213 protein-coding genes and 1 tRNA gene (2 of these 214 cut by a window edge) are annotated in these 224,041 nt (G+C 71.0%); 128 read left to right on the top strand and 86 right to left on the bottom strand.

Annotation, left to right across the window (positions count from 1 at the left end):
- The 4 genes in view from pnuC to ACIBQX_RS05610 are tightly spaced (at most 19 nt apart) and all read left to right on the top strand, a layout consistent with a single transcriptional unit that may run on beyond the window.
- Positions 1-574, top strand: partial view of a nicotinamide riboside transporter PnuC gene (gene pnuC, locus ACIBQX_RS05625; RefSeq protein ID WP_397000939.1) — the 3' portion only. The gene continues 92 nt to the left of window position 1, outside the view; the window shows 574 of its 666 coding nt (coding positions 93-666); its start codon lies beyond the left edge, outside the window; its stop codon occupies positions 572-574.
- Entirely contained in the window at positions 571-1,788 is a 1,218-nt protein-coding gene (locus ACIBQX_RS05620) for a bifunctional 3,4-dihydroxy-2-butanone-4-phosphate synthase/GTP cyclohydrolase II (protein ID WP_397000937.1), read from the top strand. The genes pnuC and ACIBQX_RS05620 overlap by 4 nt, the downstream gene beginning before the upstream one ends.
- A complete protein-coding gene (gene ribH / locus ACIBQX_RS05615) occupies positions 1,785-2,255 on the top strand; it encodes a 6,7-dimethyl-8-ribityllumazine synthase (RefSeq protein WP_397000935.1) in 471 nt (156 codons plus the stop codon). The genes ACIBQX_RS05620 and ribH overlap by 4 nt, the downstream gene beginning before the upstream one ends.
- A gap of 19 nt (positions 2,256-2,274) precedes the next feature.
- Entirely contained in the window at positions 2,275-2,727 is a 453-nt protein-coding gene (locus tag ACIBQX_RS05610; protein WP_397000933.1) for a PH domain-containing protein, read from the top strand.
- A gap of 7 nt (positions 2,728-2,734) precedes the next feature.
- On the opposite strand, the gene ACIBQX_RS05605 is transcribed toward ACIBQX_RS05610, so the two are convergent.
- On the bottom strand, positions 2,735-3,613 hold the full coding sequence (locus ACIBQX_RS05605; RefSeq protein WP_397000931.1) for a hypothetical protein: 879 nt from the start codon (positions 3,611-3,613) through the stop codon (positions 2,735-2,737).
- 106 nt (positions 3,614-3,719) lie between these two features.
- On the opposite strand from ACIBQX_RS05605, the gene ACIBQX_RS05600 reads away from it, so the two are divergent.
- The 4 genes from ACIBQX_RS05600 to ACIBQX_RS05585 are packed head-to-tail and all read left to right on the top strand — an operon-like array spanning position 3,720 to position 7,290.
- Positions 3,720-4,586 (top strand): AAA family ATPase, encoded by an 867-nt coding sequence (locus tag ACIBQX_RS05600; protein ID WP_397000929.1) that lies wholly within the window; start codon positions 3,720-3,722, stop codon positions 4,584-4,586.
- Positions 4,579-5,649 (top strand): VWA domain-containing protein, encoded by a 1,071-nt coding sequence (locus ACIBQX_RS05595; protein ID WP_397000927.1) that lies wholly within the window; start codon positions 4,579-4,581, stop codon positions 5,647-5,649. The genes ACIBQX_RS05600 and ACIBQX_RS05595 overlap by 8 nt, the downstream gene beginning before the upstream one ends.
- Complete coding sequence (locus ACIBQX_RS05590) at positions 5,642-6,733, top strand: XdhC family protein (RefSeq protein ID WP_397000925.1); 1,092 nt, start codon at positions 5,642-5,644, stop codon at positions 6,731-6,733. Before ACIBQX_RS05595 ends, ACIBQX_RS05590 begins: the two co-directional genes overlap by 8 nt.
- Positions 6,730-7,290, top strand: a complete 561-nt coding sequence (locus ACIBQX_RS05585; protein WP_397000923.1) for an NTP transferase domain-containing protein — start codon at positions 6,730-6,732, stop codon at positions 7,288-7,290. Before ACIBQX_RS05590 ends, ACIBQX_RS05585 begins: the two co-directional genes overlap by 4 nt.
- Here ACIBQX_RS05585 and ACIBQX_RS05580 read toward each other — a convergent pair.
- Positions 7,276-8,163, bottom strand: a complete 888-nt coding sequence (locus ACIBQX_RS05580; RefSeq protein WP_397000921.1) for an endonuclease/exonuclease/phosphatase family protein — start codon at positions 8,161-8,163, stop codon at positions 7,276-7,278. The genes ACIBQX_RS05585 and ACIBQX_RS05580 overlap by 15 nt on opposite strands.
- A 90-nt stretch (positions 8,164-8,253) precedes the next feature.
- Here ACIBQX_RS05580 and ACIBQX_RS05575 point away from each other — a divergent pair, with 90 nt between their 5' ends.
- From ACIBQX_RS05575 to nusB, 5 genes are all read left to right on the top strand, one after another.
- Complete coding sequence (locus ACIBQX_RS05575; protein WP_397000919.1) at positions 8,254-9,294, top strand: LLM class F420-dependent oxidoreductase; 1,041 nt, start codon at positions 8,254-8,256, stop codon at positions 9,292-9,294.
- A 300-nt stretch (positions 9,295-9,594) separates the two neighbouring features.
- Positions 9,595-11,001, top strand: coding sequence for a serine/threonine-protein kinase (locus ACIBQX_RS05570; protein WP_397000917.1), 1,407 nt, complete (start codon positions 9,595-9,597; stop codon positions 10,999-11,001).
- Between the two features lie 52 nt (positions 11,002-11,053).
- Entirely contained in the window at positions 11,054-12,091 is a 1,038-nt protein-coding gene (locus ACIBQX_RS05565) for a M24 family metallopeptidase (RefSeq protein WP_397000915.1), read from the top strand.
- Positions 12,092-12,115: 24 nt separating this feature from the next.
- Positions 12,116-12,676: an elongation factor P gene (efp, locus tag ACIBQX_RS05560; RefSeq protein WP_397000913.1), complete on the top strand. Its 561-nt coding sequence runs from the start codon at positions 12,116-12,118 to the stop codon at positions 12,674-12,676.
- 1 nt (position 12,677) lies between these two features.
- Positions 12,678-13,088, top strand: coding sequence for a transcription antitermination factor NusB (gene nusB / locus ACIBQX_RS05555; protein WP_397000911.1), 411 nt, complete (start codon positions 12,678-12,680; stop codon positions 13,086-13,088).
- Positions 13,089-13,109: 21 nt separating this feature from the next.
- On the opposite strand, the gene ACIBQX_RS05550 is transcribed toward nusB, so the two are convergent.
- Positions 13,110-13,493 carry a MerR family transcriptional regulator gene (locus tag ACIBQX_RS05550; protein WP_397000909.1) on the bottom strand — a complete coding sequence of 128 codons (384 nt, stop codon included), beginning with the start codon at positions 13,491-13,493 and terminating at the stop codon, positions 13,110-13,112.
- An 80-nt stretch (positions 13,494-13,573) separates the two neighbouring features.
- Here ACIBQX_RS05550 and ACIBQX_RS05545 point away from each other — a divergent pair, with 80 nt between their 5' ends.
- The 4 genes from ACIBQX_RS05545 to ACIBQX_RS05530 all read left to right on the top strand — a co-directional run bounded on the left by ACIBQX_RS05545 (position 13,574) and on the right by ACIBQX_RS05530 (position 17,205).
- Entirely contained in the window at positions 13,574-14,332 is a 759-nt protein-coding gene (locus ACIBQX_RS05545) for an MBL fold metallo-hydrolase (protein ID WP_397000907.1), read from the top strand.
- A 259-nt stretch (positions 14,333-14,591) separates the two neighbouring features.
- Positions 14,592-15,311, top strand: coding sequence for a methyltransferase domain-containing protein (locus tag ACIBQX_RS05540; protein ID WP_397000905.1), 720 nt, complete (start codon positions 14,592-14,594; stop codon positions 15,309-15,311).
- Between the two features lie 51 nt (positions 15,312-15,362).
- A complete protein-coding gene (gene dinB / locus ACIBQX_RS05535; protein WP_397000903.1) occupies positions 15,363-16,604 on the top strand; it encodes a DNA polymerase IV in 1,242 nt (413 codons plus the stop codon).
- Positions 16,605-16,806: 202 nt separating this feature from the next.
- Complete coding sequence (locus tag ACIBQX_RS05530; RefSeq protein ID WP_397000901.1) at positions 16,807-17,205, top strand: DUF3040 domain-containing protein; 399 nt, start codon at positions 16,807-16,809, stop codon at positions 17,203-17,205.
- Positions 17,206-17,280: 75 nt separating this feature from the next.
- On the opposite strand, the gene ACIBQX_RS05525 is transcribed toward ACIBQX_RS05530, so the two are convergent.
- The 3 genes from ACIBQX_RS05525 to ACIBQX_RS05515 are packed head-to-tail and all read right to left on the bottom strand — an operon-like array spanning position 17,281 to position 21,931.
- Positions 17,281-19,704, bottom strand: a complete 2,424-nt coding sequence (locus ACIBQX_RS05525) for a DUF3488 and DUF4129 domain-containing transglutaminase family protein (protein ID WP_397000899.1) — start codon at positions 19,702-19,704, stop codon at positions 17,281-17,283.
- Positions 19,701-20,945, bottom strand: a complete 1,245-nt coding sequence (locus ACIBQX_RS05520) for a DUF58 domain-containing protein (protein ID WP_397000897.1) — start codon at positions 20,943-20,945, stop codon at positions 19,701-19,703. The genes ACIBQX_RS05525 and ACIBQX_RS05520 overlap by 4 nt, the downstream gene beginning before the upstream one ends.
- Before the next feature lie 8 nt (positions 20,946-20,953).
- Positions 20,954-21,931 carry an AAA family ATPase gene (locus tag ACIBQX_RS05515; RefSeq protein WP_397000895.1) on the bottom strand — a complete coding sequence of 326 codons (978 nt, stop codon included), beginning with the start codon at positions 21,929-21,931 and terminating at the stop codon, positions 20,954-20,956.
- A 472-nt stretch (positions 21,932-22,403) separates the two neighbouring features.
- On the opposite strand from ACIBQX_RS05515, the gene mraZ reads away from it, so the two are divergent.
- The 17 genes from mraZ (at position 22,404) to ACIBQX_RS05430 (ending at position 42,335) form a co-directional block, all read left to right on the top strand.
- Positions 22,404-22,835 (top strand): division/cell wall cluster transcriptional repressor MraZ, encoded by a 432-nt coding sequence (gene mraZ / locus ACIBQX_RS05510; protein WP_397000893.1) that lies wholly within the window; start codon positions 22,404-22,406, stop codon positions 22,833-22,835.
- Positions 22,836-23,053: 218 nt separating this feature from the next.
- Positions 23,054-24,025, top strand: a complete 972-nt coding sequence (gene rsmH / locus ACIBQX_RS05505) for a 16S rRNA (cytosine(1402)-N(4))-methyltransferase RsmH (RefSeq protein WP_397000891.1) — start codon at positions 23,054-23,056, stop codon at positions 24,023-24,025.
- Positions 24,009-24,551, top strand: coding sequence for a hypothetical protein (locus ACIBQX_RS05500; protein WP_397000889.1), 543 nt, complete (start codon positions 24,009-24,011; stop codon positions 24,549-24,551). The genes rsmH and ACIBQX_RS05500 overlap by 17 nt, the downstream gene beginning before the upstream one ends.
- Positions 24,548-27,499, top strand: coding sequence for a penicillin-binding transpeptidase domain-containing protein (locus ACIBQX_RS05495; RefSeq protein ID WP_397000887.1), 2,952 nt, complete (start codon positions 24,548-24,550; stop codon positions 27,497-27,499). The genes ACIBQX_RS05500 and ACIBQX_RS05495 overlap by 4 nt, the downstream gene beginning before the upstream one ends.
- A gap of 40 nt (positions 27,500-27,539) precedes the next feature.
- Positions 27,540-29,072 carry a UDP-N-acetylmuramoyl-L-alanyl-D-glutamate--2,6-diaminopimelate ligase gene (locus ACIBQX_RS05490; RefSeq protein WP_397000885.1) on the top strand — a complete coding sequence of 511 codons (1,533 nt, stop codon included), beginning with the start codon at positions 27,540-27,542 and terminating at the stop codon, positions 29,070-29,072.
- A complete protein-coding gene (murF, locus tag ACIBQX_RS05485; RefSeq protein ID WP_397000883.1) occupies positions 29,069-30,496 on the top strand; it encodes a UDP-N-acetylmuramoyl-tripeptide--D-alanyl-D-alanine ligase in 1,428 nt (475 codons plus the stop codon). Before ACIBQX_RS05490 ends, murF begins: the two co-directional genes overlap by 4 nt.
- Positions 30,493-31,551, top strand: coding sequence for a phospho-N-acetylmuramoyl-pentapeptide-transferase (gene mraY, locus ACIBQX_RS05480; RefSeq protein ID WP_397000881.1), 1,059 nt, complete (start codon positions 30,493-30,495; stop codon positions 31,549-31,551). Before murF ends, mraY begins: the two co-directional genes overlap by 4 nt.
- Positions 31,548-32,912: a UDP-N-acetylmuramoyl-L-alanine--D-glutamate ligase gene (gene murD / locus ACIBQX_RS05475; RefSeq protein WP_397000879.1), complete on the top strand. Its 1,365-nt coding sequence runs from the start codon at positions 31,548-31,550 to the stop codon at positions 32,910-32,912. The genes mraY and murD overlap by 4 nt, the downstream gene beginning before the upstream one ends.
- A complete protein-coding gene (gene ftsW / locus ACIBQX_RS05470; protein WP_397000877.1) occupies positions 32,909-34,195 on the top strand; it encodes a putative lipid II flippase FtsW in 1,287 nt (428 codons plus the stop codon). Before murD ends, ftsW begins: the two co-directional genes overlap by 4 nt.
- A gap of 12 nt (positions 34,196-34,207) precedes the next feature.
- On the top strand, positions 34,208-35,281 hold the full coding sequence (gene murG / locus ACIBQX_RS05465) for an undecaprenyldiphospho-muramoylpentapeptide beta-N-acetylglucosaminyltransferase (protein ID WP_397000875.1): 1,074 nt from the start codon (positions 34,208-34,210) through the stop codon (positions 35,279-35,281).
- Positions 35,278-36,687, top strand: coding sequence for a UDP-N-acetylmuramate--L-alanine ligase (gene murC / locus ACIBQX_RS05460; protein WP_397000873.1), 1,410 nt, complete (start codon positions 35,278-35,280; stop codon positions 36,685-36,687). The genes murG and murC overlap by 4 nt, the downstream gene beginning before the upstream one ends.
- Positions 36,688-36,809: 122 nt before the next feature.
- Positions 36,810-37,475, top strand: a complete 666-nt coding sequence (locus ACIBQX_RS05455; RefSeq protein WP_397000871.1) for a cell division protein FtsQ/DivIB — start codon at positions 36,810-36,812, stop codon at positions 37,473-37,475.
- 441 nt (positions 37,476-37,916) lie between these two features.
- Entirely contained in the window at positions 37,917-39,410 is a 1,494-nt protein-coding gene (gene ftsZ, locus ACIBQX_RS05450; RefSeq protein ID WP_397000869.1) for a cell division protein FtsZ, read from the top strand.
- Positions 39,411-39,599: 189 nt separating this feature from the next.
- Positions 39,600-40,316: a YggS family pyridoxal phosphate-dependent enzyme gene (locus tag ACIBQX_RS05445; protein ID WP_397000867.1), complete on the top strand. Its 717-nt coding sequence runs from the start codon at positions 39,600-39,602 to the stop codon at positions 40,314-40,316.
- 139 nt (positions 40,317-40,455) lie between these two features.
- Positions 40,456-40,956: a cell division protein SepF gene (locus ACIBQX_RS05440; RefSeq protein ID WP_397000865.1), complete on the top strand. Its 501-nt coding sequence runs from the start codon at positions 40,456-40,458 to the stop codon at positions 40,954-40,956.
- 80 nt (positions 40,957-41,036) lie between these two features.
- Positions 41,037-41,330 (top strand): YggT family protein, encoded by a 294-nt coding sequence (locus tag ACIBQX_RS05435; protein WP_397000863.1) that lies wholly within the window; start codon positions 41,037-41,039, stop codon positions 41,328-41,330.
- Between the two features lie 105 nt (positions 41,331-41,435).
- A complete protein-coding gene (locus ACIBQX_RS05430; protein WP_397000861.1) occupies positions 41,436-42,335 on the top strand; it encodes a DivIVA domain-containing protein in 900 nt (299 codons plus the stop codon).
- A 499-nt stretch (positions 42,336-42,834) separates the two neighbouring features.
- Here ACIBQX_RS05430 and ACIBQX_RS05425 read toward each other — a convergent pair whose 3' ends face one another.
- Complete coding sequence (locus tag ACIBQX_RS05425) at positions 42,835-43,191, bottom strand: hypothetical protein (RefSeq protein WP_397000859.1); 357 nt, start codon at positions 43,189-43,191, stop codon at positions 42,835-42,837.
- A 1,327-nt stretch (positions 43,192-44,518) separates the two neighbouring features.
- Here ACIBQX_RS05425 and ACIBQX_RS05420 point away from each other — a divergent pair.
- Positions 44,519-44,968 (top strand): hypothetical protein, encoded by a 450-nt coding sequence (locus ACIBQX_RS05420; protein ID WP_397000857.1) that lies wholly within the window; start codon positions 44,519-44,521, stop codon positions 44,966-44,968.
- A 143-nt stretch (positions 44,969-45,111) separates the two neighbouring features.
- Positions 45,112-45,747, top strand: coding sequence for an MBL fold metallo-hydrolase (locus ACIBQX_RS05415; RefSeq protein ID WP_397000855.1), 636 nt, complete (start codon positions 45,112-45,114; stop codon positions 45,745-45,747).
- A gap of 118 nt (positions 45,748-45,865) precedes the next feature.
- Here the strand turns inward: ACIBQX_RS05415 and ileS are convergent, their stop codons facing one another.
- Positions 45,866-49,012 carry an isoleucine--tRNA ligase gene (gene ileS / locus ACIBQX_RS05410; RefSeq protein WP_397000853.1) on the bottom strand — a complete coding sequence of 1,049 codons (3,147 nt, stop codon included), beginning with the start codon at positions 49,010-49,012 and terminating at the stop codon, positions 45,866-45,868.
- A 429-nt stretch (positions 49,013-49,441) separates the two neighbouring features.
- Between ileS and ACIBQX_RS05405 the strand changes: the two genes are divergently transcribed.
- From ACIBQX_RS05405 to ACIBQX_RS05395, 3 genes are read left to right on the top strand one after another with little or no spacing between them, the layout of a single operon-like run.
- On the top strand, positions 49,442-49,831 hold the full coding sequence (locus ACIBQX_RS05405) for a TraR/DksA family transcriptional regulator (RefSeq protein WP_397000851.1): 390 nt from the start codon (positions 49,442-49,444) through the stop codon (positions 49,829-49,831).
- Positions 49,795-50,382: a signal peptidase II gene (locus tag ACIBQX_RS05400; RefSeq protein ID WP_397000849.1), complete on the top strand. Its 588-nt coding sequence runs from the start codon at positions 49,795-49,797 to the stop codon at positions 50,380-50,382. Before ACIBQX_RS05405 ends, ACIBQX_RS05400 begins: the two co-directional genes overlap by 37 nt.
- Positions 50,366-51,295 carry an RluA family pseudouridine synthase gene (locus ACIBQX_RS05395; protein WP_397000847.1) on the top strand — a complete coding sequence of 310 codons (930 nt, stop codon included), beginning with the start codon at positions 50,366-50,368 and terminating at the stop codon, positions 51,293-51,295. The genes ACIBQX_RS05400 and ACIBQX_RS05395 overlap by 17 nt, the downstream gene beginning before the upstream one ends.
- Before the next feature lie 4 nt (positions 51,296-51,299).
- Here ACIBQX_RS05395 and ACIBQX_RS05390 read toward each other — a convergent pair whose 3' ends face one another.
- The 7 genes from ACIBQX_RS05390 to ACIBQX_RS05360 form a co-directional block, all read right to left on the bottom strand.
- Positions 51,300-52,676 (bottom strand): protein kinase, encoded by a 1,377-nt coding sequence (locus tag ACIBQX_RS05390; RefSeq protein WP_397000845.1) that lies wholly within the window; start codon positions 52,674-52,676, stop codon positions 51,300-51,302.
- Positions 52,677-52,727: 51 nt separating this feature from the next.
- Positions 52,728-53,039 carry an AzlD domain-containing protein gene (locus ACIBQX_RS05385; protein ID WP_397000843.1) on the bottom strand — a complete coding sequence of 104 codons (312 nt, stop codon included), beginning with the start codon at positions 53,037-53,039 and terminating at the stop codon, positions 52,728-52,730.
- Complete coding sequence (locus tag ACIBQX_RS05380; RefSeq protein WP_397000841.1) at positions 53,036-53,698, bottom strand: AzlC family ABC transporter permease; 663 nt, start codon at positions 53,696-53,698, stop codon at positions 53,036-53,038. The genes ACIBQX_RS05385 and ACIBQX_RS05380 overlap by 4 nt, the downstream gene beginning before the upstream one ends.
- A gap of 28 nt (positions 53,699-53,726) precedes the next feature.
- A complete protein-coding gene (locus tag ACIBQX_RS05375) occupies positions 53,727-54,557 on the bottom strand; it encodes an AraC family ligand binding domain-containing protein (RefSeq protein ID WP_397000839.1) in 831 nt (276 codons plus the stop codon).
- Positions 54,554-56,083 carry a serine/threonine-protein kinase gene (locus ACIBQX_RS05370; RefSeq protein ID WP_397000837.1) on the bottom strand — a complete coding sequence of 510 codons (1,530 nt, stop codon included), beginning with the start codon at positions 56,081-56,083 and terminating at the stop codon, positions 54,554-54,556. Before ACIBQX_RS05370 ends, ACIBQX_RS05375 begins: the two co-directional genes overlap by 4 nt.
- An 8-nt stretch (positions 56,084-56,091) precedes the next feature.
- Positions 56,092-57,855 (bottom strand): serine/threonine-protein kinase, encoded by a 1,764-nt coding sequence (locus tag ACIBQX_RS05365; protein ID WP_397000835.1) that lies wholly within the window; start codon positions 57,853-57,855, stop codon positions 56,092-56,094.
- 185 nt (positions 57,856-58,040) lie between these two features.
- Positions 58,041-59,318, bottom strand: coding sequence for an RNA-guided endonuclease InsQ/TnpB family protein (locus tag ACIBQX_RS05360; RefSeq protein ID WP_397000833.1), 1,278 nt, complete (start codon positions 59,316-59,318; stop codon positions 58,041-58,043).
- A 435-nt stretch (positions 59,319-59,753) separates the two neighbouring features.
- Between ACIBQX_RS05360 and ACIBQX_RS05355 the strand changes: the two genes are divergently transcribed.
- Positions 59,754-60,590, top strand: a complete 837-nt coding sequence (locus ACIBQX_RS05355) for a chorismate mutase (protein ID WP_397000831.1) — start codon at positions 59,754-59,756, stop codon at positions 60,588-60,590.
- Here ACIBQX_RS05355 and ACIBQX_RS05350 read toward each other — a convergent pair.
- Both ACIBQX_RS05350 and ACIBQX_RS05345 read right to left on the bottom strand, forming a co-directional pair.
- The gene (locus ACIBQX_RS05350; RefSeq protein WP_397000829.1) at positions 60,544-61,728 is read right to left on the bottom strand and encodes an SGNH/GDSL hydrolase family protein; all 1,185 of its coding nucleotides are present in this window, start codon (positions 61,726-61,728) and stop codon (positions 60,544-60,546) included. The two genes, ACIBQX_RS05355 and ACIBQX_RS05350, sit on opposite strands and share 47 nt — an antisense overlap.
- Positions 61,729-61,782: 54 nt before the next feature.
- Positions 61,783-63,171 (bottom strand): amino acid permease, encoded by a 1,389-nt coding sequence (locus ACIBQX_RS05345; protein WP_397000827.1) that lies wholly within the window; start codon positions 63,169-63,171, stop codon positions 61,783-61,785.
- Between the two features lie 211 nt (positions 63,172-63,382).
- Here ACIBQX_RS05345 and ACIBQX_RS05340 point away from each other — a divergent pair, with 211 nt between their 5' ends.
- Positions 63,383-64,753 carry an amidase gene (locus ACIBQX_RS05340; RefSeq protein WP_397000825.1) on the top strand — a complete coding sequence of 457 codons (1,371 nt, stop codon included), beginning with the start codon at positions 63,383-63,385 and terminating at the stop codon, positions 64,751-64,753.
- Here ACIBQX_RS05340 and ACIBQX_RS05335 read toward each other — a convergent pair.
- On the bottom strand, positions 64,750-65,316 hold the full coding sequence (locus ACIBQX_RS05335) for a hypothetical protein (protein WP_397000823.1): 567 nt from the start codon (positions 65,314-65,316) through the stop codon (positions 64,750-64,752). The genes ACIBQX_RS05340 and ACIBQX_RS05335 overlap by 4 nt on opposite strands.
- Before the next feature lie 63 nt (positions 65,317-65,379).
- Between ACIBQX_RS05335 and murA the strand changes: the two genes are divergently transcribed.
- Positions 65,380-66,690, top strand: coding sequence for a UDP-N-acetylglucosamine 1-carboxyvinyltransferase (murA, locus tag ACIBQX_RS05330; protein ID WP_397000821.1), 1,311 nt, complete (start codon positions 65,380-65,382; stop codon positions 66,688-66,690).
- A gap of 52 nt (positions 66,691-66,742) precedes the next feature.
- A complete protein-coding gene (locus tag ACIBQX_RS05325; protein ID WP_397000819.1) occupies positions 66,743-69,169 on the top strand; it encodes a transglycosylase domain-containing protein in 2,427 nt (808 codons plus the stop codon).
- 76 nt (positions 69,170-69,245) lie between these two features.
- On the opposite strand, the gene ybaK is transcribed toward ACIBQX_RS05325, so the two are convergent.
- The gene (gene ybaK, locus ACIBQX_RS05320) at positions 69,246-69,740 is read right to left on the bottom strand and encodes a Cys-tRNA(Pro) deacylase (protein ID WP_397000817.1); all 495 of its coding nucleotides are present in this window, start codon (positions 69,738-69,740) and stop codon (positions 69,246-69,248) included.
- 20 nt (positions 69,741-69,760) lie between these two features.
- Positions 69,761-70,495 (bottom strand): AraC family transcriptional regulator, encoded by a 735-nt coding sequence (locus ACIBQX_RS05315; RefSeq protein ID WP_397000815.1) that lies wholly within the window; start codon positions 70,493-70,495, stop codon positions 69,761-69,763.
- A 53-nt stretch (positions 70,496-70,548) separates the two neighbouring features.
- On the opposite strand from ACIBQX_RS05315, the gene ACIBQX_RS05310 reads away from it, so the two are divergent.
- Entirely contained in the window at positions 70,549-71,709 is a 1,161-nt protein-coding gene (locus tag ACIBQX_RS05310) for an MFS transporter (protein WP_397000813.1), read from the top strand.
- Positions 71,710-71,746: 37 nt separating this feature from the next.
- Here the strand turns inward: ACIBQX_RS05310 and ligD are convergent, their stop codons facing one another.
- Positions 71,747-72,775 (bottom strand): non-homologous end-joining DNA ligase, encoded by a 1,029-nt coding sequence (gene ligD, locus ACIBQX_RS05305; protein ID WP_397000812.1) that lies wholly within the window; start codon positions 72,773-72,775, stop codon positions 71,747-71,749.
- Positions 72,776-72,806: 31 nt separating this feature from the next.
- Entirely contained in the window at positions 72,807-73,007 is a 201-nt protein-coding gene (locus ACIBQX_RS05300; RefSeq protein WP_397000810.1) for a hypothetical protein, read from the bottom strand.
- A 159-nt stretch (positions 73,008-73,166) separates the two neighbouring features.
- Between ACIBQX_RS05300 and hisD the strand changes: the two genes are divergently transcribed.
- Genes hisD through hisF form a run of 9 tightly spaced genes read left to right on the top strand, consistent with a single transcriptional unit; the run spans position 73,167 to position 79,137 of the window.
- Positions 73,167-74,474 (top strand): histidinol dehydrogenase, encoded by a 1,308-nt coding sequence (hisD, locus tag ACIBQX_RS05295; protein WP_397000808.1) that lies wholly within the window; start codon positions 73,167-73,169, stop codon positions 74,472-74,474.
- Entirely contained in the window at positions 74,471-75,541 is a 1,071-nt protein-coding gene (locus ACIBQX_RS05290) for a histidinol-phosphate transaminase (protein WP_397000806.1), read from the top strand. Before hisD ends, ACIBQX_RS05290 begins: the two co-directional genes overlap by 4 nt.
- Positions 75,538-76,131: an imidazoleglycerol-phosphate dehydratase HisB gene (gene hisB, locus ACIBQX_RS05285; RefSeq protein WP_397000804.1), complete on the top strand. Its 594-nt coding sequence runs from the start codon at positions 75,538-75,540 to the stop codon at positions 76,129-76,131. Before ACIBQX_RS05290 ends, hisB begins: the two co-directional genes overlap by 4 nt.
- The gene (locus ACIBQX_RS05280) at positions 76,128-76,283 is read left to right on the top strand and encodes a hypothetical protein (protein ID WP_397000802.1); all 156 of its coding nucleotides are present in this window, start codon (positions 76,128-76,130) and stop codon (positions 76,281-76,283) included. The genes hisB and ACIBQX_RS05280 overlap by 4 nt, the downstream gene beginning before the upstream one ends.
- Positions 76,277-76,912, top strand: a complete 636-nt coding sequence (hisH, locus tag ACIBQX_RS05275) for an imidazole glycerol phosphate synthase subunit HisH (protein WP_397000800.1) — start codon at positions 76,277-76,279, stop codon at positions 76,910-76,912. The genes ACIBQX_RS05280 and hisH overlap by 7 nt, the downstream gene beginning before the upstream one ends.
- Positions 76,913-76,934: 22 nt before the next feature.
- The gene (locus ACIBQX_RS05270) at positions 76,935-77,234 is read left to right on the top strand and encodes a hypothetical protein (protein ID WP_397000798.1); all 300 of its coding nucleotides are present in this window, start codon (positions 76,935-76,937) and stop codon (positions 77,232-77,234) included.
- A complete protein-coding gene (gene priA, locus ACIBQX_RS05265) occupies positions 77,234-77,956 on the top strand; it encodes a bifunctional 1-(5-phosphoribosyl)-5-((5-phosphoribosylamino)methylideneamino)imidazole-4-carboxamide isomerase/phosphoribosylanthranilate isomerase PriA (protein WP_397000796.1) in 723 nt (240 codons plus the stop codon). Before ACIBQX_RS05270 ends, priA begins: the two co-directional genes overlap by 1 nt.
- Positions 77,957-78,004: 48 nt before the next feature.
- A complete protein-coding gene (locus tag ACIBQX_RS05260) occupies positions 78,005-78,379 on the top strand; it encodes a RidA family protein (protein ID WP_397000794.1) in 375 nt (124 codons plus the stop codon).
- Positions 78,376-79,137, top strand: a complete 762-nt coding sequence (gene hisF, locus ACIBQX_RS05255; protein ID WP_397000792.1) for an imidazole glycerol phosphate synthase subunit HisF — start codon at positions 78,376-78,378, stop codon at positions 79,135-79,137. The genes ACIBQX_RS05260 and hisF overlap by 4 nt, the downstream gene beginning before the upstream one ends.
- Before the next feature lie 6 nt (positions 79,138-79,143).
- Here hisF and ACIBQX_RS05250 read toward each other — a convergent pair whose 3' ends face one another.
- Both ACIBQX_RS05250 and ACIBQX_RS05245 read right to left on the bottom strand, forming a co-directional pair.
- Positions 79,144-80,505, bottom strand: coding sequence for a glutamine synthetase family protein (locus ACIBQX_RS05250; protein ID WP_397000790.1), 1,362 nt, complete (start codon positions 80,503-80,505; stop codon positions 79,144-79,146).
- A 39-nt stretch (positions 80,506-80,544) separates the two neighbouring features.
- Positions 80,545-80,706 carry a hypothetical protein gene (locus ACIBQX_RS05245; protein WP_397000788.1) on the bottom strand — a complete coding sequence of 54 codons (162 nt, stop codon included), beginning with the start codon at positions 80,704-80,706 and terminating at the stop codon, positions 80,545-80,547.
- Positions 80,707-80,964: 258 nt separating this feature from the next.
- On the opposite strand from ACIBQX_RS05245, the gene ACIBQX_RS05240 reads away from it, so the two are divergent.
- Positions 80,965-81,591 (top strand): MerR family transcriptional regulator, encoded by a 627-nt coding sequence (locus ACIBQX_RS05240; protein ID WP_397000786.1) that lies wholly within the window; start codon positions 80,965-80,967, stop codon positions 81,589-81,591.
- Here the strand turns inward: ACIBQX_RS05240 and ACIBQX_RS05235 are convergent.
- Positions 81,588-82,229, bottom strand: a complete 642-nt coding sequence (locus ACIBQX_RS05235; protein ID WP_397000784.1) for a TIGR03085 family metal-binding protein — start codon at positions 82,227-82,229, stop codon at positions 81,588-81,590. The genes ACIBQX_RS05240 and ACIBQX_RS05235 overlap by 4 nt on opposite strands.
- Positions 82,230-82,281: 52 nt before the next feature.
- Between ACIBQX_RS05235 and ACIBQX_RS05230 the strand changes: the two genes are divergently transcribed.
- Together ACIBQX_RS05230 and ACIBQX_RS05225 are read left to right on the top strand one after the other, a co-directional pair.
- Positions 82,282-84,141 (top strand): ABC transporter ATP-binding protein, encoded by a 1,860-nt coding sequence (locus ACIBQX_RS05230; RefSeq protein ID WP_397000782.1) that lies wholly within the window; start codon positions 82,282-82,284, stop codon positions 84,139-84,141.
- Positions 84,138-85,937, top strand: a complete 1,800-nt coding sequence (locus ACIBQX_RS05225; RefSeq protein WP_397000780.1) for an ABC transporter ATP-binding protein — start codon at positions 84,138-84,140, stop codon at positions 85,935-85,937. The genes ACIBQX_RS05230 and ACIBQX_RS05225 overlap by 4 nt, the downstream gene beginning before the upstream one ends.
- A gap of 18 nt (positions 85,938-85,955) precedes the next feature.
- Here the strand turns inward: ACIBQX_RS05225 and ACIBQX_RS05220 are convergent, their stop codons facing one another.
- Together ACIBQX_RS05220 and ACIBQX_RS05215 are read right to left on the bottom strand one after the other, a co-directional pair.
- Positions 85,956-86,342, bottom strand: coding sequence for an ATP-binding protein (locus tag ACIBQX_RS05220; RefSeq protein ID WP_397000778.1), 387 nt, complete (start codon positions 86,340-86,342; stop codon positions 85,956-85,958).
- On the bottom strand, positions 86,335-87,201 hold the full coding sequence (locus ACIBQX_RS05215) for an MEDS domain-containing protein (RefSeq protein ID WP_397000777.1): 867 nt from the start codon (positions 87,199-87,201) through the stop codon (positions 86,335-86,337). The genes ACIBQX_RS05220 and ACIBQX_RS05215 overlap by 8 nt, the downstream gene beginning before the upstream one ends.
- A 119-nt stretch (positions 87,202-87,320) precedes the next feature.
- Here ACIBQX_RS05215 and ACIBQX_RS05210 point away from each other — a divergent pair, with 119 nt between their 5' ends.
- The 14 genes from ACIBQX_RS05210 (at position 87,321) to ACIBQX_RS05145 (ending at position 98,100) form a co-directional block, all read left to right on the top strand.
- On the top strand, positions 87,321-87,656 hold the full coding sequence (locus ACIBQX_RS05210) for an STAS domain-containing protein (protein WP_397000776.1): 336 nt from the start codon (positions 87,321-87,323) through the stop codon (positions 87,654-87,656).
- Positions 87,657-87,704: 48 nt separating this feature from the next.
- Positions 87,705-88,079 (top strand): phosphoribosyl-AMP cyclohydrolase, encoded by a 375-nt coding sequence (gene hisI, locus ACIBQX_RS05205; protein WP_397000775.1) that lies wholly within the window; start codon positions 87,705-87,707, stop codon positions 88,077-88,079.
- Positions 88,080-88,682, top strand: a complete 603-nt coding sequence (locus ACIBQX_RS05200) for a Trp biosynthesis-associated membrane protein (RefSeq protein WP_397000774.1) — start codon at positions 88,080-88,082, stop codon at positions 88,680-88,682.
- A 190-nt stretch (positions 88,683-88,872) separates the two neighbouring features.
- Positions 88,873-89,487, top strand: coding sequence for a CD225/dispanin family protein (locus ACIBQX_RS05195; RefSeq protein ID WP_397000773.1), 615 nt, complete (start codon positions 88,873-88,875; stop codon positions 89,485-89,487).
- A gap of 5 nt (positions 89,488-89,492) precedes the next feature.
- The gene (locus ACIBQX_RS05190) at positions 89,493-89,924 is read left to right on the top strand and encodes a DUF2752 domain-containing protein (RefSeq protein WP_397000772.1); all 432 of its coding nucleotides are present in this window, start codon (positions 89,493-89,495) and stop codon (positions 89,922-89,924) included.
- 120 nt (positions 89,925-90,044) lie between these two features.
- Positions 90,045-90,884 (top strand): indole-3-glycerol phosphate synthase TrpC, encoded by an 840-nt coding sequence (gene trpC / locus ACIBQX_RS05185; protein ID WP_397000771.1) that lies wholly within the window; start codon positions 90,045-90,047, stop codon positions 90,882-90,884.
- Between the two features lie 20 nt (positions 90,885-90,904).
- Positions 90,905-92,128, top strand: a complete 1,224-nt coding sequence (gene trpB, locus ACIBQX_RS05180) for a tryptophan synthase subunit beta (protein ID WP_397001548.1) — start codon at positions 90,905-90,907, stop codon at positions 92,126-92,128.
- A gap of 122 nt (positions 92,129-92,250) precedes the next feature.
- A complete protein-coding gene (trpA, locus tag ACIBQX_RS05175; RefSeq protein WP_397000770.1) occupies positions 92,251-93,051 on the top strand; it encodes a tryptophan synthase subunit alpha in 801 nt (266 codons plus the stop codon).
- 453 nt (positions 93,052-93,504) lie between these two features.
- The gene (locus tag ACIBQX_RS05170) at positions 93,505-94,065 is read left to right on the top strand and encodes a MauE/DoxX family redox-associated membrane protein (RefSeq protein WP_397000769.1); all 561 of its coding nucleotides are present in this window, start codon (positions 93,505-93,507) and stop codon (positions 94,063-94,065) included.
- Positions 94,031-94,783, top strand: coding sequence for a DsbA family protein (locus tag ACIBQX_RS05165; RefSeq protein WP_397000768.1), 753 nt, complete (start codon positions 94,031-94,033; stop codon positions 94,781-94,783). The genes ACIBQX_RS05170 and ACIBQX_RS05165 overlap by 35 nt, the downstream gene beginning before the upstream one ends.
- A 26-nt stretch (positions 94,784-94,809) precedes the next feature.
- A complete protein-coding gene (lgt, locus tag ACIBQX_RS05160; protein ID WP_397000766.1) occupies positions 94,810-95,994 on the top strand; it encodes a prolipoprotein diacylglyceryl transferase in 1,185 nt (394 codons plus the stop codon).
- Positions 95,991-96,695 (top strand): VIT1/CCC1 transporter family protein, encoded by a 705-nt coding sequence (locus ACIBQX_RS05155; RefSeq protein WP_397000764.1) that lies wholly within the window; start codon positions 95,991-95,993, stop codon positions 96,693-96,695. The genes lgt and ACIBQX_RS05155 overlap by 4 nt, the downstream gene beginning before the upstream one ends.
- Positions 96,692-97,507 carry a hypothetical protein gene (locus tag ACIBQX_RS05150; RefSeq protein ID WP_397000762.1) on the top strand — a complete coding sequence of 272 codons (816 nt, stop codon included), beginning with the start codon at positions 96,692-96,694 and terminating at the stop codon, positions 97,505-97,507. The genes ACIBQX_RS05155 and ACIBQX_RS05150 overlap by 4 nt, the downstream gene beginning before the upstream one ends.
- Complete coding sequence (locus tag ACIBQX_RS05145) at positions 97,507-98,100, top strand: hypothetical protein (RefSeq protein ID WP_397000760.1); 594 nt, start codon at positions 97,507-97,509, stop codon at positions 98,098-98,100. The genes ACIBQX_RS05150 and ACIBQX_RS05145 overlap by 1 nt, the downstream gene beginning before the upstream one ends.
- A gap of 458 nt (positions 98,101-98,558) precedes the next feature.
- On the opposite strand, the gene ACIBQX_RS05140 is transcribed toward ACIBQX_RS05145, so the two are convergent.
- The gene (locus ACIBQX_RS05140; RefSeq protein WP_397000758.1) at positions 98,559-100,091 is read right to left on the bottom strand and encodes a bis-aminopropyl spermidine synthase family protein; all 1,533 of its coding nucleotides are present in this window, start codon (positions 100,089-100,091) and stop codon (positions 98,559-98,561) included.
- Between the two features lie 207 nt (positions 100,092-100,298).
- On the opposite strand from ACIBQX_RS05140, the gene gltB reads away from it, so the two are divergent.
- The 4 genes from gltB (at position 100,299) to pyk (ending at position 109,693) form a co-directional block, all read left to right on the top strand.
- Positions 100,299-104,804 (top strand): glutamate synthase large subunit, encoded by a 4,506-nt coding sequence (gltB, locus tag ACIBQX_RS05135; protein ID WP_397000756.1) that lies wholly within the window; start codon positions 100,299-100,301, stop codon positions 104,802-104,804.
- Between the two features lie 12 nt (positions 104,805-104,816).
- Positions 104,817-106,295 (top strand): glutamate synthase subunit beta, encoded by a 1,479-nt coding sequence (locus ACIBQX_RS05130; RefSeq protein WP_397000754.1) that lies wholly within the window; start codon positions 104,817-104,819, stop codon positions 106,293-106,295.
- A gap of 164 nt (positions 106,296-106,459) precedes the next feature.
- Entirely contained in the window at positions 106,460-108,112 is a 1,653-nt protein-coding gene (locus tag ACIBQX_RS05125) for a S8 family peptidase (protein WP_397000752.1), read from the top strand.
- Positions 108,113-108,262: 150 nt separating this feature from the next.
- Entirely contained in the window at positions 108,263-109,693 is a 1,431-nt protein-coding gene (gene pyk / locus ACIBQX_RS05120) for a pyruvate kinase (protein WP_397000750.1), read from the top strand.
- Positions 109,694-109,789: 96 nt separating this feature from the next.
- Here the strand turns inward: pyk and dapD are convergent, their stop codons facing one another.
- The 3 genes from dapD to ACIBQX_RS05105 all read right to left on the bottom strand — a co-directional run bounded on the left by dapD (position 109,790) and on the right by ACIBQX_RS05105 (position 111,581).
- A complete protein-coding gene (gene dapD, locus ACIBQX_RS05115) occupies positions 109,790-110,758 on the bottom strand; it encodes a 2,3,4,5-tetrahydropyridine-2,6-dicarboxylate N-succinyltransferase (RefSeq protein WP_397000748.1) in 969 nt (322 codons plus the stop codon).
- Between the two features lie 29 nt (positions 110,759-110,787).
- A complete protein-coding gene (locus ACIBQX_RS05110) occupies positions 110,788-111,207 on the bottom strand; it encodes a pyridoxamine 5'-phosphate oxidase family protein (RefSeq protein ID WP_397000746.1) in 420 nt (139 codons plus the stop codon).
- Between the two features lie 290 nt (positions 111,208-111,497).
- Positions 111,498-111,581: transfer RNA gene (locus ACIBQX_RS05105), tRNA-Leu, on the bottom strand.
- A 105-nt stretch (positions 111,582-111,686) separates the two neighbouring features.
- Between ACIBQX_RS05105 and ACIBQX_RS05100 the strand changes: the two genes are divergently transcribed.
- Entirely contained in the window at positions 111,687-112,271 is a 585-nt protein-coding gene (locus ACIBQX_RS05100) for an ANTAR domain-containing response regulator (protein ID WP_397000744.1), read from the top strand.
- On the opposite strand, the gene ACIBQX_RS05095 is transcribed toward ACIBQX_RS05100, so the two are convergent.
- Positions 112,268-113,110 (bottom strand): hypothetical protein, encoded by an 843-nt coding sequence (locus tag ACIBQX_RS05095; protein WP_397000742.1) that lies wholly within the window; start codon positions 113,108-113,110, stop codon positions 112,268-112,270. The genes ACIBQX_RS05100 and ACIBQX_RS05095 overlap by 4 nt on opposite strands.
- Before the next feature lie 203 nt (positions 113,111-113,313).
- On the opposite strand from ACIBQX_RS05095, the gene ACIBQX_RS05090 reads away from it, so the two are divergent.
- Complete coding sequence (locus tag ACIBQX_RS05090; RefSeq protein ID WP_397000740.1) at positions 113,314-114,609, top strand: ABC transporter substrate-binding protein; 1,296 nt, start codon at positions 113,314-113,316, stop codon at positions 114,607-114,609.
- Positions 114,610-114,682: 73 nt separating this feature from the next.
- Here ACIBQX_RS05090 and ACIBQX_RS05085 read toward each other — a convergent pair whose 3' ends face one another.
- The 6 genes from ACIBQX_RS05085 to ACIBQX_RS05060 all read right to left on the bottom strand — a co-directional run bounded on the left by ACIBQX_RS05085 (position 114,683) and on the right by ACIBQX_RS05060 (position 119,970).
- Entirely contained in the window at positions 114,683-115,084 is a 402-nt protein-coding gene (locus ACIBQX_RS05085) for a hypothetical protein (protein ID WP_397000738.1), read from the bottom strand.
- 119 nt (positions 115,085-115,203) lie between these two features.
- Entirely contained in the window at positions 115,204-116,001 is a 798-nt protein-coding gene (locus ACIBQX_RS05080) for an ABC transporter ATP-binding protein (RefSeq protein ID WP_397000736.1), read from the bottom strand.
- Positions 115,998-116,933, bottom strand: a complete 936-nt coding sequence (locus ACIBQX_RS05075; RefSeq protein WP_397000734.1) for an ABC transporter ATP-binding protein — start codon at positions 116,931-116,933, stop codon at positions 115,998-116,000. The genes ACIBQX_RS05080 and ACIBQX_RS05075 overlap by 4 nt, the downstream gene beginning before the upstream one ends.
- Positions 116,923-117,909 (bottom strand): branched-chain amino acid ABC transporter permease, encoded by a 987-nt coding sequence (locus tag ACIBQX_RS05070; RefSeq protein ID WP_397000732.1) that lies wholly within the window; start codon positions 117,907-117,909, stop codon positions 116,923-116,925. The genes ACIBQX_RS05075 and ACIBQX_RS05070 overlap by 11 nt, the downstream gene beginning before the upstream one ends.
- An 11-nt stretch (positions 117,910-117,920) precedes the next feature.
- A complete protein-coding gene (locus ACIBQX_RS05065; RefSeq protein WP_397000730.1) occupies positions 117,921-119,072 on the bottom strand; it encodes a branched-chain amino acid ABC transporter permease in 1,152 nt (383 codons plus the stop codon).
- A 526-nt stretch (positions 119,073-119,598) separates the two neighbouring features.
- The gene (locus ACIBQX_RS05060; RefSeq protein WP_397001546.1) at positions 119,599-119,970 is read right to left on the bottom strand and encodes a PaaI family thioesterase; all 372 of its coding nucleotides are present in this window, start codon (positions 119,968-119,970) and stop codon (positions 119,599-119,601) included.
- Between the two features lie 104 nt (positions 119,971-120,074).
- Between ACIBQX_RS05060 and polA the strand changes: the two genes are divergently transcribed.
- From polA to rpsA, 3 genes are all read left to right on the top strand, one after another.
- The gene (gene polA, locus ACIBQX_RS05055) at positions 120,075-122,765 is read left to right on the top strand and encodes a DNA polymerase I (protein WP_397000728.1); all 2,691 of its coding nucleotides are present in this window, start codon (positions 120,075-120,077) and stop codon (positions 122,763-122,765) included.
- A gap of 109 nt (positions 122,766-122,874) precedes the next feature.
- Positions 122,875-123,966: a polysaccharide deacetylase family protein gene (locus ACIBQX_RS05050; RefSeq protein ID WP_397000726.1), complete on the top strand. Its 1,092-nt coding sequence runs from the start codon at positions 122,875-122,877 to the stop codon at positions 123,964-123,966.
- Between the two features lie 203 nt (positions 123,967-124,169).
- The gene (rpsA, locus tag ACIBQX_RS05045) at positions 124,170-125,651 is read left to right on the top strand and encodes a 30S ribosomal protein S1 (protein WP_397000724.1); all 1,482 of its coding nucleotides are present in this window, start codon (positions 124,170-124,172) and stop codon (positions 125,649-125,651) included.
- 78 nt (positions 125,652-125,729) lie between these two features.
- Here the strand turns inward: rpsA and ACIBQX_RS05040 are convergent, their stop codons facing one another.
- Positions 125,730-126,905: an ABC transporter substrate-binding protein gene (locus ACIBQX_RS05040; protein ID WP_397000722.1), complete on the bottom strand. Its 1,176-nt coding sequence runs from the start codon at positions 126,903-126,905 to the stop codon at positions 125,730-125,732.
- Between the two features lie 163 nt (positions 126,906-127,068).
- On the opposite strand from ACIBQX_RS05040, the gene ACIBQX_RS05035 reads away from it, so the two are divergent.
- Genes ACIBQX_RS05035 through coaE form a run of 3 tightly spaced genes read left to right on the top strand, consistent with a single transcriptional unit; the run spans position 127,069 to position 129,336 of the window.
- A complete protein-coding gene (locus tag ACIBQX_RS05035) occupies positions 127,069-128,232 on the top strand; it encodes an epoxide hydrolase family protein (RefSeq protein WP_397000720.1) in 1,164 nt (387 codons plus the stop codon).
- 34 nt (positions 128,233-128,266) lie between these two features.
- On the top strand, positions 128,267-128,713 hold the full coding sequence (locus ACIBQX_RS05030) for a GNAT family N-acetyltransferase (RefSeq protein ID WP_397000718.1): 447 nt from the start codon (positions 128,267-128,269) through the stop codon (positions 128,711-128,713).
- 20 nt (positions 128,714-128,733) lie between these two features.
- Positions 128,734-129,336: a dephospho-CoA kinase gene (gene coaE, locus ACIBQX_RS05025; RefSeq protein WP_397000716.1), complete on the top strand. Its 603-nt coding sequence runs from the start codon at positions 128,734-128,736 to the stop codon at positions 129,334-129,336.
- On the opposite strand, the gene ACIBQX_RS05020 is transcribed toward coaE, so the two are convergent.
- Entirely contained in the window at positions 129,333-130,151 is an 819-nt protein-coding gene (locus ACIBQX_RS05020) for an SDR family NAD(P)-dependent oxidoreductase (protein WP_397000714.1), read from the bottom strand. The two genes, coaE and ACIBQX_RS05020, sit on opposite strands and share 4 nt — an antisense overlap.
- Before the next feature lie 94 nt (positions 130,152-130,245).
- On the opposite strand from ACIBQX_RS05020, the gene ACIBQX_RS05015 reads away from it, so the two are divergent.
- Entirely contained in the window at positions 130,246-130,827 is a 582-nt protein-coding gene (locus tag ACIBQX_RS05015) for a TetR/AcrR family transcriptional regulator (protein ID WP_397000712.1), read from the top strand.
- On the opposite strand, the gene ACIBQX_RS05010 is transcribed toward ACIBQX_RS05015, so the two are convergent.
- Positions 130,824-136,418 carry a TIR domain-containing protein gene (locus tag ACIBQX_RS05010; RefSeq protein WP_397000710.1) on the bottom strand — a complete coding sequence of 1,865 codons (5,595 nt, stop codon included), beginning with the start codon at positions 136,416-136,418 and terminating at the stop codon, positions 130,824-130,826. The genes ACIBQX_RS05015 and ACIBQX_RS05010 overlap by 4 nt on opposite strands.
- A 57-nt stretch (positions 136,419-136,475) precedes the next feature.
- On the opposite strand from ACIBQX_RS05010, the gene ACIBQX_RS05005 reads away from it, so the two are divergent.
- The gene (locus ACIBQX_RS05005) at positions 136,476-137,648 is read left to right on the top strand and encodes an SLC13 family permease (protein WP_397000708.1); all 1,173 of its coding nucleotides are present in this window, start codon (positions 136,476-136,478) and stop codon (positions 137,646-137,648) included.
- A gap of 38 nt (positions 137,649-137,686) precedes the next feature.
- Positions 137,687-138,148 carry a hypothetical protein gene (locus ACIBQX_RS05000; protein WP_397000706.1) on the top strand — a complete coding sequence of 154 codons (462 nt, stop codon included), beginning with the start codon at positions 137,687-137,689 and terminating at the stop codon, positions 138,146-138,148.
- Positions 138,149-138,155: 7 nt separating this feature from the next.
- On the opposite strand, the gene ACIBQX_RS04995 is transcribed toward ACIBQX_RS05000, so the two are convergent.
- From ACIBQX_RS04995 to ACIBQX_RS04965, 7 genes are all read right to left on the bottom strand, one after another.
- Complete coding sequence (locus ACIBQX_RS04995; protein WP_397000704.1) at positions 138,156-138,308, bottom strand: hypothetical protein; 153 nt, start codon at positions 138,306-138,308, stop codon at positions 138,156-138,158.
- A 180-nt stretch (positions 138,309-138,488) separates the two neighbouring features.
- Entirely contained in the window at positions 138,489-139,292 is an 804-nt protein-coding gene (locus tag ACIBQX_RS04990; RefSeq protein WP_397000702.1) for an inositol monophosphatase family protein, read from the bottom strand.
- Between the two features lie 10 nt (positions 139,293-139,302).
- On the bottom strand, positions 139,303-139,920 hold the full coding sequence (locus tag ACIBQX_RS04985; protein ID WP_397000700.1) for a hypothetical protein: 618 nt from the start codon (positions 139,918-139,920) through the stop codon (positions 139,303-139,305).
- 5 nt (positions 139,921-139,925) lie between these two features.
- Positions 139,926-141,002 (bottom strand): hypothetical protein, encoded by a 1,077-nt coding sequence (locus ACIBQX_RS04980; RefSeq protein ID WP_397000699.1) that lies wholly within the window; start codon positions 141,000-141,002, stop codon positions 139,926-139,928.
- 180 nt (positions 141,003-141,182) lie between these two features.
- Positions 141,183-141,956, bottom strand: a complete 774-nt coding sequence (locus tag ACIBQX_RS04975; RefSeq protein ID WP_397000697.1) for a sporulation protein — start codon at positions 141,954-141,956, stop codon at positions 141,183-141,185.
- Between the two features lie 8 nt (positions 141,957-141,964).
- Entirely contained in the window at positions 141,965-143,194 is a 1,230-nt protein-coding gene (locus ACIBQX_RS04970; protein WP_397000695.1) for an SPFH domain-containing protein, read from the bottom strand.
- Complete coding sequence (locus ACIBQX_RS04965; protein ID WP_397000693.1) at positions 143,191-144,798, bottom strand: SPFH domain-containing protein; 1,608 nt, start codon at positions 144,796-144,798, stop codon at positions 143,191-143,193. The genes ACIBQX_RS04970 and ACIBQX_RS04965 overlap by 4 nt, the downstream gene beginning before the upstream one ends.
- Before the next feature lie 141 nt (positions 144,799-144,939).
- Here ACIBQX_RS04965 and ACIBQX_RS04960 point away from each other — a divergent pair, with 141 nt between their 5' ends.
- From ACIBQX_RS04960 to uvrB, 4 genes are read left to right on the top strand one after another with little or no spacing between them, the layout of a single operon-like run.
- Entirely contained in the window at positions 144,940-145,857 is a 918-nt protein-coding gene (locus ACIBQX_RS04960; RefSeq protein WP_397000691.1) for an ABC transporter ATP-binding protein, read from the top strand.
- Positions 145,854-146,708 carry an ABC transporter permease gene (locus tag ACIBQX_RS04955; RefSeq protein WP_397000689.1) on the top strand — a complete coding sequence of 285 codons (855 nt, stop codon included), beginning with the start codon at positions 145,854-145,856 and terminating at the stop codon, positions 146,706-146,708. The genes ACIBQX_RS04960 and ACIBQX_RS04955 overlap by 4 nt, the downstream gene beginning before the upstream one ends.
- Before the next feature lie 14 nt (positions 146,709-146,722).
- Positions 146,723-146,956, top strand: coding sequence for a helix-turn-helix transcriptional regulator (locus ACIBQX_RS04950; protein WP_397000687.1), 234 nt, complete (start codon positions 146,723-146,725; stop codon positions 146,954-146,956).
- A 34-nt stretch (positions 146,957-146,990) separates the two neighbouring features.
- Positions 146,991-149,096 carry an excinuclease ABC subunit UvrB gene (gene uvrB / locus ACIBQX_RS04945; protein ID WP_397000685.1) on the top strand — a complete coding sequence of 702 codons (2,106 nt, stop codon included), beginning with the start codon at positions 146,991-146,993 and terminating at the stop codon, positions 149,094-149,096.
- Positions 149,097-149,215: 119 nt separating this feature from the next.
- Here the strand turns inward: uvrB and ACIBQX_RS04940 are convergent, their stop codons facing one another.
- Positions 149,216-149,590 carry a hypothetical protein gene (locus tag ACIBQX_RS04940; RefSeq protein ID WP_397000683.1) on the bottom strand — a complete coding sequence of 125 codons (375 nt, stop codon included), beginning with the start codon at positions 149,588-149,590 and terminating at the stop codon, positions 149,216-149,218.
- Positions 149,591-149,908: 318 nt separating this feature from the next.
- Between ACIBQX_RS04940 and ACIBQX_RS04935 the strand changes: the two genes are divergently transcribed.
- Positions 149,909-150,544 (top strand): winged helix-turn-helix transcriptional regulator, encoded by a 636-nt coding sequence (locus ACIBQX_RS04935; protein ID WP_397000681.1) that lies wholly within the window; start codon positions 149,909-149,911, stop codon positions 150,542-150,544.
- Positions 150,545-150,703: 159 nt separating this feature from the next.
- Here ACIBQX_RS04935 and ACIBQX_RS04930 read toward each other — a convergent pair whose 3' ends face one another.
- Positions 150,704-151,438, bottom strand: coding sequence for an SDR family oxidoreductase (locus tag ACIBQX_RS04930; RefSeq protein WP_397000679.1), 735 nt, complete (start codon positions 151,436-151,438; stop codon positions 150,704-150,706).
- 93 nt (positions 151,439-151,531) lie between these two features.
- Here ACIBQX_RS04930 and ACIBQX_RS04925 point away from each other — a divergent pair, with 93 nt between their 5' ends.
- Both ACIBQX_RS04925 and ACIBQX_RS04920 read left to right on the top strand, forming a co-directional pair.
- The gene (locus ACIBQX_RS04925; RefSeq protein ID WP_397000677.1) at positions 151,532-152,395 is read left to right on the top strand and encodes a LysR family transcriptional regulator; all 864 of its coding nucleotides are present in this window, start codon (positions 151,532-151,534) and stop codon (positions 152,393-152,395) included.
- Between the two features lie 308 nt (positions 152,396-152,703).
- On the top strand, positions 152,704-153,087 hold the full coding sequence (locus tag ACIBQX_RS04920) for a hypothetical protein (protein ID WP_397000675.1): 384 nt from the start codon (positions 152,704-152,706) through the stop codon (positions 153,085-153,087).
- Between the two features lie 77 nt (positions 153,088-153,164).
- Here ACIBQX_RS04920 and ACIBQX_RS04915 read toward each other — a convergent pair whose 3' ends face one another.
- Positions 153,165-153,533 (bottom strand): nuclear transport factor 2 family protein, encoded by a 369-nt coding sequence (locus tag ACIBQX_RS04915; RefSeq protein ID WP_397000674.1) that lies wholly within the window; start codon positions 153,531-153,533, stop codon positions 153,165-153,167.
- Between the two features lie 163 nt (positions 153,534-153,696).
- On the opposite strand from ACIBQX_RS04915, the gene ACIBQX_RS04910 reads away from it, so the two are divergent.
- Positions 153,697-154,236, top strand: coding sequence for an HAD domain-containing protein (locus tag ACIBQX_RS04910; RefSeq protein ID WP_397000672.1), 540 nt, complete (start codon positions 153,697-153,699; stop codon positions 154,234-154,236).
- Positions 154,237-154,250: 14 nt separating this feature from the next.
- Here the strand turns inward: ACIBQX_RS04910 and ACIBQX_RS04905 are convergent, their stop codons facing one another.
- Together ACIBQX_RS04905 and ACIBQX_RS04900 are read right to left on the bottom strand one after the other, a co-directional pair.
- Positions 154,251-154,625, bottom strand: a complete 375-nt coding sequence (locus ACIBQX_RS04905; protein ID WP_397000670.1) for a hypothetical protein — start codon at positions 154,623-154,625, stop codon at positions 154,251-154,253.
- Between the two features lie 451 nt (positions 154,626-155,076).
- Positions 155,077-155,937 (bottom strand): SDR family oxidoreductase, encoded by an 861-nt coding sequence (locus ACIBQX_RS04900; RefSeq protein WP_397000668.1) that lies wholly within the window; start codon positions 155,935-155,937, stop codon positions 155,077-155,079.
- Positions 155,938-156,067: 130 nt separating this feature from the next.
- On the opposite strand from ACIBQX_RS04900, the gene ACIBQX_RS04895 reads away from it, so the two are divergent.
- Complete coding sequence (locus ACIBQX_RS04895; RefSeq protein ID WP_397000666.1) at positions 156,068-156,637, top strand: hypothetical protein; 570 nt, start codon at positions 156,068-156,070, stop codon at positions 156,635-156,637.
- On the opposite strand, the gene ACIBQX_RS04890 is transcribed toward ACIBQX_RS04895, so the two are convergent.
- The 4 genes from ACIBQX_RS04890 to ACIBQX_RS04875 all read right to left on the bottom strand — a co-directional run bounded on the left by ACIBQX_RS04890 (position 156,627) and on the right by ACIBQX_RS04875 (position 159,602).
- Positions 156,627-157,055: a Uma2 family endonuclease gene (locus ACIBQX_RS04890; protein WP_397000664.1), complete on the bottom strand. Its 429-nt coding sequence runs from the start codon at positions 157,053-157,055 to the stop codon at positions 156,627-156,629. The genes ACIBQX_RS04895 and ACIBQX_RS04890 overlap by 11 nt on opposite strands.
- Positions 157,056-157,247: 192 nt before the next feature.
- Complete coding sequence (locus tag ACIBQX_RS04885) at positions 157,248-157,853, bottom strand: hypothetical protein (protein ID WP_397000662.1); 606 nt, start codon at positions 157,851-157,853, stop codon at positions 157,248-157,250.
- Positions 157,854-158,086: 233 nt separating this feature from the next.
- A complete protein-coding gene (locus ACIBQX_RS04880; protein ID WP_397000660.1) occupies positions 158,087-158,692 on the bottom strand; it encodes a DUF4126 domain-containing protein in 606 nt (201 codons plus the stop codon).
- Between the two features lie 4 nt (positions 158,693-158,696).
- A complete protein-coding gene (locus tag ACIBQX_RS04875) occupies positions 158,697-159,602 on the bottom strand; it encodes a phosphotransferase (RefSeq protein WP_397000658.1) in 906 nt (301 codons plus the stop codon).
- 69 nt (positions 159,603-159,671) lie between these two features.
- Here ACIBQX_RS04875 and ACIBQX_RS04870 point away from each other — a divergent pair, with 69 nt between their 5' ends.
- Entirely contained in the window at positions 159,672-162,068 is a 2,397-nt protein-coding gene (locus tag ACIBQX_RS04870; protein ID WP_397000656.1) for an FAD-dependent oxidoreductase, read from the top strand.
- Here the strand turns inward: ACIBQX_RS04870 and ACIBQX_RS04865 are convergent.
- Genes ACIBQX_RS04865 through ACIBQX_RS04855 form a run of 3 tightly spaced genes read right to left on the bottom strand, consistent with a single transcriptional unit; the run spans position 162,025 to position 164,648 of the window.
- Complete coding sequence (locus ACIBQX_RS04865; protein ID WP_397000654.1) at positions 162,025-162,813, bottom strand: GntR family transcriptional regulator; 789 nt, start codon at positions 162,811-162,813, stop codon at positions 162,025-162,027. The genes ACIBQX_RS04870 and ACIBQX_RS04865 overlap by 44 nt on opposite strands.
- Positions 162,810-163,934, bottom strand: coding sequence for an NAD(P)H-dependent flavin oxidoreductase (locus tag ACIBQX_RS04860; protein ID WP_397000652.1), 1,125 nt, complete (start codon positions 163,932-163,934; stop codon positions 162,810-162,812). The genes ACIBQX_RS04865 and ACIBQX_RS04860 overlap by 4 nt, the downstream gene beginning before the upstream one ends.
- 9 nt (positions 163,935-163,943) lie before the next feature.
- Positions 163,944-164,648: an acyltransferase gene (locus tag ACIBQX_RS04855; protein WP_397000650.1), complete on the bottom strand. Its 705-nt coding sequence runs from the start codon at positions 164,646-164,648 to the stop codon at positions 163,944-163,946.
- Between the two features lie 70 nt (positions 164,649-164,718).
- Between ACIBQX_RS04855 and ACIBQX_RS04850 the strand changes: the two genes are divergently transcribed.
- The 9 genes from ACIBQX_RS04850 (at position 164,719) to ACIBQX_RS04810 (ending at position 174,653) form a co-directional block, all read left to right on the top strand.
- Complete coding sequence (locus ACIBQX_RS04850) at positions 164,719-166,383, top strand: CTP synthase (protein WP_397000648.1); 1,665 nt, start codon at positions 164,719-164,721, stop codon at positions 166,381-166,383.
- A complete protein-coding gene (locus ACIBQX_RS04845; RefSeq protein ID WP_397000646.1) occupies positions 166,380-166,991 on the top strand; it encodes an NUDIX domain-containing protein in 612 nt (203 codons plus the stop codon). The genes ACIBQX_RS04850 and ACIBQX_RS04845 overlap by 4 nt, the downstream gene beginning before the upstream one ends.
- Positions 166,992-167,007: 16 nt before the next feature.
- Positions 167,008-167,913, top strand: coding sequence for a site-specific tyrosine recombinase XerD (locus tag ACIBQX_RS04840; protein WP_397000644.1), 906 nt, complete (start codon positions 167,008-167,010; stop codon positions 167,911-167,913).
- Positions 167,914-168,056: 143 nt separating this feature from the next.
- A complete protein-coding gene (locus ACIBQX_RS04835) occupies positions 168,057-168,998 on the top strand; it encodes a ParA family protein (RefSeq protein WP_397000642.1) in 942 nt (313 codons plus the stop codon).
- Positions 168,995-169,813 carry a segregation and condensation protein A gene (locus tag ACIBQX_RS04830; RefSeq protein WP_397000640.1) on the top strand — a complete coding sequence of 273 codons (819 nt, stop codon included), beginning with the start codon at positions 168,995-168,997 and terminating at the stop codon, positions 169,811-169,813. The genes ACIBQX_RS04835 and ACIBQX_RS04830 overlap by 4 nt, the downstream gene beginning before the upstream one ends.
- A 334-nt stretch (positions 169,814-170,147) precedes the next feature.
- The gene (gene scpB, locus ACIBQX_RS04825; RefSeq protein WP_397001544.1) at positions 170,148-170,765 is read left to right on the top strand and encodes an SMC-Scp complex subunit ScpB; all 618 of its coding nucleotides are present in this window, start codon (positions 170,148-170,150) and stop codon (positions 170,763-170,765) included.
- A gap of 689 nt (positions 170,766-171,454) precedes the next feature.
- The gene (locus ACIBQX_RS04820; RefSeq protein ID WP_397000638.1) at positions 171,455-173,107 is read left to right on the top strand and encodes a pseudouridine synthase; all 1,653 of its coding nucleotides are present in this window, start codon (positions 171,455-171,457) and stop codon (positions 173,105-173,107) included.
- Positions 173,108-173,177: 70 nt separating this feature from the next.
- Complete coding sequence (gene aroH, locus ACIBQX_RS04815) at positions 173,178-173,537, top strand: chorismate mutase (protein WP_189140065.1); 360 nt, start codon at positions 173,178-173,180, stop codon at positions 173,535-173,537.
- Positions 173,538-173,558: 21 nt separating this feature from the next.
- On the top strand, positions 173,559-174,653 hold the full coding sequence (locus ACIBQX_RS04810) for a prephenate dehydrogenase (protein WP_397000636.1): 1,095 nt from the start codon (positions 173,559-173,561) through the stop codon (positions 174,651-174,653).
- Positions 174,654-174,754: 101 nt separating this feature from the next.
- Here ACIBQX_RS04810 and ACIBQX_RS04805 read toward each other — a convergent pair whose 3' ends face one another.
- Together ACIBQX_RS04805 and ACIBQX_RS04800 are read right to left on the bottom strand one after the other, a co-directional pair.
- Positions 174,755-174,949, bottom strand: coding sequence for a DUF2795 domain-containing protein (locus ACIBQX_RS04805; RefSeq protein WP_397000634.1), 195 nt, complete (start codon positions 174,947-174,949; stop codon positions 174,755-174,757).
- A gap of 21 nt (positions 174,950-174,970) precedes the next feature.
- Positions 174,971-175,825, bottom strand: coding sequence for a glycosyltransferase family 2 protein (locus ACIBQX_RS04800; RefSeq protein WP_397001542.1), 855 nt, complete (start codon positions 175,823-175,825; stop codon positions 174,971-174,973).
- Between the two features lie 133 nt (positions 175,826-175,958).
- Between ACIBQX_RS04800 and ACIBQX_RS04795 the strand changes: the two genes are divergently transcribed.
- The 5 genes from ACIBQX_RS04795 (at position 175,959) to aspS (ending at position 181,643) form a co-directional block, all read left to right on the top strand.
- Entirely contained in the window at positions 175,959-176,588 is a 630-nt protein-coding gene (locus ACIBQX_RS04795) for a TetR/AcrR family transcriptional regulator (RefSeq protein ID WP_397000632.1), read from the top strand.
- Positions 176,588-177,946 (top strand): carotenoid oxygenase family protein, encoded by a 1,359-nt coding sequence (locus ACIBQX_RS04790; RefSeq protein ID WP_397000630.1) that lies wholly within the window; start codon positions 176,588-176,590, stop codon positions 177,944-177,946. Before ACIBQX_RS04795 ends, ACIBQX_RS04790 begins: the two co-directional genes overlap by 1 nt.
- A 53-nt stretch (positions 177,947-177,999) precedes the next feature.
- Positions 178,000-178,656, top strand: a complete 657-nt coding sequence (gene cmk, locus ACIBQX_RS04785; protein WP_397000628.1) for a (d)CMP kinase — start codon at positions 178,000-178,002, stop codon at positions 178,654-178,656.
- A 29-nt stretch (positions 178,657-178,685) separates the two neighbouring features.
- Positions 178,686-180,080, top strand: a complete 1,395-nt coding sequence (der, locus tag ACIBQX_RS04780) for a ribosome biogenesis GTPase Der (RefSeq protein ID WP_397000626.1) — start codon at positions 178,686-178,688, stop codon at positions 180,078-180,080.
- A gap of 297 nt (positions 180,081-180,377) precedes the next feature.
- Positions 180,378-181,643: an aspartate--tRNA(Asn) ligase gene (gene aspS, locus ACIBQX_RS04775; RefSeq protein ID WP_397000624.1), complete on the top strand. Its 1,266-nt coding sequence runs from the start codon at positions 180,378-180,380 to the stop codon at positions 181,641-181,643.
- A 50-nt stretch (positions 181,644-181,693) separates the two neighbouring features.
- Here aspS and ACIBQX_RS04770 read toward each other — a convergent pair whose 3' ends face one another.
- The 10 genes from ACIBQX_RS04770 to ACIBQX_RS04725 form a co-directional block, all read right to left on the bottom strand.
- Positions 181,694-183,058: a lipopolysaccharide biosynthesis protein gene (locus ACIBQX_RS04770; RefSeq protein WP_397000622.1), complete on the bottom strand. Its 1,365-nt coding sequence runs from the start codon at positions 183,056-183,058 to the stop codon at positions 181,694-181,696.
- Entirely contained in the window at positions 183,048-184,214 is a 1,167-nt protein-coding gene (locus tag ACIBQX_RS04765; protein ID WP_397000620.1) for a DegT/DnrJ/EryC1/StrS family aminotransferase, read from the bottom strand. Before ACIBQX_RS04765 ends, ACIBQX_RS04770 begins: the two co-directional genes overlap by 11 nt.
- Entirely contained in the window at positions 184,211-185,305 is a 1,095-nt protein-coding gene (locus ACIBQX_RS04760) for a GNAT family N-acetyltransferase (protein ID WP_397000618.1), read from the bottom strand. Before ACIBQX_RS04760 ends, ACIBQX_RS04765 begins: the two co-directional genes overlap by 4 nt.
- Positions 185,306-185,347: 42 nt before the next feature.
- Complete coding sequence (locus ACIBQX_RS04755; protein ID WP_397000616.1) at positions 185,348-186,877, bottom strand: MFS transporter; 1,530 nt, start codon at positions 186,875-186,877, stop codon at positions 185,348-185,350.
- Positions 186,874-187,527 (bottom strand): LppX_LprAFG lipoprotein, encoded by a 654-nt coding sequence (locus ACIBQX_RS04750; RefSeq protein WP_397000614.1) that lies wholly within the window; start codon positions 187,525-187,527, stop codon positions 186,874-186,876. The genes ACIBQX_RS04755 and ACIBQX_RS04750 overlap by 4 nt, the downstream gene beginning before the upstream one ends.
- Positions 187,528-187,586: 59 nt before the next feature.
- The gene (locus tag ACIBQX_RS04745; RefSeq protein ID WP_397000612.1) at positions 187,587-188,045 is read right to left on the bottom strand and encodes a MarR family winged helix-turn-helix transcriptional regulator; all 459 of its coding nucleotides are present in this window, start codon (positions 188,043-188,045) and stop codon (positions 187,587-187,589) included.
- Between the two features lie 40 nt (positions 188,046-188,085).
- Positions 188,086-188,262, bottom strand: a complete 177-nt coding sequence (locus ACIBQX_RS04740) for a hypothetical protein (protein ID WP_397000610.1) — start codon at positions 188,260-188,262, stop codon at positions 188,086-188,088.
- 9 nt (positions 188,263-188,271) lie between these two features.
- Positions 188,272-188,904: a 4'-phosphopantetheinyl transferase family protein gene (locus tag ACIBQX_RS04735; protein WP_397000608.1), complete on the bottom strand. Its 633-nt coding sequence runs from the start codon at positions 188,902-188,904 to the stop codon at positions 188,272-188,274.
- A gap of 120 nt (positions 188,905-189,024) precedes the next feature.
- Positions 189,025-190,563, bottom strand: a complete 1,539-nt coding sequence (locus ACIBQX_RS04730) for an alpha/beta hydrolase (protein WP_397000606.1) — start codon at positions 190,561-190,563, stop codon at positions 189,025-189,027.
- 104 nt (positions 190,564-190,667) lie between these two features.
- Positions 190,668-192,074, bottom strand: a complete 1,407-nt coding sequence (locus ACIBQX_RS04725; RefSeq protein WP_397000604.1) for an aminopeptidase P family protein — start codon at positions 192,072-192,074, stop codon at positions 190,668-190,670.
- A 157-nt stretch (positions 192,075-192,231) separates the two neighbouring features.
- On the opposite strand from ACIBQX_RS04725, the gene ACIBQX_RS04720 reads away from it, so the two are divergent.
- Both ACIBQX_RS04720 and ACIBQX_RS04715 read left to right on the top strand, forming a co-directional pair.
- Positions 192,232-192,660: a CBS domain-containing protein gene (locus ACIBQX_RS04720; protein ID WP_397000602.1), complete on the top strand. Its 429-nt coding sequence runs from the start codon at positions 192,232-192,234 to the stop codon at positions 192,658-192,660.
- 24 nt (positions 192,661-192,684) lie between these two features.
- Complete coding sequence (locus ACIBQX_RS04715) at positions 192,685-193,287, top strand: PT domain-containing protein (RefSeq protein ID WP_397001540.1); 603 nt, start codon at positions 192,685-192,687, stop codon at positions 193,285-193,287.
- A 94-nt stretch (positions 193,288-193,381) separates the two neighbouring features.
- Here ACIBQX_RS04715 and ACIBQX_RS04710 read toward each other — a convergent pair whose 3' ends face one another.
- Both ACIBQX_RS04710 and ACIBQX_RS04705 read right to left on the bottom strand, forming a co-directional pair.
- Positions 193,382-194,245 carry an RNA-guided endonuclease InsQ/TnpB family protein gene (locus ACIBQX_RS04710; RefSeq protein ID WP_397000600.1) on the bottom strand — a complete coding sequence of 288 codons (864 nt, stop codon included), beginning with the start codon at positions 194,243-194,245 and terminating at the stop codon, positions 193,382-193,384.
- Complete coding sequence (locus tag ACIBQX_RS04705; protein WP_397000598.1) at positions 194,203-194,601, bottom strand: hypothetical protein; 399 nt, start codon at positions 194,599-194,601, stop codon at positions 194,203-194,205. The genes ACIBQX_RS04710 and ACIBQX_RS04705 overlap by 43 nt, the downstream gene beginning before the upstream one ends.
- Positions 194,602-194,856: 255 nt before the next feature.
- On the opposite strand from ACIBQX_RS04705, the gene ACIBQX_RS04700 reads away from it, so the two are divergent.
- Positions 194,857-195,618, top strand: a complete 762-nt coding sequence (locus ACIBQX_RS04700) for a cyclase family protein (protein WP_397000596.1) — start codon at positions 194,857-194,859, stop codon at positions 195,616-195,618.
- Positions 195,615-197,342 carry a thiamine pyrophosphate-binding protein gene (locus tag ACIBQX_RS04695; protein ID WP_397000594.1) on the top strand — a complete coding sequence of 576 codons (1,728 nt, stop codon included), beginning with the start codon at positions 195,615-195,617 and terminating at the stop codon, positions 197,340-197,342. Before ACIBQX_RS04700 ends, ACIBQX_RS04695 begins: the two co-directional genes overlap by 4 nt.
- 39 nt (positions 197,343-197,381) lie before the next feature.
- Here ACIBQX_RS04695 and ACIBQX_RS04690 read toward each other — a convergent pair whose 3' ends face one another.
- The 3 genes from ACIBQX_RS04690 to dhaK form a co-directional block, all read right to left on the bottom strand.
- Positions 197,382-197,756 carry a PTS-dependent dihydroxyacetone kinase phosphotransferase subunit DhaM gene (locus ACIBQX_RS04690; protein WP_397000592.1) on the bottom strand — a complete coding sequence of 125 codons (375 nt, stop codon included), beginning with the start codon at positions 197,754-197,756 and terminating at the stop codon, positions 197,382-197,384.
- A gap of 99 nt (positions 197,757-197,855) precedes the next feature.
- The gene (dhaL, locus tag ACIBQX_RS04685; protein WP_397000590.1) at positions 197,856-198,518 is read right to left on the bottom strand and encodes a dihydroxyacetone kinase subunit DhaL; all 663 of its coding nucleotides are present in this window, start codon (positions 198,516-198,518) and stop codon (positions 197,856-197,858) included.
- Positions 198,519-198,532: 14 nt separating this feature from the next.
- Complete coding sequence (gene dhaK, locus ACIBQX_RS04680; protein ID WP_397000588.1) at positions 198,533-199,513, bottom strand: dihydroxyacetone kinase subunit DhaK; 981 nt, start codon at positions 199,511-199,513, stop codon at positions 198,533-198,535.
- A 106-nt stretch (positions 199,514-199,619) separates the two neighbouring features.
- On the opposite strand from dhaK, the gene ACIBQX_RS04675 reads away from it, so the two are divergent.
- Positions 199,620-200,372 (top strand): lysophospholipid acyltransferase family protein, encoded by a 753-nt coding sequence (locus ACIBQX_RS04675; RefSeq protein ID WP_397000586.1) that lies wholly within the window; start codon positions 199,620-199,622, stop codon positions 200,370-200,372.
- 7 nt (positions 200,373-200,379) lie between these two features.
- Here the strand turns inward: ACIBQX_RS04675 and ACIBQX_RS04670 are convergent, their stop codons facing one another.
- Both ACIBQX_RS04670 and ACIBQX_RS04665 read right to left on the bottom strand, forming a co-directional pair.
- Positions 200,380-201,186 (bottom strand): serine/threonine-protein kinase, encoded by an 807-nt coding sequence (locus ACIBQX_RS04670; protein WP_397000584.1) that lies wholly within the window; start codon positions 201,184-201,186, stop codon positions 200,380-200,382.
- Positions 201,187-201,221: 35 nt separating this feature from the next.
- Complete coding sequence (locus ACIBQX_RS04665) at positions 201,222-202,505, bottom strand: MFS transporter (RefSeq protein WP_397000582.1); 1,284 nt, start codon at positions 202,503-202,505, stop codon at positions 201,222-201,224.
- Between the two features lie 68 nt (positions 202,506-202,573).
- On the opposite strand from ACIBQX_RS04665, the gene ACIBQX_RS04660 reads away from it, so the two are divergent.
- The 3 genes from ACIBQX_RS04660 (at position 202,574) to ACIBQX_RS04650 (ending at position 204,642) form a co-directional block, all read left to right on the top strand.
- Positions 202,574-203,182: a helix-turn-helix domain-containing protein gene (locus ACIBQX_RS04660; RefSeq protein WP_397000580.1), complete on the top strand. Its 609-nt coding sequence runs from the start codon at positions 202,574-202,576 to the stop codon at positions 203,180-203,182.
- Between the two features lie 112 nt (positions 203,183-203,294).
- Positions 203,295-204,035, top strand: coding sequence for a DUF4142 domain-containing protein (locus tag ACIBQX_RS04655; protein ID WP_397000578.1), 741 nt, complete (start codon positions 203,295-203,297; stop codon positions 204,033-204,035).
- Positions 204,036-204,144: 109 nt separating this feature from the next.
- Complete coding sequence (locus ACIBQX_RS04650) at positions 204,145-204,642, top strand: hypothetical protein (RefSeq protein WP_397000576.1); 498 nt, start codon at positions 204,145-204,147, stop codon at positions 204,640-204,642.
- Here ACIBQX_RS04650 and ACIBQX_RS04645 read toward each other — a convergent pair.
- Positions 204,607-205,266 (bottom strand): TetR/AcrR family transcriptional regulator, encoded by a 660-nt coding sequence (locus ACIBQX_RS04645; protein ID WP_397000574.1) that lies wholly within the window; start codon positions 205,264-205,266, stop codon positions 204,607-204,609. The genes ACIBQX_RS04650 and ACIBQX_RS04645 overlap by 36 nt on opposite strands.
- 61 nt (positions 205,267-205,327) lie before the next feature.
- Between ACIBQX_RS04645 and ACIBQX_RS04640 the strand changes: the two genes are divergently transcribed.
- On the top strand, positions 205,328-205,735 hold the full coding sequence (locus ACIBQX_RS04640) for a RidA family protein (protein WP_397000572.1): 408 nt from the start codon (positions 205,328-205,330) through the stop codon (positions 205,733-205,735).
- A 20-nt stretch (positions 205,736-205,755) separates the two neighbouring features.
- Here the strand turns inward: ACIBQX_RS04640 and ACIBQX_RS04635 are convergent, their stop codons facing one another.
- Positions 205,756-207,294, bottom strand: coding sequence for a hypothetical protein (locus ACIBQX_RS04635; RefSeq protein WP_397000570.1), 1,539 nt, complete (start codon positions 207,292-207,294; stop codon positions 205,756-205,758).
- Between the two features lie 148 nt (positions 207,295-207,442).
- Between ACIBQX_RS04635 and ACIBQX_RS04630 the strand changes: the two genes are divergently transcribed.
- Positions 207,443-208,105, top strand: a complete 663-nt coding sequence (locus tag ACIBQX_RS04630; protein ID WP_397000568.1) for a response regulator transcription factor — start codon at positions 207,443-207,445, stop codon at positions 208,103-208,105.
- Positions 208,102-209,217, top strand: coding sequence for a sensor histidine kinase (locus tag ACIBQX_RS04625; protein ID WP_397000566.1), 1,116 nt, complete (start codon positions 208,102-208,104; stop codon positions 209,215-209,217). Before ACIBQX_RS04630 ends, ACIBQX_RS04625 begins: the two co-directional genes overlap by 4 nt.
- Positions 209,218-209,303: 86 nt before the next feature.
- Here ACIBQX_RS04625 and ACIBQX_RS04620 read toward each other — a convergent pair whose 3' ends face one another.
- Together ACIBQX_RS04620 and ACIBQX_RS04615 are read right to left on the bottom strand one after the other, a co-directional pair.
- The gene (locus ACIBQX_RS04620) at positions 209,304-209,450 is read right to left on the bottom strand and encodes a hypothetical protein (RefSeq protein ID WP_397000564.1); all 147 of its coding nucleotides are present in this window, start codon (positions 209,448-209,450) and stop codon (positions 209,304-209,306) included.
- 396 nt (positions 209,451-209,846) lie between these two features.
- Positions 209,847-211,103: a serine hydrolase domain-containing protein gene (locus ACIBQX_RS04615; RefSeq protein WP_397001538.1), complete on the bottom strand. Its 1,257-nt coding sequence runs from the start codon at positions 211,101-211,103 to the stop codon at positions 209,847-209,849.
- Positions 211,104-211,296: 193 nt separating this feature from the next.
- On the opposite strand from ACIBQX_RS04615, the gene ACIBQX_RS04610 reads away from it, so the two are divergent.
- On the top strand, positions 211,297-212,709 hold the full coding sequence (locus ACIBQX_RS04610) for a WGR domain-containing protein (RefSeq protein WP_397000562.1): 1,413 nt from the start codon (positions 211,297-211,299) through the stop codon (positions 212,707-212,709).
- Between the two features lie 45 nt (positions 212,710-212,754).
- On the opposite strand, the gene ACIBQX_RS04605 is transcribed toward ACIBQX_RS04610, so the two are convergent.
- Positions 212,755-213,735, bottom strand: a complete 981-nt coding sequence (locus tag ACIBQX_RS04605) for a TIGR01777 family oxidoreductase (RefSeq protein WP_397000560.1) — start codon at positions 213,733-213,735, stop codon at positions 212,755-212,757.
- Between the two features lie 339 nt (positions 213,736-214,074).
- Between ACIBQX_RS04605 and ACIBQX_RS04600 the strand changes: the two genes are divergently transcribed.
- Positions 214,075-214,860: a VOC family protein gene (locus tag ACIBQX_RS04600; RefSeq protein WP_397001536.1), complete on the top strand. Its 786-nt coding sequence runs from the start codon at positions 214,075-214,077 to the stop codon at positions 214,858-214,860.
- 18 nt (positions 214,861-214,878) lie between these two features.
- Here ACIBQX_RS04600 and ACIBQX_RS04595 read toward each other — a convergent pair whose 3' ends face one another.
- The gene (locus ACIBQX_RS04595; RefSeq protein WP_397000558.1) at positions 214,879-215,670 is read right to left on the bottom strand and encodes a phytanoyl-CoA dioxygenase family protein; all 792 of its coding nucleotides are present in this window, start codon (positions 215,668-215,670) and stop codon (positions 214,879-214,881) included.
- A gap of 101 nt (positions 215,671-215,771) precedes the next feature.
- Between ACIBQX_RS04595 and ACIBQX_RS04590 the strand changes: the two genes are divergently transcribed.
- Complete coding sequence (locus ACIBQX_RS04590) at positions 215,772-216,758, top strand: AraC family transcriptional regulator (protein ID WP_397000556.1); 987 nt, start codon at positions 215,772-215,774, stop codon at positions 216,756-216,758.
- Here ACIBQX_RS04590 and ACIBQX_RS04585 read toward each other — a convergent pair.
- The gene (locus tag ACIBQX_RS04585; protein ID WP_397000554.1) at positions 216,673-217,458 is read right to left on the bottom strand and encodes a DeoR/GlpR family DNA-binding transcription regulator; all 786 of its coding nucleotides are present in this window, start codon (positions 217,456-217,458) and stop codon (positions 216,673-216,675) included. The genes ACIBQX_RS04590 and ACIBQX_RS04585 overlap by 86 nt on opposite strands.
- A gap of 125 nt (positions 217,459-217,583) precedes the next feature.
- Between ACIBQX_RS04585 and ACIBQX_RS04580 the strand changes: the two genes are divergently transcribed.
- The 5 genes in view from ACIBQX_RS04580 to ACIBQX_RS04560 are tightly spaced (each overlapping or abutting the next) and all read left to right on the top strand, a layout consistent with a single transcriptional unit that may run on beyond the window.
- Entirely contained in the window at positions 217,584-220,199 is a 2,616-nt protein-coding gene (locus tag ACIBQX_RS04580) for a family 78 glycoside hydrolase catalytic domain (RefSeq protein WP_397000552.1), read from the top strand.
- A complete protein-coding gene (locus ACIBQX_RS04575) occupies positions 220,196-221,497 on the top strand; it encodes an extracellular solute-binding protein (RefSeq protein WP_397000550.1) in 1,302 nt (433 codons plus the stop codon). The genes ACIBQX_RS04580 and ACIBQX_RS04575 overlap by 4 nt, the downstream gene beginning before the upstream one ends.
- Positions 221,494-222,426 carry a carbohydrate ABC transporter permease gene (locus ACIBQX_RS04570; RefSeq protein WP_397000548.1) on the top strand — a complete coding sequence of 311 codons (933 nt, stop codon included), beginning with the start codon at positions 221,494-221,496 and terminating at the stop codon, positions 222,424-222,426. Before ACIBQX_RS04575 ends, ACIBQX_RS04570 begins: the two co-directional genes overlap by 4 nt.
- A complete protein-coding gene (locus ACIBQX_RS04565; RefSeq protein ID WP_397000546.1) occupies positions 222,423-223,235 on the top strand; it encodes a carbohydrate ABC transporter permease in 813 nt (270 codons plus the stop codon). The genes ACIBQX_RS04570 and ACIBQX_RS04565 overlap by 4 nt, the downstream gene beginning before the upstream one ends.
- Positions 223,232-224,041, top strand: partial view of a hypothetical protein gene (locus tag ACIBQX_RS04560; protein WP_397000544.1) — the 5' end (the start) only. The gene runs 2,625 nt beyond the window's last position; only the first 810 of its 3,435 coding nucleotides appear in the window; its start codon is at positions 223,232-223,234; its stop codon lies off the right edge, out of view. The genes ACIBQX_RS04565 and ACIBQX_RS04560 overlap by 4 nt, the downstream gene beginning before the upstream one ends.

Below are 224,041 nucleotides of genomic sequence, written 5' to 3'. Positions count from 1 at the left end.
GTTCGCCATGCGCAAGTCGATGTGGACCTGGCCGGTGCAGTTCCTGGCCTCGGTGCTGCTGTTCGTCGCCTCGGTCAACGCCGCCATCACCGGCAACGCGCTCAAGCAGGCGCTGTTCGCGGGCCTGGCCATCTACGGCTTCTGGGCCTGGCGCCGCGGCACCCAGGGCGGCAGGGAGCTCTCCGTCAGGCCCGCCACCGGGCGGGAGCGGCTGCTGCTCGTCTCGGTGATGCTCGTCGGAACGGTCCTGGTCGGGCTGTTCTTCTACGCCACCGGCCTGTCCTGGGGGGCGCACGAGCCGCTGCCCAAGGGCGCGTTCCTGGTGGCCGCCGACGCCTACATCTTCGTCGGCAGTGCCGTCGCCACCTGGGCGCAGGGCAGGGCGCTGGTCGACTTCTGGATCGTCTGGGTGGCCGTCGACCTCGTCGGGGTGCCGCTCGCGTTCAGCTCCGGGCTGGTCGTCTCCGGCGCCGTCTACGGGTTGTTCTTCGTGCTCGTCCTGGTCGGGTTCGTCAAATGGCTGCGCGAGTACCAGGGTGCCGCCGGTCACGGGCAAGTGGCGGTGGCTTCATGAACGACATCATCTTCGACCCGGTCGAGCGGGCCATCGACGACATCCGCGCGGGCAAGGCGGTCGTGGTCGTCGACGACGAGAACCGGGAGAACGAGGGCGACATCATCTTCGCCGCCTCCAAGGCCACCCCCGAGCTGCTGGCGTTCACGATCAGGCACACCAGCGGCGTGATCTGCGTGCCCATGGAGGGCCCGGAGCTGGACCGGCTCGGCCTGCCCCTGATGGTCTTCCACAACAGGGAGCGGCTGCGGACCGCGTACACGATCAGTGTGGACGCCCGCGACGGCGTCACCACCGGCATCTCCGCCGCCGACCGCGCGCGGACCATCCGCGCCCTCACCGACTCCGCCACCGAGCCGAACGAGCTCGTCCGCCCCGGTCACATCTTCCCGCTGCGCTACCACGACGGCGGCGTCCTGGCCCGGCGCGGCCACACCGAGGCGGCGGTGGACCTGGCCAGGCTCGCCGGCCTGACCCCCGCGGGCGTGCTCGCCGAGGTCGTCAACGACGACGGCACCATGGCCAGGCTCCCGCGGCTGCGGGCCTTCGCCGACGAGCACGATCTGGCGCTCGTCTCCATCGAGCAGCTCGTCGACCACCGGCGCCGGACCGAGAGCATGGTCACCAGGGTCGCCGAGACGATGGTGCCCAACGCCTACGGCGTGTGGCGGGCGTACGGCTACGCCAGCGCGCTCGACGGCGGCGAGCACCTCGCGCTCGTCTACGGCGACCTCGACGACGGCGAGAACGTGCTGGTCCGCGCCCACTCCGAGTGCCTGACCGGCGACGTGTTCGGCTCGCTGCGCTGCGACTGCGGCGTGCAGCTCGACCACGCCATGTCCGTCATCGCCGAGGAGGGCCGCGGCGTGATCGTCTATCTGCGCGGGCACGAGGGCCGTGGCATCGGCCTGCTCGCCAAGCTCCGGGCCTACGGCCTGCAGGACGGCGGCATCGACACCGTCGACGCCAACGTCGAGCTGGGGCTGCCGATCGACGCCCGGGAGTTCTCCAACGCCGGGCAGATCCTCGCCGACCTCGGCGTCAAGTCGGTGCGGCTGCTCACCAACAACCCGGCCAAGCTCAAGGGCATGGACGGCTACGGCATCAAGGTCCTCGGCCGCGAGCCCATGCCGGTCGCCATGAACCCCTACAACGAGCGCTATCTCAAGGCCAAGCGCGACCGTCTCGGCCACGACATCTCGGAGGCATCATGAGCGGCGACGGACGACCGGACGTGACGGCCGTGCCGGACGCGAAAGGGCTGACGGTCGGGGTGGTGGCGGCCAGCTGGCACGCCGACATCACCGACCGGCTGGTGGAACGGGCCGTCCAGGCGTGCGACGACGCGGGCGCCACCACCACCGTCGTCCGGGTGCCCGGCTCACTGGAGATCCCCGTGGTCGCGCAGGCGCTGGCCCGCCGCTGCGACGCGGTGGTGGCGCTCGGCGCGGTCATCCGCGGCGACACGGCCCACTTCGACTACGTCTGCGACTCGGTCACGGCCGGGCTGACCCGGATCTCCCTCGACGAGCGGACCCCCGTCGGCAACGGCGTGCTCACCTGCGAGACGCTCGACCAGGCGATCGAGCGCTCCGGGGTGCCGGGAAGCAAGGAGGACAAGGGGTACGAGTCGGCGATCGCCGCGCTGGAGACCGCCATCCTCCTGCGGACCCTCCACTGACCTGCGGTAAATTTCGTCCGTGCCTGAGCCCGTCCAGCCTCCGCCCCTGCCCGTCGTCTGGCGTCCCCGCCGGGGGCGGATCGTCGCCTACGGATTCGCCGTGCTGATCGTGCTCGGGGCGGTGGTGATGGCCGTCCTCATCGCCTCCACCTTCCAGCTCCCCGACCGGCTGGCGATCGTGGCCTTCGGCTGCGCGGTGGCGTACGTGCTCCATCTGCTCGGCCGGGTCCGGGTGGAGGCCGACGAGGAGGGCATCACGCTCGTCAACGCCGTGCGCACCTACCGCTACACCTGGCCAGAGGTGCTCGACGTGACCCTCCTCGTCGGAGACCCGTGGCCCAAGATCGACTTTTCCGACGGGCGCACGATCGGCGCCATGGGCATCCAGGGATCGGAGAAGGCCCTGGCCGGCCGCGCCACGGCCGAGCTGTCGGCACTGATCCGCGAGCGCGGCGAGGCCCGCGAGCAGTGACCGCCGGCTAGTCGGCGAAGATCTCGTCGACGCTGGAGGCGGTGGCGGCCTTTCTCGTCCAGCTCAGCAGCCTGTCGGTGTCGACGCAGGACTCGATGATCTCGCGCTGGTCCGCGGGCAGGGGCAGCCGGCGCGCTTCAATCACCGTGAGGAGACCCTTGACCTCTCCGCGGGCCTCGCCTCGTGCCTCGCCCCGTGCCTCGGCCGCGCGCTCGATGGGCTCGGTGAAGCGGTCGGGGAGGCGTGGGGCAGTGTCGATCATGAATTCCTCCAGTCGTTTGCGGACCGCCTCAGGAAGCTGTCCTCGCAGGTAATCGTAGTAAATGAGGCCCCGCTCGTCCTCGAAAGTGGCCAGCGTCGTGGCCACCGCGACGACCGTTTCGACGTCGTCGGGACGGGTGATCGCGCTGAGGGTGGCGATCTCTGGAGAGGCCAGGACATCCGCCGCTTTCCTCAGGACGGGAAGCTCGTCGGGGCCGACGACCACGGGGCAGATGATCAGCGAGCTTTCCTCTGGCGTGATCGGCTTGCGGTATCGGGCGGCGGTCTTCCGGTCGAGGCAGACCACGACCAGCATGACGCCGCACTTGTGCCGGCCCATCAGGGCGCCGACGTACGCCGCCCAGGCCCAGACCTTCTCCTCCTTGTAGGTGCGCTGCACCTCGACGATCACGAAGCGCTTGCGGCCGTCGGGGCCCTTTACCGAAATGACCGAGTCGGCCCGGTATTCGGTGGGAATGCGTTCGTTCAGGTCGACCGATTCCAGACAGGCGTCGTGGTAATCGTCGGCGTGCCCGCGCAAACCCCAGGCGAGCAACTCCAGCGCGAAGCCGGGGCGACGGGAGATCATCTCGAGGGGCATCTCGTGTAGCAGGCTCGGGGCCATGGCCCCTCCCTTCCTTTTCTGTGACTGAGACATTACTATGGGTGATGGACTCGTCGGGCCCGGTGGTGCGTTGCTTGAGAGCGCGTGGCGGCGGACAATCAGGGCAATGGACATCGAGTCGCCGACCAAGCTCATCGAGTTGCTCGACCGGCATGCCTATCTGGCCGACGAAGGGCTCGCCACCGCCGCGTTCCTGGCGTTGCGGATGCGGCGGCCGTTGTTCCTCGAAGGGGAGGCGGGGGTCGGCAAGACCGAGCTGGCCAAGACGCTGGCCGCGCTGCTCGGGGCGCCGCTGATCCGGTTGCAGTGTTATGAGGGGCTCGACGCCGCCCAGGCGCTCTACGACTGGGACTTCGCCCGGCAGTTGCTGCATCTGAAGGCGGCCGAGGCGGCGGGGGTCGCCGACCTGGGCCGGCTCGAAGGAGAGATCTACGGGCGCAGGTTCCTGATCGCGCGGCCGCTGCTGAAGGCCCTGGAGACGCAGCCGAGCGTGCTGCTGGTGGACGAGATCGACCGGGCCGACGACGAGTTCGAGGCGTTCCTGCTGGAGGTGCTGTCCGACTTCAGCATCTCCATCCCCGAGCTGGGGACGATCAGGGCTGCCACACCGCCGGTGGTCGTGGTGACGTCCAACCGGACGCGGGAGGTGCACGACGCGCTCAAGCGGCGCTGCCTCTACCACTGGCTGGAGCATCCGGGCTTCGACCGCGAGGTGGCGATCCTGCTGCGCCGCCTGCCCGAGTGCACCGAGACGCTGGCGGCTCAGGTGGCCCGGGCGGCCGAGCGGCTGCGCCGGGCCGAGCTGGTGAAGCCGCCCGGCGTGGCCGAGACGCTCGACTGGACCGAGGCGCTGCTCACGCTCGGCGCGAAGGAGCTGGACCCGGACCTGGCGGCGGCCTCACTGGGCGCCGCGCTGAAGTACCGCGAGGACGTCGAGCGCGTCCTGGCCGGTGGGCTGCTGCACCATGCGTGAGCTGGCCGCGACCGTCACCGGGTTCGTCAGGACGCTGCGGGCCGCCGGGGTGGCGGCCGACCACGCCAGGGCCCGGAACCTGCTGCTGGCGCTCGACCATCTCGACGTGACCGTGCCGGACGAGGTGTACTGGGCCGGCAGGCTGACCCTCTGCTCGGGCCCCGATGACCTGCCCCGCTACGACCGGTGCTTCGCCGCGTACTTCGGCGGCGCCAAGGCGGCCCTGAGCCGTACCGCGACGACGACCGTGACCCGGCACACCGCCGCGGCGGCGGACGGCGAGCGGCGCGAGGAGGGCGAGGCGGCGCCCGCGACCGCCAGCCGGGCCGAGGTCCTGCGGCACCGGGACGTGGCCAGGCTGACCGAGGCCGAGCGGGCCGAGGTGCACCGGATGCTGTCGATGCTCAGCCGCGGACGCGCCACCAGGCGGTCGCGACGCCACCGGAGCGCGCACCGGGGGGCGCTGGACCCGCGGCGCACCATCCGCGAGACGCTCAGGAAGGGCGAGGTGGCCAGGCTGCTGCACCGGCGGCACACCACCAGGCCGCGCCGGGTGGTGTTGTTCGTGGATGTCAGCGGCTCGATGTCGGCGTACGCGGAGACGCTGCTGCGCTTCGCGCACGCCCTGGTCAGGAGCGAGCCGCGGGCCACCGAGGTGTTCTCGGTCGGCACCCGGCTCACCTCGATCACCGGCGAGCTGCGCCACCGCGACCCCGGCACCGCGCTCGACGAGGCGTCGCGGGCGATCCCGGACTGGAGCGGCGGCACCCGACTGGGGGAGGAGCTCAGGGAGTTCCTCGTCCGGCACAGCGCGCGAGGCGCGATCGTGGTGATCGCCTCCGACGGCTGGGAGCGAGGGGATCCGGCGCTGCTCGGCGCGCAGCTGGCCAGGCTGGCCAGGCAGGCGCACCGGATGATCTGGGCCAACCCGCACAAGGGGTACGAGGACTACCAGCCGCTCACGGGGGGCATGCGCGCCGCCCTGCCGTATCTTGACGATCTGGTGGCCGGGCACAGCCTGGCCGCCTACGAGGAACTCAGCGAAAGGCTCGCCCATGCGTGACGTACTGCCAGAGATCATGCGCTGGTGGAGGTCGGGGGTCCCGTTCGGGCTCGCCACGGTGGTGAGCACGTTCAGCAGCGCGCCCCGGCAGCCGGGCGCGGCCATGGCGGTGCACGGCGACGAGGTCGTCGGCAGTGTGTCCGGCGGGTGCGTGGAGGGCGCGGTGTTCGAGCTCGCCACCGGCATCGACACGCCCGTCCTGCAGAGGTACGGCGTCAGCGACGACGACGCCTTCGCCGTCGGGCTCACCTGCGGCGGCATCATCGACATCTTCGTGGAGCGGATCTCCCAGGAGACCTTCCCGGAGCTGGCGGAGATCGCGGCCTCGATCGACGCGCGCGAGCCGGTCGCCGTCGCCACCGTGCTGTCCGGGCCCGGTCGGGTGGGCGCCCGCCGTGTCATCTGGCCCGGCCGCGCCTCCGGCGCGCTCGGCCCGCGGCGGCTGGACGACGCCGTGGACGATGATGTGCGCGGCATGCTGGCCCAGGGCTTGACCGGCATCCGGCGTTACGGCGCGGAGGGCGAGCGGCGGCTGGACGACCTGGCGGTGTTCGTGCAGTCCTTCGCGCCGACGCCCCGGATGCTGGTGTTCGGCGCGATCGACTTCGCGGCGGCGGTGGCGAGGGTGGGCAAGTTCCTCGGCTACCACGTCACCGTCTGTGACGCCCGGCCCGTCTTCGCCACCGCCAAGCGCTTCCCCGAGGCCGACGAGGTGGTGGTGAAGTGGCCGCACGACTATCTGGCCACGGTGCCGGTGGACGAGCGTACGGTGATCTGCGTGCTGACCCATGATCCGAAGTTCGACGTGCCGCTGCTGGAGGTGGCGCTGCGCACCGACGCGGGCTACGTGGGCGCGATGGGCTCGCGCCGCACCCACGACGAGCGGCTGGCCCGGCTGCGTGAGGCGGGGCTGACGGAGGAGGAGCTGGCGCGGCTGCGCTCGCCCATCGGCCTCGACCTCGGAGCCCGCACCCCGGAGGAGACCGCCGTGGCGATCGCAGCCGAGCTCATCCAGCTCCGCTGGGGCGGCTCGGGGCGGCCGCTGACCGACACCGAGGGCCGCATCCACCACGAGGGACCATGAGACGGTCACGGGTCGCCGGGTTGCTGCTCGCGGCCGGGCAGGGCGCCCGGCTGGGCAGGCCCAAGGCGCTGCTGGAGCATCAGGGTGAGCGGCTGGTCGATCGTGGCGTGCGGCTGCTGGAGGAGGGCGGGTGCCATCCGGTGGTGGTCGTGCTGGGTGCCGCCACGCCCCAGGTGCGCCGCGCGGTGACCGTACAGAATCCTGACTGGGCGTCCGGTATGGGCTCGTCCCTGCGGGTCGGCCTGGCCGCGGTGCCCGCTGAGGCGGAGGCGGTGGTGATCGCGCTGGTGGACCAGCCGTTCGTGCGGCCGGAGGCGGTGCGCGCGCTGATCGACTCCGGCGCCGGGGTGGCGGTGGCGACCTACGGCGGCCGGCGCAGGAACCCGGTGCTGATCGAGCGCGGGCACTTCGCCGAGGTGACGGCGCTGGCCCGCGGCGACGTGGGGGCGCGGCCGTTCCTCGCCGCCCATCCCGAGCTGGTCACCGAGGTGGCGTGCCCCGGCGACCCGGCCGACATCGACACGCCGGAGGACCTGCGCCTGCTACAGGCGGAGTGAGGCGATGGCGGCCCGGTGGTCGCTGCCCGTGGCCGGGGCCACCCCCGCCTCGGTCGCCGTCATCCCGCGGAACAGGATGTGGTCGGGCCTGGTGATGGGGAACTCCGCCGGCCAGGTGAAGCCGAACCCGTCGCCGGCCGCCTCCTGCGCGTCGGTCAGCGGCGGCGTCAGCCCGCGCATCCCGCGGTCGGTGGTGGCGGTGTTGAGGTCGCCCAGCAGGAGGACGCGCTCGCTGGTGTCGGCGTCGATGAGCTTGCGCGCCTGGGCAAGCGAGGTGTCGCGGGAGGCGGTGTGCCCGGGGCGCGCCGAGGCCAGGTGCATCACGTAGACGGTCACCTTGCCCTTCGGCGTGGAGACCACCGCGCGCAGCGCCCGCACCCAGCCCATGCCGACGTCCAGCGGCTTGCGCGCGGAGATGGGGTAGCGGCTCCACAGCCCGACCGTGCTGACGGCGTAGCGGTGCTTGAAGGTCCTGTTCAGCTGCTTGGCCGCCGGGCCGCCGGGGGTGAGCTCCTGGGCGGCCAGCAGGTCCAGGTCGTCGGCGATGGCGCGCACCGCCTCGCCGGAGGCGTTGTTGCGCACGCCCACGTTCACGGTGCCGACCGCCAGGTCGCTGGATCCGCCCGGCGGCGAGCGCAGCAGCGTGGAGCCGAACATCGCCGCCCACACCACCCCGGGCACCAGCGCGGCGGCGGTGGCCGCCGCGGAGCGGGCCAGGACGGCGGCGACCAGCAGGGGCGGAACGATCCAACCGAGCCACGGCAGCACGCTCTCCACGATCGTCGTGAAGCCGCCCAGGACGGGAATGAGCCGGTGCCCCGCCAGCGCCACGGCCACCACGGCGGACACCACGACGACGATCCCTCTCAGCACCTGACCAAGCTAGTGGCTCGCTGGCCGACTTGCGGACACGCTAACCTCTCTGCATTGCAACGGAACAACATTCGGTCAGGGGAGTCCGGTATGCGCATCGGGATGGCACTCAACTACGCGGGCGGCTTCAAGGAGACGGTCGCCGAACTGGCCGACTACGAGAAGGCCGGGCTCGACATCGTCTTCGTGGCCGAGGCGTACAGCTTCGACGCCGTCAGCCAGATGGGCTACATCGCGGCCAGGACCGAGCGGCTGCAGATCGCCTCCGGCATCCTGCCGATCTACTCGCGCACGCCGACCTTGCTCGCGATGACCGCCGCCGGCCTGGACTACGTCTCCGACGGCCGCTTCACGCTGGGACTCGGCGCATCGGGCCCGCAGGTGATCGAGGGCTTCCACGGCGTCCCCTACACCGCGCCGCTGGGCCGTACCAGAGAGGTCATCGAGATCTGCCGCCAGGTGTGGCGGCGCGAGCGTCTGCGCTACGACGGCAAGCACTACACCCTGCCGCTGCCCGAAGGGCAGGGCACCGGCCTCGGCAAGCCGCTCAAGCTCATCAACCACCCGGTACGGTCCCGCATCCCGATCGTGGTCGCGGCCATCGGCCCGAAGAACGTCGAGCTGACCGCGGAGCTGGCCGAAGGCTGGGAGCCGATCTTCTACATGCCGGAGAAGGCCGCCGACGTGTGGGGGGCGTCGCTGGCCGCGGGCAAGGCCAAGCGGGATCCGGAGCTGGGCGAGCTCGACGTGATCGCGCAGGCCGCCCTGGCGATCGGCGACGACGTGAGCGAGCTGCTGGAGTTCGGCCGGCCGATGGCGGCGCTCTACATCGGCGGCATGGGCGCCAAGGGCAAGAACTTCTACAACGACCTGGCCAGGCGCTACGGCTACGAGAAGGAGGCCGAGCGGATCCAGGAGCTCTACCTCGACGGCAAGAAGGACGAGGCGGCGGCGCTGGTGCCGGCCGAGCTGCTGGAGAGGATGTCGCTGATCGGCAGCGAGGGGTTCGTCCGCGACCGCGTCGCGGCGATGAAGGAGTCGGGCGTCACCACGCTCAACGTCAGCCCGTTCGGCAAGACGCACGAGGAGCGGGTCCGGCTGATCGAGACCATCAAGGAGATCGCGGCCTGAAAACCGGGCCCGGCTCGCGGGAATGTTCGGCGGCGTGCCTTGGTTACATCTCCCGTGACCGGTGTGACCAGTGTCCCAGGGCCTCACCTATCGCCTTCGCGGAATACCGTTCGGCTGGAGCCGCGTTGTGCCTTTCGCCGTTAGGCGACCTGCACACCGGTACGCACACGTCTGAGCGCCCGTTCTCCTCAGGGAGGGCGGGCGTTCGGCGTGTCCGGTGTCCCCGTCCCGGGGCGGTGGGAGGGCTGGTGCCTCTATGGTGGGTCGAAAACTGATGATTGTTTGAGTATTGGCGGAGATATGTCCGACGAGACCCCGTCACTGGTGGCCGGCCGGTATCGGCTCGATGAGCTCATCGGCAGCTCGCCGATGGGAGAGGTGTGGCGCGGTTACGACACCCGCGCCGACTGGACCGTGGCCGTGCGAATGCTGGGCGCCAAGGCGGTGGGCGCGGGCACCCGGCAGGTCCTGCGCCAGCACGCCCAGGCCATCGCCCGGGTGATCCATCCGAACGTGGCCATGGTGCTCGACGTCGGTGACAACGACGGCGCCCCGTTCCTGGTGATGGAGTTCCTCACCGGGCCCAGCCTGGCCGAGGAGCTGGCCGGGCGCGGGCCGATGAAGATCGTCGAGGTGTGCGACCTGGTCGGGCAGGCCGCGGCGGGACTGGACGCGGCCCACCGGGCGGGAGTGGTGCACGGGCAGCTGAAGCCCGGCAGCCTCCGGCTGGCCGGCAGCGGAGTGCTGAAGGTCGTCGGATTCGGGCTGGCCGAGCAGGAGACCGCGCCCGAGGACCGCCGCTACCGGGCCCCCGAGCAGCTCGACGGGCGTGGCGGTGAGGCGCAGGCCGATCTCTACGCGCTCGGCGTGATCATGTACGAGTTGCTCGCCGGGCAGCCGCCCGCCGGGCAGGGGCCGCGCTCGCTGCGCCCCGATGTGCCGGAGGAGCTGGACCGCCTGGTCGTCGCCCTGCTGGCCGAGGACCCCGCTCAGCGGCCCGGCAGCGGGGAGTCGCTGCGGCGGACGCTGGCCGGCATCGCCAGGCCGCGGGCCAAGGTGGTGGCGAGCCCCGCCCCCGAGTTCCAGGCGCCCGCGCCGCGCGCCGGGGACACCGCGATCTTCGACGCGGCCGAGCTCGCGCCGCCGCCGCCCGCACCGGACGCCGCCAACAGGCGGCTGTTCATCCAGTTCGGGGCGGCGCTGGCGGCGATCGTGGCCGTCACCGTCGCGATGGTGGTGTGGGGCGGAATGGGGCAGGGGACGCCCGTCGCCGGCACCACCCCGAGCGCGACGCCCTCGACCAGCGCCCCGGCCCCCACGCCGACGCCGACCCCCACCCCGACCCAGGAGCCGTCCTTCTCGCCCCTGCCCACCAGCGAGCCCACCAGCCTCCAGGAGACGGGCGCGGCGGATCCCAAAGGCATCGTCGGCGTCGGCCAGCCGCCCGGCGGGTGGAACGGTTACATGCGGAACCTCAATGAGACCATCAGGCACCAGGTGACCCTGAACGGGATCGATCCCCGCGTGGCGGGCAAGGCCCAGGAGAAGATCAGGAAGGCCGGGGAGAAGTTCGCCGAGGGCAAGCAGGAGGAGGGACGCGACCAGCTCAGGGGCATCACGCGTGACCTCATCAGAGCGCAGGACAGGGGACAGGTGGCACAGGAAGGCCCGCTGGCCGAGTGGCTGCGCGAGTGGCCGCTGGATTAGTGGCGTCAGTCGCCCATAGTGGCAGGCTGGGCGATGCACGTACATTGGCGAAATGACGGTCAATTACCAGGAACGGCGGGCGCGCCTCGCGGCCATGCTGCCCACGTACGAGGTCGACGCGATGCTGGTCACCTCGGGCGTCAACGTGCGCTATCTCACCGGGCTGGCCAGCTCCAACGCCGCCGTCCTGGTCGGTGCCGACGGGTCGGCGCTGCTGGTGACCGACAACCGTTACATCGACAAGACGCGCGGCCTGGACGTCGAGGCGGTGGAGGCGTCCGACGTGGCCCGCAGACTGGCCGTGCCCGGCGTCGGCATCGAGGCGGCGAGCATGAGCGTGGCCACCTTCAACCGGCTGGGCGGCGGACTGGTGCCGCTGGAGCCCCTGGTCGAGCGGCTCAGGATGGTCAAGGACGACGACGAGCTGGAGCTGGTCCGCACCGCCTGCGCGATCACCGACCAGGCGTTCGCCGACATCTCGCGGAACATCCGGCCGGGCGTCACGGAACGGGACCTCGCCCGCCTGCTCGACGCCCGCATGATCGAGCTCGGCGCCGACAAGCCCGGCTTCGAGACCATCGTCGCCGCCGGGGAGAACGGCGCCATCCCGCACCACGCCCCCACTGACAGGGAACTGCGCTCCGGCGACCTGGTCACCATGGACTTCGGCGCCCTCTACCAGGGCTACCACGCCGACATGACGCGCACCGTCTGCCTGGGCCGGCCCGCGGACTGGCAGCGGGAGATCTACGATCTGGTCGCCGAGGCCCAGCGGGCGGGCTCCCAGGCCGTCCTGCCCGGCGCGCAGGCCCAGGAGGTGGATCTCGCCTCCCGCTCCATCATCACGGCCGCGGGCCACGGCGACCGTTTCCGGCACGGCCTCGGCCACGGAGTGGGCCTGGAGATCCACGAGGACCCGTTCCTGGGCCCGTCACGTACCGGTAGACTTGAGGATCGAGTTCCGATCACCGTCGAGCCGGGGGTCTATCTTCCGGGCCGGGGCGGCGTTCGCATCGAGGACACTCTCGTGACACGTGGGAGCGGGGCGGAACTTTTCACCAAGACGACCAAGGAGCTGCTCGTCCTTTGAGCGGCCACACGCGGGAGAGAACGAGTGGCGACGACCAACGACCTCAAGAACGGCATGGTGCTGAAGCTCGACGGTGGTGAGCTCTGGGCCGTTGTGGAGTTCCAGCACGTCAAGCCGGGCAAGGGTGGCGCGTTCGTGCGCACCAAGCTCAAGAACGTGCTCTCCGGCAAGGTCGTCGACAAGACCTTCAACGCCGGAGTGAAAGTCGACGTGGCCAACGTCGACAAGCGCGAGATGCAGTACTCCTACAAGGACGGCGACGACTTCGTGTTCATGGACACCGAGACCTACGACATGGTCAACGTGCCCGCCCTCACGGTCGGCGACGCCGCCAACTACATGCTCGAGAACACCCTCGCCACCGTGGCGTTCAACGAGGGCTCCGCGCTGTACGTGGACCTGCCCGCCGCGGTCGAGCTGACCATCGAGAACACCGAGCCGGGCCTGCAGGGCGACCGCTCCACCGGCGGCACCAAGCCCGCCACCCTGGAGACCGGCGCCGAGATCAAGGTGCCGCTCTTCATCACCCCGGGCGAGCGGGTCAAGGTCGACACCCGCAGCGGCGAATACCTCGGCCGGGCCTGAGGTGTCGGCACGCGGCAAAGCACGCAGGCGAGCACTTGACATCCTCTTCGAGGCCGAGGCGCGCACCGAGGACCCGCTCAAGATCCTCGGTGAGCGGGTGGAGCGCAAGGATCCCCCGGTGAACGAGTACACCTCGGCCATCGTCGAGGGCGTCGCCAGGCACCACGTCCGCATCGACGAGCTGATCACCACCTACTCCGAGGGGTGGACTCTCGACCGCATGCCCGCCGTCGACCGCAACCTGCTGCGTGGCGGCACGTACGAGCTGCTGTGGATGCCCGACGTGCCCGAGGGCGTCGTCATCAGCGAGTGGGTGCACCTGGCGGCGGAGCTGTCGACGGACGAGTCGCCGCAGTTCGTCAACGGACTGCTGGCCCGTTTCAAACAGCTCAAGCCCAGTCTGACCCTTTGACGGCGGCGGGCGCGCGGCCACTCACCGCGCGCGCCGTATCGCCTGCTTGAACTCCGGGCACTCCACCAGCGGGTCGTGCGCGCAGACGGCGGCGTGGCGCAGGCTGTCACGCAGCCGGGTGAGCTGGTCGACACGCTCGCTGACCTCGCGCTCCTTGGCCGCCATCCGCTCGCGCAGCACCGTGTCCGACGGGCCCGCGTGCAGGAAGGCGGCGATCTCCGCCAGGGTGAACCCGGCGTCGCGGGCGCAGGCGATCAGGGCGAGCCGGCTCAGCGTCTCCGGATGGTAGGCGCGGCGCAGGCCGTTGCGGCCGTCGGCGGTGATGAGGCCCTTGCGTTCGTAGAAGCGCAGGGCCGAGGGGGCCAGGCCGGCCCGCTGGGACACCTCCGCGATGTCGAGCAGCATGCGCCCATCTCCTTGACTTGAACCGCGCTTCAAGTCGCAGTCTAGTGCCCATGCGAATCCATCACCTGAATCTCGGTTCGATGCGCGAGCTCGAATCGACCCACGGGCTCGCCCCCGCCCCCGCCGTCTGCCACGCCCTGCTCATCGAGACCCCCGGCTCCGGGCTGGTGCTCGTGGAGAGCGGGCTCGGCACGGACGACGTGGCGCGGCCCGGCGAGCTGCTCGACCCGGAGTGGGCGGCGCTGGTCGAGCCGGCGCTCGTGCCCGCCGAGACCGCCGTCGAGCAGGTCGCCGCGCTCGGCCACGACCCCGCTGACGTACGGCACATCGTGCTCACCCACCTGGACGTCGACCACAGCGGCGGGCTGCCCGACTTCCCGCACGCCAGTGTGCACGTCATGGAGGCCGAGCTGAAGGCCGCCCTGGACGAGGGCCCGAGCCGCCGTTACCGGCCCGGGCACTGGGCGCACGGGCCCTCCTGGGTCACCTATCCGGCCGCGGCCGGGAGCGAGTGGTACGGGTTCGAGGGGGCGCTCCAGCTGGACGGGGTGCGGGCGGAGATTCTGCTGCTCCCGCTGGGCGGGCACACCAGAGGGCACGCCGGGGTGGCCGTCAAGCGGGGCGACGGGTGGCTGCTGCACGCGGGCGACGCGTACTTCTACCACCGGGAGCTCTCCCGCACCGACCCGCGGCCGCATCCGCTGCTCGACGTCGTGCAGCTCGACTCCCAGGTGGACGCCGAGCTCCGGATCGCCAACCAGGCACGGCTCCGTGAGCTCCCGGAGGACGTGACGGTGATCTCCGCCCACGACCCCTGGGAGCTGGCCCGCCACCTGTAACGGCCCGTCACCTTCACCTCTGGTCCCTCACCCGCCACCTCTGACCGCCCGTCACCTTTACCTGTGGGACCACCCACCATCCCTGGGGGTTCTTGGCCCGTCCCCGCGTCTTCATCTCTCCCTGGTTTTCCGGGTGGGGGATTTTGCCCCCGATGTGGGGGAGCGGACGATCGCGTGCACGGCGTAGGCTGGGCGCGTCCATGAAGGAGAGGGAGGCGAGCCGACGTTGCGAGCTGAAGGCGCCACGAGGACCCCGGCGGTGCGCACCGCCGTCGTCTGGGACGCGCTGCGGGGGGTGCTGGCCGAGCTGGCCGCCGCCACCGGGCGGGACGCGCTCGACATCGTCGACGCCGGCGGCGGCACCGGTGGGTTCGCCGTGCCGCTGGCCGTGCTGGGTCACTCGGTGACCGTGGTCGACCCCAGCCCCGACTCGCTGGCCGCGCTGGAGCGCCGGGCCAAGGAGAAGGGCGTGGAGGTGCGCGGGCTCCAGGGCGACGCCGCCGACCTGGGAGACCTGCTCAGCCGCGACAGCGCCGACCTGGTCCTGTGTCACAGCGTGCTGGAGTACGTCGAGGATCCGATCGGCGCGCTGACCGCCATGGCCCAGCTCGTCCGCGCGGGCGGTGCGGTGAGCGTGCTGGCGGCCAACCCGGTGGCCAGCGCCATCCACCGCGCGCTGGCGGGGCAGTTCGACGAGGCCAGGTCCGTGCTGACGGACCCGGCGGGGAGCTGGGGCGACCGCGACCCCACGCCGCGGCGCTTCACCGCCGACGCCCTCACCGGGCTGCTGAGCACGGCGGGGTTCGTGCCGGGCGCGGTGCACGGCGTGCGGGTCTTCGCCGACCTGGTGCCGAGCCGCCTGCTCGACGGCGAGCCGGGCGCCGCCGAGGCGCTGGTGGCGCTGGAGCAGGCCGCCTCGGCTCATCCGGTGCTGCGGGACATCGCGACCCAGCTCCACCTGCTGGGCCATCTGCAGTGACCATGACCAGGGCCATCGGCGTAGAACACTTGTTCGGATAGAATAGGCGGCGTGTCTCGTAAGCAGATCACAGGCATGGGCCCCGCTCCGCGGACCGGGGTCGATGACAGCGGCTGTCCGATCCTGCATGTCGACATGGACGCGTTCTTCGCCAGCGTCGAGCTGCTGGAGCGCCCGGAGCTCCGGGGGCGTCCGGTGATCGTGGGCTCGCCCGCCGGGCGGGGGGTGGTGCTCAGCGCCACCTACGAGGCCAGGGCCCGGGGCGTGCACTCGGCGATGCCCATGAGCAGGGCGCGCAGGCTGTGCCCGCAGGCGACGATCATCCCGCCCAGCCACGGCAAGTACACCGAGGTCTCCCGGGGCGTCATGGAGATTTTCCACTCGGTCACCCCGTTGGTCGAGCCCGTCGCCTCCGACGAGGCGTTCCTCGACGTGGCCGGCGCCGGGCGCAGGCTGGGCCCGCCGGCCGTGATCGCCGCGATGATCAGGGCCGAGGTGCTGGAGCGCTTCGGCATCACCTGCTCGGTGGGCATCGCGAGCAGTAAATTCATCGCCAAGCTCGCCTCGAAACAGTGCAAGCCCGACGGCATGCTGGTGGTGCCCGCCGACGAGGTCGTGGCCTTCCTGCATCCGCTGCCCGTGTCGGCGCTGTGGGGCGTCGGCGAGCGCACCGAGCAGTCTCTGGTACGCCTGGGCATCCGCACCGTCGGAGACCTGGCCAGGGTGCCTCCTGGCACGCTCCAGCGCGAGCTGGGGCAGGCGGTGGGCGGTCACCTTGCGGCGCTGGCCTGGGGGCGGGACGAGCGGCCGGTGACCGCGCACGTCCCCGACAAGAGCATCGGCAACGAGGAGACCTTCGCCGCCGACGTCGACGATCCCGAGGTGATCAGGCGTGAGCTGCTGCGCCTGTCCGAACGAGTGGCCGCTCGGATGCGTAAGGCCGGACACGTGGGCAGGACTGTAAGCGTGAAGCTGCGCCGCGCCGACTTCTCCACGATCAGTCGGTCCAGGACTCTCAAGGAGCCCACCGACGTCGCTCAGGAGATTTACGCCACAGCCTGCGAGCTCTTCCAGGCGGCGGATCTCGATCGTGTGCGGCTGCGCCTCGTGGGGGTCCGGATGGAGGGCCTGCGCCCTGCCGAATCGGCGTCACGCCAGCTCAGCCTGGGTGCGCGGGAGACCGGCTGGCGCGAGGCCGAACAGGCCATGGACCAGGCCGTGCGCAGATTCGGTCCCGATGCGGTGCTCCCGGCTTCGCTAGTTCGGGGCAGACTTGATGAAATGGAGGCGTGAGGCGATGTCACGACTTCGGGGGAGGGGAGAATTATGGCCCAGAATGAAGCCATGACGTCACCTCCGGTTTGGTCTGCGTTGGACGTTTGCTTTCGCCTACGTCTACAGCCTCGTATTCTGGGGATAACCGACCGCGAGGTTCGGACACCCCGTGTCGTCCGTTGCCGTATTCCCCGTCCTGGGGCCGTCCTTGGGAGGCGCCGTGCCGCTCTCTGAGCACGAGCAGCGCTTGCTCGACCAGATCGAGCAGGCCCTCTACGCCGAGGACCCGAAGTGGGCCAACACCGTAAGGATCAGTGACCCGCGCAGCCATTACAAGCGTCGCCTGGTCAAAGCCTCCATAGGCTTTGTCCTCGGTGTCGTCCTGCTGATGGTCGGCGTAGTGATCAACTTGATCCCGCTCGGCGTCGGCGGTTTCGTGGTCATGCTCGCCGCGTGTCTGTGGGGTCTGTCCAGCTGGAAACGAATGAATGGGTTCGGTGACTCCGCTTCGGCATCAGGAGCCGGCGACCCAGGCAAGCAGGTCCGCCGGGGAGGAAACCGGGGGAGTTTCATGGAGCGTATGGAAGAGCGCTGGCGCCGTCGTCACGACGAGCACTGAGCGCCGGCACCCATAAGACGAACGTGCGGCCGTTCCCCTCCGGGGGAGCGACCGCACGCACGTTCGGTCAGATCGTCATGCGCCCTTCTGCGCTGCCGTCCGCCGCCATCTGATGTACTCCAGCCGGTCGAAGCCGTCCAGCAGACCCTCGCCCATGCCGCGCAGCCGCCGCATCGTCGATGGCGGCAGCAGCACCGCCCGCACCCGCCTCGCGCGCGACACCGTCGCCGCCAGCGCCTGCCGCACCTTGCGCAGGTCCTTGCTCATCGGGCCGATCTCGCCGGGATCCCGGGCGAACAGCACCCGCTCCACCGTCGTCGCGATCGACATGACCGCCGCCGCCGAACCGGCGTCGAACTCGTACTGCTCGGTCAGCCGCCGCGCCAGCGCGCGCGGCGTCTCGCTCGGCTGACGGGTCAGCCCGTAGTCGCACAGGGCGTCGTCCAGCTCCGCCCAGGCCGCCGCGACCGACGGATAGTTCACCGACGCGATCCTGGCCGTCATCTCGTCCGCCGGCCGCGACACCTTCCAGCCGAGCCTGCGGACCCGCCTGTTCCTCGTCACCACCCTGATCAAGGCCGGGATGAGCAGGATCAGCAGGAGGACGCCCGCGCCGATGCCGATCTGGGCGATCAGCGGCATCGAGTCGTCCGGCGGCAGCCCGCCGGAGGCGATGAGCGCTTCACGGTCGAGCTCACGCGGGTTCTGCCGGGTGCCCGGGTCCTGCGGCTCGTCCGCGGAGGAGCTGGTGGATCCGGGGGTCGGGGCCGCGCTGGAGGTCGTGGCGCGCGGCTGCGGCTGGGTGTAGCCCGGCACCCGGGCGCTGCCCTGGCCCAGCGAGCCCGCGGGGGTCGGCTCGAAGGGCAGCCAGCCCACGCCCTCGAAGTACAGCTCGGGCCAGGAGTGGGAGTCGTTGGTGCCGACCGTCCACTGGCCGCCGATCTGGGTGCCGCCCGTGTAGCCGATCGCCACCCGCGAGGGGATGCCGGCGATCCTGGCCAGCAGCGCCATCGACGCGGCGAACTGCTCGCAGTAGCCCGCCCGGCTGCGCAGCAGGAAGTCCTGCAGCGCGGAGTTGCTGTGCCCCTGCGTCTCCAGGCTGTAGACGAAGCCGCCGGTCTTGGTGAAGAACTCCTGTAGCTGTACCGCGGCCTGATAGGGGGTCTCCGCGCCCTGGGTCTCCTGCAACGCCAGGTCCCTGACCCCCGGCGGCAGGTCGTCGGGCACCTCCAGATAGCGAGGGTCGGCATCCGGCGTGCCCGGTGGGAGCGAGTCCAGCAGGTCGGCCGTCGGCGCAGGCTCGCTCGTGGCGACCTCGTACTCCAGCCCTGCCGCCTCGTCGCGGGTGGAGAAGACCATCAGCGTGCTGACGTCGGCGCGCCAGTCACCGTCGACCCGGATCTCCGTGGCCGGATACGGCAGCGGCAGGAACGACAGCTTGGCGATCTCGTCGCTGATGGTGATGGTGGAGCGGATGTTGTTGACCTTGACTCTCTGCCCCAGGCCCGGTGGCGGAGGCAGCGGTCCGTTGTCCGTCCGGTTCTCCGGCGCGCCCTCCGGCTGCGTCATCCCGAACTGGTCGCCGTCGAAGGTGTCGAGCGCGTAGATCCTCAGGTAGCGGGGCTGGTTGTCGCTGCTGACATAGGTGAGGACGGTGCGCTTCTCGGGCAGCTCCAGTTGCCCCTTCAGGTTGGCGATCGGGTTCGGGATGCTGATCGAGTTGCCCCGGCCGGAGCCGTTGCCGCCCACGCCGAAGCTGAAGAACGAGACCGGCTCCATCGCCGGCAGCGCCGCGGGCACCACCACGGCCAGCGCGATGGCGGCGAAGCCGATCCGCTTGCCCGACAGCCGCAGCCCGCGCGTGTCGGCCACGCCGGCCGCCGCGGGCGCTTCCGCCCGGGCCGAACGGGTGCGGCGCACCAGCACCGCCCGGCCCCAGTGCCCCACCCGCTCACGCCCGTCGGCCGCCAGCATGCTGGTGAACCCGAGCGCCGCGACGATGAACGCGGGCCAGCTGATCGGATCGATCAGGATCGTGGCCGGCACCGTGGCCAGCGCGAGCAGCGGCAGCCCGGCCAGCGCCGCCCGCCGCACCCGCGCCGCGAACAGGTCGACGACGATCGCGATCAGGCCGACGCCGCCGGCGGTCAGCAGGGAGATGCCCTCGTTGGCCGGCACCGGCGCGGCGAACCGCTGGATGTCGGTCCAGCCGGTGCCCAGCAGGCCGGCCAGCTCCAGCACCGACGCCTTGGTCGGCACCACCCACGCCCAGGCCTCCTCGGCGGCGAAGGACACCGTCAGGAAGATCCACAACGCCGCCACGCTGACCAGGGGCGCGGCCCAGGCGGGCAGCGACAGCCGGGTGCTCAGCACGCTGGCGGCCAGCACGGCCAGCACCACGCCGAGCGAGCTCCAGAACCACTGCCCGCCCTCGAAGAGCGGATGGAGCAGGATGGCCGAGGTGAACGTCGCCACCGCGGCCGCTATCGAAAGCCTCATGCCGAACCTCCGGTGAGGGAGTACCTGCCACGGCTGGCGGCATCCGGCCAGACCGAGGCGATCGAGACGCCGGCGGACAGGCGGACGATCCGCCATCCGTAGCCGGCCAGCACGGTCTCCACGGCCTGGAGGTTCTCCGCCGAGCCCGGGGCGCCGCCGTCCCACGTGTCCACGTCGAGCAGCACCGCCACACCGGTGATGCCGCTGTGCCTGAGCCGGGCCAGCTCCCGCGCCTCCTCCGGGTCGAGCGCGCCGACCACGGCCACGATCAGGCCGTCACCGCCGCCCTGCCGAAGCGCGGAAACGCCCATCTCCAGCGAGCGGGCCGAACTGCTGCGCACCATGGAGAGCGTGTCGAGCAGCGACCAGCTCAGCCCGGTGTCCGTCAGGTGCTCGGCGCCCTGGTCCGTCACCAGACGCAGGCCGAGGCCCTCATGCGCGAGGTGCACGCCGATCGAGGCCGCGGCCGAGACCGCCACCTCGAAGGAGGAGCGCGGGCCGTCGCCGCGGTGGGCGTACCTGCGGGTGTCGAGCAGGAGCGCGCCGCGGCTCTGCCACTGCTGCTCCTCGCGCCGTACCATCAGCTCGCCGTGGCGCGCGGTGGAGCGCCAGTGCACCCGGCGCAGGTCGTCGCCCTGCCGGTACTCGCGCGGCGCCACGTCGTCGTCGCCCGCGGCCGCCACGCTCCTGGTGCGGCTGTCGCCGCCGCCGGTCCACTCGCCGGACAGCCGTACGTGCGGCAGCGCCACCACCTGCGGGGTCACCACGAGCGTGTCGCTGATCGTGAACGCGCGGGTCAGCTCCACCAGGCCGAACGGGTCGGCGATGCGCACCGACAGCGGGCCGATCGTGTAGCGCCCGCGCAGGTCGGAGCGCACCCGGTAGTCGATCTCCCGGACGCCGCGCGCCTCCACCCTGTCCAGCACGAACCTGGGCCGCACGCCGAGCGCGTACGGGACCGTGTCCTCGATCAGCAGCAGCCCGGTCGGCAGCCTGGTCACGTTCTCCAGACGCAGCGTCACGGTCGCCTCGCCGCCCACCTCGGCCCTGGCCGGGTCCAGGCGCCGGGCACAGCTCAGCCGGTAGCGGGTGCGTGCCACCACCATCGCGGCCAGCAACGGCAGCGCCGTCACCAGCACCCCGATCCTGAACAAATCGTTCTCGCCCAGCAGGACCGCCATCAGCAGCGCGGCCATCCCGGAGGCGAGGAACGAGCGCCCCCGGGAGGTGAGCGCTCGCATTCCGGCTCTCACGACGACCGGGTCTCCGGCACCGGTACGCGCCTGACCAGCTCTGTCACCACCTGCTCGGGCAGGCGTCGCTGCCCCTGGGCCTCGATGCTCGGCAGCAGCCGGTGCGCGAGCACGGGGATCGCCAGCTCCTGCAGGTCGTCGGGGATGACGTAGTCCCGGCCCGCCAGCGCCGCGTGCGCCCTGGCCGCCCGGACGAGCTGCAACGTCGAGCGGGGGGAGGCGCCCAGGCGAAGGTCGGGGGAGTGGCGGGTGGCCACCGCCAGGTCGATGGCGTACTTCTTGACCGGCTGTGAGACGTACACGCCGCGCACGGCGTCGATCAGCGCGCGCACCTCCGCCGTGGTCGCCACCGGCTCCAGCTTGTCCAGCGGCGAGGTGCCGCCGTGCACGTCGAGCATCTCCAGCTCGGCGGTCGGCTCGGGGTAGCCCATCGCGATCCTGGCGGTGAACCGGTCCCGCTGCGCCTCCGGCAGGGGATAGGTGCCCTCCATCTCGATCGGGTTCTGCGTCGCGATCACCATGAACGGCGAGTCCAGCTGGTACGTCATGCCGTCGACGGTGACCTGACGCTCCTCCATGCACTCCAGCAACGCCGACTGGGTCTTGGGGGAGGCACGGTTGATCTCGTCGCCCACCACGATGTTGGCGAACACCGGTCCCGCTTTGAACTCGAACTCGCGGGTCTGCTGGTTGTAGGCGCTCACCCCGGTGATGTCACTGGGCAACAGGTCGGGGGTGAACTGCACACGGCGCACGGGACAGTCGATGGACCGCGCCAGCGCCTTGGCCAGCATGGTCTTGCCAACCCCGGGGACGTCCTCGATCAGCAGGTGACCCTCGGCGAGCAGGACGGTGACCGTGAGGCGGACGGCGTCGCTCTTGCCCTCGATCACCGACTCGATGGCCTGCTGGATCCGGTGGGCGGTGGAGACCAGCTCGCCGAGCTGGGGAGGGACGTCATGGGTTACTGCCACCAGGCCTCCATGAGAAGTGCTTCGGGCGACCCGCGACGCAAGGGTGCCTTTGCGGGTGCCAAGCCATTGTTTTCCATTATCTGCATGACCCTACGACTCTGGGCGTTCTAGAGCGACTTTTGCGGATAATCCACAGAAGCCCGGTGCTGTTCACGTTCTTGTCGCATACGGGTACGAATCCCGTGACACTCCGCCCCCTCAGCCGCCCCACTTTCCTCCACCGAGGTCCTGTGCGGCACTGCCGCTCCCTTAATAGGGGAGTTCTCCGCCTTCGACACGCCCGCGAGCGGGTGTGCGCCCCCACCGCGCCCCCACCGAGGTCAGGGCTCTGACCTGCGACAACGCGCGCCGAAATGGCGATCAAGAAGGTGTGAATCAGTTGACGGTGGGGAGAAGTGGAGTATGGTGGTGCGCAGTGGAGGGCCCGGTGCGCCAGCGCTGAGCGCTTCACGAGGCACGGGAGGTGGGGCCGATGTTCCTCGGCACCCATCAACCGCGTCTGGACGACAAGGGACGGCTGTTCCTGCCGGCTAAGTACCGTGAGGAGCTGGCGGAGGGTCTTGTGATCACCAAAGGCCAGGAGCGATGCCTCTACGTCTTTCCAGTGGAGGAGTTCCAGCGCATTACCGAGGCTCTCAGCACCGCCCCGGTCACCGCCAAGGCGGTGCGCGACTACAGCCGTGTCTTCTTCGCCAGCGCATCCGACGAAAAACCGGACAAGCAAGGGCGCATCACGATCCCGCAGGGCCTGCGGCAATATGCGGGACTGCAGCGTGACTGCGCCGTCATAGGGGCCAACACCCGGCTGGAGATCTGGGACGCGCAAGCCTGGGACACCTACCTCAACGCACAGGAGCAGGCTTTCGCCGATCTGTCGGAGGAGGTGCTGCCAGGGATTCTGTGAAGTTCACGGTCGAGCCGTCGGAGTCGTCGTTCGGCGAGGTCTCCACCCGCAACCACTGCCGGTCAACTGATGCACCTTCCCCGGTGTCAGATGACGGGCATCCACGAAGAGGGTGCGGATGGGGACCTGGCCGGACGGCACCGGGTGGGGACCCAGCAGGACCGACGGTCGACCGGCCGCGTCAACCGCGAGCCAGGGCGCGAGAGGGGGGTTTGGAGATGCACGACGACATCGGTATGAGCGGTCACGTTCCGGTCATGCTCGAGCGCGTTCTGGAGCTGCTGGCACCGGCGCTGACCGGGGACGCCCCCGTCGTCGTCGACGCCAACCTCGGCCTCGGCGGTCACTCGGAGGCCCTGCTCGCCGCGCATCCGGCGCTGCACCTGATCGGCATCGACCGCGACCCTTTCGCGATCGAGTTCTCCACGCGCAGGCTCGCGCCCTACGCCGAGCGGACCACGCTGGTCCACGCCTCCTCCGACGAGCTGGACGACGTGCTCGCCCGCGCGGGCCGCGAGACGATCGACGGGGTGCTGTTCGACCTCGGGGTCTCCTCGCCCCAGCTCGACGAGGGTGAGCGAGGATTCGCCTACTCCTACGACGCCCCGCTCGACATGCGGATGGACACCGACCAGGAGCTCACCGCCGAGGTGGTGGTCAACACCTACTCCGCCGCCCGGCTGGTGCGCATCCTGCGCGACTACGGCGAGGAGCGCTTCGCCCCGCGTGTCGCGAGCCTGATCATCAAGGAACGGGCGAAGGACCCCATAACGTCGACGAAGCGGCTCGCTGACATCGTCAGGCAAGCGATTCCTGCCGCGACCCGGCGCACCGGGGGAAACCCCGCCAAACGAACGTTTCAGGCGCTGCGCATCGAAGTGAACGCCGAGCTGTCCGCCCTGGAGGCGGCACTGCCCGCGGCACTCGACGCACTGGCGCTCGGTGGGCGAGTCGTCGTGCTCTCCTACCACTCCCTGGAGGATCGGCTGAGCAAGCAGATCCTCACGGCGCGAACCAAGGACAGCAGCCCGCCCGGGCTGCCCGTCCCACTGCCGGCTCACCAGCCGCGGTTCCGCCTCCTGACGAGGGGAGCGGAGCTCCCGAGTGAAGAAGAGCTGGCCCGCAACCCGCGGGCGGCTTCGGCCCGGCTCAGGGCCGCAGAGAGGATCCGTGTTGACGACCAGGACTGAGCAGGAGAGCGGGCAGGCGCCGAAGACGCCCACCCGTGGCGCCGTGCCCAAGACCGGCCAGCGCAGGCCCGAAGCCCCGCACCCGGCCAAACCCGTGCCCCAGCCCCGCCCCGAGACCGACAGGCGGCGCCCGCGGCCCGAGTCCGGCCCGTCGCGCGGCAGGCCGCCGGCCGGCGGGCGGGCGGCGGCCGAGCGTCCGCGCCCCGCCGCCATGCGGCGCCCGGCGCGGCGGCAGCGTGCCCCGTTCGTGCTGCTGGTCGTGGGGCTGCTGTGCGGTGGCCTGGTGAGCCTGCTGCTGCTCAACACCGTGCTGGCCCGCGACTCCATCGCCGCCTCCAAGCTGGTGGACGAGATCTCCGCCGCGCGCCTGCAGAACGAGCAGCTCAAGCGTGAGATCGAGGAGCGCAAGCTGCCCGAGGTGATCGCCAAGCAGGCCGAGGACCTCGGCATGAAGCAGTCCCTGGACAAGGTCAACCCCTACACCTCCGGTTCCACCGAGACCGGCCAGGCGGTCCAGGGGCAGTGAGCAACTCGAGCGGCAGGGGTCAAGGTCCCGGTCGTGGCGGCGCCGGCTCTCAGGGAGGGCCTGGCGCCGCTCGTCGTACGCCGGGCGGCCCGGGACGGGCGGGGCGCCAAGGCGGCTCCGCCCGTTCGGAGGGGGCGGGCCGCCCGGCGGCGGACGGCCCGGCGGACGAGCCGCGCAAGCAGCCGGACCCGTTCGACCTGCCCTTCGGACGAGACGACAGCCCTCGCAACCGTCCCCCGCAGGACCCCGCCGACGGCTCTCGCGGCCGCTCCCGCCGGGACCGCGCCGAGGACGACGCCGACCCCACGCGCGGCCGCCCCGGCAAGGGCGGCGAGCCCTCCCGCGCCCGAGCCCGCCGCGACGACGAGCCTCCGCCCGGCCGGGGTCGCCGGGACGACGAGGCTTCGCCTGGTCGGGGCCGCCGGGACGGCGAGCCCTCGCGGGGCAGGTCGGGACCGGACGAGGGCGATGCGCCGCGCAAGGGCGGTAAGACGCCGCGCGGCGGCGTCGGCCCCGACGCGGACGACACCCCGCGTGCCCGATCCGGCCGTGGCCGCGAGGCCGCGCCGGGACGGCCCGGCCGCGACGACCACGACCCCGCACGCGGACGAACGGGCCGCGACGACCACGACGCGTCGCGCGGCCGGGTACGGCACGACGACGACCGCCTGCGTGGCCGGGCCGCGGGCAGGGATGAGGACCGTTCCCGTGGGCGGTTTCGGCAGGATGGCGGGGACGTTCCGCGTGGCCGTGCCGGCGGAGACGCGCCGCGGGCCCGTGGCAGGGGACCGCAGGACGATGAGCGGCCGGGCGTGCGGGGCGGCGGGCAGGACGGCGCCCCCCGTCGGACGGCCGCCGGCGGCGGGCGCGCCGCCACCGACCCCACCGACGCCACCCGTGGCCGAGGCTCCGGCGGCACCCGCCCGGACGGTCCGGCGAGCGCCCGCCCCGGGTCCCGCGCGGGGACAAGCGGGGCCGCCGGGGCAGGCGGCGGCGCCAGGGCGAGCGGTGGTGCCGGGACAGGTGCTCGCGCGGGTGCCGGCGCAGGCGCGCGCGACAGGGCCGAGGGCCGCGGCCGTGGGCGTGACGACGACGGGCCGCTTCCCCGTACCCCTTCGGCGCGCCAGGACGGGGGACGGGCGCGTCCACCGGGCGGCGGCGACGGGCCGCCGCCGAGAAGGCCCCGCAGGCCGCCGGCACCGCCGAGGCCGCCGCTCATCCTGCGGCTGGGCAACCCGCGCAGGCGGATCAACCTCGGCCTGATCGGCATGACCTTCATCCTGTCGATCTTCGCCGGCAGGCTGATCCAGATGCAGGGCCTGGACTCCAAGGTCTACGAGGCCGCGGCCGTCGGCCAGCGTCAGCACACGGAGAAGGTGCCGGCCAAGCGCGGCGCGATCACCGACGTCAACGGCCACGCCCTGGCCGTCACCGTGGAGGCGCGCGACATCGCCATCGACCCGACGAAGGTCCCGGCGGCCGCGCGGGGCAAGGTGGCCGCGCTGCTGGCCCGCCATCTGGGCAGGACCGAGCAGGAGATGGTGGCCAAGCTGGCCCGCGTCGACACCCGCTACCAGCTCCTGGCCAGGGGCGTGGTGCCGACCGTGGCGGACGCCCTGCTCAAGGAGCCCATCCCCTCGCTCACCGAGACCAGGACCTACCGCCGCGCCTATCCGGCGGGAGACCTGGCGGGCAGCCTGATCGGGTTCGTCGGCGACGAGAAGGACGGCCTGGTCGGCATGGAGCTGGTGCGTAACTCGGTGCTGGCCGGCCAGGACGGCGAGTTGCGCATGGAGACGGGCCGTGACGGGCAGCGGATCCCGATGACCGCCACCCAGCGCACCCCGCCGGTCGACGGCCGCGACGTGCGGCTGACGATCGACCGCGACATCCAGTGGGCCGCCCAGCGGGTGATCGCCGAGCAGACGCGCGAGTCGGGCGCGAGCAGCGGCACCGTCATCGTCATGGACGTGCGCACGGCGCAGGTCCTCGCGATGGCCAACGCTCCCGAGCTCGACCTGAACAACTGGCGCAAGGCCCCCGAGTCCCACTACGTCAACCGGGCGGCCGCCGAGGTCTTCGAGCCCGGCAGCACCAACAAGGTGATCACCGCCGCCGCCGCGCTGGAGGCCGGGGTGGTCGAGTCGGACTCGGTGTTCCACGTGAAGGACCACATCCAGTGCGCCGACCGGGTGCTGCGTGACGCCCACCCGCACCCGCCGGAGGACATGACCTTCCGCCAGGCGGTGGCCCAGTCCAGCAACGTCGCCACCGTCATGGCCGCGCGCAAGGTCGGCAGCCAGGGCCTGTACGAGATGCTCAAGGACTTCGGCTTCGGCGCCAGGCCCGGAGGCGGCGTGCCGGGCGCCGAGGCCGGCCTGCTGCCCGACTACAAGAAGTGGTCGGGCAGCCAGAGCTGCACGATCGCCTACGGGCAGGGCGTGTCGGTGACCGCGCTGCAGATGGCCAGCGTCTACCAGACCATCGCCAACGGCGGCGTGAAGATCGAGCCGCAGATCGTGGCGGGCAGCACCGACGGCTCCGGCCGGTTCGTCCCCGCCAAGCCCGGCGCGCAGACCCGGGTGATCAGCGACAAGACGGCCAAGGAGATCACCGCGATGCTGGAGGAGGCGGTCGGCGCGGAGGGCACCGGCGAGCTGGCGGCCATCCCCGGCTACCGCGTGGCCGGCAAGACCGGCACCGCGAACCGCTACGATGCCGAACTCGGCCGCTACGACGGCTACACCGCCTCGTTCGTGGGCTTCACGCCCGCCGACGCGCCCGCGCTGGTCGTGCTGTCGGTGCTGCAGAATCCCAAGAACGGCCACTTCGGGGGGCAGCTCGCCGCCCCGGTGTTCAAGGATGTGATGACGTTCGCCATCAAGAGCAGGAAGATTCCTCCCACAGGCTCGCCCGAGTCCGCGGTGCGGACGCGCGCGGGACAGTGACCAGGGAGGGTACGCTGCCGCCGTGCGTCCCCCGTCGTCTATGCGTCCAACGACCAATCCGCCCCGCCCGCTGACCGGGCTGGCGAGCATGCTCGATGCCGATTCCGGCACCGAGCGCTCGCCTCATGCCGCGCTGACCGGGGTCGCCATCGACTCCCGCCAGGTGCGGCGCGGAGACCTCTACGTCGCCGTGCGCGGCGCCAGCGCCCACGGCGCGGACTTCTCGGCCGAGGCCATGGCGGGCGGTGCCGTGGCGGTGCTGACCGACCCGGCGGGCCGGGAGGGGGCCGCCGCCACCGGGCTGCCGGTGCTCATCGTGCCCGATCCGCGCGCCGTGCTCGGCCAGATCGCCTCCTGGGTGTACGGCCGGCCGACCGCCGACATCATGATCGCCGGTGTCACGGGCACCAGCGGCAAGTCCACCACGACGTTCCTGCTGGAGGCCGGGCTGCGGGCGGGCGGTCACACGACCGGGCTGGTCGGCGGCGTCGAGATCCACGCCGCCGAGCTGTGCTTCGAGCCCCGGCTCACCACGCCCGAGGCTCCGGAGCTGCACGGCCTGTTCGCCCTCATGCGCGAGCGGGGCGTCACCGCGGCCGCCATGGAGGTCTCCAGCCACGCGCTCGCGCAGGGCCGGGTGGACGGCGTCTTCTACGACGTGGCGCTGTTCACCAACCTGTCGCAGGACCATCTCGACTTCCACCGCGACCTCGACGACTACTTCACGACGAAGGCGCGGTTGTTCCAGCCCGAGTTGAGCCGGGTGGGCGTGACCAACCTCGACGACCCGTACGGCCGGGAGCTGCTGCGCCTGGCCAAGGTGCCGATGACCACCTTCTCCGCGCTCGGCTCGCCGGAGGCGGAGTGGCGCGCGCTGGACGTGCGGCTGGGCGCCGACGGCAGCGCCTTCAGGGTGGTCGGGCCCGGCGGGGTGGAGGCGGACGCGCAGATCTCGCTGCCCGGCCCGTTCAACGTCGCCAACGCGCTCGGTGCGATCGTCACGCTGGTCGAGGCCGGCGTGCCGCTGCAGAGCGCCGTGCACGGCGTCGGCACCCTCACCGGGGTGCCGGGCCGCATGGAGCGGGTGACCGGCGCCGGCGACGACTTCCAGGCCGTCGTCGACTACTCCCACAAACCCGCCGCCGTCGAGTCGGTGCTGCGCTCGCTGCGCCAGGTCACCGCGGGCACGCTCACCGTCGTGCTGGGCTGCGGCGGCGACCGCGACCGGGGCAAGCGCCCGCTCATGGGCGAGGCCGCGGCCCGGCTGGCGGACGTCGCGGTCTTCACGAGTGACAATCCTCGCTCCGAGGATCCGCTGGACATCCTGGCCGCCATGATGGAGGGGGCGCTCCGCGTTCCCCGGCATGCCCGCGCTCATGTGATCATTGAGCCCGACCGCGCCGCGGCCATCGACCTGGCGGTCGGCCGGGCCGGACGCGGTGACGTGATAGTCGTGGCAGGCAAGGGCCACGAGCAGGGCCAGTACGTTTCAGGCGAGGTGATCCCCTTCGACGACAGGGAGGTGGTCGCCGCCGCGATCGACGCACGCAAGGAAAGCAGGAAGCACGAATGATCCCGTTGCCTCTGGCCAGGATCGCCGAGATAACCTCGGGCGCCCTGTCGGGCATGGCAGACCCCCGCGCGGTGGTGCGGGGTCCCGTCGTGATCGACTCACGGGACGCCGAACCGGGATCCCTGTTCGTCGCCTTCAAAGGCGCGCGGTCCGACGGGCACGACTTCGCGGCGCAGGCCGTTCGCGCGGGCGCCGTCGCGGTGCTGGCCAGCAGGCCGGTCGAGGCGCCCACGATCATCGTGCCCGACACCGCGGCCGCGCTGGCCGAGCTGGCGACCTCGCAGGCCGCCGCGCTGCCGAGGGCGACCGTGATCGGCGTGACGGGCTCGGCGGGCAAGACGACCACCAAGGACCTCCTGGCGCGGCTGACCGCCCGGATCGGGCCGACCATCGCCCCCGCCGGCAACTACAACAACGAGATCGGCCACCCGCTCACGGTGCTCAGGGCCGACGCCGACACCCGCTACCTGGTGCTGGAGCTGAGCGCCCGCACCATCGGCAACATCGCCGACCTGGCCCGCATCGCGCCGCCCGAGATCGGCGTGGTGCTCAACGTCGGCACCGCGCACATCGGCGTGTTCGGCGGCAAGGAGGCCATCGCCAAGGCCAAGGGCGAGCTCGTCGAGGCGCTGCCGCGCACCGGCGTCGCCGTACTCAACTATGACGACCCGCAGGTGCGCGCGATGGCCTCGCGCACCGACGCCCGCGTCACCTACTTCGGCCGCGCCGAGGAGGCCGTCATCCGCGCCGAGGAACTCGTCATGGACGAGCGCGGGCGCGCCTCGTTCACGCTGCGCACCCCCTCGGGCGCCGCGCCCGTGCGGCTCAAGCTGTACGGCGCGCACGCGGTGGACAACGCGCTGGCCGCGGCCGCCGCGGGCTACGAACTCGGCCTGCCGGTCGCCACCATCGCCGCGGAGCTGTCGCAGGCCGAGCCGCGCAGCCGGTGGCGGATGGAGGTCACCGACCGGCCCGACGGCGTCACGATCGTCAACGACGCCTACAACGCCAACCCCGACTCGATGCGGGCCGCGTTCGAGGCGCTGGGCATGCTCGGCCGGGGCCGCCGCCGTTTCGCGGTCATCGCGGCGCTGCGCGAGCTCGGCGAGGACAGCCCCGCGCTCAACGCGGAGGTCGGCCGCCTGGCCGGCGGCAGCGGCCTGGCGGGCCTCATCGTCGCCGGCCCCGACGCCGGCCCGATGCTCGAAGGCGCCCACGCGGCGGCCCAGCAGGCCGCGCAGCGGGCCGCCCAGCCCGGCCATCCCCCGCCTTCCACGCACATCGTGCACGTGCCCGACGCCCAGGCGGCGGCCGCCGAGATGGGCCCGTGGCTCCGGCCCGGCGACGTCGTGCTGATCAAGGGACCGCGGGCCATGGGCCTGGAGCGGACGGCCGAGCTGCTGCTCGGGGGGGCCGCGCAGTGACCAACATCATCATCGCCGGCGCGGTGGGGTTGATCCTGTCGATGCTGGGGACCCCGCTGGCCATCCGGCTGTTCTCCAGACGCGGCTACGGCCAGGAGATCCGGGAGGAGGGCCCGTCGGGCCACCACGGCAAGCGGGGCACGCCCACCATGGGCGGCACCGTGATCGTGCTGGCCTCCCTGCTGGCCTACGGCGCCTCCCACCTGATCCTGCTCGACGCGCCGACCGTCTCCGGGCTGCTGGTGCTGTTCCTGATGACCGGCCTCGGCGCGGTCGGCTTCCTCGACGACTTCATCAAGATCTACAAGCAGCGCAGCCTCGGCCTGCGCAGCGGTGCCAAGGCGCTCGGCCAGCTCATCGTGGGCGCGATCTTCGCGGTGCTGGTCACCCAGCAGCCGAACATCTACGACATCACGCCCGCCGAGCCCCGGCTGTCCTTCCTGCGCGACTTCGGGCCGTCGATCGGCATCGTGGGGTTCACCATCTGGGTGCTCATCATGATCGTCGGTTTCTCCAACGCGGTGAACCTCACCGACGGCCTCGACGGCCTGGCCAGCGGCGCCACCGGCGTGGTGCTCGGCGCCTACGTGCTGATCGGCAACTGGCAGCTGCGCAACAACTGCATCGACCAGCTCGGCCCCAACTGCTACTGGGTACGCGACCCGCTCGACCTGGCCGTGGTGGCCGCCGCTGTCCTCGGCGCGCTGATCGGCTTCCTGTGGTGGAACGCGCCTCCGGCCAAGATCTTCATGGGCGACACCGGGTCGCTCGCCCTCGGCGGCGTGCTGGCCGGCCTGGCCATCGCCACCCGCACCCAGTTGCTGCTCATCCTCCTCGCCGGCCTGTGCGTGATCATCACGCTCTCGGTGATCATCCAGGTCGGGTTCTTCAAGATGACCGGCAAACGGGTGTTCAGGATGGCGCCGCTGCAGCACCACTTCGAGCTCAAGGGCTGGGCGGAGACCACGATCGTGGTCCGCTTCTGGCTCGTCGCCATGCTCTGCGCGGCCCTCGGGCTCGGCCTGTTCTACGTCGAATGGATGCCCAGGCCATGACCCTCACCTGCGTCGCCGGGCTCGGCGTCTCCGGCAGGGCGGTGGCCAGGGTGCTGGCCGAGCGGGGCGAGCGGGTCGTGGTCGTGGAGTCCACGCCGGGCGAGCGGCAGCTCGCCGCGGCCGCCGACCTGTCCGGGCGTGGCGTCGAGGTCCGCTTCGGCCCGCTGGAGCTGCCCGACGGCGCCACCCGGCTGGTCAGCACCGGCTGGGCCCCGCACCACCCGCTGATCGCCGCCGCCGGCGCGGCGGGCGTGGAGGTGATGGGCGAGGTGGAGCTGGCCTGGCGGCTGCGGCCCGCCCAGGCGGCCCCCTGGCTCGCCCTGACCGGCACCAACGGCAAGACGACCGTGGTACGCATGCTCACCGCCATCCTGCTGGCCGCCGGGCGCAAGGCGCTGGCCGTCGGCAACGTGGGCGTGCCGGTCATCGAGGCCGTGCGCGAGCCGTACGACGTGCTCGCCGTCGAGCTGTCGAGTTTCCAGCTCCACTGGTCCAGCACGCTCGCCCCGCACGCCGCGGCCGTCCTGAACGTGGCGCCGGACCATCTCGACTGGCACGGGTCGATGGAGGAGTACGCCGCGGCCAAGGGCCGCATCTTCGAGCGCGCCGGGACCGTCATCCACAACGCCGACGACCCCGAGGCCGTCCGCCTGGCGGCGCCGTACCCGCACGCGGTCGGCTTCACGCTGGCCACGCCCAGGGCGGGTCAGGTGGGCGTGGTGGAGGACCTGCTCGTCGACCGGGCTTTCGTGGCCGATCCCGCCGAGGCGGCCGAGGAGCTCGCCACGCTGGCCGACGTGCGCCCGCTCGCGCCGCACAACGTCGCCAACGCGCTCGCCGCCGCCGCGCTGGCCCGCTCGCTCGACGTCCCGGCCGAGGCCGTACGACAGGGTCTGCGGGACTTCGTGCCGGACCCGCACCGGATGGCGCACGTGGACCGGGTGGGGGAGGTCGACTACGTCGACGACTCCAAGGCCACCAACCCGCACGCCGCCGCGGCGGCTCTGTCGTCCTACCCGTCGATCGTGTGGGTGGCCGGCGGGCAGCTCAAGGGCGCGGACGTGGACGAGGTCGTCAAGGCGACGGCCGGCCGGCTGCGCGGGGCGGTGCTGCTCGGCGTGGACCGCGGCCGGATCGCCGAAGCTTTGGCGCGACACGCGCCGAATGTCCCCGTGGTGGACATCAGTGGGCAAGACACTGGGGTGATGGACCGTGTCGTCACCGAAGCCTCCCGGCTCGCCTCCCCCGGAGACACCGTGCTGCTCTCTCCGGCCGGCGCGTCGCTGGACATGTTCGCCAACTACCCCGCGCGAGGGGAGGCCTTCGCGCGTGCCGTCCACGCCCTAAAGGCGGCGACGTGAGCGCGACGACCGAGGAGCCGCGCGCCCGGCCCACCGCGTCCGAAGCGCCGTCGAGCTGGGCCCGGGAGCGGCTCGCCGCGCTGAAGGAGCTGCTCGACAAGCCGCTGACCACCTACTACCTGATCCTCGGGTGCAGCGCGCTGCTGCTGGCGCTCGGGCTGATGATGGTGCTGTCGGCCTCCAGCATCGAGGCGATGCAGGAGACCGGCAACCCGTTCTACTGGTTCATCAAGCAGTCGCTGTCGGCGGCGGTCAGCCTGCCGATCATGTGGGCGTGCACGCGGCTGCCGTACAAGTTCTTCCGCTGGGCCGGCTACCCGCTCATGGCGTTGTCGATCATCGCCCTGGTCCTGGTGCTGTTCGTCGGCTCGTCGGAGCTGGGCGCGCAGCGGTGGATCTACGTGGGGCCGTTCACCTTCCAGCCGTCGGAGCCGGCCAAGCTGGGGCTGGCCCTGTGGGGGGCCGACCTGCTGGCCCGCCGGGCCCGCGCCGGGCGGATCGAGTGGCGGCACATGCTCATCCCGCTGATGCCCGGCACCGTGATCCTGGCCGTCCTGGTCATGCTCGGCCGCGACCTGGGCACCACGCTGGTGCTGCTCATGATCTTCCTGTCGCTGCTGTGGGTGGTGGGGGCGCCGGTGAAGCTGTTCGGCGGCATCCTGTCGCTGGCCGTGCTCGCCGCGATCATCATGATCCGGGTCGAGCCGTACCGGATGGCCCGCGTCAGCGTCTTCCTCGACCCGTGGGCCGACGCGCAGGGCGCCGGCTACCAGGCGGTGCAGGGGCAGATCGCGATGGGCTCCGGCGGCTGGTTCGGGCTCGGCCTCGGCAGCAGCAGGCAGAAATGGGACTGGCTGCCGCACGGGGAGAGCGACTTCATCTTCGCCATCCTCGGCGAGGAGCTGGGACTGATGGGCACGCTGATGGTGGTGGCGCTGTTCGGCCTGCTCGGGTACGCCGGGCTCCGGGTCGCCTCCCGGGTCAACGACGCGTTCATCCGGCTGGTGGCGACCGCGACCGTGGCCTGGATCGCCGGTCAGGGCATCGTCAACATGGGCGCGGTGCTCAGCATTCTGCCGATCACCGGGATCCCGCTGCCGCTGGTCTCCTACGGCGGCTCGGCGCTGCTGCCGACGCTGGCCGCGCTGGGCATGCTCCTGTCGTTCGCCAAGCGCGAGCCAGGCGCGCGCGAGGCTCTGGCCGCGCGTGGCCCCGGACCCGCCGTCCGGGCTCTAAGCTGGCTTGGCCTGGGGGGCATGACCAGAGGCCGAGACAGACGTTAGGGAGTGACCGACATGAGGGTGGTCCTCGCTGGTGGCGGGACGGCCGGGCATATCGAGCCCGCCCTCGCCCTGGCCGACGCGCTGCGCCGCCTCGACCCACGCATCGGCATCACCTGCGTGGGCACCGAGCGCGGCCTGGAGACGCGGCTCGTCCCCGCCAGGGGTTACGAGCTGGAGCTGGTCCCCGCCGTGCCGCTGCCCAGGGCGATCACCCCGCAGCTGCTGACCGTGCCCGGCCGGCTGGCCGGGGCGGTCAACGCCATGGCGGCGATCTTCGACCGGGTGCGGGCCGACGTCCTCGTCGGTTTCGGCGGCTACGTCGCCACGCCCGCCTACCTCGCTGCCAAGCGGCGCGGCCTGCCGATCGTGGTGCACGAGGCCAACCCGCGCCCCGGCCTGGCCAACCGGCTGGGCTCCAGGCTCACCGAGCACGTCTTCACCGGCTTCCCCGACGCCGCGGGCCGGGCCGAGTACATCGGCACCCCGCTGCGCCGCGAGATCGTCGAGCTCGACCGGCTGTCCATGGGCGACAAGGCCCGCTCCTGGTTCGGGCTGCAGACCGACAGGCCCACGCTGCTGGTGTTCGGCGGCTCCCAGGGGGCCAGGTCGATCAACGAGGCGGCCCTCGCCGCCGCCCACGCGCTGCGCTCCGCCGGCGTCCAGGTGCTGCACGTGATCGGCCCCAAGAACACCGTCGAGCGCGAGCCGCCGCCCGGCGACCCGCAGTACGTCCTGCTGCCGTACGTGGACCGGATGGATCTCGCCTACGCCGCCGCCGACCTCGCGCTGTGCCGCAGCGGCGCGCTCACCTGCGCCGAGCTCACCGCCGTCGGCCTGCCCGCCGCGTACGTGCCGCTCCCGCACGGCAACGGCGAGCAGCGCGTCAACGCCGAGCGGGTGGCCGCGGGCCACGGCGGCCTCCTGGTGGACGACGCGCACCTGTCATCTGATTGGATCATCCACAACGTGCTGCCCATCCTCCATGACCCGGAAAGAGTCGCCGCGATGTCGGAGGCCGCCTCCAGACTGGGGAGGAAGGACGCCGACCTCATACTCGCCAGGAAAGTGTTGGAGATAGCCCGATGAGCCTCGTCAAGCTGGTCGATCCCGTCGCCGCCGAAGACCTGGGGCGGGTGCACTTCATCGGCATCGGGGGCGCGGGGATGTCGGGCATCGCGCGCATCCTGCTCAAGCGCGGCGTGCGCGTGTCCGGCAGTGACGCCCGCAGCAGTGACCTCGTCGGGGAGCTGCGCGAGCTGGGCGCCACCGTGCACATCGGCCACGCCGCCTCCCACATCCGCGACGTCGACACCGTGGTGGTCTCCACCGCCATCCGCGACTCCAACCCCGAGCTGGGCGAGGCGCTCAAGCAGCGGCTGCGGGTCATCCCGAGGGCCGCCGCGCTCGCCTCCGTCATGGCCGGGCGCACCGCGGTCGCCATCGCCGGCACCCACGGCAAGACCACCGTCACCTCGATGCTGACCGTCGCCCTGCAGAAGTGCGGGTCCGACCCCTCCTACTGCGTGGGCGGCCAGCTCGTCACCACCGGGCTCGGCGCCGACGAGGGCTCCGGCCGGGTGTTCGTCGCCGAGGCCGACGAGAGCGACGGCTCGTTCCTGATGCTGGCGCCCGACATCGCCGTGGTGACCAACGTCGAGGCCGACCACCTGGACAACTACGGCGACCCGCGAGCCGTGCACGACAGCTTCGCCCGCTTCGCCGAGCGGGTCGGCTCGCTGCTCATCGCCTGCTCCGACGACCCGGGCTCGGCCGAGCTGGCCGCCGTCGCGCGCGAGCGCGGGCTGCGCGTCCTGACGTACGGCGCCGAAGGCGACTACCGGATCAGCGGCGTACGGCCCGACGGGTTCGGCACCGTCTTCACCGTCGAGGGCCCCGGCGCCTGCGCGGGGGAGGTGCGGCTGTCGGTTCCCGGGGCGCACAACGCGCTCAACGCCACCTCGGTCATCGCCGTGGCCGACGAGCTGGGGCTGCCGTTCGAGGAGATCAGGGACGGGCTGTCGGCCTTCACCGGGGCCAAGCGGCGCTTCGAGGCCAAGGGCGAGGCGGGCGGCGTGGCGGTGTTCGACAGCTACGCCCACCACCCGACCGAGCTGGCGGCCGACCTCAGGGCCGCGCGTGACGTGGTCGCCTCCTACTCCGGCCACGGGCGGGTCGTCGCGGTCTTCCAGCCGCACCTCTACTCGCGCACCCGGTTCTTCGCCGAGGAGTTCGGCGCCGCGCTGGGGCTGGCGGACGAGGCGATCGTGCTGGACGTCTACGGCGCGCGCGAGGACCCGGAGCCGGGCGTCTCGGGCGCGCTGGTGGCGGGCCGGGTGCCGCTGCCCGCCGGGCAGGTGGCCTACGCGCCGGACCGGGCCGCGGTGCCGGAGCTGGTGGCCTCCCGGGTCCGCGCGGGCGACATCGTGCTCACCATGGGCGCGGGCGACGTGACCGAGCTGGGCCCGCAGATCGTGGCCCGGCTGTCCCACTGACCGGCCCCGGTCCCTGCGGCGTCCGGGTGGTTCTCCGGTCGTCCGGGAAGGGCTGTCTGGCGTGGCGTGCGGTCTTCGTGCGGGCGGCGGCGTAGGTTCTGTGGGCACGGCGATGCTGGAGGATGATGAAGGCTCGGACGGTTTTCCTGGTGCTGCTGACCGCGGGCGTGGTGGGGACGGCGGCCTGGCTGGTGTTCTTCTCGCCGGTGCTGGGCGTACGATCTGTGGAGATCGTGGGAAATGTCACATTGCCCGCTGAGAAGATCAGAGAGACCGCCGGGGTCGCGGAGCTGCATCCGCTGGCGACCGTCAACCTGACCGACGTGCAGGCCAGGGTCCAGTCCATCCGGCAGGTGGCCAGCGTGAAGGTCGACCGGGTGTGGCCGGGGACGTTGAAGATCGAGATCGTCGAGCGTGAGCCCGTCGCGCAGGTGGCCGCGGGCGGCAAGGCGGCGCTGCTGGACAAGCTCGGGGTCGTGATCGAGGTGGTGGACGTGGTGCCGCCTCTGGTGCCGGTGCTCAAGGTGGCCCGGCCCGGGGCGGGAGACCCGGCGACGATGGCGGCGCTGCGGGTGATCGGCTCGCTGCCCGGCGAGATCGGCGGGCGGGTGCGGCAGGTGAGCGCCACGACGGCCGAGGACGTGACGCTGACGCTGTCCGACGGCCGGACGATCATCTGGGGCGGCGTGGACAGGCCCGAGGACAAGGCACGCATCCTGACGAGCATGCTGCGGCGCAAGGCGGAGGTCTACGACGTGAGCTCGCCGGACGTGATCACGCTCAAGTGATCGATTTTACTTACCGAGTCATGATCGCCATTCCTGCCGCCTCAGTCAGGCGCTCGTCGGCGGGAAGTGCCGTGGCGACGGGGATATGGGGGCCGCGAAAGATCGATCTTTGGCCTCCGGCGCGGCAACTCCAGACCGGGAACAGGCTCGCGCCTGTCGAAGGCGCGCGTCCCGGCGTGAGAACCTGTAGATCGGGCTTGCGGCACAGGAGTGCCCCGACCAGGCGTGACGACGGAGCGAATCGGACAGCCCGCGACACGCCGGACGTGCTTGCGGCGCGGTTAGTTGACCCGCGCGGAGCGTAACTCCTACTGTCCGTATCAATCCTCAGGTTGACATAAATCTAAATCTCAACTTGAGGTTGAGAGTTACCCGAACTGAAAAGACGCGGAGACGATCCGCACCGAAATGGCAAGTCAACGAGCGGAAAGGCCCCTCGTCGTGGCAGCACCGCAGAACTACCTCGCGGTCATCAAGGTCGTCGGCATCGGCGGCGGCGGAGTGAACGCCGTCAACCGGATGATCGAGGAGGGACTCAAGGGCGTCGAGTTCATCGCGATAAACACCGACGCCCAGGCGCTGCTGATGAGTGACGCCGACGTCAAACTGGACGTGGGCCGCGAGCTCACGCGCGGACTCGGAGCGGGCGCCAACCCCGATGTGGGGCGCAAGGCGGCCGAGGACCATCGTGAGGAGATCGAGGAGGTCCTCAAGGGGGCCGACATGGTCTTCGTCACGGCGGGCGAGGGTGGCGGCACCGGAACGGGCGGCGCGCCCGTGGTGGCCAACATCGCTCGCTCGCTGGGGGCGCTCACGATAGGAGTCGTCACCCGGCCGTTCAGCTTCGAGGGCCGCCGCAGGGCCTCGCAGGCCGAAGCCGGCATCGAGACACTGCGCGACGAGGTCGACACCCTCATCGTGATCCCCAACGACCGGCTGCTGTCGATCTCCGACCGGCAGGTGAGCGTGCTCGACGCGTTCAAGGCCGCCGACCAGGTGCTGCTCTCCGGTGTGCAGGGCATCACCGATCTGATCACCACGCCGGGTCTGATCAACCTGGACTTCGCCGACGTCAAGTCGGTCATGTCCGGCGCCGGTTCGGCGCTGATGGGCATCGGCCACGCGCGCGGCGACGACCGTTCGGTGGCCGCGGCGGAGATGGCGGTCTCCAGCCCGCTGCTGGAGGCCAGCATCGACGGCGCGCACGGCGTGCTGCTGTCGATCGCCGGCGGCTCCGACCTCGGCCTGTTCGAGATCAACGAGGCCGCCCAGCTCGTGTCGATGGCGGCGGCGCCCGACGCCAACATCATCTTCGGCACGGTCATCGACGACGCGCTCGGCGACGAGGTGCGGGTCACCGTGATCGCCGCCGGCTTCGACGACATCGCGCCCGCCGACAAGCAGCTGCCCCGCCCGCAGAGCCGTCCCACCGCGGCCCAGGCGCCGCCGCTGGCGGCCCCGCCCCGGTCCAGCCCGCCCTCGGCGGGCGTCCGGTCCGAGCCCGCCTCGCGTCCGGAGCCGCGTCCCGATCCCCGTCCTGAACCTCGCGTCGAGTTCAGGCCCGAGCCGCGCCCAGAGCCCCGTACGGAGCCGCGTACGGACTTCAGGCCCGAGCCGCGTACGGAGTTCAGGCCGGAGCCACGCACCGAGTTCAGGCCCGAGCCGCGCCCCGAGGCCAGGCTTGAGGCCCGGCCGGAGCCGCGTCCCGAGCCACGTCCGGAGCCGGTGCGCCAGCCGGACAGGGCGGAGCGCGAGCAGGCGGCCGAGGACGAGCACGACGAGCCCTCGGCTCCCGTCTCGATCCCCCGGCCCACGCCCGAGCCCACCAATCCGCCCACGCCCATCACCTCCCGCATGTCGGAGCCCGCCAAACGTCGCCCGGTGGTCTTCGAGGAGCAGGAGGAGGAATTGGACGTCCCCGACTTCCTCAAGTAGCCCGACCGGCCCCCGCCGCTCCTTCCAACAGAAATGGGGAGCGGCGCCGCTGTGTCACCGGGCCGACGCGGTGCGCGTACGGCGTCGCGAGGGTCCTCGGGCCGGCTCGCCCGCCGCGTCCCGGCCGGGAGCGTTCCACGTACGCCGGGTCCGCGGGGCGGTGGCTCGTGGCGGCGGGCGTACAGGACAATGGTGTGCACAGGAGGGACAGGCGTGCGAACGGATGAGATCGCCTCCGGCCTGGCCGGGGTCGAGGAGCGGATCGGCGAGGCGTGCCTGGCGGCGGGCCGCGACCGGGGCGAGGTGACGCTGATCGCCGTGACCAAGACCTACCCGGCCTCCGACGTCCGGCTGCTGGCCGGGCTCGGGGTGCGTGACGTGGGCGAGAACCGCGACCAGGAGGCCGCCCAGAAGGCGGCCGAATGCGCTGACCTGCCGCTGACCTGGCACTTCGTCGGTCAGCTGCAGACCAACAAGGTGCGCTCCGTGGTCGGCTACGCGGATCTGATCCACTCCGTCGACCGCGGCAGGCTGGTGGAGGTGATCAGCCGGGAGGCGGTCAGGCAGGGCAGGGAGATCGGCTGCCTGGTGCAGGTGGCGCTGGACGACGATCCCGGCAGGGGCGGCGTCGGAACGGCGGACGTGCCGGCGCTGGCCGCCGCCATCGACGCCGCCCCCGGACTGTGGCTGGGCGGGGTCATGGCGGTGGCGCCGCTGGGGGAGGACCCGGCCAAGGCGTTCGCGAGGCTGCGTGATGTGGCGCTGGGCGTACAGGAGCGCCATCCACGTGCCACGATGATTTCCGCCGGGATGAGCGAGGATCTGGCCGAAGCCGTCGCGCACGGTGCCACACATGTGCGCGTCGGTACGGCGTTGCTCGGCCGTCGAAAGCTCTTCGTCAGGTAATGTCCCCTCAAGTGGGTCTTCAGGTCCACGGTCTGGTAGAGGTCGATCAGCGGTGAGCTCCAAGGGGGTACGGCTACCGCCTCGGACCCGGCTGACGAGTCCGAGCGAGTGCGACCATGAGCAGGAGGACGACGTAGCGATGGCCGGCGCGATGCGCAAGATGGCGGTCTACCTCGGTCTCGTGGAGGACGACCGCTACGAGAGGTACGAGACCTACACGGATGAGTACGCCTACGACGACGACGTCCAGCGCACCGGCGAGGAACGGTCTGTAGCGGTCCAGGACCGCGAGGAAGAGACCGATGCGGGAGTGCCCGCGCCCCGGCCCGCCACGACCGTCCTGGAGCGCCGGACGACCGATCTGGCGCGCATCACCACCCTGCACCCGCGGACCTACAACGAGGCCCGGACCATCGGCGAGCACTTCCGCGACGGCACCCCCGTGATCATGAATCTCACCGAGATGGTCGACAGCGACGCCAAGCGGCTGGTGGATTTCGCAGCAGGTCTGGTCTTCGGCCTACATGGCAGCATTGAACGTGTTACGAACAAGGTGTTCCTGTTGTCCCCCGCCAATGTCGAGGTGACCGCCGAAGACAAGGCACGAATCGCGGAACGCGGGTTCTTCAACCAGAGTTAGAGTCTCTGTATGTCTACCGGACCCAACCAGGTCTCGCCGAGACCGGACGGGCACATCAGAAGTGGAGGCGCGGCCAGACCGTGGGGATCGTAAGCCAGATCTTGGTCGTTGTCCTGTCCCTCTACCTGGTGTTGCTCATCGGCAGGATGATCTTCGAGACCGTCCAGGCGTTCGCACGACAGTGGCGACCCTCCGGGGTCGTGCTGGTGATCGCCGAAGCCACATACACCGCAACCGACCCTCCCCTCAAATTCCTCCGCCGTTTCATTCCCCCGCTCCGGTTGGGTACGGTGGCCTTTGACCTAAGCTTCACAGTCCTCTTCATCATCGTTCTGCTCTTGATCAACATCGCAGGATCGCTCGGCGGTAGGTGATGGGGGCCGCAGAGCACCGGTCATGATCCAACTCGTGTCCGCGCTGAAGTGATCGGGTTGACCGTCCCTCCGGACAGACTCCAAAGCGCGCCAAGGAGACCAAAGATGCCGCTGACGCCCGCTGATGTGCGGAACAAGCAGTTCAGTACGACCCGGCTGAGGCCGGGCTACGACGAGGAAGAGGTCGATGCCTTCCTCGACGAAGTCGAGGCTGAGCTTGACCGCCTGATCCAAGAGAACGAAGAGCTCCGCGCGAAGCTGGCCGAGTGCCTGCGCGGCAAGGTGCCCGGTGGCATGAACATGCCCATGGCGTCCGCGCCCGTCCAGGAGCAGCCCAAGCCTGAGATGATGGGCCCGCCGCCCCAGCAGCAGCACCAGCAGCAGCAGCCGGAGCCCATGCGGGCGCCCGAGCCGCAGCAGCAGCCGCAGCCGGTGCCCATGGCGATGAACATGCCTCCCGCCGAGGACAACATGGACACCGCCGCTCGCGTGCTCGCGCTCGCGCAGCAGACCGCCGACCAGGCGATCTCCGACGCCCGCCGGGAGGCGGACGAGACGGTGACCCGCGCCCGCCGCGAGGCCGACGAGATCCTGACCAAGGCTCGCCGTCAGGCCGAGCAGGTCATCGGCGACGCCCGCGCCCGCGCGGAGACGCTCGAGCGCGACGCGCAGGAGCGTCACCGTCAGGCCATGGGCTCCCTCGTCCAGACCCGTGACGAGCTCGAGCGCAAGGTCGAGGAGCTGCGCAGCTTCGAGCGCGAATACCGCAGCCGCCTCAAGCTCTACCTGGAGAACCAGCTCGCCGAGCTGAACGTCTCCGCCGAGGGCAGCGGCGGGTTCCCCGTCATGTCGTCGGGTGCGCCCAGCGCCGCAGGCCCCGGCATGCAGCACGCCGTCCCCCAGGGTGGCCAGCAGCCTCTGCCCAGTGGTCCCAACCCGTTCGGCGGCGAGGCTCCGCAGGGCGCTTTCCCCGGCAGTGACGGTCCCCACAACGACCGCCGGTAAGGTAGCGGGTCAGATAGACCCGTCACTCGAAAGAGCCCCTAGTGATCCTTATCAGTGCTGGTTTGGTGCTCGCGGCGGTCATTCTGCTGATCGCGGGCTTCGTACTGGCCAAGCCGTTCCTGATCATGTGGTCCATCGTGGTCAGTGTGCTGTCCGCGCTTTTCCTGGTGATCGGGGCGCTGCTGCGGCGTCACGAGTTGTTTCCCGGTGGTGGGCAGGCCGCTGTGCCGGCCACCCCTCCTCCAGCGGGGCTCGTGCCCCCTGGCGTGCCACACAACCGGACCGGCCCGATGGGGGCGCAAGCGCCGCCGCAACCGTTCCAGCGGACGGCGGCGACCCTGCACTCACCCGGGCCCGCGCGGAGCCCCTCTCCCGCACCGGCGTCGGGCCCGCACCGCCCGGTGACGGCGAAGGGGATCTCCCCGGACGCGATCGTGCTGGTGATCCCAGGACGCAAGCGTTACCACGTCCAGGGCTGCCGCCAGCTGATCGGGCGGGATCACGAAGAGCTCACGTACGAAGAGGCGCGCGAGGAGGGCTTCACGCCCTGCACCGCGTGCCTGCCTGACGCCGCGCTCGGCGGCCGGCAGTTGCCACCTGCCCCGGACCCCGAGCCAGCCGTCGCCACCGCGCACCGGGCCGAGCCGACGCGGGACCCGCAGTCGCCGGCCGTGGCGCCGAAGCCCGAACCCAAGGCTTCCACCCCCACCTCGTCCTCCCCGGCCGCCGCCACCACTCCGGCCGCCTCCGCCACCACCACTCCGGCCTCGTCCGCCGCTCCCACCTCGGGCTCCGCCGCCGCTCCCGCTTCAGGCTCGTCCGCGGCTGCGACCTCAGGCTCCTCTGCCGCTCCCACTTCGGGCTCCTCCGCTGCCGTGACCCCGGGTTCCTCCGCGGCTGCCACCCCCACCCAGGCAACCTCCGCGACCGGCGGACGCTCCTCTTCCTCCGCGTCAGCCGAAGGCCCGACCGGGTGGTTCGGCCGACCGGCCGCTTCCTCGGCTTCCGCGCCCACCCGCCCGGGAGGCGGCCCGCCGTCCGCGGGCGGCGGCACGCGGCCTTCCGCGGCATCCGGCGAGAGCGAAGACTCTGAGGCGGAGACCAAGATCTCCCTCCCCCTCCCCGATGCCGACCGCAGCCCCAAGCCGGATCGGCCCAAGCAGCCGACCGCCGGGTCGGAGCGCCCGGGTGGCAGCGCTGAGCGCGATGCCCCGGATACCGGCAGAGGCGCGCAGGGCAGGCGACCGGTCGGCAGAGCCGAGCATGGCGAGTCTGCGGCTGACAGCGGTGCCCAGGGCAAGCGTCCTGGCAGCGGTACAGGCTCGACCCCCGGCGGCACGCAGGGCGGGCGGCCCCCCGGCAGAAACGAGCGCGCTGAGTCCTCTGGCCGCGGTGAGCCCGGCGAGCGGACTGCCGGCAAGCCTGAGGCGGCCGGCAGTGGTGCGCAGGGTAAGCGGCCGGGTGGCAGTGCTGGGTCCGATGAGCCGGATGCCGGTAGCGGTACGCCGCCCGTGCGGAAGGCGGCGGGCGGCGGTGCGCGTGATGAGCGGCCGGGGCGACGAGACAGTGAGCGCCGTGAGCCGGATGCCGGTAAGGCAGGGCAGCGGTCCTCACAGGCGGTGACCGGCGAGCCTGACAACGACTCCTCGGGTCCCGACACGCGCCCCCAGCCTCGCGTCACCGCTTCCGGAGCACCGGTGCCACAGGGCTCCGATCCGTCGGCGGAGCCACGCCGCCCGGCACAAGGCAGCCCCGCTGCTGCACGGACACGGCCCGGATCGGGTGACGCCACCTCGTCGCTGCGATCGGAGAGCTCGGACAGGCGACCTGAGCGGGGCACCGGAGCCGGGTCCCCGGGCAGCGACGCTCGCCCCTCGGGCAGCGGTGCCCGGGACTCTGGTGGCAGTGCTTCCTCGGGGAGCGGCGCCTCGTCCAGCGGTCCTTCGCGTCCAGGTGGTGGCAAGCCTCAGGGAGGCTTCGCCGCGTTCGGTGACGCCGAGGGGAAGTCGTCGCAGGGCGGCACCGATCGGGGCACGGCTTCGAGTGGTGCCGTGACGCCGGAGCGGCCGGCGTCGTCGGCCGAGTCCGCCAAGTCCCGGGCCTTGCCGACTCCCACCGGAGCGCCTGACAGGGCGACAGGGGAGAGGCCCGCTAGCAGTAGTTCGAGGGGGCAGTCGCAGTCCTTGGGCAGCGAGCGGCCCACCGGCCCCAAGCAGGGCAGCGAGCGGTCCCAACCCGGCAGGCCGGGTGGCGAGCAGTCCGCCGGCCCCCGGCCGGGCGGCGAGCAGGCCGGCTCCAAACAGGGCGGCGAGCAGGCTGCCGGCGCGAAGCCGGGAGGTGGGGCTTCGGCCGACGCCGCCGCTCAGGGGCGGCCCGCCTCCTCCACCGCCAAGGAGGTGGCCTCCAAGGACAGTGAGCCCGGTTCTGCCAAGGGCAAGAACGGCGACGGGAAGAAGGCCGGTGCCACCATGGTGAAGGTCATCATCGGCACCCGCCGGTACCACGGCACCGCTTGCCCGTTGATCGAGGGTGCTGGAGAGTCCGGGGTGGAGAGCATGACGCTGGCCCGGGCTGAGGCAGCGGGTATGACGAGTTGTTCTGTTTGTCAGAATGACCGTGAAGCTGTGAGTTGATTCGCGGTGACGACTGTCGGCTGATGGCGTGTCCTGAACGCTTGGGTTTCGGGTGTTGAGGCACACTCTTGGTCTGTTCGGGGTGGTGTTCGCTGTCGGAGATCTCCTGTAGGCGGGGGTGACCGGCGGGACAGGATGGGGCCGTGAGACTGACCAAGTACGGGCATGCGTGCGTGCGGGTGGAGAAGGACTCCAGGGCCATCGTCATCGATCCCGGGGCGATGACGCCGGAGCCCGAGGCGCTGGCCGGTGCCGAGGCGGTGCTGATCACCCATGAGCATTTCGACCACTTCGAGGCCGAGCGTCTGTACGCGGCCGCGGCGGCTGATTCCGAGTTCGCCGTCTATACCTGTCCCGGGGTGGCTCGGCGGCTGGCGAGAATGCGGGATCAGGTGCGGGTGGTGGGCGACGGGGACGTGCTGACGGTCGCCGGGTTCGAGGTCGTGGCCGTCGGGGAGAAGCATCACTTCAGCCACCCCGACGCCGAGCCCGTGGACAACGTCGGGTTCCTTCTCGACGGTGAGGTGTTTCATCCTGGCGACGCGCTGCCGCTGGTCGACGTGCCGACGCTGCTGGTGCCGGGGCAGGCTCCGTGGATGACGGTGCCCGATCTGGTCGGCTACCTGCGGGAGATGGGGCCGCGCCGGGCGTACGCGATCCATGACGGGCTGCTCAACGAGTGGGGGTTGAAGGTGCTCGACAGCGTGCTGGAGCGCGAGGCCGGGGCGCTCGACGCCGATGTCCGGCGGCTGCTGCCGGGCGAGAGCGTCGAGCTCTGATACCGACGTTGAGCGGGGTCAGCGGAAGGGGATGAGCGGGGGCGGGGGTGACTCCCACGGCCGGCTGCGGGGGGCGACTCCCCGGCCGGCCACCGTGACGGTGGCCGGCCGGGGGAGGTCAGGCGCGGCGGAGTTGGAAGGTGAGGCCCAGGTCGGTGTCCGTGTGGGACGGGAGGCCGGGCTGCTCACCCTCCGCCAGGGACGACGCCAGGACCTCGTCCGCGACCAGCCCGCCGCCGGAGCGCAGGGCCTGCGCCAGGTCGGGGCCGGCGGCGGTCCACCACAGGTCGATGCGGTCGGTGATGGCCAGGCCGGTCGACTTGCGGGCGTCCTGCACCAGGCGGATGACCTCGCGCAGCAGGCCCGCCTGACGCAGCTCGTCGGTGAGCTCCAGGTCGAGCGCCACCGTCTCGCCGGTGCCCGTGTCGATCGCGCCGGTCTCCACCGCCCAGCCGGAGCGTGGCTGCTCGGTGACGATCACGTCGTCGGAGCCGAGCGTGACGGGGCCGAGCTCGGCCGCCTCCACTGTGACCGTCTCGCCGGAGCGCAGGGCGCGGGCCAGGGTGGTGGCGTCGGCGGCGCCGACGGCGGCGGCCACCAGCTTGGTCTGGGAGCCGAACCGCTTGCCGAGCGCCCGGAAGTTGGGCTTGACGGTATAGGAGACCAGGTCGGCGCTGAAGCCCGACATGTCCTCCAACGCCAGGACGTTCAGCTCGTCGGCGATGAGATCACGCAGTTCGCCGGGCAGCGACGGCCAGTCGTGCGCGCCTACCAGGGCGCGGCCGAGCGGCTGCCGGGTCTTCACGCCGGAGGAGGCGCGAGCCGAGCGGCCCAGCTCCACCAGCCGCCGCACCAGGGCCATCTGCTGCGACAGCGCCGGGTCGAGCAGGTCGTCGCGTACGGCGGGCCAGGTGGTCAGGTGCACCGAGGTGGGGGCGTCGGAGCCGCGCAGCACGTCCCACAGGTAGTCGGTGACGAACGGCGTGAAGGGCGCCATCAGCCGCGTCACCGTCTCCAGGCACTCGTACAGGGTGGCGAACGCCTCCGGCGACCCCTGCCAGAACCTGCGGCGCGAGCGGCGCACGTACCAGTTGGACAGGTCGTCGAGGAACTCGGCCAGCCTGCGTCCGGCCCGCTGGGTGTCGTACTCGTCCAGCGACGCGGTGACGTCGGCCACCGTGCGGTGCAGCTCGGCCAGCGCCCAGCGGTCGAGCAGCGGGCGCTGCGCGGCCGGGGGCGCTTCGGCCAGCCGGGCGGGCGACCACGACTCGGCGTTGGCGTAGAGGGTGAAGAAGGAGGCGGTGTTCCAGTAGGTCAGCAGGACCTTGCGGACGATCTCTTCCAGCGCGTTGTGGCCGACCCGGCGGGCCGACCACGGCGAGCCGCCGCAGGCCATGAACCAGCGCAGCGCGTCGGCGCCGTGCTCGTCCATCAGCGGCAGCGGCTCCAGGATGTTGCCCAGGTGCTTGCTCATCTTGCGGCCGTCCTCGGCCAGGATGAGCCCGAGGCAGAGCACGTTCTCGTACGAGGACTGGCCGAACACCAGCGTGCCCACGGCCATCAGCGAGTAGAACCAGCCGCGGGTCTGGTCGGTCGCCTCGCAGATGAACTGCGCCGGGTAGAGGCCCTCGGGCTTGCCCGCCTGCCCCCACTGGGCGAACGGCATGGAACCGGAGTCGTACCAGGCGTCGATGACGTCGGGCACCCGGCGGGCCTCGGCCGAGCAGGTCGGGCAGGGGAAGGCCACGTCGTCCACGAACGGGCGGTGCGGGTCGAGCGCCGACAGGTCCTCGCCGGCCAGGGCGCCCAGCTCCGCCAGGGAGCCCACGCAGGTCACGTGGGACTCGTCGGCCGTGCACACCCACAGCGGCAGCGGCGTGCCCCAGTAGCGTGAGCGTGACAGCGACCAGTCGACGTTGTTGCGCAGCCACTCGCCGAAGCGGCCCCACTTGATCGTGTCGGGGTACCAGTTGGTCTTGGCGTTCTCCGCCAGCATCTGGTCCTTGACCTCGGTGGTCCTGATGTACCAGGACGGGAGCGCGTAGTAGAGCAGCGGCGTGTGGCAGCGCCAGCAGTGCGGATAGCTGTGGTCGAAGTGGCCGCCGCGGAACAGCAGGCCACGGCCGCGCAGGTCCTCGGTGAGCGCCTCGTCGGCGTCCTTGAAGAACTGCCCGCCCACCATGGGCACGTCGTCGAGGAAACGCCCGTCGGGGCCGATCGGGTTGATCACCGGCATGTCGTAACGCCTGATGACGGCCAGGTCGTCGGCGCCGAACGCGGGCGCCTGGTGGACCAGGCCGGTGCCGTCCTCGACGGTGACGTACTCGCCGAGCACCACGTAGTGGGCGTCGGGGACGTCGACCAGGTCGAAGGGCCGCTGGTAGGTGGTGCGCTCCAGCTCACGGCCGGTGAGGCGGGCCACCTCGGTGACGTCCTCGCCGAGCACCGACAGCAGCGGCTCGGCCACCACCAGCACCTCGCCGTCCGCGGTGCGCGCGGCGACGTAGGTGACGTCGGGGTGTACGGCGACGGCGGTGTTGGAGACCAGCGTCCAGGGGGTGGTCGTCCAGATCAGCAGGGAGGCGCCCAGCTCGGCCAGCGGCCCGGAGGTCACCGGCATGCGGACGTAGACCGACGGGCTGGACACGGTCTCGTAGCCGCCGGGCTGACCCAGCTCGTGGTCCGACAGGCCGGTGCCGCAGCGCGGGCAGTAGGGCGTGATGCGGAAGTCGCGGAACAGCAGGCCCTTGTCGAAGACGACCTTGAGCGACCACCAGACGGCCTCGATGTAGGCGGGGTCCATGGTCCGGTACGCCGTCGACAGGTCGATCCAGTAGCCCATCCGCTCGGTGAGCTGCTCGAAGGCGTCGACGTGCCGCAGCACCGACGAGCGGCACTTGGCGTTGAACTCGGCGATGCCGTAGTCCTCGATGTCGCGCTTGCCGGTGAGGCCCAGCTCCTTCTCGACGCCGACCTCGACGGGCAGGCCGTGGCAGTCCCAGCCGGCCTTGCGGGGCACGCTGAAGCCGCGCATCGACTTGTAGCGCGGGAACAGGTCCTTGAAGACGCGCGCCTCGACGTGGTGGACGCCGGGCAGGCCGTTGGCGGTGGGCGGGCCCTCGTAGAAGACCCAGGACGGGTTGCCCTCGTTCTGCTCGATGGAGCGTTCGAAGATCTTCCCGTCCCGCCAGCGGTCCAGGACCTCGCGCTCGAGCGCGGGCAGGTCGACCTGCGCGGGAAGAGAGCGGAAAGATGGCGAAGACATGTCGGGCGGGACCTCCACGCGTCACAGGCCGGTAGACGGGCTTTGCGTGAAGGGACGAAGCCGGTGGGGCTCCGCGGTACCACCCTTCTTGGCCTCGGGTGAGGCCCTCTCCATTCGGGGTGCGGCCGGGTCTAGTGAGCTCGATGCGAGCCGTTCTTCCGGCGGCTCCGGGGTGATATCCCTCACAGGAGGGCCCCATCAACGCCTTGCAGCTTCACACCATAACGCAGAGTGGCCCCGAAGGCTTCCACGTCTCCCGCCCCCAGAGGCGACAAAGTTGTGGGAATGGAGTCGGCTGAGGGGGAGTTAGCAGGGCGAGGCGGGATAGTACAGGAGAGGTAAACCGTCCGGCGGGTCGTTTGCCGTTCCGTTATCGGAGACCTAAGCTGCCCGCACGATTCAAGGGCCTTGATCAGCATGGAGGCAGCCATGGTGGCAGTCACGCAGACCGCTACACCGTCGATGTGGTCGAAGCAGGAGCTGGCCGAGGTACGCGGCACGCTGCAGAGCGAGATCGAGGAGCTCAACGCGGACATTCTCCGCCATGAGTCCGAAATCGCATCGGGAGACGTTACTCAAGGGGCCGGCGACGACCAGGCGGACGCCGGCGCCAAGACCTATGAGCGCGAACGCGAGATCGCCCTTACCCTGAATGCACGCGACCTGGTCGCGCAGAACGAACGTGCGATCGCCAGGATCGACGCAGGGACTTATGGAGTGTGCGAATCGTGCCACAAGCCGATCGGCAAGGAGCGCCTTCAGGCGTTCCCGAGGGCGACGCTGTGCGTGGCCTGCAAGCAGAAGGAGGAGCGCCGGTAGGCAGGCGGCGAGGCCGGCTGCTGGCCGCACTCACCGCGCTGGCGGCCGTCCTCTACGCGTCCGACGTGATCACCAAGACGGTGGCGCTGAAGACGCTGGAGGGTGAGCCGCCGTTGGTGGTGATCCCCGGTGTGCTGCAGTTCAGGCTGATCTTCAATTCGGGCGCCGCGTTCAGCATCGGCACCGGGATGACCTTCATCCTCACCCTCATCGCCGCCGGTGTGGTGGTCGCCATCATCCGGGCGGCGCGTAAGCTGGGGAGCCTGCCGTGGGCGATCACGCTGGGCATGCTGCTGGGCGGCGCGCTCGGCAACCTCACCGACAGGCTGCTGCGCTACCCGTCGGGCTTCGGCAGGTCCACGCAGCTCCAGGGGCACGTGGTCGACTTCGTCGAGGTGCTACCGGGCAACTTCCCGGTGATCGACTACTTCCCGATCTTCAACGTCGCCGACTCGGCGATCGTGTGCGGCGGCATCCTCGCGGTCATCCTGGCCTGGCGCGGTTATCAGCTTGACGGGACGAGGGAGGGCAAGAGTGGCCGAGCAGCGTAGTCTCCCCGTCCCCGACGGGCTGGAAGGCGAGCGGGTCGACGCGGCGCTGTCCAGGCTGTTCGGGTTCTCGCGCACCCGCGCGGCCGAGCTGATCGGCGCCGGCGAGGTGCTGGTCGACGGCAGGCAGCCGGCGAAGTCCGACCGGGTGCACGCGGGCGCCTGGCTCGATGTGACGCTCCCGCCGCCGGTGAGCACCCCCATGCCGGTGGCCGAGCCGGTGCCGGGCATGCGCATCGTCTACGAGGACGACGACATCGTGGTGGTCAACAAGCCGATCGGCGTGGCCGCCCATCCGACCGTCGGCTGGACCGGCCCGACCGTCCTGGGCGGCCTGCTCGGCGCCGGGCACACGATCGCGACCAGCGGCGCGGCCGAGCGCCAGGGCATCGTGCACCGGCTCGACGCCAACACCACCGGCGCGATGGCGGTGGCCAAGAGCGAGCACGCCTACTCCCACCTCAAGCGCGCCTTCAAGGAGCGTACGGTCGACAAGCGCTATCACGCGCTGGTCCAGGGGCATCCCGACCCGTTCAGGGGCACTGTGGACGCGCCGATCGACCGCCACCCGGCGGGCGACGGCAGGTGGGCGGTGGTCGCGGGCGGCAAGGCGTCGATCACCCACTACGACACGATCGAGGCGTTCCGGGCGGCCTCGCTGCTCGACATCAAGCTGGAGACCGGCCGCACCCACCAGATCCGGGTGCACATGTCCGCGCTGCGCCACCCGTGCGTGGGCGACATGATGTACGGCGCGGACCCGACGATCGCCGCCCGGCTGGGCGTCAGCAGGCAGTGGCTGCACGCGGTCTCGCTCGGGTTCGAGCATCCCTCCACCGGCGAGTGGATGTCGTTCAGCACCGACTACCCCGACGACCTGCAGAAGGCGCTGGACGCCGTGCGCGCGGAGTCCTGACGCCTCAGGCCCGGTCCCGCTTGTCCTTCTTCGGCTTCTTGCCGGGGTTCTCGCGGGCTTCCTGGCCCTGCCCGTTCCCGTCGTCCGGGTCCACCTGGCCGGGGGTCTTCGAACGATCGTCGCCCTCGTTCTCCGGGGTGTCCTCCTGCGCGTCGTCCGGTGTGGTCCGTTCGGGCTCCTCGCGTTGCGTGCGGGTGGACCTGGTGGGCTCGGGCCGGGCCTGCTTCTTGGACGGCTTGGCGGTGGGCCCCGATTCGTCGCGGCGGGGTGAGTCGTACATCGTGCGGGGTGAGTCGTACACGGTGGGGGATGGGTCGGCGCGCCGGGTGGCGGTGCTGGACGGTGGCGGGTGGGTCGTCTCGGTGGAGGTGCTGGGAGCCGGGCTCCGGGGGGAGCCGGGTGATGACTGCACCACCGCCGGGCCGGGCGGCGGGGCGCTCGTCTCCGCGGGCCGGTGCGACCACCAGGCCGCGCCCCCGGTCACCAGTGCCACCATGACCGTGCCCACGCCCAGCGCGAGCAGCGGCGGCTTGCGCTTGCCCGGCAGCGTGGCCCGGCCCTGGGCCGTGATCGGCATCGGCACCGGGCCGGTCGCCTCGGGCGCGTTGCCCGCGATGATCGCGGACAGCCGCCGCTCCGCCTCGTCCAGCGACATCCGTTCGGCGGGGTCCTTGCGCAGCAGGCCGAGCAGGACGGGACCGAGCACGCCCGCGCGGGCCAGCGGGGCCGGCTCGGCGTGCATGACCGCCCCCAGCGTGGCCAGCGCGTTCTCGCGGTGGAAGGGGGAGTGGCCCTCGACGGCGACGTAGAGTGTGACGCCCAGCGCCCACAGGTCGGAGGCCGGCTGCGCCTGGCCGCCCGCCGCCCGCTCCGGCGCCATGTAGGCAGGCGTGCCGACGAGCACCCCCGTCCTGGTCACGGGGGCCTCGTCCTCGGTGGTGGCGATGCCGAAGTCGGTGAGCACCGCCCGGCCGTCCTCGCTCAGCAACACGTTGTCGGGCTTGACGTCCCGGTGCAGGACCCCTGCCGCGTGGGCCGCGCGCAGCGCCTCCAGCATCTGCAGCCCGATGCGCGCGACCTCCACGGGGAACATCGGCCCGTCGTCGCGCACCAGCTCGCCGAGGGTGCGGGAGCGGACGAGCTGCATGACGATCCACGGGTGGCCGTGCTCCTCCAGCACGTCGTACACCGCGGCGACGCAGGGATGGGCGACCCGGCCGGCCGCCCTGGCCTCACGGAAGGTCCGTACGGTGAAGAGGTCGCGTTCGGGTCCGGTCAGATCGGGGGGAGGGAGGACCTCCTTGAGCGCCACGTCGCGGCCGAGCACCTGATCATAGGCCTGCCAGACGGTGCCCATGCCGCCCCGGCCGATCGTCCTCACCAAACGGTAGCGGCCTCCAACAATCCCCACAGAATCGGACATGCGGGGCGACTACCCCAAAAGAACTCGGACAAGCGCGGTCGTGGCAGCCGCCGCCGCCAGGACGACCAGGAACGGGGCACGCAGCAGCAACGCGATCACCGCGGCCGCCAGACCGCTGGTCCGGGCCGGGTCGAAGGCGAGTGCGCCCTGCTGGGTGAACATCTGGACGGCGATGAGCGCCGCCAGCAGCGTCACCGGCACCAGTTCCGCGAAGCGGCGCACCACGGGATGGTCGAGCACCTGGCGAGGGGCCGCGAGCCCGGCCAGTTTGAGCGCGTAACAGCCCGCGCAGACGGCCGCGATGGCCCACCAGAGCGTCATCGCGCCAGCACCACCAGCACGGCCAGGGCCGACAGCAGGACCGGCACCCCCGGCGGGAAGAAGGGCGTGGCCAGCAGAGCGATGGCCACGCCGCCCACGGCCAGCCAGCGCAGCTCGGCGCTGCCCGCCAGCCGCGGCCACAGGATGGCCAGGAACGTCGCGGGCCCCACCACGTCGAGCCCCAGCATGCCGGGGTCGCCGAGCGCGGAGGTGCCGAGCGCGCCGGCGAGCGTGGTGAGGTTCCAGGTCACGTAGAGGGTGCCGAACGTGGTCGCGAACCCGGCCCGGGCCGCCTCCGGGGTGGGCTGGGCGAGCGCCACGGCGGTGGTCTCGTCGATCACGCCGTGCGCGGCCACCAGCCTGCGCGGCCCGCTCACCTTCAGCACATCCGCCATCCGCAGGCCGTACAGCGTGTTGCGGCCACCGAGCAGCAGCGCGCCCGAGGTGGCGGAGAGCAGGTCGCCGCCCGCGCCGACCGCGCCGGTGAGCGCGAACTGGGAGGCGCCGGTGAAGGCCAGCAGGCTCAGCACGCACGCCTGCGGCACGCTCAGCCCCGCGGTGATGGCCGCGGCGCCGAAGGCGACCCCGGACAACCCCACCGCCAGGCCCACCCCCAGGCCGTCCCGGATGGCCGCGGAGCGAGATGTCGTCTGTTCCATGTCACCCGAGGGTATGTCCAGGTCAGGACTATTTCTTGTACGTTCCTGCGGCTCGTTGGTAGGCGGCCGGAGGGACGCCGACGACACGTTTGAAGTGGCGGCTCAGGTGCGCCTGATCGGTGAAACCGACCTCGGCGGCCACCCGCGCGGGCCGTACCCCTGACCGCAGGAGGCTGCGGGCCCGCCGCACCCGCAGCGAGTTGAGGTAGGCGTGCGGCGGCAGGCCGGTCGCCTCCTTGAACGCGCGCAGCAGCGGGAACGGCCTGGCCCCGACCACCCGCGCCAGATCCTCCAGCGTCGGCGGGTCCACCAGGCGCTCGTGCAGCACGTCCAGCGCCGCGCGCACCGCCCGCGCCCCCTCGGGGGCGAGCGCCACGGCGGGGCGCGGCGTGGCGTAGCGGGTCAGCAGCCGCGCGAACAGCGTCCGCGTCATCGTGGAGGCGGCCAGGTCGTCGCCGCGCTCGGTCGCCCGGTGCGCGCTGTCCATCAGCGCCGCCACCGCCGGATCGCGCACGACCTGCTCGGGGAAGTTGGGGGTGCCGTAGGTCAGGCCGAGCTCGGTCGCGATCTCACCGATCGCCTCCACCGACGGATAGAGCATGCGGTACGCCCAGCCGCCCGCGGTGCCGGCCTGGCCCGTGTGCGCCGAGTCGGGGTTGACCAGCACCAGCTCGCCCGCGCCCGCCCGGTGCGTGGTGCCGCGATACTCGAACTCCTCCACCCCGGCGATGATGACGCCGATGGCGTAGCCGTCGTGCACGTGCCGGGAGAAGCGGTGGGTGACGTAGCGGGCCTTGAGCAGGTCGACCTCCGGCACCGCCGGGTGCCGCCAGAAGCGTGCCCGCTCCCCGTCGCTCACGGTGTCCCGGCCTCCGCGCGGAAGCTGCCGACGAAGGCGTCGACGTAGTGCCGGTCCTTCGACCAGCGGGAGTGCGGCGTCTCCCAGTAGAGGGCGAAGTAGCGGCCGTCCGCGGTGCGGAAGCCACGGTTGATCACGTGAATGCGCTCACCTTCGCGCACCCGGGTGAACTCCCAGTCGGCCGCCTTCCGGCCGAGATAATCGACCGGGCGGATGCCGATCCGCTGGTAATCCTTGAATTCGCCCAAGCCGATGAGCTCCCGCTCCAGGGCCACCCAGTGCCGCACGGCGCTGGTCCACGGCTGGTCCGGGACGGTCCACTCGACGATCATCGAGCCGGTGGTGCCGGGGCCCGACAGGGTGACGCTGTCCCTGGTGGAGTGCTTGGCGGCGCGCCAGCCGCGTGGCATGGCGATCGTGAAGTCCCCGGCGGCGTTCCGGTAGGAGCGCCAGCCGTCGGGCAACCGGGGGGACGGCGCGGGAGTGGTGCCCTTGGTGGCCGTCTTGGTCTGGGTCTTGGTCGGAATCTTGGTCGGAATCTTGGTCGGGGTGTGGGACGGGGTGGACGGGCCCGCGACCCCCGTCCCGGGCGTGAAGGTCGCCCAGGTGGCCAACAGCGCGCCGCCCGCGCCCAGCACGACCACGGCCACGGCGGCCGCGACCACCATGACCCCCCGGCGCCGGCCGGGCGGGCGCGGCCGGGTGACGGGAACCGTGCTGTCCGGCGCGGCGGCCCCGGCCAGCAGTTCGGCCGCCTCCGCGGCGGACATCCGGGCGGCCGGGTCGCGCCGCAGCAGCCCGACGATTACCGGCGTGAGACTCCCGGCCCGGCGCGGCGGCTCCAGGGGGTCGCGCAGCACCGCCGCCACCGTGGCCGCCCACGACTCCCGCCGGAACGGCGGGGCGCCCTCCGTCGCCGCGTAGAGCGTCGTGCCCAGCGACCACAGGTCCGCCTCGGGCCGGGCCGGCTCGCCGTTGAGCCGCTCGGGCGGCATGTAGGCGGGCGTGCCCACCAGGCCCCCGGTAGCCGTCAGGCCGGCCTCGGTCTCCAGGGTGGCGATGCCGAAGTCGGTCAGCACCACCCGGCCGTCGTCGGCGAGCAGCACGTTCTCGGGTTTGACGTCGCGGTGCAGCACCCCGGTGGCGTGCGCGGCCCGCAGCGCGTCGAGCACCCGCGCGCCGATCGTCGCCACCTGCGGCACCGGCAGCGGCCCGCTCTCGCGGATCACCTCGGCCAGCGACCGGGAGCGGACGAGCTGCATGACGATCCACGGGCGACCGTCCTCCTCGACGACGTCGTGGATGACGATCACCGAGGGATGGTCGAGTCGGCCCGCCGCCCGCGCCTCCCTGATGGTCCTGCTGTTGAGCTCGGCCCGCCGCTTGTCGCCCACCCCGGTGTAGCGGACCTCCTTGACCGCCACCAGACGGTCGAGCAGCTCGTCGTGGGCGCGCCAGACCACGCCCATACCGCCTTCACCGAGAGGCTCGATGAGGCGGTACCGGCCCGCGACCTGCCTGTCCACGCACGCACCTACCGGTCGGGTTTGAAGGTCGCGCAGAAGGTCTCGAAGAAGTGGTAGTCCTTCTTCCATCTGCTGTTGAGGTTGTGCCAGTAGATGGAGTAGCCGCGGCCGTTGTCCGTGATGAACCCCCGGTTGCGCACCCTGGTCGGGCCCGTGTTGGTGTTCCAGGTGAAGTCCCAGTCGGCGGCGGCCTTCTGGAAGTCGACCTTCTTGATGCCGATCAACTGGTAGCCGCCGAAGTTGTGCTTGGCGGACTTCTCCTGCTTCTTCCAGTCCGCCAGCGGGTCGGAGCCGGGGTTCGACGCTCTGTCGACCGCCATGAACGCGTTGGAGCCCGCGCCGGGCCCGCGGAAGAAGACCTGGCTGCCCTCGCGTTTGTACTCGTCCCAGCCCTTCGGCAGCGCGATGGTGAAGTCGAGCTTCTTGTCCTTGTAGAGCTTCCAGCCGGCCGGCAGGGCGGCCTCCGTCGCCTTCGGCTCCGTGGGAGTCAGGGTGTCGGTGGGCGTCGCGGTCGGTGACGGGGTGGGCTCGGCGCTGGGCTTCGTCGACGGCGCCGACGCCGGCGCCGAGGCGCCGGACGAGGGCTGCGACGTGCCCGTGCTGACCGCCAGCGAGTGCGGGTCGGCGGCGGGACCGTCGTCCGGGGCCGCGCGCAGCCCGAGATAGCCGCCCACGGCCGCGACCAGCACCACCGCCGCGACCGCGGCGATGACGGGCACCGCCTGCCGGCGTTCGGAGCCGCTCGGCTCGGTCTCCAGGTGGTGGTCCCCCGGAGGCGGCGGCTCCTGGGTGGCGGGCTGGAGCCGGGCCCCCGTCTCCGGTAGTACGGCGACGGGCGGGGCGCTCCTGACCGGTGCCAGGTCGGGGTCCGTCGGCATGTCGTCCTCGACCGCCGGCTGCACCATGGTCGCCGGGGCCCGGGACTCCTGCGGAAGCGGTGCCGGGTCGCCGGAGTAGGAGATGACCCGGCGCAGCGACTGCGCCGCCTCGTCGTACGACAGGCGCTGGACCGGCTCCTTGGCCAGCAGCCCGGCGATCACCGAGGCCAGCGGTCCCGCGTGGGTGGCGGGATCCGGCTCGTCCGTCAGCACGGCGTGCATGGTCGCCAGGGCCATCCCGCGCTCGTGCGGGGAGCGGCCCTCGACGGCGGTGTAGAGCGTGGCGCCCAGTGACCACAGGTCCGATTCGCGGCGCGCGGGCAGCCCCTTGAGCCGCTCCGGCGCGATGAACGCCGGAGTGCCCGCCAGGCCCGTCACCGTCAGCTGCGTCTCGGTCTCCAGCGTGGCGATGCCGAAGTCGGTCAGCACCACCCGGCCGTCGTCGGCGAGCAGCACGTTCTCGGGTTTGACGTCGCGGTGCAGCACACCCGACTCGTGCGCGCGCTGCAAGGCGTCGAGCACGGCCAGGCCGATCTTGGCCACCTTTCGTGGCGGTAGTGGCCCATCCTGCTTGATCACCGTTCCCAGGGAACGTGACTCCACGAGCTGCATGACGATCCAGGGACGGTCGTCCTCTTCGATCACGTCGTGAACGACGATCACGTTGGGGTGCTCGAACCTGGCCGCCGCCCTCGCCTCACGCATCGTACGCCGGTTCAGCAGCTGCACTTCGTCACCCAGAGCGGCGGCATAGCGGACCTCCTTGACCGCGACAGTGCGATCAAGGAGCTCGTCATGGGCTCGCCAGACGATGCCCATGCCACCCTTGCCAATGGGTTCCTGCAGCTGGTAACGACCGGCGATGCGGCGTCCGTCCGGCTTGCGATCCGACATCAACGGCCTCAAACCCTCCCTCTAGGCCAAGAAATACTCCCATAGCGAGGGATCAACGGCGACTCGCCGCAAGGACAGTCCATCATTCGGGAAGCATGTCCAGCAGGTGGAGCCCAGGTTTGACTTCTCCCCGTCATGAATGATCGGGTTTCTCCCGCCTCGCGGCGGGGTGTTTACTGCTGCTTCTACGCCGCTTGCGCGGTGGAGGTTTCGGGCGGGGCCAGGTTCGGGATCGCCTTGCCTGGTCTTACCTGCCCTTCACAGTCGTTTCGGGTGTCCGCCAGCCCGGCGGCCACGTCGTGCACCGACCTCACGTCGTTCAGGTCGTTCTGGGTCTTCAGGCGGATGCCCTCGGCCAGGATGTTGAGTGCTGCGGCGATGTCCCGGTCATGGTGCTCGCCGCAGGAGGGGCAGTCCCAGGTGCGGACGTCCAGGGCGAGTTTCCCGATCTTGTGGCCGCAGCAGGGGCACAGTTGGGAGGAGGGGTACCAGCGGTCGATGGTGATGAACTCGCGGCCGTAGCGGGCGGCCTTGCCTTCCAGCAGGCGCAGGAAGGCGCCCCAGGAGGCGTCGTTGACGCTCTTGGCCAGCCGGCCCCGCGCCAGCCCCCGCACGACCAGACCCTCGACCGCCACCGCTTGGTTCTCGCGGACGATCGTGGTGCTGGTCTGGTGCAGGAAGTCCCGGCGGGCGTCGCCGACCTTCGCATGCTGACGGGCGAGCCTGATACGGGCCTTGGTGCGGTTGGCGCTGCCCTTCCGCTTACGTGACAGGGCACGCTGGAGTTTCTTCAGTTTGCGCTCTCGGCGGCGCAGCCACTTGGGGTTGGCGATCTTCTCGCCGTCGGAGGTGACCGCGTAGTGGGTCAGCCCGAGATCGATCCCCGTCTCCGCATCACAGCGGGGGAGCGTCTGGCCGTCGTCGGGCACCTCAACGACGAAGGAGGCGAAGTAGCGGCCCGCCGCGTCTTTGACGACCGTCACGCTGGACGGCGCTGCGGGGAGTTCGCGCGACCACCGCACCTCGATCTCACCGATCTTCGCCAGATACAACGCATCCCCGGCACCGCCGGGGCGGAGCCTGAACGCGGTGGTGGTGAACCGGGCCGACTGGCGGTGATCACGTCGCGACTTGAACACCGGCAGGCCCATCTTCGGGCCTTTGCGCTTGCCCGACACCGAGTCGAAGAAGTTCTTGTACGCCACGTCCAGGTCCCGCAACGACTGCTGCAACGGCACCGGGGAGACCTGTGCGAGCCACTCCCGCTCAGGAGTCCGCTTGGCGGCAGTGATGCACATCTTCTGCAACTCCGGGCCGCTGATCCGCGCTCGATCGTTCTTCCACGCGGCCTTGCGCCGGGCCAGCGCGTCGTTCCACACCGCCCGGACACACCCGAACAACCGAGCCAGAGACGCCTGCTGGGGCGCGTCCGGATCCAACCGATAGTTGTAGCGCAGCTTCACCGAACACCACCCCTCTTCATGACTACGCAACGCAATAACTAACAGTGTGCAATGGTTCGCATACATTCTGCGAACTCGAACATATTAACGGCTGCTCCATGGGCACGCCAGACGAATGCCGACGCGGCATACATCGACCGACAACGCCGACCAACGTGACCGTCCGTGGTTCGCGCCACGCGCTCCTGGCTGCCCCGACTACCGGCGGGAAGGCCCTGCCAGGGACCGCACATCCATCCCTCGAAGGCCGGGACTTTCTGCGGACCTTTGGTAAAGTGCAGACATGACTTGTCGCTACGTGTTTACCGAGCCGGCTCCGGGAGGGCCGGTCGTCAGCTAGCGACCACCTGGAGTCGGCAAAGGCAGAGACGCCGCGTCTCTGCCTTTTTGGTTTTTCCGCCGGCTCAAGGGGAGCCGGCCGAGTGGGGAGCCGAGATGTCATCGACCTTGGAACGGCATGTGGTCGCGCTGGGCGCGCAGCGCGTGGGCGGCGGGCCCGCCGTGGTGATCGGCGATCGGGTGAGCCTGCGCGAGCAGCGCGGCGACGCCCGCGAGCTGTTGCCCGAGGGGGTCGCGCTGGCCGAGCCGGCCGGCGTGGACGACCTGCCCGTGATCGCGGCGCGGGCGCGTGGCGTGGTGATCGGGGCGGCGTGGACGCGGGACATCCCGCTGGTGCGCGCGGTGGCCGCGCTGGGGCTGCCGGTGGTGGTGGAGCGCCGCCACGGCGCGGCGCTGGCGGAGTGGCTCGGCGTGGTGGACTACTGCGTCGCGGAGGGCAACGATCAGGTGATCCTCTGCGAGCGTTCGGATCTGGGCCTGCTGCGGGCCGCGCGGGCCGCGTCCGGCCGCCCCGCCCTCGCCGACGTGTCCGGAAATATCGGTCTTTGTACGGCTGCGGTGGCGGCTGGGGCGGACGGGCTCATCGTGGACGGCACCCCGGCGGGCCGTCAGGAGGCGGAGGAGGCCGTGACCCTCGTCGGCGCCCTGCTCCGCCCCGAGGCCCCGGCCACGCTGCCCGAGTGCAGGCAGGCCATCGACCGCGTCGACGCCGCCCTGGCGACCCTGCTGGAGCGCAGGGCCGAGCTGGCCGGCATCGTGCAGCGGCTCAAGCCCGTCGGCGGCTTCGCGGGCCGCGACCACGCCCGCGAGCGCGATCTGGTGGCCCGGATGGCCCAGCGCGCCCCCGGACTGGGCCAGGAGCGCCTGGCGCCGATCATGAACGCGGTCATCGAAGCGGGCCTGCACCTGGCAGAGGAGCGCGCGACTGGCTGACGACGGCCGTCGTGAGCCGGAAGTCGTTCATGGGGCGGCCCGGTCCGGCGGCGATCTGCCGGTTGACGAGCTCGGCGAAGCGGCGGTAGCCGTCGGCCGTCGGGTGGAAGCTGCGCGGCTCGACGGTGAACTCGCCGAGGTTCACCATCAGCCCGTTCACGTACGGCCGCGGGCTGCCCACCTCGTGGCCGTCGAACGCCTCGTGGGCGTCCACGTACTCCACACTGCCCGGAGCGCCGAAGGCGACGATCTGTCTTTCGAACTCGCCCGCCACCGTGGCCACCACGTCGTTGAGCCGCCGGGTCATGGCGTTGATCCAGCGCTGGTCGGCGGCGCTGAGGTTGCTGACGGAGCCGGACGGGCCGGCGGGGAACGGCCGGGGGTAGCCGAGCACGATGACGCGCGCCCGCGGCGCCCGGCTCCTGATCTCCCGCAGCACCTCGCGCAGGCTGGGACGCAACCGCTCCAGGCGGCGCGTCACCTCGGCCTCCTGGTCCACGCAGGCCGAGGACCAGGGCAGCTTGGCGATGCAGGCGGTCAGCACCGGGACGAACCCGGCGTCGTTGCCGCCGATGCTCACCGTCACCAGGCTCGTCGTCGCGTCCACCCGGCTGATCTGGGGGCGCTGGCCGTACTGACCGCGCAGGATCTGGCGGGTGGTGGCGCCGCTGCAGGCCCAGAAGCCGGTGCCGCCGCCGAAGCGGTGCGCGCCCGCGACCAGCGGGACGTAGGAGCCCTCGGCGCGGTGGCAGCGGTCGGCGCCGCCGTTCAGCGGCGCGCCGCCGGCGACGTAGACGCCCTCGCCCGAGGAGTAGGAGTCGCCGAGCGCCACGTAGCCGCCTGAGAGCGCGACCTGCGCCGGCGTCAGGCGGGTCAGCCGGGGGAGCGCGGGCGGCTCCTCGCCGCCCTCACAGACCTCGCCGAGCACGGCGCAGCCCAGCCAGGCCGGGAGCCCGAGCGGTAACGCCGCCAGGGCCAGCGTCACGCCGAGCCCCGCCGCGACGACCATCCCGGCCACCCCGGTCATCCTGGTCGCCGCGGCCCTTCTGATCACTCCGGCCAGGTCGGCGATTCCGGCGATCCCGCGCGCCGCTCGCGTCTTCTCGTCCAGCGCGATCTCCCCCGGGTCGTCGGCCATCGCCTTCGAGAGTAGATCCGCGCGGCCCGGGACGCCGCGCGACCGGCGCGTCGTTCACTCGGCGGGATTGACCGCCGGGCTCGCCGTCGCCGCGGCGGCCGCCGCGGCCGCGCGCCTGCGGCTGAGCACCAGCCAGCCGAGCGCGATCGCCCCGATCAGGACGGGGACGAGGAAGAAGGCGACCCGCTGGTCGGCGTCGGCGAACGGCATCAGCAGCACCACCAGCGCCAGGAAGGCCAGCGTCAGCCAGTTCGTGTACGGCGTGCCCGGCATCGGGAACGACGAGCGGTGCCCCGACTTCCGCAGCCGCAGCTGGCAGTAGACCAGCGTCCCCCAGGTGGTGACCACGCCGAGCGAGGCGACGGCGGTGGCGATGTTGAAGGCCCGCTCGGGCAGGAAGTAGAACAGCGCCACACCGCCGAGGAACATGGCGGCGGTGAACACGATCCCGCCGATCGGCACGTGCCGGGCGCTGAGCGTCCCGGTGAAGCGCGGCGCCTCCCGGTTGCGGGCCATCGACCGCAGGATGCGCCCGGTGGCGTACAGGCCCGAGTTGCACGACGACAGCGCGGCGGTGATCACCACGAGGTTCATCGCGTCGGCCGCCCACGGCACGCCCAGGCCGGCGAAGACCGTGACGAACGGCGAGGTGCCGGCCTCGTACGCGGTCCACGGCAGCACCATCGCCAGCAGCACCACCGAGCCCACGTAGAAGATCGCGATGCGCCACACCACGCCGTTGATCGCCTTCGGCATGATCTCGTGCGGCCGGGCGGTCTCGCCCGCGGTGATCCCGACGAGCTCGATGGAGGCGTAGGCGAACACCACCGACTGCAGGCTCATCAGCACCAGCGGGAACCCGGTGGGGAAGAACCCGCCGTGGGAGACGAGGTTGTGCGGCCCGGCCTGGCCCACCGACGCGACCACCAGGACCAGCCCGACCACCAGGAACGTGACGATGGCCAGCACCTTGAGCATCGCGAACCAGAACTCCAGCTCGCCGAAGAGCTTCACCGACAGCAGGTTCACCACCAGCACGAAGCCCAGCGCGATCAGCGCCGTCACCCACTGGGGGAAGGCGGGCGCCCAATAATGGACGTACAGGGCGATCGCGGTCAGCTCGGCGATGCCGGTGAAGGCCCAGTTGATCCAGTACATCCAGCCGCTGGCGAAGGCCGCCCACGGCCCGACGAACTCGCCCGCGTACTCGACGAAGGAGCCCGAGGCGGGGCGGTAGAGGACCAGCTCGCCGAGGGCCCGCATGACGAAGAACGCGGCGATCCCGGCGGCGGCGTACGACAGCACGAGCGCCGGGCCCGTGGCGGCGAGCCGGCCGCCGGCGCCGAGGAACAGGCCCACCCCGATCGCCCCGCCGATGGCGATCATCTGGACCTGCCGGTTGCCCAGAGCCTTGCTGTAGCCCTCGTCCGTCTCCGCGCGCACGCAGTGTCTCCTTCGTCACAGTGGGTGACGTCGACGATATCGGGGGGAGCGGCGCGGGCAGCTCCGGCACGCCGTCGCATCCGGCGCCCGAAGTGTCGGCCGGGACCACTAGAGTCGAAGCGCACACCGGATCGGATCGGAGGCGCCGCTCCATGTCGTCCAGCGACTCCTCGCCGTCGTGGCGGGGGAGCGAGTGGGGCGGGGTCGCGGCATGACCGAGCTGCACTACCTCACCGCCTCCGAGCTGGCGCGCCTGATCAGGGCACGGCAGGTCAGCGCCGTGGAGGTGCTCCAGGCCCACCTCGACCGGGTCGAGCGGGTCAACCCCCGGGTCAACGCGATCGTGACGCTGGCGGCCGAGCGGGCGATGGCCGCGGCCGTGGCCGCCGACGCGCGGGAGCCGGTGGGGCCGCTGCACGGGGTGCCGGTGGCGCACAAGGACCTGGTGGACACGGCCGGGATCCGCACCACGTACGGCTCGCCGCTCTTCTCCGGAAACATCCCGGACAAGGATGACGTGATCGTGCGGCGGCTGCGGCAGGCCGGGGCGATCAGCGTGGGCAAGACCAACACGCCCGAGTTCGGCACCGGGTCGCACACGGTCAACGAGGTGTTCGGGGTGACCCGCAACCCGTACGACCTGTCGAAGTCCGCCGGGGGGAGCAGCGGCGGCGCGGCGGCGGCGCTGGCCTGCGGGATGGTGCCGCTGGCCGACGGCTCCGACATGGGCGGCTCGCTGCGCAACCCGGCCTCGTTCTGCAATGTGGTGGGGTTGCGGCCGACGCCGGGGCGGGTGCCGAGCCCGTCGGAGACCGCCGCCTGGTACACCTTGTCGGTGCAGGGGCCGATGGCCAGGACGGTCGAGGATCTGACGCTGATGATGTCGGTGATCTCCGGATTCGACCCGCGCTCCCCGTACTCCATCATGGAGAGGTTCGCCGCCGAGCCCGAGGAGGGCGTGGCGGGGCTGCGCGTCGCGTGGAGTCCCGACCTGGGCGGGCTGCCGGTGGACGCCGCGACCGCGGCGGTCACCGCGACCGCGCCGGGCGTTTTCGAGCGGCTCGGCGCGCACGTCGAGCAGGTCGAGCTCGACCTGTCGGACGCCGAGGACGCCTTCCGCACCTACCGCGCCTGGTTCTACGCGCTGTCCTACGGCGAGCTGGAGGGGCTGGGCGCCAACACCGCCTGGAACGTCGAGCGGGGCCGCCAGGTCACCGGCGCCGACCTGGCCCGCGCCGAGCGCGCGCGCAGCGGCCTCTACCAGCGGATGGCCGCCTTCTTCGACCGCTACGACGTGCTCATCGCGCCGGTCAGCCAGGTGCCGCCGTTCCCCGTCGAGGACCCGTACGTCCGCGAGATCAACGGCGTCCCGCTCCCTGACTACCTGACGTGGATGCGCTCGGCCTACTGGATCAGCGTCCTGCACGCGCCGGCGGCGTCGGTCCCGGCCGGGTTCACGCCGTCGGGGCTGCCGGTCGGGGTGCAGATCGTCGGACGTCCCTTCGCCGACGCCCGCGTGCTGCGCGTGGCGCGCGCGTTCGAGCGCGCCACGGGGTTCGGCGAGCGCCGCCCGCCGCTCTAGTCGCCGCGCGGCGGTGGCTCACCGATCCGGTACGGGTCCGCCGCGGGCGTTCGCGGGCCGATCCCGTACGGAGTGCGCAGCGGCGACTCACGATAGCCGTGCATGCCTTCGAGCAGCCCGAACAGGCCGACGGCGAGCAGCGGCCAGGACACCAGGACACCGTCGGCCGTCAGCGCGAGCGGCCCGGCGACGAGTGTGACGCCGGGCGCGGCCGACGCCTCCACCGCGACCACGCCGAGGGTGAACGTGGTGCCCGTCCAGAGCGTGACGAACGAGGCGAGCACGCCGCCGCCGCACAGGCCGAGCAGCACGGCGAGCTGCCGACGGCGGCTCAGGAACCAGCCCAGCGCGCCGCAGGCCAGGCCGAGCCCGCCGGTGATGGTGGCGAACCAGCCGTCGGCGGCGATGAGCGTCTGCGTCGCGGGATCGGCGAGCACCGAGGCCTGGTCGGTGATCCGGTAGGGCGGCCGGGGAGACAGGGCGGACCAGACCAGCCCGGCGGGGACTCCCAGGGCGGCGAGTGTGAGGACGGTGACCGCGAAAGCGCGAATTTGCCTCGCCACGCCACTCCCCTTCACATCGGCGTCCGAACCAGATCGATGGTATCTCCCGGTTAGGCTCACTTCGTGATTGAAGAGAAGCTCTGGCACATCGAACCCTCTGGCCCGCTGCGAGGCGACGTCGTCGTGCGCGGCTCCAAGAACGGCGTGTCCAAGCACATGGTGGCCGCCATGCTGGGCAGCGGCGAGAGCACTATCCATAACGCCCCCGAGGTGGGCGAGGTGGGCATCACCGCGGACATGCTCACCGCCCTGGGCATCAACGTGGAGATCGGCCGTACGGAGATCCGCATCGAGCCGGGCCCCGAGATCAGGCCGCGCGTGCCCGACGCGTTCACCGGGCTCAACCGCATCCCGATCCTCATGCTGGGCCCCCTGCTGCACCTGGCGGGGGAGGCGTTCGTGCCGCTGGTGGGCGGCGACCCGATCGGGCGGCGGCCGGTCAACTTCCACGTCGAGGCGCTGCGGGCGATGGGCGCCGAGGTGGAGGTGGGCGACACCGGCATCTTCGCCAAGGCCAAGCGGCTCAACGGCACCCGGCTGGAGTTGCCGTACCCGAGCGTGGGCGCGACCGAGACGATCCTGATGTCGGCCGTGCTGGCCGAGGGCAAGACCGTGGTGAAGAACGCCGCGATGGAGCCCGAGGTGGTGGAGCTCGCGCTGTTCCTGCAGCGGATGGGCGCCAGGATCGAGCTGTCGCCCGACCGCAGGATCGTGATCGAGGGCGTCGAGCGCTTGCGCGGCGCCTCCACCTGGCTGGCCGGCGACCGCATCGAGGCGTTCTCCTACCTGGTCGCGGGCCTGATCACCGGCGGCGAGGTGCGGGTGCACGGGTGCCCGCAGGACCGCCTGGTGACCGCGATCACCACGCTGGCCAGGATGGGCGCCCAGTTCGCCATCAACGACGAGTACCTGTGCGCCACCGCCCCGCCCGAGGGGCTGCGCGCCGCGGCCGTGCAGACCGACACCCACCCCGGGTTCATGACCGACTGGCAGACGCCGCTCATGGTGCTGTTCACGCAGAGCCAGGGCATGTCGGTGCTGCACGAGACCGTCTTCGAGAACCGCCTGGTGTACGTGCCCGCGCTGAAGAGCATGGGCTGCGAGATCGAGGTCTTCGACCAGTGCCTCGGCGGCCCGGCCTGCCGCTACCACGACACCAACGCCAGGCATTCGGCGGTGGTGCGGGGCGTCTCCCAGCTCAGGGGCGCCGACGTGACGCTGCCCGACATCAGGGCCGGCTTCTCCGCCGTGCTGGCCGCCGCGGTGGCCGACGGGCCGTCCACGCTGCGCGGGGTGCACCACATCGAACGCGGCTACCACCAGCCGTTCGAGCAGTTCGAGTCCCTTGGTCTGAACATCCGCCGAGGACGGTAAAGAATCAACAGCCGGGCGTTTCCCGCTGATCTTCTGGAAGCAGATCATCTGCGTGACTGTGCTCAAATCCATCACCCGGCTCGGGGTGGCGGGGGCGCTCAGCGGGGTGCTGGTGGCGGCGATGGCCGCCCCCGTGGTCAGCGGGGCCGGACTCGCCACGAAGAATGTCGCGACCACCTTCCTCGACCTGCCGCCGGCGCCCCGCGAGGAACCTCTTGCGCAGGTCACCCGGCTGGTGGACATCCACGGCCGGACCTTCGCCCAGTTCTACGAGGCGAACCGGACGGCGGTGCCGCTGGCCAAGGTCGCGCCGGTGATGCGCAAAGCGATCGTGGCCATCGAGGACGCCCGCTTCTACGAGCACGGCGGGCTCGACGTGATCGGCACGCTCCGGGCACTGCTCACCAACACCCAGGCGGGCGGCATCAGGCAGGGCGGCTCCTCGCTCACCCAGCAGTTGGTGAAGAACATCCTGGTGGAGAGCTCACGCACCGACGCCGAGCGGGACCGGGCCCGCGCGCCCAACCTCGCCCGCAAGATCAGCGAACTGCGGCTCGCGCTGGCGCTGGAGAAGAAGTACCGCAAGGACGAGATCCTGGAGAAATATCTGAACATCGCCTACTTCGGCGCCGGGGCGCACGGCATCGAGGCGGCGGCCAGGCGCTTCTTCTCCACCACGGCCGCCGACCTGACTTTGACCCAGGCGGCCACGCTCGCGGGCGCCGTACGGACTCCGTACTCGACCGACCCCTCGCTCGGCGACGCCCACCGGGCGAAGCTGAAGACGCGGCGCGACCTCGTGCTCGACCGGATGGCCGGGCTGAACCTGATCACCCAGCGGGAGGCCGCGGACGCCAAGCGGAGCAAGCTCGCCATCAGGCTGCGCCCCGAGCCCGGCGGCTGCGCGCAGAGCGACCATCCGTACTTCTGCCTGTACGTGCACCGCGAGCTGATGACGAACGAGGCGTTCGGCAGCACGGCGACGGCGCGGCGGTCGCGGATGGCCAGCGGCGGGCTGGTGATCAGGACCAGCCTGGACCCGGTGGCGCAGCGGGCGGCGGAGCGGGCGATCCGGCAGCGGGTCGCGCCCGCGGACACCGAGGTGGCCGCCGAGGCCATGGTGGAGCCGGGCACGGGCTGGGTCAGGGCGATGGCGGCGAGCAAGAGGTTCGGCCGCAACCCGGGCGACCACAAGAACGGCCCCAGGACCACCTTCAACCTCGTCGCCGACGTACGGCACGGCGGCGGCCAGGGACTCCAGGCCGGGTCCACGTTCAAGGTGTTCACCCTGGCCACGGCGCTGAAGCAGGGCTGGAAGTTCGGCGACGGCTTCGACACGCCGGGGGTGCTGGAGCCTTCGGAGGGCTACCGCGACTGTGCGGGCCGGCCCGTCAACGCGCCGGGGACGAGCATCCACAACGCCAGCGGCGAGGGCAAGGGCGGGCCGTACAGCATCGAGACCGGCACCTGGCAGTCGGTCAACATCTTCTACATGATGCTGGAGCGCAAGGTCGGCCTGTGCAACGTGGTCAGGACGGCCCGGCAGCTCGGCGTCAGGAGGGCCGACGGCACGCCGCTGCGCGAGGTGCCCACGTTCACGCTGGGCGTGAACGAGATGGACCCGCTGACGGTGGCGGCGTCCTTCGCGACGTTCCCGGCCCGGGGCAGGTACTGCCGGCCGCTCGCGATCGTGGAGATCGTCGGCAGGGACGGCGGGCGCACCCCCGTGTCACCCGCCTGCGACCAGGTCATCGACCGGCAGGTCGCCGACGCGGTCAACCACGTCCTGAAGGGCGTCTTCGACAAGGGCACCATGCGGGGGCAGGGGCTCGGTCGGCCGGCGGCGGGCAAGACGGGCACCAACAACGGCTACACCTCGGCCTGGTTCGCCGGTTACACGCCGCACCTGGCCGCGGCGGTCAGCGTCGGCGACATCCGCGGCTCCTACAAGCATCCGCTGACGGGGGTGCAGATCGGCGACCAGTACTACGGCTCCGTGCAGGGGGCGTCGCTGCCGGGGCCGATCTGGGTGGACTCGATGAGCGACGCGCTGCGCGACACGGAACCGAAGGGTTTCCCCGGGCCGGACATGTCACGCTTCGGCGGCGGGCACACGCCGGGGCTGGAGGAGGCCGAGGAGCGCGAGGCACGCGAGGACCGGGGCCGCCGCCGCGGGGGGCACAGGGCGCACTCCAGGCGGCACGGCGGGCTGTTCGAGTGGCTGCTGGGACGTCCGGACCGCGGTCGTGGCGAGCCGCGCGCCCGCCGGGCACGGCCGGACGCCGATCATCCGCGAGGCGAGCACCCACGACGCCCGCGTCACGACCGCCCACGGGCCTCCCGTGAGCATCCGAGGACGGCCCGGGAGCATCCACAGGCGCGACGTGAGCGGCCACAGGCCAGGCAGCGGCTTCCGCGCGTGCGACGCGACCACGGACGCGAACCCGCGCACGGCAGGCGCGACCGCCACCACAGGTGAGCCCGCCCGAAGCGGGCCGTCGAGCCCACGCCGGCCAGGCCGGGCGGTCGAGCACGGTCTCCGTGAGTCCGGCCGGTCAGGCGGGTTTGCCGATGGGGGCGGTCACGGCTTCGGTGAGGCGGATGAGGTCGGCGGGGGCGGTCTCGATCTGCAGGCCCCGCTTGCCCGCCGAGAAGAAGATCGTGCCGAACTCCAGCGCCGACGCGTCCACCACGGTCGGCAGCCGCTTGCGCTGCCCGAGCGGGCTGATCCCGCCCACGACGTAGCCGGTGACCCGCTCGACCTTGGCGGCGTCCGCCATGGCGGCCCGCTTGCCGCCGAGCGCCGCCGCGAGCGCCTTGAGGTCGAGCTTGCCCGACACCGGCACGACGGCCACCGCGAGCCCGCTCTCCAGCTCCGCCACCAGGGTCTTGAAGATCCGCTCGTACGGCAGGCCGAGCGCGTCGGCGGCCTCCTCGCCGTAGGCCTGCGCGGCGGGGTCGTGCTCGTAGGGGTGCAGCGTGAACTCCGCCCCGGCCTGGGTCAGCGCCGCGGTCGCGGGGGTGCCGCCGCCCTTGGTCTTCTTGCTCACAGCACTCCAGTGTAGCGAATCTACAATGTAAAGGCGCGGCCTGGGGTGTACCCGAGCGCCCGCCGGAACACGTCGATGAAGGCGCTGGCGGAGGCCCAGCCACAGCGGTGCGCGACGGCCGTCACGCTCATCCCGTCGGCCAGGAGCAGCAGCGCGCGCTGGAGCCGGAGCTGCGTGCGCCACTGCGGGAACGTCATCCCGAGCTCGGCACGGCAGAGCCGGGCGAGCGTGCGGCCGCTGGTGCCGGCCTGGGCGGCGAGCTGGGCCAGGGTGCGGCCGTCGGCCGGATCGTCGCCCAGCATCGCGCAGACGGCCGCCAGCCGTGGATCCCGGGCGGTCGGCAGGTGGAACGGCCGCTCGGGGGAGCGGCGCAGCCGGTCGAGCAGGACGGCGAGCAGCCGGTCCCGCTCCGCGCCGTCGCCCGGGTCCGCCGTGTAGGCGATGATCAGCTCGCGCAGCAGCGGCTCGACCGCGAGCACGGCGGGCCTGGCCAGCCCGAGCGGGTCGCCGGTCAGGCCCACCAGGCGCAGGTCGGTGCTGCCGTGGGCGCGGTGCTCGTGCACGGTGCCGGCCGGTATCCAGATGGCCCGGTTCGCCGGGGCCACCCACGTCCCGGCGTCGGTGGTGACCGACAGCACGCCGCGGCAGGCGTACACGATCTGGTGGGTGTCGTGCCGGTGGGCGCCGATGCCGCCGCCGGGCGCCAGCGGGCGCCTGCCGGTGGGCGCCTGCGACAGATGGCGAATTTCCAGCATGGATTGGCATTTTATCGGAAGCATGCCAGGGCGCCGCGGGCCACCATCGGAACGTGAAGTCGAACAGGATCACGCTTCTCGCGGCCGGGCACGCCTGCGTCGACGTCTACCAGGGGGCGGTGCCGGCGCTGGTGCCGTTCCTCGTGGCCGGGCGCGGCTACGGGTACGTGGCCGCCTCGGGCGTCGTGCTGGCCGCCACGCTGCTGTCGTCGGTCGTCCAGCCCGTCTTCGGCGCGCTGACCGACCGGTGGCGGATGCCCTGGCTCATCCCGGTCAGCATGACCACGGCGGGGCTCGGGGTGGCGCTCAGCGGCGTGGCGGGCTCGTACGCGCTGACCTGGCTGGCCGTGGCGCTGTCCGGGCTCGGCGTGGCCGCCTATCATCCGGAGGCGGCTCGCCTGGCCAGGATCGCCAGCCAGGGCAGTCACGTGCGGATGAGCTGGTTCTCGCTCGGCGGGACGCTGGGGTTCGCCTCCGCGCCGATCGTCGTCACGCCGCTGCTGTCGGCCGGCGGGCTGGGCGCGTCCCCGTACCTGGTGATCCCCGCCGTGGCGGGCGCGCTGCTGACGCTCACCGTCCTCCGCTCCGTGACCGGGCCGGCGCGGGCGGGCCGCGCGGCGCCGCCCGCCGGCCGTGACGACTGGCCGTCGTTCGTCCGCCTGTCGCTGGTGATCGTCTTCCGGTCGGTGGTGTACGTCGGGCTCAGCACGTTCGTGGCCCTCTACCTCGGGGGCGGGGCGGCGGGGGCGGTGGCGCTGTTCGTGCTGTTCGCCGGGGGCGCCGTGGGCACGGTGCTGGGCGGCAGGCTCGCCGCCCGCTGGGGCCGGGTGCGCACGATGCGGCTGGCGTACGCGGCCGCCGTGCCGGCCGTGGCGGGGGTGGTGCCGGCGCCGGGAATCGGGGCGTACGTCTTCATCGCGGCGGCGTCGATCACGCTCTACGCGCCGTTCTCGCTGCATGTGACGCTGGGGCAGGACTTCCTGCCGCGCCGGGTGGGCACGGCGGGCGGCGTCACGCTGGGGCTGGCGGTGAGCGTGGGCGGGCTGGCCAGCCCGCTGGTGGGGATGGTGGCCGAGGCGGTGTCGCTGCGGGTGGCGCTGGCGTGCCTGGTGCCGTTCCCGGTGCTGGCCTGGCTGCTCGCCCGCACCCTGACCGAGCCGTCCCAGACGGACGCCACCGGGCCGGTCGCCCCACCGGCGGGCCGGAAGGGGTGACGCCCGGCCCCCGTGCCCGGCCCGGCCGTTCGGTCGTTCAGCCGACGGCGGATGCGTCGCCGGGCCCCTCGCCGCCGGTCGCGCGCACCTCGCGGGGGTCGCGGTCGGGGCGGAGTCCGCGCCAGGAGGGGTGGCGCAACCTGTTGTCCCCGGTCACCTCGGCGAACTGCACCTCGCCCACCATCACCGGCTCCACCCACTGCGCGTCGCGGGCGAACTCGCGCGGCACCGGCTCGTCGAAGGGCGGGTCGGGCCGTCGCAGTGGGGCCAGCCGCTGGTGCAGGTCACGGAGCATCGCCTGGGTGAACCCGGTGCCCACATGCCCCACGTAGAGCAGCCGTCCGCCGTCGTCGTACGAGCCGAGCAGCAGGGAGCCGATCGTCCCGGAGCGCCGCCCGCCCCCGGGCTTCCAGCCCCCGATGACCACCTCGACGGCCCTGACGTTCTTCACCTTGGTCCACTCGGAGGTGCGCTTGCCCGGCCTGTAGGGGGAGGTCAGCCGCTTGCACACGACCCCCTCCAGCCCGAGCCGCCGGGAGAAGCCGAAGGCGTCCTCGGCGTGGTCGCGGAACCACACGGGCACCTGCCACCGGAATCCGGGCACGAAGGTGGCCTCCAGCAGCTCACGCCGCTCGGTGTAGGGCAGCGCGATCGTGCTCCCGCCGGCCCCGCCGTCTTCCAGGTGCAGGATGTCGAAGGCCATGAAGGTCACCGGCACGGTCTTGGCCAGCTCGGCGACGCTGAGCGGGTTGCGCTGGTGCATGCGCGGCTGGAGGGCGCCGAAGCTGGGGCGCCCGGCCTCGTCGAAGGCCACGATCTCCCCGTCGACGACGGCCGGGCGGCGGCCGGTGGCCCCCGCCATGAGCTGCAGCTCGGGGTAGCCGGCGGTGATGTCCTTGCCGTTGCGTGACATGAGGCGTACGGCGCCGTCGGAGAGGTAGGCGAGGGCGCGGACGCCGTCCCACTTCATCTCGACGGCCCACTCGTCCTCGTCCGTGGACGGCAGGGAGCCGAGCTGGGCCAGCATCGGCGCGTAGGTCGGCAGCGACGCCATGCACGCTGCCATACCCCTCCTCGCGCGGTCGCAGTGCGGCTGGTCACGTCAAATGTTCGGCGTCCCGGGGCTGTTCCACGAGTTGCGCGAGGTCGACGCCGTGCCGGCCGAGCTCGGCGACCGAGGCGCAGTAGCCCTGCAGGTAGACGTGCCCGTTGACCAGGTGCGAGACGCGCAGCGTCGGCCGGTCGTCAAGCATGATCGCTTCCACCAGGATGCCGTTCGGGCCGCGCCAGACTCCCATGTGCAAAGAGTACGGGAACGGACATAAAAGACAAGAGCCTACAAAGCTCCCGTCAAAAATCTGGCGCGGGACACGCCCGAAGCCGGGACGATACGCCACGCCGTTGTCCGGATGGTGGACGGAACGGGATTCACGGGTTGGACTCCGTAAACTATGAGGGTGATTTCCCGTATCGACATGCGAGGTTCCCTCCCTGCGGACCTGCGCGACGTGCTGCCCCGCGCCGAGCTCGACGTAGAGGCCGCCCTGGAGAAGGTGCGGCCCATCTGCGAGGCCGTGCGCCATCGCGGGGCGGCAGCCGTACGGGAGCTGACCGCCGAGCTGGACGGCGTCGAGATCGAGAGCGCCCGGGTGCCGCGTGCGGCGATCGCCAGGGCGCTGGCGGAGCTGCGGCCCGAGGTGCGGGCGGCGCTCGAGGAGTCGATCAGGCGGGCCAGGCTGGTCCACCGCGACCAGCGGCGTGCCGACGTCACCACGCAGGTGGTGCCCGGCGGCACCGTGACCGAGCGGTGGGTGCCGGTCGACCGGGTGGGGCTCTACGTCCCCGGCGGCCGCGCCGTCTACCCCTCCAGCGTGGTGATGAACGTGGTGCCCGCCCAGGAGGCCGGGGTGCCCTCGCTGGCCGTTAGCAGTCCGGCCCAGAAGGATCACGGCGGGCTGCCGCACCCGGCGATCCTCGCCGCGTGCGCGCTGCTGGGCGTCGACGAGGTCTACTCCGTCGGCGGCGCCCAGGCCGTGGCCATGTTCGCCTACGGCACCGAGGAGTGCGAGCCCGTGACCATGGTCACCGGGCCCGGCAACATCTATGTGGCGGCGGCCAAGCGGCTGCTCAAGGGCCGCATCGGCATCGACAGCGAGGCCGGCCCGACGGAGATCGCCATCCTCGCCGACCACACCGCCGACCCGGTCCACGTGGCCGCCGACCTGATCAGCCAGGCCGAGCACGACGTGATCGCGGCGGCCGTGCTCGTCACCGACAGCGTCGAGCTGGCCGAGGCCGTCGAGAAGGAGCTGCCCGGCCAGGTGTCGGCGACCCGGCACTCCGAGCGGATCGCCGAGGCTCTCGGCGGACGGCAGTCGGCCGTCGTCCTCGTCGACGGCGTCGAGGAGGGCATCCAGGTGGTCGACGCCTACGCCGCCGAGCACCTGGAGATCCACACCGAGGACGCCGCCGCGGTGGCGGCCCGGATCCGCAACGCCGGCGCGATCTTCGTCGGCCCCTACGCGCCCGTCTCGCTCGGCGACTATCTCGCCGGGTCCAACCACGTGCTGCCCACCGGCGGCTGCGCCTGCCACTCCAGCGGCCTGTCGGTGCAGTCGTTCCTGCGCGGCATCCACGTCGTCGACTACACCCGCGAGGCCCTGGCCGGGGCCGCGGCGCACGTGTCCGTCCTGGCCGACGCCGAAGACCTTCCCGCTCACGGTGCGGCCGTCCGCGCCCGCTTCGACTGGCAGGTGCCCTCGTGAACCTCGACGACCTGCCCATCCGCGACGACCTGCGGGGCAAGAGGCCGTACGGCGCGCCGCAGATCGACGTCCCGGTCCGGCTCAACACCAACGAGAACCCCTACCCGCCCTCCCCGGAGCTGGTCGGCGACCTGGCCGAGGAGATCCGGCGCACCGCGGGCGACCTCAACCGCTACCCCGACATGGACGCCGGCGCGCTGCGCGCCGACCTGGCCTCCTACCTGGGGCACGGCCTGGTCGCCGAGCAGGTGTGGGCCGCCAACGGCTCCAACGAGGTCCTCCAGCAGATCCTCCAGGCCTTCGGCGGCCACGGCCGCACGGCGCTGGGGTTCGAGCCTTCCTACTCGATGCACCCGATCATCACCACCGGCACCAACACCGAGTGGATCCAGGCGGTCCGGGAGGAGGACTTCTCGCTCGACCCCGGCAAGGCCGTCGCGGCGATCGGGGAGCACCGTCCCGACATCGTCTTCCTGGCCTCGCCCAACAACCCGACCGGCACCGCGCAGCCGCTGTCGACGATCGAGGCCGTCCTCGACGTCGCCCCAGGGATGGTCGTGGTGGACGAGGCCTACGCCGAGTTCGCCCGGCAGGGCACGCCGTCGGCGCTCACCCTGCTGCCGCGCCACCCGCGCCTGATCGTCACGCGGACGATGTCCAAGGCGTTCGCCATGGCCGGCACCAGGCTGGGCTATCTGGCCGCGCACCCGGCCGTGGTGCAGGCGCTGTTGCTGGTGCGCCTGCCGTACCATCTGTCGACGCTCACCCAGACGGCGGCGCGCGTGGCGCTGCGGCACCGCGCGGAGCTGCTCGGCACGGTCGACGCGCTGCGCCGGGAGCGCGACGACACGGTCCGGTGGCTGCGCGACAAGGGGTTGACGGTCGCCGACTCCGACGCGAACTTCGTACTGTTCGGGCGGTTTCCCGACCGGCGCGCGGTGTGGGAGGGGCTGCTGGCGAGGGGCGTGCTCATCCGCGAGGTCGGGCCGCCACAATGGCTTCGGGTGTCGATCGGCACCGGCGAGGAGATGGCGGCCTTCCGTGCCGCCCTGGAGGGGATTCTGTGAGTCGCGTAGGTCGCGTCGAGCGTACGACGAAGGAGACGTCCGTCCTGGTCGAGGTGAACCTCGACGGCACCGGGCTGGTGGAGGTGTCCACCGGGGTGGGCTTCTTCGATCACATGCTGGCGCAGCTCGGCAAGCACGGGTTGTTCGACCTGACGGTCAAGACCGAGGGCGACCTGCACATCGACTCTCACCACACGATCGAGGACACCGCGCTGGCGCTGGGTGCGGCGTTCCGTGAGGCGCTGGGCGACAAGTCGGGCATCAGGCGGTTCGGTAACGCGTCCTGCCCGCTGGACGAGTCGCTCGCCGAGGTGACCGTCGACCTGTCGGGCCGCCCCTACCTCGTGCACACCGAGCCCGAGGGTATGGCGCCGATGATCGGCCCCGACTACGACACGACGATGACCCGGCACGTCCTGGAGTCGATCGTCGCCCAGGCGGCGATCTGCCTGCACGTGCGGGTGCCCTACGGCCGTAATGCCCACCACATCGTGGAGGCCCAGTTCAAGGCGCTGGCCAGGGCGCTGCGGGCGGCCTCCGAGCTCGACCCGCGGGCGACGGGAGTGCCGAGCACCAAGGGAGTCCTATGACCGAGAACGTGATCGCGATCGCGCTGCTCTTCGTCGGGCTGTTCCTCATCGGCGGCGTGATCTCGCTGGCCAAGCAAGGGCTCAAGATCGGCGCGGCGCTCTGTGGCGTCGGCGCGGTGATGGCGGTAACGGCGGGGGTGCTGTGGTGGTGAAGAACATCGTGGTGCTGGACTACGGCTCCGGCAACCTGCGCTCGGCCGAGCGCGCCCTGGCCAGGGCAGGCGCCGAGGTGACCGTCACGGCCGACTTCGACGCGGCCCTCGACTGCGACGGGCTGGTCGTGCCCGGCGTCGGCGCGTTCGCGGCGTGCATGGCCGGCCTCAAGGGCGTCCGCGGCGACCAGATCATCGGCCGCCGGCTGGCCGGTGGCCGGCCGGTGCTGGGCATCTGCGTCGGCATGCAGATCTTGTTCGCCCGAGGCGTCGAGCACGGTGTGGAGACCGAGGGCTGCGGCGAATGGCCCGGCACGGTCGAGCGGCTCGAGGCGCCGGTGCTGCCGCACATGGGCTGGAACACCGTCAAGGCGCCGGAGGGCAGCGTGCTGTTCGCCGGGATGGACCCCGCCACCCGCTTCTACTTCGTGCACTCCTACGGCGTGCGCGAGTGGGAGCTGCGGCCCGGCGACGGTTTCGCCGAGCCGGTGGTGACCTGGGCCGAGCACGGCGTGCCGTTCGTGGCCGCCGCCGAGAACGGCCCGCTCATGGCGACCCAGTTCCACCCGGAGAAGTCCGGTGACGCCGGGGCCGCGCTGCTGGAAAACTGGCTCGGCACCGTTGAGTAAGGAGCGGGCGCACCGTCGCGCCGTGCGCGAGGCGGAGCGCGCGCTGGCCATCCGGCGCAACGCGGAGCGTCAGGCGCGCAGGGCACGCCGCCGTGCGGTGATCCTGCGCCTGACCCCGCGCCCGGTGCGCCTGGCCCGGCAGGGCGGGCTGATCGCCCGCCGTCAGCGTGCCCAGAACGCGGTCGTCGCGCTGGCCTTCGTGATCGTCCAGGTGCTCGCCTGGTTCATCTGGGGGTCGGCGCTGCTGAGCTTCGGCGTGCTGATCTTCTCCCTGCTGCTGGTTCCTGTTCTCGTGACTCTCGCTTTCGACCGGAGGACCTGATGTCGCTCGTATTGCTCCCCGCCGTGGACGTGGCGGACGGCCAGGCCGTGCGCCTGGTGCAGGGTGAGGCCGGGACCGAGACCGGCTTCGGTGAGCCGCTCGCCGCCGCGCTGGCCTGGCAGGAGGCCGGAGCGGAGTGGATCCACCTGGTCGACCTGGACGCCGCCTTCGGCCGTGGCTCCAACCGCGAGCTGATCACCGAGATGATCGGCAAACTGGACGTGAACGTCGAGCTGTCGGGCGGCATCCGCGACGACGCCTCCCTGGCCGCCGCGCTGGCCACCGGCTGCCGCCGGGTCAACATCGGCACGGCCGCGCTGGAGAACCCCGCCTGGTGCCGCGAGATCATCGCCGAGCACGGTGACCGGATCGCGGTCGGCCTGGACGTGCGCGGCACGACGCTGGCGGCGCGCGGCTGGACCGAGGAGGGCGGCGACCTGTGGGAGGTGCTGGACCGGCTGGAGGCGGACGGCTGCCCCCGCTACGTCGTCACCGACGTCACCAAGGACGGCACCCTGCGCGGCCCCAACCTGGACCTCCTGCGGCAGGTGTGCGCCCGCACCGACAAGCCCGTCGTGGCCAGTGGCGGAGTCTCCTCCCTCGATGACTTGATCGCACTGTCTTGTCTCGTTCCAGACGGCGTGGAAGGCGCCATCGTGGGCAAAGCCCTGTACGCCCGGAATTTCACGCTGGAGAGCGCGCTGGCCACAGTGAGCGCTTAAGAGTCGGGAGGGGGCGTGATGGGCAGTACAAGCATGGAAAGCACCGGAATGAGGGTGTTTTCGGGCGGAATCTGGGAGGAAAAGTACGGATACTCCCGTGCGGTGGTCGTGGGCGAGCGGGTCATCGTGTCCGGTTGCACGGCGACCGTCGACGGTGAGGTCCGCCACCCGGAGGACGCCTACCGGCAGAGCCTGACGGCCATCGAGATCGCCCTGGAGGCCGTCGCCAAGGGCGGCCTGACCCGGGACGACGTGGTCATGGTCCGCTACTACGTCGTCGAGCAACGGCACTTCGACCTGGTCGGCCGGGCCATCGCCGAGGTGTTCGGCGAGGTGCGGCCCGCCTGCACCGGAGTGCGGGTGGCCGGGCTGGTTGACCCGAAGATGCTGGTCGAGATCGAGATCGAGGCGATGCGCGCATGACCGTGGCCGTCAGGGTGATCCCCTGCCTGGACGTCGACGCCGGACGCGTCGTCAAAGGGGTCAACTTCGCGAACCTGCGTGACGCGGGCGACCCGGTCGAGCTGGCCAGGCGCTATGACGAGGAGGGGGCCGACGAGCTCACCTTCCTCGACATCACCGCGTCGTCGGGCGAGCGCGAGACCATGCTCGACGTGGTGCGCCGGACGGCGGAGCAGGTCTTCATCCCGCTCACCGTGGGCGGCGGCGTCCGCTCGGTGGACGACGTGAACCGGCTGCTGCGCGCCGGCGCCGACAAGGTGTCGTTCAACACGGCGGCCATCGCCAGGCCCGAGCTGCTCACCGAGGCGTCGCGGCGCTTCGGGGCCCAGTGCGTGGTGCTGTCGGTGGACGCGCGCAGGGCGCCGGGCACGCCGAGCGGGTTCGAGGTGACCACACACGGCGGTCGCCGCGGCACCGGCATCGACGCCGTAATGTGGGCCGCCCGTGGCGAGGAGCTGGGGGTGGGCGAGATCCTGCTCAACTCCATGGACGGTGACGGCACGCTCAACGGCTACGACCTGGAGATGCTGCGCGCGGTCAGGGCGGCCGTACGCGTGCCGGTGATCGCGAGCGGCGGGGCGGGCCGCCTGGAGGACTTCGCGCCCGCCGTGGCGGCAGGCGCCGACGCCGTGCTGGCGGCGAGCGTCTTCCACTTCGGGACGTTGAAGATCCCGGAGGTGAAGCGGACCCTGGCGCTGGCGGGCCACCCGGTCCGCTAGCGGCCGCTAGAAGACACGCAGGTGGTGGAAGAGCTCGTAGGAGGCGTCCTCGGCGCCGAACGCGGTCGCCTCCGAGCGCTTCACCGCCAGATAGGCACGGCGGCGCAGCGGCCCCAGTGCCTCCATGAGCACCTCGTCGGCCTCCAGCGCGTCGAGTGCCTCGCCGAGCGATGACGGCAGGCGCTGATAGTGACCCGGGCGCGTGTCCGGGTCGACGTCCACCGGCTCGCCGGGGTCGAGCTTGCGGCGGACGCCGTCGAGGCCGGCGTGGATGACCGCGCCCAGCGACAGGTAGGGGTTGGCCGAGGAGTCCGACGGCTTCAGTTCCAGGTTGGGCTCACCGCTCGCACCCAGCGGCGAGCAGACGCGTACGGCCGCCTCCCGGTTGTCGGGCCCGTGGACGGCGTAGGCGCCCGCCCAGGACCGGGGCGCCAGCCGGCGGAAGCTGTTGACGCTGCCACAGGTGAGCGCGGTCAGCGCGGGCAGGTGGGCGAGCAGGCCGCCGACGAACCACTCCCGCACGTCGCTGTCGCCGCCGAAAAGGTTATGGGATTCGCTCCACAGGGATAGGTGCAGATGGGCCCCGTTGCCCGCCTGATCGGCCAGCGGTTTGGGGGCCAGCGAGGCCCACAGGCCCATCCGCATGGCCACGCCGCGCACGGTCTCCCGGTAGAGGACGTGGTTGTCGGCGGCACGCAGCGCGGGCGCGTGGCGTACGGACATCTCCTGCTGGCCGGGCCCCAGCTCCGGGTGACAGTGCTCGACCTGCATCCCCTGGCTCTGCAGGGCGCGCATGAGCGCGATCGTGTAGTCGTGGGCGGCGTCGAACCCGGTGCCGGCGTAACAGAGTGAGTCGTCGATCGGCGCCAGCCGGTCGAGGCCGCCGCCGGGGTCGGGCACCCGCCGCCCGAGCGTGAACTCCGGCTCGAACGCGGCCACCAGCGTGTAGCCCTCGGCCTCCAGCGTGCCGATCGCGTCCTTGAGGAAGGTACGCGGGCAGGCGGACCAGGGAGAGCCGTCGGGCAGCCGCAGGTCCGACAGCATCGCCGCCGCTCCCGGTGCGTACGGCAGCGGAACATAGGTGGACGGGTCGGGAACGATGCGCACCTCGCCCACCGGACCCATGTCCTCGACCTCCTGGAGCTGGTCGAGCATGTTCATCGCCATCATGGCCACCGTGTGCCCGATGCCGGTGTCCAGCCGATCCGCGAGCCGTGCCCGGGACGCCGCCTTGCCACGGATGACACCACCGTGGTCGGCATACAGGAATCGGATCAGCTCGACCTCTTCGACCTCGGCTCGCTCGCGGATGCGGGTGAGGCCGGGATCGGACGGGCCGGGCTTGGCGGTGCCTGTACGATCTCTCATCCTGCCTGCGTAACACGACCGGGCAGGCAGGACCAAGGATCAGGTCAGAACATTGGTGAAGAAGACAGCCAGCTGATTGGCTCCATTGACGATCCCGTCGAACACACCGTTGACCGCGGCGGCCGCGTCGGCCGGCCGGGTGAACAGGTAGAAGACCACGAACGCGACAGCCACGTACGTGATCACCTTCTTGACCTGCATGGGGGGCCTCCTGCAGTCCATTCCCAGCCGTATATACCCGGATCTGGGCGATCACTGGCATCTTCTGTGAAGATGTTTTTGATCATAACCGGGGGGCGTGTTTCCTCAGCCATCGTACGGCCTGAGAACGGGACGGGAGCGCCTTCTCCGCCGAAGGTTCGGTGATCTGTCCGCCGCGACGGGCAGGAGTTGGATAGCTCCACTATCGATAGCTACACTCTCCAGTCACTACTTTCATGGGGGGTCTCGGTCGTGCGCATGGCGGACCTGAGTGCGGCCACAGGGGTTCCGGTCCCGACGATCAAGTACTACCTCCGGGAGGGCCTGCTGCCTCCTGGCCGGCCGCTGGGCCGCAACCAGGCCGAGTACGGCCCGGCACACGTCAAGAGGCTGCGGCTGGTGCGAGCCCTCGCCGACCACGCGGGCCTCAGCATCTCCGCCATCCGCGACCTGGTCGGCCACCTGGACGATCCCGGCGTCGCCCGGACCGAGCTGCTCGGCGTGGCCCAGGGGACCGTCACGGCGCGCGACGACGCGCGCGACGGCGAGCACGTCCGGCAGGCCGAGCGCCTCGTGGCGGACCTGCTGGCCCGCCGGGGATGGGCCGGCACCGCCGGCCACCAGGCCGCCCGGACCCTGGCCGGCGTGTTCGCGAGCCTCCTGGAGCTGGGTCTGGACGACATCCTGGGCGCGCTGGACGACTACGCCGACGCCGCCGAGACGGCCGCCGGAGTGGACCTGCGGGTGCTGGGCGACGTGACCGACCGGGAGCGGGCCGTGGAGGTCGTGGTGATCGGCACGCTGCTCGGTGACACGCTGCTGGCGGCGATGCGCCGGCTGGCGCAGGCCCACCTGTCGGTGGAGACCTACCGGGCGACCGGCTAGACCCCGAAGCCGGTGGTCTTCAGCCGGGCGATCGCGTCCGGGTCGCCGGCGTACTCCACCCGGGCGTGCGCCTGGCGGCCGAAGCAGAACAGCAGCAACTCGCCCGCCCCGCCGATCACCTCGACCTTGGGGCCCTCCTGCGCGCCGCCGAGCACCACGGCCCGCGCGCCGCCCGCGCCGGGGTGGTGCAGCACCACGCCGACGGGGGAGCGGCGCAGCATCATCTTGGCCCCGGCGGACACCCGCTTCCAGATCAGCCGCTCGAAGTCGGCCGGCAGCTCGCGGGGCTCCCAGGAGGGCTGGGCGCGCCGTACGTCCTCGTGGTGGACGAAGAACTCCAGGGTGTTGACCGCCGTGTCGAGGAACGGCAGCACGCCGTAGACTCCGCCGGGCTTGCGAACCAGGGAGACCAGCTCGGGGAAGGCGTGCCTGGCCTTCAGGCGCCGCTGCACCGAGGCGGTGTGACCGGCCAGCGCCCGCACCGCGATGCCGGGCATGGCGTCCGGCCTGCGCTCGCGCAGCACCAGATGCGCGGCGAGGTCGGCGGTGTCCCAGCCCTCGCACAAGGTCGGGGCGTCCGGGCCCAGCCGGTCGAACAGGTCGCACAGTGCGGCGCGTTCGCCACGAGCGTGAGTCACATCGCAACCCTACCCGTGGGGAATAAGTCATTGATCAGACGTGATTGTCAGTATGTGGAAAATTCGGCTCTGGAAGGAAACACACCGAGTGACGAATAAGGTCACCTCGGCCGTCATGCGTCAGGGACTCCGCGTCCTTGGGGTGGCCATCCGCACCGAGAAGGCGGTGTTCGCGTCGGCCGTCGTGGCCAGCGCGCTCTACGGTGGCATGACCGTGGCCTCCGCATGGGCGCTCGGCTGGGCAACGCAGAACGTCATCATCCCCACCTTCGGCAAGGGCGAGATCGCCGCGGCCGCGCTCTGGACCGGCGTGTTCCTGATCATCGGCACGGCGCTGCTCAAGTCGATCGGCATCGCCGGCCGGCGCATCTTCGCCGGTGTCATGCAGTACCGCATGCAGGCCCGCTCCCGGCGCGACGTCACCAAGCAGTACCTGCGGCTGCCGCTGGCCTGGCACCAGCGGCACCCGACCGGGCAACTGCTGTCCAACGCCAGCTCCGACGCCGAGGCGGCGTGGGCCCCGCTGGCGCCGCTGCCGATGGCCGTCGGCGTGGTCGTCATGCTCGTCACCGCGGCGGTCGGCATGCTGATCACCGACCCCGTGCTCGCCCTGGTGGGCTTCCTCGTCTTCCCGGCGATCGCCGTGCTCAACCTCGTCTACCAGCGCAAGCTCAGCCCGCTGGTCACCCGGGCGCAGCAGCTGCGCGCGGAGGTCAGTGAGATCGCGCACGAGAGCTTCGACGGCGCGCTCGTGGTCAAGACGCTCGGCCGCGAGGACCTGGAGACCGAGCGCTTCCGGCGGCGCGCGCACGAGCTGCGCGACGCCAACGTCGCCGTCGGCCGGGTGCGCGGCATGTTCGACCCGATGCTGGAGGCCCTGCCCACGCTGGGCGTGCTCGCCGTCCTGGGCGTCGGGGCGATGCGCCTGTCCACCGGCGACATCGTCTCCGGCCAGCTCGTGCAGATCGCCTACCTGTTCACGCTGCTGTCCTTCCCGATCCGCGCGCTCGGCTGGGTGCTGGCCGAGCTGCCGCGCAGCGTCGTCGGCTGGACCCGGGTGCAGGCCGTGCTGGAGGCCGAGGGCTCGATGGCCTACGGCGAGGCGGCCCCGGACCGCGACGAGCCCGCCACCCTGGCGGTCTCGGACGTGTCCTACTCCTACGGCGAGACCGAGGTGCTGCACGACGTCACCTTCGACCTGCCGCCCGGCCGCACCGTCGCCCTCGTCGGGCCCACCGGCTCCGGCAAGTCCACCCTGGTCCAGCTTCTCGTCCGGCTGGTCGACCCCGACACCGGCCGGGTGCTGCTCGACGGCACGGACCTGCGCGAGCTCGCCTACGGCAAACTCGCCGAGTCGGTGGCCCTGGTGCCGCAGCAGACGTTCCTGTTCGACGACACCGTGCGCGGCAACGTCGCGCTCGATCTGAGCATGCCGGACGAGCAGGTCTGGGCGGCGCTGCGCGTGGCCCAGGCCGACGGCTTCGTGAGCGGCCTCGGCTCCGGGCTCGACACCCGCGTGGGGGAGCGCGGCACGTCCCTGTCGGGCGGCCAGCGCCAGCGCCTCGCGCTGGCCCGCGCGATCGCCCGCCGCCCTCGCCTGCTGATCCTCGACGACGCCACCTCCAGCGTGGACCCCCAGGTGGAGGCCAGGATCCTGTACGGCCTGCGGGACCGGGCCGAGGCGTCCACCGTCGTGGTCGTCGCCTACCGGCTGGCCACGATCGCGCTCGCCGACGAGGTCGTCTACCTCGACCGGGGGCGGGTGGCCGACCGCGGCACGCACCAGGAGCTGCTGGAGCGCTGCCCCGGCTACCGCAACCTGGTGACCGCCTACGAGCGCGAGGAGGCCGTGCGCGCCGCGCTCGACGCCGACGCCGCGCTCGGACTCGAAGAGACAGAGGTCAGCGCATGACCGTGGAGATCGCGCCGGAGCAGGAGCGCATCGGCGCCGGGGCCGGCGGCTCGGCCTGGGCCACCATCCGCCGGGGACTGGCGTTGACGCCCGAGTTCCGCAAGGGACTGGTGGGCACGCTCGCCCTGGCCGTCATCGCCACCCTCGGCAAGATCATCGTACCGATCGCGGTGCAGCAGACGATCGACACCGGGATCGGCGACGGCGCCCCCGACATGCCGTACATCACCCGCGCGGTCGTGCTCTGCGCGGCCGCCGTGATCCTGACCGCCCTGGCCGCCTATCTGATGAACGTGCGCCTGTACAAGGCGACGGAGGCCTCGCTGGCCACGCTGCGGGTGCGCGGCTTCCGCCACGTGCACGACCTGTCGGTGCTCACCCAGAACACCGAGCGCCGCGGCGCCCTCGTCTCCCGGGTCACCAACGACATCGACCAGATCAGCACCTTCATGCAGTGGGGCGGGCTGATGATCATCGTGGCGTTCGGCCAGCTCTTCGTGGCCAGCGTGCTGATGATCATCTACTCCTGGCAGCTCACACTGCTCGTCTGGATCTGCTTCATCCCGCTGATGATCGCCCTGCCGCGCTTCCAGCGCTGGCTGTCGCGGGCCTACACCGTGGTCCGCGAGCGCACCGGCGACATGCTCGCCGCCGTCAGCGAGTCGGTCGTCGGCGCCGCCGTCATCAGGGCGTACGCCACCGAGCGGCGCACCGCCGAACGCATCGACAAGTCCGTGGACGCCAACAAGGCCGCCCAGGTCAGGGCGCAGACCATCGTCGGATTCGTCTTCCCGCTGACCGAGATCGTGGCCGCCGTCGCCATCGCCGGGATCGTCGTGCTCGGCGTCCGGCTCGGCGTGTCCGGCGACATCTCGGCCGGGCAGCTGATCGCCTTCCTGTTCCTCATCACGCTGTTCGTCTCCCCGCTGCAGACCGCCACCGAGGTGCTGAACGAGGCCCAGAACGCGGTCGCCGGCTGGCGGCGCATCCTCGGCGTGATCGACACCCCGGCGGACGTGGCCGACCCCGGCGACGACGGCGTCGAGCTGCCGCGCGGCCCCATCTCGGTGGCCTTCGAACAGGTGCACTTCTCCTACCCCGGCGGCCCGCCCGTGCTGCGGGAGCTGTCGGTGCGGATCCAGCCGCGCTCGCGCGTCGCGGTCGTGGGCGAGACCGGCTCGGGCAAGACCACCTTCGCCAAGCTCCTCACCCGGCTCATGGACCCCGTCGGCGGCCGGGTCACGGTCGACGGCCACGACCTGCGCGACGTCCGCTTCTCCTCGTTGCGGGCGCGCATCGTGATGGTCCCGCAGGACGGCTTCCTGTTCGACGGGACGCTGGAGGAGAACGTCAGGTACGGCAAGCCGGCGGCCACGCGCGAGGAGATCGGGCTCGCGCTCACCGAGCTGGGCCTGGCCGACTGGCTCGACGGCCTGCCGGCGGGCCTGGACACGCCGGTCGGCCAGCGCGGCGAGTCACTGTCGGCCGGTGAGCGTCAGCTCGTCGCGCTGGCCCGCGCCTACCTGGCGGACCCCGACCTGCTGCTGCTCGACGAGGCCACCTCGGCGGTCGACCCGGCCACGGAGGTGCGCTTGGCCCGCGCGCTCGAAGGGGTCACCCGCGGCCGCACCGCCGTCTCGATCGCCCACCGGCTGTCCACCGCGGAGAACGCCGACGAGGTGCTGGTGTTCGACGGCGGCCGCCTGGTCCAGCGGGGGCCGCACGCGGAGCTGGTCGACGAGCCGGGGGTGTACGCCGACATGCACGCCTCCTGGGTGTCGGCGGCCCACTCCTGACCGCGCGCCTGCCGGCGTTCAGGTCGCCGCCGCGAAGGTCACCCTCGTGCCGCCGGGACCCGACACGATCGTGACCTGGTCGCACAGCAGACGGGTCAGCCACAGCCCCCTGCCGCCGCCCTCGAACCCGGACGGCGGCGGGGTGGTGCTGCTCCAGCCGAGCGGCAGGCCGGGGCCGTCGTCGGTGACCTCGCACCACAGCCGGTCGTGCTGCCACCACAGGCGCAGCCGCCCGCCGCCCCCGCCGTGCAGCACGGCGTTGGTGGTGATCTCGTTGACCGCCACCACGAAGTCCTCCAGGCCCCTGCCGGTCAGACCCTCCCTGGCCGCCCGCTCGCTGACGGTCCTGCGGAGCAGGGTGATGTGCCCCCGCGAGAAGCTCGCGCAGAGCACCTGCCTACGCATCGTCCACCGGGCGGATGTCGATGACGCCGTCCGCTCCGATCCGGTGCAGCAGCCTGGCCATCGGCTCGCCGCACCGCAGCACCGTCCGCCCGTGCGGCCTGGCCGTGGCCGTGGCGACCAGGAGCTGGGCCGAGCCCGCGTCGATGAAGTGGAGCCCGGCCGCGTCGATCACCACCTCGCCCGCCTCCTGGCGGAGCGGCATCAGGATGGTGGAGAACGCGTGCCGGTTCGTCAGGTCGACCTCGCCCCACAGCCGCAGGCCGGCGGGGTGGTGGCGGCGCTCGTAGCGGAGCGCCGCCTGGTCGGGCGAGATGGGATGCACGCAGCCCACCCGGTCGATGGCCTCGCGCGCGAACAGCGCCCGGTCGTACTGGCAGACCGCGGCCAGCCACCGCCGGCCGAACAGCTCGTTGGTGGCCGCCTCGAAGGCGATCTGCCCCGGCGGGTCGTGCGCCCCCCACGAGGCGTCGATCAGCGTGTAGACGCCGTGGCGGCCCTGCCGGCGCGCCTGCTCGCCGGCCTCGGTCAGGCAGGTCAGGGCCCGGCCGGAATCCAGGCGGCCGCCGGTGAAGTGCGTCGCCGTGCTCGCGCGGATCTCGATCTCGCCCGCGGACTCGGCGGCGGCGAACCCCGGCACCAGCGGCGCCAGCCACGCACGGGTCCGGCCGGGGGAGTCGGCGTGCGTGATGATCAGCACATTCGCCCGCCTGCGCAGGCCGTTCAGGGTGAACGACCCGGTCGCCGCCCGGCGCTCCTGTTCGCCGCGGAACGGCAGGCAGACGTGGTCCCCGAAGTCCGGATCGAGGACGGCGTCGGCGGCGGGTAGCACGATGGCGTCCTCCTTACCAGACGTTTCCATGCGTTTGCCATCCGGAGGATTATCACGTTCCGCGTTCTCTGTAAAACGCAGTGTGATAGACCCTGGAAGGTGTAGCTTCATCTGGAGCCGCCTTGTGGCAGGGGCGTGAGGAGCATGACGTGGACGAGCTGCAGATGACGCGTCGACGCTACGGGGAGCTGGTGGTGGTCAGCCTCGCGGGCGAAGTCGACGCGGACAATGTCTCCAAGGTTCGCAAATGCCTCGAAGAGGCGGTGGAGACGCACGGACCACGTCTCGTCGTCGACATGAGCAGCCTCACCTTCATTGACACGACAGGGCTGGGCATGCTGGTGCGCCAGCTCGCCACCCTGCAGGACCGCGACGGCACCATGGCGCTCGTCGCCCCCGACGGCCAGGTGCTGCGCCGGCTGCGCAGGACCAACCTCGCGCCGCTGTTCCCCATCTACGACACCCTGTCCCAGGCGCTCGACTAACGGCACCGCCGCCGCCGGACCACTCCTGCCGCCTGGTTGAATGACGACATGTCCCTTGACGCCAGGATCGCCGCGCGGCTCAAGCGCGACGGCAACGGGCTGGTGCCCGCGATCGTTCAGCAGCACGACACCGGCGAGGTGCTCATGCTCGCCTGGATGGACGACGAGGCGCTGCATCGCACCCTCACCACCGGCAGAGCCACCTACTGGTCGCGCAGCCGCGGCGAATACTGGGTGAAAGGCGATACCTCGGGGCACGTGCAGCACGTCAAGGCCGTCTCGCTGGACTGCGACGGCGACACCGTGCTGCTCAAGGTGGACCAGGTGGGCGCCGCCTGCCACACGGGCGACCGCACCTGCTTCGACGCCGACCCGCTGACGCCGGTCCAGGGCGGCGTCACGGCCGCGCGCGCGGAGCGCTAGATGGCCACGCGAATGGCCCCACAGCGCGACTCCGGGCGGGGGCGCGGGCGGTGGACCTGGCCGGCCGTCACGGCGGCCGGCTGCCTGCTCGTGCTGCTCGCCGCGGGCCGTGCCTGGGTGACGAACGCGCGCGATCCCGGCGGCCTGGCCGAGATGGCGGCGCCGACGGGCGGCGACCTCAGCCCCGTGCTGACACCGCTCGCGCTGGCGGGCCTGGCAGGCGTGGTGGCCGTGCTGGCGGCCAAGGGCCTCGGCCGCCGCCTCATCGGCGCGCTGCTGGCCCTGTGCGGGCTGGCCGCCGCCCTCGGCACCTGGACGGCCACCGACGACGCCGGCGTGCGGACCTGGCTGCGCGAGCACCATGTGCTCGCCGGCACCGCCTCGGCCACCTGGGACACCGTCGCGCTCTGGCCCGTCCTGGCCGGTCTGGGGGCGGCGCTGATGCTCGCGGGCGGCGTCGCCGCCGTCGCGTGGGGCGGCAGGTGGGCGGGCATGTCGGACCGGTACGAGCGGACCTCCGCCCCGGCGGCGCCGCGCCCGGCCGACGACCGCGCCCTGTGGGACGCGCTCGACCGGGGGGACGACCCCACCGCGTCGCGCTAGCTTCCCTCGACGCGTACTCGTCAGGCATCGAGCAGGTTCCGGCTTCACCTGGGACAACGTGCGGTCACGCAGACGTGCAGGCAGGTTACAAGTTGTTCGCAAGGCGAACGTTGTTGCATGTCGTCCAAGGTTTGTCGCTAGGCTGCCGCGCGCAAGTCAGCGCAAACATGACGACATAGGAGTCTTACGGATGAGTTACGGAAATCAGGGCGACGGCGGCTACGGGTCGCAGCCTCCCGGTGGCGGTTACGGTCAGCAGCCCCCGAGTGGCGGCGGCTATGGGCAGCAGCCCCCGAGCGGTGGCGGTTACGGCCAGCAGCCGCCCAGCGGTGGCGGTTACGGCCAGCAGCCCCCGAGCGGTGGCGGCTATGGCCAGCAGCCGCCCAGCGGCGGTGGCTATGGCCAGCAGCCCCCGAGTGGCGGCGGTTACGGTCAGCAGCCCCCGAGCGGCGGTGGCTACGGCCAGCAGCCGCCGAGCGGCGGCGGCTACCCGCCCCCCGGCTACGGAGCCCAGCCTCCCGGTGGCGCGCCCCCGGACAACCACCTGGTCGCGGCCATCCTCACGACCTTGTTCTGCTGTCTGCCGCTCGGTATCGTGTCGATTGTCAAGTCGTCGCAGGTCAACCAGAAGTGGCAGTCCGGCGACTACCAGGGCGCCATGGAGGCCTCCGAGGAGGCCAAGACCTGGTGGAAGCGGTCGCTGATCTTCGGCGCCATCGCCTGGGTGCTCATCGTCGTGGCCTACGTCCTGTTCTTCGTCATCATCGCGGCGAGCGTCTCGACCATTCCGACCACCACGTACTGACCACCATGACGAACGCGAACCTCGAACGGCGCGGCACCGACCGCCTCAGGTCGGTGCTCGCGCCGCTCGGCGTCGCCGCGGCCACGGGAGCGGTCTTCGCGGTCGTCGGCGTGATCGACCCCAACGAGCCGGGCCACTACCCCACCTGTCCCTTCCTGTGGGCGACCGGTCTGTACTGCCCGGGCTGCGGGACGATGCGCACCATCCACGCCCTCGCCCACCTGGACCCGGTGACGGCGATCGGCCTGAACCCGCTCGCCCTGGCCATGGTGCCCTTCCTGCTGTTCTGGTGGGGGCGCTGGCTGGTCAACGCCTGGCGGGGCAGGCCCCGGCGCACGACACTGGCGCATCCCGCCTACCTGTGGGCGTTCCTCGCGCTGGTCCTCGTGTACTGGGTGGTGCGCAACCTTCCCTTCGGGGCGTTCCTGGCGCCGTAGCCGCGCCCCTGTGACCCGAAGCCCTCCCCGGGCCGATACCATCGCAAGACAAGGCCAGGAGCGGACGCGACGCGAACTCCTGGTCTCCACCCCCACTGTCGACCGGAGGGACCCCAAGCGGTGAGTGAGCGGACCGAAGGACCGAGTGTCCTCGACGACATCCTCGACGGGGTGCGCGCCGACCTCGCCACACGGCAGCAGACCGTGTCGCTTGACGACCTCAAGCAGCGGGCCGACCGGGCTCCCGCGCCCCGAGACGCGCTCGCCGCCGTCGGCGGTGACCGGGTTTCGGTGATCGCCGAAGTGAAGCGTTCGAGCCCGTCCAAGGGCGCGCTCGCCGCCATCGCCGACCCGGCGGCGCTCGCCGCCGACTACGAGGCGGGTGGCGCGCACGTCATCAGCGTGCTCACCGAGCGGCGCAAGTTCGGCGGCAGCCTGGACGACCTGGCCGCCGTCCGCGCCCGGGTGGACATCCCGATCCTGCGCAAGGACTTCATCCTCACCTCCTACCAGCTCTGGGAGGCCAGGGCCCACGGCGCCGACCTGGCGCTGCTGATGGTCGTCTGCCTGGAGCAGGAGGCGCTGGTGTCACTGATCGAGCGGGCCGAGTCCATCGGGCTCACCCCGCTCGTCGAGGTGCACACCGAGGAGGAGCTCGACCGGGCGGTCACCGCCGGCGCCCGCGTCATCGGGATCAACGCCCGCAATCTGAAGACACTCCAGGTCGATCGGGATGTCTTCGCCAAGCTGGCGCCCAAGGTCCCGGATAATGTCATCAAGATCGCCGAATCAGGCGTGCGCGGGCCGCACGACCTGCTCGCCTACGCCAGGGCAGGCGCCGACGCCGTCCTGGTGGGGGAGAGCCTGGTCACCGGCAAGGACCCGCGCAAGGCCGTGGAGGCGCTGGTGACCGCCGGCGCCCACCCGGCGACCCGCCCCGACCACGGAGCAGAGGGATAGCAGTGGCACACGAAGGCTCCATCTTGACGGCCGCCGACCTGGCGGGCAACGGCGTTCACGGCGACGACCCCGACGTGCGTGGCAAGTTCGGCATCTTCGGGGGCCGTTACGTGCCCGAGGCGCTCATCCCGGCGCTCGACGAGGTCGCCGCGGTCTACGCCACGGCCAAGAACGACGTTCAGTTCCTGCGCGAGTTCGACCACCTGCTGCGCACGTACGCCGGCAGGCCGACCACGCTGACCGAGGTGCCGCGCTTCGCCGAGCAGGCGGGCGGCGCGCGGATCGTGCTCAAGCGCGAGGACCTCACGCACACCGGCGCGCACAAGATCAACAACGTGCTGGGCCAGGCGCTGCTGACCAAGCGGCTAGGCAAGAAGCGCGTGATCGCCGAGACCGGCGCGGGCCAGCACGGCGTGGCCACCGCCACCGCGGCGGCCCTGCTCGGCCTGGAGTGCGTCATCTACATGGGCGCCGTCGACTGCGAGCGCCAGGCGCTCAACGTGGCCAGGATGAAGCTGCTCGGCGCCAAGGTCGTGCCCGTGACCAACGGCTCGCAGACGCTCAAGGACGCCATCAACGAGGCGTTCCGCGACTGGGTGACCAACGTCGACACCACCCACTACCTGTTCGGCACCGTCGCCGGGCCGCACCCGTTCCCGGAGATCGTCCGCGACTTCGCCCGCATCATCGGCGTCGAGGCCCGCCGCCAGATGCTGGAGCTGACCGGCGCCCTGCCCACCGCGATCTGCGCGGCGGTCGGCGGCGGCAGCAACGCCATCGGCATCTTCCACGCCTTCATCGGCGACGAGGCCGTCCAGCTCCACGGCTACGAGGCGGCCGGACACGGGCTCGACAGCGGCGAGCACGCGCTCACGCTCACCGCGGGCTCGGTCGGCGTGCTGCACGGCTCGCGCACCTACGTGCTGCAGGACGACGAGGGCCAGACGATCGAGTCCCACTCGATCTCGGCCGGGCTCGACTATCCCGGCGTCGGCCCCGAGCACGCCTGGCTCAAGGACAGCGGCCGCGCCACCTACCACGGCGTCACCGACGACCAGGCCATGTCCGCCTTCTCGCTGCTGGCCAGGACCGAGGGCATCATCCCGGCCATCGAGTCCTCCCACGCCCTCGCGGGCGCGCTGGAGCTCGGCCGGGAGCTGGGCCCCGAGGCGACCATCCTGGTCAACCTCTCCGGGCGTGGCGACAAGGACATGGGCACGGCCATGAAGTACTTCAATCTCTGACGACCCTGACCGGGTCGGCCGCCCCGCGAGCACGCCGGGCGTCCCCCACCGCCGTCGCGGTGGGGGACGCGGCGATCGGAGCCCGGGGAGGCGGGGCTCGACGATGTGAGAACGGACGACCAATGACGACTCTTCAGACGGTGTTCGCCAAGGCGAAGGCGGACAACCGGGCCGCGCTCGTCGGCTACCTCCCGGCGGGCTTCCCGTCCAAGGACGGCGCCATCGCCGCGGCGACGGCCCTGGTCGAGGCCGGGTGCGACGTCATCGAGATCGGCCTGCCCTACTCCGATCCGCTCATGGACGGGCCGACCATCCAGGACGCGGTGCACCGCTCGCTGCTCAACGGCACCCGCATCGCCGACGTCATGCGCACCGTCGAAGGGGTCGCCGCCACCGGCGCGGCCACGCTCGTCATGACCTACTGGAACCCGATCGACCGCTACGGCGCCGAGCGGTTCGCCCGCGACCTGGCGAGCGCGGGCGGCGTCGGCACGATCACGCCGGACCTCACGCCGGAGGAGTCCGAGCCGTGGCGCACCGCGTCGGCGGCGGCGGGCATCGACACCGTCTTCCTGGTGGCGCCCAGCTCCACCGAGGAGCGCATCAAGGCCGTCGTCGACTGCTGCACCGGCTTCGTCTACGCCGCCTCGCTGATGGGCGTCACGGGCGCGCGCGAGACCGTCAACGTCGCGGCCGAGGACCTGGTCAAGCGCACCCGCGCGCACACCGACCTGCCGGTCTGCGTCGGCCTGGGCGTCGGCACGGGCGCGCAGGCGTCCCACGTCGCGGCCTACGCCGACGGCGTCATCGTGGGCTCGGCGTTCATCCGCCGCATCCTGGACGCTCCCGACGAGGCCGCGGGCTACGCCTCGATCGCCGAACTGGCCCGCGACATGTCCCAGGGCGTCCGCTCCCGCGCCTGACTTTGTTCAGGGGTTCGTTGCGGTTTCCGGGGTTAAGTACGGTTTCGGGCTTCGGTACGGTTTCGGGCTTCGGCAGGCCACCTGTGGGGCTCCGGGCGCGACTTGCGGGTTCGGTGACCTTTCCGCGGGTTCGGATGCGGCTCCCGGGGTTCGGTGGGCTTCCTGATTTCGGGTACAACGTCGGGATGCCCTGCGTGGGCCACCTCGACGTGCTCCGCCGCGTTCGCCGGTGACTCGTACGGGCTTTCGGGACTTTCTGGGTGTGGTCATGGGCGCTCCAGCCGGTGCCGCCGGCTGGACGCCGGGTTTCCGCGTCCAGCGGAATGCTGACCTTACGCAGTTCGGAGGCAGGCCCGGCCGGGAAACGCTCCTTAACCGACTCTTATCTCAAGCGTGATCGGATAGGACCCGGATACTGTGCGGCTACCGGCACAGAGGAAGAGGAGATGCCCCGTGAACGCGTCAGTGGCGTCACAGAGCGCGAGATCAGCGATACCCTGGGTCACGACCGTTGCCAGGTTGGTCCTGGGCGGGGTGCTGATAGCGGCCGGAGGCCTCAAAATCGGCAACCCGGCCGACTCCGTGGTGGCGGTCAGAGCGTACGAACTGCTGCCCGAGCAGGTGGCCACGGCCGCTGGTTACGGCCTGCCTATTGTGGAGGTAGTGGTCGGGGTGCTGCTGATCGTGGGCCTCATGACCAGGGTGGCTGCCGTCATCGCCGCGCTGCTCATGTTCGCCTTCGTGTTCGGCATCGCCTGGGCGTGGGCTCACGGGCTGCGCATCGACTGCGGCTGCTTCGGCGGCGGTGGTCAGCTCGGTGCCGGGCAGGAGCCGACCTACCTGCTCGACATCGTGCGCGACTTCGGCCTCGTGCTGCTGGGCGCCTGGATCGTGCGTTTCCCGCCGGGACGCTTCGCGTTGGACCGGCCACTGGGCTTGGCGGGTGCGGAGCACCTGCTCGACGAAGAGGAGAACGGTGATGAGCAAGGGCGGCCGGGCGAAGTCGGCGCGTGACAAGATCAGGGAGCAGCAGGCCGCCGACCGTGCGCGGGAGCAGCGTAAGCGTGTGGTCACCTACATAACGGCGGGCGCGGTGGCGCTGGCCGCCGTGGGCGCGGGCTGGTGGTACACCGCGAGCAGGTCACAGTCGGAGGTGGCGGGAGAGTCGCTGGCGCCCACGACGGTGCAGGCCGACGGGACGGTGGTGATGGCCAACCCCGGCGTCAACGCGCCGGTGCTCGACATCTACGAGGACTACCAGTGCCCCGCCTGCAAGGAGCTGGAGCGGGTCAGCGGCCCGACCTTCAAGAACCTCGCTGCCGAGGGCCTGGCGAAGGTGGTCTACCACCCGATCACGATCTTCTCCCAGGAGCCCACCAAGTCCAACTCGGTGCGGGCCGGAGCCGCCGCCCGCTGCGTGGCCGACGGCAAGCAGTGGGTGGCCTTCCACGACATTCTTTACCGAAACCAGCCCAGCGAGACCGTCGAGGGCTTCACCACCGACCAGCTCCTGGCCTGGGGCAAGGAGGCCGGCGTCACCACGCCCGGCTTCGAGGCCTGCGTCACCTCGCAGAAGCACGCGCAGGCCCAGCTCGACCACAGCAAGCGAGTCATGGCCGATCAGCAGCTGCAGGGCACGCCGACCATCAAGCTCAACGGCGAGCCCATCGACAACGGTGTCGCCGCCGCGCCTCAGGAGCTTCGCGATACGGTCACCGAGGCCGCCAAGTAGCTCAGCGTCCGCTACTCTCACCTGACATGCCCCTAGCCTCGATTCCCAGCCCTTCCCAGGGGGTCTGGTATCTCGGATTCGTGCCGATCCGGGCTTATGCCCTGTGCATCGTGCTCGGTGTCGTCCTCGCCGTCTGGCTGAGCGAGCGCCGCTGGCGTGCCCGCGGCGGCCAGCCGGGGACGATGATCGACATCGCCGTGCCCGCGGTGATCTTCGGTCTGATCGGTGGACGTCTCTATCACGTCATCACCGACTGGCAGACCTACTTCGGCGCCCGCGCGATCAAGGAGCCTTACCAGGCCCTGTTCATCTGGGAGGGCGGGCTCGGCATCTGGGGCGCGGTCGCGCTCGGCGGCGTCGGCGTCTGGCTGGCCTGCCGCCGGCGCGGCCTGTCGCTGAGCGCGGTCGCCGACACGGTCGCGCCGGGCATCGCCTTCGCGCAGGCCATCGGCCGCTGGGGCAACTGGTTCAACCAGGAGCTGTACGGCGCGCCCACCACCCTGCCGTGGGGCCTGGAGATCGACGTGCAGCACGGCGGGGAGCCCGGGGTGCTCTATCACCCGACCTTCCTGTACGAGTCGCTGTGGAACCTGGCGCTCGGCATCGCGCTGATCATCATCGGCAAGCGGCTCGGGCTGCGGCACGGCCGGCTGTTCGCCCTCTACGTCGCCGGCTACACCCTGGGCCGCTTCTGGATCGAGGGGCTGCGCATCGACCCGGTCGGCGGGGTCGACCACGCGGTCGAGTTCTTCGGGCTGCGCATCAACCAGTACACCGCGATCGTGCTCTTCGTCGGTGCGCTGATCTACTTCTGGGTCACCAGGAACAAGACGGGCGAAGAGTCCGTCATCGTCGACGGGGACGCCGATCCCGCCCATCCGTCGAGCCTCGCGGACTCCGAGCACGAGGTCGCGACCTCGACGGCCACCGCGGCGGACTCCTCCGAGAAGGAGGACAAGCCGGAGAAACCCGCGGGCGAGAAAGAGGCCGAGACCGAGGCGCCCGTGGCCGGGTCGGTTTCCGAGCCCGAGCCTAAGGCCGAGTCGGTTTCCGAGCCTGAGCCTAAGGCCGAGGCCGAGTCGGTTTCCGGGTCCGGGTCCGGGTCCGGGGTCGAGTCAGAGTCCGGGGCCGAGTCCGGGGTCACCTCCGAGTCCGGGTCCGAGCACGAGGTCAAGGCTTCAGGCGTGCCGGAGGAGAAGAACTCGCGATGAACGGCCGCGCGGAGAGCCACCACCAGCATCGCGACGTCACCGGTGGCTGGCTCAGGCCGTCGGTGTTCGGCGCGATGGACGGCCTGGTGTCGAACTTCGCGCTCATCGCCGGTGTCGCCGGCGGCACCTCCGACACCAAGGTCATCTCGCTCGCGGGCGTCGCCGGGCTCGCGGCGGGCGCGTTCTCCATGGCCGGCGGCGAGTACGTCTCCGTCGCCAGCCAGCGGGAGCTCGCCCAGGCCGAGATCGCCGTCGAGGCCGGCGAGCTCGACCGTCACCCCGAGGCCGAGCTGGAGGAGCTGGCCCAGGTCTTCATCGGCAGGGGCGTCGAGCCCGCGCTGGCGATCGAGGTGGCCAGGCAGATCTCCCGCGACCCCGAGCAGGCCCTGGAGGTTCACGCCCAGAACGAGCTCGGCGTCGAGCCGGGTGACCTGCCCTCGCCCAAGCTGGCGGCCATGTCGTCGTTCCTGGCGTTCAGCGTGGGAGCCGCGCTGCCGCTGCTGCCGTACCTGTTCGGCGTCGTCAGCCTCTGGGTCTCGGCCGTGCTCTCGTGCGCGGCGCTGTTCATCGCCGGGGTCATCGTCTCCACCGTGACCGCGCGAAGCTGGTGGTACTCAGGGCTCCGGCAGCTCGTGGTGGGCTCGGTGGCGGCCGCGCTCACGTTCGCGCTCGGCAACGCGATCGGGGCGTCCGGACTGTGAGCGGCAGCAGGCCCCGCAAGCGGCGTCGTCCGCCCCGCTCCGACTGGGAGCTGCCGCTCCTGACGCACTGGGGCTTCCGGCCGAAGCAGCAGCGGCTCCTCGTCATCATCGCCACCGCCGCGAGCGTCCTCGTGGGCGCCGTCGGGCTGGTCGCCGTCATCGGCTCGCTCGGCAGCTACACCCCCGAGCGTCAGGCCAGCGCCGCCGCCGTCGTCCGCTCCGGCGCGGCGCTGCCGCGCGACTTCCAGGGGTGGACCTCGCCCAAGCTGTTCGCGCCGATCTCGGACCGCGCCAAGGACACCGCGCCGCTCACCGCCAAGGAGGTCTTCGGCCAGAAGACCCTCACCGGCGAGAAGAAACTCTCGCTGCGGCTCGTCAGCCGGAAGCTCGACGCCGACTGCTCCGCCGCGCTGTGGGGCGAGGACCTGATCGAGCAAGTGACGAACGCGGAGTGCACACAGGCCGTCCGCGGCCTCTACCTCAGCTCCGACCGCCGCTATGTCGGCCAGTACACCCTGCTGAACCTCCGTGACGGCGAAGCCGCCGCCGAGCTCGTCGAATCGCTCGAAACCCTGCACCGGGGCGGCTGGACCCTGCCGCTGGAGAGCACCAAGGCGGCCTATCCCGCGGGCGGCTACACCGAGGCGGGCGCCTACGCCCTCGGTCACTATGTCGGCCTCGTCTGGATCGGCAGGGCCGACGGCGCGGAGCCCACCGCCAGGGACGACTACGTCTCCCTCGCCCTCACCCTCAGGGGCGCCGAGAAGGCCGTCTACCGGCGGGTCGTCGCGATCACGGGACCGGCCTCCTGATGGCGCGCCGTCTCACCGTCTCCCTGGTGGCCGCCGCGCTCGCCGTGGCGGTCGGCGGCGCCTGGTTGTGGTTCGGCCGCGACCTGCCCCGCCCCGCCGCCCTCCGCGCCGAGCCCACCTCCGCCCTGTACGCCCTGGTCGACTCCCGCCAGGCCGACGCCGCCCCCGTGACCGTGGCCGAGATCTTCACCCCGGGCACGCAGACCCTCGGCGACCTGACCAGGGAGGCCGTGGAGGAGCTCGCCGACTGCGACGACGCCCTCTGGGGCGCCTCCGCGCCCGGCTGCACCCAGGCCCTGCGAGCCACCTACAGGGGCTCGTCCGTCGCCGGCCAGTTCGTCATCTTCAACCTCCCGGACGGCCGCACCGCCGACGCCCTGGTGGCCGCCCTGCGCGCGGACGGTTTCGTACGGCAGGCGACGCCGTTCGACCCGGCCCGGAGTCGCGCCGAAGTCCGCGCCCTGGGCCACTACGTCACGGTGAGCTGGCTGGGCGCCACCACCGCAGCGCGAGGCACCGACCTGGTCCGTCCCCTCATCGCCCTCGACGCCCTCGGCAACGCGATCCAGGCCCGCGTCCTGGCCGCCACCTGAGCCGACCCGCTGACCGCGTGTCCTGCGTGTCGTGGGGGCCGCATGGCCGGGTATTCGCCCCTTGGACGGTGAAGCAAGCGCCGTGACGGCGAGAGATCATCCCACCCTCGGGACACGCCGTCAGCGCGCCCGATGGTGGGCCGGAGGCCGGTGTTCCCTGGGCCGCGCCGTACACAATGTCGCCCTCAGCCAACAGCGCGTCGCGCGCTGGGACGGCGGCACGCCGAGCTGAGGCCGGCGGGACGGGGGCGGATGGCTACCAGGCACGGCGCGGCTCTTTGTGCCGTCAGGAGGTGAGGGGAGACATCCATCCGGGCTTGGGGAGGGCGGGATTCGGTGGTGCGGTGCGGCGTGGATCTCAGGTCAGGGGATGGCGGGTCAGCGGGTTAGACGGATCAGCGGGTTGGGCGGTGCGGTGGGACGCCGACCTCCGCTGGGGATGGTGGGTTGCTGGTGAATCAGGTGGTGGTGGTGAGGGCGTGGATGGTGGTGGTGACCTGGGCGGGGAGGGAGGCCAGGTGGTGGAGGGGGGTTTCCAGGGGGGTGAGGTCTTCGGCCCAGGGAGCGGCCTGGCGGATGAGGGTGCGGGCCTCGTTCTTGGTGAGGGTGGAGCCCTGGGCGCGGGCCAGGGAGATGAGGGCCTCGCGCCAGGTGTTGGCGAGTTTGGCGTGGCCGTGGTCGAGGATGCGGCGCAGCACCTGGTCCTCGGGGTCCGCCGGCTGGGGGCGGCGGGTGGCGTGCAGGACGGTGCCGTCGGTGGTGCAGTCGTAGACGGTGGTCAGGACGGCGGGGAGGCGGGCCGGGGGCTCGGTCAGGTGGAGGTCGACGTGGGTGGCGCGGGTGGCGAGCAGGAGACGGGGGATGGCGCTCTCCAGGCCGGCGGGCACGGCGACGGCCACGCTGTCGAGGGTGGCCGCGTAGGGCTTGGTCAGCCAGGTGGTGAGCTTGGCCCTGGGCTGGGGGAAGGACTTGGGCCAGTCGCCGACGAGGAGGTCGGCCGTGGAGGTGGCGGGCTCGGCGCCGGTCCGGGTGGACTCGATCGACTGGGGGCCCTGGGTGTAGATGGCGGTGACGGCACGGTCGAGGCGGGCGGCCGCGGCGGGGCGGGTCTTGGTGGTGGGGCGGAGGATGTAGAGGTCGGCGGCGGACCCGATGGCTTCCGCACCGAAATATCGGTTGAAATCCGGGTATATGGCGTCGAAAGTTAGGTTCAACGCCGAGAGCGAATTTTGCACTTTGAGGGCCAAGGCCGGGGTGCGCTCGCTCGCGCCGTAGGCGAGCAGGATCCGGCCGTCGTCCTTCAGGCCCTCGATCGCGCGGGCGGTGAACAGGCTGATGCCCTCAGGGGTGTACGGCGGATCGGTGATGGCCAGGTCGTGGTCACGGGCCGACGGGGGCAGGGTGAGGCGCAGGTCCGCCCAGCGGGTGCGGACGCCCAGGTCCTGCTCGTCGATGTAGGCGAGGATGCGCTCGTCGACGTCGACCACCGTGACGTCCGTCTCCGGGTGGACGAGCTTGACCGCGAGCGAGGTGAGGTCGTGGTCGCCCACGCAGAGCAGCCGGGCGCCCGGCAGCCAGAACCGGGCGCCGAGCAGCAGGGCCCTGCGCAGGACGGTGTCGGGGGTGGCCGCCACGTGGTCGAGCGTGTGCCGGGCGCGCGGCGCCTTGGCGATGAGCTCGCCCAGGCGCTCCAGCACCGGCCCGTAGTGGGACAGGAGGTGGGCGACGGGGTCCTCGGGCGGCGGGGCGACGGCCAGCAGGTCCTGGTAGTCGGGGGAGTGCGTCGGCGGCACCCGGAACCGGTCGCCGGAGCGCTCCAGGCGCAGCTCCCGCAGCAGCTCCTCGATCGTGCGCCTGGACGTGGCGCTCTGCCTGACCAGGTCGGCCAGGGTCCACCACTGGCCGTCGCAGAGGAGGGTCAGGGCGTGCCTGAGCCTCCTGCTGTCCGCCCCGGCCGCATCCAGCAGGCGCTCCACCCCGTCACGCTCCATGGGGCAACCCTATCGAGCGGCTCCACGTCCGGAAGCAGCCCAGAAGCCGACCAGAATGTGCGGAAATGTGGTGAATGTTCGCTGGGTGGACGTGGCGGGCACCATTCTGGCAGCGTGCGGTAACCTCTATCCACGATACGCAGCAGGGCCAACGTCGTCCCCGCCTGTAAAGCAGTTCAGACAGACGAAGACGACGGGAGGGATTCAATGCCTGCTGCCCACCTCGGGTTCCCCGAGCCCCAGGGCCTCTACGACCCCGCCAACGAGCATGACGCCTGCGGTGTCGCGATGGTCGCCGACGTCGCCGGTCGCCGGGGGCACGACATCGTGGTCAAGGCGCTGACGGCACTGTGCAATCTCGATCACCGGGGGGCCAAGGGTAGCGAGCCGGACACCGGCGACGGAGCCGGGATCCTGACGCAGATCCCTGATGGGTTCTACCGGGCGAACGTGCCGTTCACCCTGCCCGAGAGCGGCCGGTACGCCACCGGTATCGCCTTCCTGCCGATCGACGACGAGGCTCGCGCGATCGGTGTCGGCATGATCGAGGAGATCGCCGCCGAAGAGGGCCTCACCGTGCTCGGCTGGCGGGACGTGCCGGTCGACCGCGCCCTGCCGGGGCCGAGCGCCCGCGCCGTGATGCCGTTCTTCAAGCAGATCTTCGTGTCCGCCCCCGGCGGCGAGTCCGGGCTGGAGCTCGACCGGCTCGCCTTCTGCCTGCGCAAGCGGGCCGAGCACGAGGTGGACGTGTACTTCACGTCCCTGTCGGCGCGGACGATCGTCTACAAGGGCATGCTCACCCCCGACCAGGTCGAGCCGTTCTTCCCCGACCTGTCCGACGAGCGCTACCACAGCGCGATCGCGCTGGTGCACTCGCGCTTCTCGACCAACACCTTCCCGAGCTGGCCGCTGGCTCACCCCTACCGTTACGTCGCGCACAACGGCGAGATCAACACGGTCAAGGGCAACCGCAACTGGATGCGGGCCCGCGAGGCCATGCTGGAGTCGTCCGTCATCCCGGGCGACCTGTCGCGGCTCTTCCCGATCTGCGACCCGGACGCCAGCGACACCGCCTCCTTCGACGAGGTGCTGGAGCTGCTCCACCTGGGCGGGCGCAGCCTGCCGCACGCCGTGCTGATGATGATCCCGGAGGCGTGGGAGAACCACACCGAGATGGATGCCGCGCGGCGCGCCTTCTACGAGTTCCACTCCTCGCTGATGGAGGCCTGGGACGGCCCGGCGTCGATCACGTTCACCGACGGCACGCTGGCCGGCGCCGTGCTCGACCGCAACGGCCTGCGCCCCGGCCGGTTCTGGGTGACCGCCGACGGGCTCGTCGTGCTGGCCTCCGAGGCCGGCGTGCTCGACTTCGCGCCGGAGGACGTGGTCCGCAAGGGGCGCCTGCAGCCCGGCAGGATGTTCCTCATCGACACCGCCCGCGGCAAGATCATCGAGGACGACGAGATCAAGGCCGAGCTCGCCGCCGCGTTGCCGTACGAAGACTGGCTGCACGCCGGTCTGGTGCGCTTCGAGGAGCTGCCCGAGCGCCAGCGGGAGATCCCCACGCACGAGGCGCTCGTGAAGCGGCAGCAGACCTTCGGCTACACCGAGGAGGAGTTGCGGATCATCCTCGCGCCGATGGCCAGGTCCGGCATCGAGCCGATCGGCTCGATGGGGACCGACACGCCGGTCGCGGTGCTGAGCGAGAAGCCCAGGCTGCTGTTCGACTACTTCACGCAGCTGTTCGCGCAGGTCACCAACCCGCCGCTGGACGCCATCCGGGAGGAGCTGGTCACCTCCCTGGCCAGTGTGATCGGCCCCGAGGGCAACCTGCTCGACCCGGGCCCGACGTCCTGCCGGCAGCTGGTGCTGCCGTACCCGGTGATCGACAACGACGAGCTCGCCAAGATCATCCACATCAACGACGAGCATGACCTGCCCGGCTTCCACCCGCATGTGATCTCCGGCCTCTACCCGGTGGCGGGCGGCGGCCAGGCGTTGCTGACCCGCCTGCAGGAGATCAGGGCCGAGGCGTCGCGGGCGATCGCCGACGGCGCCCGGATCATCGTGCTGTCCGACCGCGGCTCCTCCGAGACGCTCGCGCCGATCCCGGCGCTGCTGCTCACCGGCGCCGTGCACCACCACCTGATCCAGGAGCGGACCCGTACGAAGATCGGCCTGGTCATCGAGACCGGCGAGGCCCGCGAGTGCCACCACATGGCGCTGCTGATCGGCTACGGCGCCGGCGCGGTGAACCCGTACCTCGCCATCGAGACCGTCGAGGACCTCGTCGACTCCGGCGTGCTGGCGATCGACAAGCGCAAGGCCGTGCGCAACCTCATCAAGGCCTACGGCAAGGGCGTCATCAAGGTGATGTCCAAGATGGGCGTGTCCACGGTCGCCTCCTACACCGGCGCGCAGATCTTCGAGGCGCTCGGCCTCAGCCAGGAGGTCATCGACTCCTGCTTCACCGGCACCACCTCCCGGCTCGGCGGCGTCGGCTTCGACGTGCTGGCCGGTGAGACGGCCGGGCGGCACCGGCACGCCTACCCGCGCGCGGAGAACCCGCACCGGCGGCTGCAGGTCGGCGGCGAGTACCAATGGCGCCGCGAGGGCGAGCCGCACCTGTTCAACCCGGAGACGGTCTTCAAGCTGCAGCACGCCACCAGGAGCCGCCGCTACGAGATCTTCAAGGAGTACACCGGCATGGTGGACTCCCAGGCCGAGCGGCTGATGACACTGCGCGGCCTGTTCAAGCTGCGCAAGGGCGCCTCGATCCCGATCGAGGAGGTCGAGCCCGTCTCGGAGATCGTCAAGCGGTTCTCCACGGGCGCGATGTCGTACGGCTCGATCTCGATGGAGGCGCACGAGACGCTCGCCATCGCGATGAACCGCCTCGGCGGCAAGTCCAACACCGGCGAGGGCGGCGAGGACCCCGAGCGCCTGTACGACGACGCGCGCCGCAGCGCGATCAAGCAGGTGGCCTCCGGCCGGTTCGGGGTGACCTCCGAATACCTGGTGAACGCCTCGGACCTGCAGATCAAGATGGCCCAGGGCGCCAAGCCAGGCGAGGGCGGCCAGCTGCCGGGTCACAAGGTCTACCCGTGGATCGCCAAGACCAGGCACTCCACGCCGGGCGTCGGCCTCATCTCGCCGCCGCCGCATCACGACATCTACTCGATCGAGGACCTGGCCCAGCTCATCCACGACCTGAAGAACTCCAACCCGGAGTCGCGGGTGCACGTGAAGCTGGTCGCCGAGGTCGGGGTCGGCACGGTCGCGGCGGGCGTGTCCAAGGCGCACGCCGACGTGGTGCTGATCTCCGGCCACGACGGCGGCACCGGGGCGTCCCCGCTGACGAGCCTCAAGCACGCGGGCGCGCCGTGGGAGCTCGGCCTGGCCGAGACGCAGCAGACGCTGCTGCTCAACAACCTGCGCGACCGGATCGTGGTGCAGGTCGACGGCCAGCTCAAGACCGGCCGGGACGTGGTCATCGCCGCGCTCCTCGGCGCCGAGGAGTACGGCTTCGCCACCGCGCCGCTGGTCGTGTCCGGCTGCGTGATGATGCGGGTGTGCCACCTCGACACCTGCCCGGTGGGCGTCGCCACCCAGAACCCGGAGCTGCGCAAGCGCTTCACCGGCAAGCCCGAGTTCGTGGTCAACTTCTTCGAGTTCATCGCCGAGGAGATCCGCGAGTACCTCGCCGAGCTGGGCTTCCGCACGCTCGACGAGGCGATCGGGCACGTGGAGATGCTCGACATGGCGGCGGCCGAGGACCACTGGAAGGCCAGCGGGCTCGACCTGTCGCCGATCCTGCACCTGCCGGAGCTCCCCAGCGGCACCCCGCTGCGGCGCACCGTCGCGCAGGACCACGGCCTGCGGCACGCGCTGGACAACACGCTGATCCAGCTGGCCGAGGGCGCGCTTCGCGACGGCACCCCGGTGACGCTGGAGCTGCCCATCCGCAACGTGAACCGGACCGTCGGCACCATGCTCGGCTACCAGGTCACCAAGCGGTACGGCGGCGCGGGCCTGCCGGACAACACCATCGACATCTCCTTCACCGGCTCGGCCGGCAACTCCTTCGGCGCGTTCGTGCCCCGCGGCATCACGCTGCGGCTCACCGGCGACGCCAACGACTACCTCGGCAAGGGGCTGTCGGGCGGTCGGCTCACGCTGCGCCCGCACGAGGTGGCTCCGCTGGACGGGCACATCATCGCCGGCAACGTCGCGCTGTACGGCGCCACGTCCGGAGAGGTGTTCATCCGGGGAGTGGTGGGGGAGCGGTTCTGCGTCCGCAACTCCGGCGCCACCGCCGTCGTCGAGGGCGTCGGCGACCACGGCTGCGAGTACATGACCGGCGGCACCACGGTGGTGCTCGGCCCGACCGGGCGCAACTTCGCGGCCGGCATGTCCGGCGGCGTCGCCTACCTGCTCGACCTCAAGGCCGAGCGGGTCAACCGGGAGATGGTCGCCCTGGAGGCGCTCACCGAGCAGGACGCGGAGTTCCTCAAGGAGACCGTGGAGAAGCACTTCGCCGAGACCGGCTCGCCGGTGGCCAAGCAGTTGCTGGCCGACTGGGACGACGCGCTCGCCCGGTTCGGCAAGATCATGCCGACCGATTACAAGCGGGTCATGGAGGCCGCCGAGGCCGCCCGGATCGAAGGCAGGGACATCGACGAGGCCGTCATGGCGGCTGCGGTTCAGGGATAGGGAGGCGTACCGATGGCTGACCCCAAGGGTTTTCTCACGCACGAACGGGAACTGCCGGCGCGCCGTCCCGTGGACGTCCGCATCAGCGACTGGCAGGAGGTCTACCAGGACTTCCCGAAGGAGAAGCTGACCAAGCAGGCGGCCCGCTGCATGGACTGCGGCATCCCGTTCTGCCACAACGGCTGCCCGCTGGGCAACCTCATCCCCGAGTGGAACGACCTGGTCTACCGGACCGACTGGCGGGAGGCGATCGAGCGGCTGCACGCCACGAACAACTTCCCGGAGTTCACCGGCAGGCTCTGCCCGGCTCCGTGCGAGGCGGCGTGCGTGCTCGGCATCAACTCCGACCCGGTGGCGATCAAGCGGGTCGAGGTCGAGATCATCGACCGCGCGTTCGCCGAGGGCTGGGTGACGCCGCAGCCCGCGGTCCGCAGGACGGGCAAGCGGGTCGCGGTGGTTGGCTCCGGCCCCGCCGGGCTGGCCGCCGCCCAGCAGCTCACCCGGGCGGGCCACGACGTGGTGGTGTTCGAACGGGCCGACCGTGTCGGCGGGCTGCTCAGGTACGGCATCCCCGAGTTCAAGATGGAGAAGCGGCACATCGAGCGCCGCCTGGAGCAGATGCGGGCGGAGGGCACCGAGTTCCGCACCGGCGTGAACGTCGGCGTCGACGTCACGGCCGCCGAGCTGCGCGCGGAGTTCGACGCCGTGGTGCTGTCGGGCGGCGCCACCGCCTGGCGTGACCTGCCGGTGCCGGGCCGCGACCTCAAGGGCGTCTACCAGGCGATGGAGTATCTCCCCCTGTCCAACAAGGTGCAGGAGGGCGACTACGCCACCCCGCCGGTGTCCGCCGAGGGCAAGCACGTCGTGGTGATCGGCGGCGGCGACACCGGTGCCGACTGCATCGGCACCGCGATCAGGCAGGGCGCGGCCTCCGTCACCCAGCTGGAGATCATGCCGCAGCCGCCCGCCACCAGGGCGGCGAACCAGCCGTGGCCCACCTTCCCCATCCTGTTCAAGATGGAGAGCGCGCACGAGGAGCTCGCCGAGGGCCAGGGAGAGCGCGTCTACGCGGTCTCCACCACCGAGTTCGCCGGCGACGCCGACGGCAACGTCCGGGCGCTGCGCCTGGTCGAGGTCGAGGGCCCGCAGAACGGATTCAAGCCGGTCCCCGGCAGCGAGCGGGAGATCCCCGCCGAGCTGGTCACCCTGGCGATGGGCTTCCTCGGCCCGGAGAAGGGCGCGCTGCTGCAGGACCTCGCGGTGCTGGCGGGCGACGGGTTCTACGACGCACGGGGCAACGTCTCGCGGGACAAGACGTACATGTCCAAGGTCGACGGCGTGTTCGTGGCCGGCGACATGGGACGCGGGCAGTCGCTGATCGTGTGGGCCATCGCCGAGGGCCGCGCCGCCGCCAGCGGCGTCGACCGGTTCCTCACCGGCGAGACGGCCCTGCCGTACCCGATCCTGCCGACGGCGCGTCCGCTGGTGTAGCGCGACGTGGGGGAGCGCCCGCCCCTCCGGGGGCGGGCGTTTTCATGCTTGTTGTACGGTTTGCGCGCGGGGCGAGACATGCCAAAGCGTGTGCACAGAGTTGCATCACCTGATGACTGACCGGGAAGATGCCCTTTCAGGGGATTGCGGAGGATGGGGGAAGAATGCGGAGATTTGTCTCCTGCCTCGCGGCCACGGTCCTCGCGGCCTCGCTCACCGCCTGCGCGTCCGTCACCGCCCATCAGGCCGGCGTCCAGACCGTACGGGGAGCCCAGGCGGAGTATCTGGTCTTCTACGCCGACGGCCGGCAGGCCGACGCGCTCGACCTCATCAAGCGCGCGGGCGGCACCGCCCTGCACACCTCCGCCGAGCTCGGGTACGTACTCGCCCGAGCCGGAGCCACGTTCGCCGAGGTCGTCGGCTCGGACCCGGCGATCGTCGGCGTCTCCACCGACCGCCGGATCGGTTACGCCTCCGCCGCCGGCTCCGCGCGCGCCTTCCCCGACGCCGGCTCCTTCACTAGGAGCAGCCGGAGCGACCCGCTCTCCGGCCGCCAGTGGGACATGAAGATGATCGGCGCCGACCGCGCGCACGCCAAGGCGCCGGGCAGCCACAAGGTGCTCGTCGGCGTCATCGACACCGGCATCGACGGCAAGCACCCCGACATCGCCCCGAACTTCAACCGCGAGCTCAGCCGCAACTTCGTCACCGACAAGCCCAAGGACGAAAAGGGCGAGACCCTCGACGGGCCCTGTGAGACCAGCGACTGCAAGGACGCGGTCGACCAGGACGACGACGGCCACGGCACGCACGTCGCCAGCACCATCGCCTCTCCGATCAACGGCATCGGGATCGCCGGCGTGGCGCCGGGCGTGCAGCTCGTCAACATCAGGGCCGGTCAGGACTCCGGCTTCTTCTTCCTCAAGGCCAGCCTCGACGCCCTCACCTATGCCGCCGACATCGGCGTCGACGTGGTCAACATGAGTTACTACGTCGACCCCTGGCTGTTCAACTGCCGGAACAACCCCTCCGACAGCGCCAAGGAGCGGCTGGAGCAGCGTGCCATCATCACCGGCATGCAGCGAGCCCTCGACTACGCCCGCCAGAAGGGCGTCACCCTCGTCTCCGCCCTCGGCAACGGCGCCACCGACCTCGGCAAGCCCAAGCTGGACGAGGCCAGCCCCGGTTACCCGCGCGGCGGGGAGCGGGTCCGCAAGGTCGACAACTCCTGCCTCAACGTGCCCGCCGAGTCCGCCGGCGTCATCTCGATCTCCTCCGTCGGCCCCTCCGGCCGCAAGGCCGTCTACAGCGACTACGGCCTCGAACAGACCGACCTGGCGGCGCCGGGCGGCGACGCCCTGGACGGCAAGGCCGCCTCACCCGCCCGCTCGATCCTGGCGGCGGCCCCCGAGGCCGTGCTGCGCGCCAAGGGCAGGATCGACAAGTCCGGCAAGCCCAGGACCGCCGACGTCCTGCGCGACTGCACCCGCGGGCCCTGCTCCTACTACCAGTATCTCGACGGCACCTCCATGGCGGCACCGCACGCCACCGGCGTCGCCGCCATCCTGATCAGCCGCTTCGGCAAGCCCGGCAAGGCCGGCGGATCCGGCAAGGAAGGCGTCACCCTCGCGCCGGCCAAGGTCGAGGACTACCTCTACCGGACCGCCACGGCCAAACCCTGCCCATCGCCGCGCGCGTACGAATACGATCTCCTCGGCGACAAGGAGACCCACCTCTGCGAAGGCGACGCGAAGAAGAACGGCTTCTTCGGCCGGGGCATCGTCGACGCCTACAAGGCGGCCACCTTCGAGCCGTGAACGTACGGCCACGATGGGCGTCCGCTTCCCGGAGCAATACCCGAACTTGACCCGCCCGGCAGCCGCCGTTGCCGTGCTGTTGTCCTATCTCGGGTACGTTCTGCGTCGTCAATGACTGCCAAGTGGTCTGTACCAATTAAGGTAGGACTCGTGACTCGTCGCGCGAAAATCGTCTGCACTCTAGGTCCAGCCACGTCCTCTCCTGAACGCCTGCGCGAGCTCATCGCAGCGGGCATGGACGTCGCACGGTTCAACCTCAGCCATGGTGATCATGATTTGCACCGTGAGGTCTACGACCGGGTCAGGGAGGTGGCGGCCGACCTGGGCCGCGGCGTAGGCGTGCTGGCCGACCTGCAGGGTCCCAAGATCCGTGTCGGCAGGTTCGAGGAGGGCCCGGTCCGGCTCGGTTTCGGTGACGTCTTCACCATCACCGCCGAAGACGTCCCCGGTGACCGCGAGCAGGTCTCCACCACCTACAAGGGACTGCCGGGCGACGTGCGCCCCGGCGACACCATCCTGGTCGACGACGGACGCCTCGTCCTGGAGGCCACCCGGATCGACGGCGACCGGGTCGTCACCCGCGTCGTCATCGGCGGCATGATCTCCGACAACAAGGGCCTCAACCTGCCCGGCATCAACGTCAGCGCGCCCGCCCTCACCGACAAGGACGAGGCCGACCTGCGCTGGGCGCTGCGCACCGGCTGCGACATGATCGCCCTGTCGTTCGTCCGCCGCCCCTCCGACGCCGACGTGGTGCGCAACATCATGGAGCAGGAGGCCGTACGCCTGCCGCTGCTCGCCAAGATCGAGAAGCCGCAGGCCGTGGAGCGCCTGCCGGAGATCATCGAGGCCTTCGACGGCATCATGGTCGCCCGCGGCGACCTCGGCGTCGAGCTGCCCCTGGAGCAGGTCCCGATCGTCCAGCGGCGCATCATCGAGCTGTGCCGGGAGAAGGCCCGCCCGGTCATCGTCGCCACCCAGATGCTCGACTCGATGATGAGCGCCCCCCGGCCCACCCGCGCCGAGGCCTCCGACGTCGCCTACGCCGTGATGGACGGCGCCGACGCCGTCATGCTGTCGGGCGAGACCTCGGTCGGCAACTATCCGATCGAGGCGGTCTCCACCATGGACCGCATCTCCTGCGCCGCCGAGAAGGCCTACCTGCAGGCCACCCACACCCTGGAGCGCATGCCGGAGACCACCGGCGGCGCCATCGCCCGCGCGGCCGCCGAGGTCGGCGCCATCGTCGGCGCCAAGGCGCTGGTGGCCTTCACCATGTCCGGCGAGACCGCCCGCCGCCTGGCCCGCTACCGCTCCCCGATCCCGCTGCTGGCCTTCACGTCCTCCCCGCACGTGCGCGGCCAGCTGTCGCTGACCTGGGGGGTGGAGACGTTCCAGGTGCCGTTCGTGCACCACACCGACGACATGGTCCGGCAGGTGGAGGCGTCCCTGCTGTCGCTGGGCCGGCTGGAGAAGGGCGACAAGGTGGTCATCGTGGCCGGCTCGCCTCCCGGGACCCACGGCTCCACCAACGCGCTGCGCGTGCACACCATCGGCTCCGCGGTGTCCCACGCGAACTGACCCTAGAGGGTCGAAAGGGCCGCACTGTCCGTGCGGCCCTTCGCGTTCAGCCGACCGGCTGCCCTGCGTGTACGAGCGCGGCGGCCCGCGCCGGCGTCAGTTGGCGTGCAACGCGGCGTTGAGCTTGACGCCGCCGCTGGTGCGGGGGACGGCCTCCACCGCGCCGGACTGGGAGTTGCGGCGCAGCAGGATCCCGCTGGTGCCCGACAGCCGCTCGGCCTTGACGACGTCGCCGTCGGGCAGGGCCACCTTGGTGCCGGCCGTGACGTACAGCCCGGCCTCCACCACGCAGTCGTCGCCCAGGCTGATGCCGATGCCGGCGTTCGCGCCCAGCAGGCAGCGCTCGCCGATGGAGATGACCTGCGTGCCGCCGCCCGACAGGGTGCCCATGATGGAGGCGCCGCCGCCCACGTCGGAACCCTCGCCGACGACCACGCCGGCCGAGATCCTGCCCTCCACCATGGACGCGCCGAGCGTGCCGGCGTTGTAGTTGACGAAGCCCTCGTGCATGACCGTGGTGCCGGCGGCCAGGTGGGCGCCCAGGCGCACCCGGTCGGCGTCGGCGATCCGCACGCCCGTGGGCATCACGTAGTCGACCATCCGCGGGAACTTGTCCACGCCGTAGACCGCGACCGAGCCCTTGGCGCTCAGCCGCAGCCGCAGTCGCGTCTGCTCGAAGTCCTCGACGGGACACGGCCCGTGGCTGGTCCACACGACGTTGGCGAGCTTGCCGAAGACGCCGTCCAGGTTCAGCCCGTGCGGGCGCACCAGGCGGCTGGACAGCAGGTGCAGCCGCAGGTAGACGTCGTGCGCGTCGAGCGGCGCCTCGGAGAGCTTGGCGATGCCGGTGCGGACCGCCACCACCTCGACGCCCCTGGCCGGGTCGGGGCCGATCAGGGAGGCCAGCTCCCCGGCCTCCTCGGCGGCGAGCCGCTCGGTGCCGGTCATGGGCGGGTCGCCCAGCTCCGGCGCGGGGAACCAGGTGTCGAGTACGGTGCCGTCGGCGGCTATGGTGGCGAGCCCGACGCCGTAGGCGCCGGTCACGGTGGGATCGATAGCAGTCACGTACCTCAAAATACCGTGATCCGGCCCTGTCACAGCGCTCCGAGGTCGGCCGACAGCCACCGTTGCGGCGCCATCCTGAACGTCACCAGAGCGTGCGGGTCGGACCCCTCCACGTATCCCGGCAGGGCTTCGGGCGACAGGTAGCGCGCGGCGATCCGGGTGAGCTGCTCCAGCGTGGTGGGACCGGAGCCCACCACCGGCCCTTCGACCGACACGTAGCGGTAGGTCGGGCTGGCCCGCTGGACCAGCATGGTCAGCCGGCCCGCCTTGGCGATGAGGGCGGCCTTACGGGATTCCGCGCCCGTCAGGAACAGCAGGTCGCCACCCGGTACGTAGTCGTACCAGACGGGCACGCTCAGCGGCCCCCGCTCGGGCCCCGCGTCCACGGCCAGCCCGGCGATGTGCGGCTCGGCCAGGAACTCCACCCGCTCCCGCTCGCTCAACCCCATCACGCCCACCTCCGATGATCGCAACCTCACCGTGTACATCACCAGAGATCGACCGGCTACTCCACCTCGGCGCCGTGCGGAGCACGGCTTACCCGTTCTTCGCCTCCTCATGACGCGACGCGTACCGAGCCGCCTCCGGCGTTTCGGCCCCGGCACAGATGTCGAGCCGCTCGTGGACTCGTTCACGACGAGGTGACGGGGGTGGCGTAGCAACGGGTGGCCTGGTAGACGGTCTCACGAGGATGCATGCGAAGGGCATACGGATCGTCACTGAAGGTCTCGACGGTGTGTGCCGGAAGCGGGACTCGAACCCGCACGCCCTTTCGAGCAGACGCTTTTGAGGCGTCAGTGTCTGCCTATTCCACCATTCCGGCTGATTTCCGGAATTGTCCGGAAAGTGCCGTACCTCGCCCCTGGCGTGGACCAGCGGAGGGCACCGGCGTGGATCTAATCTACCGGACATCGGTACTCTTGCGCTCGTGAGTACGCAGCGGCGAGTGGTGATCGCGGAAGACGAGGCACTGATCCGCCTCGATCTCAAGGAGATGCTTCAGGAAGACGGCTACGTCGTCGTGGGGGAGGCCGGTGATGGCGAGACAGCGATCCGGCTCGCCATGGAGGAGCGGCCCGATCTGGTCATCCTGGACGTCAAGATGCCGATTCTCGACGGCATCTCCGCCGCCGAGCGGATCGTGGCCGAGCGGGTCGCGCCGTGCCTGATCCTCACCGCGTTCTCCCAGCGTGACCTGGTCGAACGGGCCAGAGACGCGGGCGCGATGGCCTACCTCGTCAAGCCGTTCACCAAGGCCGACCTGGTGCCCGCGATCGAGATGGCGGTGAGCAGGCACGAGGAGATGGTGGCGCTGGCCGCCGAGGTGTCGAGCCTGTCGGAGCGGCTGGAGACCCGCAAGCTGGTCGAGCGGGCCAAGGGTCAGCTCATGGCCAAGCACGGGTGGAGCGAGCCGCAGGCCTTCCGGTGGATCCAGAAGGCGTCGATGGACCGCAGGCTGAGCATGCGCGAGGTTGCCCAGATCGTTATGGACGACGCGGCGGAGCGCGGCTAGGCGGGCTTCAGGCCGCAGACCTGCAGGGCGTAGTCGATGAGCCGCTCCTGCTCAGGCCGGGCCGGGGCGACGATGACCACGCGCTGCTCGCCTCCGTCGACGCTGGCCCGTACCGGGAACTGGAAGGCCTTCTTGGCCTCGGCGAAGGCGTGCGGGTCGCAGCGGCCGGGGGTGAGCTCGATCGGCGCCCGCGCCTCCCGCTCCCGCGCGCCCAGCTCCAGCAGCGGGCTGCCGTCGCCGACCGGGGTGGCGATGTAGTGGGTGGTGCCGCCGACGGAGTGCACGGCCACCGCGCCGGTGCCGCGGCGGGTCAGGATGAGGGTGCCGCGCATGGCCTCGCCCTCGCGCCGCCACTCGGGGTCGAAGGAGATCTCGGCAGCCTGCTTGATCAGGTGCTCGGCGCACTCGTCACGCACCAGCCTGGTCAGCAGCGGGTCGGGGTGCGGCACCTTGAACACCACCCGGCGCAGCTTCTGCTCGGACCCGGCGCGCAGGTGGGCCACCACGGTCGCGGGCCGCACCTCGGGCAGGCCCTCCGACGGGCAGACGGCCTTGCCGTAGGGGGTGGGGATGTCCATCCTGTCCGTCCGCGGGATGGTGATGCCGGCCTTCTGCGGGGCGAGCGTGGCGAACGACGGGGTGACGACCTGCACGTCGGCGAAGTACACCGGCGTCGCGCTCGTGTTGCGGACGGCGACCTGCAGCACGTGCGCGGGCTCGTCGGAGCGCCATTGGCCGAAGGAGACCGACAGGCCGGCCGGTGGGGCGTCCGTAGGAGGGGGTGCGAGGGCCGATCCGCCGCACCCGGACACGAGCCCCGCGAGAACGAGCAAGACCATCCACTGCTTCACCTGACGAACCTTAGGCATGCCCTGGTTGCGGCCGTAAGTTGAGGACTGGTTACGACTCCGCATCCAAGTGCCGACAGTTCATCCGTATGACTGGCATGTACGTGCAGGCATTTTGTACGTTTCCGTCATTCGATCGGGTGTGCTCGGCGGTGCTGAGAGATCCCGGACCGTAAATGAAGGAGACAAACTTCATGATCCGCATTGCTCCCATGGGGCGGGCGCTAGCTGTCGTGGCTGCCACCGGCCTCGCCCTGACAGCTTGCGGTGGTGGCAGCGACACCGCCGCACCTTCCTCGCCCACGGCCGCCTCATCCTCCGCCGCGGCTCCCGTGGCGCAGGGTGACGGCAAGCTCACCCTCGGCACCCTCCTGCCGCAGACCGGATCGCTGGCGTTCCTCGGCCCGCCCGAGTTCGCAGGGGTGGACCTGGCCATCAAGGAGATCAACGAGGCCGGTGGGGTGCTCGGCAAGGACGTGGAGAAGATTCACACGGACTCCGGCGACACCACCACGAACATCGCTTCGCAGTCCGTGGACAAGATGCTGGCGCAGAAGGCCGACGCCATCATCGGCGCGGCGTCCTCGTCGGTGTCGGAGTCGGTGATCGACAAGATCACGGGCGCCGGCGTGGTGCACTTCTCGCCCGCCAACACCTCCGACAAGTTCACCACCATCGCGGACAAGGGCCTGTACTTCCGCACCTCGCCGCCCGACAAGCTGCAGGGCCGGGTGCTCGGTGACCTGGTCGTGGCCGACGGCAACGACACGGTCGGCATCATGGCGATGCAGGACTCCTACGGCACCGGCCTGGCCGACCAGGTCGCCAAGACCGTCCAGGACAGTGGCGCCGAAGTGGTCGAGCGGGTCGACTACGACCCGAAGGCGGCGGACTTCGCCGCCGACATCGCCAAGATCAAGGCCAAGAACCCCAAGGGCATCGTGCTCATCGGCTTCGAGGAGACCGCCAAGGTCATCAACGAGCTGATCAAGCAGGGTCTGCCGGCCGACAAGCACAAGTGGTACATGGTCGACGGCAACACCTCGAACACGAACTACATCAAGATGCCCAAGGGCACCCTGACGGGCGTCAAGGGCACCATCCCCGGCGCCGCGGCTCCGGACGAGTTCCAGAAGAAGCTGCTGGCGGTCGACCCCGACCTTGAGGACTTCAGCTACGCGCCCGAGTCCTACGACGCCGCCAACCTGCTCGCGCTGGCCGCCGAGGCCGCCAAGAGCGACGTCGGCACCGACGTGGCGGCCAAGCTGATCGAGGTCAGCAAGGGCGGCGAGAAGTGCACGGACTTCAAGACCTGCAGCGAGCTGCTCAAGGCCGGCAAGGACATCGACTACGACGGCGTGAGCGGTCCGGTCGAGTTCAACGAGGCCGGTGACCCGGCCGTCGCGACCATCGGCATCTACCAGTACGGCGAGGACAACAAGTACGCCACCAAGGCCCTCGAGTACCGCACCGGCAACATCGCCGGCTAGTCGCTCGTGAGCTGAGACAACCCGCGAAGGGCCCGATCCTCCCCCCTGGGACCGGGCCCTTCTGCATGTCCGGCTACGTACAGCCTGTCGTGATTTGCCCCGCCGCGGCCCTGTAGCGCTTGAGGAGGGCCACCTGGCGCCGCCTGGGCACATCGGCCCGTGCCAGTCCCTCGGTCGCTGTCTGGACCGTACGGACGGCCGGGGAGAGGGAGGCCGGCAGGCGGGAACCGTACTGGAGCGTGATCCCGCGCACCTCGGAGAGCCGGCCGAGCAGGGCGTCCTCGAAGTCCTGCTCCTGCTCGCTGCCCTCGGGGCCGAGCAGGAGGCCCGCGTAGCCGATGGCCGACACGACGCGCGCGCACGGGTCGTCGGCGGTGTCGCCGCCGGTGCTGTACGTGCCGCCGGAGGCGGGGGTCTGCTGGCAGGCGGCGAGGGCGGGCAGGATGAGCACGATCGCCGCGAATCGTCGTAGCACATCACCCAGTAAAAACTGAGAAAGGTCTGTGGGGCGGTAAGAACCGGAGAAAGGGCTGTGGGGCGATAAAAAACGGAGAAGGGGCTCGCGGGGAGCCCCTTCTCCGTTGCTTCTGGCGGTCAGGCCTTGGCGAGGGTGCCGAGGTAGAGCTGGATGACCTTGGGGTCCTGGGCGAGCTCGCGCCCGGTGCCGGTGTAGGCGTTGCGGCCCTGGTCCAGCACGTAGCCGCGGTGGCAGATCTGCAGGCAGCGCCTGGCGTTCTGCTCCACCATGATCACGGTCACGCCCGCCTTGTTGATCTGCTGGGCCTGGATGAACACCAGGTCCTGCAGCTTGGGCGACAGGCCCGCCGACGGCTCGTCCAGCAGCAGCACCGACGGCTCGGTCATGAGCGCCCTGGCCATCGCGACCATCTGCCGCTCGCCGCCCGACAGGGAGCCGGCGCGCTGCTTGCGCCGCTCCTTGAGCGCGGGGAACAGCTCGGCGACGAACTCGAAGCGCTCCTTGAACTTGCCGGGCACCTGGAAGGCGCCCATCTCGAGGTTCTCCTCGATGGTGAGGCTGGGGAAGACGTTGTTGGTCTGCGGGACGTAGCCGACCCCGCGTGAGACCAGCGAGTGCGCCTTCATGTTCGTGATGTCCTCACCCTTGAGCAGCACCGTGCCGCTGCGGATGTTGACCAGCCCGAACATGGCCTTGAGCAGGGTCGACTTACCGGCGCCGTTGGGACCGATGATGCCGATCAGCTCGCCGTCGCCCACGTACAGGTCGGAGCCGTTGAGGATGTTGACGCCCGGCAGGTAGCCGGCGATCAGCTCGTCGCACCGCAGGACGGCGTTCTCCGCGCCGGCCAGGTGTGCGCTGCGGTCGGTGACCGCGGCCTGCGACTCGGGAGTGGATTCGGGGACGGCGTTCACTTCTTCGTCTCCTCCTCGGTCTCGGTGACGAGCTCCTTCTCGGCCTCGTGGAGCTGCTGTTCGAGCTCGTCCTCCGAGAGAGGGGCGTCGTGGTGGGCGCCCAGGTAGGCGTCGATGACCCGGTTGTCGGACATGATCGTGTCGGGTGGCCCCTCGGCGATGACGTTGCCCTGGGCCATGACGATCACCCAGTCGCTGATGTCGCGCACCATGTCCATGTCGTGCTCGACGAACAGCACGGTCATGCCCTGCTCGCGCAGGTCCTTGACGTGGCCGAGCAGTGACTGGGTGAGGGCCGGGTTGACGCCGGCCATGGGCTCGTCGAGCATGACCAGCTCGGGGCGGACCATGAGCGCGCGGGCCATCTCCAGCAGCTTGCGCTGGCCGCCGGAGAGCGACCCGGCGAAGTCCTCGCGCTTGGCGTCGAGCTTGAACCGGGCGAGCAGTTCCTCGGCCCGCTCGGTGATCTCGTCCTCCTGGCCGCGCCACAGGCTCGGCACCAGGGCCCGCCAGAAGGTCTCACCCTTCTGCGACTGGGCGCCGAGCCGCATGTTCTCCAGCACCGTGAGCTTGGACAGCGCCTTGGTGAGCTGGAAGGTGCGGACCATGCCGGCGCGGGCCACCTTGTGCGCCGGCACGCCGTTCATGTTGCGGCCGTTGAACGTCCACTGGCCGGAGTCGGCGGTGTCGAAGCCGGTCAGCTGGTTGAAGAAGGTGGTCTTGCCGGCGCCGTTCGGACCGATCAGCGCGGTGATGGAGCCGCGCTGGATCTCGACGTGCTGCACCTCGACCGCGGTGAGGCCGCCGAAGCGGCGCACCACGTTGTCGACCACCAGGATCGGGTCGGGCTTGGGCACGCCGGGTTCGCGGGCGAGATCTGCGAAGGCGGCCAGCGCCGCCGCCTTCTGATCTTTGGTGGTTTCAGCGTGCATCGATTGCTATCTCCCTCTTGTCCCCGAAGATGCCTTGTGGTCGGTAGACGAGCAAGAGGATCAGTCCAAGTCCGACCAGCAGGAAGCGGAACGGGCCCACCTGGGTGATGTCCATGAACGGGATGAACCCGGACTCGACAGCCCCGCTGAGCACGCCGTTGACCAGCACCAGCAGCACCCAGAAGATCATCGAACCGGCGACGGGGCCGAACACGCGGGCGGCGCCGCCGAGGATCACGATGGTGTAGGCGAAGAAGGTGGTCTCGGTGCCGAAGATGTCAGGCTGCACCGAGGCGTAGGCCAGGCCGTAGATGAAACCGCCGAGAGATCCGATGACGCCGCCGAGGATCAGCGACTGCATCTTGTAGGAGAAGACGTTCTTGCCGAGGCTGCGCACGGCGTCCTCGTCCTCACGGATCGCCTTGAGCACGCGGCCCCACGGGCTCTTCATGAGCAGATAGACGACGAGGCACGACAGGCCGACGAGGATCCAGCCGACGGTCAGCACCCAGAGCACCCGCTCGTTGAAGGTGAACCAGCCGAAGCCGTACGTCCCGTCAGGATAGGGGTTGAGTTCGTAGAAGCCGTTGGAGAAGCCGCGCCGGCCGTCGGAGCCGCCGAAGACGTCCTTGAACGCCACCGAGCGGAAGATGAGCCTGACGATCTCGGCCGCCGCGATGGTGACGATGGCCAGATAGTCGGCCCTCAGTCGCAGCGTGGGGATGCCGAGCAGGAGGGCCAGCAGCACCGCGGCGGTCAGGCCGACCAGGATGCCGATCCAGAACGGCAGCCCGATCACCGTGACGGTGACCGCCAGGCCGTACCCGGCGACGGCCAGGAACGCCGACTGCCCGAAGTTGAGCAGGCCGGTGTAGCCGAAGTGGATGTTGATGCCGATCGCGGCGAGCGCGTACCAGACCGTCTCGACGCCGATGGCGGCCTTGACGGTGGTGGAGATGATCGTGGTCCAGTCCATGGTTCCCCCCGTCAGCCGATTCGCTCGCGGCGGCCGAGGATGCCCTGCGGCCGGAAGAGGAGCACGATGATGAGCACGGCCAGCGCCCCGACGTTCTTGAGCTCCGGCGGTATCCACAGGGTGGACACCTGGACGAACAGGCCGACGATGATCGAGCCGACGAGCGCGCCGAAGGCGGTGCCCAGCCCGCCGAGCGTGACGCCGGCGAAGATGAGCAGCAGCAGGTCCTGGCCCATGGTGAACTTCAGGTTCTGCGACAGGCCGAGCATGATGCCGGCCAGGCCGGCGATGGCGCCGCCCATGGTCCAGATGATGCGGATGACCCGGTCGACGTTGATGCCGGAGGAGGCCGCGAGCGCCGGGTTGTCGGCCACGGCGCGGGCCGCCTTGCCGGTACGGGTGCGCAGCAGCGCGATGCCGACCACGACGAGGACGATCAGCTCGATGGCCATGGCGACGAGGTTCTTCGGCGAGGCGGAGATGGGGCCGAGCTCCATGCCGGGCTGGGCGTTGTACTGCACGAAGGAGTCGCTCTCACCGCCGAACACGATGAGGAACAGGTACCTCAGGAACAGCGCCACGCCGATCGAGATGATCATCGTGGCGATGATGCCGGTGCCCCGCCTGCGGAGTTGCCCCCAGAAGAACCTGTCCTGGGAGTAGCCGAGCCCGCCCGCCACGATGACGGCCAGGATGGCCGCCGGGATGAGATGCAGGCCGACGCCGCTGTTGAAGCCGTAGGCGAGCAACGCGCCGAGCGTGACGAGCTCGCCGTGGGCGAAGTTGGTCAGGCCCGTGGTGCCGTAGATGAGGGAGAGGCCGAGCGCGGCGAGCGCGATGATCAACCCCAGGTTGAACCCCTCGAAGGTCAGCTGGGCCGCTCTCTGCCAGAAGGCGCTCGACGAGCCGCCGTCACCCGGCGGCGCGCCGTCGGCGCTCTTGGCCTGCAGGGCGTACAGCACGGAGGCCGGGTTTCCCTCGTACACGGTGGGCGTCCGCACGTTGTTGCCGCCGCGGATCTCCATGTTCTGCGGGAGGGTGCTGACATCAAGTGTGACCTTGTACGGTCCCGGTTCGGGGACCGGTACCTCCCATGCGCCCTGGGCGTTGCTGGTGACCTCCTGGACGGGTTGTCCGCTCTCGGTGGTCACGACGATTTTCACGCCGTTCACTGGCTGGCCTTGGAATTTGAGTGTTCCCCTCAGGCTCTGTTCCGGATCGGCCGCGTAGGCCGGAGCGGCGAGCACGAGTATGAGTCCACCCAGGAAGGCCGTGAACGCGATCACGGCTCTGCGCAATGGTGCTCCCTCAGATAGGTCAAGGCGGGGTTGTGCCCCTCCATCTCGACACGCGAGCATCGCAGGCACAAACTGGGATGCTGTGGCGGGAGCTTATTGCGGGTACGCCCGGTTCAGTATCGTTCGTCACCAATTAGTGACATGTGTGTGTCACTGATGTGAGCAAACAACGCGCCAGGTCAGGGGCTAAATGGGGGGTGACGCCTGGCGTGCTTACGGCCGGGTTTACGGGGTCCCCGCCTCGCTGGTAACGAGCCCGGGGGAGGCCTTTGGGGCCATATGAGGCAAATGCGACCTCACTGTTATCTACTCGGTCTCCCCGCGGGCTCTGCTGCCCATAACCGTAGCGAGAGAGGGTACTCTGCGCAAAGGGCACATTGGGGCAAAAGGTTCAGCGGTCGCGCAACATGCAGGTGAGGCGTGAGGTGCAGACCCGACGGCCCTGCTCGTCGGTGATCTCGATGTCGTACGTCGCCAGGGTGCGGCCGCCGTGCAACCGGGTGGCGACGCCCGTGACGTGCCCCGACGTCGCCGACCGGTGATGGGTGGCGTTGATCTCGATGCCGACGGCGATCCGCTCGGGACCGGCGTGGATCGCGGCGGCGGTCGACCCCAGCGTCTCGGCGAGCACCACCGAGGCTCCGCCGTGCAGCAGCCCGTAGGGCTGGGTGTTGCCCGCCACCGGCATCCGGCCGGCCACGCGTTCGGCGCCGACCTCGGTGAACTCGATGCCCATCCGCTCGGCCACGGTGCCTTCGTGCATGGCCCTGATGTCGGCGAGTACCAGGGGATCCGTCTGCGTCAAAGGGACGCCTCCTATCGTTCGAGCTCGGGTTTTCTGTCGTGGGTGGAGACTAGGCTGCCTGTGTGCCGAAGAGTGAAGTGACCCCCAGCCGCCCGTGCCTGCTGCTGCTAGACGGGCATTCCCTGGCTTATCGCGCCTTCTACGCGCTCAAGGATGCCAACCTCATGACCACCGACGGTCAGCACACCGAGGCGGTCTACGGGTTCACCTCGATGCTGACCAACATTCTGCGCGACGAGAAGCCGACTCACGTCGCGGTGGCCTTCGACCGCTCGGAGCCGACGTTCCGGCATGAGCAATACTCCGACTACAAGGCCAACAGGAGCGAGACCCCGGAGGACTTCCGCGGTCAGATGCAGCTCATCTTCGAGCTGCTCGACACGCTGCGCGTCCCGCGCCTGTCCAAGGCCGGCTTCGAGGCCGACGACCTGATCGCCACCCTGGCCACCCGCGCCGACGCCGAGGGCATGAGCGTGCTCATCGTGACCGGCGACCGTGACGCGCTGCAGCTCGTCAACGACAACGTCACGGTCCTCATGACCCGGCGCGGCATCAGCGACATGACCAGGTTCACCCCGGAGGCGGTCCAGGAGAAGTACGGCCTGACCCCCACCCAGTATCCCGACTTCGCGGCGCTGCGCGGCGACCCGAGCGACAACCTGCTCAGCATCCCCAGCGTGGGCGAGAAGACCGCCGCCAAGTGGGTGCGCGAGTTCGGCTCGCTGACCGCCCTCGTCGACCGGGTCGACGAGGTCAAGGGCAAGGTGGGCGACAAGCTGCGCGAGCACGTCGCCCAGGTTCTGATGAACCGGCGCCTCACCGAGCTGCTGCGCGACGTGCCACTGGAGGCCGACCTGGCCGAGCTCAAGCAGGGCGCCTGGGAGCGCGAGGAGGTCAACAAGCTGTTCGACACCCTCCAGATCCGCGGCGAGCTGCGCGAGCGCGCCTTCAAGACCCTCGGCACCGGCGAGCAGGAGCCCGAGCAGGGCTTCGAGGTCGAGACCGTCATCCTCGGCCCCGACCGGGTCGCCGGCTGGCTGTCCGCGCTGCCCGCCGGCCGGGCCGGACTGGCCTTCAAGGGCGTCTACGGCAGCGGCACCGGCCGCATCGACGCCATCGCCATCGCCTCGCCCGACGGCACCGCCGCGCACATCGACCCGGCCAAGCTGACCGAGGCCGACGAGATGGCGCTGCGCGACTGGCTGGGCGACGAGTCCCGGCCCAAGGCCGTGCACGACGCCAAGGGCCCGATCCTGGCGTTGTGGGCGCAGGGCATGGAGCTGCGCGGGCTGACCAGCGACACCGCCCTGGCCGCCTATCTGGCGATGCCGGGCCAGCGCACCTTCACGCTGGAGGACCTCGCCAGGCGCTACCTCAACCGCGATCTGCGGGCCGAGGCCGAGCCCGGCGGGCAGGCGGCGCTGTTCGGCGACGACGAGGACGCCCCGGCGAAGGACCTGGCGCTGCGCGCCCACGCCGTCCGCGAGCTGGCCGAGGCGCTCGAAACCTTCCTGGCCGGGCGTGGCGGCACCCAGCTCGTCGACGACCTGGAGCTGCCGCTCATCACGGCCCTGGCCGAGATGGAGCGGGCGGGCATCGCCGTCGACAGCGAATACTTCACCGGCCTGGAGGCCGAGTTCGGCGCCGCCGTCAAGCACGCCGTCGAGGAGGCCCACCGGGCGGTCGGCGAGCAGTTCAACCTCGGCTCGCCCAAGCAGCTGCAGGAGATCCTGTTCGTCAAGCTCGGCCTGCCCAAGACGAAGAAGATCAAGACCGGCTACAGCACCGACGCCGACCAGCTCGCCTGGCTCGCCACCCAGACCGACCACGAGCTGCCGACGATCATGCTCAGGCACCGTGACCAGACCAAGCTGCGCACCACGGTCGAGGGCCTGATCAAGGAGATCGCCGACGACGGCCGCATCCACACCACCTTCAACCAGATCATCGCCGCGACGGGCCGCCTGTCGTCGGAGAAGCCCAACCTGCAGAACATCCCGATCCGCACCACCGAGGGCCGCCGCATCCGGCAGGGCTTCGTCGTCGGCGAGGGCTACGAGACGCTGCTGACGGCCGACTACAGCCAGATCGAGCTGCGCATCATGGCCCACCTGTCCGGTGACGAGTCGCTGATCGAGGCCTTCGAGTCCGGCCACGACTTCCACCAGGCGACCGCTGCCCGGGTGTTCGACCTGCCGCCGGAGCAGATCGACGGCGAGCTGCGCGCCCGCATCAAGGCGATGAACTACGGCCTGGCCTACGGCCTGTCCGACTTCGGGCTGTCCAACCAGCTCAACATCCCGGTGGCCGAGGCGCGGGCGCTCAAGGAGGAATACTTCACCGAGTTCGGCGGCGTCCGCGACTTCCTGCAGGACATCGTCCGGCAGGCGCGCACCAACGGCTACACCGAGACCATGATGGGCCGCCGCCGCTACCTTCCCGACCTGACCAGCGACAACCGCCAGCGGCGCGAGATGGCCGAGCGGATGGCGCTCAACGCCCCCATCCAGGGCTCGGCCGCCGACATCATCAAGGTCGCGATGCTCCACGTGCGGCAGGCGCTGCGCGAGGAGGGGCTGGCCTCGCGGATGCTGCTGCAGGTCCACGACGAGCTGGTCTTCGAGGTGGCGCCCGGCGAGCTGGAGCCGCTCAGGCGGCTCGTCACCGGGCAGATGAACGCCGCCTACCACCTGCGGGTCCCGCTGGAGGTCTCCGTGGGCGTGGGCCGCACCTGGGAGGACGCCGGCCACTGACCTCCCGGAGCCCCTTCGTGGTCGGTGCGCCCAGCGCTGGGCGCACCGATCAACGGGTGGTTCTGCACTACTCTGTGGTGGAATTTTCCCCGAGTGGCACGGGAGTTCTGTGCGGTCCTCAGCGTCCCTCACGCGGCTCATCGGCATCGCCAACGTCGTGGTGGTGGTCGTGGCGGTCATCGGGCTGGTGTTGCTGCCGTCGTCCGCTCCCGCGCCGCAGGTCCCCGCCGCCCAGCGCGTCACGCCCCGGCCGACCGGCGAGCCGCCGGCCCAGGTGGGGCAGCCGCCGGGAGTGGTCGCCACCCCCGAGTTCGCCAGGCAGGTCAAGGCCAACGAGCTCGGCCTGGTCCCCGTGCTGATGTACCACCGCATCGTCACGAAGCGGCGCGCCTCCATCGACCGCACCCCGGCGCAGTTCAGGCGGGAGCTGGAGAAGCTCGCCGAGGAGGGGTACGTGCCGATCAGCGCCAAGGAGTTCGCCGCGGGCGACATCCGGGTGCCGGCGGGCAAGTCTCCCGTCGTGCTGACCTTCGACGACGGGCACCCCAGCCACTTCGGCCTCGACGCCGCCGGCAACCCCCGCCCCGGCACGGCCGTGGCCATCATCCTCCAGGTCGCCGCGAAGTATCCGGGCTTCCGGCCCGTCGCCACCTTCTGGATCAATCACACCCCCTTCGGGTTACCGACCGAGCCGGAACAGGCCGCCGCCGTGGGATGGCTGGTCGGCAACGGCTTCGAGGTGGCCAACCACACCTGGTCGCATCCCAATCTCAGGACGTTGCCCAAGAAGAAGGTGCGCCGGCAGATCGCCAAGGCCGAACGGCTGCTGCGCAAGCTGGGCGCCGGCCCGGCGAAGACCATGGCCCTGCCGTACGGGTCGATGCCGCGCTCGAAGAAGACGGCGCGCAGCGGCGCCTGGGAGGGCACGGCCTACGACTTCACCGGCGTGTTCCTGGCCGGAGCCGAGCCGTCGCGTTCGCCGTACGCGAAAGACTTCGATCGCGGAGCGATCCAGCGGATCCAGAGCAACGGCAACAAGGGCGAATGCCGCAAGTGGTGCTCGCAGTACTGGCTGGAGTGGCTCCGTAAGCACCCCCGTGAGCGGTACGTCTCCGACGGGGACCCGGACCGGATCTCCATACCGGGCAGGCTCCGGGGTAAAATAACGGCCAAGCGCAGACCGCTGGTCAACGCCTATTAGGCGTGGCGGATATGTCGGCTGGATTGACCCCAGGCCGATGGTCTCATATGCTGATCGCTGCGCTGTGGGCTCGCGCGCGCCTCAGACGGAGCGGGCTCGCGCTCGGTCACGTCGACGTCGTCATTCATCGGCTTGATGCGGAAGAGGGCCTGCCGCGCATCCGCCACATCGACATCCTGTCCGCGTTCGGAGCAATTCCACACATGACGTCCAGCACCGAGGCCACCTCGAGCACCCCGCAGGTAGCGGTCAACGACATCGGGTCCGAGGAAGCCTTCCTCGCAGCGATCGACGAGACCATCAAGTACTTCAACGACGGCGACATCGTCGAGGGCACCGTCGTCAAGGTCGATCGAGACGAGGTCCTTCTCGATATCGGCTACAAGACCGAGGGAGTCATTCCCTCGCGTGAGCTTTCGATCAAGCACGATGTCGACCCCGCGGACGTCGTGGAAGTCGGCGAGCATGTCGAAGCCCTGGTTCTCCAGAAGGAGGACAAGGAAGGGCGTCTGATCCTGTCCAAGAAGCGTGCTCAGTACGAGCGCGCCTGGGGCACGATCGAGAAGATCAAGGACGAGGACGGCATCGTCACCGGCACCGTCATCGAGGTCGTCAAGGGTGGACTCATCCTGGACATCGGCCTCCGTGGCTTCCTGCCGGCGTCCCTGGTCGAGATGCGCCGGGTCCGCGATCTGCAGCCGTACGTCGGCCGCGAGCTCGAAGCCAAGATCATCGAGCTCGACAAGAACCGCAACAACGTGGTTCTGTCGCGCCGTGCCTGGCTTGAGCAGACGCAGTCCGAGGTTCGCCAGACGTTCCTCAACACCCTGCAGAAGGGTCAGGTCCGCAAGGGCGTTGTCTCTTCGATCGTCAACTTCGGCGCCTTCGTGGATCTCGGCGGCGTCGACGGCCTGGTCCACGTGTCCGAGCTGTCCTGGAAGCACATCGATCACCCCTCCGAGGTCGTGGAAGTCGGCCAGGAGGTCACGGTCGAGGTCCTCGACGTCGACATGGAGCGCGAGCGCGTCTCCCTGTCGCTCAAGGCCACCCAGGAAGACCCGTGGCAGCAGTTCGCCCGCACTCACCAGATCGGCCAGGTCGTTCCCGGCCGGGTCACCAAGCTGGTGCCGTTCGGTGCGTTCGTCCGGGTCGAGGAGGGCATCGAGGGTCTGGTCCACATCTCCGAGCTGGCCGAGCGCCACGTGGAGATTCCGGAGCAGGTCGTGCAGGTCGGCGACGAGATCTTCGTGAAGATCATCGACATCGACCTCGACCGCCGCCGCATCAGCCTCTCGCTGAAGCAGGCCAACGAGGGTGTCGGCACCGAGGTCGAGTTCGACCCGACCCTCTACGGCATGGCCGCGACCTACGACGACCAGGGCAACTACATCTACCCCGAGGGCTTCGACCCCGAGACGGGTGAGTGGCTCGAGGGCTTCGACAAGCAGCGCGAGGAGTGGGAGCGGCAGTACGCCGAGGCTCAGACCCGCTTCGAGGCTCACCGTAAGCAGATCGAGGAGGCGCGCAAGGCCGAGGCCGAGGCGGGCGAGGCTGCTCCTTCGACCTACACCGGTGAGACGCAGGCTCCGGCGGGCGGCTCCTCGTCGGCTCCGGCCGCGGGTGCTCTCGCCTCCGACGAGGCTCTCGCCGCTCTGCGCGAGAAGCTCGCGGGCGGCCAGAGCTGACGCTCTGACGGCAGGTTGCAGAAAGGCCCCGCACGGGTTCGTGCGGGGTCTTTCGCATGCGCCGGGGGCACCGTCTGCTCACGCGGTGGGCGCGTGCTCCGTGCTTTCTCCGGCGACGCTCCCTCCGCCGACGCTCTCTCCGGCGGCGTGGAGGATGCGGAAGCGATCGGGGTTCGCCGGATCCCGATCAACGACTTGGACCGGCGGCCACGCCCACTGCCAGACGCTGATGCCTGGGGTGCGGGAGAACCGGATCAGCCCGCGGGTGCCCTCGACCGCGACGCGCGGCCAGGATTCGGCGATGCGCGCCCGATCCGCGCCGTGCGAACGCAGCACCTCGGCGAGGACGGTGATCGTGTCATAGCCCTCGAAAGCGACGAAAGACGGTGCCTCGCCCAGCCGCTCGCGAAGGGCCGTCCCGACCCGTGCACCCCGTGGGCTGAGACGCTCGGGCAGATAGCGCAGGAACGGGATCGCGGCGCTGTCGTCGCCCAGCGACGTCGCCCATGCGGCGAACTCCGGTTGCCCCGCCGGAGCACCGATCATGATCTCGGTGAGCCGCTGGTCGCGGCGGACGGACCTGACGATCGACACCGCCGGCTCCGGGTGGCCGGCCAGAAGGAGGAGGGCCGTCGCGCGATCACCGGCGAGTGCGTCGCACACGTCCGTGGGGGAGAGCGTGCCCATGTCGAGGTCGATGACGGTGCCGCCGCGTGGAGCGAGGTGGTCTCGCAGGATGCGGGCCCCGGATGCCCAGTAGACGCTCGGCTCGGCTGCCACGGCGATCCGGCTGTGGCCCGCGCCGAGGAGGAAGTCCGCGTAGATCCGCCAGCCGTGGGACTGGGCCGGGGCGAGGCGCGCGACCCATTCCGTCGGCTGGTCGGTGAGCGCGTCGAGAACCGCTGACGAGCAGAGGAACGGCAGGCCGAGGGCGTCGGCCCTGGCGGCGGCGGCGCGGGCGACGACGCTGTGATACTCCCCCGCCAGGGCGGCCACGCCCAGGTGGGCCAGTTCGTCCACGGCCGCCGCGGCCTTCCGCGGGTCGGCCGCGGTGTCTCGGACCACCAGTTCGAGCGGTCTTCCGGCGATCCCGCCGGCGTCGTTGACCTCGCGAACGGCCAGTTCGAGCCCGGCGAGCACGTGTCGGCCCGCCTCGACCCAGCCAGGCCGGGTGAGCGGAACGAGAGCGCCGATCCGGACGACTGACCCTTCGGTACGCTCCGCTCCGGGTGGCGGCGATGGTGGCGTGTTCATACGTTGGCGTCTCCCCGTGTGGCGATTCGGTGGCAGTTTGCCCGGATCGCAGAGTATTGCCACCGGTAGCGACGGCTCCAGCCGCTCCCACCCCACCGGCCTGTACGTCTTGATGCGTTAATGCGGAACGAATCCTTCCGCATCGGCCGACATCGTGGTCCGCATGAAGCCCTTCCATGTCAATGTGCCCCAGGCCGACCTCGACGACCTCCGCGACCGCCTCCACCGCACCCGGTGGGCGCGGCGACTGCCCGGCGCCGGGTGGCAGCGTGGGGTGCCGGTGGAGTATCTGCGCGAGCTGGCCGCATACTGGGCCGACGAGTTCAGCTGGCGCGAGCAGGAGGCGAGGCTGAACGTCTTCCCGCAGTTCACCACCGAGATCGACGGCCAGCCGATCCACTTCGTGCACGCCAGGTCGCCGGAGCCGCACGCCCTGCCGCTCATCATGACGCACAGCTGGCCGAACTCCGTCGCCGAGTTCCTCGACGTCATCGGACCGCTCACCGACCCGAGGGCGCACGGCCTCGACCCCGCCATCGCCTTTCATGTGGTCGCCCCCTCCCTGCCGGGGTTCGGCTTCTCGCCCTTCCCGGAGCCAGCCGACGGGCCGGCAGACGGGCCGGTCGAGGGGCGGCCGTGGAGCGTCGCCCGTGTGGCCCGGACGTGGGCGGAGCTGATGAGCAGGCTCGGGTACACCAGGTACGGCGCGCACGGCAACGACGCGGGCGCCCTGGTCACGCCGCAACTGGCCGCGCTCGACAGCGACCATGTGATCGGCTCCCACATCACCGCCGGCCTCGGCATCCCGACCGGCGACCCCGCCGAGCTCGACGGGGCCACCGATGAGGAGCTGGCCGAGCTGCGGGAGGCGACTGGGTGGATGGAAGGCGGCAGCGGCTACGGCCCCTACCTGGCCGCCCGCCCGCAGACACTCGGCCACGGCTGGACCGACTCGCCCGTCGCCCAGCTCGCCTACCTGGTCGAACGGTTCAAGGAGTTCGACGGCTGGCCAGGTGAGAAGCCCGACGCGGCCGAGCCCGTCTCCCGCGACCTGCTGCTCACCAACGCCTCCGTCTACTGGCTGACCGCCACGGGCGCCTCCTCGTCCTGGCCTTACTACGAGGGGGCCGCGGGCCTGCCCATCGACCAGGACGTCGTGCCCACCGGGGTGTCGCACGGCGGGCCGCGGGTCTTCCGCCGGATCGCCGAGCGCCGCAACCGCGTCGTCCACTGGGGCGGTCACTCCAGCCCCAGTCACATGGTGGCGATGGCCGCCCCGGACAGCCTGGTCACCGGGGTGCGCGACTTCTTCGCCCTCGTCCGCTGATCGCCGTACCCCCGCTCTGAAGTAGGGTGCACGGGTGGAGATCCAGCGGGCGGTGGCCGCGGACGCGGGCGAGATCCTGACCCTGCAGCGGGCGGCTTACGTGAGCGAGGCGCAGCTTTACGGCGACCCGTACATCCCGCCGCTGGTGGAGTCCCTCGATCAGGTCCGCAAGGCGATCGAGACCGGTGTCGTGCTCAAGGCCGTCGAGGCGGACCGCATCATCGGCGCGGTGCGCGGCACGTCGGCCGGGAGCACCTGCCTGGTGGGGCGGCTGGCCGTGGCGCCCGACCGCCAGGGCCAGGGGCTGGGCACGGCCCTGCTGACCGCGCTGCACGAGCAGGTGCCGGAGGCGGAGGTGTTCGACCTGTTCACCGGCCACCTGTCGGAGCCGAATCTGCGCCTCTACCGGCGCCTGGGCTATCGCGAGACGCACCGGGAGCGGATGAGCGACCATGTGACACTGGTTCACCTGCGGCGCTGACGGGCGGATAGGCTGCCGCTGTGCTGAAGATTGGGCTCACCGGCGGCATCGGATCCGGCAAGAGCGAGGTGGCCAGGCGGCTGGCGGCCAGGGGAGCGGTCGTCATCGACGCCGACAGGATCGCCCGTGAGGTGGTCGAGCCGGGCACTCCGGGCCTGGCGAAGGTGGTGGCCACGTTCGGCGAGGCGGTGCTGCACGCGGACGGCTCACTCAACCGGGAGAGGCTCGGCGCCATCGTCTTCGCCGACTCCGAGAAGCTGGCCTCGCTCAACGCGATCGTGCACCCGCTGGTGGGGGAGCGGGTGGCACGGTCGCAGAGCGAGGCGGCCGCCGACGCGATCGTGGTCTACGACGTGCCTCTGCTGGCGGAGAACAAGCTGGCGCCGATGTACGACGTGGTGATCGTCGTGGACGCCCCCGACGAGGTCCGCATCGCGCGCCTGGCCGAGCACCGGGGGATGCCGGAGCAGGACGCCAGGGCGCGCATCGCCGCCCAGGCGAGCCGGGAGGACCGGCTCGCGGTCGCGGACATCGTCATCCCGAACGACGGCCCGCTCGACGAGCTCGAAGCGCGGGTCGCCGAGGTGTGGCAGGAATTGCTGCTGCGCGCGAGCCGCGGCTAGAGCAGGTGGCCGGTGAGGTCGTACAGGCGGCGTGCGTCGCCCGGGTCGAGGGTGGGCAGTGACAGGCCGACGGGCTCGCGACGGTCGTAGGCGAGCAGGACGCCCTCCGGCGGGTCGTCCATCAGCTCGATGATCGGCTCGATGCTCCTGGCGACCGGCTGGGCGAAGAGCTTGGCGAGCACCTTGACGATGGACCTGGCGGGCTGGGTGAGGCCGCCGGTCCCGCTGTCGGTGAACCCCGGGTGGTGCAGCAGAAACCGGACCGGGCCGTCCGCGTGGCGGGCGGCGTAGGCGACGCCGAGCAGGTCGGTGGCGCGGCCGCCCTGGAGGGTGGCCTTGATGCCGCCGTAGCCCCGCTTGAGCCCGAGGTCGTCCCAGTGGATGCGGCCCTTGGTCATGCCGACGCCGCAGATGCTCACGATGATGGGTCTGTCCGTCTTCGCCAGCAGGCCGGTCAGGCCGTGGCTGAGCACGAAGCGGCTGACGTAGTAGAGGGCGAAGGTCGCCTCGAAGCCGTCCGGGGTTTCGACGCGTGCGGGGAAGTGCCTCATCGCGGTGAGGACGAGCCCGTCCAGCGTGTCGTGCCGTGCCCGCACCTCCTCGATGACGCGCCGATTCTCGGCGACGGAGGTCAGGTCGGCCTGGATGAACGCGGCCCGCTTCCCGGCGCCCAGCCGCTCGGCGTCCTCGATGAACCGGCGACCCTTCGCCGGATCGCTGCCCACGACGGTCACCTGGTCGCCCTGCCGCAGATAGTGCAGAGCGAGCCCCCGCCCCATGCCGGTCGTGCCGCCTGACACGACATAAGTACGCATATTTCAGCTCCTCATCAAGTCATCGAACGCTGACTTGGGTGACCGTAACACGAGCACCGCCTACAATGTCAACGGTCGATGACTAGGAGGCGGTGTGACGGCGAAGAGGAAGCGGGACCGGGAGGCCACCCGGGAGAGACTGCTGGAGGTCGCCAGGCTGCGGTTCGCCCGCGACGGCTACGACGCCACCAGCGTGCGCGACATCGCCGGTGACGCGGACGTCGACGCCACCCTGATCTTCCGCTACTTCGGCTCCAAGAAGCGGCTCTTCGACGAGGCCACCGCCACCGGCGAGGCGCCCGCGGGCCTGCTCGACGGGCCGCCGGAAGAGCTGGTGGCCCGGATGATGCGCGAGGTCGTCTTCCACGACTGGTCGTCCTACGGCGGGGAGCACCCACTGCTCGCCATGCTGAAGTCCGCCGGTCACGAGGACACCCGGCAGCGCATCCGTCAGGAGGTGTGCGACACCTACGTCGCGGCACTGGAGGAGCTGGCCGAGGGTCCGGACGCCCAGCTGCGTGCCGAGCTGCTCAGCGCCTGGCTGGTCGGGGTCGGCGTCCTGCGCTCCGTCGTCGGCACCCCGGCCCTCACCGCAGCCGCCGCCCCCGATCTGGCCCCCCACGTGGCGGCGGTGGCGACGGGTCTCCTGGGCCGCCCGATGTCCGGAAACGCCTAGAAGGGGGAGTCGAGGGGCACTTGGCGAACCCCGGGCAAGTGCGCGTCCAGCTCGCCCAGCTCGAACCGTGACATGCCGATGACATGCCAGAACTGCCCCGCCGTCTCCCCCTGGACCTTGTAACGGCCGTCCGGCGCCAGCGCCGCCCAGCCCTCCGGCAGCCCGAGCAGGGTCATCCGCCGCTCCGGCCCGTCCCAGACGATCACCACGCCGTCGTCGCCCGCGCTGGCCAGCACGTCCGAGGCGGGACTGAAGGCGACCGACCAGACGCGCCGCGAATGGCCGGTGAGCGCGTGCAGCAGCCGGCCCGAGCCGGTGTCCCACACCCGCACCACGGCGTCGTCGCCGCCGACGGCGACGCGGTCGCCCGCGGCGTTGAAGTCGACGCTCCACAGCCGCCCCGCGCCACCGTCGAAGGTGTGCCGCAGGAGGGGCTGCCACGGCTGGCCCGGCCGCAGCTCCCACACCCTGGCCTGGCCGTCGTTGCCGGCGCTCGCCAGCAGGTCGCCCGACGGCGAGAACACCACCGAGTAGACCCGGTCGGAGTGCCCCTCCAGGGTCGCCACCCGGCCGCCGGAGTCCACGTGCCAGATCCGTACCAGCCGGTCGTCGCAGCCGGTGGCGACGTAGCGGCCGTCGGGGCTGAAGGCGATCGAGCGGACCCGGCCGCGGTGGTCGGTGAGGCCGGCGACCAGCCGCCCCGTCGCCCGCCACCAGATCCGCACACTGTCGTCGTCGTTGGCCGTGGCCAGCATGGTGCCGTCGGGGCTGAACGCCTCCGCCCACACGTGGTCGGTCTCGGCGTTCAGCTCGCGCTCGTAGTCGCCGGTGGTGGCGTTCCAGAAGTGCACGCCGCCGTCGTTGCTGGAGGTGGCCAGCACCGGCCCGGCGGGGGAGAACAGCGCGGAGATCAGCCGGTCGGCGTGGCCGGTGAACTCACGCAGCCGCCGCCCGGTGCGAGCCTCCCACACGCGTACGACGCCGTCGTTGCCGCTGGTCGCCAGCATCGAGCCGTTGGCGCTGAACCGGACCGAGGAGATGCGCCTGCCGTGCCCGCGCAGCACCCGCTGGCACTGGCCCGACTTCGGATCCCACAGCCGGACCGTGCCGTCGTTGCTGCTGGTGGCGAGCTGCTCGCTGTCGGGCCGCCACGCGAACGGCCACACCGAGCTGCGGTGACCGGTCAGCTCGATCCGCTGCGGCGTGCCGACCGCCTGAAGCCGCACCACGCCGCCGGAGTCACCGGTGGCCAGCGTGCGGCCGTCAGGGGAGAAGGCCACCTGGTAGACGGCGGCGGCATGGGTGGTGTGCAGGCCGCGGAACTCACCCGACGCATCCCACAGCCGCACGTCGCCGGAGGTGTCGCCGGTGGCCAGCAGCGAGCCGTCGGGCGAGAACGTCACGCAGTAGATGCTGCCCCGCAGCCCGGTCAGCGCGTGCCGCCGCGCCCAGGTGGAGGTGTCCCACAGGCGCAGCGTGCCCGCGCCGTCGCCGGTGGCCAGCATGGAGCCGTCCGGGCTGTGCACGGCGCGGTAGACGGCGCCACGGTGGCCTTCCAGAGCCCTGGCCGGGCCGCCGGTGGACAGGTCCCAGACCCGCAGCATGCCCGCCGCGTCGCCGGTCACCAGCACGTTGCCGCCGAAAGAGGCGGTGTACACCGGCGCCTGATGCCCGGCCAGCTCGTGCAGCAGGTCACCGGTGGCGGTGTTCCACACCCGGACCACGCCGTCGCCGCCGCCCGCCGCGAGCAGCTCTCCCGACGGGCTGAGCCGTACCGGCCAGACGCCGTCGCGGTGGCCGCTCAGCGTGCGCAGCCGCTCGCCGGTGAGGGAGTCCCACAGCAGTACGGTGCCGTCGCTCGCGCCGGTCGCCAGCAGGTCACCGACGAACGAGATCGAGTAGACGCGGCCGGTGTGCCCCTGCAGGGTGCGTACGGGCAGCCCGCCGGTGCACAGCAGCACGCCGCCGTCCTCGTTGCCGATCGCGATGGTCGAGCCGTCCGAGCTGTAGGCGATCGGCTCGGGCAGGCGGCTGGTCTGGAAGTGATATCCGTACGGGACGCCGATCGCCGCGGGCGCGAGCTGCGTCTCGACCGGCCGGCCCGGCACCACGGCGGCGCCCGGCAGGTGCGGCGGCGTGCCGGTCGTGTTGATCAGGGTGGCGCGGTGCCACCGGGCGCCCTCGGCCGACACGTCGCTCAGGTCCGTCCGTGCCAGCCGCGCCCCGGACAGGTCGGCGCCGGACAGGTCGGCGCCGGTCAGCACGGCGCCGTCGAGCCGCGCCCCGACCAGCTTGGCGTCACGCAGGACCGCCCTGGACAGGTTGGTGCCCGCGAGGGTCGCGTCGGTCAGGTCGGCGCCGGTCAGGTCCACCTCCTGCAGGTCCCTGGCCGACAGGTCCTCGCCCTTGAGGTTCGCGCCGCGCAGGTCGGCCCGCGCGGGGGTGCGCAGCCGGGCCGCGATCTTGACGGCGTTCGCGCGGGACACGTCGTCGGCGGGCGGATCGGCCACCCACGCCCGCAGCGCGCGCACGTCGGCCAGGTCGCACAGGAACTCGACGGTCAGCGCCGTCAGCGGCCGGCGCGACAGGGCCACCGGCGCGTCGATCGTCGCGGCCACGTGCCTGGCGATCAGCCACTCCATCACCGAGGCGTGGATGAACCCGAACATCCCCTCCTCGGTCCGCACCAGCAGGCTGCCCGACCCCATCGCATAGGCGGTGTGCGCGGCCGAGAGCTGGCCGCTGGCCAGATCGGCCAGGGTCTCGGCGATCTCGGTCAGCTCGTCCACGCCGAGCAGCGACTCGCCGGAGTCCCACAGCCGCAACGCCAGCGCCGTCACCGCCTGCCACAGCTCCGCGGTGGACAGCGTGGCGGCCGACCCCGGCACCTTGACCCGCCGCTCCTCGAAGGCCAGCCACGACTGCAGGATCTCCTCGTACAGCAGCGCGGGGCTGATCGTGTGCCGCGCCTGGGCCACCGTGCGCAGCCGGTCGGCGTCGAGGTCGGCGATGAAGCTCAGCATCCGCGGATTCTGCGCCAGGGCCAGCAGGTCCCGGATGCCCTCCATCAGCGACATCCGGGCGGCCGCCTCGTCGCCGTCGTCGAACCGGTTGGCGAGGTAGGAGCGGATCTGGTCGTGGGTGAAGTCCTCCAGGCCCAGCACCCGGCGCTGCGGCAGCACGCCCACCATCTCGCCGAGCGACGTCAGCACCTGACTGTGCGACTTGAAGTGCTGGGTACGGCTGGCGACCACGATCTTCGCCTTGTCCTCCGCCGCGGCCAGTAACGTCGCCAGGTGGTCGGCCGCCCGGTCGTAGGTGAGCCGGGTGACGAGCTCGTCGAAACCATCGAACAGCAGGACGATCCGGCCCTGTCTGAGCAGGTAGCGGAAGGCCTTGAGGTCGATGAGCTCCTCGCCGTGGTTGGCCAGGTGCGCGGCCACGAGCCCGTCCACCGAGTGCGCCTTGTCCAGGGCGCGCAGCTCGATGAGGATGGGCGTCAGGTGCGGCAGCTCGGCCGGGATGCGCCTGGCCAGCTCGCGCAGCGCGAAGGTCTTGCCGTGCCCGAAGTCGCCGAGCAGCAGCAGGAACCTGCCGTGGTCGGTGGCCAGCAGCCGCATCAGCTCGTCGGTGAGCCCTTCCCTGACGTGGTGGCCGGGCCGGTCGAGCTCGCGGTAGCGCTGCGGGACGTACAGCTCGGGCGGGTAGCGGCGGTCGGTGGTGAGCCGGGCCGTCTGCTCGGCGGCGTAGCCGGACAGGTCGAGCAGGCCCTGGAACTCGGTGAAACTGCGCAGCCGCACCCCTCTGCGCATGAGGTCGTCGCGCAGCGTGCGTGACGGCGGCGGCCCCTGGTAGACCAGTTCGGCCGCCAGCTCGCTCGCGTGCGCCTGCCGGACGAACTCGGCGGCGTCCTCGGCGGTGAGCTCGCCGACGTGCGCGCCGATCATCAGCTGGCGGACGAACCCGTCGTCGGGGTGGGTGACCACCAGGTGGCCGGGCATCCGGCGGATCCTGGCCCGCTCGTGCCTGGCCTCGCAGACCTCGGTGATCCGGTCGAGCAGCAGCTCGACGGGCGTGGGCTGGCGCCTGTCCTGCCCCGAGCCCGGGGCGCCGGTCGGCGGCGGGCCGGAGGGCGTCTCGCCGGTGAAGGTGGCGCGGGCGGCCCGCCAGACGTGCGGGACCCGCTCGGGCTCGCCGCCGTCGGGCAGCCAGGTGCGGACGCCCTCGGGGGTGATCTGGACCACCTGGTGGCGGCGGGGCGCGGCGACGGCGCCCTCGGCGGGGCCGCCGGACCCCTGGAAGAGCAGGTTGAGACGGTGGGCCAGGAGCCGTTCGTACGCCGGCGCGTCGTGCAGCGCGGCGGGCGGGTGCCCGATCGCGCCCAGGCGCAGCCAGCCCTGCTCCTCGTACGGCCGCAGCCGCTCGGCGAACCAGGCGGCCTGTCCCTCGCCGAGCATGGCGTAGGCGTCGCGCTCCAGGTGGCTCATCGCGATCGTCGAGTTGAGCCCGGCCACGACCAGCTTCAGGTCGGGCACCTCGAACAGGGTCCACGGCTGCCCGCCGTCGAACACCCGGTCGTCGAGCCCCTGGTAGACCTCGCCGAACAGGCCGGCGAAGTGACGCCACTTGGGCCAGTAGGGCGGCTGCGGGCTGACGTCGTCGGCCTCGCAGGTCAGGAAGTAGGCGCTGGCCGCCGCCTTGGTGACGTCGCGCGGGCCCGGCACGATCACCAGCCGGTGCGGCTCCAGCCCGATCAGCAGCCGTAAGTCGGTGACGAACCGGGTGGCCTGCCCGAACTGCCGGAGGCTGCCGGACTCGGTCAGGTCGCCGCTGACCAGGATGAGGTCGGGCCGGGGCGCGCCTCTGTCGTACATGGCGGTGAGGTCGGCCCAGATCCGGGCCTGGATGTCCTCGGGCGTGAACGGCTCGCCCGGGTCCGGCAGCGCCCGCCCGAACCGGGGGCCGGCCAGGTGCAGCACGCTGAGGGACGCACGCTGGGCGTGCGGGCCGGCGGCGGGCGGGAACTTGGGCGCGCTCACCGGCGTGCGGCGGGTGCGTGCACCCCTGCCGGAGCGATCGCCGGAGTCGCTGCCGGGAGGCAGCGTCGGCAGCGGGGCCGGCAGGTCGGAGCCGGTCGGGAACAAGGGCGCCGCCTCGGGCTTGGCCCGCCCGTTGAGCGCCTCCCTGACCCGGCCGAGCAGCAGCGCCCTGGCGTGCCCCGGATCGGTCACGCCCAGCAGGTCCACCCAGGTGATCGTGGACAGCAGCCCTTCGAGCCGGACGTCCTCCAGCCTGATGGTGACCAGTTTGTTGGACGGGGCGTCCGGGTCGGCGCGCATCGCCGCCTGCCACTCCATCCGCCCGTAGCGGGAGCTCAGGTAGTTGCGCGAGAGCACCGCCACGACGAGCTGCGCCTCGCTGACCCCGCGGTCCATGAAGTCGATGAAGTTGGTGCCGGGCACGAAGTCCCACGCCTGGATCATCGTGCGGTAGCCGGCCGCCTCCAGTTCCCAGGCGATCCACGTCGCCCAGGCCGTGTCGGCGGGGGAGTAGCTGACGAAGATCTGGGTCGGTCTTCCGTCGCGTGCCATTCCTTCAGTATCGCCCGCGGGATCGGCGTTTCGCAGGTGGTGTGCGATCATCATCGGGTGTTGCGGCGTCTTGGCGTGCTCGACTGGATCAGGGTCGGGCTGCTCGCGCTCGGTCTGGTCTTCGTGGCCACCGGGCTGCTCCCGCTGCCGGTCGCGCGGGAGAGCATGGGCGAGATCGGGCCGTTGCTGGTGTTCCTGGTGGGGATCATCGTGCTGGCGGAGCTCACCAAGGAAGCTCAGGTCTTCGACGTGATCGCGGCCAGGATGGCGGTCCTCGGCCGTGGCAACTACTTCGCCCTCTTTCTTCTTTGTACGGCTTTTGCGTCATTTATTACGATTTTTCTGAACTTGGACACGACGGCGGTGCTGCTCACGCCCGTCATGCTGGCCCTGGCCCCCAAGGCCCGCATCGCCGCCCTGCCGCTGGCCATGACCACCATCTGGTTCGCCAACACCGCGAGCCTGCTGCTGCCGGTGTCCAACCTGACGAACCTGCTGGCCATGGACGCGATCGACCTGTCGCCACTGCAGTTCGCGGCCCGGATGTGGGCGCCGCAGGCCGTCGCGATCATCGTCACCATGGCGTTCCTGTGGGCCTTCTTCTGGCGCAGAGGCGAGCGGCGCGAGCAGCGCTACACGCCCCCGGTGCTGGAGCCGGTCGCCGACCGGGTGCTGTTCGGCACCGCCTCGGTCGCCTGCCTGCTGTTCATCGGCGCGCTGCTGGCGGGGGTGGAGGTGTGGACGGCCGCGTCGGTGGCGGCGCTCATCGTGGTGGTCGCCTTCGCGGTGCGCGACCGCGCGCGGCTGGCCTGGAGGCTGGTGCCGTGGCAGCTGCTCATCTTCGTGACGGGCCTGTTCCTGGTGGTGCCCACACTCAGCCGGTACGGCCTGGCTGACCTGATGGGCTGGCTGCTGGGTGACGAGCGGGACCCGTACCGCACGGCCGCCGTCGGTGCCGGGCTGTCCAATCTGATCAACAACCTCCCCGCTTTCAAGGCCGTCGAGGAGGTCATCGCCGCCCACGACCGCGGCCAGCTCCTGGCCCTGCTCGTCGGCGCCAACGTGGGCCCGGTCATCACGCCGTGGGCGTCCCTGGCGACGCTGCTCTGGTTCGAGTCGTGCCGCCGCCACGACGTCAAGGTGCCGATGCGCCGTTTCCTGCTGACCGGCGCGGGCCTGGCGGTCGTGGGCCTGCTGACGGCGACCTGGGCACTGGTCACCTTCGGTTGAGGGCCCGCCGCCAGTTGATCTAGAGGAGAATGGTCGCCATGGCCAAACCACCTCTGAACAGATGTTTCGGTCTTGTCCTCTTGGCCGTGGTCGGGCTGACCGCCTGCGGCGGCGGAGGGACCACGGCCGAAACGGCCACCACCGCTCCCTCCGGCGCGGCGGCCGAGGCCTCGGCCGAGCCGTCCAGCACCGTCTCGGAGCCCCCTCCGAAGGCGGTCCGGCTGGTCGAGCTCGAAGTCCTGGGCAAGGGAAAGGCCGCTCAGCCGATCATGTACAACGCGGACGAGAGCGGCGTCGAGAACGAGGCCAAGTTGCCCTGGTCCAGGACCGCCCGGATCGAGCTCACCGCCGCCGAGCAGGAGGTGGGCCGTCTGGTCTCGATCGTGGCGGGGTCGGTCCGGGCGGCCAACGGCCAGTTCAAGCCGGCCCCCTGCCGGATCACCGTGGACGGCGAGAAGGTGGCCTCCGGCAAGGGGTCGTGCAAGTACATGCTCAAATAGCCGTCGCTCAGCGGCGGCGGATCGTCAGGGGCCGTGGAGAGCGGCGCCGGCTCGCGGCGCTGTCCTCGGCCTCCTCCGTCGGCACCTCCTCCGACGGGCGGGGACCGACCACGGCCGCGAACCACGGATGCGCCCAGCCGGTGGCGCGCTCGCCGCTCATGTCGCCCCCGGTCGCGCGGCGGAGGCGAAGAGCACCCGCGCCGGCTCGGTCACGCTCAGCTCCATGGTCAGTCCGGTCAACACTGCCGACATGGTGATTCTCCTTTCCGCCGGTGCCGCTTCCCGGCACCCTCTGGTCATGACGTCGAAGTGACTCATCGGTGTGATTCATCGGTGTGACTCATCGGTGGACAAGGGACAGCAGCGCCTGCATGGCCTCCGGATGGGCCGCCACAAAGCTGCGATCTTCGGCCGTGCCCTCGATGGTGTCCTCGAAGGGCCCGCCGTCCAGCGCCCGGATCTCGATCCCGGCCTCCTGCGCGATCAGCGCACCCGCGGGCAGGTCCACGGCCTCGGCCTGGTAGCCGACCATGCCGTCGATGTCTCCACGTGCCAGCATGGCCCACGACAGCAGCGGCGTCCACAACTGCAACACCCGCCGGGCGCCGAGCTCAAGCGCGTGCCTCAGCTCGAGCACCTTCGTGTCGTCCCTGGTCACAGCATACCCCTGGGTCCAAGCGAGCAGCGGACCGTGGGGTGAGGGTCGATGACGGGCGGCCAGCCGTGCCCCCGTGGAGGCCAGCGCGCCGTGGCCGCGGACCGCCGACCAGGTCCGCGCCGACACCGGATCGTGCACCACGCCCAGCATCGGCCGCCCCGCACGGCACAGCGCCAGGCCCACGACGTAGGCGGGCAGGCCGATGGCCACGTTGTTGGTGCCGTCGAGCGGATCGATCAGCCAGGTCCACTCAGCGCCCGAGACACCCAGCAGCCCCGACTCCTCGGCGATGACCGCATGGGACGGGTAGACCGTGAGGATCCGCTCCAGCAGCAGTTTCTCCGACGCCAGATCCAGATCGGTCACCACGTCCCCCGAGCCGCCCTTGGAGCGGACGCCGACCGTCTCCCTGGTGCCGTCCAGGAGCAGCTTTCCCGCGGCCTCGGCCGCGTCCACGGCGACCGCGCGAGCGTGATCCAGATCCATCAGGCATCCCTCAGCTCACATGGGCGGTGATCAGGCGTACGGCGCGCGCCGTCTCCCCGGCGTCGAGCGGCCGCCTCGGCACACGGTGATCCCCCGCGCCGAGCGGGCCGAGTGACAGGTCGTGGCTGCCCGGGTGGCCACGCCCGAGCGCGATCGTGGCGGCCTCGCCGCCCTCCGGCACGACGCTGCTGTGGAAGCGGTCCGCCGGCAGTGTGTAGACGTCGCCGGCCCCGAACGACTCCACCAGCCCCGTGGCGTGCCGCACGGTGCGGTGGGTGGGGGAGATGCGATCGCCGTCGGCGCCGCTGACGACCTCGAACACGCGGTGCGTCGCGTCCAGCTCCGCGTCCGTGACCACCGCGTGCACGTTGCGCACCTGGCCGTAGAGCACGTGGCTGACGAGGTCCCAGCTGTGGCAGTGGATCTGCGAGGTGGTGCTGCGCGCCGGGGCGAACGAATCCGACCACAAATGGATACATACCCCCTCACCGCCGTCTCGCTCCAGCGGCAGGCAGACGAATCCGAGCGGATGGCGTACGGCCCGGACCCCGTCGCCGGCCAGGGCCTCCAGCGCCCAGGCCCTGGCCCGGCCCCGCACGATCTGCTCATAGACGCCCTGGTAGCTCATGACCGCTACGGTCCGCCCGGCAGATGAGCCGCCGGCTCACCGTACGGATCCACGGCGCGCAGCGCCTTCCTGGCGATGTCCACCACGTCACGCCCGTTGTAGGACTTGGGCAGCGGCATCCCGATCCGCTCGAACAGCTCCTGCACCTCCTCGATCGTGGGCTCGTCACTGAGCTGCACCCGTTTGTACGACTCCAGCGGCACCCGCCGCGCCTGCTCGAAGCTGAGGCGCAGCTCGGTGTCGCAGTTCTCGTAGTAGAAGGTGTCGGCCAGCGCCGTCATCGCCCGGTTCGGGTCCTCCACCGTCATGATCAGGCGGGTGCTCGACAGGTCCCAGCGGAAGGTGGTCATCGTGGACGACAGGCCGACGCCGATGTCCAGCAGCCCGTAGCGCTGGCGGTGCCAGAACGCGGCCAGGATCGTGGCGTAGGACTCCTTCCTGACCCGGTCGGCCGTCCACGTCTCGCCGGTGCCGTCGGGCAGGTCGGACAGTGACCGCCGGTAGTGGGCGTAGGTCTCGCAGACCTCGATGTCGGCCGGGTCGATGACCTCGATCCGTACGGTCAGGTGGCGTTTGTCCCGGCGCGCGGCGGCCACGCACTGCGGCAGGGTGACGGCGCGCAGGTAGGTGCCGGTGCCGCCCTTGAAGCTCCACCTGGCGGTGTCCTTGCGTGCCTCGGCGTGCGCCTGCGCGATCTCCTGCCGGCTGCCGAGCACCCTGACCAGTTGCAGCGCGTCCAGGGCCTTGCGGGTGCCGGTGACCAGGTGCTCGATCTGCTCCAGGCGCTGCAGCCGGACCGGGAGCTGGGCGAGCGCGCCGGAGGTGATGCTCTCCTCCACCGGGGCCTGCCGCGCCCGGTCGCGCAGCAGCGCGGTGGCCACCAGCGCGAGGATCACCAGCGTCGCGGCGGTGACGAACTTGGCCTGCACCTTGGCGCCCTGGTCGGGATCGGCGCCGAACATCTCCTCGGGCATGATGCCGAGCACGCCCACGACGACGGCCAGCGTCAGCGCGATCGCCACATCGGCGTTCTGCGCCGCCCAAGGGGCGATCCGCTTCAGCGCCCCCACGAACCGTGCCATCGCTCGCCCCGCATCCGACGATCAGTCAGTTCCTTGGTCATGGTAACGACCACGTCATGCCACCGGCTAGCACGATAAAAGCGCGTGAACCGTACCTCTTGCGGGCCTTTCACCAGCTTCCCGGACGCGGACGGGCGGCGCGAGCTCTCGCTCACGCCGCCCGCCCGTCCGTCGCTGCGGTCAGAACCAGCCGCGCTTACGCGCCATCTGCTCCAGGCCGTGCTGCAGGGCCTGCTCGGCCGCGCCGGGATTGTCGTCGTGCCGTACGGTGAAGCGGTTGTAGGAGTCGTGGCCGGAGGACAGGAACCCGCCCCGCTTGTCGGCCTCCAGGATGACGTCCAGCTGCCGCGGCCCGGCGATGAACGTCAGCTCCAGCTCGTTGAAGTGGCTGCGCCACTGACCGCCCGCGTAGTACTCGATCTCCTGGAAGAACGGCATCGTCGAGCCGCGCAGCGTGCCGCGTTCGAGGTCGGCCTTCTTGAACTGGAAGCCCAGCCGGTCCAGCGCGGCGATGACCTGCTCCTGCGCCGGGAGCGGGGTGACGAACAGCGGGTCCAGGTCGCCCTTGTCAAGGGCGCCCGCCAGCGCCAGCTCGGTGTGCACGCCCAGCCGCATGCCGCGCAGCGGCTGCCCGGCGATCGCGCTGATCGGCGTCTCCCACGGGACGGGGATCTCGAACGGCTGCCCGTGCTGCGCGCCGGAGGCCAGCTGGAACGAGCCCGCCACCTGCTGGCGCTGGAAGCTGTAGGTCGTCTTGTACTCGTTGTCGCCGGACTCGACCTCGACCACCGCGGTGAGGTCGATGAAGATCCCCTCCACCTTGGCGTCGGAGCCGCCGCCCTTGAAGTTGACCACCCCGCGCAGCGGCTCGCCGGGGCGCACGGTGGCGTTGGTCAGCACCGTGTCTACTTCGACACCCGCGCCGAAAGCGGCCATCAGTTTGCGGAAGACCATGTGTTCTCCTATGAGGTCGGTGCCTGGCCGTTCGCGCCGGCCGAGATGCGGGGAAGCAGCTGGGCCAGCAACAGGGTGGAGAGTGCGGAGTCGCCGGTGCCCGGCTGGGTGCGGACCACCAGCGGCTGGGGAGCGCTCTCCGCCAGCTTGGCGCCCACGTCGAGGCGCCTGCGGGCCAGCTCGTACTGCAGCACGGCCCGGTTGTCACGGTAGGAGGCGGCCAGCCTGCGCAGGGCCTTGGCCTCGTTCTCGGCGGAGGTGAGCTCGGCGCGGCCGCGCGCCTCGATCTCCCAGCGGACCCGCTGCGCCTCGGTGGCCTGCTCCTCCAGCATGCGCGCCACGTCCTTGCGCGCGGTGTTGTGGGCGGCCTTGACCTCCACGACGCGGGCGTCCCTGGTCTTCTTGGAACGCTCGATCTCCATGAGCAGCGTGTCGATGCGCCGCTTGCGGGTCAGCTCCCACTCGCGCTCGTAGGCCGACAGCTCCTTGGCCACCTTCTCGCGGGTGGACAGATGCTGCTGGTAGGTGTCGGGCAGCTGCAGGTCGGGGATGTTCGCGCCGGTGATGCGCACGCCGTAGCGGCCGAGCTGGCGGTTGAGCGCGTCCTGCATGTCGCCGACGTCGGAGCCGCGCAGGTCGTAGGCCCGCTCGGTGTTGACCCTGCGGCTGCGCTGCCGGATCGCGTCCTGCACGGCGCTCGACAGCACCAGGTCGAAGTTGCCGGCACCGATCGTGCGCACGAACGCCACAGGGTCCACGATACGGAACTTCAGGAAGAACTCGATCGACTTCAGCGGCACGTTCTCGGCCGTGGGGCAGGCCACGATCGGCGCCGAGTAGGGGATCTCGGTGGAGGTGTCGACCACCGCGTCCACCCGGTCCCACGGCAGCCAGAGGTAGTGACGGCCGGGGGCCAGCGTGCCGGTGATGGCGCCCCAGTGGCTGTGCACCCCCGTGGTGCCCTCCTCGATCTCGATGATCGCCCGGCGCCACATCCAGACCAGCCCGACGACCAGGAAGAACACCGCCGCCAGCGCGGCCACGACGGTCCAGTCCGTCAGCACGGCCATGCCGGCGCAGTAAAGGGCGATGAAGATCAGCGTCATCCAGGCGAACCCGCGCCGGTCCTTGGGGATGACGACGGGCACGAGCTGGCCCTGCTCGCCACCGCGCAGAAGCTGGCGGATGTCGGACCAGGAGGCCACCGACTCCTTGATCTTCGAGAACTGGCGGCTCATCGGACCTCACCCTCGATGCTCTGCGTGTGGCGCCGGCCGCCGGCCGGAGCCGGGGCGGACACGGTGACGATGTCCGTGTCGGACGCCTCGTTGACATCTTCCGCGACCTGTTCGAGCAGCGCGTCGATCTCCGCCTGGCGGCCCGAGACGCGCTCGCCGATCTCCGACAGCCTGGACCGGATGGCGGCCATGTCCTCGGGCGAGAACAGGGCCGCGCCCTTGCCGCCGACGAGTTGCTGGGCCAGCGCCAGGAAGTCGATGTCGGTCTGCTCACCCACCTGCACGACCTGCGGCAGCCGGGCCGAGACCGACTCCAGCTTGTCCAGCAGGTCCTGCTGGAAGCGGTAGTCGAGGATCTCCGGCGCCTCTGCCGCGCTGAGCGCCCGGATGTCCAGCGCCTGCGCCTCCAGCAGGGCCGAGTTGGCCTTGGCCGAGGACTCGGCCTCGACCAGGCGCTGCCTGGCCTGCGCGGTGGCCTGGTGGGTGGCCCGCTCCAGGGCGGTGTCCATCCGTGCCTGGTAACCGGCGATCTCCGCCTGGATCCCGCTCAGCGTCTCCTGCAGTCCGGCGAGCTCCTTGACCAGGTCGCCCTCGTTCTGCTCCTTGCGCAGCTGCAGCTCGTACTCGTAGGTGTAGGCCTCCTTGGCCACCCGCACCATCTCGGGGGCGGCCAGGTCCATGCGGTATTCCTGGCTGGACGGCTCGGCGTGGGTGATGTTCACGTCCGTGAGCCGTACCGCGGGCAGGAACTGCTGGTTGAGGTTGTCCAACATGCCGACCGTGCTCTCGCCCACCAGGTCGTAGATGTCCTCGGCCCGCTGGGCGTAGATCAGGGAGCGGGTGACCTCGCTGATGGCGTTCTGGAGCTTGGACTGGAAGCCGCTCACCGAGCCGAGCACGAAGATGAACTCGGCCGGGTTCTCGATCCTGAACTGCAGGAACAGGTCGACGCTCGCCTTGACGCCCTGCTGGGTCGGCGCCTCGCTGATGGGGGCGTTGAACGGGTACTCGCGGGTGGTGTTGACGATGTAGCTGACCCGCTTCCACGGGTTGAACAGCGTCACCCGGCCCGGGTCCGCGATCTGCACCATCTTGCCGAACTTGGTGATCAGCGCCTTGCAGCCCTCGGGCACCATGACCACGCTGCGGCGCCACCACAGGAAGGCGGCGGCCAGCACCAGCACGACCCAGTAGTGGGGGCCGAAGAACAGGTCGGTGTTGGGGATGACGTTGCCGAGCGCGCCGATCAGGCCGAGCACCACCAGGACGCCCAGCTGCAGGACCACCTTCGCGACGTTGCCCTTGGGGATCACCACGGGGGAGATGACGTGCATGCCGTTCTCGGCGAAGCTGCGGTTGACGATCTCGCCGGCGTCGGTCAGCGACGCGGTGCGCGCCTCGATCTGGGTGCCGATCGAGACGCCTCCGTCGCGAGCCGCGGCGAAGTCATGCGGGTTGAGCGCGAACCCCTGCGCCTGCTGTCCCAGCTGCTGACCGGCCTGGCCGATCGCCTGCCCCACGGCCTGCCGGACGTTGCCTCCCTGGACGACTGTCTGGGCTAGGCCCTGGCCTGCCTGGATAAGGGCCTCTCTAGGTCGTGACATCGCACCTTCCTCTTCCGCTTCAGGCGGATTCGACCGTATCGGGTGCGACTTAATGTTCGCTTGCAACGGAATGTCGCAACACTGTTGCCATTCATAGCAGATGTGCTATTCATGTAGTACACCTACTACATGGAGGGGGTCATGAGCGCCACCAAGGCTCTGGATGGAGACATCAATGTGATAAACACCGACGCCGCACTCGAAGTCAGCGGACTGCACATGAGCTACGGGCCGCTGGAGGTGCTGCGCGGAGTCGACTTCAGCGTGGCGCCCGGCGAGGTGATCGCGCTGCTCGGCCCCAACGGCGCGGGCAAGACCACCACGATCGAGATCCTCGAAGGCTTCCGCATGCCCTCCGCCGGACACGTACGCGTGCTCGGCACCGACCCGGCCAAGGGCGACGAGCGGTGGCGGGCCAGGCTGGGCGTCGTCCTGCAGTCCTGGCGCGACCACGGCCGCTGGCCCGTGCACCGGCTCCTCGACCACCTGGGCCGCTACTACGCCCCCTACTCCACGCCGAGCAGGCCGCGCCCCCTCGACACCAGCGAGCTCATCGAGGCCGTCGGCCTCACCGAGCAGGCCGGCCGACGCGTCAACAGACTCTCCGGCGGCCAGCGCCGCCGCCTGGACGTCGCCATCGGCATCGTCGGCCGCCCCGAGGTGCTCTTCCTCGACGAGCCGACCTCGGGCTTCGACCCGCAGGCCCGCCGCGACTTCCACGACCTCGTGCACCGGCTGTCGGACCTCGACGACACCACCATCCTGCTCACCACCCACGACCTGGACGAGGCCGAGAAGCTCGCCGACCGCATCCTCATCCTGACCGGCGGCAAGATCATCGCCGACGGCAGCGCCGACCGCCTGTCCCGCGAGGTCTCCCGCGACGCGCAGGTCCGCTGGAGCCGCGCCGGCGAGCACTTCGTGCACGCCACCGACGACGCCACCGGCTTCGTCCGCGGCCTGTTCGCGCAGTACGGCGAGGAGATCGACGACCTGGAGGTACGGCGCGCCACGCTCGAGGACACCTACATGGCCATTCTGAAGAAGGAGGAAGGATGAACCCGACGTCGCACGCGGTCCGGCTGGGGCTGTCCAGGGGGTGGGCCGAGTTCAAGCACAGCTTGACCAACCCGCAGGACATCGGCTTCACCATCGTCACCACGGCTGCCTTCGTCGTCGTGCTCTACTTCCAGCGCGACGCCAAGGTGCCGGGCACCGACCTGTCCCTGGCCGCGGCCACGCTGCCGGGCGTCCTCGGCATCGGCATGGCCTTCAACGGGCTCGTCGGAGCGGTCGGCGCGCTGGCCGTCGAGCGTGAGGACGGCACTCTGCTGCGGGCCAAGGCGCTGCCGCAGGGCATGGTCGGCTACCTCGTCGGCCGGATCGTGTCGCTCTCGCTCGGCGCCGCGATAAGCCTGGTGATCGTGCTCGTCGCCGGCCTGTTCCTGGTGCCGGGGCTGGCCGGCGCGGGACTCGGCGGCTGGCTCACCGTGGCCTGGGTGGCCGTGCTGGGCCTGGTGGCCACCCTGCCGTGGGGCGCGGTGATCGGCTCGCTGGTCAACAGCCCGCAGGCGAGCACCGGCCTGTCGATGCTCTTTTTCGGCGCGCTCGCCAGTGTCTCCGGCATCTTCTACCCGATCGCCGCGCTCGCCACCTGGCTGCAGGTCGTCGCCCAGGCGTTCCCGCTCTACTGGCTCGGCCTCGGCATGCGCGCGGCGCTGCTGCCGGACGCGGCCGCCGCCGCCGAGATCGGCGGCTCCTGGCGGCCCCTGGAGACGCTCGCAGTGCTCCTCGCCTGGTCCGTGGCCGGGCTCGTGCTGGCCCCGCCGATCCTGCGCAGGATGGCCAGGCGCGAGTCGGGATCACTGATGACCGCGCGCCGCGAGCGGGCACTGCAGCGCATCGGCTGAGAAGATGGACGACGATGAGCGAGACCGTCTACAACCGCATCGCCCTGCTGCGCGCCGAACGCGGAGTCACCCGCAGGCAGCTGGCCGACGCACTCGGCGTGCACTACCAGACCGTCGGCTATCTCGAACGCGGCGAATACAGCCCCAGCCTCTACCTGGCGCTGCGCATCGCCGAGTACTTCGACGTACCTGTGGAGGTGGTCTTCTCCACCACGCCCTTCCCCCGCATCGGCGAGCGGACCGCCTGACGTTTCTGTCGGTCGCCTCGCCTACATTGGCAGCATGCGACCGGTCACAGATTTGCAGCGGAAGGTGGCGCCCTTCGAGGTCGTCACCGAGATGACTCCCTCCGGCGACCAGCCGACGGCCATCGCCGAGCTGGAGCGCCGCATCCTGGCCGGAGAAAAGGACAACGTCCTGCTCGGCGCCACAGGCACGGGCAAGACCGCCACCGTGGCCTGGCTCATCGAGCGGCTGCAGCGGCCCACGCTCGTCATGCAGCCCAACAAGACGCTCGCCGCCCAGTTCGCCAACGAGCTGCGGGAGATGCTGCCCAACAACGCGGTCGAATACTTCGTCTCCTATTACGACTACTACCAGCCCGAGGCGTACGTCCCGCAGAGCGACACCTACATCGAGAAGGACTCCTCGATCAACGACGAGGTGGAGCGGCTGCGCCACTCGGCGACCAACTCGCTGCTCACCCGCCGCGACACCATCGTGGTCGCCTCCGTCTCCTGCATCTACGGCCTCGGTACGCCTCAGGAGTACGTCGACCGCATGGCCCGGCTGCGCGTCGGCATGGACGTCGACCGCGACCAGCTGCTGCGCCGCCTCGTCGACATGCAGTACACCCGCAACGACCTGGCCTTCACCCGCGGCACCTTCCGGGTCCGCGGCGACACCATCGAGATCATCCCCAAGTACGAAGAGCTCGCCGTCCGGATCGAGATGTTCGGCGACGAGATCGAGAAGCTCTCCACCATGCACCCGCTGACCGGCGAGGTCATCACCGAGGACGAAGAGCTCTACATCTTCCCCGCCTCCCACTACGTCGCCGGCGAGGAGCGGATGGCGGCCGCCGTCACCGGAATCGAGGCCGAGCTGACCGACCGGCTGTCGGAGCTGGAGCGGCAGGGCAAGCTGCTGGAGGCGCAGCGGCTGCGCATGCGCACCACCTACGACCTGGAGATGATGCGCCAGATCGGCACCTGCTCCGGCATCGAGAACTACTCGCGGCACATGGACGGCCGATCGCCCGGCAGCGCCCCCAACACGCTGCTCGACTACTTCCCCGAGGACTTCCTGCTCGTCCTCGACGAGTCCCACCAGACCGTGCCGCAGATCGGCGCCATGTACGAAGGCGACGCCTCCCGCAAGCGCACCCTCGTCGACCACGGCTTCCGGCTGCCGTCCGCGCTCGACAACCGGCCGCTCAAGTGGGAGGAGTTCCTGGAGCGCATCGGGCAGACCGTCTACCTGTCGGCCACCCCCGGCCCCTACGAGCTCGGCCGCGCCAAGGGCGAGGTCGTCGAGCAGGTCATCCGCCCCACCGGGCTCATCGACCCCGAGATCGTCGTCAAGCCGACCAAGGGCCAGATCGACGACCTGGTGCACGAGATCCGCGAGCGGGCCGAGCGTGACGAGCGCGTCCTGGTCACCACGCTCACCAAGAAGATGTCCGAGGACCTGACCGACTACCTTCTGGAGCTCGGCATCCGGGTCCGCTACCTGCACAGCGAGGTCGACACCCTGCGGCGCATCGAGCTGCTGCGCGAGCTCCGGGGCGGGGAGTACGACGTGCTGGTGGGCATCAACCTGCTGCGTGAAGGCCTCGACCTGCCCGAGGTGTCGCTGGTCGCCATCCTCGACGCCGACAAGGAAGGATTCCTGCGGTCGGAGACCTCCCTGATCCAGACCATCGGGCGAGCGGCTCGAAACGTCTCCGGACAGGTGCACATGTACGCCGACAAGGTGACGCCGTCCATGGAGCGGGCCATCGACGAGACCAACCGGCGTCGGGCCAAGCAGGTGGCCTACAACGAGGCTCGCGGGCTCGATCCGCAGCCGCTGCGTAAGAAGATCGCCGACATTCTCGACTCGTTGCAGCGGGAGGACGCCGACACCCAGCAGCTCATGGGGGGCGGGCGGCAGCAGTCGCGCGGCAAGGCGCCGGTGCCCGGGTTCGCGGCCAAGGCCGGGCAGCATGCTCGGGCCATCGCGGGGGAGATGCCTCGGGCGCAGATGGAGTCGTTGATCGAGTCGCTGACCGAGCAGATGCATCAGGCCGCGGCTGATCTGCAGTTCGAGGTGGCGGCCCGGTTGCGGGATGAGATCAAGGAGCTCAAGCGGGAGCTGCGGGACATGCGGGAGGCGGGCGTCAAGTAGGGCCACCTGACGGCCGACCTGGGCTTCCCCTACATCGGGGCGTTGCAGGAGGGCGCGGACCGGCCCGTCCCCGGGTCGGCCGCGGGCGGGCCGGCAGCGAGCAGGTCTTCGCCTTCAGCTCATGGCGTTAGCAGCTCCTGTTGTCCGGCGTTGGCCGACTTGACCTCTACGAGGACCACGTTGACTTCGCCCGCCAGCAACTCCCAGGCGTGATCGAAGGCGTCTTCCTGCCAGACGACCGCACCGGGGTTCAGATCCACGATCTGCGTCGTCCCATCCGCCCAGGTCACTTTCTGTCGCCCGGAGCCGAGGTTGACCACCAGCATCGGGGCGTGCGAGTGCATCGCGCTCTCCCAGCCGTGCGACGCGCGCGCCTGGATCACCCGAACGTGTTCATTCTCGAACAGGACCTGGTGCGCATCGGGATCCACGATCGTCGCATGCTGGGGCTTCTGGGCTGTCGCTGCGGTCTGTCCCGAAAGCGAAATACTCATGGCGGGCTCCTGTCTGCCGGGGTTCGTCGCGCGACCGTGGCGCCGGCTCCACCACCGGATCGGTCCGGTGATCTGGATGTGGGCCACTGGCTGTCGCATGAATCTGTCGCTGGTTTCGCCAGATCGACTGCTCAAATGATAACCGGCGACGGTTGTTAAAAACAACCGCGATGAGTAGTTATTTTATATCTGGGTGGGCGAGGGGCAGCACTCCTGTTCGGACTCATGACTCGAGTCCTCGACGTCATGGGGCGGGAAGGCGGGTTGTGAAAAGCAACTAGCATGGTCGGATCCGGGCGGACAAAGGGGAGAGCGGCCATGCCGACCAGTCGTAGCTATCGGGACGCATGCGGGATGGCTCGGGCTCTCGACGTCGTCGGCGAGCGGTGGGCACTGCTGGTCATCCGGGAGCTGCTCCTGGTGCCGCAACGCTTCTCCGACCTGCGGCACGCTCTGCCCAACGCCAGCTCCAACCTGCTCGCCGACCGACTTCGGGAACTCGAACAGCGCGGGGTGATCCATCGCCGCCTGCTGGTGCCGACGGCGGGCCCCCAGGTCTACGACCTGACAGAGTGGGGCCGGAAGCTGGAACCGGTCGTCCTGGCTCTGAGTGACTGGGGTATCGATGCCCCCAGCCCCCCAGAGCCGACCTCACTCAGCGCCACCTCGGTGCTGATCTTCTGGCGCGGTCACGCTCGTCCCGACCCGGACGCGTCGCCGATCGTCTGTCACCTCGATCTCGACGGCTCGGTCTGGACGGTCCGCGCAGAGTCCGGAAAATTCGAGGTGCAGAGCGGCGAACCCGCCACGGCCGACATCTCGCTGCGTACGGACCCCAAGACGCTCAGCAGCCTCCTGGCCGACCCGGCCTCGCTCGACGCCGCGCTCGCCGAAGGGAGCGTAGGCCTTGTAGGCGACCCTCTTGCCCTCAAGCGGCTGCTGTACGTGGCTTGAGGGCCCGGAGCTGTGAAAAGTCCCGCTTGTCAGCGGCTCAGGCCGAGCCTGCGGTCAACCCCGCGCGGGAAGGGCGACGGCGGGCATCTCCCGCCTTGGCACGCGCCTGAACCCCGGACCGCGGCCATCGTCCGGGCTCCGCCACGACAGGTTCGGGGGTCACCAGGGGATGACGCCGTCGTCGTTGAAGAACGAGCCGGTCGGGCCGCCGTCGGGCAGGGTGGCGAGACGGATCGCGGTGGCCGCGGCCTGCTCGGGAGGGCGCCCTTGGAAGCCGGTGAAGTCGGTCGCGGCCAGGCCCGGACAGGCGGCGTTGATCAGGATGTTCGTGCCGGCGAACTGTCTGGCGTACTGCACGGTGACGGCATTGAGGAACGACTTCGTCGGCGAGTAGGCCGCCATGATCGGACCGACGTCGATGTCCGGGTCCGCCTGCCAGGTCACCGAACCGACGCTGCTGGAGGCGTTGACGATGCGCGGCGACGCCGAGCGCCGCAACAGCGGCAGCATCGCGTTGGTCACCCGGATGACACCGATGACATTGGTCTCCACGACCGTGCGGACCACGTCGAGGTCGAGCGTGGTCGGGTCCTGCACCCACCCCGGCCCCGACTCTCCTGAGATGCCGGCGTTGTTGACCAGGACGTCCAGCCGCCCGGCCTGCCGGTCGATCAGGTCCGCCGCATCGGTGACGCTCTGGTCGCCGGTCACGTCCAGCGGCACCCCGAACGCGTCCACCCCGGCGGCCCGCAACTTCGCGACGGCGGTTTCGCGCCGGGCCTCGTCGCGGGCTCCCACGCCCACGCGGTACCCGAGGGCGCCCAGCCCGGCCGCGATCTCGTACCCGACTCCCTTGTTCGCGCCGGTCACCAGCGCGATTCTCGATTCGCTCATGCCGTCGATGTTCGCTCGTGGACGAGTGGTGCATCCAACACCGATACGGTGCCCTGTCATACCCGGTAGGTATCACCTAGGTATGCTGCGGCCATGGACACCTTGGAGACCCGCGAGCTGAGGTACTTCATGGCCGTTGCCGAGGAACTGCACTTCGGCCGCGCCGCCGAGCGCCTCGGCATGGCCCAGCCACCGTTGTCCCGGGCGATCCAGCAGCTCGAACGGCGCCTCGGCGTCTCCCTGCTGAACCGCAACCGCCGCGGCGTCACCCTGACCGGCGCCGGAGAGATGCTGCTGCACGAGGGCCGCGCGGCCCTCGACGCGACCACCGCCGCCGCTCGCCGCACCCGTCGGGCCGGTGGCGCCGACAGCCCGGGGACTCCCCGCAACCGCCTGGTGCTGGCAGTGAAGGCCGGGGCGTCTCACGAGCTGCTGCACAAGCTCCTCGACGCCTACGCGGCCGAGCCCGACGCCGCCGAGATCGAGGTGCTGCCGAGCGGCACGTGCGAGCAGGAGGAGATGCTGCGCGACGGCCGCGCCGACGTGGCGCTCATGCACAAGCCGTTCAACTCCCTCGCCGGGTTCGACAGCGAGGAACTGCTGACCGAGGGGCAGATCGCGATCCTGCCCGCCGGACACCCCCTCGCCGCGCAGAGGACGTTGTCCATCGCCGACGTCAGCGACATTCCCGACCTTCCGCTCGCCCGCTGGTCGCGCCACGGCACGTTCCCGCCAGGCCCGGGCCCCGAGATCCACGACCAGACGCAGCTGGCACAGCTGATCGCCCTCGGACGCACCGTGGCCGTCTTCCCCGACTCCGCCCGCGCCTGGCTATGGGCCGAGCACGCCGCCGTCCCCCTGACCGACGCACCCCCGGTCGTCACCCACATCGCCTGGCCCGCGCACAGCCGCTCCCTCGCCCTCGCCAGTCTGATCCGCACGGCCACCCAGCTATGACCCTCACCCGCCTGCCATCGCCGCCGTCACCCTCATGACCCCCCCGGCTGACCGCGCTGACGGGCTACGACCTGTGGATTGCCGAGGACGTCGGCTACCACCTCACACGGGAGGAGGAGTACGTCACGGTCTTGGACGTCTCCGGCGATGGCGACGGTGATCCGGGACGCGTTCGGATCAAAGTCCGAGGGGAGGATCGTACGCCACGGCCTCCGGCGGGCCCGTCCGATACTCCCTCACCGCCGGCGGTGGTGTTCCTGTGCTTCGATCTGAAGGTGATTCAGCCTGCGCGAGCGGGCCATCGACGGGTGCGGAAGACGGACCGGAAGGTGGACGTCACCGAGATCGACTGTCCCGAGAGCGCCCCGCCCCGCGGCTTCCGGCCGCCGGCCACACTGCCGGCTGAAACCAGTTCGTGGCTGAAGAAGAACCTGCCCACCACTCTCGATCTCGACGCAGCCCGTCGGGCGGTACGGGGCCTGCGTCTGGACCCGCGAATCCGCCAGGACATCGCCGAGCACGATGGCAGGATCGGCATCGCCCTGCGAGAGCCGGACGGGACGTGCCTGTTCGCCCAGGTGTGGCCGACGACCGTACAGGTATGGAGCCCATGGCGGTCATGGGCTCCTCCCGTGCTCCCCGCCGAACGCGCCTGCAGTGCCGCTCAGGCCGCGAGCGGCTACTCCTATTGATCTCACCGCACCCTGCAAGGATGCCGGGAGGCCCGGGGCACTGTCGCCGGCCGCCGGGCCGCCCGTGATCGAACTCCTCAGCGGTAGTCGTTCTCCTTCAGTTCGATGACCCAGGCACGACGCTCGGCGATCTTGCCGTCGCGCATGACGAACACCTCTGCCATGGACATGCGCATCTCACCGCCTGCGACTCGCTGCACCGTCCCGGTCAGTTCCGCCATGACGATGTCGCCCTGCTCGACCATGCGCACGACCTCCAGGTGGGGCGGGTCGACGAGCTCGGGCGGGCCGTCGATGGCCCCGTCATAGGCGTCCTTGCCTGTCAGGCGGAAGGCGCCGAAGACGGTCCACTGGATGTCGTCAGTCAGGCAGGACAGGATCTGCTGATGATCGTTCTTACGGAAACCGTCCAAGTAGGTGTTGACGGTCTCGATGTTCCGTGACATGCGTACTCCTTCGAATCGGATGCATTCCCTGAGGCGGGCGATCCTTCGCAGGAAGGTCGGAGCGGCCACGGCGTTCTTGACATCGTGAGAGCACCCAGGCAAGGGCTGAGTTCTACGATGCCGACGGCGGCAGGAAGGTGAACGGCCGCGTTATCGTGCGGCGGTGACCGGTTCTGTGCGGCTCCCGCTGCTCTTTCTCGACGTAGACGGACCTCTGATTCCGTTCGGTGCGACCCCGCGCCAGCATCCGGATGGCTACCCGGCTTATGAGCCGGCACGCGGACCACGACCGACCGGGTCGAATCCACTGCTGAGCAGGATCGATCCCGCGCACGGGCGGCGGTTGGCGGCGTTGCCGTGCGAGCTGGTCTGGGCCACGACCTGGATGGACGATGCGAACGAGTGCGTCTCGCCATGGATCGGCCTGTCGCGACTGCCGGTCGTGGTCTGGCCTGAGCCGTCCGCCATCGATGATCAGGACGAACGGGAGGGGATCCACTGGAAGACCCGCAGCCTCGTTGGGTGGGCGGCCGGGCGTCCGTTCGCCTGGGTCGATGATGAGATCAGCGACATTGACCGCGCCTGGGTATCCGAGCACCACCGGGGGAGAGCACTGCTCCATCGGGTCGACCCGAGCAGGGGTCTTGTCGAGACCGACTATGCCGCGCTGAACGAGTGGATGCTTGAGATTCACGGTCTGTAGCCTGGAGCCGGTGGTCAGGCCGGCGAGGTCAGCGCCAGGCACGCCAGGAACGGGACGGGGATGAGCACGGCGGAGCCGAGCCACGCCGCCAGCCGCCGCCTCTGCCAGAGCGGGAGGGCTATGTCGATCACGATCACCTGGGTCAAGGTGAGCAGGCCGGTCGCCACCAGCGCAACGGTGAAGAAAAACCCGTTCTCGAGGGTCTCGTAGTTGCAGTTGGTGGACTCGGCAAGGGCGCAATCCATCGGCATGTACTCGGTCAGCAGCCACCACGCCAGGTAGAGCGGCACGATGGCGGGTACGCCAAGTCCCAGGTTCGCCAGCGCGGGACCCCAGAGGCCGCTTCCCGCCCGCCCCTTGCGCCCGGCATGCGCGTCGGTCATGGCCACGCTCTGTCACCCCGAGTCCCCGTCTGAGGACCCGCCCCGGTTGACCCTGCCACGGACGGCAGCGGACATCCGGGGCTTTTCTCCATCCACAACTCCTGGTCGTCTCATGACAGCGGGGTGGTCGTTGGACACGGCGTGGCGGGGCCATGGGACGTCGTGACGACCGCGAGGAGTATAAGCGACCTTCAGCGGAGGGCTGCGGCCGGTCGGCCCGCACCCGCCGTTCGTACACCGGCTGCTCCGGCACCTGGAGGACGCAGGCCGCGACGCCGCGCCCAGCTTGCTCGGGACCGATGCCGAAGGCGCCTCCTCGACGTGTACGAGCTTGAGGACAATACCGTCGGGGGCGAGCTCGTAAGGGATGTGGTCGGCAGGATCGGGAGGGGAGCGCCCTGCCACGGCGCTGCGTGGCGGTAGGCAGCAGGGGCTCGGCGGCGGCTGCGGTGCGGGGTCAGCGGAAGGCCGGGGCGTTGCGGTGGGCCCAGTGGGCGAAGGGGTGGGCTGCGCGGCCGAGGAGGAGTTCGACGTCGGGGCTGATGCGCTGCTCGGCTGCCGTGGGGGTGCCGATGATGGCCAGGGTGGTGTCGGCGATGGGTTCGGGCATGAACTGCAGCATCTGGGCCCGTGCCTCTTCGCGGGTCTGCTCGATGAAGCGGATCGGCTCGCCGAGTGCGTCGCCGATCGCTGCGGCTCGCTGGCGGGGGGTGGTGAGGGCCGGGCCTGTCAGTTCGTACGTCCGGCCGGTGTGGCCGTTCTCGCGCAGGGTCACGGCGGCGACCTCGGCGAGGTCGTCCGGGTCGACGGTCGGCAGGCCGACGTCGCCGAAGGGGGCGGCGACGGTTCGCCGGGTTCGGACCGGCTCGGCCCAGGCGTAGGCGTTGGAGTGGAAGCCGCCGGGGCGCAGGATCGTCCAGTCCATGCCTGACCGCTGAACGGCGTCCTCGAAGGACTGGCCCATCTGGCCGTGGGAGGGGGACTCCGGGCGGGTTGCGACGCCTTGGGAGGACAGCAGCACGACTCGTCTGATTCCGCCGGCCTTCGCGTTGCTGAGGGTGGTGCCGATGATGCCGACGGGGTCGTCGGCGACGGCCACGAAGTCGCCGGAGATCAGCAGGAACATCGCGTCGGCGCCGGTGAGGGCGGGCAGCAGGCCTGCGGGGTCGGTCAGGTCCGCGGGGACGGCTCGCACTCCCTGGGGCACGTCCGCGGTGGTGATCTTCCGCGATACGGCCGTCACCGGCTCACCGGCTTGGGCGAGCAGGCGTACCAGCGTGCGTCCGACGTTTCCGGTCGCTCCCGTGACAACGATCATGTCGATTCCTTAGTTAGTTGGCTGACTTAGAAGGAACCGTAACACAGAAGTGAGTGAGTCGGCTGACTCAATAGTGATGGGTGGCGAAATGGGGATGAAGAGTTACATGGGTGGCTTGTACGGTGCGGAGATGCGTAGGTGTGAAGGGTGCGGGGAGTGGGAGCCCGCCGGCGCGCCGGACTGCGGGCGGTGTGCCGCGGCGGTGGACGAGATCGTCGAGGCCGGGTGGCGGGAGTTCGTCGACCGGGAGTTCGGTGGCGTTGCGGCGGAGGAGGAGCGGGCGATCGCCGAGATGGTGGTCGACGAGATCGATCGGCACCCGTGGCGGGTCGTCGACGCCGCCTACGATCGGCTCACGTGCGGGGAGTGCGGGAGCACGCTGAGCCGGGGACCCGCCGGTTGTTCCACCTGCGATCGGGCCCATGGGTACCGGTACGCCGCCGTCGAGGTGGACCGCCCTGGCGTGCCGCCCGGCAACGAGCATGCGCTGCGGGTCAACGTGTCAGTCGTACGCAGGCCGTACGGAATCTCGGCGAGAGAGGTGCTGGGCCGCAGGCTGTCGCTGCCGATCCTGCTCGACGGGCATCTCCCCACCACCGCCCAGGCGCAGGCGGCCCGCGCGGTCCTCAACAAGGGGGGCACGGCGGAGGAGTACGCCGAGTTCGTCCACCGCGAGTGGCGCGGTGACGTCAGCGCCTGATCTTGTCCAGGTCGAGGTCGATGTCCACGGGGAAGCCGATGTCCGTCCGTAGCCGCCCGCGATGGATGCCGGTGGGCACGTACGCCTTGACGGCGGGCTCCAGCTCGAAGGTGTGGACGACGGGCTGATCGTCTTCCAGCTCCACCCGCCAGAATTGCCTGATGCCCGCGCTCGCATACTTGCCGGGTCTCGTGGTGCGGTCTCTGTCGCGGGAGTCCTCTGACACCACCTCGACGACCAGGTGCACGTCCTCAGGCTCGAAGGTGGTGAGGCTGATCCGTCTGGCCGCCGACTCCTTCACCAGGAGGACGTCCGGCTCGGGACGCTGGCGCAGGCCCAGGGTGACGGTCATCTCTCGGACGACGACCAGATGCCCGGGAGGATCGAGCTCCCTCTCGAACGGCCTGAGCACGAGCATGTGGAACATCGTCCGGGGGACTGCGGCACGAGCGACCCGTCGATCAACTCGACGTGCTCGGGCGCGTCGGAGGGCAGGTGGTCGAGCATGTCGGCGGTCCAGCCACCTGGCGGGCCAGGGTGAAATCCATCAGAGGAGAAGGCCGTGCTCAGGGTCGCATCCTCCGTGGCGGGTCGGGTCGCGGTGGCCTTCTCAGGAGGGGTCTCTGCGCTCCTGCATGGTGCGGCGGTAGAGGTCGTCGATCTCGTCCAGCGGGTCGGGGGCGCGGCGGCGGGCCTCGATCTCCAGGTCGGTGCGGGAGTGCAGGTCGTTGATGCCGGTGGCGGTGTGCTGGACCTGGTCGCTGAGGAGGTCGGCGCGGATGCGGGCGCACATCGCCGTCAGCTTGGCCTGGTGCTCGCGCAGCCGGTCGAGGGTGGCGTGGTCGACGTACGGGGACACGCGGCGCTGCTGGGCGTACATGCCGAGCTGGCCGTCGTGCACGTCGGCCTGGGCCGTCAGGTCGGCCAGGAGGACCGGCAGATCGCCGAGGCCCCAGCCCTGCTGCTGGGCCTGCTCCACGGCCTGGCGGGTGAGGGAGACCTCGCGCCGCAGGTCGAGGCGGAGGCGTTCCACCTCGGCGGCGTCGCCGGTGCCCATCGCGTTGACGTGCGTGGTCAGCCTGGTCGTGGCCTGCCGGGCCTTGACCGCGGCTTTCCTGCCTACTTTGACCAGGAAGTAGATGCCGACTCCGGCCACCAGTAGGAGGAACGCCAAGATCACCAGCACGATGAGGAAGATTTCGCTGATCGTGGCCACCTCCTGTTGAGTTCTCGCCTTGAGGATATCTCGCTTGGGCGGCTGGGCCGCGCTCGTCGGGTGGAACGAGTGAAGGAAGCGGCGGGTTCCTGAGCGGGCGGGCCCGGCAGCGGGACGCTGCCGGGCCCGGGTGCGTCCGGGCGCCGGGCGGGGACCACGGTGCGCCCTGACGGCTCGTACGGGCGGTGATCCGCCCCATATGACACGGTACGGACGCCAAGGGGGCGGGCGAATCACCCTGGAGGCGGATGCGGGCGGCTCCTCTTCCTCACCCTGAAGCGGCGTACCCTCCTGATCGCCCACCAGGCCACCAGCGCGAGCAGCGCCAGCGCCACGATCACCAGCAGCGGCACGAACACCGCGATCAGGCTCATGCCCAGCGCGCCGGCGTCCTCGGCCGCGCTCGCGACCGGTGCGCCCACTCCCGCGGTGCCGGCGTTGATCACCGGCCGGGTCGCCGACTTCAGCGCGTGCACGGCCAGCGCCACCACGATGCCCAGCAGCCAGCTCGCCCAGGGGTTCGCCGTCATCCAGGTGGAGCCGTCGAGCTCGGCGGCGGCGTTGGTGGCGCTGAAGACCACGCCGCCCGACGCCGGGCGCACCACGGTCTGGATCGCGTCGTTCACGCTGTCGACGACCGGCACCTTGTCCAGGACCATCTCCGCCGCCAGCAGCACCGCGATGATCGCCAGGACGCCCCAGTTGGACAGCCAGGCGTAGCCGTCCGGCAGCTTCACCGCGTCGGTGAGGTTCGCCAGCACGCCGACGACCAGCAGCGGGATGTAGGCGTTGAGGCCGGCGGCCGTGGACAGGCCCAGCCCTGTCAGTGCGGCGAACATGGCCCTAGTCTGCCCGCGCCGCCTCGTCCATGAGGCGCGCCAGGTCCGGTCCGGTGAATTCGGCCACCGCCCGCTCGTACTTCTCCATGCCCCACGCCCAGAAGTCGAAGTCGATGGCGTCGTTGGCGCCGTCCTGGATCGAGGCCCACAGGGTCCAGCCGTACTTGGACATCAGACCCAGCAGCCGCGCTCGGGCGATCTTGCCGCGCAGGCGGCGGCCGTAGTAGGCGGTGACGAGCTCGTCGAGGTGGCCGAGCGGCAGGTCCGACTCGCTCCAGGCGTTGCCCAGCTCGAAGCAGGGGTCGTTGTTGCCGGCGTACTCGTAGTCGATCAGCCACAGCCGCTCGCCGTCGTCGATGATGTTGCCCGGCAGCAGGTCGTTATTACACGGGACGGTGCCTTCTGCCTGTATTTCCAGACATTTCTCCAGTTGGGCAACCTGCGGCATGAAGTCCAGATACCCGGCCGGCAGCCGGAACCCCCGCTCACGCACGATCGCCAGATAACGCCGCTGCACGTCGAACATGTCGAAGTCACGGACGAACCGAGGCCCCGCGTGCAGCTGTCTGCAGGCCCGCGCCACCCGCGGCAGATTCACCGGATCACGCAGATCGGCCTCGGTGAACGTACGCCCGGGAAGCCAGCCCACCACGAGCACGCCCTCGGCGGGCAGATAGTCGTGCACCGGCGCGCCCACCCCCGCCTGCGCGGCGGCGATCGAGGCGGCGTGCTCGGCGTCCCGGTCGATGGCGAGCAGCGAGCCGTCGCTCGCCGAGACGCGCACGACGTACGCCCCGCCGGGCGTGGTCACCTTGTAGTTGCGATTGGTCAGCCCGCCGGGCAGCTCCGCCACGGTGCGGGGCACGCCGGCCAGCAAGGGGATGCGGTCGAGGACCTCGGGCATGGCCATGGTCGATGCTAATGGCCGCCCCGTTGAACGGTCTAGACCTTTGATCACCTGGCGGTTAGCCTCGCCAGCATGAGCGACTCGGCCCGCATCGTGATCATCGGAGGTGGCGTGGGCGGCGCCTCCGTCGCCTACCACCTGACCCAGCTCGGCGAGCGGGACGTGGTCCTGCTGGAGCGCGACGAGCTCACCAGCGGCTCGACCTTCCACTCCGCCGGACTGGTCGGCCAGCTCCGCGCCGACCCCACGCTGACCAGGATGAACCAGTACTCCGTCGAGCTCTACCGGACCCTGGACGCCGGCTGGACCGAGTGCGGCGGCATCAAGCTCGCCTCCACCCCCGAGCGCATGGCCGAGATCCGCCGCCAGATCGGCTGGGCGCGCACGTTCGGGCTGCCGCTGGAGGAGATCTCCGTCGCCGAGGCCGTCGAGCTGTTCCCCCTGATGAACCCCGAAGGCGTCGTCGGCGCCGCCTACCTGCCCACCGACGGCCAGATCGATCCCTCCCGCCTGTGCTACGAGCTGGCCGCCAAGGCCAGGCAGGGCGGCGCCCGGATCCGCACCCGCACCCGCGTGCTCGGCCTCGACGTGACCGGCGGCAGGGTGACGAGGGTCCGCACCGACCAGGGCGACATCGACTGCGAGATCGTGGTCAACTGCGGCGGCATGTTCGCCGCCGAGCTCGGCCGGATGGCCGGCGTGCGGATCCCGATCGTGCCGATGTCGCACCAGTACGTGGTCACCGAGGGCTTCCACGAGCACACCGGGCTGCCCACGCTGCGCGACCCCGACCTGCTCGTCTACTACCGGCAGGAGGTCAGCGGGCTGGTCATGGGCGGGTACGAACGCACCTGCGCGCCGTGGACGGCCGATCGGACCACCTACGACGCGATCCCCGCCGACTTCAACGGCCGGCTGCTCGCCGAGGACTGGCCGCGCCTGGAGGAGATCTCCGACAACTCCCGGATCCGCGTGCCCGCCATGGGCGACGTCGGCATCCGCAAGCTGATCAACGGGCCTGAGGCGTTCACCCCGGACAACGAGTTCTGCCTGGGCGAGACCGAGGTCGGCGGCTTCTACGTGGCGGCCGGGTTCTGCGCGCACGGCATCGCCGGCGCGGGCGGCATCGGCAAGGTGATGGCCGAGTGGATCGTCGAGGGCGAGCCCAGCATGGACGTCTGGCACATGGACATCCGCCGCTTCGGCCGCCAGTACCGATCGCCCTCCTACACGCTGGCCCGCGCCGTGGAGAACTACGAGACCTACTACGACATCCGCTACCCCGGCGACGAGCGCTCGGCGGGCCGCCCGCTCAGGGTGTCCCCGGTCTACGGCTGGCACGCCGCGCACGGCGCGGTCTTCGGCGAGAAGGCGGGCTGGGAGCGGGTCAACCACTACGAGCGCAACGTCCGGGGCGCCGACGGGCAGGACGCTGAGGGTCAGCGGCCGCGAGGCTGGGCCGGGCGCAACTTCTCGCCCGCGATCGCCGCCGAGCACCGGGCCACCCGCTCGGCGGCGGGCCTGTTCGACGAGAGCTCGTTCGCCAAGATCGAGGTCACCGGGCCCGACGCGGCGTCGCTGCTGGAATGGGTGTGCGACAACCGGGTGGCCCGCGAGGTCGGCGCCGTCACCTACACGCAGGCGCTCAACCGCCGGGGCGGCATCGAGTGCGACTTCACCGTCACCAGGCGGGCCGAGCAGGAGTTCCTCATCGTCACCGGCACCGCCTTCGGCTCCCACGACCTCGGCTGGCTGCGCAAGCAGGCCCGGCTGCGCGACGCCGACGTGCGCGTCGCGGACGTGACCGGCCAGTACGCCTGCTTCGGCCTGTGGGGGCCGCGCGCCCGCGACATCCTGTCCACGCTCACCCCTGACCCGCTGGAGTTCCCGTTCCTGACCTCGCGGGAGCTCACCGTGGGCGACGTGCCGGTGCTGGCGCTGCGCGTCACGTTCGTGGGCGAGCTCGGCTGGGAGCTCTACTGCTCCAGCGAGTACGGCCTGGCGCTCTGGCAGGCGCTGTGGCGGGCGGGCGAGCCGCAGGGGATGCTGGCCGGAGGCTACAAGGCCATCGACAGCCTGCGCCTGGAGAAGGGCTACCGCGTCTGGGGCGCCGACCTCGGCCCGGAGACGACCCCCTACGAAGCCGGGCTCGGATTCTGCGTCAAGCGGGACAAGGACTTCCTCGGCAAGGACGCCCTGGACCCGCACCCCGCGCGCAAGCTGCGCTGCCTCACGCTCGGCGACCCCGGGGCCGTCGCCCTGGGCAACGAGCCGGTACGCATCGACGGGCAGGTGGTGGCGCGCGTCACCTCCGGCGGTTACGGCCACACGGTGGAGTCGTCCATCGCCTACGCCTACCTGGAGGCGGAGCCCGGCGCCAAGGTGGAGGTCGAGGTGGAAGGCGCCTGGGTGGCCGGGAGCGTGGTCAGCGACCCGCTGTACGACCCGGCAGGGGAGCGGCTGCGCTGACGCCGCTGCGCACCGAGAGGCGCACCCGGTCCGGACGGAACAGGTCGCGCGCGTACTCCACCGGGACACCGCCCGCCGCGTAGGCGGTCCGCTCGATCAGCATGAGCGGCGTGCCGGGCTCGATGCCGAGCTCGGCCGCCTCGGCGGTCGCGGCGATGACCGGGTCGAGGTGTTCCAGCGCGGTGCGCGGCGCCAGGTCGTAGTGCCCGGCGAGCAGCGCGTACAGCGACCCGCCGAGATCCTGCGCGAGGAAGCCGGGCAGGGCGGGGAAGAAGGAGCGTTCGAGCGCCACCGGCGTCTGCCCGGCCGAGCGCACCCGCGCCACCTCGTGCACGGGCTCACCGGCCGCGACCTCCAGCGCGGCGGCCACGGCGGGGGAGGCGGGCACGGTGGCGGCCACCAGGATCCGCGCCTCGGCCCGCAGGTGCGCGCGCCGCATCTGCTCGGTGAACCCGGCCAGCCCCGTCAGGTCGCACTCGATGCGCGGCTCGGTCACGAACGCGCCGCCCCGCCGCCCCGGCACCCGCACCAGCACGCCGTCCCGCTCCAGCGTCGCCAGCGCCTGCCGGAGCGTCATCCTGCTCACGCCGAGCCGCGCGGCCAGCTCACGCTCGCCGGGCAGCCGGTCGCCGGGCTCCATCTCGCCGCCCGCGATCGACTCGAGCAGCCACCGCTCGATCTGCACGTGCGCGGGGATCCCGGTGCCGCGCTCCAGCTCGGGTAAAGAGTCGAGGTGGTCCGTCACCGCGAGAGCCGGGCCAGCCGCTCCACCGCGTCGCCGAACTCGCTCACCATCTCGTAGACCACCTCGCGGGCCGGCCTGACCCGGTCGAGCTGGCCCACGACCTGCCCGACGAAGTAGTTGGCCAGCTCCACCGCGCCGGGCTCGCCCCGCTCGGCGGCCTGGCCGATCCGGGTCATCGCGGTCTCGGCCACCAGCATCTGCAGCGGCATGCCGAGCGGTCCCGGGCTCTCCTGGCCGGCGTCCCACTCCTCGGTCCAGGCGGACCTGAGCTGCCGGGCGGGCTTGCCGGTTCGCGAGCGGGACCTGACCGTGTCGAGCGAGGAGGCGGCCAGCATCTTCCGCTTCACCACAGGCGCGGTCTCGGCCTCCTCGGTGGTCAGCCAGACCGAGCCGCACCACACGCCTTCCGCGCCGAGCGCCATGGCCGCGGCCATCTGCCGTCCCGAGGCGATGCCGCCCGCCGCCAGCACCGGCACCGGCGCCACGGCGTCGACCACCTGCGGCACCAGCACCATCGTGGAGATCTCGCCGGTGTGGCCGCCCGCCTCGGTGCCCTGCGCGACGATCAGGTCGGCGCCCGCCGCCACCTGCCTGCGCGCGTGCTCCACGGTGCCGACCAGCGCCGCGACCGGCACCCCGGCCGCACGCGCGCCGGCCACCATCTCCGGCGGAGGCGGCCCCAGCGCGCTGGCGATCAGCCCGATCGGATGCTTGAGCGCCACCTCGATCAGCCCGGTCGCGCCCGCCGCGGTCACCCGCCTGCCGAAATCGTCCGCCGAGGCGCGGGCCACCGGCGCCGGGCCGCTCACACCGTACTTGGACAGCAGGTGAGTGACGAAGTCACGGTGCCGTTCCGGCACGGAGTCGGCCAGGCGCGCGCCGCCGTCCAGCGCCGACGCGTCGATCTTGCCGGGCACGAGCACGTCCACGCCGTACGGCCTGCCGCCCACCCGCTCGTCGATCCAGGTGAGCTCGGTGTCGAGCTGCTCGGGCGTGTACGCGATCGCGCCGAGCACGCCGAAACCGCCCGCGTTGGTGACCGCGGCCACCACGTCGCGGCAGTGGCTGAAGGCGAACAGGGGGAATTCGACGCCGAGGCGTTCGCAGATAGCGGTCCGCATGATCTGACGCTAACCGCCAGAAGCATGTTCGGTCCAGGTGGTGACCAAGCGATCGTTCGTGTGCCAGCCTAAGTCCGCGTCGTAGCTGCGCACGATCTTGGCCGGCACGCCCGCCACCACGCTGTGGTCGGGGAACTCGCCGCGCACCACCGCGCCGCCCGCCACCACGCACTGGCGGCCCAGCCGGGTCCCCGGCAGGATGATCGCGCCCGCGCCGAGCCAGGACCCCGAGCCGATCGAGACCGGGCTGTTGCGCGGCCATTGCCTGCCGATCGGCGTCTCCGGGTCGTCGTAGACGTGGTTCTGGTCGGTGATGTACACGTACGGGCCGGTGAAGACGTCGGCGCCGATGTCGATCGACTGGTGGGCGACGATGTGCGAGCCCCTGCCGATCGAGCAGCTCGGGCCGATCCGCAGGATCGAGTCCGGGCCCAGGTCTGCGCCCGGCCACATGCCGCAGGACAGCGACACCCGCTCGCCGATCAGCGTGTGGTCGCCGATCTCGATCCACTGCTCGCCGAAGATCGCACCCGGCGGGAAAGCGATCTTCACCCCGTCGCCCAGGCGGCGGAACGCGTGGCCGCCCGGAGAGGCCGGGGTGATGGCGCCCGCGCTGCGGATCGCCTCGTAGGCGCGGTGGATCAGCGTGCCGATCGCCCGCCGTACAAGTGACATAAGGACCAAAGTTACCGCCAGGTCGTCCTGTTCGGGCATGTCGGGGACGTTGTTTGATATCCTGAGAGCCCGTGGACACTTGACCACACCTCGAGCCACGGGAGCCTCCTTGCGCAGCGCATCGCAAACCAAGCATCTGTTCGTCACCGGCGGTGTCGCCTCCAGTCTCGGCAAGGGGCTCACGGCATCCAGCCTCGGCCGCCTGCTCAAGGGACGCGGACTCCGCGTCACGATGCAGAAACTGGACCCCTACCTCAACGTCGACCCCGGCACCATGAACCCGTTCCAGCACGGCGAGGTCTTCGTCACCGACGACGGCGCCGAGACCGACCTCGACGTCGGCCACTACGAGCGCTTCCTCGACACCCACCTGCACGGCTCGGCCAACGTGACCACCGGCCAGGTCTACTCCAACGTCATCGCCAAGGAACGACGCGGCGAGTACCTCGGCGACACCGTCCAGGTCATCCCGCACATCACCAACGAGATCAAGGACCGCATCCGTGGCATGGCGGGCCCCGAGGTCGACGTGGTGATCACCGAGGTGGGCGGCACGGTCGGCGACATCGAGTCGCTGCCGTTCCTGGAGGCGGTACGGCAGATCAGGCACGAGGTCGGCCGCGACAACGTCTTCTTCCTGCACGTCTCCCTGCTGCCCTACATCGGCCCCTCCGGCGAGCTCAAGACCAAGCCCACCCAGCACAGCGTGGCCGCGCTGCGCAGCATCGGCATCCAGCCCGACGCCATCGTGCTGCGCTCCGACCGGCCCGTGCAGGTCGCGATCAAGCGCAAGATCAGCCTGATGTGCGACGTGGACGAGGACGCCGTGGTCAGCTGCGTCGACGCCGCCTCCATCTACGACATCCCCAAGGTGCTCCACTCCGAGGGCCTCGACGCCTACGTGGTGCGCCGGCTCGGCCTGCCGTTCCGGGACGTCGACTGGAAGGAGTGGGAGGAGCTCCTGCGCCGCGTGCACCGCCCGGCCAAGGAGGTCACCATCGCCCTGGTCGGCAAGTACATCGACCTGCCGGACGCGTACCTGTCGGTCACCGAGGCGCTGCGCGCCGGCGGCTTCGCCAACGACACCCGCGTCAACATCCGCTGGGTCAAGAGCGACGACTGCGAGAGCCCCGAGGGCGCCGGGCGCGAGCTCGACGGCGTCGACGGCGTGCTGATCCCCGGCGGGTTCGGCGTGCGCGGCATCGAGGGCAAGATCGGCGCCATCCGCCACGCCCGGGAGCAGAAGATCCCGCTGCTCGGCATCTGCCTCGGCATGCAGGGCATGGTCATCGAGGCGGCCCGCAACATGGCCGGCATCACCGACGCCAACTCCGCCGAGTTCGACCCCGACACCAAGCACCCGGTCATCTCCACCATGGCCGACCAGGAGGACGTCGTCGCCGGCGAGCGCGACATGGGCGGCACCATGCGCCTGGGCAGCTACACCGCCAAGCTCGGCGACGGCACGCTGGCCCGCAGGCTCTACGGCGGCAAGGCCAAGGCCGACGAGCGCCACCGTCACAGGTACGAAGTCAACAACGCCTACCGCGCCAAGCTGGAGAAGGTCGGGCTGGTCTTCTCCGGGCTCTCGCCCGACGGCCGCCTGGTCGAATACACCGAGCTGCCCCCCGAGACGCACCCGTTCTTCATCGGCACCCAGGCGCACCCCGAGTTCCGCTCCCGGCCGACCCGGGCCAACCCGATGTTCAAGGGGCTCATCACCGCCGCCCTCGTCTACGCCGACAGCCGCGTCGCCGACAAGGTGACCAAGTGAGGATCGAGGACACGCCCGAGACCTGGGACGTCGTCGAGTCCAGGCAGCGGTTCAGGGGACACGTCATCGACGTCGTCACCGACACCGTGCGGATGCCCGGCGACGAGAACGCCGACCGCGACTACGTCGTCCATCCCGGCTCCGTCGCGGTGGTGGCGCTCGACGACGACGACCGGGTCCTGCTCATCCGGCAGTACCGCCACCCGACGCGCCGCCTGCTGTGGGAGCTGCCCGCCGGCCTGCGCGACGTCGAAGGCGAATCGCTGGTCACCGGGGCCGCCAGGGAGCTCGCCGAGGAGGCCGGCTACCGCGCCCGCACCTGGCACACCCTGGTCGACCTCTACACCTCGCCCGGCATGTCCGACGAGCGCATCCGCGTCTTCCTGGCCCGCGACCTGACGAAGATCCCCGAGGAGGAGAACGGCTTCGTCCATCGGCACGAGGAGATCGGCATGCCGGTCGAATGGGTGCCGCTGGCCGACGCCGTGGAGAAGGCCCTGATGGGAATGATCCACAATTCCCCGGCCGTGGCCGGTATCCTCGCCGCGTACGCGGCTTCGGTTGAGGGGTTCGGCCTGATGCGCCCCGCCGACGCACCCGAGGCCTGACGGAAGGACCGGACCCGTGGAGGCGGTGCTCGCCAGCTACCTCGCCCATCTGGCGGTGGAGCGGGGCCTGGCTGCCAACACGCTCGCGTCCTACCGGCGTGACCTGCGCCGCTATCAGGAGCACCTGCGGGCCCGCGGCCGCCTCCGCCTCGACGAGGTGGGGGAGGCCGACGTGCGGGCCTTCCTCGTCGCGCTGCGCGAAGGCGACGGCGAGCATCCCGCCCTGGTGGCGGGCTCCGCCGCCCGCGCCGTCTCCGCCGTCCGCGGCCTGCACCGCTTCGCGCTGCGCGAAGGGGCCGCCCAGCACGACCCCGCCCACGCCGTACGACCGCCGCGCCAGCTCCGCAGGCTGCCCAAGGCCGTCGCCGTCGACGAGGTCGAGCGGCTCATCGCCGCCTCCGGCCCCGACGGCGCGCCCCTCACCCTCCGCAACCGCGCCCTGCTCGAAGTCCTGTACGGCACCGGCGCCCGCATCTCCGAGGCCATCGGCCTGGCGGTCGACGACCTGGAGCACGAGCAGGTGCTGCTGCGGGGCAAGGGCGGCCGCGCCAGAGTGGTCCCCCTCGGCCGCTACGCCCGATCGGCGCTCGACGCCTACCTCGTCCGGGCCAGGCCCGGCCTGCTCGCCCACGGCCGCGGCACCCCCGCGGTGTTCCTGAACGCCCGCGGCGGGCGGCTGACCAGGCAGGGAGCGTGGGAGGTGCTGCAGTCCGCCGCCGACCGTGCCGGACTCGCCGGGATATCTCCGCACGTTCTACGGCATTCCTTCGCAACCCACCTCCTCGACGGGGGCGCCGACGTTAGGGTGGTGCAGGAGCTGCTCGGCCACGCCTCGGTGACGACCACCCAGGTCTACACCCTGGTCACCGTCGACAAGCTCCGCGAGGTCTACGCCGCCGCGCACCCCCGGGCCCTGAAATGATCTATAGTCTTCTGGGTCATGCGGCACCTCGGCGTGCCGCCTTGCGCGTGTGACTCCGGCGTGCCGCCTTGCCGGGTTTGGTGGTGACGCCATAGTGTCCGTCCGGACGGTCCGGTTCGGGATCGTCAGGGAGGTTCGAGCTGGTGACTGTGAAGACCAACGGTTCGACCCCGGGGACCCCCGACAACCCCTGGGGTGACACCAAGACCAACGCGCCTTCCAGCGGCGTGAATCTGGGCCCCACGCGGCGCCCCCGGCCGGTGTTCCCGGAGCCGGTCCCGCGCGCGACGCACGGCCCGGCGCGCGTGGTCGCCATGGTCAACCAGAAGGGCGGGGTCGGCAAGACCACCACCACCATCAACCTCGGTGCCGCCCTCGTCGAATACGGCCTCAAGGTGCTGCTCGTCGACTTCGACCCGCAGGGCGCCCTGTCCGTCGGCCTCGGCATCAACCCGCTCCAGCTCGACCTCACGGTCTACAACCTGCTGATGGAGCGCAACGTCACCGCCGAGGACGTGCTGCTGGAGACCGGCGTCGAAGGCCTCGACCTGCTGCCCAGCAACATCGACCTGTCGGCCGCCGAGGTCCAGCTGGTCACCGAGGTCGCCCGCGAGCAGGTGCTCGGCCGCGTCATCAAGCCGCTGCTGCCGCACTACGACGTGTGCCTCATCGACTGCCAGCCGTCGCTCGGCCTGCTCACCATCAACGCCCTCACCTGCGCGCAGGGCGTCATGGTGCCGCTGGAGTGCGAGTTCTTCGCGCTGCGCGGCGTCGCGCTGCTCATGGACACCATCACCAAGGTGCAGGAGCGCCTCAACGAGGACCTCGAGATCGAGGGCCTGCTCGCCACCATGTACGACGCCCGCACCCTGCACGGCCGCGAGGTCCTCGCCCGCGTCGTCGAGGCGTTCGGCGACAAGGTCTTCCACACCGTGATCAACCGTACGGTGCGCTTCCCCGACGCCACCGTCGCCGGCGAGCCGATCACCACCTTCGACCCCTCGTCCCTGGGCGCCAACGCCTACCGCGAGCTGGCGCGCGAGGTGCTGTCGCGCTGGCCCGCGGCTGCGACAATGGCCAGGTGACCGAGCAGCAGACCGAGCCTCAGGGATTCCAGGTCCACCTGGACGTCTTCGAGGGCCCCTTCGATCTGCTGCTGGGCCTGATCTCCAAGCACAAGCTCGACATCACCGAGATCTCGCTCTCCCAGGTCACCGACGAGTTCATCGCCTACATCCGCTCCCGCAGCCCGGTGTGGGACCTCGACCAGACCAGCCACTTCCTCCTGGTCGCCGCGACCCTCCTGGACCTCAAGGCGGCCCGGTTGCTGCCCTCGGGCGAGGTCGAGGACGAGGAGGACCTGGCCCTGCTGGAGGCCCGCGACCTGCTGTTCGCCCGCCTCCTGCAGTACAAGGCCTACAAGGAGGTGGCCAAGGTCTTCGCCGGGCGGATGGCCCAGGAAGCCCTCCGCTTCCCCCGGACCGCGCCCCTGGAGCCCCAGTTCGCCAACCTGCTGCCCGAGCTCATCCTCGGCATCGGCCCCGAACAGCTCGCCAGGATCGCCGCCCGCGCCTTCACCCCCAAGCTCCCCCCGACCGTCAACGTCGGCCACATCTACCAACCACTCGCCAGCGTCCGCGAGCAAGCCGCTATCCTGGTCCAGCGCCTGCGCCGGATGCGCAGAGCCACCTTCCGCGCCCTGGTCGCCGACTGCGAGGGCACCTACGAGGTCATCGCCCGCTTCCTGGCCGTCCTGGAGCTCTTCCGGGAGTCGGCCGTCACGTTCGACCAGCTCGAACCACTCGGCGACCTGCACGTGACCTGGACAGGCGCCGACGACGGCGACGTCTCGGTGGGCGACGACTACGAGGAGAGTCCGGAGAAGCCTGCAGATGACTGACCACCCCGACGAGGACCGGATCCCCGCCTGGATGACCCTCCCCGGCTCCCTCGCCTCCCACCCCGATCACCCCCCACCCCCCGCCACCTCCGCCCCAGAGACCGACACCGAAGTTCCTGCCGGTCCCGCCAGTGCCGCTCCTGACAAGGAAAGCGAGAACGGGGACGTCGAGAACGAGAACGTCGAAAGCATCGGGAACGCCGAGAACAGCGGGAACGGCGAGGACTACGGGAGCGCCGAGAAGACCGAGAACGGCGAGAGCACCGGGGAAGCGGGGGAGGGTTCACCGGTTTCGGCCGCGTCACGCCCGGTGGCTTTTCCCGGCGCCGGTGCGGTGAGTGGTGGTGCGGCGGGTGTCGGCGCAGCGGGCGCGTCCGCTGTTGGGGGGAGCGGTGATGGGGAGGTCGAGGGGCCTGGGCTCAAGGCGGCCTTGGAAGCCATCATGCTCGTCGTCGACGAACCCGTACCTGAAGTGACTCTCGCTCAGGTGCTGGAGCGGCCCACGCACGAGGTGGCGGCGGCGCTGCGGGAGTTGTCCGAGGAATACACTGCCGCCGAACGGGGTTTCGATCTGAGACAGGTCGCAGGCGGCTGGCGTTACTACACGCGCGCCGACTGTGCGCAACTGGTCGAGCGGTTCGTTCGCGATGGCCAGCAGACGCGGCTGACCCAGGCCGCGCTTGAAACACTTGCGGTCGTGGCCTACCGGCAACCGGTGAGCCGCGCTCGCGTAGCCGCGGTACGCGGTGTCAACAGCGACGGCGTCATACGGACGCTCGTCGCCAGGGGGCTGGTCGAAGAGGCCGGTTCCGACCCGGAGAGCCAAGCAGTGCTCTACCGGACAAGCTCATACTTCCTTGAACGTCTGGGACTGAAGGATCTGAGCGAGCTTCCTGAGCTCGCGCCCTTCCTCCCCGACGACGTGGAAAACCTCGAGGAGACAACAAAGTGATCAACAGGCGAAGCACCCCGTCCGGTGATGGACGCGGTCGTGGACGCACCGGCGGCGCCGGCCGTGGTGGACGTCCCGCCTTCCGCTCGGACGACTCGCGCGGCGGTCCCCGCCGCGACGACTTCCGTGACGGTCCCCGCCGCGACGACCGCGGCGGTTCCCACCGAGACGACGCACGCGGCGGCCCCCGCCGTGACGATTCCCGCAGCGACGCGCATGGCCCCCGCCGTGACGACTCGCGCGGTGAGGTACGCGGTCCGCGTCGTGACGATTCCCACAGCGACGTACGCGGCCCGCGCCGTGACGACTCGCGCGGTGAGGCGCGCGGCGGCCCGCGTCGCGATGATTCCCGTGGCGACGGCCGTGGCGGCCCGCGCGGGGGCTTCCGTGGCGATGACTCGCGCGGCGGCGGTTTCGGCGGATCGCGCGGAAGCTCCCGCGACGATCGCGGCGATCGCGGCGACTCGCGCGGCGGCTACGGCGGTCCGCGAGGGACGTCCCGCAACGATGACCGAGGTGGTCCGCGGGGCAGCGCCCGTGGCGATGACCGTAGTGGTCCCCGGGGTGGTTTCCGGGGCGATGACCGTAATGGTTCCCATGGTGATGACCGCGGTGGGTTCCGCCGTGACGACCGGGGCGGCCGTGACGATTCCCGTAGTGGGTTCGGCCGCGATGACTCGCGTGGTGGCGTGTCCCGCACCGATTCCCGCGGTGGCCCCCGCCGTGACGACGCCGGTCGTGGCTACGGCCGCGACTCCAGGGGCGAATCCGGGTCCGCCCGCGACTCGCTCCGCGCCGACCGTGGCGGGGCCCGCGCCAGGTACGGCAGGTCCCCCGGGCGCGACAGCCGCGAGCGTACGGGCTTCGCCGGCGGCAGGTCCGAGCGCGGCTACGACTCCCGCCCCGGAGGCCGCGAGCGCTCCGGCTCGACTCCCCGCGAGGGTTACGGCTCCCGCGAGGGTTACGGCTCGTCGTCCCGTGAGGGTTACGGCTCCCGTGAGGGTTATGGCTCGGCTTCTCGTGGTGACGGATCGGGGTCCGGCGAGGGCTTCGGCTCCGCCTCCCGTGAGGGCTCGACGTCCCGCGGTGACCGCGATGACTTCCGCCCGGCGTCCCGTGGAGGCCGCGGCGATGTCCGTACCGGCTCGCGTGACGATCGTGACGGGTCCCGTCCGGCGCGCGGCGGGGGTGGTGACCGCGACGGTTACCGTGCCGGTGGCCGGGACGGTGACGCGCGGCGCGACGAGCGCGGCGCCTCGGGCGGCGGTGACCGCCGCGGCGGTTACGGAGCCGACCGGCGTGGTGGGCGTGACCACTCCGTACGTGAGGACCGTGGCGGATTCAAGGCCGACCGGAGCGGGCGCAGGGAAGGCGCCGCCCCGGGAGCTCGCGCCAGGTTCGGCAGGCGTGACGAGGGTGCTGGGCGGGACGGTGGCCGTGCCCCCAGGAGGGACGACGTGCAGACGCTCGGCGGCTCGCCCCGGGCCGGCTCCGGCGCCGGCCGTGGCGGGCGGGAGCAGGCGCCTCGCGACCGGTTCAAGACGGCGCGTCAGCCGATGCGCGACCCCGCGCTCTTCCCCGCGGGCTACACCGACGAGCGGGACACCACCGAGGTGCCCGGCGGTGTCCGGCTGCAGAAGGTGCTCGCCCAGGCGGGCGTGGCCAGCCGGCGTGCCTGCGAGGAGATGATCGGCGACGGTCGTGTCACCGTGAACGGGCAGGTCGTGCGGCGGTTCGGGGCCAAGGTGGACCCGGCCACGCAGATCATCCACGTGGACGGCAAGCGCATCCCGACCGCGCCCGACCTGGTCTACTACGCGCTGAACAAGCCCATCGGCGTCGTCTCCACCATGGACGACCCGCAGGGGCGGCCGTGTCTGGCGGACTATGTGGAGGAGCTCGCGCCGCGACTGTTCCACGTGGGCAGGCTCGACACCGAGACCGAGGGCCTGCTGCTGCTGACCAACGACGGTGAGCTGGCCAACCGGCTGACGCATCCCAGCTATGGGGTGCAGAAGAAGTACTGGGCCAAGGTTCCCGGCCCGATCCCGCGTGACCTGGGCCGCAGGCTCAAGCAGGGGATCGAGCTGGAGGACGGCCTGGCGAAGGCCGACAGCTTCGCGATCGTGCAGGAGCACGGCCAGCAGGCGCTCGTCGAGGTGGTGCTGCACGAGGGTCGCAAGCACGTCGTACGGCGCATGCTCGAAGAGGCGGGTCACCGGATCATCGACCTGGCCAGGATCGAGTTCGGGCCGGTGAAGCTGGGCCGTACCAAGCCGGGCACCATCAGGTCGCTGAGCCTGAAGGAAGTGGGCGAACTGTACGCGGCAGTGAAGCTGTAACCTGATCAGGACGCAGGAGCCCGTGCGAATCTCCGCACGGGCTCTCCCGCTTATAGAAGGAGCGAAGCGCATGGTGAGGGCGATCCGCGGGGCCATCCAGGTGGGTGCCAACGACCGTGACTCGATCATCGAGGGGACGACCGAGCTGGTCGCCCAGATCATGGCGCGTAACGAGCTCACCACGGACGACGTGATCAGCGTGCTGTTCACGGCGACGCCTGACCTGACCGCGGAGTTTCCCGCTCTGGCGGCGCGCAAGCTCGGGTTCCACGATGTGCCGCTGATCTGCACCACCGAGATCGACGTGCCGGGCGCGCTGCCCCGCGTGGTGCGGCTGATGGCGCATGTGGAGACCGACCGGCCGCGGGCCGCCATCCAGCACGTTTACCTGCGTGGCGCGGTCGCGCTGCGTCAGGACATCGCTCAGTAATCAACGATCCGGGACGAAGACATGGCCTCCGAACTCCGCACTGTTCTGGTGGTGGGCACCGGTCTCATCGGCACCTCACTGGCGCTGGCGCTGCGTCGCAAGGGCGTGCGGGTGCTGCTCGCCGACCGTGACCAGGGCGCCGTCCGGCTGGCGCGGGAGCTCGGCGCGGGGGAGGAGTGGCAGCCCGATGAGCGGCAGGCGGAGGCGATCGACCTCGCGGTGATCGCGGTGCCGCCGGGTCATGTCGCCAACGAGCTGCTTTCGCTGCAGGAGGGTGGCGTCGCCCGGTTCTACACCGACGTGGCGAGCGTCAAGGCGGAGCCGATCGAGCACGCCGCCCGGCTCGGCTGTGATCTGACCAGCTATGTCGCTTCTCATCCTCTCGCGGGGCGGGAGAAGTCCGGGCCCGGCGCGGGCCGCGCGGACCTGTTCCTGGGCCGCCCGTGGGCGTTCTGCCCGACGGCCGAGGCGTCCGCCGAGGCCAGGGCTGCGGTGCTGCGGCTGATCGAGCTGTGCGGCGCCAATCCGGTCGAGGTGGACGCCGTCGATCATGACAGGGCGGTGGCGGTCGTCTCGCACGCTCCGCATGTGACGGCGGCGGCGGTCGCGGCGCGCCTGTCCGACGCCACCGAGGTCGCGCTCGGCCTGGCGGGGCAGGGGGTGCGCGACGTGACCAGGATCGCGGGCAGCGATCCCGGGCTGTGGCTGGGCATCCTGTCGGGCAACGCCGCCCCGGTCGCCGAGGTGCTGGAGGCGGTCTCCCGTGACCTGGCCGAGGCCGCGTCGGCGCTGCGTGCGCTGGCCGACGGCGACGGCACGGCGCGCGGCGAGCTCACCCAGCTGCTCAAGCGCGGTGTCGCGGGCCACGACCGCATCCCGGGCAAGCACGGCGGCCCGGCTCCCGCCTACGTCGTCGTCCAGGTCGTCATCGGTGACCGTCCTGGTCAGCTCGCCAGGCTCTTCCAGATCTGCGACGAGGTCGGGGTCAACGTCGAGGACGTGCGCCTGGAGCACGCGCCCGGCCTGCCGCTCGGCATCGCGGAGCTGTCGGTGCAGCCGGACTCCGCTCCGGTGCTCGCTCAGGCCCTGCGCGAACGGGACTGGCAGCTTCCCTGACGCGCCGTGTAGTTCACCGGGCAACGACACCCGTGCAACTACGGAAGGAGCGCGGCGCCGACCCGCGCCGCGCCTTTTCCTTCTTTCGGCCTTCTCTCTGTTCAGCGCTGGGTGACGGCCTGGCTGACGGCGTTCGGGCCGTCGTACTCGCGGTCGGGCATGGCCTCCAGTGCTTTGATGATGTCCTGGTCCGCCCCGTGCTCGCGGGCCGCCGCCACCAGGTCGGACTTGCTGGCGGGATAGTCGACACCCTTGAGGTGCTTCTGTAGCTGAATTGGGTTAGGTGCAGTAGCCATGACGGATTGTTACCCATTCGCTCACGTACCGTAACCGCGTTCCAGGGTGCGTCGCGCCTGCTCGACCTCGGGCGGGAGCTGCCGGCGCTGTGCCAGCGCCTGCGTCAGGCGGGGCACCGTCGTACGGAGTCCGCGCCAGCCCGGCGGGCCGCGGCGCAGGGCTTCGAGCGAGCGCAGGGCCACCACCCGCCAGGGGCGGCGCAGGACGGCGGTGAGCAGGCCGTTGCGCACGGCCAGCGCCTGCCGTCCGGCGGGGTCGCGGGGCGGCGACGGGTGGTGGTGCGCCACCACGTCGTCCACGTAGGCGAGCCCCCAGCCCATGGCGGCCAGGTCCATGGCCAGGCGCTCCTCTTCGCCGAAGAAGAAGATCACGTCGTCGAATCCGCCCGCCTCCAGGAACGCCTTCCTGCGCACCACCGCCCCGCAGGCCAGGAAGCCCAGCACGCTGGGTCCGGGCAGGTCGTCCCGTACGCCGAGGGGTGAGCGCCGCATCTCCTCGCTCACCGGGTCGAGCCGCTGCTCGGCCCCGACGAGGACGCGGGCGCCGAGCACGGCCAGCCGTGGGTGGGCGTCGAGGAGGTCGGCGGCCAGCTCCAGCGCACCGGGGGCCCACCAGGAGTCGTCGTCGGCGAAGGCGACGTAGGGGGTCTCGGCCAGCTCGACGCCGAGGTTGCGGGCGGGCGCGCCGAGGTTGCGGCCGGCCTCGACGACGCGTACGTGCGGGAAGTGGCGCCGGACGAAGCAGACGGTGCCGTCCGTGGAGCCGTTGTCGACCAGGATCACCGGGCCGTGATGGTGGGGGAGTGAGCGCTGGAGCGCGCGGACCCGGTCCATGGTGGCGACCACCACCGTCACCCTGCCTGCTGTATCTGGCATATCCGTCATCTTTGCTCCCTCGCCCTCTGGCTTCCTTTCCGGGAACACCCCGCTTACTCGTGTTTGACGATGGCGCCGAGCAGGTGTACAAAGAGAGGGTAACAGCGTTACCGATCAGAAACGATGTTTCCGTATGAACTCCTCCGCTTACCAGAAAGCCCAGCGCGAGGGCCAGGATGTCGTCAGGACCGCGATCCTGGACGCGGCCACGCACCTCCTGCTCGACGAAGGCCCGGCCGCGCTGACCGTGCGCCGCATCTCCGCCGAGGTCGGCTGCTCCACCAAAGTGATCTACACGCTCTTCGGCGGCAAGGACGGGCTGACCGAGGCGCTCTGGCTGGAAGGATTCGCCAGGTTCGAGCGGCGACTGCTGGCCGCGCTTCACGGCCCGGACGCCATGACGAGCCTGCGGGCCGGCATCGACACCTACCGGGCCTGCGCGCTGGACCAGCCCGCCTATTACCGCGTGATGTTCCAGGGGAGGGGGAGCATGCCCGGTTTCACGCCGAGCCCCGAGGGCCGGCAGGAGGCGAAGAGGTCCTTCCACCTGCTGGTGGCCGGAGTTCGCCGCTGCCTGGCGGAAGGGCTGCTGCACGGCCCCTCCGACGTGGAGATCGCCGACGTGCTCTGGATGGCCATGCACGGCGCGGTCAGCCTGGAGCTCGCAGGCTACTTCGATCGAGCCGAGGCAGAGCAGCGCTACCGGCTGCTCTGCGACTCGGTGCTCAGTCCGTTCCTGACGCACGACGAAAGGACCATCTGATGTCAACGCCCTACAGAGGCGGCCTCGCCCCCGTCACCGACGAGATCACCGCCTTCGACCTGAAGGTCACCGGCCGCATCCCCGCCGAGCTGAACGGCCGCTACCTGCGCAATGGCCCCAACCCGCTCAGCCTCGACGACCCGAACGCCTCCCACCTGTTCCTGGGCGAGGGCATGGTGCACGGGGTGCGGCTGCGCGACGGCCGCGCCGAGTGGTACCGCAACCGCTGGGTGCGCAACGCCGAGGTCGCCCGGCGGCTCGGCGAGGAGCCGAGGCCCGGCCCCACGCACAGCGGCTTGGACTTCGCGCCCAACACGCACGTGATCGGCCTGGCCGGCCGCACTTTCGCAACCGTGGAGGGAGGGGCGCTGCCGTACGAACTCTCCTACGAGCTCGACACGATCGGCCCGTGCGACTTCGACGGCGGGCTGCCCGGCGGACTCACCGCGCACACCCACCTGGACCCGGCCACCGGCGAACTGCACGCGATGGCGTACTTCTTCGGGTGGGACCACCACCAGCACATCGTGCTCGACGCCAAGGGCGCCGTCACGCGGACCACGAACATCCCCATCGCGGACGCGCCCATGATGCACGACTTCGCGCTGACCGAGCGGTTCGTGGTGATCTATGACCTACCGGTCACCTTCAGCATGGCGCACGCCGAAAGGGGCGCGCCGCTGCCGTACGCGTGGAACGACGAGCACGCCTCCCGGCTCGGGCTGCTGTCCCGCCGGACCGGCGAGGTGCGGTGGTTCGAGGTGAACCCGTGCTGGGTCTTCCACACACTCAACGCCCATGACGACGGCGACCAGGTCGTGGTCGACGTGGTGCGTTACCCCCGGCGCTTCGTCGACGGCCACCTTGACGCGGGCGGCACGTCCACGCTGGACCGCTGGCGGATCGACCTGACGTCGGGCCGGGTGAGCGAGACCCGGCTGGACGACCGGACGCAGGAGTTCCCCCGGATGGACGAGCGGCTCACCGGCAGGCCGTACCGCTACGGCTACACCGCCGCGATTCGTGACCTGGTCGAGGTGTTCCATCAGCGGGACCTGGCCATGGAGGACCTGCCGGACGAGGCGTTCCACAACACGCTCATCAAGCACGACCTGGAGCGGGGCACCCAGCAGGGGCGGCGGTTCGGCCGGGACGCCTACGTGGGCGAGCCGGTGTTCGTGGAGTCGGGCGAGGCCGAGGACGACGGTTACGTGATGGTCTTCGTCAACGACCCCGCACGGGGAGCGGCCGATCTGGTGATCCTGTCGGCGCAGGACTTCACAGGCGAGCCGGTCGCCACCGTGCACCTGCCGGCGCGGGTGCCGCTCGGCTTCCACGGCAGTTGGGTGAGCGACTGACCAGGAGGCGGTAACCTCTTCAGGTTAGGTGAAAACGTGAAGAGGGAGAGACCGTGGCCGGTCTGGTCGTCGCCATGGACGGCCCTTCGGGGTCGGGCAAGTCGAGCGCGTCGCGCGGAGTCGCTCGCGCGCTGGGGCTGCGCTACCTGGACACCGGGGCACAATACCGGGCGATGACCTGGTGGATGCTCCGGCAGGGCGTCGATCTCACCGATCCGGCCGCGATCGCGGCCCGCTCCGGCGAGCCCGAGATCGTCTCCGGCACCGACCCGGAGGCCCCGGCCATCCAGGTCGGCGGCGTCGACGTGGGTGAGCCGATCAGGCAGGACGAGGTGACCTCCGCGGTCTCCGTCGTGGCGGCGGTGCCGCAGGTGCGGGCGCGGCTCGTCGCGCTCCAGCGGGAGATCATCGGCGCCGGTGACATCGTGGTCGAAGGCCGCGACATCGGCTCCGTGGTCGCCCCGGACGCGTCCGTCAAGATCTATCTGACGGCCAGCGCCGAGGCCCGTGCCCAGCGCCGCTCGGCGGAGCTGGCCGGCACCACCGCGCAAGCGCAGCAGGCCGCCATGGCCCGCCGCGACACGCTGGACTCGACACGCAAGACAGATCCACTCTCGCTGGCGGATGGCGCCATCGAGCTCGACACCACCGCGCTCAACCTCGAAGAGGTCATCGCGGAGGTGCTGAGACTGGTCAAGGAGCGCACCTGAGGGTGCGGGACTCATAAGGATGAGACATCGTGTCCACGGGGGATTGGGTCGAGGCTGACCTCGACGAGCTAGACGTATCCGAAGAACCGGCCGACAGCACTCCGCTGCCGGTCGTGGCCATCGTCGGGCGGCCGAATGTCGGCAAGTCCACGCTGGTCAACCGCATCATCGGCCGCCGCGAGGCGGTCGTCGAGGATGTGCCGGGCGTGACCCGCGACCGCGTCACCTACGAAGCCAACTGGCGCGGGCGCCGGTTCACGGTCGTCGACACCGGCGGCTGGGATCCCGACGCCACCGGGATGAACCTGCGCATCGCCGAGCAGGCGCAGATCGCCGCCGAGCTGGCGGACGTGATCGTGTTCGTGGTCGACGCGACCGTGGGCGCCACCGACGCCGACGAGATCGTGGGCTCCATCCTGCGTCAGTCCGGCAAGCCGGTCATCCTGACCGCCAACAAGGTCGACAACCAGCAGATCGAGATGGAGGCCGCGGCCCTGTGGTCGCTCGGCCTCGGCGAGCCGCACGCCGTCTCGGCCCTGCACGGCCGCTCCAGCGGCGACCTGCTCGACGTGGTGCTCGAAGCGCTGCCGGAGACGCCGGCGGTGACGTTCGGCGACAAGCGCGGCCCCGCCCGGGTGGCGCTGCTCGGCAAGCCCAACGTGGGCAAGTCCTCCCTGCTCAACAAGCTGGCCGGACAGGAGCGGGTGCTGGTCGACCCGATGGCCGGCACCACCCGCGACCCGGTCGACGAGCTGATCGAGCTCGGTGACAAGACCTGGCGGTTCGTCGACACGGCGGGCATCAGGCGGCGCGACCGTGAGCTGCAGGGCGCCGACTTCTACGCCGCCATGCGCACCAGGGCCGCGCTCGACCGCTCCGAGGTGGCGATCGTGCTGATCGACGCCAGCGAGCCGCTCACCGAGCAGGACCTGCGCATCATCACCCTGGTGATCGAGTCCGGCAGGGCCATGGTGGTGGCCTTCAACAAGTGGGACCTCGTCGACGAGGACCGCCGCTACTACCTCGAACGGGAGATCGACAGGCAGCTCGTCCGCACCCCGTGGGCGCTGCGCGTCAACATCTCCGCCCTGACCGGCCGCCACATGGACCGGCTCGTCCCGGCGCTGGAGAAGGCGCTGGACTCCTGGTCCACCCGGGTGCCGACGTCCAGGCTCAACGCGTTCCTCACCGACCTGGTGCACGCGACGCCGCCGCCCGTGCGCAGCGGCAAGCAGCCGAAGATCCTGTTCGCCACGCAGGCGTCGACCGAGCCGCCCAAGTTCGTGCTGTTCACCTCGGGCTGGCTGGAGGACACCTACCGGCGTTTCATCGAGCGCCGGATCCGCGAGGAGTTCGGCTTCGCCGGCTCGCCGATCGAGGTCACGATGAAGATCCGGGAGAAGCGGCAGAAAAAGGATCGCTGACGCCGCATCGCGTTGCCTGAGGAGAGCCCGTCCGGCTACCATCCACGGCAACGCGTAGACGGAGACGAGTAGCCAGGGGCCGCGCGGGCCGAGAGAGCCGCCGATCGCTGAGAAGGCGGCCCCGCGCCCCCTGGCGAAGACACTCCCGAGTGCGGGGAGGAAATGCCCCGCCGGTCTGACCCCCGTCATCGGGTCGTGGAGGCCGCCCCTCGCGGGCGGCGAAAGTGCGGTGGCACCGGGAGTTCCCTTCTCCCCCGCACTCCCAAGGGGTCATGCACTTCCTCGTGAGGAGCTGTGATGATCTCTCGTGTCCTGTCGGCGGAGCTCACTGAGCACGCCGGGCAACGAGTGACGATCGCCGGTTGGGTCCATCGCCGCCGGCTGCTGAAATCCGTGTCCTTCCTTGTGATCCGAGACCGCGCCGGGCTGGCGCAGGCCGTCTTCCACGGCGGCGACCTGCCCGCCGAGGAGAGCGTCGTCGAGGTCACCGGGACCGTGACGGCCAACCCGCAGGCGCCGGGCGGCGTCGAGCTCACCGGTCCCGAGCTGCACGTGCTCTCCGAGCCGGTCGAGGCGCCGCCCTTCGACCTCTACCGCCCGGTCGTGCCGGCCACGCTGCCGACGATCCTCGACCATGCCCCGGTCGCCCTGCGGCATCCGGCGCTCAGGGCGCCGCTGGAGATCTCGGCGGCGAGTGTGGCGGGCTTCCGGGCGGTGCTCGACCGGCTCGGCTTCACCGAGATCCACACCCCGAAGATCGTCGCCTCGGCGACCGAGTCCGGCGCGAACGTCTTCGGCATCGACTACTTCGGCCGCCCCGCCTACCTCGCGCAGTCGCCGCAGTTCTACAAGCAGGCGATGGTCGGGGTGTTGGAGCGGGTCTACGAGGTGGGGCCGGTCTTCCGGGCGGAGCCGCACGACACCGTCCGCCACCTGGCCCAGTACACCAGTCTCGACGCCGAGCTGGGCTTCGTGCGCGACCACCGCGAGGTGATGGCGGTGCTGCGCGAGGCGGTGGCGGGCATGCTGGAGTCGGTACGCGACCGGGCCGGCTCCGCCGTGGCCACGCTCGGCCTGACCCTGCCCGAGGTGCCCGTCGAGATCCCGGCCGTGCACTTCGCCGAGGCGCGGCGGATGACCGGCGCGGACGAGCCGGACCTGTCCCCGGCCCAGGAGCGGTGGCTGTCGCGGTGGGCGCTGGAGGAGCACGGCTCGGAGTTCCTGTTCGTGACCGGCTACCCGATGGCCAAGCGGCCCTTCTACACTCATCCCGACCCGGCGCGTCCCGGCTACTCCAACGGCTTCGACCTGCTGTTTCGCGGGCTGGAGCTGGTGACCGGCGGCCAGCGGCTGCATCGGCACCGCGACTACCTGGAAGCGCTGGCCGACAGCGGTGAGAGCACCGAGCCGTACGAGGGCTATCTCCAGGCGTTCGCGTACGGGATGCCGCCGCACGGCGGGTTCGCCATCGGGCTGGAGCGCTGGACGGCGCGCCTGACCGGCGCGGCCAACATCCGCCAGGCCACCGCCTTCCCGCGCGACCTGCACCGGCTCTCGCCGTGACCGCCTGACCCGCCCGATCCGCCGCCCCGGGCCCGCCCCGGGGCGGCGGATCAGGACTCTGTACGGGAGAGCGCCACGATCTTGCGCAGGCCGGGAAGCACGCACAGCCCGGTCACCGTCTGGCTGATGAGCAGGCCGTAGCCGACCCCGGTGATGCCGAAGACCGGGTACAGCGCGATGACGCTGGCGAACACGAGCACCGTCATGCCGATCTGGATCATCGCCAGCTTCCTGGCCTCGCTGCGCGCCCGCAGCGTGCCCAGCCGGATCTCCACCAGCGCCATCGGCAGCACGCCCAGCGCCATCAGGCGCAGCAGCGGGGTGCCTGCCTCGGACAGCTCGGAGCCGAAGATGAGCAGGATCAGCGGGGCCGCCGCGATGACGACCGCCACGATGGGCCCGACGATGAGGAAGGTGCGGCGCAGCGCGTTGCGGGTGGTCTGGGCGAGGCGGGCGGAGTCGAGGGAGCCCTCGACCGTCAGCGAGACCGCCATGTTCGCCGCCAGCAGCCCCATCATGCAGCCGAGCGTGTGGGTCACCGAGAAGTAGCCGAACAGCTCGGGGTCGTTCAGCCAGGCGCCGACCATGACGGGCACCAGATACAGGACCAGGAGCGTGGACAGGGTGCCGGAGAAGTCGCCGGCCACGAACCGGCCGATCTCGCGCAGCCCCGGCGGGACGGTGTTCGCGCCGGTCCTGCTCACATGCTGGGGAATCGCCCGCCGGAAGATCAGCCAGCTGACCGGGATCAGCGCCGCCGCGGTGGGAACGATCCAAGACACGAAGATCCCGCCGAACAGCCCGCCCTGGGGCAGCGCGAACGCCAGTGCCACCAGCAGGCCCATCTTCAGCAGGCCGAACAGGGTGCTGTTCACCGGCACCCAGACGGCCTGGCGCAGCCCGGCCAGCACCACGTCCTGGAGGGTGAAGATCGTCCAGACGAGCACCGAGGCGAGGAAGAACAGCGCGGGCAGCAGACCGGCCAGCTCCGCGTACGCCGGCCCCCACAGGGGCAGGGTCAGCAGGAAAACCAGCGCCGCCGCCACCGCGGTGACCCCGGCGACTCCGTAGCCGCGCAGGATCAGTCTCCCGGTGCCGCGCCCCGAGATCGGGATGAACCTGGCCATGACGCCGACGAAGGCCAGCCCGACCAGTGAGGAGAACAGTCGCATCGCGGTGATCATCAGCTGGCCCTCGCCGAACGCGGCGGGGCTGTAGAGACGTACGGCCAGGAACCAGTAGCCCAGGCCCAGCACGGCCGTGACGGCCGTGTTGGCCATCAGCGCGTAGCCCTGCAGGAAGAGCGGATTGCGCAGGTCGGTCCGCAGCCTGCGCACCAGGCCGAGCCCTGCCTTGGGGGCGGGGGCGGTCTGCGGCGGTGTGTCACTGGCCATCTCGGGGGTGTTACCGACCATGGGGTGAGGGTCCTTCCGGCGCGGGCCGATCGAGCGGCCGCACACCGAGCCGCTTCAGCAGTCGCACCATGCGGGCGGCGTCGAGCGGGTCGGCGGGCAGCACGTGGCTCGTCCACCAGCGTGCGATCTCAGGTGTGGGGCCTTGGGGAATCATGGAGAGGTAATCGTCCAGCGGCGGGTCGTAGATGAAGCCGGGCACCACGCCCTGCCCCTCCAGCGCGGTGACGGCCTCGTCCCGGTCGGCGACGAGCAGCGGCACCCGCAGGAGCGGCTGGACCGGCGCCTCGCGGACTCCCTGCGCCGCCCAGGGCGTCGCGCGCAGGAGCTCGACCCCGGCCATGCTTCTGTCGCGCTCGCGGTCGATCGTCCTCATCCGGGAGCGCTGGAAGCGCAGGAGCGCCGTCCCGGCGCGCATCCGCCAGTCGTCCAGGTCGATGCGGAGCCACGGGTCCATCGCCGCGAGGTCACCGGACGCCTTGGTCACCTCCGCCACCGTCGTAGGGTAGCGGTGCCCTGTCCAGGTGACCAGGCCGAGCCGCTTGAGCGCGTGCCAGACCGGCCGGACCAGCCCGGTGCGATAGATCGTCTCGCGGATCACCGGCCGGAGCACGGCGCCGAGCCTGGCCCCGCCGGGCAGCAGGAGCTCCGCACGCGCCGCGGCCAGCTCGGACAGCGCGCCGGGGTCGGCGGCGGTGAGGAAGCCACCGGACATCGCCCGCCCGTGCTTGGCCAGACTGAAGACGCCCGCCTGCCCGTGCAGGCCCGCCCGGCGCCCGCCGGCCACGGTCTGGAAGGCGTGCGCGGCGTCGTCGATGAGGACCAGCCCGCGCCGGTCGCACTCGGCGCGCAGCTCGACCACCCGGTCGGGCTGGCCGTACAGGTGGGTGGTGATCACACCGGCGAGGCCGGTCCAGTCGACCCGCGGCACGTCGATGTTGCCGTCGCGCCACGACACCGGCGCCATCACCGGCGTGAGCCCGGCCGCCAGCGCGATGAACAGCACGGTCTCGCAGTTGGTGGGGGCGATCAGCACCCGGTCGCCGGGGGCGAACCAGTGGCGCAGCGCCAGCAACAGCCCGAACCGCGCGGACGGCACGTGCAGGCACCCCTGGCCGATCCGCTCGCTCATGACGGACTCGAGGTCGGTGACCTTCATCGCGTCTCGCCCTTCGCCCGGATGCGGCCGTAGCTCTTGAGCGCCCGGTCCGCGAGCCGGTAGATGGCCGGGGTGTCCAGCATCCGCTGCCGCACCCTGCGCACCGGCTCGGCGCGCGCCCAGTGGACGCCCGCGCGGAGGGTGCGCCGGCGGACGATGCCCTCGCTCACCGGCGTGGTCCGGCTCTCCAGCGCGCTCTTGTACTCGTAACCCGCGCCGACGCTGAGATCGAGGGCGTCCAGGCCCAGGCCGGCCGCGTCCTCCGCCATCCGCAGATGCTGGATCAGGCCGGGCGAATACTTGGAGAAGGCCGGATCGTAGGCGGGGAACCAGCCGATCAGCGTCGAGTGCGAGCGCAGCCCGAAATGGCCCGCCACCGGCTGCCCCCCGGCGTACAGCATGGACAGCACGCCGCCGAAGTCCGGGGAGTCGATGGCGTGCAGCCGCTCGACGAGCCGCACGACCCAGTCCTTGGCGAAGCGGTCAGGGCGGCCGATGCGCAGATACTGGGCGGACTTCCATTCCCTCAACAGGCGGAACTGCTCGTCGGAGTCGACCGCGAAGACGTGGGTCACCTCGCCGACGTCGCGGCCGAGCTTGCGCTCTTTGTACTGGGTGCTCTTCAGGAACTTCGGGGACCTGACCTTCAACTCCTTCTCGTAGGCCGGGTAACCGTCGCTCAGGTCGAGTATGGTCGCCTCAAGGCTTTGCCTGGTGTAAGGGGCGAACCACGGTTGCCGCTCCACCAGACAGCCGAACTCCCAGACGTGCAACCCGCAGGCCTTCAACAGCTCGTCCGCATCGAAGTCGGCCCCCGGACGGTGGATCACGCCCTGGGAGAGCGACACCCACGCGCCCACGGCCGCGCCCACGCCGCCGGAGCCGTGCTCGTAGGGCAGAAAACCGGCGATGCCCGCCTCGTCGCGCACGATGAGGACCCGCACCCGATCGCTGACCTCGCCCATGGCGAGGGTGAAGTCGGGGCTGAGGAACGGGTTGGCCAGGTGTGGCTGGGCACGTTGCATCGCCCGCCACGCGTCAATGTCCGCGGCGCTCAGCTCAGGTGGACGGATCGCGACGAATTCCGGCATCTCACTCCTTCGGAATCTTGACCAAAAGGGAAACGAGTGATTTTACCGATTTAAATGTGACTGGGTTTGGGTTTCCGGCCACCGTCCGCTGATGAACATGGCCACACCCGCTCCCAGAAGGCAGAGGACCGCCGTGATCAAAAACATCTCGGTGTATTCGACGTGTAACGCGGCCCGCACCTTGGCCGTGTAGTCGGCCAGCCGCTCGGCGAAGACGGCCGGCTCGACGCCGAACGGCACCGGGGTGTCGAGATGCGCGGTCAGCGACTGAAAACGGTAGAACCCCCACGCCGACACCGCGGCGATGCCGATCAGCATCCCCATCATCCTGGCCACCACGACCGCCGCCGAGGCCACCCCGTGCTGCGCGGCCGGAGTCACCCGCAGCACCGCCGCCGACACCGGCGCGATCACCAGGCCCACACCGAGCCCGGCCACCACCAGCTCGACGTCCATCATGAGCCGGGCACCGGCGAGATCCAGCGGCCAGCGGCTCATCAGGGCGTAACCGGCGGCCGCCACGAGCATGCCCGCCACCGTGACGACCCGGTCGCCGAAGCGGCGGGTCAGCAGGCCGCCCAGCAGCGCGCCCACCGGCAGCGCGATGAGGAACCTGCCCAGCACGAGCGACCCCTCCAGCGCCTCCATCCCCAGCAGCGTCTGGGCGGTGAACTGCACGAACACCATCGTCACCAGCAGCGCCGCGCCGGTCAGGAAGCTCACGCCGAGCGCGGCCAGCAGCGGCCCTCTCCGGACGTCCGTCAGGTCGAGCAGGCGTACGGGGGAGCGGATCTCCCACCACACGAACGCCACCGCCACCAGGACCCCGGCCGCGATGACGGGCACCCCCCAGGGCGGCAGGATCGCCTTGGCGGGATCGGGATTGTAGAGGCCGACGACGAGAAGCCCGAGCGCCAGGGCGAGCAGCGCGCCGCCGACGCCGTCGATCCCGCCCGCCGCCCGCTCGGTCCGCACCGGAGCCTTGGGGATGCCGAACTGGACGGCCAGCGCCGCGGCGAGCGCCAGCGGCAGGTTGATCCAGAAGATGGCGTGCCAGCCGCCCAGCTCCACCCCGAACACCGGCGCGCTCGGGATCAGCGCCAGCACCCCACCGTAGATGGGGCCCAGCGCGCTGCCCAGCTCCTGCGCCGCGCCCACCGCGCCCAGGGCCAGCGGACGCTCCCGCTCGCCCCACAGGTCGCCGATGAGCGCCATGGTGATCGGCAGCAGCGCGCCACCGGCCACCCCCTGGACGGTACGGCCCGCCACCACCGCCACCTCGCCGGTGGCCAGCGCCGTCAGCACCGAACCCGCGGCGAACGCCGCCAGGCAGGCGTGGATCAGCGGCCGCCGGCCGTAGCGGTCCGACAACCGGCCGAGCAGCGGCATCGCCGCGACGTACCCCAGGAGAAAGCCCGTGACCACGGGCGTGGCCCGCTCCAGGCGGTTCAGGGGGATGCCGACATCGGCGGCGATGTCGATGAGGACGGTCACGACCACGTAGGCGTCGAGCGCGGCGAGGAGCACCACCGCGCCGCCCACGCCGAGCGCGACCCGGCGGGCGCCCTTCATCCGGCGGTGGGAGGCGGTGTGACCGTCACCGGCGCGTCGTAGTCGCTCAACGACACCGTCACCCCGCCGTTCTGCAGCGGCAGCTCGATCTTGGTGAGCCGGCTGGTGGCCTTGTCGACCCAGACCTTGCCGTTCACGGCCTGCGTGACACCCGGCACCAGCGTGCCGAGCGTCTGCGCGGAGAAGGTGGTGGCCACCCGGTAGGCGCCGCTCTCCTCGGCCTCGACGCTGGCCTCCGCCGCCGAGGTCAGGAGCTGCGCGATGCCCTTGGCCGGGTCGAGGATCAGCGAGGGGTCGTAGAGCTGGGCGAGCTGCTGCCTGGTCATCTTCTGGAAGCCGCCGGTCGGCCCCTTGAAGTGCACGGTGTCGCCGATCAGCGCGAAGGACACCTCCTGCAGGCTGCCCAGCACGTCCAGCGTGATCGTGCCGTCGGCGTCGCCCGCCGCGGTGAGCCGGCCGTCGGCCTTCTTGACCGGCACGTTCGGCTTGCCCTCGGTGGCGATCGAGAAGGTGGCCGACTTGACGGTCTTCATCGCCTCGGCCGCCTTCTTCATCAGGTCGGGCCCGGCGGGCAGCTCCTCGCCGCCGCCTGAGGAGCAGGCGGAGAGCACGGCGAAGACGAGAGCGTAGGCGAGGAGCTTTCTGAGCATGAGCGGATCGTAGCGAGCGTGCGGAAACGCCGCGCGCCGTCGCCGATATCGGTTGAGTGTCAGCGCAGCTTCTTCAGGTGCTCGACGATCGGGTCGTAGGCGTTGACCAGCTCTTCGAGCTGCTCGTCGGTGAGCCGGTCCACGAAGTGCTCGCGGACGCCGGTCACGTGCACGGGGGCCACCCGCTGGATGGTCGCCCACCCTTCGTCGGTGAGCACCGCGAAGGTCCCGCGCCGGTCGTCCGGACAGCCCTCCCGGGTGACCATGCCCTTGGCCTCCATGCGGGAGATCTGGTGGGACAGGCGGCTGCGTGACTGGATCGTCGCGTCGGCCAGGTCGCTCATCCGCATCCGCCGGTCAGGACTCTCCGAGAGGTTGACCAGGATTTCGTAGTCGTTCAGGGACAGGGCGTGCTCCTGCAGCTCCCGGTCCAGGCGGTGCATCAGAAGCTTGTGCAGGGCCAGGTGGGTGCGCCAGGCACGCTGCTCGGCGGGGGAAAGCCAGCGAGGCGCGCTCATGATTGCCAATCTAGCGTACGTAGAGTAACCAACGGCTCGGCTAGCTGAAGGCCATGACGATCGCCACACCCACCACGTGCATGAGAACGACGGCGACCAGAAGCGAGACGAACACGAACTTGGCCGGGCCATGTTCGAACGTCTTTCCCTCTTCGAGCGGCTTGCGCGCGGCCACACGGTCGGCGATGCGCTCTTCGAGAGGCTTACGGTAGAACATGTATCCAGATTATCCACTGATCGGCAACCGGCCGGCTTCCGCGTCGGTGACAACGGCCACTAATATGTCCGGCTCCGCGCGCCACTCCAGCAGATGCCGGCCCGTCCAGTCCTGGTCGGCGGCGCCCATCCGGTCCAGGGACAGCTCACCGCGTTTGATCAGCGCCTCCTTACGCGTCCAGAGCCGGATCAGCTCGTCGTTGCCGGTGACCCCGGCCCGCTCGCGCGGCGTCAGCGCCATGCGGGCCAGCGTCTCGTCGAGCGGCCCCGCCGGGATCCGCTCCGCGTCCACCCCCACCCGGCCGTGCCCGGCCGCCGCGCACACGTAGCCGCGCGTGTGGCTGAAGCTCACGCCCAGGCTCGGAGCCTGCTCAAGGTACGGCCTGCCGTGCCCCGGGCCGTGGGTGTCGCAGTGCTGCAGCAGCGTCAGCTCATCGGCCCGGACGCCGAGCACCGCCGCGGCGCAGATCCGCACCAGCAGGTGGGCGGCGGTGAACGAGAGGCGGTCGGCGTCGAACCTGAAGGTCGCGGCCCGCTCACGCTCCACCTCGGTCAGCCACTCCTCGGGCGCGTGCACCTCCTCGGGCCGCCCGCCCATCGCCACCGGGCCCACCACGGCGCCGGTCATGGGGGTGTTCGTCACGGACGGTCACTCCTTCTGCTCGCCGAGCGGGGAGGCGGGCACGCGTACCCGTCGGAAAGGTACACCGCGCGACGCCCCCGTCGCCCGCGGCCGGAGCGGGAAGGCACACCGCCGGACCGTCTACCCGGTCAGGTTGTACGTGTAGCCGGGCAGCCCGGGAAGGGGGCCGGTGGGCGGCTGGAGCCGGGAGCGAAGAGTCCCGGCGTCGGCGGGCGCGACCGCAGGGCACCTGGCGCCCTCGGCGGGCAGCGCCCCGGAGATCAGGTAGGCGTCGATCGCCGCCGTCGGGCACTCGCCCTGGCCGTAGATGCCGTGTCCCCAGCCCTCATAGGTGAGCAGCCTGGCCTCGCGCCCGATCTGCCGCGCCGTGCTGACCGCCCATGGGTACGCGGTGGCCGGATCGTGCAGGGAGTTGCCCAGCAGCAGCGTGGGGGTGCCGTGCACGCGCAGCCGGTGCTGCGGGTTGGGGATCGGCGCCGGCTGTCCCAGACAGGTGGCCACCATCCCCTGCGCCAGCACACTGACCAGCATGTCCGGCGCGATCGCCGCCGACCTGCGCAGATGGCGGGCGTACTCCCGGTGGTCGCGGACGGGCAGCAGGTAGTCCTGGCAGAAGATCTGCGTGGGATCGTGGAGCACGTCCTGCGCCTGCGCGGCGAGCGGCGTCAGGATGGCCCGCGCCGGCTCGCCGCTGTCCAGCGCCGCCAGGAACTCGGCCAGTTCCTTGAAAGCGGGGCCGTAGAACGCGCCGAACGCCTGCGAGATGAGCCCGATCTTGGTCAGCTTCTGGTCCGGCTCGCCCGGGAAGGTCAGCTCGCCCCGCTCGGCCCGCGCCAGCAGGCCGGCCCAGCGGGCGCGGACGTCCGCGCCGTGCAGCGCGCACGACTCGGTCCGGTCGCACCAGGCGACGAACTCGTCGAAGGAGTCCTGCACCGTCCAGGACTCGGTGTCCAGAAAGGCCCGGGTGCCGAGGCTGTGGTCCATGTTGCTGTCGAGCGTCAGCGCGCGGACCCGCTCGGGGAACCGCTCGGCGTAGAGCTGCCCGATGAGGGTGCCGTAGGAGATGCCGTAGTAGGTGAGCTTGTCGTCGCCCAGCGCGGCCCGCAGCGCGTCCAGGTCACGGACCACGCTGCCGGTGTCGACGTGGTCGAACAGCGGCCCGGTGCGGGCACGGCAGTCCTGCCGGTAGCGCTCGTTGTGGGCGAGCAGCGCCTCGAAATCGGCCCGGCCGTCGATCGAGAACGGATCGGGCGCCTGGCGGAAGAGGTCCATCGAGCACTGGATCGGATGGCTGCGCGCCACGCCGCGCGGGTCGAAGCCGACGAGGTCGAAGCGGCGGGTGAGCTCCGGGCTGAAGGCGCCGCCCTGCAGCACCGCGGTCACCCCGGAGCCGCCCGGCCCGCCGGGGTTGATCACCAGCGAGCCGATCCGGGCGCTCGGATCGGTCGCCTCGCGCCGCGCCACGGCCAGCTCGAACGTCTCGCCCCGGGGGTTCTTCCAGTCGACGGGAACGGTGAGCGTGCCGCACTCCGCGGTGGTGTCCTCGGCACACGGCGCCCAGGTGATGGCGCGGGCGCCGGCGGCGGCCGCCGGGGTCGGGGCGAGCAGGGGGAAGAGCACGGTGAGTAAGGAGGCCAGGATCAGGACAGGGTTTCGCACGGCGAAATCCAATCGTCGGGAACCCTGATCATCACCTGGATCCCTGACCGGAGCATCAGACTCCGGGACCAAACCCGGAGTCATACTCAGGTATCATTCCGCGCTCAGCGAAGGAGGGCCGACATCCAGGTCTCCACCTCGTCCGGGTGGCGAGGGAGTGCCGAGGACATCAGCCGGGCGCCGTCGGCCGTGATCACCAGGTCGTCCTCGATGCGCACACCGATCCCGCGGAGCTCCGCCGGCAGTGTGAGGTCGTCCGGCTGCAGGTAGAGGCCGGGCTCGACGGTCAGCACCTGGCCCTCCTCCAGCACTCCGTCCAGGTAGGTCTCGGCCCGCGCCCTGGCGCAGTCGTGCACGTCGAGACCGAGCATGTGGCCGCTGCTGCAGAGCGTGTACCGGCGGTAGAGGCCCGATTCCATCAGGGCGTCGGGCGAGTCGGCGAGCACCCCCCACTCGTGCAGGCCCTCGCAGATGACGCGCATGGCGGCCAGGTGGAAGTCACGGAAGCGGGCGCCGGGCCTGAGCACGCCGATGGCCGCCTCCTGCGCCGCGTGGACGAGCTCGTACACCTGCCGCTGCACCGGGCTGAAGCGGCCCGACAGCGGGAGCGTACGGGTGACGTCGGCGGTGTAGAGCGTGTCGGACTCGACGCCCGCGTCCAGCAGGAGCAGGTCGGCCGGGCGCAGGGCGCCGTCGTTGCGGGTCCAGTGCAGGACGCAGGCGTGCGCGCCGGAGGCGGCGATGCTCTCGTAGCCGACCGCGTTGCCCTCCAGCCGCGACCGCAGCCCGAACACGCCCTCCACGTAACGCTCGCCACGCGGATGCCCGAGCGCCTGCGGCAGGGCGCGCACCACGTCCTCGAAGCCGCGGGCGGTGGCGTCGACGGCCTTCTGCAGCTCGCCGACCTCCCACTCGTCCTTGACCAGCCGCATCTCCGCCAGGAAGCTCTCGAACTCGGCGTCGCCCCCGCGCGGGTCCACCACCGCGTCCACCATCGCGTCCACCGACGGGTCCACCCCGCGCAGCACCCGGGCCGGGCCCTTCAGATCCAGCTCGCGCAGGTGCGCGCACTCCACCTGGTAGAGCTCCGACGCCTCGGCCAGATCCGGCCGCCGGCCCACCCAGAACTCGCCGTAGCGGCGGTCGCGGTAGAACTCCTCGCCCTCCTCACGCGGCGAGCGCGGCCTGACGTACAGCCGGGCCTCGCCGGACGGCTCGATGACGAGCACGTCGCCCGGCTCGCCCGCGCCCGTCAGGTAGGAGTAGGCGCTGTGCGGCCGGAACCGGTAGTCGTCGTCGTTGCTGCGCGCCTTGAGCGTCCCCGACGGCACGACGAGCCGCTCGCCCGGGAAGCGGCCGGCGAGCGCCGCCCGCCGCTTGGCCGCCCACGGGGCGACCGCCAGCGCCGCCACGTCGGTGCGCCGGGTGTCGGCCCACCCCGTGCGCATGAACGCGGCCAGCTCCTCGGTGACGGGCAGATCATGGCTTCCGATGTTGAGCGACTCGGTCATACGTGCCCCTGCGTGTGCTTTCGCCGGTTTTTCTGTACGCGCAGCTTAACGGGACTCCTTGACGCCGTCCCCACCGGCGCGCTTGCCTTGGAACCAGGTCGAGTGGAGCGCTTTAGCCGGGTCCCGCTCGGGGTAACTGAGAGCCGAGGTGGTGCAGATGCTCATCGGTACGATCCTGCGCGGCAAGGGGAGCGACGTCACGACGGTGACGCCGCAGTCGACCGTCCGCGAACTGCTGGCACAACTGGCCGAGCACAACATCGGAGCGGTCGTGGTCTCCCCTGACGGCACCACGATCACCGGGATCGTCTCCGAGCGTGACGTGGTGCGCCGCATGCACGACCGGGGCGCCGCGATCCTCGACGAGCCGGTCTCGACGATCATGACCGTGGAGGTCCGTACCGTAGGGCCCGGCGACAACGTCGAAGAGCTCCGCAAGACCATGACCACCCACCGGGTCCGGCACATGCCGGTGGTCGAGAACGACCGCCTGATCGGCATCGTCAGCATCGGTGACGTGGTCAAGAGCGCCATCGAGGAGCTGGAGACCGAGAAGGCCTCGCTGGTCGACTACCTGCACCGTTGACGCGGGTGGGACGCTGTCCTGGTGATGTACGGGCCCCCTGAATACCCGCGCGCCTCCAGCAGCCCGACGATCATCCTGCTCGTCTCCGGGATGGCGGCGCTGCTGGGGTTCCTGCTCGGCTTCTTCACCGGCCTGGGCTCGGGCGGGACGACGTCCACGCCCGGGCCCAGGGTCACGGTGACGGTGGAGGGCCCGGCCCCCTCCGAGCAGCCGCCCGGCCAGCCCTCCGCCCAGCCCACCGGCCAGCCCACCGGCCAGCCCTCCGCGTCCCCGTCGGCCACGGCCCCGCCCGCCACGTCCGAGCCTCCGGCGACGGGAGCGCCCGTGCCGTCCACGGGAGCGCCGGCCACGGGCCTGCCCGAGGACGGGACGAGCCCCGACCTGCTCGGCGCCTTCGGATCCATGCGCACGCTCGTCGTCGGCGTGGACATCCAGCCGGGCACCTACCGGACCACCGGCCCCATCACCGGCGTCGACAAGTGCTACTGGGCCCGCCTGAAGAGCACCGGCGGCGACGTCGGGGACGTGATCGCGGCCGGTCTGCCGCCGGGCCCCACCAGCGTCACCATCCTCGCCACGGACAAGGGCTTCCAGACGGCGGGCTGCGCGGAGTGGACCAAGATTTGAAGGCTCCCCCGCCTGAAGGCGGGGGATTCCCGCCCGGCCTTGCGGCCGGACGCCGCTTGCGCGGCACCTTCGGGCGTGCGTGGGGATTCCAGGCTCAGGCAGCCTCCGGGAGCAGCGCTCCCGGAGGGCTTACGCCCTCAGCACCTGCCGGGTTCCAAGCTGCCCGGACCAGCATCACGCGGGCGCTGTTCTTGTCCCTGGGGGAGACAGCGCCGCACGTGGTGCAGGCATAGGTTCGTTCTGAGAGAGGTAGTGCGTGCTTGGTTCTCGCTCCGCACCGCGCACAGTCCATGGTGGTGTGCGCAGGGTGCACGAGGCGGACATCCCGCCCGTGCTTGCGGCCCATCTCGATCACGGCGCGCTTGGTCGCCGAGATGGCCGCGTCCGCGGCCTTGCGTGCCATGCTCGACTTGGCCAGGAACTTCGGCCGGAAGTCTTCCACCGCGATCCGGTCGTGGTCGCGAGCAACGGCCTTGGCCCACTTTCGTCCGGTGTCCTGCCGCTGGGCTGCCACCTTCCGGTGCAGCTTCGCGCACTGCAGCTTCGCCTCGCGGTAGCCCTTCGATCCCGCCCGCCCCTTCGGGGGCTTGCGGCGAGCCATCATCCGCTGATAGCGGGCGAGCCGCCGCGCGGCCGTGCGCCCGTGCTCGGCGTGTGGAAGATCGTGGCTATCGCTGGTGGTCGTGGCCGTCTCTTTGACGCCCCAGTCGATACCTATCGCCCGGCCGGTTTCGGGCAGGGGCTCGGCCTGTACGCAGACAACGAAGGACGCCCACCAGTGCCCCACCGCATCGCGGTACACACGCACCGAGGAGGGGTCGGCGGGCAGTTCCCGCGACCACACAGGGCGCACCACGATACCGCCCGCCAGATGCAGACGGCCGTCCTTGAGGCGAAACCCGCGCTTGGTGTAGTTCAGGCTCGGCACAGCCTCGCGCTTCTTCTTCCAGCGCGGCATCCCGGCCCGCTGCGCATGGGCAACCGGTCCTTGACGTCCTTCAGGGCCTTGGCACGGGACTTCCCGAAGTCGCGTATCACCTGCTGCTGCGCAACGCTGGAGCCTTCCGCGAGCCACGGCGTGCGCTCGCGGGCCTCGGTCAGCATCTTGTCGAGCTGCGCCGGACCACACGTGCTCTTCTCGCCGGTCGCCTTGTTGTGCCGATGCACCTGCTTGGACTTGGCGACCGACTCATTCCAGATCCACCGGCACCGGTCCCACTCCGCCTCAAGCAGACGCCGGGCCGTGGACGACAGACGCACGCGGAAGGTGTACCGGGCGTGCCCGGCGTCCTCCGCAGCCGCTTCTGCCGTCATGCATCGGGAATCTACCTGGGAGGACCGACAGTTGAGGCTCTATTGATCTTTTTGGTGTCCCTCACCTGCGAGATGGTGGACGCCGGATCGCCCTGGCGGCGATCCGGCTACCTCTGCCCCGCTCCGCAGGAGTCCGATTCCTCCCCGGGTCTGAAGGCCGGAGCGTCCTCGGAGGGAGACGGTGCCACCTGGGGCGGGTGTTTGCACAGGCCACATGGGCGTAGCAGACTGCCCTCAGCCACCAAGGAGGATGACATGTCGGTGTTGCGGAGCTTTATGGACAGTGTGCGTAACGGCTCGATCGAGGTGATCGACCTGACAGCGCCCCTGACCGAGAAGACACCGATCCTTCAGTTGCCCGAGCCGTTCAGCAACACCATCCCGTTCCGGCTGGAGGAGATCAGCCGCTACGACGACCGCGGCCCCGCCTGGTACTGGAACGACATCCACACCGGCGAGCACACCGGCACCCATTTCGACGCCCCGATCCACTGGGTGACCGGGGCCGACGGGCAGGACGTCTCCCAGGTGCCGGTGACCGGCCTGATCGCCCCCGCCGTGGTGCTCGACTTCGCCGCTCAGGCCGCCGAGAACCCCGACTTCCTGCTCCAGATCGAGCACGTCCAGGAGTGGGAGCGCGTCAACGGCGCGCTGCCCGACGGCGGCTGGCTCCTCTACCGCACCGGCTGGGACGCGAGGGCCGACGACCAGGACCGGTTCCTGAACGGCTCGCACACCCCCGGCATCTCCGTCGAGTGCGCGAAGTGGCTGGCCGAGGAGGCGCCGATCCTCGGGGTGGGGGTGGAGACGGTCGGCACCGACGCGGGTGCCGCCCACTCCTTCGAGCCGCCGTTCCCGTGCCACTCCTTCCTGCTCGGCGCGGGCAAGTACGGCCTGACCCAGCTGCGCGACCTCGACCGCCTGCCGGTGACCGGGGCCGTGGTGGTGGCTCCGCCGCTGCCCATCGTCGGCGGCTCCGGCAGCCCGGTCCGAGTCCTGGCCCTGGTCGAGCGTTGATCGTCGCCGAAGCCGTCGGCGCGATCCTCGCCGCGGCGGGGGCCGAGGTGGTCTTCGGCGTGGTCGGCAGCGGCAACTTCCATGTGACCAACGCGCTCGTCCGCCATGGCGTACGGTTCGTCGCGGCCCGTCACGAGGGCGGCGCGGCCACCATGGCCGACGCCTACGCCCGGATGAGCGGCGACCTCGCGGTCGTCTCCGTGCACCAGGGGCCCGGCTTCACCAACGCGATCACCGGCATCGCCGAGGCCGCGAAGAGCGGTACCCCGATGGTCGTCCTCTCCGGCGAGGCCACCGACGCCCGCTCCAACTTCGCCATGGACCAGGACGCGGTGGCCCGCGCGGTGGGCGCGGTGCCCATGCGCGTCTCCGACCCGGACACGGCCGGGCAGTACGCGCTGGAGGCGGTCCGGGTCGCCACCGAGGAGCGGCGCACGGTCCTGCTCAACCTTCCGCTCGACGTGCAGGCCGCGGCCGTCGGCGAGTCCTGGGGGCGGCTGGAGCACGTGGCCCGGCAGCTCCGCGACCGGCCCTCGCCCGCCCCGCTGGACGCCTCGCCGGAGGAGGTGGCGTCGCTGGGACGGCTGCTCATGGAGTCCCGGCGGCCGGTGTTCGTCGCCGGTCGCGGGGCCCGGCACGCCCGGAGCGAGCTGGAGGAGCTGGCCGAGTCGGCCGGCGCCCTGCTGGCCACCTCGGCGGTGGCCCGGGGCCTGTTCCGGGGCAGCCCGTGGGACCTGGACGTGAGCGGCGGGTTCGCCACGCCGCTGGCCGCCGAGCTGATCCGCGGCGCGGACCTCGTGGTGGGCTGGGGGTGCGGGCTCAACATGTGGACCACCCGGCACGGGTCACTGATCGGGCCCGAGGCGAAGGTCGTACAGGTCGATCTGGAACGCGCGGCCGTGGGCCGTTACGTGCCCGCGGACCTCGGCGTGGTGGGTGACGTGGCACGGGTCGCCCGGCAGGTCCGTGCGGGCATCGAGTCGTCCCGCCCGCACGAGGTCGGTGAGACCTCTACGCCGTCTCCGGTGGGGGAGGGGCGCTGGTCCGGCGGCTCGGGGCCGGAGCGTGGATACCGGTCGGCGGCGGTGGCCGGGCGGGTCCGAGAGGAGGGGCGGTGGCGGGCGGTGCCGTACATAGACGAGGGCGGCGACGGGCGGATCGACCCGAGGACGCTCACGATCGGGCTGGACGACCTGCTCCCCCCAGAACGGCTCGTCTCCACCGATTCCGGAAATTTCATGGGATATCCAGCAATGCTGTTGGATGTCCCCGACGAGTTCGGGTTCTGCTTCACGCAGGCGTTCCAGGCGGTCGGGCTGGGGCTGGCCACCGCCATCGGCGCCGCCATCGCGCGCCCGGACCGGCTGCCGGTGGCCGCTCTCGGCGACGGCGGGGCTCTGATGAGCGCCGCCGAGCTGGAGACCGTCGTCCGCCTCGGGCTGCCGATGCTCGTCGTGGTCTACGACGACGAGGCCTACGGCGCGGAGGTGCACCACTTCGGGCCGCACGGGCACCCGCTGGACACGGTCATGTTCCCGCCCGCCGACCTGGCCGCCATCGCCCGGGGCCATGGGTTCGACGCCGTCACGGTGACCGGACCGGCCGACCTCGCCGGCGTGGCCGACTGGCTGGCGGGGCCGCGTGACCGCCCGCTGCTCGTGCACGCCAAGGTCACCCGCGAGCGCCCGTCCTGGTGGCTGGAGGAGGCGTTCAGAGGACACTAGAGCCGGCGGTTGCGCGGGACACCGCAACGGCAGCAGGGGCTAGAGCTTGCGGTGGCCGCGGGCCTCCTCGGCGGCGGCGAGCACGCCGGCCAGCGGCAGATCGCCGCCCGACGCCACGGCCGCCGCGATGGCGCCCTCCACGAACGGCACGTCCGCCAGCACCACCCGCCCCGGCTCCTCCAACAGGCGGGCGGTGAACACCGAGCTGCCCAGGTCGGGGATGAGGACGACCCCGTCGCCCTGGTCGACGACGTCGAGCGCCCGCTCGATCAGGTCCACGCTGGTGCCCAGCCCGCCGTCCTCGGTGCCGCCCGCCGCCGCGACCGGCACCCGCTCCCCGGCGATGCCGCGCGCCAGCGCCGCCGTCTCCGCCGCGAGCCCGGCGCTGTGCGAGACGAGCACCACGCCGACCATCAGACGGCCGCCGACGCCGGCGCCGCCATGATGAGCGCCATGCCGGCCATCAGGCGGCCGCCGCCGCCGGCGCCGCCATGACGGGCACCATGCCGGCCATCAGGCGGCCGCCGACGCCAGCGCGGCCATGATGAGCGCCGAGGACGCCGCGCCCGGGTCCTCGTGCCCGATGCTGCGCTCGCCGAGGTAGCTCGCCCGCCCCTTGCGGGCCGTCAGCGGGATCGTCGCCTTCGCCCCCTCCTCGGCCGCGCGCGCCGCCCGCTCGAACGCCTCCCGCGCCTGCGCCCCTTCCTGCACGGCCCGCGCCAGCGCCTTGGAGGCGGGGGCCAGCGCGTCCAGCATGGTCTTGTCACCGGGAGCCGCCTTGCCCAGCCGCTCCACCGCCCGCACCCCCGCCTCGAACGCCGTGGCGAACCCGGCCGCCGTGACCGGTGTCTCCAGCGCCTTGCCCATCTGCCGGAACGCCGTGCCGTACAGGGGCCCCGAAGCGCCGCCGACGCGGCGGATCAGCGTGTTGCCCGCGGACAGGAGCACCTGCTCCGGCGAGGTCGGCGGCCACTCGGCCAGGGCCTGGCGCACCTCGGCGAAGCCGCGGTCGAGGTTCGTGCCGTGGTCGGCGTCGCCGATGGCGGCGTCGAGCTCGGTCAGGTGGTCACGGCGCAGCCGGATCAGCTCGGCGGCGCCGTTGAGCCAGGACAGAAAGAAGTCGGTGTCCATCGAGCCGGTGTTCATCGAGTTGGGGCCCATAGAGTCAGGGCCCATCGAGTCGGCGTCCATCAGCGTCCCCAGCGCAGCGCGGGCGTCTCGACGGGCGCGTCCCACAGCCGGGTCAGGGCGGCGTCGAGCCGGCAGACCGTCACCGAGAAGCCCTGCATGTCCAGGCTCGTCACGTAGTTGCCCACCAGCGAGCGCGCCACCCGTGCCCCCTTGCCGCGCACGATGGCCGCCACCTCGGCGAAGACCACGTACAGCTCCATCAACGGGGTGGCGCCCATGCCGTTGACCAGGACGAGCAGGTCGTCGCGCAGCGGCAGGTCGCCGTGGATCGCCGCCATCGCCACCGCCGCCAGCTCCCGCGCCGGCGCCATCGGCGCGCGGGCCCGGCCGGGCTCCCCGTGGATGCCGATGCCCAGCTCCACCTCGCCCGGCGGCAGGTCGAAGGTGGGTTTGCCGGCCGCGGGCGTGGTGCAGGAGGTCAGCGCGACGCCGAAGGACCGGCTGCGCTCGTCCACCTCGCGCGCCACCCGTGCCACCTCGGCCAGCGGCGCGCCCTCCTCGGCCAGCGCCCCGGCGATCTTCTCCACGAACAGCGTCGCCCCGGTGCCGCGCCGGCCCGCCGTGTAGAGCGAGTCCTGGACGGCCACGTCGTCGTCGACCAGCACGCTCGCCACCTCGACGTCCTCGACGAGCTCGGCGGCCATCTCGAAGTTGAGCACGTCGCCGGTGTAGTTCTTGACGATGTGCAGCACGCCGGCGCCGCCGTCGACGGCCTTGGTGGCGTCGATGATCTGGTCGGGCACCGGCGAGGTGAAGATCTCTCCGGGGCAGGCCGCGTCGAGCATGCCGTGTCCGACGAACCCGGCGTGCAGCGGCTCGTGCCCGGAGCCGCCGCCGGAGACCAGGGCGACCTTGCCCGGCCGCGGCCCGTCGGCCCGGTAGACGACCCGGTCGCGGACCCGCAGCGCCGGGTGCGCCGCGGCGAGGCCGGTCAGCGCGTCCTCGACCACGGAGTCGGCCGTGTTGATGAGCTTCTTCATGGTCGTAACATCTGCCCGTTTTCGCCCGGGGGCAAGCGCCGGGAGTGGATCTCATGCGACGGGTCGGCATACCAAGGAACCGGCCGGAATAGGCTACCTTCTGGTCATGGCTGAGATCGTGTACCCGCCGGTGCTGGCCACCGCGCGGACCCTCTTTCGCGTGCTCGACTACCGCTTTCACCTGGAGGGGACCGAGCACGTGCCGCGGACGGGCGGTGCGGTGCTGGTGAGCAACCACATCAGCTATCTCGACTTCATCTTCGCCGGATACGGCGCGCTGCCGGCCAAGCGGCTGGTGCGTTTCATGGCCAAGAAGGAAGTGTTCGACCACCGGGTCTCCGGGCCGCTGATGCGCGGCATGCACCACATCCCGGTCGACCGCGAGGCGGGTGCCGGCTCCTACGCCACGGCACTGCGCATGCTCAAGGCGGGCGAGGTGGTGGGGGTCTTCGCCGAGGGCACGATCAGCCGCTCCTTCACCGTCAAGGAGATCAAGAACGGCGCCATCCGCATGGCGCAGGCGGCCAAGGTGCCGATCATCCCGGTCGGGCTGTGGGGCAGCCAGCGGATCTGGACCAAGGGCAGGAAGAAGCAGCTCCTCCAGCGCCATGTGCCCCTCACCGTCCTGATCGGCGAGCCGATGCACCCCAAGCGCGGCGAGGACGTCGAGCAGCACGTGGCCGACCTGCACGCCCGGCTGTCGAGCCTGGTGGACCGGGCGCAGCGGACCTACCCGGAGATCCCGCAGGGCGTGTGGTGGCAGCCCGCCCACCTGGGCGGCACCGCGCCCACCCCCGAGGAGGCGGCCGCCATGGACGAGGAAGAGGCCCGCGCCCGCGCCGCCAAGGCCGACGACTGACCGACGATCAGATGGCCGCCTGATAGCTGCCGGCGCGCATGCCCGCCAGCAGCCCGGCCGTCTGCTCGTGGGTGAAGCGCCGCACCGGGTCGTTGTGCAGCAGTCCCTCGATGAGCGGGCGCATCACGCCGGCCCTGCGCGGCGGCGGATAGCCGCCGCTGCGGGCCATCCCCAGCACCGTGGCCGCGTCCTGCCCAGGGTAGGGAGGCTGGCCTTCGATGGCGCTGTAGAGCGTGGCGCCGAACGACCACATGTCGGCCTCCTTGCTGGCCGGGCCGCCGTGCAGCCGCTCCGGGGCCATGAACGCGGGTGTGCCGCGCAGCCGCCTGGAGGTGACCATCCGGATGTCGCCCTCGGCGGTGGCGATGCCGAAGTCGGTCAGCACCACCCGGTCGCCGGTCAGCATCACGTTGGCCGGCTTCACGTCACGGTGCAGCACCGCGGCCTGGTGGGCGGTGCGCAGCGCCGCGAGCAGGTGCTGGCCGATCGCCGCGACCGACTGCGCGGGCAGTGTGCCCACCTGGGAGAGCAACTGGTGAAGAGAGAGCCCGTCGAGGTACTCCATCACGATCCAGAGCTTGCCGCCCTCCTCGATGAGGTCGTGGACCGTGACGATGTTGGGGTGCGACAGCCTGGCCGCCATGCGCGCCTCGCGGAGCACGCGACGGCGCACCATCTCGGCCTCACCGGCCAGCGTCAGCTCCTTGAGTGCCACCTCACGGTGCAGAAGCTGATCGAAAGCACGCCAGACGACGCCCATGCCCCCACGACCGGCCTCCTCGTTCAGGAGGTACCGTCCGCCGATCTCCCGCATACCATCCCCTCATTGACAGGGGTAATCATGTCATCTCAGCGCACGCCTTTGGGTGCCGAACGTGATCTGGATATGTCCGGAATCGTAGCGTCGCTGGTCAGAGGCGATGAAATTTGATCGGGTACGACACGCCATAGGAGGCCGACGGCGGCCAAGCAGACGCCTGTGGCGCTGAGAAACACCGCCGGCAGCCCGGCGAGCTCGCCCAGCACCCCGCCCAGCACCGCCCCGACGGGCATCCCGCCCATGCCGATCAGGCGGTAGGCGGAGTTGACCCGGCCGAGCAGTTCGGCCGGGATGAGCCGCTGCCGGGTGGAGATGACGAGCACGTTCGCCGCGGCTCCGGCGGCGCCCCACACCACGGCGGTGGGATAGAGCAGCCAATCGATCGGCAGGAGCACGGGGACCAGATGCAGCAGCGCGCTGATCAACCACAGGCCCACCAGTGCCCGGCCCTCGCCGAACAGCTGGGTGACGCGGTCCGACACCAGCGACCCGGCCACCGCGCCGACGGCGAGCGCCGTCATCACCAGCCCGTAGCCGGCCGGCTCCATCCCGATCCGCGACCCCTCGCCGACGACCCACAGCACGAGCACGCCGAAGTAGGCGGCACTGGCGAAGTTGAGCAGTCCGGCGGAGACGGCCAGGGTGCGCAGGAAGCGATGCCCCCACAGGTAGCGCAGCGCCTCGCCGATGTCCCCGGCCATCGACCGCCGCCCGGTGCTCTCGGCAGCGCTCTCGGCCGGGGGCCGGAACCGGCCGCGCATGCCCAGCAGGAGCAGCCCCGCCGCGCCGTACAGGAGAGCGGGAGCGCCGAAGACGGCGGCGGGCAGGAGCGTGACCAGCAGGCCGGCCACGGGCGCGCCGGCGAACTCGTTGCCGATCATCTGGGTGCTCACCACGCGCCCGTTGGCCGTGGTGAGCTGTGCGGGCGTGACCGTCATAGGCAACACCGACTGCGCCGCGACGTCCGCGAACACCTCGCTCACGCAGGCCAGCAGCACGGCCACCAGCATGATCCACAGGTTCATCAGGCCGAGCGCGCCGAGCGCGGCCACCGCCAGCAGGACAACCGCGCGGACCACGTTCGCCAGCACCATGACGCGTCTGCGGTCGAGCCGGTCGGCGATGGCGCCCGCGTGCAGCGCGAGCAGCAGCCAGGGCAGTGTGGCCGCCGCCCCCACCAGCGCCACCTGGACGGGGGAGCGGGTGAACGACAGGGCCAGCAGCGGCGCGCCCACCTTCAGCACACCGTCGGCGAGGTTCGACAGCGCGGTGGAGGACAACAGGAAGCCGAATGATCGGCCGAGACGCGCCATGGCCCACTCCGATAGTGTGTAAGGAAAGTTGTGCATAGGTTCCTTTGCAAAGATAGGTTTGCACACTGATGCAGCGCAAGAGCTTTTCCGCCCGGACTCTCGACGCCAACGCGCTCAAGTCCTTCGCCCACCCCCTCCGCCTGCGCCTGTACGAGCTGCTGGAGGAGCACGGCCCGTCCACCGCCACCCGGCTCGCCGCCCTGGTCGGTCACAACACCGGCGCGACCAGCTACCACCTTCGGGAGCTGGCGAGGCACGAGATGATCGAGGCCGTGCCCGAGCTGGGGCGCGGCAAGGAGAAGTACTGGCGGGTGGTGCCGGGCGGCTTCTCCTACGGCGAGCCGCCCACCGACGCCGACACGGCCGGCGCGCTCGCGTTCCTGCTCGACGAGCTGGTACGCCAGCGTGGCGCGGAGCTGACCCGGTGGCGCGAGGAGAGCGACGGCACGCCGGAGGAGTGGGTCCAGGCCAGCGGCCTCGGCCGCCGCTCCCTGCGGCTCACGGCCGAGGAGACGACCGGGATGCGGGACGAGGTGTTCGAGGTGCTGGAGCGCTACCGCGCGCTCTCCGACCGCCGGATCAGCGCGTCCCCGGCCGCCCCCGGACCCGGCACCGCGCAGGTGATCGTGCACTTCGACGTCTTCCCCGTCGGGGCGGGGGAACGGGACGACGCCTAGCGCGCCTTCCGGCCATGGCGATGAACTGCCCCGCGGTGCTGTGCGTACCCACTGTTGATCGGTGCGTAGCCGGTCAAGTCATACCCGACGACCCGGAAGGGGATGACGGCAGATGCGCTCTCGACGTGGCCGTCTCGTTCTCGTCGCCGCCTGCGGCGCCATCGCGCTCTCCACCGCCGCCTGCACACTCCCCGCCGGCCTGCGCAGCGCCGACACGGCGAGGGTCGCCGACACCGCCTCGCTACCCGTGGAGGAGATCCCGGAGGACCAGCTGGCGCCGCCCGCCACCAGCCTCACCCAACCGGCCGGCGACCCCTCCGCGGTGCCCGCGCCCACCGCGGCGGCGGCCGGCCAGGACGACAACAGCACGTGGCCGACCAAGTCAGGCCCGCTGTCCGCCCTCGACCGCGATCTGATCAAGAAGGTACGGCTCGCCACGCTGTGGGAGATGACGATCGCCCAGGAGGCCATCCAGCGAGCCAACAGCGCCAAGGTGCGGACGATCAGCAAGGAGATCGCCGCCCAGCACCACGAACTGGACAAGGGAGCCCGCGACCTGGCCGAGAAGTTCGGCATCCGGCTGCCGGTCAAGCCCACCGAGGCGCAGGCGGGCTGGATGGCCGACATCACCGGCAGGACCGGCCGGGACTACGACGCCACCTTCGTCAAGTGGCTGCGGCTGGCACACGGCCAGATCTTCCCCGTGATCGGCTCGGTGCGCGGCACCACCCAGAACACGCTGGTGCGCAAGTACGCGGAGGAGTGCAACGCGGCGGTGCTGAACCACCAGCGGCTGCTGGAGAGCACCGGCCTGGCCGGCCCCGACGCCTTCCCGACCCCGCCCCCGGTCTGACCGACGACCGCCGACGCCTTCTCATCAGACCTTCATCTCGCGCAGAGATCACTTTCAGGTGGCCCGGTGACCATGGACGGCGCAGGCCGAGACAGGGAGACGAGTCACCATGATCTCAGTGAAGATGGACGCGGCACTCATGCGGCGGGCGCTGGCCGCGCTGACGGCGATCGGCATCCTCGGCGCCGCGTTCGAGCTCTTCGCCGAACGGCACTGGCGCAGTCCGCAGCAGCTCGTCCCGTGGGTCGCCGTCACGCTCCTCGCCGTCGCCGTGCTCCTGCTGCTGCTCAAGGAGTCGCCCGGGCTGACCCGCACGATCAGGGTGATCGCGGGCCTGGTGCTGCTCGCCTCCGCCTTCGGTGTGTACGCACATGTGGCCGCCAACTTCACCATGGGCTCGTTCGACCAGAGTCTCGACGAGACTTGGGCCGGCCTGTCGGTCGTCACGCAGTACTGGTACGCGCTCACCAAGTCGGTCGGCAGCGCGCCGCCGCTGGCGCCGGGCATGCTCGCCCAGGCGGCCTTGCTGGTGCTGCTGGCCACCTTCGCCGGTACCGGAGCGACGGCGGCGTCACGGCATCGCCGCGTCCTGGCCGACGCCGAGTGACGGCGCTTCCGGGGGGAACAGGTGCTGCCAGCCGAGCTCGACCGATCGGCGGCATCGGTCCGGCCGGTCTCCTGAACTGACGAACAGCGCGGTCAGCATAGGGACGCCGTGGTCGAGCGTCCGGCGGGGCAGCGGGCCGTTGGCGACCAGGGAGACCAGCCCGTGGGCGATGGCCCAGCTCTGGATCGCCAGCTCCAGCGGGACGGTGCCGGAGCCGAAGCGGCCGGCGTCCCTGGCCCGCTGGACGGCTTGGACCATGTACTCGAGGGTCGCGTCCGCGGCCTTGAGGTCTTCGAGGTCGAAGCTGGCGTCGAACATGACCCGGTACAGATCCGGGTGGTCCAGGGCGTTCCGGAGGTAGGCCGCGACCAGGGTGGTCAGGTCGCGCACCGGGTCCGTGGACATCGTCATCGTCGTGAACCGGGCGCCCAGGCGGGTGAAGCCCTCCTGTCGCAGGGCCTTCCACATGCCGTCCATGCCGCCGAAGTAGGTGTAGACGGCCATCGTCGAGACGCCGGTCCCGGCCACCAGCGAGCGCAGGGTGATGGGCTCGCGAGTGCGCAGCATGTGCGCGGCCCGCTCGAGGAGCAGGGTGCGCACCGCCGGATCCTTCGTCCTCGCCATGGGTTCATGATACATAGCATTGCACTGCTATAGTTTCGAGGAACTCGTACAAGGAGGCAGCATGGCCATCACCCTGGTGAACCCCGACGGATTGCCGAAGCCCGAGATCTACCGGCAGGTGTCGATCGCCACCGGATCGAAGCTGGTGTTCGTCGCCGGCCAGGTCGCCCGCGACGCCGACGGTGGCCGGATCGGCGAAGGCGACCTCGCCGCCCAGGCCGAGCAGTGCTTCCTCAACGTCGGCACCGCCCTGGCCGAGGCAGGCGGCTCCTTCGACGACGTGGCGAAACTGACCGTCTACGTCGTCGACTGGACCCTCGACAAGATGCCGCTGTTCCTGGAAGGCGGCGCGCGGGCCTTCGCGAAGCTGGGGGTCACGCCGGTCCCGCCCGCCACGCTGGTGGGCGTCGCCGCGCTGGCCGAGCCCGACCTCCTGCTGGAGATCGAGGCCACCGCGGTCCTCGACTGACCGTTCAGGTTGCCGCACCTTCAGGCGAGCGGGACCTGACGTGACACCCTCCTGCGGTGTACGGCTATCGCCGCTCCGAGGGCGAGGGCGGCATATCCGCAGGTCACGGCCAAACCGGCCCATGGCGGGAGCAGGTAATAGCCACCGAGCGGCGACTGGTCCACGTCCACATGCGCGAACGTGGGGACGCTCTGCGTGATCGCGAACCCGGCGGCAGGGGTGATCATCAGCAGCCACGGCACCAGACCCGTGATCGCCAGCAGGTAGGGCACCACGACCAGCGCGATGGCCAGCCCGATGGCGACGATCCTTCGCTTGACCAGCGCGGCCAGGCCCAGAGCCAGCACGGCGGCGGCCGCGGTCAGCGCCGCGTAGCCGACGATCACCCGCAGCGCGGTACCCGAAGTGATCGGTTGAATCGGGTTCTGATTGGCACGCAAGATCGCCAGGCCGACAGGGACCGCGACCCCCGAGGTCACCAGCCCTGCCACGAACGCGACCGCGCCGACCACCACGGCCTTGGCCGCCAGCAGCCGCGCGGGATGCGGCTCGGCCGACAGACCGGTCCCGATCAGCCCTCGCCGGTGTTCCGCCGTGCAGAACGTGACCGCCACCACGAGCACCAGGATCAGCCCCACAGCGCCGCCGATCAGCATGAGGTCAGCGCGCAGACCGCCCTCCACCGTGGCGGGCCCGATGTCACCGTTCCCGGTCACGAGGAGCTTGTCGCCGGACTCGACCACCCCGCCCGGGTGATGCGGGGTCTTGCCGTCGGACTCCAAGGAGACGCCCACGTCGTCACGCCGCCACGAACCGTTCGCACCCTGCAGCGTGATCTGGTCGAAGGTGGCGGTGGCCTGGGCGAAGGCTTGCGCCATCTGCCACAACACGCCTGGCGAGGTGGCGAACAGCCCGATCTCGACCGTCTCCGGCAGCCCGGCCAGCTCGACCGTGCTGACCTCGGTCCACGTCTTGCCGTCGCCTGACTCGTAGCCGGTGAGGGCGTCGCCCGACCTGGTCAGCCGTAGCCACCGTGTCCCCTGCACAGGACCACCGGCCACATCGTGGGTGAAGTTGTGCTGCATCCGCACACCGTGGCTGCCAGTGATCATGACGGCGGCGTACGGCGCGCCCTGGGTGAGGCTCTGCCTGACCAGGAGTCCGGCCTTCGCCCACGGCACCACCCCCTCCTTGACGGTGCGCACCCCGGGTACGGCGTCCGGCAGCCGCATCTGCCCGGTCATGTCCGACACGCGGGCGGTGATGCTGCCGTTCCCCTTGAGCGGCTGGTGCACGAAGTAGTACTTGTCCTTCACCGCTGTGCCGTCGGGACCCACCAACGGCGCGGGGCAGGGGCCCTCGCCCTTCCCGGTCACGCAGGCGCTGTGGGCACCCCCGGCGATCAGCAGCCCGAGCGACACGGTGACCAGCACGGAGGCCGCCATGGCGAGCAGCCGGCCCCGCACGGAGCGGAACTTGGTCCACTCCGCGCGCAGCAACTGAGGGAAACGGTCCCGCCCGGCCCGCGGGCTGGATCGGTAAGGAGCGAATGAACTCATGCCGACGGTTGTACGCGGCACCCGGTTCCAGCTGGGTCGCAGCCGCTGCGACCCAGCTGGAACCGGGGATCTGCCATCGTTGCCCCATGGCACCTCGACGCGGCGGCCGATACCGCCCCACCCGCACGACGACCGGCGGTGCGTGGCGGTGAGGGTCCTTGTCGCCGAGGACTTCGAGGTCCTCGCCCGTTCCATCGGAACCGGGCTGCGCCGCGAGGGCATGGCCGTCGACGTCGTCCTGGACGGAACCACTGCCCTCGACCGCCTGGCCGCCACCCGCTACGACGTGGTGATCCTCGACCGCGACCTGCCCGGCGTCCACGGGGACGAGATCTGCCGCCGGCTGGCCCACGGCCGCTGTGAGACCCGCGTCCTGATGCTCACCGCCTCCGGCACGATCGAGGACCGCGTCGACGGGCTCAGCCTCGGCGCCGACGACTACCTGCCCAAGCCGTTCGCGTTCGCCGAACTGGTCGCCCGCGTCCGTGCCCTGGCCCGCCGCGCCACCCCGCCGTTGCCGCCCACCCTGGCATGCGGGGACATCACCCTCGATCCGGCCCGCCGTATCGCGTCCCGGGCCGGCCGGCGCCTTGAGCTGAGTCCCAGGGAGTTCGCCCTGCTCGAATGCCTGCTCGCCGTACCCGGCCTGGTCATCTCCGCCGAGGAACTGCTCGAACGCGTCTGGGACGAGGCCGCCGACCCCTTCAGCAGCGCCGTCAAGCACACCATGCACCGGTTACGGGCCAAGCTCGGCGACCCGCCCGTGATCGAGACCATCCGCGAAGGCGGCTACCGCATCGGACCGTCGTGACCACCCAGAAGCTCGCCAGAAGGTCCCTGCAGACGCGGCTCGCGTTCGCCTACGCGGCAGGCATCTACACCGCCGGGGTCTTGGTGCTCGTCTTCGTCGCCGTCCCGCTCGCCAATATCAACGCGACCACCCCTCAAGGGCACCCCGCATCGGGCGCGATCACCGAGACCGGGCCCGGGATCGGCCTGCCCCAACTCCTCACGGGATCCGCCGTGGCCCTGGTCCTTCTGATTCCCATCGCCTTGGCTCTCGGCTGGTTCGTCGCCGGCCGGTTCCTGCGCCCGCTGCGCGCCATCACCGCCACCGCCCAGATTATCTCCGCCGGAGACCTCCACCGGCGACTCGCTCTCGGCGAGCCCACGGACGAGCTGACCGAGCTCGGCCACACCCTCGACGACCTGTTCGCCCGCCTGCAAGCCTCTTTCGACGCCCAGCGCCACTTCGTCGCCAACGCCTCCCACGAGCTGCGCACCCCTCTCGCCGGCCTGCGCACCCTCCTCGAAGTCGCCCTCGCCGACCCCGATGCCGACACCGGCACCCTGCGGTCGGCCTGCCAGGAGGCCCTCGCTCTGGGCGGACACCAGGAGCGGCTCGTCCAAGCGCTGCTCACTCTGGCCACCAGCGAGCGCGGCGTCACCCGCTGGGACACCCTTGACCTCGCCCACGTCGCCGAAGGAGTGCTCGCCTCCCGCCGTGACCGAGCAACGCGGGAAGGCATCGACCTTGCCGAACACCTAACGCCCGCAGTGACGGCCGGAGACCCGAGACTGATCGAAAGCCTCATCGCCAACCTCATCGACAACGCCATCCGCCACAACCGCCCAGACGGGCAGGTAAAGATCACCACGCAGACCTCCGGCACGCAGGTGGCCTTTACGGTCACCAACAGCGGGCCAGTCATCCCTGACAATCAGATCCAGCGCCTCTTTCACCCTTTCCAGAAACTGGCGCCTGATCGTCACGGCGGCCGCGACGGCTACGGCCTCGGCCTGGCCATCGTCCATGCCGTCACGCAAGCTCACCACGCCACCCTTACCACCAGCGCACGCCCAGAAGGCGGCTTGTCCATCACCGTACGGTTCGCGCACGGATCTCATCCGAACCGTCCCTAACGTCAGGTGCGGACTTCCCTTCTGGCGTGGAGACCTGACGGCCGAAGAGACGCCAGGGCAAGCCTCTCTGACGAGGGTCAGGTCGGTCAGCAGCAGGTGAAGCTAAGCGTCGCGGCATGGCAGAACTCCCGGAAACGGGCCAGCCACTCGACCGTCGCCGAGTAATTGCGGGCGAGGTCGTCGCGATGGAACTCGAAGGTGTCAGGTTCTTGAGGGACCGATCCGTCGAGCATGACCCGCCCCCGCCTGGAGCGGTCGCCAGGTAACTGTCCAGGAAGACGGTGATCCGCTGGGCGTCGGCGGCGCTCAGCTCGACCAGGACGTTGTAGCCGAGCAGTTCCAGCGTGTCGACGTGTCTCGAGCGTCAAGGGCGTCGACTCGGCGTATGGGCCCGCCGACGGCTCCGGCGAGATCGGCGCGTCCGCCCAGCGTTCAGGCTTCGGGGCCTCGGATCTCTACCTTGTCCGCAGGCAGCACCTCAACCTCGCCGCCGCGTTCGATCACGGTCACCCGCCGGACGGGCCGAGTAGCGGGGCCATGTCGGAGCGTACGCGGCCGAGCGGCGCGGATCGCCGGTGGTGACGGCGAAATCCGCTGCCGCTGGTGCGCGCTCCAGGCCTGGGAGGTGGCTAGAAGTAGCGCGAGGTCAGGTCGGTCGTCGGCCAGGAGGACACGCCGCCCGTCGCCGTGCCCAGGATCCCGTCGATCGCGCCGAACGATGGCGCGTCGCCCTCCTGCCTGCGGTTGAACAGCGCGCAGTAGCTGACCCCGTGCTGAATCCTGGCCAGGAAGCCGAAGGTGCCCGGCATCGAGCCGTTGTGCCAGGTGTTGAGGCCGCCGGCGTTGTTCGCGCGCACCTGCCAGCCGAGCCCGTACCAGGATCCGCCGGACCCGACGCCGATCTCCGGCTTGGCGAACACCCGGCCGATCGAGGCGGCGTTCAGCACCGGCCCGGCCTTGTCGAAGACGAAGCCCCACTTGACCAGGTCCACGGCCGAGCCCAGCCAGCCGCCGTTGGCGTCCTGGTTGGCCATGTTGAAGCCGCCGTACGGGTAGGGGACCGTCGCGCCGTCGTCGTCGAGCACGCTCTTGCGGGTGTACTGGGACTCGTAGCCGACCTCGGCGGCGAACGCCTGCGCGGCCGTGGAGCGGCCGAGCAGCATCCGGGTGATGCCGGCGGGCGCCAGGATCCGCTGCCTGACGTACGACTCGTAGCTCATGCCGGAGACCTTGGCGATGATCCGGCCGAGGAGCATGTAGCCGTAGTTGCTGTAGGCGTAGCGGGCGCCGGGCGTGAAGTCGAGCTTCCTGGCGGTGGCGTACCGCATGATCTGCTCGTGCCCGATCGGCAGCGGCGCGTCAAGCGCGGCCGAGATGGTGTGGTCGGCCCAGAGCTGGTCGAGGGAGGCGTCGCGGTCCCAGCCGCCGGTGTGCTGCATGAGCCGCCACAGCGTCACGTTCGCCAGCCGGGGGTCGGCGGCGGCGGACAGGCCCAGGAGCTCGGTCACGGGGGTGCCGAGGGTCAGTTCGCCGTCCTGGGCCAGCCTGGCGATCGCGGCGGCGGTGATGCTCTTGCTGAGGCTGGCGATCCGGAACAGCGAGGTCGGCTGCACGAGCCTGCGGTAGCGGGCGTAGGTGTAGCTGCCGTAGCCGCGGGCCAGGAGGATCTTGCCGTTCTTGGCGACGGCGAGCTGCGCGCAGCTGATGTCGCGCTCGGCGATGAATTTCTTCATCGCCGTGTCGAACCCGGCCAGCTGCTGGGGCACCACGCCGGTCGTCGGGAGCGCGGCCGTCCCGGCCGCCCCGGCCGACGCGGGCCAGGAGCCGAGGGCGAGAGTGGGGACGGCGAGTGCGCCCGACTGGATCAGGCGGCGCCTGCTGAGCATGGTCACAAAGGGAATGTCTAACGGAAATCGGCCATCCATGTGCCGACTTTTCGGACATTCCTCATGTCTGGCTGTCGGGCAACGCTCCGGCTGGTGGCGCCCTGCCGCCGATCAGGAAATATCCGTCTTTGTCGCCGCCATGCTCTAGCGTCTCGGGAAGTCGATCACCCCTGGATCATCTGGAGAGCGGGACATGACCTACCTTGAACTGTCCGAGGACGGCGACGGAGCGCACAAGTTCTACGAGGTGATCGTGTCCGGTGCGCAGGTCACGATCACCTACGGGCGCATCGGGGAGAGCGGGCAGACCAAGGTCACCGCCTTCCCCGACCCGGCGAAGGCGCAGGCAGTGGCCGCCAAGAAGATCGGCGAGAAGGTCCGCAAGGGCTACGCGCCCGCCGTGCGCGGCGTCCGGCAGCGCAGGGCGGTCACCCGCAGGGCCATCGCCAGCAGCCGCTCCACCGCCCAGCAGGCGCCCGTCCTGTGGCGCTTCGACAGCGGCGCCTCCGCCTTCGGGATCTTCGTGGACGAGGAGCGCTGCTGGGTCGGCAACCAGCGCGGCGACGTCTACACCGTCACCCACTCCGGCACCGTCACGAATCGCTACCGCCTGCCCGACGGCGTCAAGTGCATCGTCGCCGACGACTTCTGGATCTACGCCGGCTGCGACGACGGCAAGGTGTACGACCTCAGCGGCAAGGTCCCGCGGGCCGCGTACGACATCGCCGCCGACGTGGACATCTACTGGCTCGACATCCACGACGGCATCCTCGGCGTCTCCGACCGCGCCGGGCGGATCACCACGATCGACTACGAGGACGAGTTCCAGTGGGCGCGCACCGGCCGGGGCGACTCCGCCTGGATGGTCAGGTGCGACGAGGACGCCGTCTACCACGGCCACTCCCGGGGCGTCGCCCGCTACGCCGCCGACGACGGCGCGCCCGTCTGGGAGACCGCGCTCGCCGACCAGGTGCTGTTCGGCTGGCAGGAGGAGCACTCCGTCTACGCCGGCACCGCCCGCGGCTCCGTACACCGCCTGGCCAAGGGCGACGGCCGGGTGGAGGCCGTCTACCGCTGCGACGGCGCCGTCTACTCGTGCGCCACCTCGCCGGGCGGCCGTTACGTCTTCGCGGGCGACAACCACTCCTCGGTCTACTGCTTCGACGCCTCCGGCGAACGGCTGTGGAAGCTCGGCACCGGCTGCGGCTCGGCCTTCTCGATGCAGTTCCTCGACGACCGGCTCTACATCGTCACCACCGACGGCTCCCTGGCCTGCATCGACGCGAGCGAGGCCGCGATCACGGCCGCCCGCGCGGGCACCGTACCCCAGCGCGTGGATGTGAAGGCGGCGGCGTCGCTCGCCACGGTCGAGCCGTCCGTCGTGCTGGAGACCACCACCGACACGGAGAACGGCGTGGTCGTGGAGTGCCTGCGCGAGGGCGAGCGGCTGCGGGTCCGCGTCGTCACTCCCGGCCACGAGCCGTGGAACGTGCAGTTCCCCAAGGAGATCCGCGAGCCGGGCGCCCGCTACCTCGTCGACGGCGTCCGCTCGGCGGGACGCGGCGGCTTCTACCGCGTCTACGGGGAGATCCGACGCTTGCTCTGACCCGTGAGATGCGCCCATCGGATGGGTGCCGGTTCAGCCGGCTCATCAAGCTGATGGCGGCTGGGTGAGGCCGGCATGGGGCGCAGGCCCGCCGCGTGCGCGTCGTACGAGGTCGTCGGCCGCTTCCGGCCACTGGGCGTGGTCGAAGGCGAAGCCCGCTTCGAGCAGGCGGCCGGGGACGACCCGGCGGCTCTTCAGCAGCAGCTCGGTGTCCGAGCGCAGCGCGAACGCGCCGAGCTCGGCCATCCACCTCGTCGCGGGCAGGCCGACCGGGACACCCCACGCGGCGCGCAGCACCCGCATGAACGTGCGCTGGGGCAGCGGAGCCGGGGCGGCGAGGTTCACCGGCCCGGCGAGGTCGTCGCGTTCGGTCAGGAACTCGACGGCGCGGACGAAGTCGCGGTCGTGGATCCAGGACACGTACTGTGCGCCGCCCCCGATCGGGCCGCCCAGGCCGAGCCGTGCCATCCGCAGCAAGGTGTCGAAGACGCCGCCGCGACCGGGGCTCATCACCATGGCGGTGCGCAGGCTGACCTTGCGCGTGTCCGGGGTGTCGGCGCGCTCCTGGGCCCCCTCCCAGGCCTTCGCGATCTCGACGCTGTAGGCCCAGTAGCCCGGCACGCCGGGTTCGGCGCCGCCGAGGACGCCGGTCGCCTCGTCGTTGGGCGCGTCGAAGCGGTGGGAGTAAACGGTGGCGGTGCTCATCTGCAACCAGACCCGGGGCGGCCGTGCCGCCGCTGCGATCGCCTCACCCACGACCCGGGTGGAGCGGACCCGCGAGTCCATCATGGCGCGCAGGTTGGCCGCGGTGTAGCGACAGTTGACGCTGCGCCCGGCCAGGTTGACCACGACGTCGCTGCCGTCGATCTCCGCCGCCCATGGCCCCGGGCTCTCGCCGTCCCAGCGGACCTCGCGGTCGCGCACCGGCCGTCTGGTCAGGACCACGACGTCATGGCCCGCCGCGGTCAGCGCGCGATTGAGGATCGTGCCTACCTGCCCGGTCCCGCCGGGTATCACAATCTTCATCTGGTCCCCCAGGCGTCAGGGACGACCCTAGCGCAGGGAGTTGAACACGTTCAAAACCGGGGGCGATCAGCCGAGGACGACCCCTCGGTCTCCGAACCGGTCCACGGCCTCGCTGCCTGTGGCCCTACTGGCCTCCGATGATCGTCACCTGGCCTCCGCGGCCCTCACGACTGTCGCCGCCAAGCTCGTGATCAGCCCGCTGACCGTCCGCTTGCGGCTCGACCGTGCCCAGGCCGGGGTATGCCGTCGTCGAACGTTCTGCCGATCATGCGTGTCGTGCTTGTCCTGCCGGTGAGCCATGCCAGGCTCGGGGGGACGGCCTACCATCGCCCAGTGACCATGGAGCACGCCATGCTCACCACTCAGTTCCTGCCCGGCTCACCGTGCTGGATCGAGCTCGACAGTCCGAACCTGGAGGCCGCGAAGCGATTCTACGGCGGCCTGTTCGGCTGGGAGTTCGAGGAGCAGGTGCCCGAATACGCCTTCTGCCAGGTCGGCGGCCGGAATGTCGCCGGGTTCGGCGCGCTCATGGGGGAGGAGGTCACCTCCGCCTGGATCCCCTACTTCCAGGTGCGGGACTGTGAGGCCAGCACGCGGACCGTCGAGCAGGCGGGCGGCACCGTCGTCATGCCACCGGTGGAGCTGGCGCCTCACGGGGAGATGGCACAGTTCAGGGACCCGGCCGGCGCCCGGTTCGCGATCTGGCGGCCCGCCGGGACCCCCGGCGTGGACCTGGTCAACGAGCCCGGCTCGCTGGCCTGGATCGAGCTGCACGTGCCCGGTGCCACGACCGTCCAGGGCTTCTACGAGACGGTCCTCGGCTGGCGGTTCGAGGAGACGCCGTGGGGCGACACGACCTGCCCGCTGATGTCCCCGGCCGGCAGCGACCGCGACGCCGACGCGGCCCTGGGAGCCCTGGTCCCGCTCCAGCCCGGTGACCCGCCGCACTGGCTGGCCTGCTTCGCGGTGCGTGACTGCGACGCGGCCGTGGCCCGCTGCCGCGAGCTCGGCGGCACGGTCCACGCCCCGGCGGAGGACGTGAAGGGCATGGGCCGGACGGCGTTGCTGGCCGACCCGCACGAAGCCCGCTTCGCCGTCATCTCCACCTGGACGGGACCGGCCTGACACGTGCCCGCGCGGCGGCTACGCCCAGGCGCGGGGGAAGGCGTCGCCGTCCAATCGGTCGCCCGCGGCGAGGCCGAGCGGGTCGGTCACGATGTGCTCGGTCCCGCTGTAGGCGGTCGCCTCGTCCATGTAGATGGTGACGTGCGCGAGCCGGGCCTGGTCGGTGCGGTTGGGCAGCGCCATGTGGCCGGTGTAGCCGCTGTGGAAGGTGCAGTCGCCGGCGCGCAGCGGCAGGGTGACGCGGGGGATCCAGCGCAGGGACGGATCCGCCTCGAACAGGTCCTCCTCGTGGTGGAGATCCTGCGGGCGCAGGCCGGTGCGATGCTGGGTGCCCGGCAGGAAGGTCATGCAGCCGCGCTCCGGCGGAACGTCGACCAGGGCGATCCACGCCGACAGCGGGAGCCGGTCGCCGCTGTGCGGCCAGTACGGACGGTCCTGGTGAAACTCGGTGGCGGCGTTGTTGTGCGGCTCCTTGACCAGCATCTGGTCGTGCCAGAGCCGCAGCGGGAACCCGGCGAGCTGTTCGGCGATCCGGCCGAGCCGCCGGTCGAGCGTGAGCTCCCGCAGCGTCCGGTCACGCTGCCAGACGTTGACGAGCTGGCTGAAGACGCCCTGCCTCTCCAGGCTCTCCGCGCGGTGCGCTTCCAGGAACGCCTCGGCGCCGGCCCGGAAGCGCTCGACCTGCTCCGGTCCGAGTACGCCGCGCACTCGGACGAAACCGTGTTCACGGTACGCCTCCACCAGCGCGTCCGGCACCCTGCCGTCGGCGCCGACGTCGCTGCCGTGCTGCTCGGTCGTGGTCGTGGTCATCACTGGCCTCCAGGGTTCCTGCTGTCGGGATGCTCCCAGCGTCGTCGTGGCGGGCCGTCGTGGGCTAGGCCGATCCCGGCGAGTAGTCGTACGATCCCGACATGCCTGCCACGCTGCACGAGCACGCGCTGTTCGCCGGGGGCCCGGTCCTGGGCGGTGTTCACCACCTGGACGCCGGCATCGAGCCGCACGCGCACGACTTCCTCGAGATCGCGGTGATCGGCGCCGGGCGCGGCCGGCATGTGACCAGCCAGGGCGAGCACGAGCTGCGGCGTGGTGAGGTCATCGTGCTCCGGCCGGGCGCCTGGCACGGGTTCCGCGACTGCGCCGGCCTGACCGTCGCCAACTGCTGCCTGTCCACCCAGGCGCTGCGGACCGAGCTGGCGGCGCTGTCCGACATCGCGATGCTGCGCCGGGTGCTGTGGACCGATCCGGTGGCGTCCGGCACGCACGGTGTGGCGGTCACGGCCGTCGATCCGGCCGCCGCCGAGGAGGCCATCGCGGAGATCGGCCTGCTCGAACGGGACCTGGCAGCCGATCAGGCCCGGCCGGGCCGGGTGCTGGGCCGGCTGGTCACCGTGCTCGGCATCCTGGTCGACGGCCGTGATCCCGAACCGGACACGCCCGGGCCCGCCGTCCATCCCGCCGTCCATCCCGCTGTGGCCGCCACCATCGCCCGGCTGGAGGCGGCGCCCGAGGATCCGTGGCGACTGGATGATCTGGCTCGGGCGGTCAGCCTGGATCCCGCCTACCTGGGCCGGCTGTTCGGGCAGTCCGTCGGGGTGACTCCGCTGGCCTTCCTGGCCCGGCTGCGAGCCGAGCGCGCCGCCTCGCTGCTGGCGCACTCGACCCTGCCGGTCGCGCGGGTCGGCGCCGCCGTCGGCTGGGACGATCCGACGTACTTCGCCCGCCGCTTCCGGACGCTGGTCGGGCTGACGCCCACCGAGTACCGGCGACGTAGCGCACTGGCCGGAGCGGCTGTTAAAAATCACCCTCAAAGTGTTACAACTGCGCCACCTGAACGTTCGGGTGGTGGTCCCGGAGCCGCTGGAGCAGCTCGTGCGGCGCGTTCGAGTCGACCACGATGACGTCGAAGTCGGCCAGCGGCGCGACCCGGTGCAGGGCCACGCGGGCCAGCTTGGAGCCGTCCACGGCCAGGATGCGCCGCCCGCCCGAGCGCAGCATCGCCCGCTTGACCAGGACGATCTCCTGTTCCTGGTGAAAGGCGTACTGGTCGGAGACCGCCGAGGTGGAGACCACGACCACGTCGGTGCTCACCGCGTCGACCGCCTCGACGCAGCCCAGGCCGAGAAAGGAGTCATGGGTGGCGTGATATTCACCGCCGAGCGCGATGAGCCGGATGCTGGGATTGCCGGCGAGCAGCCTGATCGCCTCCAGGAAGTTCGTCACGACGGTCAGCGGCGCCGCCTCGGCCAGGTGACCGGCGACGGCCAGGGCCGTGGTCGAGTCGTCCAGCATGACGGAGCTGCCCGGCTCGATCAGGCCGGCCACCAGCCGTGCGATGGCGTCCTTCTCGGCGGTGTGGGCCGTGAGCCGGTAGGCGATGTTGCTCTCCCAGACGTTGGAGGCCTGGGCCGTGACGCCGCCGCGCACCTTGCGCACCATCCCCTGGCGCTCCAGCTCGTCGAGATCGCGGTGGACGGTCATCACACTCACGGCGAAGCTCTCGGCGAGCTCGGTCACCGAGGCCGAGCCCTGTCGCACGATGTGCTCGGCCATCTCCTGTCGCCGCGCGGACCTACCGGAGATGTGCTGCCGTGCGTTCACCTGAGCTCCCACCTTCTTCCGGACGGTCGCGAATCTTACTCTTGACACCCCACTTGGGCGACTCATACCGTCCCTTTTAACAATTTCGGCGTTAAGTTAACACTCACGCAACATGGAGGTGGGGTATGGGCTCCGTGCGGCCTTACGGCCTGTCCTGCGACCACCGCGCGACGCCGCTCGGCACGGAGGTAGGCACCGGCGCCTCCGCACCGCTGCTGTCCTGGCGGCTCAGCGGCGCCGACCCGGTGGCCTGCCTCGTGGAGGTGGACGGCCTGTGGTCGAGCGGCCGGCTGGACGATCCCGCCGCGATCGGCGTCAGATACGCCGGGCCGCCGCTGCGCCCACGCACCCGGTACACCTGGCAGGTCACGCTCTGGGCCGGCGACGGCACGTCGAGCACCGCACGCTCGTGGTTCGAGACCGGGCAGGACGCCTGGACGGGATCCTGGATCGCGGCCGACCCCGACACCGTCGAGCACGTCGATCCGCCCACCGAAGGCGACCTGGCGCTGCGCGACCACGGCCTGTCGGCCTGCCCGCAGCTGCGCCGCGCCTTCGAGCCCCGCTCACCGGTGGTGGCGGCCCGGCTGTACATCAGCGCGAAGGGGCTCTACGAGGCCAGGATCAACGGCCACCGCGCGGGTGACGCCGAGCTGGCTCCCGGCTGGACGGACTACCGCCGACGCATCCAGTACCAGACCTACGACGTGACGAGCTGTCTCACCGAGGGCGAGAACGTGCTGGCCGTCACGCTCGCCGACGGCTGGTGGAGCGGATTCGCCGGGTTCGACCCGCGCCGTCCCGGCTACCACTACGGCACTTTTCCCGAGCTCATCGCCGAGCTGCACCTCACCTACGCCGACGGCACGGCCGAGGTCGTCGCCACCGGCCCTGCTGAGAGCGTCGCCACCGGCCCTGCTGAGAGCGTCGCCTCCGGCCCTGCTGAGGTCGTCGCCTCCGGCAACGGCTGGCGGGCCGGCCGCGGCCACGTCCGCTACGCCGACCTGCTCAAGGGCGAGTGCCACGACCTGCGCGCCGCCACGACCGGCTGGCAGCTGCCCGGATTCGACGACTCCTCCTGGAGCCCGGCCGTGGTCACCGGCCACGACCACGCGCCGCTGGTGCCGTCGCCGGACGAGCCCGTCAGGGCGGTCCGCGAACTGGCCCCGGTCTCCGTCACCCGCACCGGCCCCGGCACCCACCTGGTCGACTTCGGGCAGAACCTGGCGGGCCGCGTCCGCGTGGCCGTACCGGCTCTGGAGCCCGGCGCGCGGGTGACGATCAGGCACGCGGAGACGCTCGACGCCGCGGGCCGTCTGGACACCGCGAACCTGCGTACGGCCGACGCGACCGACGTGCTGATCAGCGCGGGACCCGCCACCGTCTTCGAGCCCGGCTTCACCTACCACGGCTTCCGCTACGCCGAGATCACCGGCGTTGAGCACCCCGGCGAGGTCACCGCCGTGGTCCTGCACAGCGACACCCCCTGGACGGGCACGTTCGAGTGTTCCGACCCGGAGCTCGACCGGCTCCAGCGGAACATCGAGTGGGGGCAGCGCGGCAACTTCGTCAGCGTCCCGACCGACTGCCCGCAGCGCGACGAGCGGCTCGGCTGGCTGGCCGACGCGCAGGTGTTCCTGCCGACCGCCTGCCTCAACGCCGACGTGGCCGCGTTCTTCGCCAAGTGGCTGCGGGACGTGCGCGACGCGCAGACCCCGCAGGGCGGCTTCCCCAACGTCGCGCCCCGGCTGAGCGGCGTCGCCGAGGAGGGCGCGCCCGGCTGGGCGGACGCCGGGGTCCTGATCCCCTGGCACCTGTACCGCGTGTACGGCGACGCCCGCTTCCTCGACGTCGACTCGATGGCCGCCTGGGTCGACTTCGTCCAACGGCACAACCCGGACCTGATCTGGCGCGCCAGAACCGGGCCGCACTACGCCGACTGGCTGTCGCCCGGCCCCGCCACCCCGCGCGAGCTGCTGGCCACGGCCTTCTTCCACCGCAGCGCCGACCTGACCGCCAGGGCCGCCCGGATCCACGGCCGGACCGCCGACGCGGAGCGGCTGAGGACGCTCGCGGACGACATTCGCACCGCCTTCATTAAAACGTTCGCATCGGCGTCGGGGAGGCTCACGGGTGACACCCAGACCGGGTACCTGCTGGCCCTCGCCTTCGGCCTGCTGCCGCCGGAGTGGACCGCTCCCGCCGCGCGCCGGCTCGCCGAGCTGGTCGAGGAGCACGGCCCGCAGACCGGCTTCCTGGGCGTGAACCTGCTCTGCCCCATCCTGTCCGAGCACGGCCGCGACGACCTCGCGCACGCGCTGCTGAACCGTACCGCCCCGCCGTCCTGGCGCTACCAGGTACGGCACGGCGCCACCACGATCTGGGAGCGGTGGGACGGCGCCGGCGCCCCCTCGATGAACTCCTTCAACCACTACGCGTTCGGCTCGGTCGGCGAATGGCTGTACGGCGGCGTCGCCGGCATCGGCCAGGCGCCGGACTCCGTCGCGTACCGGGAGCTGGTGATCCGCCCGCTGCCCGGCGAACTGACCTGGGCGCGAGCCTCTTACGAGTCGGTACGCGGCCGTATCGCCGTGGCGTGGGAACGCGCCGGCGGGGACTTCCACCTCGCCGTGACCGTCCCGCCCGGCGCGACCGCCACCGTCCATCTGCCCGACGGGCAGACCCACCAGGTGCCCTCGGGGGATCACACCTTTCGCACGACCGAGGAGACGACAGCATGACCGATCTGCGCGACGCCAGAATGAGCCGCAACCAGTTCTTCCGCATGATGGGCGGCCTGGCGGTGGCGGCGGCCGCCACCGCCTGCTCCACCAAGCCGGACACCGCCGCCACGACCGGTGGCCAGAGCACCACGACCGAGCTGAGGTTCGTCGGCGTCGCCGACCAGAAGGCGCCGATGGACAGCCTGCTGGCCGCCTACCAGCAGGCCAAGCCGTCGGTGCGGATCAACGCCTCCTTCGCGCCCACCGACCAGGTGCAGACCTCCGTGCGCACCCAGCTCGGCGCGGGCAACGCGCCCGACCTGCACGTGGTGTACCCGGGCAGCGGCAGTGCGATGTCGATGTCCCAGATCGTGCAGGCCGGCCTGCTGGCCGACCTGTCCGCCCAGCCGTGGACACAGACGATCCCCGCCGGGTTCAAGCCCGCCTTCCAGATCGACGGCAAGACCTACATCTACTCCGCCGGATCCTCGGTCATCGGCGCGATCTACAACAAGAAGGCCTTCGAGAAGGCGGGGGTGGAGGCGCCGCCGACCACCTGGACCGAGTTCCTCGCCGTCTGCGACAAGCTGAAGAAGGCCGGCATCACCCCGATCGCGCTGGGCGCGCAGACGGCGTGGGTAACCCAGCTGATCACGTACGCGCTGGTGCCCTCGACCGTCTACGCCAAGGACCCGACGTTCGACGACAAGCAGCTCGCCGGTCAGGCGACCTTCGCCGACTCCGGCTGGCGTCAGGCCATGGAGATGTACCTGGAGCTGCAGAAGCGCGGCTTCTTCAACGACAAGCCGAACGGCACCACGTTCGAGCAGCAGATCTCCATGGTGGCCACCGGCAAGGCCGCCATGGCGGTCCAGGTGTCGGCCGTGCTGCCCGACTTCCGCAAGGCGGCGTCCGCCCCTGACGACCTGTCGATGTTCCCGGTGCCGGGAGCCGACGACGCCGCCTCGGTCTGGATCCCCGCCGGCGTCGTCGTCGGGCTGGGGGCCAGCGCCAAGGGCAAGAACGTGGAGGAGGCCAAGGCGTTCATCGACTTCCTCGGCAAGCAGGAGAACATCAACGCCTGGGCCAAGGCCATCGCCGCCATCCCGCTCACCCAGGACGCGGGCTCGACCATCGACCCGGCCGTGGAGTCGTTCCTGCCGTTCACCAAGGACCGGGCGGTGCCGTTCATGGACCAGCGCTGGCCCAACGCCGAGGTCCAGCCGGTGCACTTCGCGGTCGTGCAGGAGCTGCTCGCTGGCAAGGCCACGATCGACGAGGCGCTGAAGAAGATGGACGAGGCCTACCAGAAGTGACCCCCATCGCCACCGCGAAGTCCGCCCGGCCGCGCCCGGCCTCCCCTCGGAGGCCGGGCCGGCGGCGGCGCTTCAGCGTCATCACCCCGTCCTGGCTCTTCGCCGCGCCCGCCCTGTTCGTCTACGCGCTGGTGGTGCTCTATCCCGCCATCAGCGGCGTGTTCTACGCCTTCACCGACTGGAGCGGGATCGGCGAGGACATGTCCTTCGTCGGGCTGGCCAACTTCCGCACCCTGCTGGACGACGAGCAGGCCATGGGCTCGATCGGCAACACGCTGCTGCTCACCGTGGCCATCGTGGCCGTGCAGAACGGCATCGGGCTGCTGCTGGCCCTGGGCGTGCACGCCAAGCTCAGAAGCAGGGCGCTGCTCCGGGTGATCTTCTTCGCGCCCGTGGTCGTCAGCCCGGTGATGGTGGCGTTCCTGTGGAAGTACATCTACAACCCCGATCCGTCGGCGGGCCTGAACGGGCTGCTCGGCCTGGACGTGAACTGGCTGGGTGACCCGTCGGTCGCGCTGTGGTCGGTCGCGGGCATGGTCGTGTGGCAGTACGCCGGCTACTCCATGGTCATCTTCCTGGCCGGGCTGGAGGGCGTACCGAAGGAGCTGCACGAGGCGGCGATGATCGACGGCGCGGGCACCTTCCAGCGCTTCCGTTACGTCACCTGGCCGCTGCTCGCCCCGGCCCTGACGATCAACATGATGCTCTCCACGATCGGCGGGCTCAAGCTGTTCGACCAGATCTTCGCCACGACGAACGGCGGCCCCGGCTACGCCACGGAGACGCTGTCCACGGTGCTGTACAAGCAGGCGTTCGTCTTCGGCAAGTTCGGCTACAGCACCGCCATCGCCCTCGTGCTCGCCCTGTTCGTGGCGGCCGTCTCCCTCGTCCAGGTCTACTACCTGCGCAACCGCGAGGTGACCGCGTGAGAAGAACGTTCCTGCTCGAAATCGTCATGATCGCGGCGGCGGTGGCCTTCCTCTTCCCCGTCTACACGCTGGTCGCGCTGTCCCTGAAGGACCCGGCGCAGATCTCGCAGACGCCGCTGGCCCTGCCCGCCCCGCCCACCCTGGACAATTTCGCCAACGCCTGGTCGGCGGCGGCGCTCGGCCCGTCGCTGATGAACAGCACCGTGATCACCGTGGTCAGCCTGATCGCGCTGATCGCCCTCGGCTCGTTCGCCGCCTACTACCTGGCCCGGGTGAAGAGCCGCCTCGGCTACGGCCTGTACATCCTGTTCCTGCTGGGCATCGTGCTGCCGTTCCAGCTCGGCATGATCCCGCTGTACGAGCTGGTCACCGACCTGGGCCTGATCGGCACGCACACCGGAATGATCATCTTCTACACCGGCATCCAGCTCCCGTTCACCGTCTTCCTCTACACCGGCTTCATCCGCGCGCTGCCCGCCGACTACGCCAGCGCCGCCCAGATCGACGGCGCCTCCCAGCTGACCGCGTTCACCCGGGTGGTCTTCCCGCTGCTGCGGCCGATCACCGGCACCGTGCTGATCCTCAACGCGGTCTTCATCTGGAACGACTTCTTCACCCCGCTGCTCTACCTCGGCGGCTCGGGCTTCGAGACGGTCCCGGTCAGCGTCTTCGCCTTCGTCGGTCAGTACGTCTCCGACCACGGCCTGGTCTTCGCCGGGCTGGTCCTGGGCGCGCTGCCGATCGTGGCGGTCTTCCTGGTGCTGCAGCGCTACGTCATCAAGGGCTTCGCCAGCGGGCTCAAGGGATGAACGTCTTCGACGTGCTCCGCGAGCCGCCCGCCTCCCACTCGCCGGCGGCCATCTGGTGGTGGAGCGGCGAGCCGCTGCGCCGGGACAGGCTGCGCTGGCAGATGGAGCGCCTGGTCGCCGGGGGTGTGCGCAACCTCGTCATCCTGAACCTGGCCCCGTCCGGGCCGCTGTTCGGCGCCGACGCCGACGACCCGCCGTTCCTGTCAGAGGCGTGGTGGCGACTGCTCGACGAGGTCTGCGCCGACGCCGCAGACCTGGGCGCCTACCTGTGGTTCTACGACCAGCTCGGCTTCTCCGGCGCCGACCTGCAGGCGCGCCTGGTGCTGGAGCATCCGGAGTTCGCCGGTCAGTGGCTGGCCGCCGACGGGTCGGTCTCCGTCCGCGGTTTCGACTACCTGTCCCGTACGGCCTGCGCGGTGCTGCTCGACCGGGTGCACGGGGAGTTCGAGCGCCGCCTCGGCCACTGGTTCGGCAAGGTGATCGCCGGGTCGTTCCAGGACGAGCTGCCGACCCTGCCCACCTGGTCGGCCTCCTTCGCCGAGGAGTACGCGGCCAGGCGCGGCCGGGAGTTCTCCATCGCCGACCCCGACTGGCAGGCGTACCAGGTCACCCGCGCCGAGCTGGCCGAGGAGGCGTTCTTCCGCCCGCTCGCCGCCTGGCACGAGCGCAACGGGCTGCTCAACGGGTGCGACCAGCAGGACCCGGCCCGCGCCGGGCATCCCGTCGACGGCGTGCGACTCTACGCCGACTACGCCCGTACCCACCGCTGGTTCAGCGCGCCCGGATCCGACCACCACGGCGACGCG

Source organism: Nonomuraea sp. NPDC049714 (genome assembly GCF_044465295.1).
In the GTDB taxonomy this organism is placed as follows: domain Bacteria; phylum Actinomycetota; class Actinomycetes; order Streptosporangiales; family Streptosporangiaceae; genus Nonomuraea.
Note: the sequence above shows the minus strand (reverse complement) of the source record. Positions and strands in the feature narration are given on the sequence as shown.

Bases quoted from the DNA above. Each gene is read 5' to 3' on its own strand.
- ACIBQX_RS04610 (WP_397000562.1), top strand. From the start codon at position 211,297: ATGACCTACCTTGAACTGTCCGAGGACGGCGACGGAGCGCACAAGTTC.
- ACIBQX_RS05520 (WP_397000897.1), bottom strand. From the start codon at position 20,945: ATGCGAGCGCTCACCTCCCGGGGGCGCTCGTTCCTCGCCTCCGGGATG.
- ACIBQX_RS04985 (WP_397000700.1), bottom strand. From the start codon at position 139,920: ATGAGCTACCAGGGCGTCTATGAGCAGATCGTGCGGGGCCGGGCCAGG.
- ACIBQX_RS04800 (WP_397001542.1), bottom strand. From the start codon at position 175,825: ATGCCAGATACAGCAGGCAGGGTGACGGTGGTGGTCGCCACCATGGAC.
- ACIBQX_RS05195 (WP_397000773.1), top strand. From the start codon at position 88,873: ATGAGTTACGGAAATCAGGGCGACGGCGGCTACGGGTCGCAGCCTCCC.
- ACIBQX_RS05215 (WP_397000777.1), bottom strand. From the start codon at position 87,201: ATGGAAACGTCTGGTAAGGAGGACGCCATCGTGCTACCCGCCGCCGAC.
- ACIBQX_RS04705 (WP_397000598.1), bottom strand. From the start codon at position 194,601: ATGACGGCAGAAGCGGCTGCGGAGGACGCCGGGCACGCCCGGTACACC.
- lgt (WP_397000766.1), top strand. From the start codon at position 94,810: ATGCCCCTAGCCTCGATTCCCAGCCCTTCCCAGGGGGTCTGGTATCTC.
- ACIBQX_RS04745 (WP_397000612.1), bottom strand. From the start codon at position 188,045: ATGAGCGCGCCTCGCTGGCTTTCCCCCGCCGAGCAGCGTGCCTGGCGC.
- ACIBQX_RS05130 (WP_397000754.1), top strand. From the start codon at position 104,817: ATGGCTGACCCCAAGGGTTTTCTCACGCACGAACGGGAACTGCCGGCG.
- ACIBQX_RS05575 (WP_397000919.1), top strand. From the start codon at position 8,254: ATGCGCATCGGGATGGCACTCAACTACGCGGGCGGCTTCAAGGAGACG.
- ACIBQX_RS05075 (WP_397000734.1), bottom strand. From the start codon at position 116,933: ATGCACGCTGAAACCACCAAAGATCAGAAGGCGGCGGCGCTGGCCGCC.
- ACIBQX_RS05380 (WP_397000841.1), bottom strand. From the start codon at position 53,698: ATGGAACAGACGACATCTCGCTCCGCGGCCATCCGGGACGGCCTGGGG.
- ACIBQX_RS05440 (WP_397000865.1), top strand. From the start codon at position 40,456: ATGGCCGGCGCGATGCGCAAGATGGCGGTCTACCTCGGTCTCGTGGAG.
- ACIBQX_RS04580 (WP_397000552.1), top strand. From the start codon at position 217,584: ATGGGCTCCGTGCGGCCTTACGGCCTGTCCTGCGACCACCGCGCGACG.
- ACIBQX_RS05585 (WP_397000923.1), top strand. From the start codon at position 6,730: ATGAGACGGTCACGGGTCGCCGGGTTGCTGCTCGCGGCCGGGCAGGGC.
- ACIBQX_RS04725 (WP_397000604.1), bottom strand. From the start codon at position 192,074: ATGACCGAGTCGCTCAACATCGGAAGCCATGATCTGCCCGTCACCGAG.
- ACIBQX_RS04925 (WP_397000677.1), top strand. From the start codon at position 151,532: ATGGACACCTTGGAGACCCGCGAGCTGAGGTACTTCATGGCCGTTGCC.
- ACIBQX_RS04940 (WP_397000683.1), bottom strand. From the start codon at position 149,590: ATGAGTATTTCGCTTTCGGGACAGACCGCAGCGACAGCCCAGAAGCCC.
- ACIBQX_RS04635 (WP_397000570.1), bottom strand. From the start codon at position 207,294: ATGAGTTCATTCGCTCCTTACCGATCCAGCCCGCGGGCCGGGCGGGAC.
- ACIBQX_RS05545 (WP_397000907.1), top strand. From the start codon at position 13,574: ATGCGCGAGCTCGAATCGACCCACGGGCTCGCCCCCGCCCCCGCCGTC.
- ACIBQX_RS04740 (WP_397000610.1), bottom strand. From the start codon at position 188,262: ATGTTCTACCGTAAGCCTCTCGAAGAGCGCATCGCCGACCGTGTGGCC.
- ACIBQX_RS04895 (WP_397000666.1), top strand. From the start codon at position 156,068: ATGCGTAGGTGTGAAGGGTGCGGGGAGTGGGAGCCCGCCGGCGCGCCG.
- ACIBQX_RS04875 (WP_397000658.1), bottom strand. From the start codon at position 159,602: ATGGCCATGCCCGAGGTCCTCGACCGCATCCCCTTGCTGGCCGGCGTG.
- ACIBQX_RS05125 (WP_397000752.1), top strand. From the start codon at position 106,460: ATGCGGAGATTTGTCTCCTGCCTCGCGGCCACGGTCCTCGCGGCCTCG.
- ACIBQX_RS04750 (WP_397000614.1), bottom strand. From the start codon at position 187,527: ATGCTCAGAAAGCTCCTCGCCTACGCTCTCGTCTTCGCCGTGCTCTCC.
- trpA (WP_397000770.1), top strand. From the start codon at position 92,251: ATGACGACTCTTCAGACGGTGTTCGCCAAGGCGAAGGCGGACAACCGG.
- ACIBQX_RS04770 (WP_397000622.1), bottom strand. From the start codon at position 183,058: ATGGTCGGTAACACCCCCGAGATGGCCAGTGACACACCGCCGCAGACC.
- ACIBQX_RS04950 (WP_397000687.1), top strand. From the start codon at position 146,723: ATGAGCGAGACCGTCTACAACCGCATCGCCCTGCTGCGCGCCGAACGC.
- ACIBQX_RS04960 (WP_397000691.1), top strand. From the start codon at position 144,940: ATGAGCGCCACCAAGGCTCTGGATGGAGACATCAATGTGATAAACACC.
- ACIBQX_RS04665 (WP_397000582.1), bottom strand. From the start codon at position 202,505: ATGGCGCGTCTCGGCCGATCATTCGGCTTCCTGTTGTCCTCCACCGCG.
- ACIBQX_RS04915 (WP_397000674.1), bottom strand. From the start codon at position 153,533: ATGTCACGGAACATCGAGACCGTCAACACCTACTTGGACGGTTTCCGT.
- ACIBQX_RS05070 (WP_397000732.1), bottom strand. From the start codon at position 117,909: ATGGACTGGACCACGATCATCTCCACCACCGTCAAGGCCGCCATCGGC.
- ACIBQX_RS05095 (WP_397000742.1), bottom strand. From the start codon at position 113,110: ATGGTCTTGCTCGTTCTCGCGGGGCTCGTGTCCGGGTGCGGCGGATCG.
- ACIBQX_RS05010 (WP_397000710.1), bottom strand. From the start codon at position 136,418: ATGGCACGCGACGGAAGACCGACCCAGATCTTCGTCAGCTACTCCCCC.
- ACIBQX_RS05250 (WP_397000790.1), bottom strand. From the start codon at position 80,505: ATGAGAGATCGTACAGGCACCGCCAAGCCCGGCCCGTCCGATCCCGGC.
- ACIBQX_RS04655 (WP_397000578.1), top strand. From the start codon at position 203,295: ATGCGCTCTCGACGTGGCCGTCTCGTTCTCGTCGCCGCCTGCGGCGCC.
- ACIBQX_RS04615 (WP_397001538.1), bottom strand. From the start codon at position 211,103: ATGCTCAGCAGGCGCCGCCTGATCCAGTCGGGCGCACTCGCCGTCCCC.
- hisI (WP_397000775.1), top strand. From the start codon at position 87,705: ATGTCCCTTGACGCCAGGATCGCCGCGCGGCTCAAGCGCGACGGCAAC.
- ACIBQX_RS05490 (WP_397000885.1), top strand. From the start codon at position 27,540: ATGCGTCCAACGACCAATCCGCCCCGCCCGCTGACCGGGCTGGCGAGC.
- murD (WP_397000879.1), top strand. From the start codon at position 31,548: ATGACCCTCACCTGCGTCGCCGGGCTCGGCGTCTCCGGCAGGGCGGTG.
- ACIBQX_RS04710 (WP_397000600.1), bottom strand. From the start codon at position 194,245: ATGCCGCGCTGGAAGAAGAAGCGCGAGGCTGTGCCGAGCCTGAACTAC.
- ACIBQX_RS05110 (WP_397000746.1), bottom strand. From the start codon at position 111,207: ATGGGGTTGAGCGAGCGGGAGCGGGTGGAGTTCCTGGCCGAGCCGCAC.
- ACIBQX_RS05605 (WP_397000931.1), bottom strand. From the start codon at position 3,613: ATGGCCCCGAGCCTGCTACACGAGATGCCCCTCGAGATGATCTCCCGT.
- ACIBQX_RS05060 (WP_397001546.1), bottom strand. From the start codon at position 119,970: ATGCACGAAGGCACCGTGGCCGAGCGGATGGGCATCGAGTTCACCGAG.
- ACIBQX_RS04670 (WP_397000584.1), bottom strand. From the start codon at position 201,186: ATGCGGGAGATCGGCGGACGGTACCTCCTGAACGAGGAGGCCGGTCGT.
- ACIBQX_RS04955 (WP_397000689.1), top strand. From the start codon at position 145,854: ATGAACCCGACGTCGCACGCGGTCCGGCTGGGGCTGTCCAGGGGGTGG.
- ACIBQX_RS05040 (WP_397000722.1), bottom strand. From the start codon at position 126,905: ATGAACACGCCACCATCGCCGCCACCCGGAGCGGAGCGTACCGAAGGG.
- ACIBQX_RS04675 (WP_397000586.1), top strand. From the start codon at position 199,620: ATGGCTGAGATCGTGTACCCGCCGGTGCTGGCCACCGCGCGGACCCTC.
- ACIBQX_RS04720 (WP_397000602.1), top strand. From the start codon at position 192,232: ATGCTCATCGGTACGATCCTGCGCGGCAAGGGGAGCGACGTCACGACG.
- ACIBQX_RS04880 (WP_397000660.1), bottom strand. From the start codon at position 158,692: ATGTTCGCCGCACTGACAGGGCTGGGCCTGTCCACGGCCGCCGGCCTC.
- ACIBQX_RS04660 (WP_397000580.1), top strand. From the start codon at position 202,574: ATGCAGCGCAAGAGCTTTTCCGCCCGGACTCTCGACGCCAACGCGCTC.
- murC (WP_397000873.1), top strand. From the start codon at position 35,278: ATGAGCCTCGTCAAGCTGGTCGATCCCGTCGCCGCCGAAGACCTGGGG.
- ACIBQX_RS05350 (WP_397000829.1), bottom strand. From the start codon at position 61,728: ATGGCCGACGACCCGGGGGAGATCGCGCTGGACGAGAAGACGCGAGCG.
- ACIBQX_RS05300 (WP_397000810.1), bottom strand. From the start codon at position 73,007: ATGGGAGTCTGGCGCGGCCCGAACGGCATCCTGGTGGAAGCGATCATG.
- ACIBQX_RS05365 (WP_397000835.1), bottom strand. From the start codon at position 57,855: ATGTCGGATCGCAAGCCGGACGGACGCCGCATCGCCGGTCGTTACCAG.
- ACIBQX_RS05280 (WP_397000802.1), top strand. From the start codon at position 76,128: ATGACCGAGAACGTGATCGCGATCGCGCTGCTCTTCGTCGGGCTGTTC.
- murF (WP_397000883.1), top strand. From the start codon at position 29,069: ATGATCCCGTTGCCTCTGGCCAGGATCGCCGAGATAACCTCGGGCGCC.
- ACIBQX_RS05550 (WP_397000909.1), bottom strand. From the start codon at position 13,493: ATGCTGCTCGACATCGCGGAGGTGTCCCAGCGGGCCGGCCTGGCCCCC.
- ACIBQX_RS04755 (WP_397000616.1), bottom strand. From the start codon at position 186,877: ATGAAGGGCGCCCGCCGGGTCGCGCTCGGCGTGGGCGGCGCGGTGGTG.
- ACIBQX_RS04620 (WP_397000564.1), bottom strand. From the start codon at position 209,450: ATGCTCGACGGATCGGTCCCTCAAGAACCTGACACCTTCGAGTTCCAT.
- rpsA (WP_397000724.1), top strand. From the start codon at position 124,170: ATGACGTCCAGCACCGAGGCCACCTCGAGCACCCCGCAGGTAGCGGTC.
- ACIBQX_RS04900 (WP_397000668.1), bottom strand. From the start codon at position 155,937: ATGATCGTTGTCACGGGAGCGACCGGAAACGTCGGACGCACGCTGGTA.
- ACIBQX_RS04640 (WP_397000572.1), top strand. From the start codon at position 205,328: ATGGCCATCACCCTGGTGAACCCCGACGGATTGCCGAAGCCCGAGATC.
- ACIBQX_RS04810 (WP_397000636.1), top strand. From the start codon at position 173,559: ATGGCCTCCGAACTCCGCACTGTTCTGGTGGTGGGCACCGGTCTCATC.
- hisF (WP_397000792.1), top strand. From the start codon at position 78,376: ATGACCGTGGCCGTCAGGGTGATCCCCTGCCTGGACGTCGACGCCGGA.
- uvrB (WP_397000685.1), top strand. From the start codon at position 146,991: ATGCGACCGGTCACAGATTTGCAGCGGAAGGTGGCGCCCTTCGAGGTC.
- gltB (WP_397000756.1), top strand. From the start codon at position 100,299: ATGCCTGCTGCCCACCTCGGGTTCCCCGAGCCCCAGGGCCTCTACGAC.
- ACIBQX_RS05140 (WP_397000758.1), bottom strand. From the start codon at position 100,091: ATGGAGCGTGACGGGGTGGAGCGCCTGCTGGATGCGGCCGGGGCGGAC.
- ribH (WP_397000935.1), top strand. From the start codon at position 1,785: ATGAGCGGCGACGGACGACCGGACGTGACGGCCGTGCCGGACGCGAAA.
- ACIBQX_RS04605 (WP_397000560.1), bottom strand. From the start codon at position 213,735: ATGAAGATTGTGATACCCGGCGGGACCGGGCAGGTAGGCACGATCCTC.
- ACIBQX_RS04980 (WP_397000699.1), bottom strand. From the start codon at position 141,002: ATGGCACGGTTCGTGGGGGCGCTGAAGCGGATCGCCCCTTGGGCGGCG.
- ACIBQX_RS05240 (WP_397000786.1), top strand. From the start codon at position 80,965: ATGGCGGACCTGAGTGCGGCCACAGGGGTTCCGGTCCCGACGATCAAG.
- ACIBQX_RS04765 (WP_397000620.1), bottom strand. From the start codon at position 184,214: ATGAAGGTCACCGACCTCGAGTCCGTCATGAGCGAGCGGATCGGCCAG.
- ACIBQX_RS05190 (WP_397000772.1), top strand. From the start codon at position 89,493: ATGACGAACGCGAACCTCGAACGGCGCGGCACCGACCGCCTCAGGTCG.
- ACIBQX_RS05165 (WP_397000768.1), top strand. From the start codon at position 94,031: ATGAGCAAGGGCGGCCGGGCGAAGTCGGCGCGTGACAAGATCAGGGAG.
- ACIBQX_RS04795 (WP_397000632.1), top strand. From the start codon at position 175,959: ATGAACTCCTCCGCTTACCAGAAAGCCCAGCGCGAGGGCCAGGATGTC.
- ACIBQX_RS05600 (WP_397000929.1), top strand. From the start codon at position 3,720: ATGGACATCGAGTCGCCGACCAAGCTCATCGAGTTGCTCGACCGGCAT.
- mraZ (WP_397000893.1), top strand. From the start codon at position 22,404: ATGTTCCTCGGCACCCATCAACCGCGTCTGGACGACAAGGGACGGCTG.
- ACIBQX_RS04760 (WP_397000618.1), bottom strand. From the start codon at position 185,305: ATGCCGGAATTCGTCGCGATCCGTCCACCTGAGCTGAGCGCCGCGGAC.
- ACIBQX_RS05000 (WP_397000706.1), top strand. From the start codon at position 137,687: ATGGCCAAACCACCTCTGAACAGATGTTTCGGTCTTGTCCTCTTGGCC.
- ACIBQX_RS05340 (WP_397000825.1), top strand. From the start codon at position 63,383: ATGACCGAGCTGCACTACCTCACCGCCTCCGAGCTGGCGCGCCTGATC.
- ACIBQX_RS05260 (WP_397000794.1), top strand. From the start codon at position 78,005: ATGAGGGTGTTTTCGGGCGGAATCTGGGAGGAAAAGTACGGATACTCC.
- ACIBQX_RS05565 (WP_397000915.1), top strand. From the start codon at position 11,054: ATGACGGTCAATTACCAGGAACGGCGGGCGCGCCTCGCGGCCATGCTG.
- ACIBQX_RS04860 (WP_397000652.1), bottom strand. From the start codon at position 163,934: ATGCGGACCGCTATCTGCGAACGCCTCGGCGTCGAATTCCCCCTGTTC.
- ACIBQX_RS04590 (WP_397000556.1), top strand. From the start codon at position 215,772: ATGCCTGCCACGCTGCACGAGCACGCGCTGTTCGCCGGGGGCCCGGTC.
- ACIBQX_RS04890 (WP_397000664.1), bottom strand. From the start codon at position 157,055: ATGCTCGTGCTCAGGCCGTTCGAGAGGGAGCTCGATCCTCCCGGGCAT.
- ligD (WP_397000812.1), bottom strand. From the start codon at position 72,775: ATGGCAGCGTGCATGGCGTCGCTGCCGACCTACGCGCCGATGCTGGCC.
- ACIBQX_RS05090 (WP_397000740.1), top strand. From the start codon at position 113,314: ATGATCCGCATTGCTCCCATGGGGCGGGCGCTAGCTGTCGTGGCTGCC.
- ACIBQX_RS05225 (WP_397000780.1), top strand. From the start codon at position 84,138: ATGACCGTGGAGATCGCGCCGGAGCAGGAGCGCATCGGCGCCGGGGCC.
- ACIBQX_RS04995 (WP_397000704.1), bottom strand. From the start codon at position 138,308: ATGAGCGGCGAGCGCGCCACCGGCTGGGCGCATCCGTGGTTCGCGGCC.
- ACIBQX_RS04700 (WP_397000596.1), top strand. From the start codon at position 194,857: ATGTCGGTGTTGCGGAGCTTTATGGACAGTGTGCGTAACGGCTCGATC.
- ACIBQX_RS04645 (WP_397000574.1), bottom strand. From the start codon at position 205,266: ATGGCGAGGACGAAGGATCCGGCGGTGCGCACCCTGCTCCTCGAGCGG.
- ACIBQX_RS05020 (WP_397000714.1), bottom strand. From the start codon at position 130,151: ATGCGTACTTATGTCGTGTCAGGCGGCACGACCGGCATGGGGCGGGGG.
- ACIBQX_RS04855 (WP_397000650.1), bottom strand. From the start codon at position 164,648: ATGCCCGAACAGGACGACCTGGCGGTAACTTTGGTCCTTATGTCACTT.
- ACIBQX_RS04935 (WP_397000681.1), top strand. From the start codon at position 149,909: ATGCCGACCAGTCGTAGCTATCGGGACGCATGCGGGATGGCTCGGGCT.
- dhaK (WP_397000588.1), bottom strand. From the start codon at position 199,513: ATGAAGAAGCTCATCAACACGGCCGACTCCGTGGTCGAGGACGCGCTG.
- ACIBQX_RS05455 (WP_397000871.1), top strand. From the start codon at position 36,810: ATGATGAAGGCTCGGACGGTTTTCCTGGTGCTGCTGACCGCGGGCGTG.
- ACIBQX_RS05405 (WP_397000851.1), top strand. From the start codon at position 49,442: ATGGTGGCAGTCACGCAGACCGCTACACCGTCGATGTGGTCGAAGCAG.
- ACIBQX_RS05620 (WP_397000937.1), top strand. From the start codon at position 571: ATGAACGACATCATCTTCGACCCGGTCGAGCGGGCCATCGACGACATC.
- ACIBQX_RS05035 (WP_397000720.1), top strand. From the start codon at position 127,069: ATGAAGCCCTTCCATGTCAATGTGCCCCAGGCCGACCTCGACGACCTC.
- rsmH (WP_397000891.1), top strand. From the start codon at position 23,054: ATGCACGACGACATCGGTATGAGCGGTCACGTTCCGGTCATGCTCGAG.
- ACIBQX_RS05430 (WP_397000861.1), top strand. From the start codon at position 41,436: ATGCCGCTGACGCCCGCTGATGTGCGGAACAAGCAGTTCAGTACGACC.
- ACIBQX_RS04970 (WP_397000695.1), bottom strand. From the start codon at position 143,194: ATGAGCCGCCAGTTCTCGAAGATCAAGGAGTCGGTGGCCTCCTGGTCC.
- dhaL (WP_397000590.1), bottom strand. From the start codon at position 198,518: ATGGGCCCTGACTCTATGGGCCCCAACTCGATGAACACCGGCTCGATG.
- ACIBQX_RS04595 (WP_397000558.1), bottom strand. From the start codon at position 215,670: ATGACCACGACCACGACCGAGCAGCACGGCAGCGACGTCGGCGCCGAC.
- ACIBQX_RS04805 (WP_397000634.1), bottom strand. From the start codon at position 174,949: ATGGCTACTGCACCTAACCCAATTCAGCTACAGAAGCACCTCAAGGGT.
- ACIBQX_RS04965 (WP_397000693.1), bottom strand. From the start codon at position 144,798: ATGTCACGACCTAGAGAGGCCCTTATCCAGGCAGGCCAGGGCCTAGCC.
- ACIBQX_RS05355 (WP_397000831.1), top strand. From the start codon at position 59,754: ATGTCATCGACCTTGGAACGGCATGTGGTCGCGCTGGGCGCGCAGCGC.
- ACIBQX_RS05595 (WP_397000927.1), top strand. From the start codon at position 4,579: ATGCGTGAGCTGGCCGCGACCGTCACCGGGTTCGTCAGGACGCTGCGG.
- ACIBQX_RS05230 (WP_397000782.1), top strand. From the start codon at position 82,282: ATGTGGAAAATTCGGCTCTGGAAGGAAACACACCGAGTGACGAATAAG.
- ACIBQX_RS04715 (WP_397001540.1), top strand. From the start codon at position 192,685: ATGTACGGGCCCCCTGAATACCCGCGCGCCTCCAGCAGCCCGACGATC.
- ACIBQX_RS05385 (WP_397000843.1), bottom strand. From the start codon at position 53,039: ATGACGCTCTGGTGGGCCATCGCGGCCGTCTGCGCGGGCTGTTACGCG.
- ACIBQX_RS04870 (WP_397000656.1), top strand. From the start codon at position 159,672: ATGAGCGACTCGGCCCGCATCGTGATCATCGGAGGTGGCGTGGGCGGC.
- ACIBQX_RS04990 (WP_397000702.1), bottom strand. From the start codon at position 139,292: ATGGATCTGGATCACGCTCGCGCGGTCGCCGTGGACGCGGCCGAGGCC.
- ACIBQX_RS05220 (WP_397000778.1), bottom strand. From the start codon at position 86,342: ATGCGTAGGCAGGTGCTCTGCGCGAGCTTCTCGCGGGGGCACATCACC.
- ACIBQX_RS05200 (WP_397000774.1), top strand. From the start codon at position 88,080: ATGGCCACGCGAATGGCCCCACAGCGCGACTCCGGGCGGGGGCGCGGG.
- ACIBQX_RS04975 (WP_397000697.1), bottom strand. From the start codon at position 141,956: ATGGTCTTCCGCAAACTGATGGCCGCTTTCGGCGCGGGTGTCGAAGTA.
- ACIBQX_RS04690 (WP_397000592.1), bottom strand. From the start codon at position 197,756: ATGGTCGGCGTGGTGCTCGTCTCGCACAGCGCCGGGCTCGCGGCGGAG.
- aroH (WP_189140065.1), top strand. From the start codon at position 173,178: ATGGTGAGGGCGATCCGCGGGGCCATCCAGGTGGGTGCCAACGACCGT.
- ACIBQX_RS04575 (WP_397000550.1), top strand. From the start codon at position 220,196: ATGACCGATCTGCGCGACGCCAGAATGAGCCGCAACCAGTTCTTCCGC.
- ACIBQX_RS05245 (WP_397000788.1), bottom strand. From the start codon at position 80,706: ATGCAGGTCAAGAAGGTGATCACGTACGTGGCTGTCGCGTTCGTGGTC.
- ACIBQX_RS05525 (WP_397000899.1), bottom strand. From the start codon at position 19,704: ATGAGGCTTTCGATAGCGGCCGCGGTGGCGACGTTCACCTCGGCCATC.
- murG (WP_397000875.1), top strand. From the start codon at position 34,208: ATGAGGGTGGTCCTCGCTGGTGGCGGGACGGCCGGGCATATCGAGCCC.
- ACIBQX_RS05155 (WP_397000764.1), top strand. From the start codon at position 95,991: ATGAACGGCCGCGCGGAGAGCCACCACCAGCATCGCGACGTCACCGGT.
- ACIBQX_RS05145 (WP_397000760.1), top strand. From the start codon at position 97,507: ATGGCGCGCCGTCTCACCGTCTCCCTGGTGGCCGCCGCGCTCGCCGTG.
- ACIBQX_RS04930 (WP_397000679.1), bottom strand. From the start codon at position 151,438: ATGAGCGAATCGAGAATCGCGCTGGTGACCGGCGCGAACAAGGGAGTC.
- ACIBQX_RS04600 (WP_397001536.1), top strand. From the start codon at position 214,075: ATGGAGCACGCCATGCTCACCACTCAGTTCCTGCCCGGCTCACCGTGC.
- ileS (WP_397000853.1), bottom strand. From the start codon at position 49,012: ATGTCTTCGCCATCTTTCCGCTCTCTTCCCGCGCAGGTCGACCTGCCC.
- ACIBQX_RS05590 (WP_397000925.1), top strand. From the start codon at position 5,642: ATGCGTGACGTACTGCCAGAGATCATGCGCTGGTGGAGGTCGGGGGTC.
- priA (WP_397000796.1), top strand. From the start codon at position 77,234: ATGTCGCTCGTATTGCTCCCCGCCGTGGACGTGGCGGACGGCCAGGCC.
- ACIBQX_RS04650 (WP_397000576.1), top strand. From the start codon at position 204,145: ATGATCTCAGTGAAGATGGACGCGGCACTCATGCGGCGGGCGCTGGCC.
- ACIBQX_RS04790 (WP_397000630.1), top strand. From the start codon at position 176,588: ATGTCAACGCCCTACAGAGGCGGCCTCGCCCCCGTCACCGACGAGATC.
- ACIBQX_RS05570 (WP_397000917.1), top strand. From the start codon at position 9,595: ATGTCCGACGAGACCCCGTCACTGGTGGCCGGCCGGTATCGGCTCGAT.
- ACIBQX_RS05445 (WP_397000867.1), top strand. From the start codon at position 39,600: ATGGTGTGCACAGGAGGGACAGGCGTGCGAACGGATGAGATCGCCTCC.
- ACIBQX_RS05315 (WP_397000815.1), bottom strand. From the start codon at position 70,495: ATGCTGGAAATTCGCCATCTGTCGCAGGCGCCCACCGGCAGGCGCCCG.
- aspS (WP_397000624.1), top strand. From the start codon at position 180,378: ATGATCTCTCGTGTCCTGTCGGCGGAGCTCACTGAGCACGCCGGGCAA.